This window comes from Chryseotalea sp. (assembly GCF_057350905.1).
Genome location: NZ_JBMRCF010000008.1, coordinates 634,388 through 865,073, shown reverse-complemented (window position 1 = coordinate 865,073; position 230,686 = coordinate 634,388). Strand labels below are relative to the sequence as shown.

Annotated in this window: 203 protein-coding genes, 1 tRNA gene and 1 pseudogene (2 of these 205 cut by a window edge); 101 read left to right on the top strand and 104 right to left on the bottom strand. The window is 40.8% G+C overall.

The window, feature by feature from the left end:
• The 8 genes from ACO1XM_RS12320 to ACO1XM_RS12285 form a co-directional block, all read left to right on the top strand.
• Positions 1-495 carry the 3' portion of an amidohydrolase gene (locus ACO1XM_RS12320; protein WP_486229335.1) on the top strand. It extends 810 nt beyond the left edge of the window, so 495 of the gene's 1,305 nt are visible here — the last part of the coding sequence; its start codon lies beyond the left edge, outside the window; its stop codon occupies positions 493-495.
• A gap of 59 nt (positions 496-554) precedes the next feature.
• Entirely contained in the window at positions 555-1,055 is a 501-nt protein-coding gene (gene tpx, locus ACO1XM_RS12315; protein ID WP_486229332.1) for a thiol peroxidase, read from the top strand.
• 181 nt (positions 1,056-1,236) lie between these two features.
• Positions 1,237-1,758, top strand: coding sequence for an RNA polymerase sigma-70 factor (locus ACO1XM_RS12310; RefSeq protein WP_486229330.1), 522 nt, complete (start codon positions 1,237-1,239; stop codon positions 1,756-1,758).
• Positions 1,759-1,900: 142 nt separating this feature from the next.
• Positions 1,901-2,875 (top strand): FecR family protein, encoded by a 975-nt coding sequence (locus ACO1XM_RS12305; protein ID WP_486229328.1) that lies wholly within the window; start codon positions 1,901-1,903, stop codon positions 2,873-2,875.
• A gap of 122 nt (positions 2,876-2,997) precedes the next feature.
• On the top strand, positions 2,998-6,078 hold the full coding sequence (locus tag ACO1XM_RS12300) for a TonB-dependent receptor (protein WP_486229326.1): 3,081 nt from the start codon (positions 2,998-3,000) through the stop codon (positions 6,076-6,078).
• 11 nt (positions 6,079-6,089) lie between these two features.
• Entirely contained in the window at positions 6,090-7,109 is a 1,020-nt protein-coding gene (locus ACO1XM_RS12295) for a hypothetical protein (RefSeq protein WP_486229323.1), read from the top strand.
• A 63-nt stretch (positions 7,110-7,172) separates the two neighbouring features.
• Complete coding sequence (locus ACO1XM_RS12290) at positions 7,173-8,072, top strand: hypothetical protein (protein WP_486229321.1); 900 nt, start codon at positions 7,173-7,175, stop codon at positions 8,070-8,072.
• On the top strand, positions 8,056-9,135 hold the full coding sequence (locus ACO1XM_RS12285; protein WP_486229319.1) for a phytase: 1,080 nt from the start codon (positions 8,056-8,058) through the stop codon (positions 9,133-9,135). Before ACO1XM_RS12290 ends, ACO1XM_RS12285 begins: the two co-directional genes overlap by 17 nt.
• A 35-nt stretch (positions 9,136-9,170) precedes the next feature.
• On the opposite strand, the gene ACO1XM_RS12280 is transcribed toward ACO1XM_RS12285, so the two are convergent.
• Positions 9,171-9,314: a DUF2256 domain-containing protein gene (locus tag ACO1XM_RS12280; protein ID WP_486229317.1), complete on the bottom strand. Its 144-nt coding sequence runs from the start codon at positions 9,312-9,314 to the stop codon at positions 9,171-9,173.
• A 78-nt stretch (positions 9,315-9,392) separates the two neighbouring features.
• Here ACO1XM_RS12280 and ACO1XM_RS12275 point away from each other — a divergent pair, with 78 nt between their 5' ends.
• Positions 9,393-10,211, top strand: a complete 819-nt coding sequence (locus ACO1XM_RS12275; protein WP_486229315.1) for a toxin-antitoxin system YwqK family antitoxin — start codon at positions 9,393-9,395, stop codon at positions 10,209-10,211.
• A 218-nt stretch (positions 10,212-10,429) separates the two neighbouring features.
• On the opposite strand, the gene ACO1XM_RS12270 is transcribed toward ACO1XM_RS12275, so the two are convergent.
• Positions 10,430-11,329 (bottom strand): DUF2279 domain-containing protein, encoded by a 900-nt coding sequence (locus tag ACO1XM_RS12270; RefSeq protein WP_486229313.1) that lies wholly within the window; start codon positions 11,327-11,329, stop codon positions 10,430-10,432.
• Between the two features lie 199 nt (positions 11,330-11,528).
• Between ACO1XM_RS12270 and ACO1XM_RS12265 the strand changes: the two genes are divergently transcribed.
• Positions 11,529-11,975, top strand: a complete 447-nt coding sequence (locus tag ACO1XM_RS12265) for a hypothetical protein (RefSeq protein WP_486229311.1) — start codon at positions 11,529-11,531, stop codon at positions 11,973-11,975.
• 60 nt (positions 11,976-12,035) lie between these two features.
• Here ACO1XM_RS12265 and uvrA read toward each other — a convergent pair whose 3' ends face one another.
• Entirely contained in the window at positions 12,036-14,900 is a 2,865-nt protein-coding gene (gene uvrA, locus ACO1XM_RS12260) for an excinuclease ABC subunit UvrA (RefSeq protein WP_486229309.1), read from the bottom strand.
• A gap of 170 nt (positions 14,901-15,070) precedes the next feature.
• Positions 15,071-15,469, bottom strand: coding sequence for a hypothetical protein (locus ACO1XM_RS12255; RefSeq protein WP_486229307.1), 399 nt, complete (start codon positions 15,467-15,469; stop codon positions 15,071-15,073).
• A gap of 173 nt (positions 15,470-15,642) precedes the next feature.
• On the opposite strand from ACO1XM_RS12255, the gene ACO1XM_RS12250 reads away from it, so the two are divergent.
• Both ACO1XM_RS12250 and ACO1XM_RS12245 read left to right on the top strand, forming a co-directional pair.
• Complete coding sequence (locus ACO1XM_RS12250; protein WP_486229305.1) at positions 15,643-16,293, top strand: RNA polymerase sigma factor; 651 nt, start codon at positions 15,643-15,645, stop codon at positions 16,291-16,293.
• A complete protein-coding gene (locus tag ACO1XM_RS12245) occupies positions 16,214-16,447 on the top strand; it encodes a hypothetical protein (protein ID WP_486229556.1) in 234 nt (77 codons plus the stop codon). The genes ACO1XM_RS12250 and ACO1XM_RS12245 overlap by 80 nt, the downstream gene beginning before the upstream one ends.
• Before the next feature lie 89 nt (positions 16,448-16,536).
• Here the strand turns inward: ACO1XM_RS12245 and ACO1XM_RS12240 are convergent, their stop codons facing one another.
• A complete protein-coding gene (locus ACO1XM_RS12240; protein ID WP_486229303.1) occupies positions 16,537-17,052 on the bottom strand; it encodes a GNAT family N-acetyltransferase in 516 nt (171 codons plus the stop codon).
• Positions 17,053-17,266: 214 nt separating this feature from the next.
• On the opposite strand from ACO1XM_RS12240, the gene ACO1XM_RS12235 reads away from it, so the two are divergent.
• The gene (locus ACO1XM_RS12235; protein ID WP_486229301.1) at positions 17,267-18,439 is read left to right on the top strand and encodes a glycosyltransferase family 4 protein; all 1,173 of its coding nucleotides are present in this window, start codon (positions 17,267-17,269) and stop codon (positions 18,437-18,439) included.
• Between the two features lie 15 nt (positions 18,440-18,454).
• On the opposite strand, the gene ACO1XM_RS12230 is transcribed toward ACO1XM_RS12235, so the two are convergent.
• The 8 genes from ACO1XM_RS12230 to ACO1XM_RS12195 form a co-directional block, all read right to left on the bottom strand.
• A complete protein-coding gene (locus ACO1XM_RS12230; RefSeq protein WP_486229299.1) occupies positions 18,455-18,874 on the bottom strand; it encodes a hypothetical protein in 420 nt (139 codons plus the stop codon).
• Between the two features lie 2 nt (positions 18,875-18,876).
• Positions 18,877-19,839 carry a polyprenyl synthetase family protein gene (locus ACO1XM_RS12225; RefSeq protein ID WP_486229297.1) on the bottom strand — a complete coding sequence of 321 codons (963 nt, stop codon included), beginning with the start codon at positions 19,837-19,839 and terminating at the stop codon, positions 18,877-18,879.
• Between the two features lie 161 nt (positions 19,840-20,000).
• A complete protein-coding gene (gene rnr / locus ACO1XM_RS12220; protein WP_486229295.1) occupies positions 20,001-22,244 on the bottom strand; it encodes a ribonuclease R in 2,244 nt (747 codons plus the stop codon).
• Between the two features lie 2 nt (positions 22,245-22,246).
• Positions 22,247-22,960 carry a 3'-5' exonuclease gene (locus ACO1XM_RS12215; protein WP_486229293.1) on the bottom strand — a complete coding sequence of 238 codons (714 nt, stop codon included), beginning with the start codon at positions 22,958-22,960 and terminating at the stop codon, positions 22,247-22,249.
• Positions 22,961-23,019: 59 nt separating this feature from the next.
• Positions 23,020-23,424: a hypothetical protein gene (locus ACO1XM_RS12210; RefSeq protein WP_486229292.1), complete on the bottom strand. Its 405-nt coding sequence runs from the start codon at positions 23,422-23,424 to the stop codon at positions 23,020-23,022.
• Between the two features lies 1 nt (position 23,425).
• Complete coding sequence (locus ACO1XM_RS12205) at positions 23,426-24,448, bottom strand: glycoside hydrolase family 113 (RefSeq protein WP_486229289.1); 1,023 nt, start codon at positions 24,446-24,448, stop codon at positions 23,426-23,428.
• A 46-nt stretch (positions 24,449-24,494) separates the two neighbouring features.
• Complete coding sequence (gene lipB / locus ACO1XM_RS12200; protein ID WP_486229287.1) at positions 24,495-25,211, bottom strand: lipoyl(octanoyl) transferase LipB; 717 nt, start codon at positions 25,209-25,211, stop codon at positions 24,495-24,497.
• A complete protein-coding gene (locus ACO1XM_RS12195) occupies positions 25,208-26,215 on the bottom strand; it encodes a bifunctional phosphoglucose/phosphomannose isomerase (protein ID WP_486229285.1) in 1,008 nt (335 codons plus the stop codon). Before ACO1XM_RS12195 ends, lipB begins: the two co-directional genes overlap by 4 nt.
• 36 nt (positions 26,216-26,251) lie before the next feature.
• On the opposite strand from ACO1XM_RS12195, the gene ACO1XM_RS12190 reads away from it, so the two are divergent.
• The 4 genes from ACO1XM_RS12190 (at position 26,252) to ACO1XM_RS12175 (ending at position 29,268) form a co-directional block, all read left to right on the top strand.
• Entirely contained in the window at positions 26,252-26,602 is a 351-nt protein-coding gene (locus ACO1XM_RS12190; protein WP_486229283.1) for a YraN family protein, read from the top strand.
• 129 nt (positions 26,603-26,731) lie between these two features.
• Positions 26,732-27,217 carry a hypothetical protein gene (locus ACO1XM_RS12185; RefSeq protein ID WP_486229281.1) on the top strand — a complete coding sequence of 162 codons (486 nt, stop codon included), beginning with the start codon at positions 26,732-26,734 and terminating at the stop codon, positions 27,215-27,217.
• A 189-nt stretch (positions 27,218-27,406) separates the two neighbouring features.
• Positions 27,407-28,306: a DNA/RNA non-specific endonuclease gene (locus ACO1XM_RS12180; protein ID WP_486229279.1), complete on the top strand. Its 900-nt coding sequence runs from the start codon at positions 27,407-27,409 to the stop codon at positions 28,304-28,306.
• Positions 28,307-28,398: 92 nt separating this feature from the next.
• A complete protein-coding gene (locus ACO1XM_RS12175; protein ID WP_486229277.1) occupies positions 28,399-29,268 on the top strand; it encodes a TolB family protein in 870 nt (289 codons plus the stop codon).
• 2 nt (positions 29,269-29,270) lie between these two features.
• Here ACO1XM_RS12175 and ACO1XM_RS12170 read toward each other — a convergent pair whose 3' ends face one another.
• A complete protein-coding gene (locus ACO1XM_RS12170; RefSeq protein ID WP_486229274.1) occupies positions 29,271-30,179 on the bottom strand; it encodes a polyphosphate kinase 2 family protein in 909 nt (302 codons plus the stop codon).
• 203 nt (positions 30,180-30,382) lie between these two features.
• A complete protein-coding gene (locus tag ACO1XM_RS12165; protein WP_486229272.1) occupies positions 30,383-32,041 on the bottom strand; it encodes an AMP-binding protein in 1,659 nt (552 codons plus the stop codon).
• An 83-nt stretch (positions 32,042-32,124) separates the two neighbouring features.
• On the opposite strand from ACO1XM_RS12165, the gene gdhA reads away from it, so the two are divergent.
• Together gdhA and ACO1XM_RS12155 are read left to right on the top strand one after the other, a co-directional pair.
• Positions 32,125-33,480 (top strand): NADP-specific glutamate dehydrogenase, encoded by a 1,356-nt coding sequence (gdhA, locus tag ACO1XM_RS12160; protein ID WP_486229270.1) that lies wholly within the window; start codon positions 32,125-32,127, stop codon positions 33,478-33,480.
• A gap of 93 nt (positions 33,481-33,573) precedes the next feature.
• Positions 33,574-35,076, top strand: a complete 1,503-nt coding sequence (locus ACO1XM_RS12155) for a S41 family peptidase (protein WP_486229268.1) — start codon at positions 33,574-33,576, stop codon at positions 35,074-35,076.
• A gap of 20 nt (positions 35,077-35,096) precedes the next feature.
• On the opposite strand, the gene ACO1XM_RS12150 is transcribed toward ACO1XM_RS12155, so the two are convergent.
• On the bottom strand, positions 35,097-35,639 hold the full coding sequence (locus tag ACO1XM_RS12150) for a TlpA family protein disulfide reductase (RefSeq protein ID WP_486229266.1): 543 nt from the start codon (positions 35,637-35,639) through the stop codon (positions 35,097-35,099).
• A gap of 91 nt (positions 35,640-35,730) precedes the next feature.
• Here ACO1XM_RS12150 and ACO1XM_RS12145 point away from each other — a divergent pair, with 91 nt between their 5' ends.
• Both ACO1XM_RS12145 and ACO1XM_RS12140 read left to right on the top strand, forming a co-directional pair.
• The gene (locus ACO1XM_RS12145) at positions 35,731-36,297 is read left to right on the top strand and encodes a sigma-70 family RNA polymerase sigma factor (RefSeq protein ID WP_486229264.1); all 567 of its coding nucleotides are present in this window, start codon (positions 35,731-35,733) and stop codon (positions 36,295-36,297) included.
• A 236-nt stretch (positions 36,298-36,533) separates the two neighbouring features.
• Positions 36,534-37,436, top strand: coding sequence for a phosphatase PAP2 family protein (locus tag ACO1XM_RS12140; protein WP_486229262.1), 903 nt, complete (start codon positions 36,534-36,536; stop codon positions 37,434-37,436).
• Positions 37,437-37,516: 80 nt separating this feature from the next.
• Here ACO1XM_RS12140 and ACO1XM_RS12135 read toward each other — a convergent pair whose 3' ends face one another.
• The gene (locus ACO1XM_RS12135; RefSeq protein ID WP_486229260.1) at positions 37,517-39,046 is read right to left on the bottom strand and encodes an alkaline phosphatase D family protein; all 1,530 of its coding nucleotides are present in this window, start codon (positions 39,044-39,046) and stop codon (positions 37,517-37,519) included.
• Positions 39,047-39,288: 242 nt separating this feature from the next.
• Between ACO1XM_RS12135 and ACO1XM_RS12130 the strand changes: the two genes are divergently transcribed.
• Positions 39,289-39,519 carry a hypothetical protein gene (locus ACO1XM_RS12130; protein ID WP_127121630.1) on the top strand — a complete coding sequence of 77 codons (231 nt, stop codon included), beginning with the start codon at positions 39,289-39,291 and terminating at the stop codon, positions 39,517-39,519.
• 41 nt (positions 39,520-39,560) lie between these two features.
• Here the strand turns inward: ACO1XM_RS12130 and ACO1XM_RS12125 are convergent, their stop codons facing one another.
• The 3 genes from ACO1XM_RS12125 to ACO1XM_RS12115 form a co-directional block, all read right to left on the bottom strand.
• The gene (locus ACO1XM_RS12125) at positions 39,561-40,778 is read right to left on the bottom strand and encodes a 4-hydroxy-3-methylbut-2-enyl diphosphate reductase (protein ID WP_486229553.1); all 1,218 of its coding nucleotides are present in this window, start codon (positions 40,776-40,778) and stop codon (positions 39,561-39,563) included.
• 123 nt (positions 40,779-40,901) lie between these two features.
• Positions 40,902-41,075 carry a hypothetical protein gene (locus tag ACO1XM_RS12120; protein WP_160118596.1) on the bottom strand — a complete coding sequence of 58 codons (174 nt, stop codon included), beginning with the start codon at positions 41,073-41,075 and terminating at the stop codon, positions 40,902-40,904.
• 96 nt (positions 41,076-41,171) lie between these two features.
• Positions 41,172-42,662: a Do family serine endopeptidase gene (locus ACO1XM_RS12115; protein WP_486229257.1), complete on the bottom strand. Its 1,491-nt coding sequence runs from the start codon at positions 42,660-42,662 to the stop codon at positions 41,172-41,174.
• Between the two features lie 279 nt (positions 42,663-42,941).
• Between ACO1XM_RS12115 and ACO1XM_RS12110 the strand changes: the two genes are divergently transcribed.
• The 3 genes from ACO1XM_RS12110 to ACO1XM_RS12100 all read left to right on the top strand — a co-directional run bounded on the left by ACO1XM_RS12110 (position 42,942) and on the right by ACO1XM_RS12100 (position 45,127).
• Entirely contained in the window at positions 42,942-44,129 is a 1,188-nt protein-coding gene (locus ACO1XM_RS12110) for a class I SAM-dependent rRNA methyltransferase (protein ID WP_486229551.1), read from the top strand.
• Between the two features lie 88 nt (positions 44,130-44,217).
• Positions 44,218-44,583 carry a hypothetical protein gene (locus tag ACO1XM_RS12105; protein WP_486229255.1) on the top strand — a complete coding sequence of 122 codons (366 nt, stop codon included), beginning with the start codon at positions 44,218-44,220 and terminating at the stop codon, positions 44,581-44,583.
• 52 nt (positions 44,584-44,635) lie between these two features.
• On the top strand, positions 44,636-45,127 hold the full coding sequence (locus tag ACO1XM_RS12100; protein WP_486229253.1) for a hypothetical protein: 492 nt from the start codon (positions 44,636-44,638) through the stop codon (positions 45,125-45,127).
• On the opposite strand, the gene ACO1XM_RS12095 is transcribed toward ACO1XM_RS12100, so the two are convergent.
• Positions 45,116-46,054 carry an NAD(P)H-dependent flavin oxidoreductase gene (locus ACO1XM_RS12095; protein WP_486229251.1) on the bottom strand — a complete coding sequence of 313 codons (939 nt, stop codon included), beginning with the start codon at positions 46,052-46,054 and terminating at the stop codon, positions 45,116-45,118. The genes ACO1XM_RS12100 and ACO1XM_RS12095 overlap by 12 nt on opposite strands.
• A gap of 321 nt (positions 46,055-46,375) precedes the next feature.
• Between ACO1XM_RS12095 and ACO1XM_RS12090 the strand changes: the two genes are divergently transcribed.
• The 7 genes from ACO1XM_RS12090 (at position 46,376) to ACO1XM_RS12060 (ending at position 52,364) form a co-directional block, all read left to right on the top strand.
• The gene (locus ACO1XM_RS12090; protein ID WP_486229249.1) at positions 46,376-46,846 is read left to right on the top strand and encodes a TlpA family protein disulfide reductase; all 471 of its coding nucleotides are present in this window, start codon (positions 46,376-46,378) and stop codon (positions 46,844-46,846) included.
• Positions 46,847-46,863: 17 nt separating this feature from the next.
• Positions 46,864-47,472: a thioredoxin family protein gene (locus tag ACO1XM_RS12085; RefSeq protein WP_486229247.1), complete on the top strand. Its 609-nt coding sequence runs from the start codon at positions 46,864-46,866 to the stop codon at positions 47,470-47,472.
• A 729-nt stretch (positions 47,473-48,201) separates the two neighbouring features.
• Positions 48,202-48,552 (top strand): TraR/DksA family transcriptional regulator, encoded by a 351-nt coding sequence (locus ACO1XM_RS12080; RefSeq protein WP_486229548.1) that lies wholly within the window; start codon positions 48,202-48,204, stop codon positions 48,550-48,552.
• Positions 48,553-48,652: 100 nt separating this feature from the next.
• Complete coding sequence (scpB, locus tag ACO1XM_RS12075) at positions 48,653-49,264, top strand: SMC-Scp complex subunit ScpB (RefSeq protein ID WP_486229245.1); 612 nt, start codon at positions 48,653-48,655, stop codon at positions 49,262-49,264.
• Entirely contained in the window at positions 49,251-50,963 is a 1,713-nt protein-coding gene (locus ACO1XM_RS12070; RefSeq protein ID WP_486229243.1) for a pseudouridine synthase, read from the top strand. The genes scpB and ACO1XM_RS12070 overlap by 14 nt, the downstream gene beginning before the upstream one ends.
• Positions 50,964-51,101: 138 nt before the next feature.
• Complete coding sequence (locus ACO1XM_RS12065; protein WP_486229241.1) at positions 51,102-51,422, top strand: hypothetical protein; 321 nt, start codon at positions 51,102-51,104, stop codon at positions 51,420-51,422.
• Positions 51,423-51,446: 24 nt separating this feature from the next.
• Positions 51,447-52,364, top strand: a complete 918-nt coding sequence (locus ACO1XM_RS12060; protein ID WP_486229239.1) for a hypothetical protein — start codon at positions 51,447-51,449, stop codon at positions 52,362-52,364.
• A 174-nt stretch (positions 52,365-52,538) separates the two neighbouring features.
• On the opposite strand, the gene ACO1XM_RS12055 is transcribed toward ACO1XM_RS12060, so the two are convergent.
• Positions 52,539-52,611, bottom strand: a tRNA-Phe gene (locus tag ACO1XM_RS12055).
• 174 nt (positions 52,612-52,785) lie between these two features.
• Between ACO1XM_RS12055 and ACO1XM_RS12050 the strand changes: the two genes are divergently transcribed.
• From ACO1XM_RS12050 to recJ, 10 genes are all read left to right on the top strand, one after another.
• Entirely contained in the window at positions 52,786-54,090 is a 1,305-nt protein-coding gene (locus tag ACO1XM_RS12050; protein WP_486229236.1) for a 4Fe-4S dicluster domain-containing protein, read from the top strand.
• 145 nt (positions 54,091-54,235) lie between these two features.
• Complete coding sequence (locus tag ACO1XM_RS12045; RefSeq protein ID WP_486229234.1) at positions 54,236-54,559, top strand: YegP family protein; 324 nt, start codon at positions 54,236-54,238, stop codon at positions 54,557-54,559.
• A 30-nt stretch (positions 54,560-54,589) separates the two neighbouring features.
• Complete coding sequence (locus tag ACO1XM_RS12040; RefSeq protein WP_486229232.1) at positions 54,590-55,372, top strand: (Fe-S)-binding protein; 783 nt, start codon at positions 54,590-54,592, stop codon at positions 55,370-55,372.
• Positions 55,373-55,406: 34 nt separating this feature from the next.
• Positions 55,407-55,898 carry a hypothetical protein gene (locus tag ACO1XM_RS12035; protein WP_486229230.1) on the top strand — a complete coding sequence of 164 codons (492 nt, stop codon included), beginning with the start codon at positions 55,407-55,409 and terminating at the stop codon, positions 55,896-55,898.
• A 45-nt stretch (positions 55,899-55,943) separates the two neighbouring features.
• Positions 55,944-57,938, top strand: coding sequence for a CHU_0125 family OmpA-like outer membrane integrity protein (locus tag ACO1XM_RS12030; protein ID WP_486229228.1), 1,995 nt, complete (start codon positions 55,944-55,946; stop codon positions 57,936-57,938).
• Positions 57,939-58,013: 75 nt separating this feature from the next.
• A complete protein-coding gene (galA, locus tag ACO1XM_RS12025; RefSeq protein ID WP_486229226.1) occupies positions 58,014-61,421 on the top strand; it encodes a beta-galactosidase GalA in 3,408 nt (1,135 codons plus the stop codon).
• A gap of 45 nt (positions 61,422-61,466) precedes the next feature.
• Positions 61,467-63,158, top strand: a complete 1,692-nt coding sequence (locus ACO1XM_RS12020) for a sodium:solute symporter family transporter (protein ID WP_486229223.1) — start codon at positions 61,467-61,469, stop codon at positions 63,156-63,158.
• Positions 63,159-63,223: 65 nt separating this feature from the next.
• A complete protein-coding gene (gene fumC, locus ACO1XM_RS12015) occupies positions 63,224-64,618 on the top strand; it encodes a class II fumarate hydratase (protein WP_486229221.1) in 1,395 nt (464 codons plus the stop codon).
• Between the two features lie 99 nt (positions 64,619-64,717).
• The gene (locus ACO1XM_RS12010) at positions 64,718-65,365 is read left to right on the top strand and encodes an Ezrin/radixin/moesin family protein (protein ID WP_486229219.1); all 648 of its coding nucleotides are present in this window, start codon (positions 64,718-64,720) and stop codon (positions 65,363-65,365) included.
• A gap of 98 nt (positions 65,366-65,463) precedes the next feature.
• Positions 65,464-67,167, top strand: coding sequence for a single-stranded-DNA-specific exonuclease RecJ (recJ, locus tag ACO1XM_RS12005; RefSeq protein WP_486229217.1), 1,704 nt, complete (start codon positions 65,464-65,466; stop codon positions 67,165-67,167).
• Between the two features lie 2 nt (positions 67,168-67,169).
• Here the strand turns inward: recJ and ACO1XM_RS12000 are convergent, their stop codons facing one another.
• From ACO1XM_RS12000 to ACO1XM_RS11965, 8 genes are all read right to left on the bottom strand, one after another.
• Positions 67,170-69,581, bottom strand: a complete 2,412-nt coding sequence (locus tag ACO1XM_RS12000; protein WP_486229214.1) for an ABC transporter permease — start codon at positions 69,579-69,581, stop codon at positions 67,170-67,172.
• A gap of 131 nt (positions 69,582-69,712) precedes the next feature.
• On the bottom strand, positions 69,713-70,609 hold the full coding sequence (locus tag ACO1XM_RS11995; RefSeq protein ID WP_486229212.1) for a pirin family protein: 897 nt from the start codon (positions 70,607-70,609) through the stop codon (positions 69,713-69,715).
• 140 nt (positions 70,610-70,749) lie between these two features.
• Positions 70,750-71,355, bottom strand: coding sequence for an alpha-ketoglutarate-dependent dioxygenase AlkB family protein (locus ACO1XM_RS11990; protein WP_486229210.1), 606 nt, complete (start codon positions 71,353-71,355; stop codon positions 70,750-70,752).
• A 38-nt stretch (positions 71,356-71,393) separates the two neighbouring features.
• Positions 71,394-72,608, bottom strand: a complete 1,215-nt coding sequence (locus ACO1XM_RS11985) for an ABC transporter permease (RefSeq protein WP_486229208.1) — start codon at positions 72,606-72,608, stop codon at positions 71,394-71,396.
• A 93-nt stretch (positions 72,609-72,701) separates the two neighbouring features.
• A complete protein-coding gene (locus tag ACO1XM_RS11980; RefSeq protein ID WP_486229206.1) occupies positions 72,702-73,208 on the bottom strand; it encodes a DinB family protein in 507 nt (168 codons plus the stop codon).
• A 69-nt stretch (positions 73,209-73,277) separates the two neighbouring features.
• Positions 73,278-74,885 carry a GMC family oxidoreductase gene (locus tag ACO1XM_RS11975; RefSeq protein WP_486229204.1) on the bottom strand — a complete coding sequence of 536 codons (1,608 nt, stop codon included), beginning with the start codon at positions 74,883-74,885 and terminating at the stop codon, positions 73,278-73,280.
• 76 nt (positions 74,886-74,961) lie between these two features.
• A complete protein-coding gene (locus ACO1XM_RS11970) occupies positions 74,962-75,552 on the bottom strand; it encodes a hypothetical protein (RefSeq protein WP_486229202.1) in 591 nt (196 codons plus the stop codon).
• Between the two features lie 35 nt (positions 75,553-75,587).
• A complete protein-coding gene (locus ACO1XM_RS11965; protein ID WP_486229200.1) occupies positions 75,588-76,379 on the bottom strand; it encodes a hypothetical protein in 792 nt (263 codons plus the stop codon).
• Between the two features lie 62 nt (positions 76,380-76,441).
• On the opposite strand from ACO1XM_RS11965, the gene ACO1XM_RS11960 reads away from it, so the two are divergent.
• From ACO1XM_RS11960 to ACO1XM_RS11945, 4 genes are all read left to right on the top strand, one after another.
• The gene (locus ACO1XM_RS11960; protein WP_486229198.1) at positions 76,442-77,389 is read left to right on the top strand and encodes a pyridoxal-phosphate dependent enzyme; all 948 of its coding nucleotides are present in this window, start codon (positions 76,442-76,444) and stop codon (positions 77,387-77,389) included.
• A gap of 3 nt (positions 77,390-77,392) precedes the next feature.
• A complete protein-coding gene (gene lysA, locus ACO1XM_RS11955) occupies positions 77,393-78,616 on the top strand; it encodes a diaminopimelate decarboxylase (protein WP_486229196.1) in 1,224 nt (407 codons plus the stop codon).
• A 147-nt stretch (positions 78,617-78,763) separates the two neighbouring features.
• Entirely contained in the window at positions 78,764-81,598 is a 2,835-nt protein-coding gene (locus tag ACO1XM_RS11950; RefSeq protein ID WP_486229194.1) for an alpha/beta hydrolase family protein, read from the top strand.
• Entirely contained in the window at positions 81,595-81,987 is a 393-nt protein-coding gene (locus ACO1XM_RS11945) for a VOC family protein (protein ID WP_486229192.1), read from the top strand. Before ACO1XM_RS11950 ends, ACO1XM_RS11945 begins: the two co-directional genes overlap by 4 nt.
• A 1-nt stretch (position 81,988) precedes the next feature.
• On the opposite strand, the gene ACO1XM_RS11940 is transcribed toward ACO1XM_RS11945, so the two are convergent.
• The gene (locus ACO1XM_RS11940; RefSeq protein WP_486229190.1) at positions 81,989-82,246 is read right to left on the bottom strand and encodes a hypothetical protein; all 258 of its coding nucleotides are present in this window, start codon (positions 82,244-82,246) and stop codon (positions 81,989-81,991) included.
• A gap of 120 nt (positions 82,247-82,366) precedes the next feature.
• Between ACO1XM_RS11940 and recG the strand changes: the two genes are divergently transcribed.
• Together recG and ACO1XM_RS11930 are read left to right on the top strand one after the other, a co-directional pair.
• Entirely contained in the window at positions 82,367-84,460 is a 2,094-nt protein-coding gene (gene recG / locus ACO1XM_RS11935; protein ID WP_486229187.1) for an ATP-dependent DNA helicase RecG, read from the top strand.
• A gap of 125 nt (positions 84,461-84,585) precedes the next feature.
• Positions 84,586-87,519: a TonB-dependent receptor gene (locus tag ACO1XM_RS11930; RefSeq protein ID WP_486229185.1), complete on the top strand. Its 2,934-nt coding sequence runs from the start codon at positions 84,586-84,588 to the stop codon at positions 87,517-87,519.
• Between the two features lie 122 nt (positions 87,520-87,641).
• Here ACO1XM_RS11930 and ACO1XM_RS11925 read toward each other — a convergent pair whose 3' ends face one another.
• Entirely contained in the window at positions 87,642-87,962 is a 321-nt protein-coding gene (locus ACO1XM_RS11925; RefSeq protein WP_486229183.1) for a hypothetical protein, read from the bottom strand.
• A gap of 131 nt (positions 87,963-88,093) precedes the next feature.
• A complete protein-coding gene (gene mqo / locus ACO1XM_RS11920) occupies positions 88,094-89,593 on the bottom strand; it encodes a malate dehydrogenase (quinone) (protein WP_486229181.1) in 1,500 nt (499 codons plus the stop codon).
• A 191-nt stretch (positions 89,594-89,784) separates the two neighbouring features.
• On the opposite strand from mqo, the gene ACO1XM_RS11915 reads away from it, so the two are divergent.
• Together ACO1XM_RS11915 and ACO1XM_RS11910 are read left to right on the top strand one after the other, a co-directional pair.
• Positions 89,785-90,111: a PadR family transcriptional regulator gene (locus ACO1XM_RS11915; RefSeq protein WP_486229178.1), complete on the top strand. Its 327-nt coding sequence runs from the start codon at positions 89,785-89,787 to the stop codon at positions 90,109-90,111.
• Positions 90,108-92,708 (top strand): ABC transporter permease, encoded by a 2,601-nt coding sequence (locus ACO1XM_RS11910; protein ID WP_486229176.1) that lies wholly within the window; start codon positions 90,108-90,110, stop codon positions 92,706-92,708. The genes ACO1XM_RS11915 and ACO1XM_RS11910 overlap by 4 nt, the downstream gene beginning before the upstream one ends.
• Before the next feature lie 124 nt (positions 92,709-92,832).
• On the opposite strand, the gene ACO1XM_RS11905 is transcribed toward ACO1XM_RS11910, so the two are convergent.
• From ACO1XM_RS11905 to ACO1XM_RS11875, 7 genes and pseudogenes are all read right to left on the bottom strand, one after another.
• Complete coding sequence (locus ACO1XM_RS11905; protein WP_486229174.1) at positions 92,833-93,672, bottom strand: alpha/beta hydrolase; 840 nt, start codon at positions 93,670-93,672, stop codon at positions 92,833-92,835.
• An 83-nt stretch (positions 93,673-93,755) separates the two neighbouring features.
• Positions 93,756-94,319: a helix-turn-helix domain-containing protein gene (locus ACO1XM_RS11900; protein WP_486229172.1), complete on the bottom strand. Its 564-nt coding sequence runs from the start codon at positions 94,317-94,319 to the stop codon at positions 93,756-93,758.
• A gap of 134 nt (positions 94,320-94,453) precedes the next feature.
• Positions 94,454-96,256, bottom strand: coding sequence for an acyl-CoA dehydrogenase family protein (locus tag ACO1XM_RS11895; protein WP_486229170.1), 1,803 nt, complete (start codon positions 96,254-96,256; stop codon positions 94,454-94,456).
• Positions 96,257-96,309: 53 nt separating this feature from the next.
• Positions 96,310-96,663, bottom strand: a pseudogene (locus ACO1XM_RS11890) (four helix bundle protein).
• 45 nt (positions 96,664-96,708) lie between these two features.
• Positions 96,709-97,881 (bottom strand): acetyl-CoA C-acyltransferase, encoded by a 1,173-nt coding sequence (locus ACO1XM_RS11885; protein WP_486229168.1) that lies wholly within the window; start codon positions 97,879-97,881, stop codon positions 96,709-96,711.
• A gap of 92 nt (positions 97,882-97,973) precedes the next feature.
• A complete protein-coding gene (locus tag ACO1XM_RS11880; RefSeq protein ID WP_486229166.1) occupies positions 97,974-100,373 on the bottom strand; it encodes a 3-hydroxyacyl-CoA dehydrogenase/enoyl-CoA hydratase family protein in 2,400 nt (799 codons plus the stop codon).
• A gap of 93 nt (positions 100,374-100,466) precedes the next feature.
• Positions 100,467-100,916 carry a MarR family winged helix-turn-helix transcriptional regulator gene (locus ACO1XM_RS11875; RefSeq protein WP_486229164.1) on the bottom strand — a complete coding sequence of 150 codons (450 nt, stop codon included), beginning with the start codon at positions 100,914-100,916 and terminating at the stop codon, positions 100,467-100,469.
• 238 nt (positions 100,917-101,154) lie between these two features.
• On the opposite strand from ACO1XM_RS11875, the gene ACO1XM_RS11870 reads away from it, so the two are divergent.
• The 4 genes from ACO1XM_RS11870 to ACO1XM_RS11855 all read left to right on the top strand — a co-directional run bounded on the left by ACO1XM_RS11870 (position 101,155) and on the right by ACO1XM_RS11855 (position 104,119).
• Positions 101,155-101,991, top strand: a complete 837-nt coding sequence (locus tag ACO1XM_RS11870; protein ID WP_486229162.1) for a universal stress protein — start codon at positions 101,155-101,157, stop codon at positions 101,989-101,991.
• Between the two features lie 18 nt (positions 101,992-102,009).
• Positions 102,010-102,837, top strand: coding sequence for a universal stress protein (locus ACO1XM_RS11865; RefSeq protein WP_486229160.1), 828 nt, complete (start codon positions 102,010-102,012; stop codon positions 102,835-102,837).
• A 67-nt stretch (positions 102,838-102,904) separates the two neighbouring features.
• Positions 102,905-103,453, top strand: coding sequence for a DUF2911 domain-containing protein (locus ACO1XM_RS11860; RefSeq protein ID WP_486229158.1), 549 nt, complete (start codon positions 102,905-102,907; stop codon positions 103,451-103,453).
• Between the two features lie 57 nt (positions 103,454-103,510).
• Positions 103,511-104,119, top strand: coding sequence for a DUF1684 domain-containing protein (locus tag ACO1XM_RS11855; RefSeq protein ID WP_486229156.1), 609 nt, complete (start codon positions 103,511-103,513; stop codon positions 104,117-104,119).
• Positions 104,120-104,126: 7 nt separating this feature from the next.
• Here ACO1XM_RS11855 and ACO1XM_RS11850 read toward each other — a convergent pair whose 3' ends face one another.
• The gene (locus ACO1XM_RS11850) at positions 104,127-104,789 is read right to left on the bottom strand and encodes a TMEM175 family protein (protein ID WP_486229154.1); all 663 of its coding nucleotides are present in this window, start codon (positions 104,787-104,789) and stop codon (positions 104,127-104,129) included.
• A gap of 106 nt (positions 104,790-104,895) precedes the next feature.
• Here ACO1XM_RS11850 and ACO1XM_RS11845 point away from each other — a divergent pair, with 106 nt between their 5' ends.
• The 4 genes from ACO1XM_RS11845 to ACO1XM_RS11830 all read left to right on the top strand — a co-directional run bounded on the left by ACO1XM_RS11845 (position 104,896) and on the right by ACO1XM_RS11830 (position 109,170).
• A complete protein-coding gene (locus tag ACO1XM_RS11845) occupies positions 104,896-106,125 on the top strand; it encodes a tetratricopeptide repeat protein (protein ID WP_486229152.1) in 1,230 nt (409 codons plus the stop codon).
• Positions 106,126-106,349: 224 nt separating this feature from the next.
• A complete protein-coding gene (locus tag ACO1XM_RS11840) occupies positions 106,350-106,934 on the top strand; it encodes a YceI family protein (RefSeq protein WP_486229150.1) in 585 nt (194 codons plus the stop codon).
• A gap of 30 nt (positions 106,935-106,964) precedes the next feature.
• Complete coding sequence (locus tag ACO1XM_RS11835; protein WP_486229148.1) at positions 106,965-108,473, top strand: hypothetical protein; 1,509 nt, start codon at positions 106,965-106,967, stop codon at positions 108,471-108,473.
• Between the two features lie 88 nt (positions 108,474-108,561).
• Complete coding sequence (locus ACO1XM_RS11830; RefSeq protein ID WP_486229146.1) at positions 108,562-109,170, top strand: hypothetical protein; 609 nt, start codon at positions 108,562-108,564, stop codon at positions 109,168-109,170.
• On the opposite strand, the gene ACO1XM_RS11825 is transcribed toward ACO1XM_RS11830, so the two are convergent.
• Positions 109,167-109,946, bottom strand: a complete 780-nt coding sequence (locus ACO1XM_RS11825; RefSeq protein ID WP_486229144.1) for a sulfite exporter TauE/SafE family protein — start codon at positions 109,944-109,946, stop codon at positions 109,167-109,169. The genes ACO1XM_RS11830 and ACO1XM_RS11825 overlap by 4 nt on opposite strands.
• 26 nt (positions 109,947-109,972) lie before the next feature.
• The gene (locus ACO1XM_RS11820) at positions 109,973-111,733 is read right to left on the bottom strand and encodes a DUF4153 domain-containing protein (RefSeq protein ID WP_486229143.1); all 1,761 of its coding nucleotides are present in this window, start codon (positions 111,731-111,733) and stop codon (positions 109,973-109,975) included.
• A gap of 116 nt (positions 111,734-111,849) precedes the next feature.
• Between ACO1XM_RS11820 and ACO1XM_RS11815 the strand changes: the two genes are divergently transcribed.
• Positions 111,850-115,032, top strand: coding sequence for a VPS10 domain-containing protein (locus tag ACO1XM_RS11815; RefSeq protein ID WP_486229140.1), 3,183 nt, complete (start codon positions 111,850-111,852; stop codon positions 115,030-115,032).
• 224 nt (positions 115,033-115,256) lie between these two features.
• Here the strand turns inward: ACO1XM_RS11815 and ACO1XM_RS11810 are convergent, their stop codons facing one another.
• Both ACO1XM_RS11810 and ACO1XM_RS11805 read right to left on the bottom strand, forming a co-directional pair.
• Positions 115,257-116,504 (bottom strand): hypothetical protein, encoded by a 1,248-nt coding sequence (locus ACO1XM_RS11810; RefSeq protein WP_486229138.1) that lies wholly within the window; start codon positions 116,502-116,504, stop codon positions 115,257-115,259.
• A complete protein-coding gene (locus ACO1XM_RS11805) occupies positions 116,501-118,918 on the bottom strand; it encodes a DUF2339 domain-containing protein (RefSeq protein ID WP_486229136.1) in 2,418 nt (805 codons plus the stop codon). The genes ACO1XM_RS11810 and ACO1XM_RS11805 overlap by 4 nt, the downstream gene beginning before the upstream one ends.
• 144 nt (positions 118,919-119,062) lie before the next feature.
• Between ACO1XM_RS11805 and ACO1XM_RS11800 the strand changes: the two genes are divergently transcribed.
• The gene (locus ACO1XM_RS11800) at positions 119,063-119,395 is read left to right on the top strand and encodes a PadR family transcriptional regulator (protein WP_486229546.1); all 333 of its coding nucleotides are present in this window, start codon (positions 119,063-119,065) and stop codon (positions 119,393-119,395) included.
• Positions 119,395-122,091 carry an ABC transporter permease gene (locus ACO1XM_RS11795; protein WP_486229134.1) on the top strand — a complete coding sequence of 899 codons (2,697 nt, stop codon included), beginning with the start codon at positions 119,395-119,397 and terminating at the stop codon, positions 122,089-122,091. The genes ACO1XM_RS11800 and ACO1XM_RS11795 overlap by 1 nt, the downstream gene beginning before the upstream one ends.
• On the opposite strand, the gene ACO1XM_RS11790 is transcribed toward ACO1XM_RS11795, so the two are convergent.
• The 11 genes from ACO1XM_RS11790 to ACO1XM_RS11740 form a co-directional block, all read right to left on the bottom strand.
• Positions 122,092-123,945 (bottom strand): GAF domain-containing protein, encoded by a 1,854-nt coding sequence (locus ACO1XM_RS11790; RefSeq protein WP_486229132.1) that lies wholly within the window; start codon positions 123,943-123,945, stop codon positions 122,092-122,094.
• Positions 123,946-124,071: 126 nt separating this feature from the next.
• Positions 124,072-125,949, bottom strand: a complete 1,878-nt coding sequence (locus ACO1XM_RS11785) for a tetratricopeptide repeat protein (protein WP_486229130.1) — start codon at positions 125,947-125,949, stop codon at positions 124,072-124,074.
• Between the two features lie 269 nt (positions 125,950-126,218).
• Positions 126,219-127,946, bottom strand: a complete 1,728-nt coding sequence (locus ACO1XM_RS11780; RefSeq protein ID WP_486229128.1) for an Ig-like domain-containing protein — start codon at positions 127,944-127,946, stop codon at positions 126,219-126,221.
• Positions 127,943-128,815 carry a class I SAM-dependent methyltransferase gene (locus ACO1XM_RS11775; protein WP_486229126.1) on the bottom strand — a complete coding sequence of 291 codons (873 nt, stop codon included), beginning with the start codon at positions 128,813-128,815 and terminating at the stop codon, positions 127,943-127,945. Before ACO1XM_RS11775 ends, ACO1XM_RS11780 begins: the two co-directional genes overlap by 4 nt.
• Positions 128,812-130,677: a tRNA uridine-5-carboxymethylaminomethyl(34) synthesis enzyme MnmG gene (gene mnmG, locus ACO1XM_RS11770; protein WP_486229124.1), complete on the bottom strand. Its 1,866-nt coding sequence runs from the start codon at positions 130,675-130,677 to the stop codon at positions 128,812-128,814. The genes ACO1XM_RS11775 and mnmG overlap by 4 nt, the downstream gene beginning before the upstream one ends.
• A 988-nt stretch (positions 130,678-131,665) precedes the next feature.
• Positions 131,666-132,094, bottom strand: coding sequence for an rRNA maturation RNase YbeY (gene ybeY, locus ACO1XM_RS11765; protein ID WP_486229121.1), 429 nt, complete (start codon positions 132,092-132,094; stop codon positions 131,666-131,668).
• Positions 132,094-132,498, bottom strand: a complete 405-nt coding sequence (locus ACO1XM_RS11760) for an ATP-binding protein (protein WP_486229119.1) — start codon at positions 132,496-132,498, stop codon at positions 132,094-132,096. The genes ybeY and ACO1XM_RS11760 overlap by 1 nt, the downstream gene beginning before the upstream one ends.
• A 2-nt stretch (positions 132,499-132,500) precedes the next feature.
• Complete coding sequence (locus ACO1XM_RS11755) at positions 132,501-135,806, bottom strand: DUF4175 family protein (protein WP_486229117.1); 3,306 nt, start codon at positions 135,804-135,806, stop codon at positions 132,501-132,503.
• A 119-nt stretch (positions 135,807-135,925) separates the two neighbouring features.
• Positions 135,926-136,687, bottom strand: coding sequence for an exodeoxyribonuclease III (locus tag ACO1XM_RS11750; RefSeq protein WP_486229115.1), 762 nt, complete (start codon positions 136,685-136,687; stop codon positions 135,926-135,928).
• 8 nt (positions 136,688-136,695) lie between these two features.
• A complete protein-coding gene (locus tag ACO1XM_RS11745; RefSeq protein WP_486229113.1) occupies positions 136,696-137,100 on the bottom strand; it encodes a hypothetical protein in 405 nt (134 codons plus the stop codon).
• Entirely contained in the window at positions 137,093-137,437 is a 345-nt protein-coding gene (locus tag ACO1XM_RS11740; protein WP_486229111.1) for a carboxymuconolactone decarboxylase family protein, read from the bottom strand. Before ACO1XM_RS11740 ends, ACO1XM_RS11745 begins: the two co-directional genes overlap by 8 nt.
• A 165-nt stretch (positions 137,438-137,602) precedes the next feature.
• On the opposite strand from ACO1XM_RS11740, the gene ACO1XM_RS11735 reads away from it, so the two are divergent.
• Positions 137,603-138,175, top strand: coding sequence for a ComF family protein (locus ACO1XM_RS11735; RefSeq protein WP_486229109.1), 573 nt, complete (start codon positions 137,603-137,605; stop codon positions 138,173-138,175).
• A gap of 51 nt (positions 138,176-138,226) precedes the next feature.
• On the opposite strand, the gene gldJ is transcribed toward ACO1XM_RS11735, so the two are convergent.
• A complete protein-coding gene (gene gldJ / locus ACO1XM_RS11730) occupies positions 138,227-139,462 on the bottom strand; it encodes a gliding motility lipoprotein GldJ (RefSeq protein ID WP_486229107.1) in 1,236 nt (411 codons plus the stop codon).
• A 256-nt stretch (positions 139,463-139,718) separates the two neighbouring features.
• On the opposite strand from gldJ, the gene ACO1XM_RS11725 reads away from it, so the two are divergent.
• A complete protein-coding gene (locus ACO1XM_RS11725; RefSeq protein WP_486229105.1) occupies positions 139,719-139,982 on the top strand; it encodes a hypothetical protein in 264 nt (87 codons plus the stop codon).
• Here ACO1XM_RS11725 and mfd read toward each other — a convergent pair.
• The 4 genes from mfd to ACO1XM_RS11705 form a co-directional block, all read right to left on the bottom strand.
• Positions 139,931-143,305: a transcription-repair coupling factor gene (gene mfd / locus ACO1XM_RS11720; protein ID WP_486229103.1), complete on the bottom strand. Its 3,375-nt coding sequence runs from the start codon at positions 143,303-143,305 to the stop codon at positions 139,931-139,933. The two genes, ACO1XM_RS11725 and mfd, sit on opposite strands and share 52 nt — an antisense overlap.
• A gap of 266 nt (positions 143,306-143,571) precedes the next feature.
• On the bottom strand, positions 143,572-144,780 hold the full coding sequence (locus ACO1XM_RS11715; RefSeq protein ID WP_486229101.1) for a THUMP-like domain-containing protein: 1,209 nt from the start codon (positions 144,778-144,780) through the stop codon (positions 143,572-143,574).
• Positions 144,781-144,841: 61 nt separating this feature from the next.
• Entirely contained in the window at positions 144,842-145,102 is a 261-nt protein-coding gene (locus ACO1XM_RS11710; protein ID WP_486229099.1) for a hypothetical protein, read from the bottom strand.
• 139 nt (positions 145,103-145,241) lie between these two features.
• Complete coding sequence (locus tag ACO1XM_RS11705; RefSeq protein WP_486229097.1) at positions 145,242-145,889, bottom strand: lipid-A-disaccharide synthase N-terminal domain-containing protein; 648 nt, start codon at positions 145,887-145,889, stop codon at positions 145,242-145,244.
• Positions 145,890-145,951: 62 nt separating this feature from the next.
• Between ACO1XM_RS11705 and ACO1XM_RS11700 the strand changes: the two genes are divergently transcribed.
• Positions 145,952-147,172, top strand: coding sequence for a BaiN/RdsA family NAD(P)/FAD-dependent oxidoreductase (locus tag ACO1XM_RS11700; RefSeq protein ID WP_486229095.1), 1,221 nt, complete (start codon positions 145,952-145,954; stop codon positions 147,170-147,172).
• A gap of 62 nt (positions 147,173-147,234) precedes the next feature.
• Positions 147,235-148,068, top strand: a complete 834-nt coding sequence (locus ACO1XM_RS11695) for a substrate-binding periplasmic protein (RefSeq protein ID WP_486229093.1) — start codon at positions 147,235-147,237, stop codon at positions 148,066-148,068.
• A 68-nt stretch (positions 148,069-148,136) separates the two neighbouring features.
• Here ACO1XM_RS11695 and ACO1XM_RS11690 read toward each other — a convergent pair whose 3' ends face one another.
• Positions 148,137-149,132: an aspartate-semialdehyde dehydrogenase gene (locus ACO1XM_RS11690; RefSeq protein WP_486229091.1), complete on the bottom strand. Its 996-nt coding sequence runs from the start codon at positions 149,130-149,132 to the stop codon at positions 148,137-148,139.
• A 58-nt stretch (positions 149,133-149,190) separates the two neighbouring features.
• On the opposite strand from ACO1XM_RS11690, the gene ACO1XM_RS11685 reads away from it, so the two are divergent.
• From ACO1XM_RS11685 to ACO1XM_RS11675, 3 genes are read left to right on the top strand one after another with little or no spacing between them, the layout of a single operon-like run.
• On the top strand, positions 149,191-153,381 hold the full coding sequence (locus tag ACO1XM_RS11685; protein WP_486229089.1) for a lamin tail domain-containing protein: 4,191 nt from the start codon (positions 149,191-149,193) through the stop codon (positions 153,379-153,381).
• A gap of 9 nt (positions 153,382-153,390) precedes the next feature.
• The gene (locus ACO1XM_RS11680; RefSeq protein WP_486229087.1) at positions 153,391-154,194 is read left to right on the top strand and encodes a TMEM175 family protein; all 804 of its coding nucleotides are present in this window, start codon (positions 153,391-153,393) and stop codon (positions 154,192-154,194) included.
• Positions 154,184-154,546 carry a cupin domain-containing protein gene (locus ACO1XM_RS11675; protein ID WP_486229085.1) on the top strand — a complete coding sequence of 121 codons (363 nt, stop codon included), beginning with the start codon at positions 154,184-154,186 and terminating at the stop codon, positions 154,544-154,546. Before ACO1XM_RS11680 ends, ACO1XM_RS11675 begins: the two co-directional genes overlap by 11 nt.
• 66 nt (positions 154,547-154,612) lie before the next feature.
• Here ACO1XM_RS11675 and ACO1XM_RS11670 read toward each other — a convergent pair whose 3' ends face one another.
• The 9 genes from ACO1XM_RS11670 to ACO1XM_RS11630 all read right to left on the bottom strand — a co-directional run bounded on the left by ACO1XM_RS11670 (position 154,613) and on the right by ACO1XM_RS11630 (position 165,182).
• The gene (locus tag ACO1XM_RS11670) at positions 154,613-155,773 is read right to left on the bottom strand and encodes a 2-isopropylmalate synthase (protein WP_486229083.1); all 1,161 of its coding nucleotides are present in this window, start codon (positions 155,771-155,773) and stop codon (positions 154,613-154,615) included.
• A gap of 12 nt (positions 155,774-155,785) precedes the next feature.
• A complete protein-coding gene (leuB, locus tag ACO1XM_RS11665) occupies positions 155,786-156,880 on the bottom strand; it encodes a 3-isopropylmalate dehydrogenase (RefSeq protein ID WP_486229081.1) in 1,095 nt (364 codons plus the stop codon).
• Positions 156,881-156,936: 56 nt separating this feature from the next.
• A complete protein-coding gene (gene leuD, locus ACO1XM_RS11660; RefSeq protein ID WP_486229079.1) occupies positions 156,937-157,518 on the bottom strand; it encodes a 3-isopropylmalate dehydratase small subunit in 582 nt (193 codons plus the stop codon).
• An 84-nt stretch (positions 157,519-157,602) separates the two neighbouring features.
• Complete coding sequence (leuC, locus tag ACO1XM_RS11655) at positions 157,603-159,015, bottom strand: 3-isopropylmalate dehydratase large subunit (RefSeq protein WP_486229077.1); 1,413 nt, start codon at positions 159,013-159,015, stop codon at positions 157,603-157,605.
• Positions 159,016-159,407: 392 nt separating this feature from the next.
• Positions 159,408-160,475 (bottom strand): ketol-acid reductoisomerase, encoded by a 1,068-nt coding sequence (gene ilvC / locus ACO1XM_RS11650; protein ID WP_486229075.1) that lies wholly within the window; start codon positions 160,473-160,475, stop codon positions 159,408-159,410.
• A 33-nt stretch (positions 160,476-160,508) separates the two neighbouring features.
• Entirely contained in the window at positions 160,509-160,823 is a 315-nt protein-coding gene (locus ACO1XM_RS11645) for an ACT domain-containing protein (RefSeq protein ID WP_486229073.1), read from the bottom strand.
• A gap of 2 nt (positions 160,824-160,825) precedes the next feature.
• Positions 160,826-162,580, bottom strand: coding sequence for a biosynthetic-type acetolactate synthase large subunit (gene ilvB, locus ACO1XM_RS11640; protein WP_486229071.1), 1,755 nt, complete (start codon positions 162,578-162,580; stop codon positions 160,826-160,828).
• Complete coding sequence (gene ilvD / locus ACO1XM_RS11635; protein ID WP_486229069.1) at positions 162,555-164,228, bottom strand: dihydroxy-acid dehydratase; 1,674 nt, start codon at positions 164,226-164,228, stop codon at positions 162,555-162,557. Before ilvD ends, ilvB begins: the two co-directional genes overlap by 26 nt.
• A gap of 63 nt (positions 164,229-164,291) precedes the next feature.
• On the bottom strand, positions 164,292-165,182 hold the full coding sequence (locus tag ACO1XM_RS11630) for a branched-chain amino acid transaminase (RefSeq protein ID WP_486229067.1): 891 nt from the start codon (positions 165,180-165,182) through the stop codon (positions 164,292-164,294).
• A gap of 795 nt (positions 165,183-165,977) precedes the next feature.
• Between ACO1XM_RS11630 and ACO1XM_RS11625 the strand changes: the two genes are divergently transcribed.
• Positions 165,978-166,274 (top strand): hypothetical protein, encoded by a 297-nt coding sequence (locus ACO1XM_RS11625; RefSeq protein WP_486229065.1) that lies wholly within the window; start codon positions 165,978-165,980, stop codon positions 166,272-166,274.
• A 59-nt stretch (positions 166,275-166,333) separates the two neighbouring features.
• On the opposite strand, the gene ACO1XM_RS11620 is transcribed toward ACO1XM_RS11625, so the two are convergent.
• The 3 genes from ACO1XM_RS11620 to ACO1XM_RS11610 form a co-directional block, all read right to left on the bottom strand.
• On the bottom strand, positions 166,334-167,887 hold the full coding sequence (locus ACO1XM_RS11620; RefSeq protein ID WP_486229063.1) for an Rne/Rng family ribonuclease: 1,554 nt from the start codon (positions 167,885-167,887) through the stop codon (positions 166,334-166,336).
• Between the two features lie 350 nt (positions 167,888-168,237).
• Complete coding sequence (locus ACO1XM_RS11615; RefSeq protein ID WP_486229061.1) at positions 168,238-169,053, bottom strand: tetratricopeptide repeat protein; 816 nt, start codon at positions 169,051-169,053, stop codon at positions 168,238-168,240.
• 44 nt (positions 169,054-169,097) lie between these two features.
• A complete protein-coding gene (locus ACO1XM_RS11610; protein WP_486229058.1) occupies positions 169,098-169,412 on the bottom strand; it encodes an HU family DNA-binding protein in 315 nt (104 codons plus the stop codon).
• Positions 169,413-169,548: 136 nt separating this feature from the next.
• Here ACO1XM_RS11610 and mutY point away from each other — a divergent pair, with 136 nt between their 5' ends.
• The 4 genes from mutY (at position 169,549) to ACO1XM_RS11590 (ending at position 172,190) form a co-directional block, all read left to right on the top strand.
• Positions 169,549-170,580 (top strand): A/G-specific adenine glycosylase, encoded by a 1,032-nt coding sequence (mutY, locus tag ACO1XM_RS11605; protein ID WP_486229057.1) that lies wholly within the window; start codon positions 169,549-169,551, stop codon positions 170,578-170,580.
• An 87-nt stretch (positions 170,581-170,667) separates the two neighbouring features.
• Positions 170,668-171,102: a single-stranded DNA-binding protein gene (locus ACO1XM_RS11600; protein ID WP_486229054.1), complete on the top strand. Its 435-nt coding sequence runs from the start codon at positions 170,668-170,670 to the stop codon at positions 171,100-171,102.
• Positions 171,103-171,148: 46 nt separating this feature from the next.
• Positions 171,149-171,727, top strand: coding sequence for a gliding motility lipoprotein GldD (gene gldD / locus ACO1XM_RS11595; protein ID WP_486229052.1), 579 nt, complete (start codon positions 171,149-171,151; stop codon positions 171,725-171,727).
• On the top strand, positions 171,717-172,190 hold the full coding sequence (locus ACO1XM_RS11590; RefSeq protein ID WP_486229050.1) for a nuclear transport factor 2 family protein: 474 nt from the start codon (positions 171,717-171,719) through the stop codon (positions 172,188-172,190). Before gldD ends, ACO1XM_RS11590 begins: the two co-directional genes overlap by 11 nt.
• A gap of 5 nt (positions 172,191-172,195) precedes the next feature.
• Here the strand turns inward: ACO1XM_RS11590 and ACO1XM_RS11585 are convergent, their stop codons facing one another.
• The 3 genes from ACO1XM_RS11585 to ACO1XM_RS11575 are packed head-to-tail and all read right to left on the bottom strand — an operon-like array spanning position 172,196 to position 175,084.
• Positions 172,196-173,302 carry a sensor histidine kinase gene (locus ACO1XM_RS11585; RefSeq protein ID WP_486229048.1) on the bottom strand — a complete coding sequence of 369 codons (1,107 nt, stop codon included), beginning with the start codon at positions 173,300-173,302 and terminating at the stop codon, positions 172,196-172,198.
• Between the two features lie 26 nt (positions 173,303-173,328).
• Positions 173,329-173,754 carry a response regulator gene (locus tag ACO1XM_RS11580; RefSeq protein WP_486229046.1) on the bottom strand — a complete coding sequence of 142 codons (426 nt, stop codon included), beginning with the start codon at positions 173,752-173,754 and terminating at the stop codon, positions 173,329-173,331.
• Between the two features lie 10 nt (positions 173,755-173,764).
• A complete protein-coding gene (locus ACO1XM_RS11575) occupies positions 173,765-175,084 on the bottom strand; it encodes an ATP-binding protein (protein WP_486229044.1) in 1,320 nt (439 codons plus the stop codon).
• A gap of 210 nt (positions 175,085-175,294) precedes the next feature.
• Here ACO1XM_RS11575 and ACO1XM_RS11570 point away from each other — a divergent pair, with 210 nt between their 5' ends.
• A complete protein-coding gene (locus ACO1XM_RS11570) occupies positions 175,295-175,948 on the top strand; it encodes a YciI family protein (RefSeq protein WP_486229042.1) in 654 nt (217 codons plus the stop codon).
• A 69-nt stretch (positions 175,949-176,017) separates the two neighbouring features.
• Here the strand turns inward: ACO1XM_RS11570 and ACO1XM_RS11565 are convergent, their stop codons facing one another.
• The 6 genes from ACO1XM_RS11565 to ACO1XM_RS11540 form a co-directional block, all read right to left on the bottom strand.
• On the bottom strand, positions 176,018-177,457 hold the full coding sequence (locus tag ACO1XM_RS11565) for a GAF domain-containing protein (protein WP_486229040.1): 1,440 nt from the start codon (positions 177,455-177,457) through the stop codon (positions 176,018-176,020).
• 16 nt (positions 177,458-177,473) lie between these two features.
• Complete coding sequence (locus ACO1XM_RS11560) at positions 177,474-178,022, bottom strand: DUF6436 domain-containing protein (protein WP_486229038.1); 549 nt, start codon at positions 178,020-178,022, stop codon at positions 177,474-177,476.
• Between the two features lie 113 nt (positions 178,023-178,135).
• Positions 178,136-178,705, bottom strand: a complete 570-nt coding sequence (locus ACO1XM_RS11555) for a 2'-5' RNA ligase family protein (RefSeq protein ID WP_486229036.1) — start codon at positions 178,703-178,705, stop codon at positions 178,136-178,138.
• A 71-nt stretch (positions 178,706-178,776) separates the two neighbouring features.
• On the bottom strand, positions 178,777-180,936 hold the full coding sequence (locus ACO1XM_RS11550; RefSeq protein WP_486229034.1) for a S9 family peptidase: 2,160 nt from the start codon (positions 180,934-180,936) through the stop codon (positions 178,777-178,779).
• A gap of 60 nt (positions 180,937-180,996) precedes the next feature.
• Positions 180,997-181,434, bottom strand: a complete 438-nt coding sequence (locus ACO1XM_RS11545) for a BLUF domain-containing protein (protein WP_486229032.1) — start codon at positions 181,432-181,434, stop codon at positions 180,997-180,999.
• Between the two features lie 30 nt (positions 181,435-181,464).
• Positions 181,465-182,166: a PrsW family glutamic-type intramembrane protease gene (locus tag ACO1XM_RS11540; protein ID WP_486229030.1), complete on the bottom strand. Its 702-nt coding sequence runs from the start codon at positions 182,164-182,166 to the stop codon at positions 181,465-181,467.
• 86 nt (positions 182,167-182,252) lie between these two features.
• Here ACO1XM_RS11540 and ACO1XM_RS11535 point away from each other — a divergent pair, with 86 nt between their 5' ends.
• Positions 182,253-183,281 carry an RluA family pseudouridine synthase gene (locus tag ACO1XM_RS11535; RefSeq protein ID WP_486229028.1) on the top strand — a complete coding sequence of 343 codons (1,029 nt, stop codon included), beginning with the start codon at positions 182,253-182,255 and terminating at the stop codon, positions 183,279-183,281.
• A gap of 69 nt (positions 183,282-183,350) precedes the next feature.
• Positions 183,351-185,450, top strand: coding sequence for a TonB-dependent receptor plug domain-containing protein (locus ACO1XM_RS11530; RefSeq protein ID WP_486229026.1), 2,100 nt, complete (start codon positions 183,351-183,353; stop codon positions 185,448-185,450).
• A gap of 65 nt (positions 185,451-185,515) precedes the next feature.
• On the opposite strand, the gene ACO1XM_RS11525 is transcribed toward ACO1XM_RS11530, so the two are convergent.
• Complete coding sequence (locus ACO1XM_RS11525) at positions 185,516-186,640, bottom strand: PA0069 family radical SAM protein (protein ID WP_486229024.1); 1,125 nt, start codon at positions 186,638-186,640, stop codon at positions 185,516-185,518.
• A 162-nt stretch (positions 186,641-186,802) separates the two neighbouring features.
• Between ACO1XM_RS11525 and ACO1XM_RS11520 the strand changes: the two genes are divergently transcribed.
• The 5 genes from ACO1XM_RS11520 to ACO1XM_RS11500 are packed head-to-tail and all read left to right on the top strand — an operon-like array spanning position 186,803 to position 190,059.
• Positions 186,803-187,537, top strand: a complete 735-nt coding sequence (locus ACO1XM_RS11520; protein WP_486229022.1) for a LiaF transmembrane domain-containing protein — start codon at positions 186,803-186,805, stop codon at positions 187,535-187,537.
• Positions 187,538-187,548: 11 nt separating this feature from the next.
• Positions 187,549-187,881 (top strand): DUF4288 domain-containing protein, encoded by a 333-nt coding sequence (locus tag ACO1XM_RS11515; protein WP_486229019.1) that lies wholly within the window; start codon positions 187,549-187,551, stop codon positions 187,879-187,881.
• 5 nt (positions 187,882-187,886) lie between these two features.
• A complete protein-coding gene (locus ACO1XM_RS11510) occupies positions 187,887-188,915 on the top strand; it encodes a sensor histidine kinase (RefSeq protein ID WP_486229017.1) in 1,029 nt (342 codons plus the stop codon).
• Positions 188,912-189,652, top strand: a complete 741-nt coding sequence (locus tag ACO1XM_RS11505) for a LytR/AlgR family response regulator transcription factor (protein ID WP_486229015.1) — start codon at positions 188,912-188,914, stop codon at positions 189,650-189,652. Before ACO1XM_RS11510 ends, ACO1XM_RS11505 begins: the two co-directional genes overlap by 4 nt.
• Before the next feature lie 8 nt (positions 189,653-189,660).
• Positions 189,661-190,059, top strand: a complete 399-nt coding sequence (locus ACO1XM_RS11500) for a hypothetical protein (RefSeq protein ID WP_486229012.1) — start codon at positions 189,661-189,663, stop codon at positions 190,057-190,059.
• Between the two features lie 25 nt (positions 190,060-190,084).
• Here ACO1XM_RS11500 and rpiB read toward each other — a convergent pair whose 3' ends face one another.
• The 6 genes from rpiB to ACO1XM_RS11470 form a co-directional block, all read right to left on the bottom strand.
• Positions 190,085-190,519, bottom strand: coding sequence for a ribose 5-phosphate isomerase B (gene rpiB / locus ACO1XM_RS11495; RefSeq protein ID WP_486229010.1), 435 nt, complete (start codon positions 190,517-190,519; stop codon positions 190,085-190,087).
• Complete coding sequence (gene tatC, locus ACO1XM_RS11490) at positions 190,516-191,352, bottom strand: twin-arginine translocase subunit TatC (RefSeq protein WP_486229008.1); 837 nt, start codon at positions 191,350-191,352, stop codon at positions 190,516-190,518. The genes rpiB and tatC overlap by 4 nt, the downstream gene beginning before the upstream one ends.
• Positions 191,353-191,427: 75 nt before the next feature.
• Positions 191,428-192,696 carry a serine hydroxymethyltransferase gene (gene glyA / locus ACO1XM_RS11485; RefSeq protein ID WP_486229544.1) on the bottom strand — a complete coding sequence of 423 codons (1,269 nt, stop codon included), beginning with the start codon at positions 192,694-192,696 and terminating at the stop codon, positions 191,428-191,430.
• A 132-nt stretch (positions 192,697-192,828) separates the two neighbouring features.
• Positions 192,829-193,368 carry a hypothetical protein gene (locus ACO1XM_RS11480; RefSeq protein WP_486229006.1) on the bottom strand — a complete coding sequence of 180 codons (540 nt, stop codon included), beginning with the start codon at positions 193,366-193,368 and terminating at the stop codon, positions 192,829-192,831.
• A gap of 146 nt (positions 193,369-193,514) precedes the next feature.
• Positions 193,515-194,216, bottom strand: coding sequence for a methyltransferase domain-containing protein (locus tag ACO1XM_RS11475; protein ID WP_486229004.1), 702 nt, complete (start codon positions 194,214-194,216; stop codon positions 193,515-193,517).
• Positions 194,209-195,306 (bottom strand): type III polyketide synthase, encoded by a 1,098-nt coding sequence (locus ACO1XM_RS11470; RefSeq protein WP_486229002.1) that lies wholly within the window; start codon positions 195,304-195,306, stop codon positions 194,209-194,211. The genes ACO1XM_RS11475 and ACO1XM_RS11470 overlap by 8 nt, the downstream gene beginning before the upstream one ends.
• 41 nt (positions 195,307-195,347) lie before the next feature.
• Here ACO1XM_RS11470 and ACO1XM_RS11465 point away from each other — a divergent pair, with 41 nt between their 5' ends.
• Entirely contained in the window at positions 195,348-196,238 is an 891-nt protein-coding gene (locus ACO1XM_RS11465) for a UbiA family prenyltransferase (protein WP_486228999.1), read from the top strand.
• Between the two features lie 16 nt (positions 196,239-196,254).
• Here ACO1XM_RS11465 and ACO1XM_RS11460 read toward each other — a convergent pair whose 3' ends face one another.
• On the bottom strand, positions 196,255-197,385 hold the full coding sequence (locus ACO1XM_RS11460; protein WP_486228997.1) for an NAD(P)/FAD-dependent oxidoreductase: 1,131 nt from the start codon (positions 197,383-197,385) through the stop codon (positions 196,255-196,257).
• Between the two features lie 111 nt (positions 197,386-197,496).
• Here ACO1XM_RS11460 and ACO1XM_RS11455 point away from each other — a divergent pair, with 111 nt between their 5' ends.
• On the top strand, positions 197,497-197,970 hold the full coding sequence (locus ACO1XM_RS11455; RefSeq protein WP_486228995.1) for a hypothetical protein: 474 nt from the start codon (positions 197,497-197,499) through the stop codon (positions 197,968-197,970).
• 3 nt (positions 197,971-197,973) lie between these two features.
• On the opposite strand, the gene ACO1XM_RS11450 is transcribed toward ACO1XM_RS11455, so the two are convergent.
• Both ACO1XM_RS11450 and ACO1XM_RS11445 read right to left on the bottom strand, forming a co-directional pair.
• Complete coding sequence (locus ACO1XM_RS11450; RefSeq protein ID WP_486228993.1) at positions 197,974-199,206, bottom strand: aspartyl protease family protein; 1,233 nt, start codon at positions 199,204-199,206, stop codon at positions 197,974-197,976.
• 57 nt (positions 199,207-199,263) lie between these two features.
• The gene (locus ACO1XM_RS11445; protein WP_486228991.1) at positions 199,264-199,794 is read right to left on the bottom strand and encodes an LOG family protein; all 531 of its coding nucleotides are present in this window, start codon (positions 199,792-199,794) and stop codon (positions 199,264-199,266) included.
• 279 nt (positions 199,795-200,073) lie between these two features.
• On the opposite strand from ACO1XM_RS11445, the gene ACO1XM_RS11440 reads away from it, so the two are divergent.
• Complete coding sequence (locus ACO1XM_RS11440) at positions 200,074-200,634, top strand: DUF2911 domain-containing protein (RefSeq protein ID WP_486228989.1); 561 nt, start codon at positions 200,074-200,076, stop codon at positions 200,632-200,634.
• Position 200,635: 1 nt separating this feature from the next.
• Complete coding sequence (locus tag ACO1XM_RS11435) at positions 200,636-201,019, top strand: RidA family protein (RefSeq protein WP_486228987.1); 384 nt, start codon at positions 200,636-200,638, stop codon at positions 201,017-201,019.
• Between the two features lie 98 nt (positions 201,020-201,117).
• On the opposite strand, the gene ACO1XM_RS11430 is transcribed toward ACO1XM_RS11435, so the two are convergent.
• Both ACO1XM_RS11430 and ACO1XM_RS11425 read right to left on the bottom strand, forming a co-directional pair.
• Complete coding sequence (locus ACO1XM_RS11430) at positions 201,118-202,374, bottom strand: metal-dependent hydrolase family protein (protein WP_486228985.1); 1,257 nt, start codon at positions 202,372-202,374, stop codon at positions 201,118-201,120.
• A 21-nt stretch (positions 202,375-202,395) separates the two neighbouring features.
• Entirely contained in the window at positions 202,396-202,974 is a 579-nt protein-coding gene (locus ACO1XM_RS11425; RefSeq protein WP_486228983.1) for a nitroreductase family protein, read from the bottom strand.
• 201 nt (positions 202,975-203,175) lie between these two features.
• Here ACO1XM_RS11425 and ACO1XM_RS11420 point away from each other — a divergent pair, with 201 nt between their 5' ends.
• Positions 203,176-203,574: a nuclear transport factor 2 family protein gene (locus ACO1XM_RS11420; RefSeq protein WP_486228981.1), complete on the top strand. Its 399-nt coding sequence runs from the start codon at positions 203,176-203,178 to the stop codon at positions 203,572-203,574.
• 110 nt (positions 203,575-203,684) lie between these two features.
• Positions 203,685-205,163, top strand: a complete 1,479-nt coding sequence (locus ACO1XM_RS11415; protein WP_486228979.1) for a S10 family peptidase — start codon at positions 203,685-203,687, stop codon at positions 205,161-205,163.
• A gap of 409 nt (positions 205,164-205,572) precedes the next feature.
• Here ACO1XM_RS11415 and ACO1XM_RS11410 read toward each other — a convergent pair whose 3' ends face one another.
• Complete coding sequence (locus tag ACO1XM_RS11410) at positions 205,573-207,861, bottom strand: acyl-CoA dehydrogenase family protein (protein ID WP_486228977.1); 2,289 nt, start codon at positions 207,859-207,861, stop codon at positions 205,573-205,575.
• A gap of 127 nt (positions 207,862-207,988) precedes the next feature.
• Here ACO1XM_RS11410 and ACO1XM_RS11405 point away from each other — a divergent pair, with 127 nt between their 5' ends.
• The 4 genes from ACO1XM_RS11405 to ACO1XM_RS11390 all read left to right on the top strand — a co-directional run bounded on the left by ACO1XM_RS11405 (position 207,989) and on the right by ACO1XM_RS11390 (position 212,442).
• On the top strand, positions 207,989-209,281 hold the full coding sequence (locus ACO1XM_RS11405) for a hypothetical protein (protein ID WP_486228975.1): 1,293 nt from the start codon (positions 207,989-207,991) through the stop codon (positions 209,279-209,281).
• Positions 209,282-209,294: 13 nt separating this feature from the next.
• Positions 209,295-210,353: a sensor histidine kinase gene (locus ACO1XM_RS11400; RefSeq protein ID WP_486228973.1), complete on the top strand. Its 1,059-nt coding sequence runs from the start codon at positions 209,295-209,297 to the stop codon at positions 210,351-210,353.
• Complete coding sequence (locus ACO1XM_RS11395) at positions 210,305-211,069, top strand: LytR/AlgR family response regulator transcription factor (RefSeq protein ID WP_486228971.1); 765 nt, start codon at positions 210,305-210,307, stop codon at positions 211,067-211,069. Before ACO1XM_RS11400 ends, ACO1XM_RS11395 begins: the two co-directional genes overlap by 49 nt.
• 122 nt (positions 211,070-211,191) lie before the next feature.
• Positions 211,192-212,442 carry a hypothetical protein gene (locus tag ACO1XM_RS11390; protein WP_486228969.1) on the top strand — a complete coding sequence of 417 codons (1,251 nt, stop codon included), beginning with the start codon at positions 211,192-211,194 and terminating at the stop codon, positions 212,440-212,442.
• 251 nt (positions 212,443-212,693) lie between these two features.
• Here the strand turns inward: ACO1XM_RS11390 and ACO1XM_RS11385 are convergent, their stop codons facing one another.
• Both ACO1XM_RS11385 and ACO1XM_RS11380 read right to left on the bottom strand, forming a co-directional pair.
• The gene (locus tag ACO1XM_RS11385; protein WP_486228967.1) at positions 212,694-213,779 is read right to left on the bottom strand and encodes an amidohydrolase family protein; all 1,086 of its coding nucleotides are present in this window, start codon (positions 213,777-213,779) and stop codon (positions 212,694-212,696) included.
• An 80-nt stretch (positions 213,780-213,859) separates the two neighbouring features.
• On the bottom strand, positions 213,860-215,620 hold the full coding sequence (locus ACO1XM_RS11380) for a hypothetical protein (RefSeq protein WP_486228965.1): 1,761 nt from the start codon (positions 215,618-215,620) through the stop codon (positions 213,860-213,862).
• Positions 215,621-215,796: 176 nt separating this feature from the next.
• Here ACO1XM_RS11380 and ACO1XM_RS11375 point away from each other — a divergent pair, with 176 nt between their 5' ends.
• On the top strand, positions 215,797-216,828 hold the full coding sequence (locus ACO1XM_RS11375; protein WP_486228963.1) for a tetratricopeptide repeat protein: 1,032 nt from the start codon (positions 215,797-215,799) through the stop codon (positions 216,826-216,828).
• Positions 216,829-216,852: 24 nt separating this feature from the next.
• Positions 216,853-217,725 carry a 1-aminocyclopropane-1-carboxylate deaminase/D-cysteine desulfhydrase gene (locus ACO1XM_RS11370; RefSeq protein ID WP_486228961.1) on the top strand — a complete coding sequence of 291 codons (873 nt, stop codon included), beginning with the start codon at positions 216,853-216,855 and terminating at the stop codon, positions 217,723-217,725.
• Positions 217,726-217,727: 2 nt separating this feature from the next.
• On the opposite strand, the gene ACO1XM_RS11365 is transcribed toward ACO1XM_RS11370, so the two are convergent.
• Both ACO1XM_RS11365 and prfA read right to left on the bottom strand, forming a co-directional pair.
• The gene (locus ACO1XM_RS11365) at positions 217,728-219,068 is read right to left on the bottom strand and encodes a DASH family cryptochrome (RefSeq protein WP_486228959.1); all 1,341 of its coding nucleotides are present in this window, start codon (positions 219,066-219,068) and stop codon (positions 217,728-217,730) included.
• Between the two features lie 64 nt (positions 219,069-219,132).
• Positions 219,133-220,206 (bottom strand): peptide chain release factor 1, encoded by a 1,074-nt coding sequence (gene prfA / locus ACO1XM_RS11360; protein WP_486228957.1) that lies wholly within the window; start codon positions 220,204-220,206, stop codon positions 219,133-219,135.
• A gap of 102 nt (positions 220,207-220,308) precedes the next feature.
• Here prfA and ACO1XM_RS11355 point away from each other — a divergent pair, with 102 nt between their 5' ends.
• Entirely contained in the window at positions 220,309-220,776 is a 468-nt protein-coding gene (locus ACO1XM_RS11355; RefSeq protein ID WP_486228955.1) for a hypothetical protein, read from the top strand.
• 135 nt (positions 220,777-220,911) lie between these two features.
• Here ACO1XM_RS11355 and ACO1XM_RS11350 read toward each other — a convergent pair whose 3' ends face one another.
• The 3 genes from ACO1XM_RS11350 to ACO1XM_RS11340 all read right to left on the bottom strand — a co-directional run bounded on the left by ACO1XM_RS11350 (position 220,912) and on the right by ACO1XM_RS11340 (position 224,612).
• Positions 220,912-222,891, bottom strand: coding sequence for a DUF4932 domain-containing protein (locus ACO1XM_RS11350; protein ID WP_486228953.1), 1,980 nt, complete (start codon positions 222,889-222,891; stop codon positions 220,912-220,914).
• 88 nt (positions 222,892-222,979) lie between these two features.
• A complete protein-coding gene (locus ACO1XM_RS11345; protein WP_486228951.1) occupies positions 222,980-224,032 on the bottom strand; it encodes a helix-turn-helix domain-containing protein in 1,053 nt (350 codons plus the stop codon).
• A complete protein-coding gene (locus ACO1XM_RS11340) occupies positions 224,019-224,612 on the bottom strand; it encodes a DNA-3-methyladenine glycosylase I (RefSeq protein WP_486228949.1) in 594 nt (197 codons plus the stop codon). Before ACO1XM_RS11340 ends, ACO1XM_RS11345 begins: the two co-directional genes overlap by 14 nt.
• Positions 224,613-224,667: 55 nt before the next feature.
• Between ACO1XM_RS11340 and ACO1XM_RS11335 the strand changes: the two genes are divergently transcribed.
• Together ACO1XM_RS11335 and ACO1XM_RS11330 are read left to right on the top strand one after the other, a co-directional pair.
• Positions 224,668-225,210: a DinB family protein gene (locus tag ACO1XM_RS11335; RefSeq protein ID WP_486228947.1), complete on the top strand. Its 543-nt coding sequence runs from the start codon at positions 224,668-224,670 to the stop codon at positions 225,208-225,210.
• A 7-nt stretch (positions 225,211-225,217) separates the two neighbouring features.
• Positions 225,218-225,739, top strand: a complete 522-nt coding sequence (locus tag ACO1XM_RS11330; RefSeq protein ID WP_486228945.1) for a RidA family protein — start codon at positions 225,218-225,220, stop codon at positions 225,737-225,739.
• Positions 225,740-225,898: 159 nt separating this feature from the next.
• On the opposite strand, the gene ACO1XM_RS11325 is transcribed toward ACO1XM_RS11330, so the two are convergent.
• Positions 225,899-227,026, bottom strand: coding sequence for a trans-sulfuration enzyme family protein (locus ACO1XM_RS11325; protein WP_486228943.1), 1,128 nt, complete (start codon positions 227,024-227,026; stop codon positions 225,899-225,901).
• 95 nt (positions 227,027-227,121) lie between these two features.
• On the opposite strand from ACO1XM_RS11325, the gene ACO1XM_RS11320 reads away from it, so the two are divergent.
• The 5 genes from ACO1XM_RS11320 to ACO1XM_RS11300 all read left to right on the top strand — a co-directional run.
• Positions 227,122-227,472 carry a hypothetical protein gene (locus ACO1XM_RS11320; RefSeq protein WP_486228941.1) on the top strand — a complete coding sequence of 117 codons (351 nt, stop codon included), beginning with the start codon at positions 227,122-227,124 and terminating at the stop codon, positions 227,470-227,472.
• 797 nt (positions 227,473-228,269) lie between these two features.
• Complete coding sequence (locus ACO1XM_RS11315) at positions 228,270-229,055, top strand: sensor histidine kinase (protein ID WP_486228939.1); 786 nt, start codon at positions 228,270-228,272, stop codon at positions 229,053-229,055.
• Between the two features lie 3 nt (positions 229,056-229,058).
• Positions 229,059-229,709 (top strand): response regulator transcription factor, encoded by a 651-nt coding sequence (locus tag ACO1XM_RS11310; protein ID WP_486228937.1) that lies wholly within the window; start codon positions 229,059-229,061, stop codon positions 229,707-229,709.
• A gap of 243 nt (positions 229,710-229,952) precedes the next feature.
• The gene (locus ACO1XM_RS11305) at positions 229,953-230,366 is read left to right on the top strand and encodes a response regulator (protein ID WP_160118601.1); all 414 of its coding nucleotides are present in this window, start codon (positions 229,953-229,955) and stop codon (positions 230,364-230,366) included.
• Positions 230,367-230,581: 215 nt separating this feature from the next.
• A protein-coding gene (locus ACO1XM_RS11300; RefSeq protein WP_486228935.1) for a hypothetical protein crosses the window boundary here: on the top strand, positions 230,582-230,686 show its 5' portion. It continues 99 nt past the right edge of the window; the window shows 105 of its 204 coding nt (coding positions 1-105); its start codon is at positions 230,582-230,584; its stop codon lies off the right edge, out of view.

Below are 230,686 nucleotides of genomic sequence, written 5' to 3'. Positions count from 1 at the left end.
CCTGCAGTAGTTACGGTGGGTCGTATCAATGCTGGTATTCGCGAAAATATTATTCCTGAATATGCCGAGATGGCCGGAACCATCAGAACATTGGATACAAAAATGCAAGACGAAATTCATGAGAAGATGAGGGTAATGGTGACTAAGGTTGCCGAAAGTATGGGCGCCAGAGCCGAAATTGAAATTCAAAAGATGACGCCTGTCACGTATAACGATCCGGCACTTACTGAAAAAGTTGTGGCTAGCTTACAAAAAGCAGCTGGTGAAAATAATGTGGTGAGAATTCCTTCAGTAACTGGTGCTGAAGATTTTGCCTTCTACCAGCAAAAGGTGCCGGGCTTCTTTTTCTTTGTAGGTGCTTGCCCACCAGATAAAGATCCTTTAAAAGATGCTATCGGTCATCATACACCTGATTTTATGATTGATGAACGTGGCATGTTAGTTGGTCTTAAAGCCATGTTAAATCTTACCCTTGATTATATGTACGCCAAATAATCAAGTGCTGAACTTTATTCAAGTACTTCTGTTATTACTTTAAAATTAAACTAACCAACATGTCAAAAATTACCTTGGGCGGAAAGCCCACCAATACCAATGGAGAATTGCCTGCTGTAGGCAATACCGCACCTGATTTCATTCTTACCAATGCAGCTGATATGAGCGAAGTATCCTTGAAGAACTACGCAGGCAAAAATGTAGTTATGAATATCTTCCCCAGTGTTGATACTGGTGTATGTGCAGCATCGGTTCGTAAATTTAATGCAGAAGCCAGCAAACTTAATAACACGGTGGTATTATGCATCTCTAAAGATCTGCCCTTTGCGATGAAGCGTTTCTGTGGTGCAGAAGGGTTAAACAACGTAGTAACGCTAAGTGATTACCGCAATAAAGGTTTCTCAAAAAACTATGGTATAGAAATTACTGATGGCGCTTTTGAAGCATTGGATGCACGTGCTGTCGTAGTTGTAGGTGCTGATGGTAAAATAAAACATACCGAGTTAGTTCCTGAAATTGGTCAGGAACCTAATTACGAGGCAGCTATTAAAGCGCTCTAAATCATTCGACTTTATTCTAAAAAACTCCTTGAACACAAGTGTTCAAGGAGTTTTTTTATGCCCAAGGAAAAATTAACCATTTGTTAACATCTCCGACCTAACGGGGTAATGGCAAAAGAGAATTTTTACATGAATTCTGACTGTGCCTACACCAACACAAGATATTGCGCAATTTCAATCGATGAAACAAGGTAATCGTCTTGCTTTCAACTCACTTTTTATAACTTATTACAAAAGCCTTTGCCAGTTCGCCTACCAATACACCAGAAATAAAGAAGAAACAGAAGAGATCGTCAGTGATGTTTTCTTTTCGCTTTGGCAAAACAAAGACCGGATAAACATTGAGCAGAGCGTAAAGGCTTACCTATACACATGCGTAAAACATGCTTCTATTGCCTTGGTGAGAAAAAGACAGCCACTCTTCAACGATCTGGAGGATGTGCTCAATAGTTATGCTGAGCGGCATCATGAGCCTGATAGCCTTCATGAATATATTGAGCTTAAAGAGTATTTCAATCGTGTGGTAGAGGGTTTACCAATCCGTTGTCGTCAAATTTTTATTCTCAACAGGTTTGATAATTTGAAGTATAAGGAAATAGGAACACTCTTAAATATTTCAGAAAAAACAGTCGAGAATCAAATCGTGAAGGCCCTTGTTGTGCTCAGAGGTGCCCTCAGCAGGTATACAACCAAACATTATTAAGCCCTTCTTTACTCCGCTTTTAAAAAATTATCGGGTCCTTTCTCAAATCACGCCTCCCTTAACAAACACATAACACATACTTAATACCGAAGCATAGTGGTGCCAGGCTGCTATTTCACTCTACGCAGTAGTAACAAATGCTATGGAGGAAAATATTCCAATAAACCTTATTGTTCGATATTTATCGAATGAGGCCAGTTCAGATGAACAAATTCAACTCTTTGACTGGATTTCACTTAATGCAGAGAATCAAAAAAGATTCAATGAATTTTGTGAAGTCTGGAATAAAACCTACACTCACCATGAAGATTTTAACGAGCAGCAAGCACTTCATTCACTAAATACCAGAATTGATAAACTTGCACCTTCAACAGAGAAAAAAATAAACTGGCTGAAGGTGGCTGCCATTGTTAGTGTATTCGCCATGGTAACTGCAACGCTTTTTATTTACACAATAAAATCTGTTGCTCCTGAGGTAGCCTACGTTATCAAAACTAATCCTCCCGGCCAAAAATCGCACTTTCAATTAAGTGATGGCACAGTGGTGTATTTAAATGCAGGTAGCAGTATTCATTTGCCTGAACAATTCAATGACCACATGCGTGAAGTACACCTGCTGAAAGGAGAGGCTTTTTTTGAGGTTCATAAAGATTCGCTTCGTCCATTCATTATTCACACGGGTGATGTGCAAACCAAAGTGCTGGGTACCTCTTTCAATATAAAGTTTGATGAGACAACAACCGAAGTGGCTGTGAGAACTGGGCTCGTAAGTGTAGGCAATGGTCAGTACACTGAGTTGCTCAAAGTTAATGAGAAGCTTACACTGAAAGGCAACAACATCATTCGTGAACAAGCAGACCTGGAATCTATTCTCGCATGGAGAAACAACACCTTGATTCTTAATAACCTGAGCCTTGCTGATGCCGCTACAAAAATTGAAATGTGGTACGGGGTTGAGATATCCTTTGCTAACACTGCCATACAAGAATGCAAAATAGCGGGTAAGTATAAAAATCAAACACTTGAAAACGTACTAAAAGCCATTGCTTATGCTGCCGAAATTGAATTTGAAATTAAAAATAAGGAGGTGAAAATATCTGGAAAAGGATGCCAATAAAAGAGCCGGAGCCATAGTGGCCCCGGCAGAAATTGAATGACACTGTCCGCTTCTTGCAGGAAATAGAGCAGTGAATTCAACAGCTAAGTCAATCTGTAATCAACTTAAACTATTTCAAAAATATGCAAAAAAGATTACCCACACTTATCCGGGTACTACACATGACAACTAAATATGCCCTGACAATACTGCTTGTGCAATGCCTGACCTTGAATTTGCTTTTTGCAAACAATGGAAACGCACAAAATTTATATGCAGTACCTATTTCGATCACTGCTCATGACAAAAGTATCAGTGATATATTCTCACTTATAGAAAAAGATACAGAATTTACTTTCACCTACAATCCTAAAAAAGTTGATCTGAGCAAGCGAATTACTTTGACTGCTACTGATAATTCTTTAGGTAAAGTGCTGGATAAAATATCAAAAGCCAATCAAATAAGTTTCCATCAGATCAATACCATTATTGTGGTAAATGCTGCTTCTGCTAAAGCATCAACTGCTTTGGGAAGTGTGAGTGGTAGAATAGTTGATGCACAACTCAATGAATCTTTACCTGGTGCGAGTATTCGAATACTAGATAGCAATATCGGCACAGTTACAGACCTCAACGGAGAGTTTACTTTGCGTGTACCTGAAGGTGAGATAATACTGGAGTTTACTTATATCGGATTTAAGAAAGAGGTTCAACAAGTAAATGTGGTGGGCAATGCTAATCTCTTTGTTGAGGTAAAAATGAGCAACGATATCCAGGAATTAGAAAATATTGTTGTTACAGGTACTTTACAAGGTCAACAACGTGCTTTAAATCAGCAAAAGTCTTCGGATAATATTAAGAACATTGTAAGTGCAGATCAGATAGGGCGTTTCCCTGATGTAAACGTGGCTGAAGCTTTACAACGTGTACCTGCAGTAAACATTGAACGCGATCAGGGTGAAGGCCGCTATGTTTTAGTGCGAGGTCTTGCTCCACAGTTTACCAACATCAGTATCAATGGAGAACAAGTGCCCTCTCCTGAAGCAGGTGTGCGCTATGTTGCTTTAGATGCAGTGCCGGCAGATCAATTAGCTTCCATTGAAGTTTCCAAAGCCATTACCCCCGACATGGATGGCGATGCGATTGGTGGTAGTGTTAATTTAATTACACGAACAGCACAAAGTGAAGAAACATCCGTGAGGGCATCTGCACTGATGGGTTATAATGATATTGTAGGAAGAGCCAATCTACAAGGATCACTCGAAGTGAGTAAACGCTTCTTAAACAATAAACTTGGTGTAATGCTCAACTCCAGCTATTATGAAACAGACAGAGGCTCTGACAACTGGGAGCGCGATGGTGATGAAATGGAAATTCGTGATTATGAATTGGTAAGAACGAGGCTTGGTCTTAGTAGCACCGTTGATTACAAGTTTAATAATCAGAACGAGTTTTATTTCCGTACGCTTTATAACAAATTTACCGATCGTGAGCAACGCAGAACTTACTTGTTAGTACCCAATGTGGATAATTCACCTTTTGAAAGCATTGAAATAGAGCGTGCAACCAAAGACAGGTTAGAAAAACAAATTGTAAGCAGCTTTAACCTGGGTGGTAAACATACCTTCGCAAAATTTAATCTCGATTATGAAGTCGCGTACGCTGAAGCCATACAAGACACACCCTTCGATATTGAAGTAAACACTGTAGGCGAGTTCGATGACATTCAAATCGACTTCGCTACCAATCCTGAGTATCCCACATTTACGGTAAATGGTTTAGGCAATCTTAATCCTAACAACGATTACCTTAACAATGCTAATTACGAGTTTGATGAATTTGTAAGTGGTCGTACCTATGCATTGGATGTAAACAAAACGGCTAAGTTTAATATTGGCATTCCTTACCAGTTAGGTACAGGTGATGGTCTTTTCAAATTCGGTGGTAAAGCACGCTTGAAGGAAAAAAGTTTTGATATCACCGAAAACGTTTTTGGCTGGGCCGGTGGTGATGTTGTTTTCGGTGATTTAGAAGGCGACTACACATTAGAGAAATTTCAAGGTGGCCCTGCGGGCGAATTTCTTAACGGCAAATACCTGATCAGACCAAACATTGATGTTAGCCGTGTAATGGATCACTTCAATAATAATCGCAACGGTTATGAGTTGGATGTAGAGGGCAAGCTGGCAACAGAAGCAGTAGAATCATACAGGGCTACTGAAGATGTGTACGCGGCTTATGCCATGACAAAAATTCAGTTGAAGAAAATAATGGTTTTAGCCGGTCTGCGTTTTGAAAGCACCAAAGTTGGCTATCAATCAGAGGAAGTATACTACGATTTTGAAGGTGACTTAGATGAGATTGTACCAGTCTCCGGCACCACAGATTATGCATTTTTACTTCCTCAAGTTCATGCACGGTATCGCATCAATGAAAGCACTAACATCCGCTTTGCCGCCACACGCAGTTACTCCCGCCCTAACTTTGAGAGCATCGTTCCTGCGCAGGAGATTGATTTAAATGCACGCGAAGGCAATGTTGGTAATCCATTGTTAAAACCTGTATCAGCAACCAATTTTGATCTTTTAGGAGAAAAGTATTTCGGTACTGTTGGTATTCTTTCTGGGGGCGTATTCTATAAACGTTTAAGCGATTTCATTTTTAATAAACGTTTTGAAGTAAGCTCTTACAATGGTCGCAACTTTGGTACTGATATTCAACTTACACAAGCTCAAAATGGTGAAGTCGCTAACCTCCTTGGATTTGAGTTGGCCTACCAGCAAAATCTGCTTTTCCTTCCTGGTAAACTAAGTGGGTTAAGTGTTTATGCAAACTATACCTTTACAAGGTCAGCTGCTGATATTCAATCACGCGAAAATATCAATGAAACTGAGGAAGTTCGTCTGCCCGGTCAGGCTAAGCATGTTGGAAACTTTTCATTGGGTTATGACTTGGGGCGCTTCAACATTCGTTTGTCAAGCAACTTTAATGGCGAGTACATTACAGAGCTTGGTGATGATGCCAGTGAAGATCTTTTTGTAAAAGACCGCATGCAAGTAGACGCAACGGCCACCTTCACTATTAATCCAAAATTCCGTGTATTCACTGAGTTTCTCAATATCACTAACCAACCTTTTGAAGTATACCAAGGCAGGGAGACCAGATACGTGCAACGTGAATTCTATTCGTGGTGGACACGCATTGGTGTAAAGTTTGATTTTTAATACAACAAGATATGAGTAAGAAAATTTATAATATATTAACGCTCGTCAGTTTGCTTACACTGGCAAGCTGTGCGGATAATGAGTTAGACGTAACACCCAACGACAGCAATTTTCCTTTTCAACTTATTGTTGATACAGACGAGGGGGGTGACTTGGCCGATGCCGAAGACTATGGACTTGAAATAAAATTTGCAGATTATCTAGGCGAATTGCCTTCTGAAACCATCACATTGTACTATGCGATTGAAGGTGAAGACAGCTTTGAGGATGTTGTAACAATCGACAAAGTGATTTATGAAGTAGAAATTGATGATTGTGTGTATGAACGTGAATTAGATTTCGATCCAATTGCTAAAACCATTACCCTGGTTAGCGATGAAGATCTTGGTTCTGTACCCGAAGCCTTTGAAGTGGTTTTTCTTTTGCCCGGCACTGATGACACTGAGGGCGCTTTCGAGTTTACAATAACCGATCTGCAATCAACTATTAAAAATGTTATAGTTGGTGAACCTTCTGCCTTCGAATATGAAGTACTGGATAATGAGGTGGCTGGTGAATGGGTATGGGAACTCGCCTCTGAAGATGATTTTGAATCGTTCAAGGAAGTTTTTGGTGTAATCTCTCCTGACCTTGCTGATCTGGCTTTCGAAGATATCCTTGAAGACGATGGCGTTAGAATTATTCGTCTACAGTTTGAATACGGTGAAATGAAGTTTGAAATAGAGCTGGCCGAAGAAGAGACTGTCTGTGAAGATGGAGAATCTGACACAGAGTACAAGCAATTGGAGATTGAGGCTGAGTATGAAGCAGAAGATGGAGAACTCTTGTTAGAAGGCAGCCATCTCATCCTCAGCGAAGATGATGGTGAAGTAGAGGACGAATTAGATTTCAAAGTTATTGCTGTCTACAGTATTAATGAAGTAGATGAAAGCATTAGTATTACTTTCCAAAAGATTATCGATGAGGATAACTATGAGGAGGGTGAGGAGCTTTTTGCTGCATCCCGCGTTTTTACCTTTACAAAGGACTAATAAAGTGAAGAAAAGAGCTTTCTGAAATCAAAAGGAAGTTCTTTCTTTGCAAAATTTTATTCCATGCGCCATAACGTCTTATCATTTTGTACAGTGCTTATTCTTTTTTCTGCTTGTGCTAAAAAACAGGGAGAAATTTCAGGTCTATTTACATTAGCAAGTAGCGCTTCCAAGCTTGACTATAAGAAAATTGATGAGGCCTCTGGCCTGGACGCAGGCATTGTGAACAAGGGTAAATTCTGGACACACAATGATAGCGCGGGTGATCCTGAGGTTTACCTGATCGATAGCCTGGGTAAACATATCGGAACCGTGGTGTTGGAAGGACTTATTAACAGAGACTGGGAAGACATTACCGTTGGCACTGGTCCTGAAAAAGGTAAGAGTTATGTTTATGTAGCCGAGATTGGTGACAACAATGCTGTACACGATATTAAATATATTTACCGTTTTGAAGAACCTCTGTTACAGCAAGACCAAGTATTAACAATCACGGCTATTGATACCATTGCCTTTCAGTTCGATGATGGCAAGCGTGACTCAGAAGCTTTAATGATAGATGATGCGACAAGCGATTTGTACATTTTCAGTAAGCGTGAAAAACAAATCAGTTTGTATACCCTTCCATTTCCCCAACGCACCGATACATTTTTAATAGCCAATAAACAGCTAACCCTACCACTTACTCAAGTTGTAGGGGCTGACTTTAATGTGTTGACAGGAGAAGTGCTTTTAAAAAATTACGACTCGGTGTATTACTGGAAAAGAAAAGAAGCGGAAAGTATTGTAGAACTTCTTCGCAACAAAGCACAAACTTTACCCTACGAACCCGAGCCACAAGGCGAATCCATTTGTTTCGATTCGTATGGCCAAGGCTATTATACTGTTAGCGAAGCAGCCAAAGGCATAAAACCTGCCTTACTCTTTTATAAAAGAAACTTAATTAATGAAAACCTTCAATAGCATTCTCACAATCAGTGTACTAAGTTTTTTACTCATCCATTGCTCCTCCAAGACAGAAAATAATGCTCTTGCACAAAGTGATAGCACTGCTTTAAGGCCGGTAGTGGTCTCACAAAAAGTAAAGCATGACAGCGATGATCCTGCCATCTGGATTAATCCGCAAGACTCAACAGAAGTACTTATTATTGGTACTGATAAAGGGGGCGATACAGGAGATGGGGGCTTATTTGCTTTCAATCTCTCTGGTAACATCGTTGATAGTGTTCGTCCTCTTAAAAGACCTAACAATGTTGACATTGCTTATGGTTTAATCCTGAATGGAAAGCGTGTTGACATAGCCGTTTGTACTGAGCGAAATGCCAAAAGCATTCGTGTTTTTAGTCTACCTGACTTAGAAGCACTGGACAAGGGAGGTATACCGGTTTTTGAGGGTGAAGCAGACTCCTTACGCGATCCGATGGGCGTAGCCTTATACACCAATCCGGTTGATCAAAAAATATATGCCATTGTTGGAAGAAAAACCGGACCCCAAGACGGCAACTATCTCTGGCAATATTTATTGGAGGACGATGGAAGTGGTGCTGTCAAAGCCAGCGTAAAACGAAAATTCGGTTTCTATAGCGGTAAAAAAGAAATCGAATCGATAGCTGTAGACAATGAGCTTGGCTTTGTCTATCATTCAGATGAGCAGCATGGCATCCACAAATCATATGCACATCCTGATAGCAGTAGTGTGGAACTTACCCTTTTCGGAACATCAGGTTTCACCGAAGACATCGAAGGAATTTCCATTTATAAAACTGACGATAGCACCGGTTATATCCTTGTATCCGATCAGCAGGCCAATATGTTTCGCATATTCCCCCGCGAAGGAAGTCCGGATAAACCACATGAGCATCCAGAGATATCTTTCTTTTTTGCTTCAACATCAGAAAGTGATGGAAGTGATGTGATCAATGCTGTACTGCCAGGATTTCCAAAAGGTGTATTTATAGCCATGAGTGACGATGCCACCTTTCAATTTTATGATTGGCGTGAGATCAGCAGAAAAATAGTTCGATAACATTACCGGGCAGGTCTTTGATCTGCCCGGTTCATTTAACGCTTGCCTTCTCTCCGGCAGCGGTCACTACAGTACTTTATCTCTTCCCAGTTCTTCTCCCATTTCTTACGCCATGTAAAGGGCTTTTGGCAAACCACGCATACTTTCTGGGGTAAATAGGATTTATTCCCTTTGCTCATGCTTTTTAAACAAGTTTTTATACCAAGGGTTAATACCTTCTGCAAAAAATAAAATTCCTGTATCTTCGTTCAATGTTCATGCGCACAATACTGCTTGGTTTCTTTTTATTTCTTTCTTTTTCACTGCTGGCGCAGGAGGAAACAGGTGATGCTGAAGACAAACCCTTTACCATTGATGGTGCCTATCAGTTAGACCTGAGTCAAAAAGACGATTCTATTGCCAGTCCTAAAAAGAAGAAAGTAAAGAAGAAGGTCTTTTATGGTATCAAGACTAAAAAAGCCTTTACCCGCAAAGGCATGGGTGAGCGCATTGTTTTTGAGAAATTCTTTATTCTTAAAACGCCAGAAAACCCCCAGACTTTTGTCAGGGATGTCTATTGGTTTGACTATAAACGCACAGAAGTTCGCAAAACTGCACCTTCAAAGTTTGATCCCAAAAGCGGCATACTATTACACGGTCCCTATGAAAAGTTTATGCTGGGTGGTGTAACACTGGAGAAAGGCATCTTCTACAAAGGCACTAAGCATGGCCGCTGGATGCGTTACAATCGCGACAGTGTGCTACTCGATAAAGAAAAATATTTCAAAGGGTGGCCTAAAGAATCACAACTGACTTACTATGATCCGTTTGAAAGAAAAAAATTAAAAGAAATTATCCCTATCGAATATGGTGAAAGAGAGGGTTACTATTACCTCTTTCACGAAAATGGAAAACCTGCAGTTGTAGGCGAATATAAGTTCGGCAAAAAAATAAACGACTGGATTGAATATTATCCTGATGGCAGGCGCAAGAAAATAATTTCATTCCCCAAAGAACCCTTTGATCCTGAAACAAAAGCTTTTGTCCGGGTAGAGTGGAACGAGAAGGGAAGGGAAATTTACAGAAAAGTGAGATAGGTTAAAATTTGATTGATCAGTCATTACGCTGCTCCCCGAAATTGTAATTCTGCTCTTCCGAATTTGTAATTCTGAAGCTCTACCCTTAGGTCTGCAACCTTAACTTTAGTAGGTTGCTTCTCTTCCAATAAGTTAGAAGGGAGAATTAAAAATTCTTTGATACGGCTTCCGGATTGTAAATCCGGAAGAGCTATGATCTAAAAATTAAATATAAATTCTTAATAGTATAAGCCATAAGCTTTAACACCCTTCTTGTTAAACTCAATTGCAGGAAAGGGTATCTTTAAAATGTTCAAACTACCCAACACACGTTTTAAAAAAATACTTCGGGTTGGTATCTTACTCAAATCAACATCCAAACTTAGTAGCACTTGTCTGTAACGATCATAATTCGGAGCTGGTTGACCATTAATAAAATCAGGATTTTCAAATTCCCCCAGCATACCATTGGCGCTATAACCAAGGGCTACATTTAACCAGGCAGGTAGGTTGGAATTTTTGGCAAACGATTTTAGATTAACTGAAAGCCAATACGTATGTGAGTTGTAGTCCAGAAAAAGTTGTTCAAAAGCATTTTCTCCGAGTACGCGCGGCCTTACTTTGGCATAGGGTGAAGGTGAAAAAGAATATTTCATTTTTATACGTTGTTCATCCCATCGCCACTCCTGCAAAGTAAATAGTAAACTCCCCGAAGTATTAGCCACCACATCACCCATAGAAAAACCATAACCTTCATAAATACCATCAAATATTTCTACCGGCAGTTGCAGTATAAAACCAAGTGAACCTCCCCAAAGCAAGGCTTTGCTTTTTGGAACACCCGCCCATCGCAAAGCGTAGTAGCCAGCGCGACTCTCTTGATACGCAATAAAACTGTGCGCAAGCTTATCCATCTGTAGATAACCTGAATTATCGTTGTACCAATGAAAGGGTACACGCTCATAATCTCTGTACCAGATTTCACTTAAATAGAGCATGCCTCCTGCGTAAAAGCTTGCCTCTGTTCCGGCAACCAGCCATAGTCTTTTTTTATTAACCGTACTTACCGAGTCAGTAAGTGTTGCTCCGTACACATTTGCTGCAATCAACAATGGTATAGAAAATAAAATATTTCTCATTTAGTTAACCATCAAAACGCTATTCACTATACTCACCCTAAGTGGGTTATTTTTAATTTATATCACACCAATTTATATCTTCACACTCAATCCTCAAGTAAGTCTGAGACTATATCAATAAAATAAATACAGGCCATTGCTTACAACCTTTTCGCTATTGTCAGTGTCACTATATAACATCACCAACCACTTAGAGAAAATGGATCGGTACCTGCTCACCTTATTTGCTGTTGTTTTTATGACTTTTTCAGGTTGTCAGCCTGAATTGTCGCATGAAACTTTATGTGTTGCAAGATTAAAGGGGCGTATTGTCAGTGATAGCCCGGCTTGTGCGGGCGTAGCTATTCAAATTCTTTCTGGCTCTTTTCAGCCAGCGCATGTGGATGCAAGCTGGCAAAATGCTTTTCAGCCTAATGCAACCGTCTATCAGAATGTTTTTAAAACTTATCCCTACTGTACCTCAAATGAGGAACAACTAAAAAGATTTGAGGATATACTCGAAGCAGGCGGTGAGTTTTACTTTGTTTTCACGAACAGGGAAGATAATGATTGTGCTATTTGCAAACCGCTCGTATCGCTTCCTGAAAAAGTTAATGAAATTGAAATTGTTGATTTGGCGTGTGAAGACGTCATTATTTTTGAATGAACATTTTCAAAAAGCATTTAGCTGCGATTGCAAAGTCGCAGGCAGTGTCAGGTAAGGAGCTTACAATTTCCCTCTCAAAAACTCTGCTGTAAAACCCTTGCCTTTCTTCGCCATCTCTTCCGGTGTTCCTTCAAATACCAACTGACCTCCTCTTTTCTCTCCCCCTTCTGGCCCTAAGTCAATAATCCAATCGGCACATTTAATGATTTCCAGGTTGTGTTCAATCACGATTACACTATGCCCTTCATCCACCAGGGCATTGATGGCTTTTAATAATTTACTAATGTCGTGAAAATGTAAGCCGGTAGTCGGTTCATCAAAAATGAAAAGAATATTACCATCCGGTGAGTTTTTACCTAAGAAAGAGGCAAGCTTTACGCGCTGCGCTTCACCACCGCTTAATGAATTAGACGACTGACCTAGTTTTACATAACCCAATCCCACCTCATACATAGGCAAAACCCGGTCGTAAATGGCCTTGCGCTCTTTAAAGAAATCCAACGATGCCTCTACTGTCATGTCTAGTACATCGGCTATATTTTTTCCGTTTACTTCTACCTCCAGCACTTCCTGCTTAAATCTTTTGCCATGGCAGCTCTCGCATTTCAAAAAGATATCGGCCATGAACTGCATCTCAACTTTAATCTCTCCTTCGCCCTGGCAGGTCTCGCAGCGTCCACCCTCTACGTTAAATGAAAAATGAGATGGTTTATAGCCACGCTGTTGTGATAAAGGTTGATCGGCATATAAATTTCTTACGGCATCATAGGCTTTCACATAACTAACCGGATTAGAGCGTGAAGATTTGCCAATTGGATTCTGGTCCACAAATTCAACTTGGGTAATCCTGCTAAAATCGCCTTCAAGCTTATCATACTTGCCCGGAGTTTCTGCTACGTTGCCAGTTAACCTGCCCATAGCAGGATATAAAATTTTGGTTACTAGTGTTGATTTACCTGAACCGCTTACTCCGGTAACCACTGTAAGTGTATTGAGCGGAAACTTAACTTTCAGATTCTTCAAATTGTTTTCGCGTGCACCCACTACGGTAATGGAGTCTTTCCACTTTCTGCGTGCCTTGGGTATTTCAATCTTATCTACACCAATTAAAAAGTTAATGGTATGTGATGCGATGCGCTTGTTTACATCGCTAATCGATCCTTGAAACACCAATTCACCGCCATGCGACCCGGCATCTGGACCAATATCAATAATCTGATCCGCAGCCCGCATGATTTCTTCTTCGTGCTCCACAATAATTACTGTATTACCTAAGTCGCGTAACGATTGTAGTACTTCTACCATCCTGGCTGTGTCTTTCGGATGAAGGCCAATGCTCGGTTCATCTAATACATACATAGATCCAACCAAAGCACTGCCCAATGAGGTGGCCAGCTTTATTCGTTGGTATTCTCCCCCAGACAAGGTAGAGGTAACGCGATTGAGTGTCAGATAGCCCAGCCCCACCTTCTCCATGTACTCCAGGCGCGATCGTATTTCTGTGAGTATGCGATCTGATATTTTCTGTTCGTAAACAGGTAGCTTTAGCTTCTGAAACCAAGTCAACGCCTCCTCTATTGGCATCAGCACAATGTCGGTAATGGAAGTATCTGCAATTTTTACATACTGTGCATCTTTGCGCAAACGTGTACCCCTGCAATCAGGGCAGGTAGTTCTTCCCCGATAGCGCGACAGCATAACACGGTACTGAATTTTATGTGTTTTGGATTCGAGGTATTTGAAAAATCCATTGATCCCATCAAAGTACTCGTTACCCGTCCAGAGCAATTCGCGCTGCTTTTGATTGAGTTCGTTATATGGTCTGTGTATCGGAAAATCGAATTTGATACCATTTTTCAACAAGGGTTTTTGCCATTCACTCATCGCTTCGCTTCTCCAGGGTGCAATGGCCCCTTCGTACACCGACATGGATTTATCCGGAATAACCAGGTCTTCGTCTATCCCCAACACCTTGCCAAAACCTTCGCAGGTCTGGCAGGCTCCATAAGGATTATTAAAACTGAAAAAGTTGACTGATGGCTCAGTAAAAGTCATGCCATCTAACTCAAAACGGTCTGAGAATTTTAAGACAGCCCCCCCTTCTACATACACATGGCAATCGCCCTCTCCTTCAAAAAAGGCTGTTTGTACAGAATCTGATATTCTAAAAACGGTGTCCTCATCTTCTGCATTGACGGAGGCACGATCGATCAGAATTTCAAAAACACCGGTGGGTTCACTCACCTTTTTTACTGCGGTTTTCTTTTTTGTCTTAGGCCCCTCCTCAACAGGCACTACGGGGTTTAGCATTTCCTCTATAAACTTCACCTCCCCGTTCATCAGTATGCGTGCGAAGCCCTTGCTTAATAAAAGGTTCAGCTCTTCACTGAGTTTACGCCCCTTCTTAATATGCAGGGGGCAAGCCACCATGATGCGGGTGCCTTGCTTTAACTTATTTATCTGATTAATTACTTCTGTAACGGTATCGCGCTTTACCTCCTTGCCACTAATGGGTGAGTAAGTAGTGCCTACGCGGGCAAAAAGTAATTTCAGATAATCATAAATCTCAGTAGTGGTGCCTACAGTAGACCGTGGGTTGCGTGTATTAACCTTCTGCTCAATGGCTATGGCGGGTGAAACGCCCTTTATATAATCCACATCAGGCTTTTCCATACGCCCCAAAAACTGTCGGGCATACGAGCTTAAGCTTTCTACATACATACGCTGACCTTCCGCAAAAAGGGTATCGAAGGCCAAAGAGGATTTGCCTGAACCTGACAGACCGGTAATCACCACCATCTTATTTCTGGGAATGGCTACACTCAGGTTTTTAAGGTTATTAACCCGTGCCCTTTTAATGATGATAAACTGCTTGGGATCGAGTTGGTCGATGTCCTGTTCGATAGTTATACTGTCTTTTTTCATTGAGTTTTTGCAGGCCTTTCCCCGATTCAATCGAATTGGGTGTTATCTGAGTAGCGAAGATGGTTTAAACACAAACACCATCCTTTCAGATGGTGTTCAATTTATAGCAAACTTTTAAGGAATTTAGCAAAGTGGCAATATTAACAAGCCTGAAGTTGCTTTAAGGTAATCTAGTCAAAGTCAGGATCGTAGCTGGCTTCTTTACCACCACGTTTTCCTCCTTCATAATCATCATCATCACCGCCACCACCGGCTCCATAACTATCGTCAGTATCGTTGCCATAGTCGTCATCGCTATCGCCTCCTCCTGGTGCATTATCCCCAAATTCATCCTCCTCCTTCTTCTCAACATCATACTCACCATCGCTGTTTTTAACAGCAGGAACCTTAATCAGGTAGGTGGCATCTTCTGTTTCCAGCGGGAAAACAAAAATCGGTTCTTTTTTAGCATTGGTAATACGGGTAATACTTCCCTCGTATCCTGCAGGGTACTGATCCTTCAATAATTCCTTTAGATCGTCCGTTAGGTTATCTAAACTCTTAATAACGCGCTTCTTACTCGTGGCCATAATTGGTTAAAACTGCAAATCGGGTTCAAATAGGGCGATAAAAATCATTGTAGGCAAGATTTTTCAAAAAATTTTTTGCGCAATTTCAGAAAGTTTATACCTTTTCACTCTAATCACTCACTAAAACCCCATACTATCGAGCTACATTTCTACGTTACCTAAAAGCAAAGCAGATGATTAATAAAGGATGTAGTGACAGTGAATTAGTGTCACTTTATCAAAACGGTAACGATGGGGCTTTTGAAATTCTCCTACACCGACACAAGTCGCGCCTGTATACGGCCATTTATTTAATAGTAAAAGACCGCTATAAGGCTGAAGACCTTTTGCAGGAAACCTTTATCAAAGCGGTAAACACTATAAAAGGTGGCCGCTATAACGATGAAGGTAAATTTTCTGCCTGGATTGGCAGAATAGCTCATAACCTGGCAATTGACAGCTTCCGTAAGCAAAAGCGCTATCCGGAAATTGTGTTGGAAGATGGTAGCAAGGTTTTTAACTCAATGGAATTTGCAGAAGCATCCATGGAGGACAAACAGGTGCTACAGGAATCTAAGGCAAAACTTCGTATGCTGATTAAAGATTTACCTGTCGAGCAAAAGCAAGTATTGATTATGCGCCATTACCTAAACATGAGTTTCCAGGAAATTGCAGAACGCACAGACGTGAGCATAAATACGGCCTTGGGACGCATGCGTTACGCGCTTATCAACTTGCGCAAGAAGATGATTAATAACAGAGCCTATGATAAAAACTTTTACCCAGAACGACCTGATCCGGTTTTTGTACCAAGAGACTACGGAGAAGGAGACGGAGGAAATTAAGCATGCATTACTTTCCGATCCGGAATTGAATGAGCAATTCAATCAATTATGTTCACTTACCAAAGAGTTAGACGGAGGTTTATTAAAGCCTTCTTCCACTACGGTACTGAATATATTGAGTCATGTAAGAAGTGTTTCTTCGGTGAAACGCTAGATACAAGCAAGCTCAATCTCCTTACAGGCAAGGCAACCCTCGCTACTGAGACATTCAGTAACGAAGGATTTAATTGCCTCAGGTAAATTTTAATTCGTGTAGAGAAGCTCCCAGTGAATCAGTTCACTGTCACGAGCTACTTCCTTAAATCCATTTTTCTCCAAAACCCGGTGTGAGCCCCAGTGTTCCAACGGTGTGTCTGCTGTAATTGCATCCAGATCTGGATTTTTGAATGCCCATTCTACCATGGCCTCAAGCGCTTCGGTAGCATAATTCTTCCCGAAATACTGACTATTCAATCCATAACCAACCATTGCCTTACCTTCTTTTGGCAAGCCTGAAAAGCCGATACCTCCTATCGCTACTGATTCCTGTTTAAGAATGATGAGCCAATTGGTATACCAGGCAAAATGCTGAGGGTGCTTCAGCGTACTCTCAATCCAGAATTCTATGGCCTCCTCCAAATGAGGTAGTGTTTCCGGATCATCATGGGGTTCAATGCTGTTAATACCCAGATTCGTTGCTAAAGCTTGTCGTTGATGCTTATAGAGATGTAGTTGCTCGTGCGACAAAGGCACAAGTACTAGTCGTGTTGTTTCTAACATGGTAAAATTTAGTTAATGAAGAATAAAAGAACAGTGCGCTTAGATGAAAGCGCAATAAACGTCTGCTTGATGTGACGTTTAAGCTGGAACAATTCCAGGCTCGATCGGATGTATTTTATTCTTTTTCAGAGGCGTTTGCTCACAGCAAAGGTAAACAAAAAATGAGTGGGAGCCGGTATGGTGAACTTTCAAAAGTTCGCTGCTATTTTGCACTGTGAAAATTCTCCTTGTCCACCAGCACTTTAATACTCCTGAAAAGGGTGGAGCCTTACGCTCCTATTTCCTGGCTTCGGCCCTGGTGGAACATGGCCATGAGGTTATAGTCATTACTGGTCACAATCAAAGCACATCACTACATGAAACTCATAAAGGTATCTCTATTCACTATTTACCTGTGCCATATGATAATGCCTTTGGCTTTTATAAAAGGATCCGCTCTTTCCTAACATTTATATTTTTAGCATGCAAGACTGCAGTTGCGCAACAACAGTTGGAACGATGTTATGTAATGTCTACACCCCTAACTGTTGGCTTAGTGGGTATTTGGCTAAAGTGGAGAAGAAAGGTGCCTTTCATTTTTGAAGTAGGTGATTTGTGGCCGGAGGCGCCAATACAACTTGGCTTTATCAAAAATTCAATGCTTAAATTTTTATTAAGAAGACTGGAGCATTTTATCTACAGGCAGAGCCATGCTGTGGTGGCCTTGTCTGTACCCATGAAAAAAATTATTGAGCAACAAGTGCCCGGTAAAACAGTGCACTTATTGCCCAATATGGCAGATCTCGATTTTTTCAGACCGGAGCTTAAAAAGGAAGTACTTGAGCAAAAGTTTGGCGTGCAGAATCGTTTTGTTATATCATACATTGGTTCGATTGGTTTTGCCAATGGACTTGAGTTCATGCTCGATTGCGCCAGAATTACTGAGCAGGCAAACTTACCTGTCGCATTTTTGTTTTGTGGAGAGGGGGCTGTGTTGGAATCACTCAAATCCACCACAAAAAAATTAGCGATTAATAATGTGGTTTTTGTGCCCTTCTCCAATCGTGAAGGTGTAAGGGAAGTGATGAACGTTAGCGATGCTGTTTTCATTTCCTATCGTAATAAACCGGTTTTAGAAACTGGCTCGCCTAATAAATATTTTGATGGTCTGGCAGCGGGAAAATTAGTTATTACCAACTTCAATGGTTGGATTAGAGAAGACATTGAAGTACATGATTGCGGTTTTGTAATTGATTATCACAAGCCTGAAAATTTGGCAAAGCAATTACAGCTCTATCTCGAGGACAAAAATATGTTGCGCAGGGCACAGGAAAATGCACATGAACTGTCCAAGAAATACAGCAGGAAAAAACTGGGAGAGGAGTATGTTGAGCTGATGACTCAGTAAATTGAGTATGCTTATTTAATTAATACTTCTTAAATATTCATTAAGCTTTTCCGTATCTGAAAACTGCACCACTTCAAATCCTTCTGCCACCTGACTTGATCTCCCCTTAATATTATTACCTGATACTTTTGACAGGATTTCTGATGGATCGACTACTTGTGCGTGGTAAAGCATTTTACCATTCAGGTGTTTTACCATGCCGGGAAGCAAGTTGGCAACCACCCAATTCTGGGAGGCCACACTGATGATGCCCATCTTGCGGATATCTGCTACAAATTTTTGCGTATTTAGTTTTGTAAAGGCCGCCAGCACAGCAGTGTTGATAGTAATAAAATGCTGGTCGTTTTGAACCTTGCCCGTGTAAACTAAAAAGAGTGTGTCTAACACTGCATCGTAATACACTTGAGCACTCTTGTCTTTAAAAAATTCCTGCATACTTAAACTTGTCTGTCAATCAGGTCTTCGGCAAAAGTGCGCAGTGCTGCTTTAGCTTTTACATTACCTTTTACAGCATCCAGACTCTTAAAGCCTTTGTTAAAGTAGCTATTAATTTTTTTATTTGCCAGCGCAGGAATGCTTAATTCATCATAGACCTTCTTAACAGCTTCAACTTTTTCATTTTTATTAAATTTTGTCAGCGATAACCAATGTGTTAATGTTTGTTTCTGCTGGTCACTTGCCTTTTCAAAAGCCTTGATCAATAAATACGTTTTTTTATTTGCAATAATGTCTCCCCCCACCTGTTTACCAAATTTTTCCGGATCTGCGTAAGCATCCAATAAATCATCTTTCAACTGAAAGCCTATCCCGATGTTCACACCGAAATCGCGCAAAGCTTTTTGTTGTTTTTCATTGGCATTCGCTAAAATAGCCCCCAACTCTAAAGCAAAGCCTAAAAGTACAGCCGTCTTCAGTTTTATCATGTTGATGTATTCTGCTTCAGTTACACCGTCTCGCTTTTCGAAGTCCATGTCGAGTTGCTGACCTTCGCATACCTCTGCTGCACACTTATTAAAAGCCTTTAACACCTTCTTCAGCTTAGCATCCGGCAAGGTCATGAACATGTCATATACTTTTACAAGCATTACATCGCCTGAAAGAATGGCTGTGTTAATATCCCATTTTTTATGCACCGTAGCCTTACCCCTTCGTAGGGGCGCCTGATCCATAATATCATCATGCATGAGGGTGAAATTATGGAAGGCCTCTACTGCCAATGCATAGGTTGTGATGGACTTCACATCCTTTTTGTACAGTGAATAGGCCAATAAGGTGAGTAAAGGACGCATGCGTTTGCCTCCAATGCTCATGATGTAGCGAATGGGTTCGTAAAGTGAATCCGGATTTTTGCCAAACTTCTGCTTAGCTGCTTCTTTTTCAATAAGTTCAAAAAAATTCACAAGTCGTATTTAAGGAATATTATTAACAAGCGCTTTTAAAAAATGTTTAAATGAGTATCTGTGCCTTGTTTGCCACAGATCACACAAATTTTCACCAATAAAAGTACAGCTTCTGTTTAAAATCTACAGCTATCAAAGCTTAAAACAGCTTTGAGGGAATTTTACCTTTTCTTCTTTCTGTTGGCCAAGGAGTCCGGAAAATCAAGATCGTCTACATCTTCTGTGTACTTTTTTGGTGCTGGTGCCTTGTTAGAAAAAAGTTGGGTCTCTGCAAAAACAAGGTCGATCAGTCGCTTATCAATGTCAGTCTTTTTTACGCGCACCATTAATTTATCGCCCAGTGTAAAGCGTTTATGGTTTCTGCGGCCTACAATACAATAATTTCTTTCATCAAACTCATAGTAGTCATCATCCATATCTGACATGCGGATCATGCCCTCGCATTTTGTCTCGATGATTTCTATGTACAAGCCCCACTCTGTTACACCTGAGATAATACCTTCGTAGTCGCGCTTCTCAGCAGATGCCATAAACTCAACCTGCTTGTATTTAATTGAAGCACGTTCAGCGTCAGCAGCCCGCTTCTCTCTTTCAGATGCATGCAAGCATTTTTTCTCAAACTCTGTCTGATCAACAGAAGCCTTGCCATCCAGATAATGCTGCAACAAACGATGCACCATCATGTCGGGATACCTGCGTATAGGTGAGGTAAAGTGCGAATAGTGCTCGAAAGCCAAACCGAAGTGCCCTTTAGCGGCTGTGGTGTACTTAGCCTTGGCCATAGCACGTACGGCCAAACTTTGCAAAACATTTTGTTCTGGCTTGCCTTCAATTTCATCCATTAAACTATTCAAGGATTTAGAAATTGATCTTTCTTCAACTTCCATCGCATGACCAAATTGTTTGGCGAAGGTGGCGAAGGTTTGAATTTTTTCAGGATCGGGATAGTCGTGTGTGCGGTAAACAAAGGTATTCTTTTGCTCCCCCTTTTTCATTTCGTACACAAAAGTGGCCACACGCTTATTGGCCAGCAGCATAAACTCTTCAATCAGCTTATGAGCATCCTTTCTAATTTTAGGAATAACGGCCAGTGGCTTACCTTTTTCATCCAGCTTAAATTTTACTTCAGTGGTTTCAAAATTTACCGCTCCTTTTTTGAAGCGCTCTTTTCTTAGTTTATGAGCATAATCGTTGAGTAGCGTTAACTCTTCAGCAAAATCGCCTTGCTTCGTCTCTAGTACAGTTTGGGCTTCTTCATATGTAAAGCGTCTGTCGGAGTGAATGATGGTTCTTCCAAACCATTCTTTAATTATTTGTGCTTGCGAACTCATTTCAAACACTGCTGCAAAAGTGAGTTTGTCTTCGTTCGGCCTTAGCGAACAAAGTTCATTGCTCAGTCTCTCCGGCAACATCGGAATCGTTCTGTCGACCAGGTAAACAGAAGTTGCTCTTTCGAAAGCTTCCTCCTCCAGAAGACTTTTTTCTTCAACGTAATGTGTTACATCGGCTATGTGTACGCCTATTTCGTAATTGCCATTTTCGAGTTTGCGGATGGAGAGTGCATCATCAAAATCCTTGGCATCTTCCGGGTCGATGGTAAAGGTTGTTATGTTCCTGAAGTCTTTTCGCTTCTTGATTTCCTCCTGTGTAATGCCTTCATCAATCTTTTTAGCTTCTTTAATCAGTTGTGGTTGAAACTCAAAGGGCAAACCAAACTCTGCCATGATGGAGTGTATCTCCGCTTCGTTTTCACCTGCCTTGCCAAGAATATCCGTTACTTTAGCTTCCGGACTTTTATCCGGAGAACCCCAGGCTACAATTTCTACGACTACCTTATCATTTGTTTTGGCACCGTTGAGGTGATCCGGATAAACAAAAAAGTCCTGGTGCATCTTGCGATAATCAGGTACTACAAAGGCATAGTTTTTAGAAACTTCAATACGTCCCACATAACGTGTTCTGCCTCTTTTAATTATTTCTACCACCTTTCCCTCCGGATGCTCACCATGTCTTGTTTTAAAAACACTGACGGCTACTGTATCGCTGTCAAGTGCTGAACCAAGGTCTTTAGACTTGACATAAATATCGGGTTGATCTTCACCTATACGGATATACGCAAAACGAGAGCTGACGTGGTCAACAATACCGGTAATGGCATTTAAGCTTGCTACCGCTGCATAGTTTCCATCGCTGATTTCTTTTATCTGACCCTGTAATTCAAGTTCATAAATGAAGTTGGCTACAAGCTTTAACTCATCTTTCTTCTTTATTTGCGCCTTACGGGCAATTTGTTTGATACTATAACCCTTACCTGGATTTTCTGAAAAAACAGAAAGGATGATTGATTTAATACGTGAAAAGGAATCCTTTCCTTTTGTAGTTTTTGTTTTTTTATTTTTTGACATTCTTAAGTCGTAATAACATTTTCGCCTTTCAATGTTGGAAGGCTTTTCATTTTTAAAAATAGCTGTGTTAACACCAAAACATCAGCTGTACAATAATTTTTTATCTTCTCCAGATCGCCCTGCTGGTAGTAGACACTATTCACCTTACTTCCGTCAATATCACTTTTACTCGAAGCAATATTAAAGATGGAGGCGAGCAGATCCAAAGAAGTGTAGTGTTTATAGTCACCGAATTTCCACATCTCCATCGTGTCCATGTGTTCTACCTGCCATGATTTTTTACCCGACAGATTTAATGCTGGTGGTAAAGCGATGTTATTCACCAGCATTCTACGGCACATATAGGGAAAGTCGAACTCTTTACCGTTGTGTGCACAAAGCTTTACACCATCACCAAGTTTCATGAGCATCTCCCTAAACTCCTGCAGTAAGATGGTTTCATCATGTCCATAGAAGGCCTTTGTCTTTAAACCTAAGTCCCCACTTTCATGGTCGAAAAGCTTACCAACAGAAATACATATGATTTTACCAAACTCCGCATAAATACCGGCACGTTCATGAAAAAGGTCTTCATCACTTTGCTCGTCACCACGCTTAAGGAAGGAAGCTTTTCTCGACCACTGAACTTTTAAACGTTCATCAAGGGATTGAAAGTTGTTGGTAATGGCAACTGTTTCAATATCCAGAAATAGTATGTCGCGTAATTCAGGAATCATGTTTCTCTACAATTCTCCTTCAAAATACGCAAAATCCTGTTGTTAATGACAATCTCATTTCAGGAGTGTAATACAGCCTCCATGCCAAGCTCTTTTACAAAAGTCAGATTATCCTCGCTGATGCTTTCCGGAACGAAGACAAAACGTTTATCGTAAATTTTGCTGCCAATATAATAGCTCACCCAGTATTTATTGTTCAGGTGAAAAACGCCTTTATCAATTGGTTCAATCAAGGCCGTGCCTTTTGCTGGTACTGTTTGTAAGTAATGACGTAAAATAGAGGTCTTTTGTTGTTCTCCATCCTTCTCTCCATATCCATTACTGGCCACCAATGTATTCTCTATTGGGAAATCATTATTATTCAATAAATATACCAACCACTCATCGCTTTCGCCTATCGCTTTCTTGCAGGCTACAGCAATGGTAACATTAACCACGGTAGGTATTTCTAAGTCTTTCTTCATCTTATTGTTGACTAAACCATTCTTTCATTATTGTTTCTGCAGGCTTGCCCTGTGGTGTAAAATCAATAGCCGCATTCCTTCTGGCACCCTGGGGATACCACTTCCAAAAATATACTCCTGCTATCCAGCTTTTTCCCCAACATTGTTGGAAAAAAGCTTCATAAGCGTTGGCTTGTGTTACATCTGAAATCTTTTCGTGATGTTCGTTACCAGGCCAAGTCCAGGGCTCTATCGTTGCATCGTGAGTGCTTTTGTATCCTAGCTCTGTAAAAATAACAGGCTTTTTAATTTTTTTATGCAAGGTTTCTATTTGCTTTAAGGGCTGCTCCCATCCTGCGGCAATTTCTGCTACGGTGGGATGTGATTTCTTTGTTAAGGGAAAGTAAGCTTGCACACCGATATAGTCAAGCGCTGGCCAAAAAGGCACACGTTCAAATTCGTTAAAGTTTGCAGCATAGGTAAGTTTACCTTTATAGACCTCTTTTACATTTTTAATTATCTCCAACCATTCTGGTCGATGAATCGTTTTTTGCAATTCTGTTCCAATACAAAGTATTTCAATCTGTTCTTGTTCTGCCAGTATAGCATAACTCATAATAAAATCGTTGTACTGCCTAAACCATTTTTTCCATGCTTCTTCACTTGTCATCTCAATTTCACCTGGCCACGATTGTCTTAACCAAATGTGTGGCTTTAGTATTGTTTTAATATTAGCAGCTTTTGCAAAACGACTTGTTGTCGCGATGCCCTCATACGATTCTCCCCACCAGGGTTTACGCTGCGTATTCTTTTCAAACAATAAACTTGTATCTCCAGGTTGTTGTTGCCAACCAAACGGTGTTTGTGAAATCCATGTGACACCAAGCGATCTAAGTTTATCTAAATCTTTTTGTACTACAGGCTGTGGTGTGCCCACCCAACAAACGCCTTTCTGTCTTTCGCGTTTGCTGACAGTCGCATCTTTATTGACCAGGAATAAAGACAGCAGTAGTATAGGAAGCGCTATGAGTGTAAACAGTTTCATGTGCTAATATTCATTTTTTATTCGCATGCATGCAGGATTATAATGTCTACACTAATTGCATACTAAATAAAGATGTCAGGTGTTTTTTCATATGCTGCTTTACTTCTTCCATGTCTATGGGCCTGCCAAGTTCTTGTTGCAATGAGGTCACTGCTTTATCATCTATGCCGCAGGGCACAATATGATTGAAATAATTTAAATCAGTATTTACATTGAAAGCCAAACCGTGCATGGTAACCCAACGACTTGTCTTGACACCAAGTGCACAGATTTTTCTTTCGTTCTGATGTTGGGCATCTCCTAACCACACACCGGTGAGGCCTGCAATTCTTGTCCCTTCAACACCATAGGATTTGCAAGTAAGAATTACAGCTTCTTCAAGCAAGCGCATGTATTTATGTATGTCAGTAAAAAAATTCTCCATGTCAATTACCGGATAAACCACCAATTGCCCCGGGCCATGGTAGGTAATATCTCCTCCACGATTAATGTGGTAGTAGCTGGCATTTATTTCTTTCAATGCTGCCTCATCCAACAACAAGTTTTTTGCGTCACCACTTTTACCTAAGGTGTACACATGAGGATGCTCACAGAAGAGCAGAAAGTTTTTTGTTGTGGCTTGTTCTTCCTCGGGTAGATTTCTGTTGCTGCTCTTAATTGCTAAAATATCGTTGAACAAAGAAGCCTGGTAATCCCAGGCCTCTTTGTAATCAATTAATCCAAGATCAGTAAATGTGGTGGCGCTATTTGGTTTTACGTTCACTTGATTTTTTCCAGTTCTGACTTCAAATAAACAATTGGCTCAATCGTATCCGGATCCACTCCGTTTTCTTTGGCCAGGTAAAACGAAATCCAGTCGGTAAGATGGATGAGGTAGTAATATTGCTCCAGTAAAGATGCACCCTCTCCAATGATATCAATTATCGGATTTGACTTTTTCTCCAGTAAATCACGGCAAATTTCCATACGCTTCTCCACTCTTTCATGGTCATGATCTGAATACATGTAGATGGGTTGGAACATAGGTATCAGTGGCTCCGGAAATTTCCAGCCCACTAATTCATTATGATTCATCTCCGGAAAGGTATTAACGTGCGCGAACTGTTTTGAGTTCTCGTTAATCTGCTGTTGAAAACGCAGCGCCATGGCATGTAAACGCTGATCGCAATAGATAATTGGCATTCTTCCTTTTAATTTTTTAGCAATCAGTTCTGCCTCTGACTGGATTCCCTTTTCCCCACGATTTAAAAACTCAATCGCATTCTCCGTTTCTTTAATAAAAGCAGAGCCAATCAGGTTCGTGTGGTACAATAATGACAGCAGTGCAATCATATTATAACCCAACATGGCCCTTGGGCTATCCGAACCGGCTGGAAGTTGAATGTAAAAGAGATTATACTCACGGGCGATATCCAGAATTTTTCCTCCCGAAGCAATTACAATGCAATGCGCTCGCTTTAACAAAGCCTTGTTGAGGGCTGCAATGGTCTCTTCCGTATTTCCACTGTACGAACTGGCCACAAAAAGTGTGTGCGGACTGACAAACTGGGGAATGTTATAGCTTTTTACCACTGTCATTGGAATGGGTATACGACCAAAGGTAAGCGACTCCACCAGGTTGGCACCAATACCTGAACCACCCATACCCGCTATGACAATATTACGTATATCACTCCCAGGTCTCACTAAATCAAGCCCCTCTCCTATCTTCAAAGCATCGGCTAGCTGGCGGGTAAATCCTTCAATGTATTTTTTTGTTGTTGACACAGTCGTAAATTTTGGCTTCAAAGGTAGAACATTTGTATGAGCGATAAAATTAAAACGGGTAACAAAGGTGAAGAACTGGCTGCTAATTTTCTGGTGGCCAAGGGTTATACCATAGTGGCCAAAAACTATCGCTACAAGCATGCAGAAATTGACCTGATCGCCCAAAGGGATAAGTGGCTGATCTTTGTTGAAGTGAAAACCCGTCACTCTGTAGCCTTTGGCGAACCCGAAAGTTTTGTAAGCAATAAAAAAGCTGCCAAAGTAATTGAAGGAGCCGAGCAGTTTGTGTTTGAGCAGCAATGGGATGGGCCTATTCGTTTTGATATTGTTAGTGTTAAAATGGGTATGGAGGTTATCATTGAACATTTTGAAGACGCCTTCTATTGAGATTGGGGCGGTTTTCATAAATTAAATTGTTTTTTAACAAGTTGCTGTCTTGTCTTTATTCCTTGCAGCGCAATGAAGTGGTGTATGATGATCTGCTCACTCGCGGGACTCTCATTGATTAAAATTTATATGAAAGTATTTGATTTAGAACAAGCCACGCTGGATGCGAGTGATTTGCAAAGACTTAAGCTGCAAATGATCAAACTGGTAATACTACTTTCCATTTTTTTAGCCATTCCAATCAGCATCTATTTTATTAGTCCTGAGGCGCTGGCTTTCTCAGTACTTGCTGGCATGATGGCCCTTGGGCTCACAACTTATTTCTTAATGCGTGCCTCCGGTGAATGGAGTCGGATTAAAAGTGAAAACAAAAAAATAATTTTGACTGGTACTCTTACAGAAAAATCTATTCGCGCTAAAAAGTTTGGGCGTACTGAAAAGGGTTTGCCCGACACGCTCGATCACTACTATTTTTATTTTGGCGATCACGAGCAGGAAGTATTGCGTACAATTTTTAACCGATATGAAATTGGGCAAAAGATAGAGTTACAATTTGTTCTTTTAAAACATGGCCATATCAAGTTTGAATACTTGCGACATCGCTTGATTGGCTAGTGTAGTCATAAATCAATTCTCAAAAAAGTTGTTGATACACAGTCGGCAACTGTGATACAGCAGGACAAAATTATCATAAATCTACTCGCGTAAACAGTAAATTCATTTCTTGATAATTCTATAACCTTAGGATAACTGCAGTACAGATTTACCAGGCTAACTTGTTTTCATAACCTAACCCCCCAAACTATGAAAAACATAAGCAAATTACTGCTCGCCTTTGTGCTGCTCTTCGCAGTCATTTCCTGTTCCGATGATGAATCAATTAAACCCAATAGTCCAAGAGCCGATGACGTTTACGTGCCACAAGAAGATGTTACCAATGGAAGAAGCTCTGGAGAAAATTTAACTATGGGTAATCCGAGTGGTGCTGTTGCCAGTAGCTCCAACTATTGGAATTATCTAATTACAAAATATCAATTTGCTATGTCTTATCACCGCGACAGAGGCACACCCAATTGGGTAAGCTGGCATTTAGACAATACCTGGTTGGGTAGCGCAGCCCGCCAGGACGATTTTCGTGCTGACACTTCCCTGCCCAGTGGCTGGTATCGGGTAAGCAATACCGATTATTCAGGAAGCGGATTTGACAGAGGGCATAATTGTCCTTCGGCTGATCGCACTTATTCAGTAAGTGATAACTCTGCCACCTTTTTTATGACTAACATGATTCCACAGGCGCCCACCAATAACCAACAGACCTGGGCGAGGTTAGAAAGTTATTGCCGAACTTTAGTGAATCAGGGAAATGAGTTGTACGTAATCATGGGAAGCTATGGAACAGGAGGAACAGGAAGCAACGGGTATAAAACAACCATAGCGAATGGTAAAGTTACTGTTCCAAACAGGGTGTGGAAGGTAATTCTTGTTTTACCAAAGGGCACAAATGATATCAGTCGCGTTACTTCTTCAACGCGGGTGATTGCTGTTGACATGCCTAATTCCAACAGCATCAGTACCACATGGGCAACTTACCGGACTACCACTGATGCCATCGAATCACAAATGGGTTATAACTTATTTTCTGCGCTTCCATCGGGTATTCAAACAGCTATTGAATCGCGAGTGGACAATGGGCCAACACAATAAGCACTAAAAAATCCCTGAGCATTAAGGTTCAGGGATTTTTTATTTTAAACATGGGTAAATGCTAATTACTTAAAGAATGCTTAAATTGTTTCATGAAGATTCTTTTACCTACGTTGATCATCGTATGCTCCTGCCTCACCTCTTTTGCTCAAACCGGTTCTGAGATTTATATCCTGGATCTTAAAGAGAAAAAAGGTAAAATCACCTTATCCAATCCACGAAACATTACCAATCGTATCGGTTACGACAACCAGCCATCTTTCCATAAAACCGATAAAGTGCTCTACTTTTCATCTTTTGATGAAAATGGCCGCGCTGATCTTAAAAGCTATCATCTAAAAACAAAAGAGACTAAAAATATTACTAAAACGCAGGAGCGGGAATACTCACCTACCTTGACACCTGATGAGAACTATTTGTCCTGTATTATTCAGCGCGATAATGGTGCGCAAGATTTAGGAAAATATCCTGTAGAAGGTGGAGAAGTCACTGTAATTATTGATGACCTCATTGTTGGTTATCATGTGTGGGCTGATAACAGTCACCTGGCGCTTTTTGTCTTGGGCAAAGATGGCGCACCTAACACCCTTCACTACCTGCAACTACCCACCAGAGAAGATACAGTATTAGCTGAAAACATTGGTCGTTCTTTGCATCGCATTCCCTCAGCTGAAGCAATCAGCTATGTTGCCAAACTCAGTGCTGACAACTGGGAGATCCGAAAATTAAATTTAGATAAACTCAACAGCGAAAAAATTACGAATACTTTGCCGGGCAAAGAGGATATCTGCTGGACGGCAGAAGGCACCTTGCTTTCCAGTGATGGCGAAAAGGTTTATATGTTACAAAATGGTAAATGGATTCCGTTACCCATTAATGGATTAAAACTTCCATTGAAAGGTATTACCAGAATGGCAGTGAATGCGCAGAATAATACGCTGGCTATTGTTGTTAGTGAATAGGATTAGGATTTATCTTTTTCACCTAATAAATGCGCCTTTGCTTTTTGTAACTCCTCCTTCTGTTTTTCGCTAACGGTTGGATAACTCAATTCCAGTTTTTCAAACTGGCGGTGAATGATGGCTGCTATGCTTAAACGAGCAAACCATTTATCATCGGCAGGAATGACAAACCAGGGAGCATATTCGGTGGATGTTGCACTCAGCGCATCTTCGTATGCCTTTTGATAATCATCCCAGAAACCTCTTTCTTTTAAATCACTCAATGAAAATTTCCAATTCTTGGTCGTATCATCTATGCGTTCGAGGAAGCGCTTCTTTTGTTCTTTTTTAGAAACATTCAAAAAGAACTTAAGAATGATCATCCCATTATCCGTGAGATTTTTTTCGAAACGCCTGATCTGCTTATACCGTTGCTCCCAAAACTTTTTATCAATGTCTTCAACAGAATCAATACCTGGAATATTTTCAGCCAGCACATACTCAGGGTGTACCTTGGTCACCAATACGTTTTCGTAATGCGATCTATTGTGTATGGCAATCTCTCCCCGTGCGGGTAAAGCCAATTGATGTCGCCAGAAATAATCATGATCCAGTTCATGCGAATTAGGGGCTTTAAAACTATGAACCTTAACCCCCAGCGGATTAAAACCAGACATGATATGTTTCACTGCACCATCTTTTCCGGCTGCATCCATCGCCTGAAAAATAATTAAAATGCTGAATCGATTATGGGCATAAAGCTTATCCTGTGTTACAGCTAATTGCCTTCGCCCTTGTTCTAATAGTGCCTCTGCATCTTTTTTGTTTAGCTCTTCACCTTTATACTTAGTACTGAAATCTTTGAGTTTGATTTTCGTTTCAGGTTTTACCAACAAGTCTTTCACCCGAATTAATTTTTCATCGCTTAGCATAGCTTTGGTTTTTATAGATATGAATTTTGTAGATCATAAAACTGCTTCGGCCACAGATTAAACAAATTTGCACAAATGACTCACGCTAGTACTGTATAAATCTCTATTCTCTGTTGTGAGAATGATTTAAGGTTGACAGAAAGTTGAATGAAACTAGTAAAGTACTGCTGAGCCCGAAATGATTTAAATCAGTTGACAAAACTTTAAGAAGGTGTGCCATCGCGTAAGGCTCTTCTTAAAATTTTACCGACATTACTCTTCGGCAATTCCGTTCTGAATTCAATGTACTTAGGTCGTTTATAGTTAACCATCTGTTCTTTGCAGAAAGCCTTCAGTTCATCTTCTGTAAGTGATTCATCCTTTTTAATCACAAAAAGTTTTACAGCTTCCGTAGAATGTTCGTCCGGCACACCAATGGCTGCTGCTTCCAACACTTTAGGATGTGTGGCAACAATTGCCTCTATCTCATTGGGGTAGACATTAAAGCCAGAAACCAGAATCATATCTTTTTTACGGTCAACTATTTTAAAGAAACCATCAGGTTCCATAATGGCTACATCACCTGTTTTAAACCATTCTCCCTTATAAAATACCTCACTGTTATCTTTTTGCCAATAACCTTTAAATACTTGCGGCCCTTTGGCACACAATTCACCTGGTTCACCAGCAGGGAGTGGATTGCCATTGTCATCAGCTATCATAATATCGGTGCTCGGAAATGGAACACCAATACAACTGGGTCTTTCACTTCCCAATAGATTAATAGAAAGAAGTGGAGAAGTCTCACTCAACCCATAGCCCTGCGTTATAAACTGTCCTGTTAGTTGTTTCCAGCGCTCACTTACTACATCCTGAATAGCCATGCCTCCACCAATAGTTGCTTTTAGCGGAGTAAAATCTACTTCTTTAATTTTAGGGTGATTGAGCAGTGCATTGAAAAGTGTATTAACACCAATCATAATATTAAAGGGCTGCTTTTTTAGTTCTTTAATAAATCCCGGAATATCCTTAGGATTTGTAATCAGCACAGATTTAAAACCAAACTTCATGAATATGAGCGCACCATATAGGGCTGTAATATGATATAAGGGCAGGGGAACAAGTGTAGTAGCATTCTTAGGAAAATACACCTTCAAAAAAGCTTCACCTTGCATCAGGTTAGCTACCAGATTTTTATGTGATAATTCAGCACCCTTAGACAAACCTGTTGTTCCGCCTGTATACTGAAGTAAGATGGTGTCCTCAGGTTTACCTTTAATTTCTTTGTAAGAAAGAGCACTACCTTCCGCCAGTATATTATTGAATGATAATGCGCCTGGTAAGGAATAAGGTGGAACCATTTTTTTAATGCGCTTCACTACAAAATTAACCAGATGCTTTTTGATCCCACCCAGCATATCACCCAGCTCTGTAATAATCACCGTTTTGATTTGTGTCTTTGCAAAAATCTTCTCCAGATTATGTGCAAAGTTTGCGGCTATTACAATTGCTTTCGCTCCGCTATCGCGAAACTGATGTTCCATTTCCCGTGGCGTATACAGCGGGTTAGTATTCACCACAATTAAACCCGCCCGCAAGGCACCCATAAAAACAACTGGGTATTGCAAACAGTTGGGCATTTGCACAGCAATTCTATCTCCTGGTTTTAGGTCTGTTTTATATTGAAAGTAGGCCGCAATAGCTTTTGACTGGCTGTCAAGTTCATCAAAGGTCATAATCTTTCCCATGTTTTCGAAAAGTGGTCTTCCTTTGTACTTCTCAAAAGACTCATCAAACATGTCTAATAAAGTAGGGTAATCAGCAGGATTGATTTCAGCAAGCATCCCCTCGGGATAACTTGAAAGCCAAGGACGGTTATTCATAGTCTCAAATTAATTAAAATAGCGCAACAACAACCGTTTGCAATGCTAATTCTTATAGTATATTGTCTTAAAAATAGAACCTCATGGCAACAAACGACCTATTAAATTTTGTTAAACAGCGCAATGCACACGAACCTGAATTTTTACAAGCCGTTGAAGAAGTGGCTCTTTCAGTTTTACCTGCGCTTGAAAAACATCCCGACCTCAGAAAACTTAAAATCATTGAACGCATAACCGAACCCGAAAGGCTTATCTCTTTTCGCGTTACCTGGCTGGATGATCAGGGCGAAACACAATTAAACCGTGGGTATCGTGTGCAAATGAATAGTGCGATAGGACCATACAAGGGCGGACTTCGTTTTCACCCATCGGTTAATCAGAGCGTACTCAAATTTTTAGCCTTCGAGCAGATTTTTAAAAATGCACTTACCGGTGTGCCTATGGGTGGTGGTAAGGGTGGCAGTGATTTCGATCCGAAAGGAAAAAGTGAAAATGAAATCATGAAATTCTGCCAGGCTTTTATGGGCGAACTGGCACGCCATATTGGGCATCGTTTAGATGTACCTGCCGGTGATATTGGTGTGGGGGGAAGAGAAATTGGTTATTTATTTGGCGCCTATAAAAAAATAAGAAATGAATTCACAGGTGTATTAACTGGTAAAGGAATTGGGTGGGGCGGTAGTTTGGTAAGGCCTGAGGCTACTGGCTATGGACTTGTCTATTTTGCAGAAAACATGTTGCAAACGAAAAAAGATTCACTCAAAAATAAAGTTTGTCTTGTTTCCGGCTCTGGTAATGTGGCACAATATGCTATTGAAAAACTGATTCAACTCGGTGCAAAAGCAGTTACCGCCTCCGACTCGAATGGTTACATCTATGATGAGGCGGGCTTTACTACAGAGAAGCTTGAGTTCCTGATGGATTTAAAAAACAACAGACGTGGACGCATTAAAGAATATGCTGAAAAATTTAGGGGCGTTGTTTACAAAGACATTGATGAGAAGGCTGATCACAATCCACTCTGGAATATAAAAGCTGATTGTGCTTTCCCTTGCGCTACGCAAAATGAAGTCAATGAAAAGGATGCTAACAACCTTGTTAAAAACGGTGTGAAGTTATTAGGGGAGGGCTCTAATATGCCGACTACACCCGAAGGTATTAATGTTTTAATTGATAATGGCATTATGTACGCTCCAGGCAAGGCCAGCAATGCAGGTGGAGTTGCTACTTCAGGCTTGGAGATGACACAAAACTTTATGGGCACCAATTGGACACGTCAGGAAGTGGACGCAAAACTGGTAGACATTATGAAAAATATTCATGAAACCTGTTTGTCTGCTGCAGCGGCTTATGGCAAGCCGGGCAACTACATGCATGGTGCTAATATTGCCGGCTTCCTGAAAGTTGCTCGTGCGATGCAGGCGCAGGGTGTAATATAATTTTGGAATTGGAAAATTTCAGGTTCAACATTCAGAGATGCTTTTGAGCATTTCTGAATGTTGAATTGTAGTATGTCCATTAATTTAAAATCCATGCGTTGTATCCTCATCGCTATTTTATTGTTTCCACTTTTGGGATTTACTCAATCCGATCCCTTTAGCAATAAGATTCTCACACCTCATGACATGCAGGAAGATTTCTCCTACCTGAGAAAAGTCTTTGAAGAAACACATCCCGGACTCTATCGCTATACTTCAAAAAGTGTAATGCAGGCGAAACTTGATAGCTTGGAAAAATTACTTGAGACTGAACGAAGTTTCTATGACTTTTACCGCATTGTTTCCCGATTGATCAGCGACATACGTTGTGCTCATACCCATCTAGTCCCCACAAAAAATTTCAATACTTTCTTCAACGATCAAATAAAAACCTTTCCGCTCATGCTTTTCTTCACTGAAGGTTCTTATTACGTAACAGTTAATGGTACCGCAGATACTTCAATAAAGCCTGGGTTTGAGTTACTCAGTATCAATGGAAAACCCATCCATTCAATTCGTGCTGAAATGCAGCGAGGTCTATGGTCTGATGGTTACAACCAAACGGGTAAAAATAAGGTCTTAAATGAAGGATTCTTTCCCTTCTTTTATTACCTGCTTATTGAGCAAAGTGAAAGCTTTGTTCTCAAAATGAAAGATTTAGATAATACCGAAATAGATAGGACCGTTCCTGCTCAGTATCTGGATGAAACACAGCGTTTCTTTAAGTCAAATCCGGTGAACAAAGAAATTTTGAGTATCTATCAACCAAAGAATAAACTGGAGAATAAAAAGGGCTGGCGATTAGCAATTACTGAGAAAGAGAATATTGGCATTATCAGGATTAATGCTTTTGGTGGTGGTAGAAGTGAGGAAGAGGCAAGGCAAAAAATGAAAACCTTCATGGATGGTTGTATAAAAAAGCTGCAGAAGCAAAAAGTAGAGGAGGTAATCCTCGATCTGCGAAACAACGGAGGTGGTTGGGATATTCAGGGCGTTGAGCTTTTCACTTACTTTATGGATAAGCCAACCCGTTGCTACAAACGACTTCATTGCCTGACGGATTCCACAGAATTTTTTTCTCTTTCCGACTTATCTGCAGAGGATCTCAGCAATGTTAAAAAGGAACTTCGCAAGGAAGCGGATGGTACTTTTTCTGTAAAGGAGGAGTTCAGTGAACAGTTACAAATTCAGCAGCCAAAAAAGAATCGTTTCACAGGTAAAGTATATGTTTTAGCAAATGGTGGAAGTGCCTCTGCTTGCGCAGAATTTATTGCTTATGCCAAAAGTAACAAGGCCATCACACTTATTGGTGAAGAAACCGGAGGTGTGTACGAAGGCGGCAATGGTGGGAGCTTTTTAAACTTTGAGCTCCCCAACTCAAAAATAAAAATCGGCTCTCCTCTTCTGTACTACGATAACGATGTTACAACGCGCACGCTAGTGGGAAGAGGCACTATTCCTGATTATCCCGTAGATCAAAAAATGAGTGATCTTTTAAAGGGAATTGATACGCAATTTAATTATGCCATTGAATTGGTTAGGAAAATGCGAGAGTGACACAGATCAACAGTAAAATATTACTCAATCACATTCTCAACCTCATCCAACTTCTTCGTTGAAAACTTTCCTGAAGTGGCATATACAATTTTACCTTCAGCATCTAACACAAAAAAGTAGGGCGTATCCTTCTTTTCGAAATCAAGCGCCTCTTTGTATTGCTTTAACTCGCCCTTATAAAACAGAATATTAGGCAATACTTGTGGGTCAACGTTTTTTAGCGCCTTCTTTTTGGCAGTGCCTGTTGCCGCTGCATTAACACCTGTAAACATGGGAATAAAGTAAACGTTTACATCGTAACCCATGCCATCAAATAATGAACCCGTATTTTTTCTTACGAATTTTTCAAACACAGGAGAAAACCAGGAATTCAATTCATCCTCTGCTTTTTTAGAGTAAGCAAGGCCCAAAAGCGTATATTTCCCTTTTACATCACCAGGCAACTTCACTTTTTTATCTTCAACAGTCTCTGCCTCCATGGCTGGAAAAGGTTTTCCTACCACCTGGGCCATCGAAAAGCCCGATAAAAGCAACAAAAAACAGGATACTAACGTTTTTTTCATAATGGGGGGATTTATCGGTAAAACTGCATGAATGTTTGCGTCTTTTCAAACCTTCTCCGTCTATTAAACGGATAGATTCGACCAATCGTATATGAATAGCCTGCACCACGACCTTTATCAAAAAATTAAACGCTACGTGCTCAACCATGTGCGTGACAAACAAGATGCGGAAGATATTGTGCAGGACATTTTCATAAAAATCCAATTGCAACAACATCAGGTTCGCAATCCTGAAAAATTAATTGGCTGGATGTACCGCATTGCAAAAAATGCCATCATTGATCATTTCAGGCTAAAGAAAAAAGAGCAAAGTGGCATGCTGGTGGAAATTGAAGATGACAGACAAATATTTAATGAATGCGTTGAACAATGTCTGACAGTATTGGCAGGCACCTTACCCGCTCCTTATCAGGAAGCACTCGAATTATCTGAAAAGCAAAATATTTCTCAAACTGAACTAGCCAGGCGGTGGAATATTTCTTACTCAGGTGCCAAATCGAGAGTACAGCGCGCGCGTCAGCTGTTAAAAGAAAAATTGCAAACACTTTACCGTATTGAAACCGATGCCTACGGCAACATACTTGTTTGCGAAAATCGTGAACTTTGTAATTGCAACACTCCGCAAACTTTACAGGAGGAATTAAATCGCATTGTTTAGAAATTGTCAGGACATCCGTGATGCCCTGACAATTCGGTTTAGCAGCAGCCTCCGCCACCACAACCACCACCATCAATTGCGTGTGTCATGTTTGTAAAATTTAATGTGAAACATCCTTTATAGCAATTCCTTATTGCCTGTAGTAATGACGTGTGCCTTACCAAAAGACGCAGCTTGGAACAATTTTAATTTCTTGCGTCTTTTTCAGCTTTATCCGTCAACAGGATAAAAAGAAAATGAAAAAATTACTACTCATGACTTTGCTTGTTGGTGTATTGCCCACCATCGTTGTTGCACAATCCCTTCTAAATAATGATGTAGCGAGGGGGCATTATAAGCAACTCAACAATTATTCGGGGCAGGCAGATGGAAAGCAGACTATCGATACACTACTTTTTGTTTATGATGCAGTTCTTGCTGAAAAAAGACTAAGCCTGAAACCTCATTACCTAACAACCACCACTGAAAAAGATTTTGTGTTGCCTGAGGTGCCTGCCAACAGCGCTGCAAAAACACGCGCAGAACTCAATTACTTACTGACCTTACAACAACAACGCACAGAACTCGATGTGAGCACGAGTTTGTTTATGGCAAAGGTTTATTATAATCCACGAGTAAAGCCAGAAGACGCCAACTATAAAACCTATCGTGATAATTTGTTTTTTATTGGTCGTTCCGTGGGCACATGGTTTAACGCACAAAATCTGCCGCAAACTGCCAACTTAATGGCAGCAGTGTGGCAAGATGCCAGCTACTTCATCTGGTTGTTCAAATATAAATACGCGCGCGTGCGTCCTTACATTTTAGAACCAGCACTTAATAACTTAGAAGAGACCAACTGGCCAGCATATCCAAGTGGTCATGCGGCAAACTCATATATCAATGCTTATATCTTCAGTGCTTTGGCGCCAGATTTCAGCGATGTGTTTTTAAAAGACGCATATGATATGGCGCATTCGCGTGAAATACTGGGTGTGCATTATCCGAGTGACTCAGAATGTTCACGTTTGCTGGCGCAGCAATTTGTTAGCATGCTGTTTAAGAATAAAGAATTCCGACAGGATTTTGAAAAGGTTAAAGAAGAATGGGTCAAGGAAGCTAAGGAAGATTTTACAAGGCCCGCCTCTATAAAAAAGTAGTACGCCAATCAGAAGCTTGCAGTAAAATGTGTGATGTGTAAAATAAAACAGGGGCTTATCGAAAATAAGCCCCTGCTATTTTATTGTAATCTGTTTGTATCTTTTACTATTTCCAATCTCTTCCCAAGTTGCTCATCCGCATCAGGTGTACGCAGTGTACTTACATACCACCACTCAGCCTTTGCCCTTTCTGCATTGGTGCGCAGTAGTAAATAACCATGATCGCGAGCGTTACCATATTTCAGATGAGGATTAGCCTTCAATAAAGTTTGCTCACCCATTTTTACAGTGTCATCGCTGCTGTATTCATTCCAATTGGATGAAGAAACACTGGGTGTGCCCAGTTCAATCGCGTAGGCTCCAGCACTCGTTTTTGGATTATACTTTTTAAGATCAGCTACTTCAAAAGCCCAGGAGGCATGCGTGTCTCCTGTAATAAAAATAACGTTCTTCAATGCCTGCTCCTGTAAATACGTGGCAATATGTTTCTGTTCGTATGGGTAACCATCCCAACTGTCGAGGTTGCGCGGTGCCGATGGGAATGGACCTGATTGATCTACTTCAGAAAATATTACCTGATTGCCTATAATTTTCCAAATTGCTTTGGACTGTGCCAGTGTGGTTTTAAACCAATCCAATTGCGCTGCACCCAGCATACTTTGTGCTTCGCTTTCATAATTAGGATCACTTAAACTGTCAACAGGTTTGGTTCTTCCTTCCAGTCTTTCATCCAACATAATCAGGTCAGCCATATTCCCAAATGAGAATGAGCGGTAATGACTTTTACCTTCTCTGATGGGCAACCACTCATAATACGCTTGAGTAGCTGCTGCTTTTCGCACAGCAAACGCACCTTCCTCGTCCTGATGATTTTGTGCACCTTCTTTAAAAACATTGTTTGCTACTTCATGATCGTCCCAAATAGTAATGAAGGGATGTTGTTGTCTTGCTTTTTGCAATCCTTTATCTAGGTGATACTGCGAGTAGCGTGTACGGTAATCCTGTAGTGTTACTATTTCATGCACAGGTAAATGTTTACGACCTATCGTTGTATCGCCATAACCGCCCACAGCATATTCATAAATGTAGTCTCCTAAATGCACGACAGCATCCAGTTCACGTTCAGCAATTTTTTGGTAGGCATTAAAATAACCAAACTCCCAGTTGCTGCAGCTTACAATAGCAAAGGATGCACTGTCCGTTTGCACTGCAGCCGTTTTTGTGCGCCCAGTCATAGAAGTATATCCCAGTGCTTTAAAACGATAGTAATAAAACCTACCGGGCTTAAGTCCATCAACATCTGCTTTAACAGTATAATCAAGGGCTGGTGTTGTTGTAATTGAATCTGATTTATACACGGAAACAAAAGCCGGATCTTCTGCCACTTCCCACGATACAAGGATACTGCTGAGCGAATCTTCAGGTGTAACTCTTGTCCAGATGATAACACGATCATGCAATGGATCACCAGAAGCTACACCATGATAAAAGGGTTTTTGGGCAGCCTCCACCAATGGCGTGACAGTTTCAATTAATTTTTTACTCTTTTCAGTCTCGCTGCATCCGGTAAGTACCAGCATAAGCACGAGTATGGCGTAAATGTTTTTCATGGTTTTAAATGATCAGATTATGGTTACGAATCTAGGTTTTTCCTGCTTCGAAATTCTATTACAAATCGGCCGGCACTGTTATAAAATTGTTGTCATTTTATTGATTTCACAGTATAAAAGTTTGGCTGAAGGGCTTAATCGAAGCACAGTAGGTTAAACACCACATTTTCAGTATCTTGCGCCACTTTTGCACCAAATGCAGGGTAAATGTGTTCTAACATTGCATAAAAACAACAAGAATCATGGGAAGACCCCCTATTTTACCAAAGAAGAAAAAAGACGGTTTTTATATAGAAATTCGCAATAAAGGCGCTAAAACAGGCACAATCATCATCCGCGACACTGAAGAGGCCATGATGCAAGCCGTTCGCCAATACCAGGCTACCAAAGACATTATCATTATGGGCGAGCACCGCAATGGTAAGAAAGTTGAAGGCGCTGCCAAGAAAGGTCGCGCTAAATCAGCCGAATAATTCATTGAAAATCGGTGTTGCTGGCAGCACCGCTTCTTTCCTTAATACTCCGCCAAAACTTCTTCAATAGTTTTGCCTGAGCCTACGCACTCAAGCAAACGTAGCATTACTCTGTCCACTAAGGTATCCGGACAAGAGGCACCACTGGTCAATACAATTTTAAGTGGGCGGTTTACTGGCAGAAAGTCGTGTGTTACTTCTTTCTTTTTTTGCGGATAGTTATAATGGTGTATTGCTGTAGCAGACTGAATTTCCTTTTCTGAATTAATGAAATAGGTTGGAAATTTTCGTTCGCATAATTCTACAATATGCGAAGTGTTAGAGCTGTTGTAACCCCCCACCACAACAGCTAAGTCTGCATTCGTTTCTAATAGTTGATACGTTGAATCCTGATTGTCGTTGGTAGCATAACATAAGGTGTCGCGTGTATCAGCAAAGTGTTGTCTGACATCTGCCTCTCCATACTTCTCAATCATCACCTTTCTAAAATAGTCGGCTATGGCTTGCGTTTCTGTGGCGAGCATGGTGGTTTGATTTACTACACCAACGCGTTCCAAATCTTTGGTTACATCAAATCCCTCAGAAAAACGACCCGCGAATTCTTCAGTAAACTGTGCTGCATTTTTCTTTCCTGATAGATAAGCTGCTAACTGTATGGCCTCCTCCATGTCGCGCACCACTACTGATTTTGCATTGGCGGCTGAGTGAGAAAATGTTGCTCTGGTCTCTTCGTGTTTAGGTTTTCCGTGTATAATGACTGTATAGTTTTCCTTGCCTAACTTCTCTGCTCTGTTCCACACCTTTTCTACGAAGGGACAAGTGGTATTATATTTTTGTACTTCAACACCTTTATCCAATAAGAAATTTTCAATTTCAATGGTGGTGCCAAAGGCAGGAATAATCACCACATCATTCGCTTTAATATTTTCCCAGGGAATAAACTGCGAACCGTCCGTATCCATGATAAAAGATATACCACGGCTCTGCAAGTCATTATTCACTTCCTGATTGTGGATCATCTGACTTAAGAGATAAACTTTTTTGTCAGGATTTTCTTCGATGGCACGGTATGATATCTCAATAGCGTTTTCTACGCCATAGCAAAAACCAAAGTGGCGGGCCAGAATAAATTGTACAGTACCAAAATCAAGTATGGTGGGCGTAAAGTCTTGCTTACGCAAATCTTTTACACGTCTTGCTTCTTTTACCTTGCCGGTAATGGACGATCGGTAATAGGCGGGTATGTCGAACTTTTTGATAGCTGTAAAATTTTATCTGCAAGTTAAACACAAATGAGGGCTTGTGGTTCAGTAAAAAAATAAAAAGGCAACACTCCTGAGTAAATCAGGAACACTGCCTTTCCATCTTAAAAGAAAACCGGCTTATGCAGCCTTAGATAACTTATCTTCTTTTACAGTATTGGTTCTTACCTCTTTCGATTCGAGATCAAACCACTTTACTTCTACGATGTTGTTCTTAATATACCTTAACACTTCCATCACTTTGCCGTCTACCTTGTTGCGAACACGTTCGCCCTTCTTGAACAATTTCCTCATATAGTACGATAACGAGTTGTTAATTTTAAACCAAAATACGAATCAAAACTTAAAAGTCAAGTGTTTGACTGGAATGCTTTTAATGACACCAATCGCTTACATCCTGAAAGCGTAGTTAAATTCTCTGGGGAAGTCATCATAAGTCCCACTTAAAATAACCAGATCGCCTGACTTTTTGTTTTTTAATTCCTCGTTAAATTCTTTAACGGATTTTATTGCTGTATCGTTCACCTTAGTAATAATAAAACCCTCTCTGATTTCTGTATAACGCGCCAGCTTGCCATTTCCCAAGGTCTTTATCCGCACTCCATTATTTAAATCAAGTTGCTTCAACACCTTAGCATCTATCTCCTCTAGTTCAACTCCTAAAGCTGCAAGCCCATCTCGCTCCTCAGGCTTTATAATGTCAGTTTTACCATCACGGCTTTTTAAAGTGACAGTGTACTTCAACTCCTTGCCACCTCTGTTCACTACAACCTCCACCTTATCTCCAGGGCGTTTTCTGCTGATATACTCCGTTAGAGCGGTACTTGTTTTAATCGCTGTGTTATCCAATTTAACGACAACATCACCTTCTTTAAGACCTGCATCTTTAGCAGCACTCTTTTCAGCAAAACCAGATACATAGGCTCCTTCTATAACATCGAGATCATATTGCTTTGCCAGCTCGCTGTTTACACTCGTGATCGACACCCCAAGCCAGGCGCGCTGTACAATACCGAACTTAATAATATCTTCTACTATTTTGCTCACAATATCTGACGGCACTGCAAAACCATAACCTGAATAAGCACCTGTAGGGCTTGCAATAGCAGTATTGATACCCAGCAAGCCTCCATTTAAATCTACTAAGGCTCCACCACTGTTACCCGGATTGATAGCAGCATCTGTTTGTATAAACGATTCAATGGCTGTGTTGCCTTGCTCTGTTATGCCCTCACGATTTACAATACCAATGTTTCTTCCTTTAGCACTGATAATTCCTGCTGTTACAGTTGAGTTCAAGTTGAAAGGATTGCCTACGGCCAACACCCATTGCCCAACCTTGGCCTGGTCTGAATCTACAAAGGCCAGAAAGGGCAGATTTGGTTCTTTCACTTTTAAAACGGCTAGGTCTGTATCGGGATCTGTACCGATCACTTCTGCTTTAAATGATCTATTATCATTCATCGTTACCTCAACAATGTCAGCATCTTTTACAACGTGATTGTTGGTTACTATATAACCATCAGCATTGATAATTACACCCGAACCTGTTGACTGACTTGGCTGACTTCCACGGCCTTGTGGATATGGTGTTCCAAAAAACTCACGAAATGGATCAAAATATTGCTGGCTTTCTCCAGCAACTTTTTTCTGTGTTGAACGAATGTGCACCACCGCTTTCGTTACCCTCTCAGCTGTAGTGGTAAAATCCAACGGAACTGCATCTCCCTTTTCATTAACTGAGTAAGCTACCCGTGTAATGGGTGTACCATTTACATATTGTGTTGTACCTACCTTATCTTCACCTAACCAACGGTAAGCTGCAATGGTACAAACGCTGCCCAGCACAGCGGCTAAAAAAATAGATGTAAATTGTTTCATGTGTTTATCATTTTTGTTTAACATCACATGCAATGGCCACATATCATGCTTGCTTCACAAGCATTAGTTAAATGACCATTTCATAGTCCTATCTGCTTTTTTATTGTTCTTTCATCCTCAAAAATCAGGCAAGTCATAAAAAAATGAAATTTTGTCAGTTTTAAAGAGTCAAAAATTCCTTCCAACGCCTGCCTGCCTTCTGGCTTTTACTAAAACGATAATTAATCAAATGGGTTTTCATATACCTAATGTGTGCCATTAGTATGCGTAATTTGCGGGATGATCGTAAGTGGTACAATAGTTTTAAAAAAGGGTAAAGAAATCTCGTTACAGCGTTTCCATCCCTGGCTCTTTTCGGGGGCCATTCAAAAAATGGAAGGCCTTGTTAATGATGGTGTTTGGGTAGAAGTTAAAGATCATAACAACAAGACCCTTGGCTTTGGTCACTATCAAAATGGCAGCATTGCGGTACGTATGCTCACCTTCGACTCCGTGGTGCCGGATAAATCATTTTATGCTAAAAAACTGGCACATGCTTTAGCGCTGAGAGAAGCTGCCTGTCTGCCTTCTATGCACACCAATTGCTTCCGCCTAGTGCATGGCGAGGGCGATGGATTAACCGGACTTGTTATTGATTATTATGATGGTGTTGCTATTGTACAGGCGCACTCTACCGGAATGCATGCTGATCGGGAGGAGATTGCAACAGCCCTGCAAACAGTACTCAAAGACAAACTAAAAGCCGTTTACTATAAAAGTCAGGGCACCCTTCCAGGAAAAATGCGTGATGAAAAAAGTGATGGCTATCTCTATGGCATGACCAGCGTGCCCCATGTGGTGAAGGAACACGATCAAAAATTTTTAATCGATTGGGAAAGTGGACAAAAGACAGGTTTCTTTTTAGATCAACGTGAAAACAGAAAGCTGTTGGGCGATTTCTCCAGAAATAAAAAAGTGCTGAATACTTTTTGCTACACAGGAGGGTTTTCTGTTTATGCTTTGCATGCAGGTGCTGCCTTGGTGCATTCTGTAGATGCTTCTGAAAAGGCTGTTGAGTTAACCCGAAAAAATATTGAGCTCAATGGCTTCGATGCAGAACAACATGGATGCTTTGCCATGGACACTTTTGATTTTTTAAAAGATAAGAAAGATCAATACGATGTAATCATTCTTGACCCGCCTGCTTTTGCCAAACACCGCGATGCCAAACATCAGGCAATGAAAGGTTATCAACGATTGAATGCAGAAGCAATGAAAATGATAAAGTCTGGCGGTATTCTCTTTACCTTCTCTTGCTCACAGGTTATCGATCGCAAACTTTTTTATGATACGGTTACTTCTGCAGCGATACAAGCAGGCCGGGATATAAAAGTGTTAAGTCATCTGTGTCAACCAGCAGATCATCCTGTTTCCATTTTCCATCCTGAAGGTGAGTACCTAAAGGGCTTAGTGTTGGGTATTGTCTAAAGCTCATTTCTTATTGAATTGGTGCCAAAACACTTAAGATTCCAACCTCAAAGGCTTTACGTGTGTCTAATCAAAAAAAATTCAGCACATGAAAGCCATTATATTTCTATTCGCTATTAACCTTTTTTTAATTGGTTGCTCCGAAGAAGGTGAAAGTATTCCAAGCTGCTCTACACCAGCAACCGTGCGCGACCTAAGTGGTTTAGATGGATGCGGGTGGGTTTTTGAATTGAATGATGGAACAAGGCTTATCCCTCAAATGCTGATGTTTTGTGGCACACCACCCCTACCAAAAGAAGTGACTGAGGACCCTCTGTACCAGTTTGAATATGTAGACGGAAAGCAGGTGCTCATCAGTTTTGTAATTATGGCTGATGTAGCAACAGGCTGTATGGGTGGTGAAGTCGCCAAAATTACCTGCATCAGTGAGCGAACTCTGCATGGTAATGAATAAATACCACGACTTAAGTGAGCCGGGATCTTGAGCTAAGTGATTATTTTTAAACATGATCTCTACCTACCTCCGCAACACTTCTTTTGTTAAAGCAATGCTGTTTTCAGGTTTGTGCATTGGCATAGCCGATGGTATTGCTGCTGCTCTTTCTAATTTTTTAATGAAGGGTGTCAGCCCGGATCGGGTATTCAAATTTGTAGCCAGTGGTGTATTTGGTATGAAGGCTTTTGCGGGGAGTACTGAAATGGTTGTCGCTGGCTTATGCTTTCATTTTCTGATCGCCATGGGCTTCACTGCTTTTTTCTTCATTGTCGCTTCTTCCTTAAAAAATTTACTCAATAATGTTATTTTAACCGGCATTGGTTACGGCTGTGGCGTTTGGCTTGTCATGAATTTTATATTAATTCCTCTCTCCAACACACCTCCAATCTCATTTCAAAGCGATAGCGTTATTGTGGGAATTCTTGTGCACATGTTTATCATCGGCATTCCTATTGTATGGCTAGCGAAGCAACACATGGGCTCGACAAACTTATCTGCATAAGCCTTTTTTTACCAGGAGGTACTCGTCCCACATCTCCCTTACGATTTCTGCAGCAGGCTGAATTTTGGTAATGCTTGCGGCTACCTGCCCTATTTCCAGTTCCCCCTCCTCCATATCCCCTTCAAACATACCCTTCTTAGCTCTGCGCTTACCCAACAAAGTCTCCATCTCCTGATTGGTTCCTCCTCTTTTCTCAAGTTCAATTACTTCCTGAAAGAATTTATTTCTTAATAAACGAACCGGGGTTAACTGTTTCATGGTAAGCAATGTCTCGCCCTCCCCGGCCGCAACAATTTTATTTTTGAAGTTTTCATGGGCTGACGATTCTGCCGATGCAGCAAATCTGCTGCCCACCTGTACGCCATCGGCACCCAGGGCCTCTGCGGCCAACATACTTCTGCCATTGGCTATGCCCCCCGCTGCAATCAATGGTATGGATATGGCCGCCCGTACCATTGGGATTAGAACTAAGGTTGTTGTTTCCTCCCTTCCATTGTGGCCACCCGCCTCAAAGCCTTCGGCAACCACGGCATCAACACCTGCCTGTTCTGCTTTTTTGGCAAACTTTACGCTGCTTACTACATGAACTACCGTAATCCCATGGGCTTTTAAGTGGCTTGTCCAGGTGGCGGGATTACCTGCCGAGGTAAATACAATTTTCACATTTTCCTGAATGATGAGGTCTATGATTTCCTTCATTTCCGGATAAAGCATGGGTACGTTTACCCCAAAAGGTTTTGAGGTGGCAACCTTACATTTCTGCAAGTGTTCCTTTAGGGTCTCTGGGTGCATTGAGCCCGCCCCGATAATACCCAAACCACCCGCATTACTCACGGCTGCGGCCAGGCGCCAGCCACTACACCAGATCATGCCCGCCTGAATGATAGGAAACTGGATGTTGAAAAGTTGTTGAATGCGCTGGTTCATGATTAAAATGGGCTTGTATTGCGTTGAAAATCTGAAATTTAACTCAGGAGCTCCGGAAGGCCAAAAAATAGTACTTTAGAGTTGTCCACAAACTCAAGATTTAATTTTAGGCACTTAACTTACTGTTTTTCAGTATGTTAAACATTATCAAAAGGGGCGTGTGGATAACTCCAAAAAATTGTGGAAAAGTATTTCGCCTCTTTTTTGGATCATTTTTCCGTTAATCGTATACAATTAACGCTCCATCACTAAAAGCAGCTCATTGGCATAATGATTGCCACTTTGATAAACTTACAAACCGTATTTTCGTTTTTGATTTCTATGATGCGCATTCTCCCTTTCATCCTCTTCCTTTCTCTATTTGTCAACATGGTGGTTGCACAAACCAAGGTGGTTAAGTTTAATGAGGTGGAAACTATGCTGAAGTTAAAGGAAGGCCCTATTCAGGTAATTAATTTTTGGGCCACCTGGTGTGGTCCCTGTGTTAAAGAATTACCCATGTTCGAGCAGGTCAACTCGAACAATTCAAAGGTAAAAGTTACCCTGATTAGTCTGGATTTTGCCGATAAACTCGACAAGGTTGATGCCTTTATTGCGCGTAAAAATATGAAGAGTGCAGTGTTGCTGCTTGATGATATTGATTACAACAGCTGGATTGATAAGGTTGAAAAAAGCTGGGAAGGTGCTATTCCGGCAACACTTATCTATAATCCGACCAACGGCAAGCGTGTATTTACCCAACACGAACTGAAAGAAGGTGAACTCGAGAAACTAATTGAATCCGTACAATAAACTAAATAAATAAAACCATGAAGTACTTCAAATCACTTATTGCTGTGGCTTTTGTTGCCGTTATTTTTGTTGCCGCTAAGCCGGCAGGCTATGGTGTTGGCGATGCTGTTGCCGACTTTAAACTTAAAAATGTTGATGGCAAAATGGTGTCGTTAGCAGATTTCAAAAGTGCTAAAGGTGTTATTGTAATTTTTGATTGCAACACTTGCCCTTACTCACAAAAATACAATGACAGAATTATTGCACTTGCTAAAAAGTATTCAAGCACTTTCCCAGTTGTAGCCATCAACTCCAACTCTCCCGAAGTATCCCCTGGCGATTCTTTTGAAGAAATGGTAAAGTATGCAAAAACGAAAGGCTATACTTTCCCTTATTTGTTTGATGAAACTCAGGAGGTGGCCCGCAATTATGGCGCTACCAATACTCCGCATGTATACGTTTTGAAAAAAGACGGTGCCGCTTTCAAGGTGGCCTACATTGGTGCTATTGATAACAATACAAAAGATGCCGCTGCTGCTGATAAGAAATATGTTGAAGAAGCTGTTGATGCCCTGATTGCAGGAAAAGCAGTGCCTGCCGACAAAACAAAGGCCATCGGTTGTACAATTAAGTGGAAACCTGCTTAATTATTTAACAACTCTTCATCAAAGAGGTTGTAAAAAATCTCGGCAACTCCAACAGGTTCCGGTTTTTCTACAGCCTCTTATCTTCTATCACCTGGCCGTCTTTTTTTGATCTGTTAAGCCATTTTTAACGTGACAAGGTTCTTTTAGCCATTCGCTGGCATTTGCCTAATAGAATTCTGCCATTATTCTTTAAATCGAGATTAATTCTTCACAATTATACTTTTGTAAAAGGATATTTGGGATTGTGGGATATTTTTTAAGTTATTTTTTGTTTTGTGGTGCCTGCGCGTAATTTTGCGCAACTTTTTACCAAACACTCGGAACTATATGGCGAAGTCAACAAAAAAGGCGAGCCCTAAAAAAGCAGCTAAAAAACCCACTACTAAGCCTGGCGCAAAGAAGCCTGTAAAGGCAGCCAAAAAAGCTGCACCTAAAAAGGCAGCCAAACCTGTAGCGAAAACGGCTAAACCCGCAAAAAAAGTTGCGGCTAAAAAAGCGGTTGAACCTAAAAAAGTGACAAAGCCAGCACCCAAAGCTGCAGCAAAGCCGGCAAAAGCGCCCGCTCAGCCAGTAAAGGTGGCTCCGGTTAATCCAGCCCCAACACCTAAACCATCCATTGCACATACCGTTTTCCCTAACGTGACACAGCAAAGACCCGTAGCACATCGTCCTGCCAACGCACCAGGCTCCTCTACATCAGACAACAGAACACGCTATTCTGACGAAGAATTGAAGGAGTTTGAAGTCCTTATCAACGCAAAACTTGATAAGGCCCGCAGTGAGTACAAAATTTTGAAGGACACCCTTAACAGAAACAATGATGAGGGTACAGATGCAACCTCGGGGGGTAATACCAAAGTTTTGGAAGACGGTGCTGAAACCGCTGAAAAAGAGAACATGAGCCAATTGGCTGCTCGTCAGCAGAAATACATTACTAACCTTGAAAATGCCTTGGTACGCATTAAAAACGGCACCTACGGTATTTGCTCTGTTACAGGCAAGCTTATTTCAAAAGAACGTTTAATGGCTGTTCCGCATACTACTCAGTCTATCGAGGCTAAAATGCAGCAACAGGACTAATTGTATTTTCTAAACCTATCCCTTAAAGACCCCGTTTACGGGGTTTTTTCTTTTATACGAGACTCAATAAAAACGTACCTTTGTGCAAAACAGCAATACCGTGGATTTCTTACAAAACCATATTGAGGCACTTATCTTCTGTGCCCCTTCTCCAGTAAAAGTAACTGATATACACGCCTGCCTTTCAGAGATGTTTGGCGCAGATGTACCCGAGGATGATATCAAGGGAGCCATTGATCGTATTGAGCAAAAGTTTTCAGCGGAAGAATCTTCGTTCCAGCTTAATAAAGCTGCTGGTGGCTACCAGTTTTTAACCAAGCCAGCTTACCAGGCCAGCATTGGCATTCTCTTAAAACAGCAATCTAAAAAGCGCCTCTCAACGGCAGCTATGGAAACATTATCCATTATTGCTTACAAACAGCCCATTTCTAAAACGGAAGTAGAAAATATTCGCGGGGTAAACTGCGACTATGCCGTGCAGAAATTGATGGATAAAGGACTGATTGAAATTAAAGGTAAAAGTGAAAGTGTAGGCCGCCCGATGCTTTATGGTACAACCATAAAGTTTATGGAATATTTCGGCATTAACGATTTAACTGAAATGCCTGTTCCTAAGGACTTCTCACAAGAAGTAATCAGTACCATAGGCGAAAGCATAGATTCAAAAGAAACAGCAATAAACAACAATACAGAAACAGATGGCCAAGCGTAAATTATCGCGTACTGATCCGCGCACAAGCGGAGGCGATGCAGGCCGCAGATCTTCTAAAAGCTCAAGTAAAAAAAGCGCTTCGAGAAGTTCTTCCAACTCACGGAGTGAAAGAACATCTGCCCCGCGCAAATTTTCAGATAAACCTTTCGACAAAAAGCGCTCCACCCGTTCCGGAGATGAAAGTCGCGAAGAAAGACCCAGAAGAAGTTCATCTACCAGAAGTGCACCCCGTGCCGAAGGAAGAAGTGAAAGACCTTTTGATAAAAGAAAAACAGGTGGAAGAACCGAACGTGGGGGCAGCAGGCCTTTTAATGCTGATGCCAAACCACGAAGAGGTTTCCCGGAAGGCTTTAAGCGTGAAGATGATGAAAGACCGAGACGTACTTCCAGACCTGATGGTGAACGTCCCTCTTTCCGTCAACGCAACGATGCCCCAGAGAAACCATTCAGAGGCAAATCAGATAATCCCTTTGCACGCAAACGCGACTTCGATAAAGACGAAAAATCCGAAAGAAGAAACAGTGATACCAGAGGGAGACGAGATGATGGTGACAGGTCTGAACGCAGAAGTTTTTCTAAAGACGAATCTACAGGCAGATCCGATAATCCTTTTACCCGTAGACGTAATGCCGAAAGTGATGAACGCCCCGTAAGAAGGGATGAGGACGCCAAAGGCAGAGGAGCTGAGGATGAAAGACCTGCCCGCAGAAATTTTTCAAGAGAACAATCTTCCGGAAGATCCGATAATCCCTTTACACGCAAGCGCAACACAGAAGATGATGAGAGGCCGGTAAGAAGAGATGATGACACAAGAGGCAGTGATGACGATGAAAGAAAGCCTTTTGGTAGAAGAAAGTCTTACGACAATCGCGAAGTAAAAGATAGCCGTGGTGAAAGAAGACCACGTAAATCATTTACCGAAGGAAAAACTATTTCATCTAAAGGCTATAAAGACAGAGGAGATGCTGTAGAGGAAAAACCTGAAAAAATGCGTCTGAATCGTTACATCGCCAACAGTGGTGTAAGTTCACGCAGAGAGGCTGATGAGATTATTAAAATGGGTTTAGTAACCGTTAACGGTAAAACCATAACCGAAATGGGTTATCAGGTTCAACCGGGCGATGTTGTTAAGCATGAAGGTAAAATGCTCCGTGCCGAAAAGCATGTATATGTTTTAATGAACAAACCTAAAGGATACTTAACCACTACCCGCGATCCTGAAGACCGCATGACAGTATTGGAGTTAGTCGGATCTCACATCAAGGAAAGAATTTATCCGGTAGGACGACTAGATAGAAACACAACAGGTTTGCTTTTGCTAACCAATGATGGTGCATTAGCCGAACAACTTTCACATCCTTCATATAATGTAAAGAAGATTTACAAAGTTGAACTTGACAGACCTTTGGCAAGACAGGATTTTGAAAAAATCGGACAAGGTGTACAGCTTGAAGAAGGCCGTGCCATGGTGGATGACATTGCCATTGTATCAGAGGATGCTAAAACTGTTGGTCTTGAAATTCATATCGGTTGGAACAGAGTCGTGCGTAGAATTTTCGAATCACTTGAGTATCAGGTGGTGAAACTTGACAGAACGATTTATGCAGGTCTGGATAAAAAAGATTTACCAAGAGGTAAATGGAGACATTTACGCGAAGAAGAAGTTATCCGACTTAAGCACCTGAAAAAAGGTACCTGAGTTGAGGTATAAAGGTTAAACAAAAAGATGATGCTTAAGTGTATCATCTTTTTTTGTTTATAGGCTATTCTTAAAATACCAAAGTCTAGGTATTGCGCAACGTAATGCCTACTGGATACCTTGCTGAAAATAGTTGGTATGAAATATTTAGCAAAATTTCCAAGATTTATTTCAGTCTTTATTCTTCTGTTATCGCTAACAGCAAGTACTTGCGAACCTGATATTCCTGAACCGCCTGTCACTGATGGAAACAGTGGTGGTGGCAGCGGAAATGCTGTTTGCTCAGGAAGCTACAGAAGCCCGGTCAATGATACTCAGCTTGATTCATTTTGTGCAGCTGCATATGCCTATCGTTGCCTTGATGGTTTAGCCTTAAGTTCTCAACAGGTGCAGAGTGTGTGTTCGATTTACAACAGCATTCGCGAACCGGGTACACCAGATTGCCCTTACTGTAAATAGTCTCTTACTTTAATCAATATTACTATGAATCATTTAACAAGGTCATATCTTGTTTTACTACTATTGCTGATATCCACTGCAGTACTTGCACAGGATGTAATCATTAAAAAAGATGGTACAGAAATCAGTGCCAAAGTTGTTGAAGTTGAAGATTTGAAAGTCAGGTATAGACGATTCGATCAGGGTACCACCGGACCGATTTACTCGATTGCAAAAGCTGAGATTTTTATGATCCGCTATGAAGACGGGACAAAAGATGTTTTTGGTGCAACGCAAGCGGCCACAACAACGCCTGCACAAACACAGACTCCTGTCAGCACTGTAGAAAAACCTGTACAAGTTGCGCCTGCACAAACCAATACTACAACCGTATTAAGTGCTTCACCACAAAGCACCTACACACCTTCCACGAACAGCGCTACCACCTCACGTTTTTTTATCAGTTATGCCCCCGGTACTTATGCTGGTCTAGGTGTAAGCATGGGTGGATTAAAGGACAAAGGAGGGCTCTATTTTACCGGACGTTTCTCGGGCAATTCTTTTGGTGAAGTTTCCATTTATGAAATGAGTGATGCTGATGGCATAGATGACGACTTTTGGAATTGGCAGTATACAGGCAATTACCAATACAGACGTGGTTCATTTTTATTAGGCTACATGGCTAACATGGGTGGTGATCTGGATGGCACAAGCATTCATGGATATTTTGGTATCGGCTACGGTTATGCCAATTATATGTATGAATACGAGCAAGTAGGCGACTCTGGCACTTCTTATGGCTACGAGTGGATTAAATACACGGATGTAAGTAAGTCATCCGTTGAAGCAGAGTTTGGTATGCTGGTCGATTTAAATGGCTTTAACTTAAGTATAGGTTATTCTACGCTCGCCTTTTCCGAAGGCATGTTAACCTTTGGTGTTGGTTTATCTTTTAAGCGATAATTTACCTAAGCCTCCTCGCATAAGCCCTGGCCTTGCGTTCATAGAACCTTGCCAGGGTTTCTTTTTTACCAACTTCTCTTTATTGGTTTATGTACAGCGAGGAACTGCGTTTTAAGAAATCAGTTGGTAATGAGGTAAAACAAAAAAAGGTGTCTTTTCAGACACCTTTTTTTGTGGTGATGGAGGGAATTGAACCCCCGACACAAGGATTTTCAGTCCTTTGCTCTACCAACTGAGCTACATCACCTTAAAACTGACCAAATAAAGGGCAGCGGGGCACAAAAGTAGATAAATTTACTTTCCGAGCAAAAATGCCATCAGAAATATTATGCTTTTGTCATTCTCAGGCCCATCTTTTCAAAACTCATTCTAAATTGTTTACAAAATTGGATTTATAACGATTGAAGCTTAACCTCGTGGTATGATTCAGCAAATTGCATTTGTTATTACACTCGGCATTGCCGCCTACTTCATCCGAAAGCGTGCTTTACGCATTCGCGATAACATTAAGCTTGGAAAAGCGAACAGCATAAAGGATCGGCCCGCTGAGCGCCTCCAGAATATGTTGCTTGTGGCTTTTGGCCAAAAGAAAATGTTTAAAAAGATAATACCCGCCATACTCCACTTCTTTATCTATGTGGGTTTTCTGGTGATCAACCTAGAGGTACTCGAGTTTGTGGTGGACGGTGTATTGGGTACTCATCGTGTCTTTGCTCCTTTTCTGGGGTCCTTCTACGGTGTACTCATGAACATTTTCGAATTTTTGGCAGTGGCTGTCTTACTAGCCTGCGTGTTTTTCCTGATCCGAAGAAATGTAATGGACATTCCCCGGTTTCAGTCTGCTGAATTAAGCAAGTGGCCAAGGCTGGATGCTAACCTGATTCTGATTACAGAAATTGTTTTAATGACGGCCATCCTCAGTATGAATGCTGCGGATCAACTCTTACAGGGTCGCGATGAACACTATGTCGCTACTGGTAATTTATTCTTCAGCTCTTTTTTTATTCCCCTGTTTGAAAACCTGAGTACGGGTACGCTGATTTTTATTGAGCGCTTTGCCTGGTGGTTTCACATAATTGGTATTCTTGGCTTTGCTGTTTACGTTACCTACTCCAAGCACCTGCATATTTTTCTTGCCTTCCCTAATACATACTATGGCAAGCTTGAGGCAAAGGGTCATATTAACAACATGCCCGTAGTTACCAATGAGGTAAAATCAATGCTAGGTTTAACTACGGAAGCCCCGGTTGCTCCTGCCGAGCCAGGTCGTTTTGGCGCAAAGGATATTAATGATTTAAGCTGGAATAATTTAATGGCTGCCTATTCATGTACAGAATGTGGCCGTTGCACAGCAGAATGCCCCGCGAATCTTACTGGCAAAAAATTATCACCGCGTAAAATTATGATGGATACACGCGACCGCATGGAAGATGTTGGTAAGAGCATAGAAGAGGGTGGCCCTGGTTTAAATGATGGTAAAACATTGCTTGGCGATTATATCACAAAAGAAGAAATCAATGCATGTACCAGTTGCAATGCCTGCGTTGAAGCTTGTCCAGTGCTTATCAATCCTTTAGAAATTATCGTAGAGTTGAGACGTTATGTTTCCATGGAAGAATCGGGCGCTCCTGCTTCCTGGAACAGCATGTATCAAAACATTGAAACCAATTTTGCTCCCTGGAAATTCTCTCCCAGCGACCGATTCAACTGGTCGAAGAGTGAGTAGTGTTTAAAAGAATTATTAATGTTAACAATATCCAATGGGTATAAACATGAGCGATATATTTCAGGGTTGTAAAGGCTTATTGTTGATTAATTTGGGATGTAGTATAGCTGAATTTTCATAACAACGGATCACGAGGCTATTTGAGATGGGTTATTTTGAGATCAAAAAAAGTAAGGATGGACAAATACTGCTTAACTTAAAAGCAAACAACGGTATCACAATTTTAACCAGTACGGGTTTTAATGATGAAGAGCGGTGCAGGGAGAATGTTGAAGCGGTGAAAAAAAATGCAGTAAAAAATGAGCGGTATGAAATTAAAGAAACTGCTGATAAGAAGTTTTATTTTGACCTTAAAGCGGACAACGATGTTGTTGTCGGCAAAAGTGAAATTTATGTAACCAAGGCTGCTGCCGGACGAGGCGTTGACGCAGTAAAGCGAAACGCGCCAGATGCGCACTTGAAAGAATGAGCTTGATTATAAATTATATTTTCTAAAACTATGAACATACCTGTTGTTGCCGATTTAGCCGCCAAAGGAGAAAGTCCGGAAGTATTGTTTTGGGTTGGTTGTGCCGGATCGTATGACGATCGCTACAAACGTGTAACCAAAGCATTTGTAAAAATTATGAATGCGGTGGGTACAAAATTTGCAGTGCTTGGAACAGAAGAAAGTTGCACAGGTGACCCCGCACGAAGAGCCGGAAACGAATTTCTTTTTCAGATGCAGGCCATGTCCAACATACAAGTGTTGAATGGTTACGGCATTAAAAAAATTGTAACCGCTTGCCCCCATTGTTTTAATACTATCAAAAACGAATATCCCGAGCTTGGAGGAAATTACGAAGTCATTCACCACTCCACTTTTTTACAACAACTGATCAACGAGGGGAAAATTAAACTTGAGGGTGGTGGTTCATTTAAAGGCAAAAAAATTACTTATCACGACTCCTGCTATTTGGGCCGTGCAAACAACATTTATGAGGCTCCCCGCCAAGTACTTGAGGCGCTTGATGCCGATTTAATTGAAATGAAACGCTGTCGCACTACCGGTTTGTGCTGTGGTGCTGGTGGCGCCCAAATGTTTAAAGATGCCGAAAAAGGCAAAAAAGAAATAAATGTCGAGCGTGCTGAAGAAGCTTTGTCCACCGGTGCTAAAACCATAGCGGTAGCTTGCCCCTTCTGCATGACCATGATGACAGATGGTGTTAAAAACAAGGAGAAAGAAGCTGAGGTTGCCGTAAAAGATTTGGCGGAACTGATTGTAGAAGCAAAGGGTTTATAGTCTGTACGTTGTTAGCCAACACACAGCCAATTTTATGATTGTACCTTTTAACAATTTACCTGCCACAGCCAGGGTCTGGATATATCAAAGTGACCGCCACCTTACGCCTGGCGAGATGGATATTATTAAGCATCGCGTTTCTTCCTTTCTTGAAAAATGGACTGCTCATGGCAATACTTTACATGCCGGGGTAGATATCTTGTACAGTCATTTTATCATTATCGGTCTGGATGAATCCTTATCGGGAGCCAGCGGCTGTTCTATCGATAGCTTGTTCCGTGATCTGAGTGCTTTGGGTAAGGAGCTTAATGTTGATTTTTTCAATCGTGAAAACATTGCCTTTTTTATTAATAATGAAGTACGTCTGATACCAAGACAGGGGCTTAAAACGTTCTTTCTTGAGGTGGGAAGCAGTGTAACGACCTTTAATAATCTTGTTACTACCAAAGGATCCTTACAAAGTGAGTGGCTGCTGACTGCCGGCAACAGTTGGCTAAAACGATATATGCCTACTTTTTCGGTATAAAACACTGCCTGCTTTTTTGTAGTTTTCGGAATTAGTTTGAAAAATATGCGTTATCTATCCTTCATTCTTGTATTGCTATTGGCTGTATCATGCAGTGTAGAGAAAAAAGCGTTGAAGGCTTTTAATCGCGGTGAGTACCAAAATGCTATTGGACTTTATCAAAAGACTCTCTCCCGTAACCCGGGTAAAGCAAATTACTTTATTGCCGAAAGCTACAGACTTTCCAATCGCATAAAAGAGGCAGAACCCTTTTACGCTAATGCAAAAGGCCTCGGAATTGACAAGGATACCGTTCAGTTTTATTATGCACAATCATTAAAAGCCAATGGGAAATACAATGAAGCCCTGGCGCAATTAAATAGCCTGGCTGAAAATGCCAGCAGTGATAAACTTAAAAGATTGGCAAATGCACAGGTAAGTGGACTTCAGGGGCTGGAAACCCTGAAGCAAAACAAAAGCTACTACCGTGTAAGAAACCTGGAAGCACTCAACACAGCTTGGGCAGAGTACTCGCCTGTGTTCCTGAACAATGAATTATACTTTACCTCCAATCGTGGCTCAGGTAAAATTTACGAAGCAGAAGGCAAGCCCTTTTCAAATATTTACAAGGTTGCCTCTCGGGGTGCTAATGTGGACTTAAATACACTGGCTCCACTACCCTCCTCTATCAATTCAGAAGGCATTAATGATGGCTGCGTTACCTTTTCGCCTGATGGTAAAATCATGGTGTTTGCAAAGGGAAATACCGGTAAGAAAAAAGGTGCAGAAGATGTTGATCTCTACATTGCCCGTTTCAGAAATGGGGAGTGGACTGCTGCACAGCCCATCACTGGTAGTGTGAACACACCTGGTCATTGGGAATCCACGCCTTCTTTTAGTTCTGATGGTCGTACCCTCTACTTTTCTTCATCACGTCCGGGTGGACAAGGTGGCTTAGATATTTATTCCGCCCGCATGGATTCGCGTGGTCGATTTTCTCAGGTAAAAAATCTTGGTTCTGAAATTAATACCCCAGGCGATGAATATTTCCCACACATGGCAGAAGATGGCAAGCTCTACTTTGCTTCTGATGGACATGCCGGCTTTGGTATGCTCGATATTTTTGTGGTGAACCGTGCCAATGGTCGAAACGTAATCCAAAACCTGGGTGAACCTGTCAATTCAAATGCTGATGATTTCGGTATGTTTCTTTTTAAGCCTGACCGTGGATTCTTCACTTCCAACAGAGCAGACGGAAAAGGAGACGATGATGTCTTCACTTTTGTAAATGAAGATCCTAATCTTAAAATCATCAACTACTACTTAGAAGGCATTGTGTACACACCAGATAAAGAGGGGAAACTTCAAATACTGCCTAACACAAAAGTCAGCTTACTTGATAACAAAAGAGAAAGCATGACTGATTATGTAACAGGCAATGATGGTAAATTTTTATTCCGTGTTTACGGGGATGAAGATTACGAACTGTTTGGAGAACTGGACGGTTACTTAACCAAACGTCAACCTTACACTACCAAGGGCAAATCTGTTGATCCCGCCACCTTAAAAGAGTTGGTTACCAACATTACACTCGACACCATTCTTGTGATGGATCGTATTGAGATCAATAAAATTTTTGTGCTGGATAACATTTACTTCGATTTTGCCAAAGCTGATATTACACCTGCAGCTGCCACTGAGTTAAACAAACTCGTTGAGATACTTAAAGATAATCCTGAGATCAAAATTGAAATGGGCTCACACACCGATAGTGTGGATACTTATGAATATAACCTGCTACTTTCTCAGCGCAGGGCAGAATCTACTGTGCGCTATTTAGTAAACAATGGGATCTCTCAGCAAAGACTAACAGCAAAAGGTTATGGTGAAACAAAACCTGTTGCCCGCAATACCAATCCAGATGGCAGCGATAATCCAGTGGGGCGTGCACGCAACCGTAGAACTGAGTTCAAGATTGTTGAAATTGGAGAAGTGGTGAGGCCTGTAAGTGAAGAGGCTGAATTTGATGAGGACAAATATTTTAAGGGTGACGGGAATTAGCAACAAAGCGCCTTTCAAAAAAATAATCTGTTAATTTTCTCTCAAATATTTACCTTCATCGCTTAATCTTTAGCGATGAGAGCCGATAGAACCATTCAGCAGTTTCTGTTTTGTTTAACTTTTTTTCTGGCTTCTGCCTTTAATGCAGGTGCTCAACAAAAGATTAATTTTGATAACGATTGGCGTTTTCATTTCGGTCATGCCAACGATCCTGCAAAAGATTTTAACTATAGTTTATTCACCATTTTTTCAAAATCAGGAAGTGCCGTTGGCACAGCTATCGATCCAAAATTCAACGATAGTCTTTGGCGCAAACTAAATGCTCCACACGATTGGGCTGTGGAACTTCCCTTTGTAAATAAAGACAACTTTGATGTTCAGTCACACGGTTATAAACCTGTTGGTGGCTTCTTCCCTGAAACCAGCATAGGTTGGTACCGCAAACATTTTAATATCAACAAGGCAGACTCAGGAAATCGCTTTCAACTACAGTTTGATGGCATCTTCCGCAATGCCTCAGTATGGGTAAATGGTTTCTACCTGGGCACAAATGAGAGTGGTTATGTTGGCATCACTTATGACATCACCGATTATATCAACTACAAAAATGAGAATGTTGTAGTTGTGCGCGTTGATGCCACCCAATACGAAGGATGGTTTTACGAAGGTGCAGGCATCTATCGCCATGTTTGGTTGAATAAGATCAACAACCTGCATTTTGCAACGGGAGGCGTATTTGCCCACACTAATGTTCAAGAGAAGAGCGCTATCATCACCATTGAAGCCACTGTCGAAAATCAAAATCTATTTCCTGCCAATTGTACTGTATTCTCTTATCTGACGGATCGCCATGGTAAAAAAATTGGCGAGACAAAAGAGCAAGCCCTCAGTCTTGGTGTAAATGCACAGGGTAAGGTCATCCAAAAAGTTTCAGTGAGCAACCCAAGGCTTTGGTCTTTGGAAGATCCTTATCTCTATAAATTAATTTCGGTTATTAAAAGCAATGGCCGCATTGTACACACACATAAAGAAAGAATCGGTCTACGAACAATAAAAATTGATGCCAAGGAGGGCTTTTTTCTTAATGGAAAGCATGTCAAATTATTAGGCACTAATAATCACCAGGATCATGCCGGACTGGGCAGTGCCCTTCCGGATTATTTACAACACTACCGTATTCGTCTCTTAAAAAATATGGGCTCGAATGCATATCGTGCCAGTCACCATGCACCTACTATGGAGTTGCTAAATGCCTGCGACAGTTTAGGTATGCTTGTGATGAACGAGCAGCGCTTATTGAACAGCAGCCCGGAGTATTTGGATCAGTTTACCAGGTTAATCCTGCGAGACAGAAATCATCCTTCAATATTCATGTGGTCCATTGGTAATGAAGAAGGCTGGATACAAACAACTTCTGTTGGTAAACGCATAGCCCAAACCTTGCTCGCGAAACAAAAAGAACTTGACCCTACGCGAACCAGTATTTATGCAGCTGATCTTGCTAATGTATTCAATGGTGTTAATGAAGTCAGTCCTGTTAGAGGATTCAATTATCGTCAGTTTGCAGTAGCCGATTACCACCGCGATCATCCATCACAACCAATTATCGGCACAGAGATGGGCAGCACTGTAACTACACGTGGCATCTATGAAAAAGACAGCATTCGTGCCTATGTGCCAGACCAGGATATAACTGCACCCTGGTGGGCCAGTAAAGCGGAAGATTGGTGGACACTTGCCGCTGATTCCAAATTTTGGTTAGGTGGTTTTATCTGGACAGGACTGGATTATCGCGGTGAACCAACGCCTTACAAGTGGCCAAATATCAATTCGCATTTTGGTATCATGGATGTATGCGGATTCCCTAAGAATATTTATTACTACTACCAAAGTTGGTGGACCAACCATGACATTCTTCACATTTCACCCCATTGGAATTGGCCGGATAAAAGAGGTGAGACCATCGATGTTTGGATTAATTCAAATGCCGATGAAGTAGAGCTTTTCCTGAATGGAAAAACGTTAGGTAAAAAAATAATGCCACGTAACAGTCACCTCAAATGGCCAGTTACTTATGAACCCGGCAAGCTTGAGGCGGTCGGTTATAAAAAAGGAAAAGTTTTTAAAACAAAAGTTGAAACAACCTGGCAACCTTTTGAAGTTGTATTAACACCCTATAAAACTACGATGCTGGCCGATGGAAAAGACGCTACCGTTATAAACATTTCTGTCATCGACAATCAGGGGCGTGAAGTGCCTACTGCGGATAACATGGTTCGCTTTGAAATAAGTGGTGATGCAAAAATTATTGGTGTTGGTAATGGAGATCCCAGCAGCCATGAGCCAGATAAATGTGAAGATGGTCGCTGGCAACGCAGCGCTTTTAATGGAAAATGTCAGGTAATCATTCAGGCAGGTACAAAGCCGGGCATTATTAAGTTTGAAGCAAAAGCGGCAGGGCTTTGGTCTGGTTCAACTGACATCATCACCGTGTCACCAGGAAGCGTTGCTACCATAACACGAGATAAAACCTACGACCTGAGTAGTGAGGCGGCCAAGAGTCGCGAGGTAACACAAATGATGGGAGCCGATATTTCCTTCTTACCTGAGTTGGAGGCACGCGGTCTCAAATTTTCAGATAAAGGAGTTGAGAAGGATGCCATACAGATTCTAAAAGATCATGGGTTTAATTATGTACGGCTGCGCATCTTTAATAATCCTGCGCATGAAAAAGGTTATTCGCCTGATAAGGGCTTCTGCGATTTACAACACACAAAAGAAATGGCTAAGCGCGTAAAGGCAGCCGGCATGAAGTTGTTATTGGATTTTCACTACAGCGATTATTGGGCTGATCCTGGTAAACAATACAAGCCAGAAGCCTGGAAAGATTTAGGTTTTACTGAGTTGAAAAAATCAGTTTATGATTTTACAAAAACGGTAATGACTGAGCTAAAGGCACAAGGAACAACACCCGACATGGTGCAGGTGGGTAATGAAATCAACCATGGCATTATCTGGCCCGAAGGAAGTGTAAGTCATCTGGACAGTTTAGCACAACTTATTCGTGCGGGCACAGCAGCTGTAAAAGCGGTAGACCCCACTGTTGTCATGATGCTACACGTTGCACTGGGAGGTCAGCATGATGAGTCTGCGTTTTTTATTGACAACATGCTTGCCCGTGGTGTGCAGTTTGATGTAATTGGTGAATCATACTATCCTAAATGGCATGGTACTTTAGACGACTTGCGCGATAACTTAAACGACTTAGTGAAGCGGTATAATAAAAATGTAATTGTCGTTGAGTATTCTCATCGCAAAGAAGAAGTAAACAAAATTGCTTTTGAAGTAGTCGGTGGAAAAGGAAAGGGTACATGCATCTGGGAGCCACTGAATACCTGGGAATCTATCTTTGATAAGGATGGAAAATCCAATGAACTGATTGAGCTGTATGATGTGATGAGCAAAACTTATTTAAAAAAATAGTAATACGTATCCTCAAGTTCCTATAATTACCTTATACCCATATCCATGAATCACCTTTTACAAACCAGCGATTACATTGTATTCCTCATCTATTTCGTACTTGTTGCCTCTTACGGTTGGTGGGTTTACAGCAGAAAAAAGTCGAGTGAATCTTCCACAAAAGATTACTTTCTGGCTGAGGGTTCTTTAACCTGGTGGGCTATAGGGGCTTCTTTAATTGCCTCTAATATTTCTGCAGAGCAGTTCATTGGCATGAGTGGTGAAGGTTTCTTTGCGGGTGTAGCTGTGGCGGCTTACGAATGGATAGCAGCCATCGCACTCATCATTATCGCTGTGTGGTTCATTCCTGTTTATCTCAAAAACAAGATTTACACCATGCCTCAGTTTTTGAAACAGCGTTATAACGAAACAGTGGCCATTGTGATGGCTGTGTTTTGGTTATTCTTGTATGTTTTTGTAAATCTTACCTCCATACTTTATTTAGGTGCTATGGCCATAAGCGGCCTGGCAGGTACCGAATATTTTTATGCAATTGTGTTGGGGCTTGCTGCCTTTGCATTTGTCATCACCATTGGTGGTATGAAAGTGATCGGTTATACCGATGTGATTCAGGTGGCTGTACTTATTCTGGGTGGTTTTGTTGCTGTTTATCTTGCTTTATACACAGTTGATGAAGCACTCAATCAGGGTAGCTCTGCTTTTAACGGCTTTTTAACATTAATGAAAAAAGCACCAGATCATTTCCAGATGATTTTTGATAAACCAACTGCCAGCAGCAGTAGCGACTACGTGAGTAAATACATCGCGCTTCCGGGTATCACCATGTATTTTGCCGGGCAGTGGATTGCTAATCTAAATTATTGGGGCTGCAATCAATACATCACACAACGCGCACTTGGCGCAGATTTAAAAACAGCGCGCAACGGTATTCTATTCGCAGGCTTTCTAAAATTATTTATGCCTGTCATTGTTATGCTGCCTGGTATTGCCGCTTATGTTTTATACCAGCATGGTTATTTTGATGCAGCTGTTTTTGATGGCAAAAAGGATGGTGCCTATTCTGCCATTTTAAGTTTGCTACCGGCTGGCATGAAAGGTTTGTCTGCTGCTGCTTTAACAGCTGCCATTGTAGCGTCTTTAGCCGGCAAGGCCAATAGCATCTCCACCATTTTCACACTGGACATTTATCACAATTACTTCAATAAAACGGCCAGTGAAAAGCAATTAGTCTGGGTTGGTCGTGTCACCGTTTTAGTTGCCATGCTCATTGCTATTTTCTGCACCTGGGATGATTTGCTCGGTATTGGTGGTGAAGGTGGATTCACCTTTATCCAGAAGTATACAGGCTTTATCAGCCCCGGAGTTTTTGCCATGTTTATACTGGGTATGTTCTGGAAAAGAACCACAGGCACCGCTGCCATTGCAGGCGTCTTGTCTGGGTTTCTGTTATCGCTGTTTTTCAACAACTATGCTCCGGCCATTTTAGGTAACGAAACATGGCTATATACAGCCTACCTTAACAACAAAGGGGAATATGAGATACCCTTCTTAATCAACATGGGCTGGTCATTTTTCTTCACCATGCTGCTCATGGTACTTATCAGTTTGGCCGGTCCAAAAGTTAATCCAAAAGCTTTTGCACTCGATAAAGCCATGTTTAAGATAAGCCCGTCCAATACCGTTTGGATTACGGTAATTTTAATGGTTGTTATTGCCCTTTATGCCAAGTTTTGGTAGTTCATTTAACACCTAAGTATTAACCAAATTCTATACTTTTGCCATCATATAAAATTTAAGACACTATGAGTTTCCGCATTGAGAAAGATACCATGGGCGAAGTACAAGTACCTTCCGATAAATATTGGGGTGCGCAAACTGAACGCTCTCGCAATAATTTTAAAATTGGCCCCGAGGCCAGCATGCCTAAGGAAATTATTTATGCTTTTGCTTACCTGAAAAAGGCTGCCGCGCAGGCAAACCATGAGCTTGGTGTTTTGGCTGCTGATAAAAAGGATCTGATCGCTAAGGTTTGTGATGAGATTTTAACAGGTAAACATGATGGCGAATTCCCTTTGGTTATCTGGCAAACGGGGTCTGGTACACAAAGCAACATGAATGTGAACGAGGTTATTGCCTATCGTGCACATGTATTAAGTGGTGGTAAACTGACTGATGATAAAAAAGTACTGCATCCCAATGATGATGTAAACAAATCACAATCATCCAACGACACCTTTCCAACAGCCATGCACATTGCCGCTTACAAGCAGGTGATGGAAATTACCCTGCCGGGTATGGAGAAACTTCGCGATACTTTAGCAAAGAAAGCAGCCGAATACAACAACATCGTAAAGACAGGTCGTACCCACTTCATGGATGCCACACCGCTAACTTTGGGTCAGGAATTTTCTGGTTATGTACAGCAGATCACAAACAGTATTCGCACCATTAAAAATGCATTGGAAATTGTGCGTGAACTTGCGCTTGGTGGCACAGCTGTAGGTACCGGTTTAAATACACCTAAGGGTTACGATGTATTGGTAGCGAAAAAGATTGCTGACCTTACCGGCTATCCCTTTATTACAGCGCCTAATAAATTTGAAGCCCTTGCCGCACATGATGGCATGGTGGAACTATCGGGTGCATTAAAGCGCGCGGCTGTTGCTTTAATGAAGGTGGCTAATGACATACGTATGTTAAGTTCTGGTCCTCGCAGTGGTATCGGTGAAATTATTATTCCTGATAATGAGCCCGGCTCATCCATTATGCCAGGCAAAGTAAATCCTACTCAGCCAGAAGCACTTACCATGGTTTGTGCGCAAGTAATGGGTAACGATGTGGCTGTTTCTATAGGCGGATCAATGGGACATTTTGAACTCAATGTATTTAAACCTGTCATTGCTGCCAATGTATTACAATCTGCACGCTTGTTGGGTGATGCCTGCATTTCTTTTAATGATAAGTGCGCAATAGGCATTGAGCCTAACCTTGCTATTATTAAGCAGCACATGGAAAACTCCCTCATGCTGGTGACGGCCCTGAATACACACATCGGTTATGAGAACGCTGCGAAAATTGCCAAGACAGCTCACAAAGAAAATAAGACCTTGCGCCAGGCTGCGCTTGACCTGGGTCTTGTAACAAATGAACAATTTGACCAATGGGTAAGGCCAGAAAAAATGGTGGGTAGCCTGTAAAAGTCGTCCAGGGTAAGGTTCTATAAGCTTCCTACCCTGGACTGCTGAATATATTTCAAAATATTTTGTACTTTTATTACTGATTAAACCAAACGCACAATGAAAAACAGACTAGTATTATTTTTTTGTCTGGCGTTAATGGCGGCCTCCACAGCCAGCTTCGCGCAACTATCCAAGAAGGAAAAGAAGGAGTGGAAAAAGAAAGCCAAAGAATACGCTAAGAATCCCGAGGTTCTTAAAACCCTTACTGAAGACAAGCAGGTTGCTGACAATTCGGTAGGTGATTTAACTAACCAGGTAAAAGCTCTTCAGGGTCAGTTGGCTCCGAAAGATGCCAGAATAACAGAATTGGAAGATGAGCTATCACGCGCAAACAGCCAGCTTTCTGCAACACGTGCAGAATTGGCTCAAATGAAATCTTCTCCGGCCGCTCCAGCACCTATGGACTTCTCTAAAGGAGTTGTGTTCAAGGTTCAGATCGGGGCTTTCAAAAACAAAGATTTATCAAAATACTTTGAGAACAATCCGAATTTTGGTGGTGAAGCCGCTAAAGGTGAGGCAGATCCTCAGAAATTAACCATTGGTGTTTTCCGCGATTATTGGGAAGCTGATACTTTTAAGAAATACATGCGCGAAATGGGTGTGAAAGATGCCTGGATCGTTCCTTACAGAGACGGTCAGCGTGTTGAAATTAAAGATGTACTTGAAGGCGTGACAGTAGATAAGCCTGCCGAAACCACTAATTAACAAGCTACTTAACAAAAGAAATGGCGGTGTCACAAAATGACACCGCTATTTTTTTATACTTGCAGCTACATTGCTTGTTCTGCACCTAAATACCTGTCATGCAAAAACGCTGGATTAAAAAAGCTACACCTTCTGAAGATCAGGTAAAAGCCTTAAGCCAGACGCTTAACATCAATCCGCTTTTAGCAAGTATTCTTATCCAAAGAGGCGTTGATACATTTGAGAAGGCCAAAGCATTTTTCAGACCGACACTAGACGACCTTCATCATCCATTCCTTATGCAGGACATGGATAAAGCTGTTGAGCGTTTGCATAAAGCCATCAGAGCGAACGAAAAAATTCTAATCTATGGTGACTATGATGTTGATGGCACCACTGCTGTTGCTTTGGTTTTTAGTTATCTCTTTAGCTTTTATAAACATTGCGAATATTATGTGCCTGATCGCTACAGTGAAGGCTATGGTGTTTCACAGGCTGGTGTTGAATACGCTGCCGCCAATGGCATTACACTTATCATCACCCTCGATTGTGGTATTAAAGCCTCTGATAAAGTAACATTGGCCGACTCTCATGGTATCGATTTTATTATCTGCGATCACCACTTGCCTGATGCTAATATTCCTAATGCGGTTGCTGTATTAGATCCTAAACGCGAAGATTGTACTTACCCTTACACAGAGCTAAGCGGTTGTGGTCTTGGTTTTAAGTTTATACAAGCCTACGCACAAAAGCACAGAGATGAAGAAGAGGTCTTTCAATACCTCGACATGGTTGCTGTAAGTATTGCTTCAGATATTGTACCAATTACCGGAGAGAATCGTGTACTTACTGTTTTTGGCTTAAAGAAACTGAACGAAAACCCTTCTCCAGGATTAAAAGCTTTAAAAGAAATTGCAGCCATTCGTAATGATCTTGATGTTTCAGGCATTGTGTTCACCATTGGGCCTCGCATCAATGCTGCAGGCCGTATTGCACATGCCAACGGTGCTGTTAAACTACTCATTGCTTCCACAGAACAAGAAGCGCTTGATCTCGCCTTTGCAATCAATGAAAAAAATGATCAGCGCAGGGTTGTAGACCTTGATATCACTGGCGAGGCATTAGCCATGATTGAAGCGGATGAAAAAATCAAAAATGCAAACTCAACTGTTTTATATAAAAGCACGTGGAGCAAAGGTGTCATAGGTATTGTGGCTTCGCGTTGTATTGAGAAATATTACAGACCCACCATTATTCTTACAGAATCGAATGATAAAATAACCGGCTCCGCCAGAAGTGTACATGGTTTTGATTTATATGAAGCCATAGAGGCCTGCAGTGATTTGCTGGATAAGTTTGGAGGGCACCGTCATGCGGCAGGATTGACGTTAGATCATCAAAATTTAGATGCTTTTATTGATCGTTTCGAAGAAGTGGTTACTGCGCGAATGACGGACGAAATGAAAAGCCCGGTGATTGATATTGATGCCGAGATTCAGCTCGATACCATCACACCCAAATTTTTAAACATCTTGAAACAAATGGCTCCCTTCGGACCCGAGAATCTGAATCCGGTTTTTGCAGCGCATGATTTACAGATCGCACATTCGCTTTCTGCTTTTAAGGATCGGCATATTCGTTTTTTTGTAAAACAGGAGCATGCCAATAATGCACTGGCTGTTGTTGGTTTTGATATGATTAAACATTACGAGAGTCTTGTCAGTGGTAAACCCTTTAGCATGGCTTTTACCATTGAAGAGAATGTCTTCAATGGTAACACCAGTATTCAATTAAAAATTAAAGATGTGCTACTGAACGATTAGTGCTACTCCTGCCTTAGTGAACTTACAGGATTGGCAATGGCAGCGCGAATTGTTTGTGTACTCACAATGACTAAGGTTAACAAGAGTGCAGTGGCTGATGTGTAGATAAACACAAGTGGACTCAACTCCATTCTATAAGCAAAACCTTGTAACCATCCTTGCGCAAGGTACCATACGATAGGGGCAGCTAAAACATTAGCAAGTAACACCAGTATTAAAAACTCCTTCGAAAGCATATTCGCAATGTTGATCACATCGGCACCCAACACCTTCCTGATGCCTATTTCTTTGGTACGTGTTACTACCATAAACGAAACAAGTCCTAACAGACCAATAGTAGCGATAATGAGTGTAATCGTTGAAAACATACCCAGGACTTTAGCCAGACGCTGCTCAGCCTGATACTGCTTCTCAAAGCTTTCATCCAAAAAGAAGTAGTTAAAATCGTAGCCATCAAATTTGGTCTTCCACAGATTTGCAGTGGCTTCAATTACCTGTTGTGTTTCGTTGGTCTGATAACGCACTGCAAAAAGATAGCTGTATTCCGGTGCATAGTCCATGGTGACTGGTCTAACTTTATATTGAAGGCCAGATTGATGATAATCTTTTACCACGCCAATTACTTCTCCTTCGGGAGTGCCTGAAGGTGATGTTATTTTTTTGCCGATGGCTTGCTCAGGTGTTTCCCAGCCAAATTGTTTTACAGCTGTCTCATTCAGTATTAGACCATTTGCCAACTCCTGGGTGCGACTCTTATCGAAGTTTCGTCCTGAAATTAATTCAAGACCAAGCGCGCTGATGTATTTCTCATCAATGGCCATGTACTCGACACTTACAGTTTCATCGCCATCCTTTCCTTCGGGGTAAGCAATTTGCCCAACCCAGCCTGGGGTGCCCGGTAATGCATTGGTGTAGCTGACTGCGCTGACAAAGGCCAATTTTTCTAATTCGGTTTTAAGTGCTTCAAAAGCATTGGGTTCGCTTGCATTAACTCTTGCACTGTTAATCACCAGCACCTGATCTTTCGAAAAGCCGAGTGATTGCGCTTGCATAAAATTAAGTTGCTTAATTACTACAAAAGTACCTGTTAATAGTGCCACCGAAATCACAAATTGAAATACAACTAAACTTCTTCTCAGTTGCGCGCCCTGCTTGTTGTTCTGTAGTTTGCCTTTAAGAATAGTCGCAGGTTTCATACCCGACATAACAATGGCCGGGTAATAACCTGCCAACACAGTAATCAGTAATAAAAGGAGTGCTATACCTGAGGCAATATCTATGTTTAACAACGAGTTAAGACTATACGATTTGGCCAGTAGTGAATTAAACAAAGGCATAAATATGCCCAGCAAACCAAGCGCAATAAATAAGGCAAGAGCAGTCAGCACAAAAGATTCGCTTAAAAACTGGGCGATAAGACCACCCCGTGTAGACCCAACTACTTTTCTCAAACCAACTTCTTTTGCACGGTACACAGAACGTGCCGTAGCCAGATTAACAAAATTGATACATGCCAATAGCATAACAAAAGCAGCAATGCCCATCAGCATGTACACTCTTTTGATGCTTCCTAAGGTACCCATACCATTACCCGCTTCACTTCTAAGATAGATGTCCTGCATGGGTTCAAATTCTACATACGCTGTTGTGCCCCAGCTCTTCATCATATCACCCACACGGTCCATGTAAATATTTTTAGCCTTTGCAAAAAAGGCTTGTTCATCAACACCATCTTTTAACAATACATAGTTTCTCATGTTGATGTTACCCCAGCCCTCATCAAAAGAAAATGATTCCAGTTTTTGATAGGTCGCAAATGAAATGAGCATGTCAGCCTTAATATGTGAGTTGCCTGGAATATTCTCCATAACACCTGTTACCACAAATTGCAGGGTATCCGCCATCATCAGGGTCTTATTCAAGGCTTGTCCATCAGGAAAATATTTCTCCTGCATAGCCCTTGAAATAACAACGCTGTACGGATCAGCCAGTGCAGATTCGCTATTGCCTGCTATCAGCGGAAAAGAAAAAAGTTGAAAGAACTCTGGCGTAGCATAATGGAGTGACTGGCGAATACGCTTGTCGTTAAAATTAATGGTTAAGTAAGAAGCACTTCTTGTATACAGTACAGCTTCCACTTCAGGGAATTCCTTTTCTAAAATTTTACCCACCGGCCATCCGTTGGTTTCATTGGCTGAACCCTCGGTAGCTCCCGGATCATAAAAGCTTGTGTTAACGCGATAGATTCTATCTCCCTTTACATGAAAATTGTCGTACGAAAGTTCGTCCACGACAAAAAGCATGATGAAAATACCTGCCATTAAACCAAGCGATAAGCCAACAAGGTTTATGGTGGCATAGGCTTTGTGCTTAAATAAATTACGAAGGGCGATTTTAAAATAGTTGCTAAGCATTGGAGGTGTTTTGCTAATACTATTGAAAAATTATGCCAATCAAAAATCAGTGATTTTGAGACTCTGGTGCCATTTTTATCAATGCATACTGGCTGATTATGAACAAGATTGTTCGTGAGCGGACACCCAACTTACTGCTTTTGTTTTAAGTTTGAAATCTGCTCAGGCAAGGGTACAAACTCTGTTTCACCGGGTACAGGCACAAAGCGTTGATTAAGCCAGCGCTCCTTTGCTTCTTCAATTTTCTCTTTGCTGGTGGCTACGAAGTTCCAATAGATAAAACGTTCCTCCGGAAAAGCTTCACCTCCAAAAATATACAGCGTAGTATTAGCACTGATGTCAAACTCACAAAGTGTACTGTCTTTACTCACCAAAATATGTTTGGGCTCGTAGACATGTCCTTCGCTTTCTATACTGCCCTCTAAAATGTAAAGGGCTGATTCCCCATACAATTGTTTACCAATAGAGATACGTTGCGCTGTGGTGCTTTTTATTTCAATAAAATAGAGCGGACTATAAACTGGCACGGGTGATTTTCTGCCAAAGGCTTCACCTGCAATCAGCTTATAGGCTACACCTTGCTCCTGCCAGGAAGGAATGTCTTGTTCGTCTACATGATGGAACGCAGGATGCATATTCTCTAAATGGTTCGGAAGTGCTACCCAAATTTGCAAGCCATGAACCTTCTTCTCTTTTCCACGCAAATGCTGGGGTGTTCTTTCAGAATGCACAATACCATTCCCCGCTGTCATCCAGTTTACCTGACCCGGATTTATTTCTACTTCTGTACCCAAACTGTCTTTGTGCATGATGCTGCCCTCAAATAAAAAGGTTAGTGTAGATAAGCCTATGTGTGGATGTGGGGGTACATCCATGTTTTCATCTACGCTTAAGGTTGCCGGTCCCATGTGATCGATAAAGGCGAAAGGTCCTACCATTCTTTTCTCACGAAAGGGCAGCAGCCTACCCACCATAAAGTTGCCAATGTTACGGGGGCGTTCCTCAATAATTAAACTGATGTTCGACATACATTTTCTTTTACGAATACAATATCGTTTTGTTAAGCTTCCATATTCATCCTCTCCTTTGGAGAGGACTGGAGGTGAGGCCAATAAAAAAGGCTTAACTAAATGACATTGTTTTACGAATGTACAAAACGCCTGGCTTATTATTGACCTACAATTGTTCTGAAGGTGAGGTTAATACGCGGACGCTTTACTTTGGTAGTAGGTGGCAGACGATGTAACCAGTAGTCCTGCGTTGTGCCTTTCATAATCAGTAAACTGCCATGCTCTAATATGAGTGAAACTGTTTGCGCAGTTTCTTTGTGTTTAAAGGCAAATTTTCGTTCTGCTCCAAAACTAAAGGAGGCGATGGCGCCATGTTTTTTTAAAGTTTTCTCGCCATCACTATGCCAGGCCATACCCTCCTCACCGGTATGATAAAGATTAAGTAAACAGGAGTTATACGTTTCTCCCGAAAGCTTTTCTGCTAATGTCTTTAATGTTTGTAGTTCGGCTGTCCAGGGTAAGGCTTCTTTTGTTGTATTAGAGTAAGAATAGGAAAAGGGTTTGTCACCATACCAGGCTACCTTTCTTTTAGTAATATAGTGTTTGCCGTAGATAACAGCTTCGTCATTTCGCCATTCGATGTTGTTGAGTAGACTATTAAAAAAAACCAGTGCTTCTGCCTCACTCATGATTTTTCCATAATAGTTTACCTCACCATCTTGTGGAAGCAAATTGATAGTTGTATCTGAACTGAAGAGATTCATTTATATTTTAATGCAACAACAAACTTTTTTATTTTTGTTTACTCTCTTCTTATAGCCTCCACCGGATCGAGTCGTGAAGCACGGATAGCCGGGTACGTGCCAAAGATAATACCTACCAACAAGGCTATTACACCAATAACCACCATTGTATTAAGTGTATAGGCTGCCTGAAAAGGCATTTCGGTAATTGCTCTCACTATTGGAACAAAAGCCATCGTACCCAATACGCCTAAGGTCAGGCCAATTAAACTACCAAAAGCAGAAACCGTAACTGACTCTGACAAAAACTGCAACATGATGTCAGTACGGTTAGCACCTACTGCTTTTCTTATACCAATTTCTACTGTTCTTTCTGTCACAGAAATCAACAATACATTCATCACACCGATACCACCCACCAGCACGGAGATACCGACAATCATACCCATGATAATTCTGAATAGTAAAAAGCCCTGAGCAGCCTGTTTTACACGCATTTCGTTTGTAAAAATTGAGAAGTCCTCTTGGTAAGAAGGATATTTACTCTTGAGAAAGAGTACAATCTCATCTTTAAGTTCAGGAACATTCTCAACACTTTCGGCTTCAATGATCAGCTCTGGTGTAATGCTTCGCAGCTCTTCCTGCGTAAGCAACGTAATAGGTATAATAATGTAAGGAGTATCTGCTTTGTCATTGGCTAATATGCCCTGAATAATAAATGTTCTATCTCCTATGATAATGGCTTGTCCTATGAGTGTTTGTGTATCCTTTGTTGGCCAGGCTTGCTTGGCAAATATTTCGTTGATCAAAACTACGTTTCTTTTGTTTTCCAAGTCTTCTGGTGCAAACAAAGTTCCCGCTACAGTTTTGGCATTGGGAGCAACATTAACACCAGTGGCCAAAATGTTGGTTCCAATAGTGCTGTCTCCAATAACAATTTCGTCAACAGAAGATCGTCTCAAATATAAATTGGCAGGATGGCTTAATTGCAGCTTGAATATATCTGTTGGCTGCAGCGTGGCAAAGCTGTCTTTTCTTATGCGTATACCATTAACTCGTTTATGCGCGTCACTGCGAACTATAATTGCTTTTAAGGAGGTGGTTTGTGTAATTTCTTTATTGGCGTAATCTTCCATACCATCAATAAGTGAAAGAATTGCTACCAGGGAAGCTACACCAATAACAATACCCAACACAGATAGCAGTGTATGGAAAAAGTGCGAACGAATGTTTTGAATAGCGAGTAAGAAAGAGCTGCTAACCTTTTTAAGCATAGGTTTTTTTTTAACGAAAGACTATTGTGCTAATGTTTTGTTACAGTCAAGCCCTAAAATAAGCAATACCTATTCCGCCTTATGAATCCATTACTAATCCGATTGCTTGTGCTGCAACAAAATCAATTGACCCAGGTGATAGCTCTGATGATTAGTACGGTTAATCAATACATTCAATTTATTACGATGAGGTTCTTTAGCAAAAACATCTTCACTTACTGATGTGTGTTTCAGAAACCATGCGTCTGGTTCCATCTTACTAAAATGTAAGGCAAGTGTTTCATTCACCTGTCTCCAATATTTTTTCAGCGTATCTAAGGATGGAAAGTCATGACCAGATTTATCAGGTGTTCGGATAAACATAGGTTCCCATTCAGGATGTAGGCGATCACTGAATTCAAATAGGGATAGCATGTAATCATTGACTGCTGCCAGATGACCTAAAATATAGATACCGCGGTTTTTACCCGGTGCTATTTCGTTCATCCATTGCTCATCCGTAAGGCTATCTACCAATTTATCCATTTGTTTCACCTGAGCATCCCAGGCGCTGATGGCCATTTTTACAAAAAGTGCAGGGCTTACATGTGCTGTTGTCATTATGCTGTTTTTTAGTTCTATCTACAAAGGATTTTAGTTAGCTAATGGTTCCCGTTGTCAAAATTAAAATCAATGTGCGCTTATAATCATCTCTGCTGCTTTCTCGGCAATCATGATTACAGGTGCGTTTGTATTACCACTGCTGATGATTGGCATGACTGAGGCATCGACCACCCGCAAATTTTCCATACCAATTACTTTAAGTTGAGGGTCGACTACGGCTAATTCGTCAACACCCATTTTGCATGTGCCTACCGGATGGTACACACATTCAGCACTGCGTTGTATGTGTTCTAATAATTCATCATCCGAATTACCCTTTGCTGGAACGTGGTTACGAATTCTGTAGGTATCAAAAGCACTTTGCTCCAAGGTTTCAAGCGCATGTCTTGCGGCCTTCACCATAATCTCCCTGTCTTTTTCACTGCTTAAGTATTTTGGATCAATAAGCGGTGCAGCATGAGGATCCGCAGAAGCGAGTGACACCTGTCCACGGCTTTCTGGTCTTACCTGCGTGGGTAAAATTGTATAGCCATTCTCATGTGGAAATGTATCGAGATTAAAAATATCGTAATTATAATTATCTCCAGGTTGTGTTGGAGTAAACTGAAACTGAATATCAGGTCTTGTTTGTGCTGCATCTGATTTCAGAAAAGCTACAGCCTCCAAGGGGCCTATAGACAAAGGACCGCTTCCGGAAATAAAGTATTTACCCAAGGCTACAGCCCGCATGTGTAAGGGTACATAATGATTATTGGTTTTAACATTACTCAAACTACTGATGGCATAGAATAAATGGTCATGCAAATTTTTACCAACACCTTCCAATTCATATTGCAACGCTATTCCATGCTTTTGTAATTCATCTTTAGCACCTATGCCTGACAGCATTAATATCTTGGGCGACTCAAAAGCACCCGCTGTTACAATTACTTCATGCTTTGCTCGGGCTGTTAGTGTACTGCTACTCTTCGTCATGAAATCAACACCAATAACACGCTTGTGCTGCAATACCAGTTTTTTACAGACAGCCCCTGTTACAATTGTAAGGTTGCTGCGTTTCATTACCGGGTGCAGGAAAGCCTTCGCTGTGCTTTGTCGCTTCGATTGCTTCATCGTGTACTGTAACCATCCTGCGCCTTCTTGTGTGCCACCGTTAATATCCTGATTAAGTGATAATCCTTTCTCAACGCAGGCTTGTATAAAAGCCTCTCCCACTTTTGTATGGTACCAGGTGGCTTGTGTTACATTCAGTAAGCCGCCTTTATTATGATATTCGTTTTCGTATTGTTCATTATGCTCTGATTTTTTAAAGTATGGTAACACCTCCTGATAAGACCAACCCTCGCAACCTAGTGCGGCCCAAGTATCGTAATCTTCGCGTTGCCCTCTTACATAAGCCATGGCATTGGTTGAACTTGATCCACCCAATACCTTACCACGCGGATGATAAATTTTTCTGTTTTGTAAAAAGGGTTGTGGTGTGGTGTAGTAGCAATTCCAATCTACCTTACTGTGATGCAACATGGAGTAACCTCCCGGAATATGAATAAAAGGATGGGAATCCTTTCCCCCTGCTTCCAACAGCAAAACACTTGTATTCGGATTTTCCGAAAGACGGTTTGCCAGCACGCATCCGGCAGAACCCGCCCCAATAATAATGTAATCGTAGATCATAAAAGAATGTATGACCTAAGGTAGAAGTTTTACTAATAAAAAGGGAGCCGAAGCTCCCTTTAGATAATTAGTTTTTTCATTGCACCATCTTCGCAATTTTATCTACCGGAATGGTGTTCGCCCACTTTAAAATTTCAGTCTCGTTGCTCTTATCTGCATACAAAGTCAGCAGTGTAGAATTCATCGGAATTTGTAAGGTGTAGTTTTCTCGATTCGTTTCGCTGTCCACATTCTTCTGCAGTATGCTTTTGTAGCCTCCTATCTTCACTACTTTTTGTGTGCCATCCCCTGAATTACCCATAAAAGGAATAGCCAGAATTGCATTTAATGAAGCAACTAATGGAGAGTTACTCATAATTTCGATTCTCGCCTCTTTTTCCTGTGTACCATAATCGCGGTGGATTAAACAACCCGCTAGACCTGTATTGGCTGTTACATTATCATTCTTAGTGTTCGCATTCAGCGCATCCATTTTAGTCGGCAATATGGTCAGTACTTCTTTGCCAATTTGTATGTCAAGTTCCGTCATCAATTGTTGCATGGCAAAGCGTGAGGCTTCCAGGTTACCTTTAGCATATTCTGCTTTTGCTGTAGCCAGGTGTGTATCAAATTGTGCAAATGCAGTAGTAGCACTCACTAAAAATATAAGGGTGAATAATTTTTTCATGATTGTCTCTTTCAGCTGTGTTTATTTCTATACGCTTATTGTTCGCCAAGTTTATTTTTAATGGCATCAATATCAAAGGCCTCAGCTGCCTTCGTTATTTCTTGTTCGTTGGCAAAGTTTACCCCTTCCCAAACAATGATGGAGGACTGGCCAATACCAACACTTATTTTATAGCCACTTGACTCGCTGTATTCAATTACGCCTCTGTAACCCTTTACTTTAATTTGCTTGAATTGTTGTTCACCACCTGTTGTCTGACCATAACCGGCATTCGACATATACATATTGTAGGAGGCCATCCAGGCTGAATTATTAGCCACGGTTACCGTAAGTTGTTTATCATCCTTTAAATATTCTCTGTGTATCGTCAGACCCACCCAACCATATCCAGTGCTGGTCACCTGATCTGCACTTTCTTCTTTGGGCAAATTCGCAACTGACTCTGGAAAGGATTTTAAGATATCGTTACCAATTTCCATTTCCACACCCAGCATGGCCTGCTGCACTGCGTAGCGTGCCTCTCCATAGCTTTTGGTTTTATAGGCTGATTCTGCATCGCTTAAGTTCTGGTTAACATCAGGGGGTGTACTGGTGAGTCCGCCACCACCTTTATTGCTTGGGTTATTACCGGTATTTGTAGGACTAGTGCTTCCATTATTCCCCGTTCCACCGGTATTGTTGGAGCCTTGCTTTCCACTTAGTTTCTTATCTATGGCCCTGTCGGCTGCCTGTTCTGCTTTTTGTTTAAGCTTGTTGAGCACCGCCTGACCGTTCGATTGGAAGGCAAACACGCTCACAAAAATAATAATAATGAGGGGCTGTTTCATTTTATTGGATTTGGATTGTTATTTGAGTTCGAATTTACTAATTCCCATTAAAATAGAGAGACATGATTCATGTTGAAGATATTGTTCAGGCGCACTTGCGCATAAAACCATTTATCCATCGTACGCCAATTCTCACGTCAGAACGCATTAACCAGCAAACGGGTTGCCAGCTTTTTTTTAAATGCGAGAATTTTCAAAAAGTGGGAGCTTTTAAGGCGAGAGGTGCGATGAATGCAGCCCTGCAGGTGCCTCCTAATTTGCTGGGCAACGGTCTGGCTACCCACTCCTCTGGCAATCATGCTGCTGCTTTGGCGCGTGCAGCCTCTATTGTTGGCACGGAAGCCTTTATTGTAATGCCTAAAACAGCACCTGTCATCAAGAAAAAAGCTGTACTTGGTTATGGCGGAAAAATTTTTGAGTGTGAACCCACTTTAGCTGCACGCGAAGAAACATTGCGTGAAGTTGTGTTGAAAACAAAAGCAACAGAGATTCATCCCTTCAACAATGAGCATGTGATAACCGGTCAGGCGACAGTGGCCAAAGAATTATTAGAGGATATTCCTAAGCTGGATGCGCTGATTGCACCTGTTGGCGGTGGTGGATTACTTAGCGGCACTTTATTGGCAACTCACTATCTTTCACCCACTACCTTTGTTTATGCGGGTGAACCCGAGGGTGCTGATGATACTTTTCGCTCACTCAAATCAGGAAAAATAGAGAGCTCTCAGGCCAATACGATTGCTGATGGTTTATTGACCTCGTTGGGCGATAAGACTTTCCCCATTATTAAGCAACACATAAAAGAAGTGCTGGTCGTAAACGATACAGAAATTATCGAGGCCATGCGTATGATTTGGGAAACCATGAAAATTATTATAGAACCCTCTTGCGCTGTACCTTTTGCGGCACTCATAAAAAATAAAGATAAGTTTGCAGGAAAACGGGTGGGTATCATCTTGTCTGGAGGAAATGTAGATTTGGAAAAAGTTTTAAAATTATTTGCTGCTTAAGTCATGTTAATAGAAAACGGTAGTTATACCATTCAGGGTATTTCAGTAGAAGAGATTGCTAAACAATTTGGCACACCATTGTATGTGTATGATGCCTCCACCATTGTTAAACAAATTAAAACATTACGGTCAGCCTTCTCTGGTGCTGACCTGCGCATTAAATATGCAGCCAAGGCCCTTACCAATGTTAATATTTTGCGGGTAATGAAACAGCAAGGCATTGGGGTTGATGTTGTTTCTGTAAATGAAGCCCGGCTTGCCATGCACGCTGGCTTTACACCTGCTGAAATTATGTTCACTCCAAGTGGTGTTGACTTTGAGGAAATAAAGGAGGCCGTTGAGCTTGGTTTTTCTATTAACCTGGACAGCCTGCCAGCATTAAAAAAATTCGGCCAAACCTATGGAAATTCGAAGGCATGTGCCATTCGGATTAATCCTGGTGTAATGGCAGGAGGAAATTATAAAATTTCAACGGGTCACATTCATTCAAAATTTGGTATTTCGATTCAGCAGTTGCCACAAATTCTTGCGCTTGTTAAGGAATATAATATTCACATCAACGGATTGCATGTACATACAGGTAGCGAAGTAGTTGATGTTGATGTGTTCTTAAAAGTAGCCGATATTCTTTTCAATACGGCCATGCATTTTAAAGCCCTCGACTTTATTGATTTCGGTGGTGGTTTTAAGGTGGCTTATAAAGAAGGCGATAAAATCACAGACATTGCTGCTTTAGGCAAAGCCATTACAGAGGCGCTTAACAATTTTTCCAAAACATATGGAAAGCCTTTACAAGCCTGGATAGAACCAGGAAAGTTTTTGGTTAGTGAGGCAGGTGTACTCTTGGTGAAAAGTACTGTGGTGAAAGAAACACCTAATCTTACTTTTGTTGGTGTAAACAGTGGCTTGAATCACCTGATCCGACCCATGATGTATGATGCCTACCATCATGTCAGCAATGTTTCCAATCCACAAGCTGTTACTAAACAATACAACGTGGTAGGCTACATCTGTGAGACGGATACGCTGGCCGCTGAACGCATGTTGAACGAAGTTCGTGAAGATGATATTCTGGCAATACACAATGCGGGCGCCTATGGCTACTCCATGGCTTCTAACTACAATGCTCGATTCAAACCGGCAGAGGTGTTGGTTGAAGATGGAAAAGCCAGGTTGATTCGTAAACAGGAAAGCCTTGAGGATTTATTGAGAGGCCAGGTTCTCTAATCTATTTCTACAACTTTATACAAACGGTCTTTTCCTATTCAGGATAAAGACTGACTTTTATTATTCCGATAATGGCACGTTCTGTTTTGGTGAAAAAAGATGACGTGTTACATTCATTTGATTCTTTTAAGTAAAAACTATCATTACATGAAAAAAATCATTCCCCTTGTACTCCTGCTTACATTTACGGCAAGCTTCAGCTTCGCGCAAAAAAAGAACAGCTCTCCTCTTGTTAAAAAACCATTAACACCTGATGTTTATGATGGTTGGAAAGATATCAATTACAGAGGACTAAGCCCCGATGGAAATTACGCAGCACTCTTAATTAATCCTCAGGATGGGGATGGTCGAGCTGTTTTCTATAACCTTAATAATTTCAAAGAAGATTCTGTACAACGTGCGGCTGATTTAACGCTTACTTTCGATAGTAAGCAGGCTGTTTTCAAAATCAAGCCCCAGAAAGAAAAGGTGAAAGAATTACGCAGACAAAAAAAGAAGAAGGATGATCTTCCTAAAGACTCACTGGGCATTTTTACTTTCAGCAACAGATCAGTTGAAAAAATAGCAGATGTAAAATCTTTTAAAGTGCCTGAGAAGGCCGGCAACTGGCTTGCCTATATGCTGGAAGCTAAGAAAGAGGAAAAGAAAGCTGCCGATAAAACTGATACCACCAAGAAGAAGGAAAGCGTAAAGCCAGTTAAAAAAGCTAAAAAAAATAGCGATGATAATGGCTACACCCTGGTGCTTAGGAAGTTGAGCGACAAACAAGAGGTGACATTTTCTTATGTGAAGGATTATGCCTTTGCCAAGTTTGGTCAGGGAATAATGTTTACAACAACAGGTAATGACAGCACACAAAAACCAGGTGTGTATTGGTACGATTTACAGAAATCGTCATTACAGCAAATTCATGAAGGCCATAAGAAATTTAAATACAAAGGCCTCAGTATTAGTGAAGATGGAAATCAGTTAGCTTTTTTACTTGATAGCGACACCACTAAGGCCTTATTGCGTCAATTCACCTTATACCATTGGCAAACTACACAAGACAAGGCACAAGCACTGCTAAGCTCCCAAACGCCCGGTGTTCCTGCTGACTGGTTGTTGAGTGAGCATTACACGCCACTGTTTTCACAAAACAGCAAGACACTTTTTGTTGGTCTTGCACCTAAACCTCTATTGCCCGACACAACCAGATTAGACGAAGAAATTATAAAAGTAGATGTTTGGAATTGGCGCGACAGTGTTTTACAAACACAACAGGCCAGGCAATTAGAAAATGACAAGAAACGCAGCTACCTCGCTGCCTATGATTTGCAAAGCAAGTTACTAAAGCCTTTAAGTAACGAGCGAATTTCCAATATTACATTAACTGATGAGGGTAACGCTAAGTATGCTTTAGCCGTTAGTGACAAGCCCTATCGCTGGAGTAACTTTTATGACATCAACACGCAACAAGATGCCTATGTTGTAAATGTTCAATCCGGAGAAAAGAAACTGATAAGCAAAGCTTTGAAAGGAGATACTTTCATTTCTCCAAAGGGAAATTATATCTACTGGTACAGCCAAACTGATACAGCCTGGTTCTCTTATGCCATCAACAATTCCCAAATCCACAGCCTTACAAAATCACTGCCTGTAGACTTTGCTGATGAGGAAGATGATCATCCGGATTATCCTTCTGCGTATGGAAGGCTCGGTTGGACAGAACAAGACCAGCAATTATTAGTTTACGATCGTTACGACATCTGGTCACTTGATCCTGAAAACAAACGTGCTGCCATAAATCTTACCAAGGTAGGTCGCAACCAAAAAATTGTGTTTAGGTACATCCGATTAGACCCCGAGGAAAAGTTTATTAAAGCGGATGCGCTAATCCTGCTCTCTGCTTTTAATGAGGTGACAAAAGCTACAGCCTTTTATAGTTTAAATCTGAAGACAAACGAACTCAAAAAATTATTATCCGGTGATTATCGGTATGCTGGTGCCGTTAAGGCGCTGCAAAGCGATAGGATTTTATTTACACGCGAATCGTTTACTGAGTTTCCTGATGTTTGGGTAAGCAATCTTTCTTTTCAATCTCCAAAGAAATTAACTAATGCTAATCCACAGATGAAAAATTATAAGTGGGGAAGCGTTGACTTGGTGAAGTTTACTTCATTGGATAATATTCCGCTGGAAGGCTTGCTTTACAAACCTGAAAATTTTGATCCTAGCAAGAAGTATCCGATGCTGGTGTATTTCTATGAAAAGAGTAGTGAACAATTGTACAGTCATTTCAAGCCACAACCTGCCTGGTCCATCATACAACGCACCATGTGTGTAAGTAACGATTACCTGGTGTTTATTCCGGATATTGTTTACAAAATCGGTTTGCCTGGCGAGAGTGCCTACAACAGCATTATGCCTGGTGTTACCAGCATGATTGCAAAAGGTTTTGTCGATGAAAAAAACATTGGCATACAAGGTCAAAGCTGGGGTGGTTACCAAACTGCGTATTTAATTACACGCACAAATTTATTTAAAGCAGCCGGAGCAGGTGCGGCTGTAGTTAACATGACAAGTGCTTATGGAGGTATTCGCTGGGGCAGTGGGTTAAGTCGCATGTTTCAATATGAACAATCACAAAGTCGTATAGGTGGTACTCTGTGGGAAAAGCCTCTTTATTACCTCGAGAATTCACCATTGTTTACTGCTGATAAAATTCAGACACCTGTGTTGATTATGCAAAACGATAAGGATGACGCAGTGCCCTGGTACCAAGGGATAGAGTTTTACATGGCCCTGCGCAGGTTACAAAAGCCTGTTTGGATGCTGGTGTACAATGACGAACTGCACAACCTTCAACAAAGACAAAACAGAAAAGACTACGACATTCGCTTGATGCAATTCTTCGATTACTATTTAAAAGGGGCTCCAGAACCCATTTGGATGAAGGAAGGAATTAAGGCTACTGAAAAAGGTATTACCACAGGCTTTTGATTTCGTTTAAACAGATAAAAGAAACCTGTATTTATACACAGGATTTAGAGGCGGCCAGGCTTTTTTATTGTGAAAAGCTTGGCTTGCCTCTGATTAGTTATTTACCTGACAAACATTTGTTTTTAAGAGTAGGTAATTCAGTCTTACTTTGTTTCAATCCGCAGGACTCGCAGTTAAAAAAATCTCCCCCCGGTCATTATGCGCAAGGCAAAATTCATTTTGCATTTGAAGTCGATCCGGTGGATTACGAACAAACAAAACTGGAAATAATTAAAAAGGGAATATCCATTACTGATGAAGTAACATGGAAGAATGGTCAGCAATCTTTCTATTTTGAAGATCCGGCAGGAAATGTGCTCGAAGTTGTGCCTGTAGGCATTTGGGATTAGCCTAAAACTTATTCACCAGTAATTGTTCAATGGGCTGGCTTTGTGACCTGACTTCTTCGTTTATTTTAGGCATCCTCAAAGAGGTGTACCATTTTTCGTAATGGCTATACTGCAAACAAGGACCAACTATTTTGTCATCAATAAGTATTTTGATGTAATCTGCTTCTTTATAATGAGATAACAGTTGTTGTTGCTCTTGTGGCAAGTCCTTTACCTCTACGTACTCTATTTCTCTAAAATATTTTGCTTTAACCATCATACTTCACTTGCCCTCCTTTATTACAAATCCTTTACCTAAGTAACCCACAATTCTGGTTTAAAACCCCGAACAATGTTAATTTTCCAGGCAAATTACAATTAACATACGCAGCGTGGGGCTATGGCGGATTTTTTTAGCACTTCAATTGAATATTTAAAGGGCGTGGGGCCGCAGCGCGCTGCATTACTCAACAAAGAATTAAGTGTTTTTACTTATGCCGACCTTTTACAGCACTATCCATTTCGCTACGAAGATCGCACCAAATTTTATAAGATCAACGAAATAGTTGATGAAATGCCCTATGTACAGCTCAGGGGCATTGTAAAGAGTAAAGAACTTGTTGGCAATGGCTTTAAAAAACGACTCTCGGCTCATTTTGAGGATGACAGCGGTAGCCTTGAATTAGTCTGGTTTCAAGGTATCAACTGGGCCATGGAGAGGTTAAAAATCAATACCGAATACATTGTCTTTGGCAAGCCTGCCCGTTTTGGCAGCAAATTCTCTATTGCACATCCTGAGTTCGATATTTTTACAGAAACAACTACCCGCACACAAACCTTACGGCCCGTTTACCCGCTAACAGAAAAACTTAAAAGTAAACATCTCGACAATAAGGTAATCTCAAGATTACAACAGGAAATATTGACCGGTGGAAAAGATCACATTCGTGAAACCCTTCCTGTTGATTTACTACAGAAACATGCACTTGTTGGAAAACGAGAGGCACTCATTAATATCCATTTTCCCAAAAATCATGAAAGCTTAAGCAAAGCGCAACAGCGCATCAAGTTTGAAGAGCTTTTTTATGTACAACTTAAGCTGCTACGTCTAAAACATGTCAGAAAGGTTTCGTACAAAGGCCAGGTGTTTAGCGACTCTTCTTTATTGACTGAGTTTTACAAAAATCATTTGCCTTTTGATTTAACCGATGCGCAAAAGCGAGTGATTAAGGAAATTTATGCCGACATGAAAACTGGCAGACAGATGAATCGCCTGTTACAGGGAGACGTAGGCAGCGGCAAAACCATCGTAGGATTCATTTGCATGTTATTGGCCATTGGTTCAGATGCGCAGTGTGCTTTAATGGCTCCAACAGAAATTTTAGCACAACAACATTTTACCGGACTGCAGCGCTATGCCGTTAAAATGAATCTGAGTATTGAAATACTTACCGGATCAACAAAAAAATCCGACAGAAAAGTAATTCATGAGAAGTTGCTTTCGGGTGAGTTAAAAATTTTAGTAGGAACGCATGCTTTGCTGGAAGATGTGGTGCAGTTCAAAAATTTGGGTTTGGCTGTTATTGATGAACAACATCGTTTTGGTGTGGCACAACGCTCAAAACTTTGGAAAAAAAATGAGGCGGTAATGCCACACGTACTGGTGATGACTGCTACGCCCATTCCCCGCACGCTGGCCATGACGCTATATGGCGACCTTGATATTTCGGTTATTGATCAATTGCCAGCAGGGCGTAAACCGATTAAAACTGTTCATCGTTTTGACTCACATCGTTTACAGGTAAATCAGTTTCTACGAGACCAGATCGCTTTAGGAAGACAGGTGTATGTAGTTTACCCGCTTATTGAAGAGTCGGAAAAACTAGATCTCAAACATGTAATGGATGGCTATGAAAGTATGGCACGCGCTTTTCCTGATGTGGCCCTGAGCATTGTACACGGACAAATGAAGGCAGCCGATAAGGAATACGAGATGCAACGCTTTAAAAAAGGTGAAACTAAAATTATGGTGGCCACTACTGTAATAGAAGTTGGCGTTGATGTTCCTAATGCCTCGGTAATGGTTATAGAAAATGCCGAACGCTTTGGCCTGTCACAGCTTCATCAGTTAAGAGGACGTGTGGGGCGCGGAGCCGAACAATCGTTTTGTATTTTAATGAGCAATTATAAACTAAGCCAGGATTCAAAAGTGCGCATCAATACCATGGTACAAACCAACAATGGCTTCGAAATTGCAGAGACCGATTTGAAACTTCGGGGTCCCGGTGATCTTACTGGCACTCAGCAGAGTGGTGTACTTGATCTTTTATTGGCAGATTTATCTAAAGACCAAATACTATTGCAGCAAGCGAGAGAATCGGCCATTAGTATTCTGGAAAGTGATCCAAACCTGGAAAAAATGGAAAACGCCTGCATAAAAAACCAGGTTGTTTCAGCTAAAAAGTCTGGTTTAAGCTGGAGCAAGATCAGCTAAGACTTTAACATTTATTAACCTGATTAACTACCAGTTGTCCTGCTTTTTCACCCCGCATGGATTTGCCTCAACTATCTAAAACCCAAACACTTATTTCGCGGTTCAATATGCAGAAACCTACTTACATGAAAACGCTTTTAACTCTTACACTTGCTGTGCTCTCATTTTTTAGCATGGCTCAAACTCCCCAAAGTCCTGGTGGCGGCTCAAGAAATTCCGCAGCGATCGCCATGGAGGGCAATGGAAAAATCTCAGGCACTGTATTAGATGCCGATAGCAATGCTCCTGTGGAGTTTGCAACAATTGCCCTGCACGATGCGACCACGAATAAGGTGGTTAACGGTACCGTTGCCGATGCTAAAGGGAAGTTTACCATTACTAAAGTGGAAGATGGCACCTATAATGTTGTAATCTCTTTTATTGGTTACGAAACACAAACCATTAATGATTTAAAGGTTGCTGGTAAAGACAACGACCTCAATGTGGGCATTATTAAACTAGGTACCGGCTCGAAGGTGCTCAATGAAGTGGTGGTTGAAGGTAAGAAAGACCTTATAGAGGAACGCGTTGACAGAACCATTTACAATGCTGAAAATGATGCTACCACTAAAGGAGGAGATGCTACAGATGTTTTAAAGCGCGTGCCTATGTTATCCGTTGATTTAGATGGCAATGTTAGCTTACGTGGAAGCAGCAACATTATGGTGCTGATTAACAATAAACCATCAACGATTATGGCCAGCTCTATTGCTGATGCCTTAAAGCAAATTCCGGCAGACCAGATTAAAACAGTTGAAGTGATTACATCTCCCTCTGCCAAGTATGATGCAGAGGGTTCTGGTGGTATAATCAACATCGTTACTAAAAAGAACACATTGGAAGGGCTAACGCTGAATGTTGATGCTGGTGTGGGTTATAGAGGATCTAACCTGGGCCTTAATGGAAATTACCGTAAAAAGAATATGGGTTTTTCTCTAGGTGGTTGGGGTCGTGCCAATTATAACGTTAATGGTAACTTTGAAAACACTCAACTTATATCTGGTACAGAGGAAAGACAAACTATTCAACGGGGTGACAATAAAAGCGATGGAATTTTCGGAAACTACTCACTGGGTTGGGATTATGACATCAACAAACAGAATACCTTAGCTGCTTCTGTACGATATGGTATTCGTAATAACAATAGTTATCAGGATAACCTTGAGCGAATCACCACCATTGATGGTGTAGCACAGCCCTTAAGTTTAAGTAACAATAAAACATTAGGCGGATCTGGTACAGTAGATGCTAATCTTACCTACACACATTATTTCGAAAAACCGCAGCAAGAGCTTAGCTTCTTAACTTCCTATAGTCGCAACGATAGAAACAATGATTTCTTCACAACTAACTTCGACAATGCTAACACCCTCCTCAATCAATTGAAAAATGAAAACGATGGTGTGAACGAAGAGTTTACTATCCAGGCTGATTTTCAAACACCCATTGGTACAACGCAGATTTTTGAAACTGGTATCAAGCAAATCAAAAGAACTGTTACTAGTAATTTCATCACCTCCTCAGATTTAAATGCGGATGGTGTGTATGAATCTGTTTCTTCAAACTCTAATCAGCTCAATTACAATCAAGATGTGAGCTCTGCTTATGCATCTTATACATATGCTGCAAAAAACGGATATAGCCTTAAAGGAGGTGTGCGTTACGAATACACTACTATCAATGCTTTCACAAGAACTGAAAGCAATATTGATATTCCGGAATACAGTGTTGTTGTTCCCAGTATTAACGCATCCAAAAAGTTAAAAAATGGCAATACCGTAAAACTCTCTTATAACAGAAGGATACAACGGCCATCAATTCAGTTTTTAAATCCAAACAAACAACAAAATAACAACTCACTCAACCAAACTATTGGTAACCCGGTCCTTGACCCGGAGTTTACAGATAACTATGAGGTAGGCTATACTACACAATTAAAAGGCGTTTCTCTAAACTTCACAGGTTTTTACAGGAACTCTAATAATTCAATTCAAAGTCTAAGAACATTTTCTGGAGATACCATTATTACCCGCTATGCCAATATCGGTAAAGAAGAGGCGTATGGATCAAGTCTTTTTGCCAATGTCACCGTAGGTAAGTTAACCCTTAGTGGCGGTGGTGATGTGTACTATGCTGTACTAGACAATAATGTGCCTAATCCTGACGACAGGGCTAGCAATGAAGGTTGGGTTTATAGCGGCCGTGTCTTTGGCGGTTATTCTTTTGAAAAAGGCTGGGGCTTACAATTCTTTGGTTTTTACAGAGGGAAGCGTGTTCAATTGCAAGGTGAACAAGGCGGTTTTGGTTTCTATAGTCTGGCTGTTCGCAAAGACTTTAAAAACAAAAAAGGAAGCTTTGGTTTTGGTTTAGAAAATTTCCTGGCTGAGTCCATTACTATTCGTAATGAAACAGTGACGAATACAATTCGTCAAAGTGGTTTTACCACACAAAACAATCTTGGTTTCAGATTTAACATCAGTTACCGAATCGGTAAAATGGGCTTCGATAACCAGCCTCGCAGAAGACGCTCAATCAATAATGACGACATGAAAGATGGTGGTGATGGCGGTGGTGATATGGGCAATATGGGTGGAGGACAACAAGGAGGTAACACCGGTGGAGCACAACGTGGTGGCGGTATGCCAGCAGGTGCCAGACCAGCGGCTGCTACGCCAAGTGCCACAACACCAGCGGCTGATCCAACTGCTGTTGTAAAAGCTGATGGCAAATGGACTTACACACTAGAAACACCACAAGGTGCCAGCAATGGAACATTAACCATTGTTAAAGATGGTGAGACCTACAAAGGAACGATTGTAAGTACACGCAATCCTAAAGAAACTGCACTTACATCTGTAGTTGTAAAAGGCAATGAGTTAACAGTTACTTATGATGTTTCCTTCGGAGGCAATACGGCTAACATTCAGATGAAAGGAATTATCACTGGTGATGAAATGGCTGGTAACATTGTTATGGGTCAGTTTGGCTCTTTCCCAATGAAAGCGAAAAGAGGCGAGTAATTTCAGTAATCACCTCTCAATAAAAAACCCTGGTGAAATTCTCACCAGGGTTTTTTTATGGATATCAAATGCTCAAACTTCTAGCTAAAATTAATGTTGTCTGCTTAGGGTAAGAGGTTGTTTTATTTTTTTGCCGGTTGTTGCTTACTTCTGAAAATCATAACAATAGCAACAATAAAAAGCAGCAGTAAAAATGGGCTCACCACAAAATTGAAAGGGTGCATATCCCAATCGAAAAGGCCATCAAATATCCAACCAACAAAACCAAAGACGCCACCAATGAGACCGGCAAATAAACCAAAGACGCCAGCAATAAGGGCTATAACTAAACCGAAAGCACCTGCTACCAAGCCAATAAGCCCCCCTGCTATTCCTATCCACAGTGGAAAGGTTAATAATAACACAATTAAGAGCAAAACGGAGTTATTAGAGGAGCGCGCCATAGGGAGTATTTTTTCGATGGGGATCAAAAAAGAGGCCAGTTCAATAAACAGCTTATAAAAAGCAAAAAGGGAGTTTATTGTAAACTCCCTTCAAAATATTGTTCATTCATGAACACCGCTCTTGTACGCTTTTAATACAATTTCAGCAACTGTGTTGTTTTGTTTCTTGTTTCATCAATAGCACTCTCCTGCTTTGAAAGATCAAGTCCAAACGATGGTGCCATCTCTTTTAACTTGCTTTGCCATGCTGCTGATTTACTTTCTTTTGGAAAGCACCTGGGCAAAATGCCAAACATAATGGCAGCAGCAGTAGAGGCACCTGGTGATGCGCCAAGCAATGCGGCTACACTTCCATCTGCAGATACAATCGCCTCTGTACCAAACTCCAGTTTACCTTTTAAACCTTCTTCTTTTTTAATAACCTGTACTCTTTGTCCTGCACGCTTCAGCTCCCAATCTTTAAGTTCTGCCACCGGCACATATTCTTGCAATGTTTTCACACGGTCCTCATGCGAAAGTCGTACTTGTTTGATGAGGTATTTCGTTAGCGGCACATTACTCAATCCTGCGGAAATCATAGGAGCAAGATTATCGATACGAAGTGACTTGGCAAGATCTGTATGCGATCCGCTTTTTAAAAAGCGCATGGAAAATCCTGCAAACGGACCAAAGAGCAATTCCTTTTTTCCGTCAATCACACGTGTGTCTACATGCGGTACAGACATGGGGGGAGAACCAACGGCCGCCTTGCCGTATACCTTGGCATTGTGCATTTGTATTAACTCTTCATTATTACATTTTAACCACAAACCACTTACAGGAAAGCCGCCATAGCCTTTACGCTCTTTTATCTCAGCATCCTTTAACAAATGAAGCGTTGCACCTCCTGCGCCAATAAATACAAATTGCGTCCGGCAATCTTCCTTTTTCTTAGCAAGCATGTGCTTGGTTTCTACCAACCAACCGCCTTTTTTATGCGGATCAATATCTAAGACCTCAACGTTGTAATGGACTGTTACTCCGGGCATGCTTTCCAGTTTTTTTATCATTTGCCGGGTAAGTTCTCCAAAGTTTACATCAGTACCTGCTGCCATGTTCGTAGCTGCCAGTGCTTGTTTCTGATTTCTTCCTTTCATAATCAAAGGTGCCCACTCTTTAATCAAGTCAGCATCTTCTGTATACTGCATACCATTAAATAGTGGGTTAGTATGCATCGCTTCATATCGTTTCTTCAGGAAAGAAACATTATCATTTCCCCACACAAAACTCATGTGTGCAACCTGCTTAATAAAGGTTGATGGATCATTTACATATTTCTTTTGAACAAGGTATGACCAGAATTCTTTAGAGACTTCAAAGTCCTGACAGATTTTTGCGGCCTTGCCCGTATCAATAGAACCATTCGGTTTTACCGGTGTGTAATTCAGTTCGCAAAATGCAGCGTGACCTGTGCCTGCATTATTCCAGGCATCAGAGCTTTCAGTACCCGCCTGATCCAGTTGTTCAAAAATCTGGATGGTGAGATCTGGGTTAAGTTCTTTAAGAATAATACCAAGTGTGGCACTCATGATACCAGCACCAATAAGGGTAACATCGGTTTCTTGAACGAGGGGCTTTGTGATGTGAGGCATGCTTTTTTGGAAAAGCAACTAAGTTATGCTAAGTACTCACACGGCACAAGTGCTGGCCCCGTCCTTTAAAAAATATAGATCGTTGGGTGAAATCTCTCTTCGTTTTCGTGTAAATCTAAGTTTTTTCTATTTGTTCTGAAAAACAGAAACAAATAAGGAGGCTTTACGTATCAGGAGTTAAACTGTTCTACATGAAAACGTATTTAGGTGAATTGGAGGAATTGGTGCTTCTCACCATAACTGCCCTGAACGACAACGCATATGGAGTGTCTATTCAGCAGGAGCTTGAGTCTCGGTGCGACAGGAGCATTAGTATTGGTGCCTTGCACTCAACCATTACCCGTTTAGAAGAAAAGGGCTTCCTCAAATCATGGGTTGGTGGTGCTACTGCCGAACGTGGCGGACGCAGCAAGCGCTATTACGACATTACACAAGCAGGTAAAAAAGCACTAACCGAAACTAAAAGTCTGCGCGACCAATTGTGGGATCTCTCTAAAATAAAACTTGCCTCCCGATGAAAGCTCACCCACCCAAACTTGCGCAAAAGCTTTTTGACTGGTATTGTGGTTTTGCCAAAGTAGACGATTTGCGTGGCGATCTTGACGAGTGGTTTTATCATCATGTTAAAACCAAATCAATTGCTATGGCCAAACGCACCTATTGGAAACAGGTGCTTTCCCTTATGTTTTCTTATGCCCTTCGTAAAAGAAAAAGAAATGCTCAATCAGGTATTTATTCATCCAACACTATCTCTTTATCTATGATCAGAAACTTTCTAAAGGTTGCTTTACGCAACTTGTATCAGTATCGGTACTTTACGTTATTAAATGCTTTTGGCTTGGCCATCGGTATGTCTATAAGCCTGTTGCTTATTTCTATGTATGGTTATATCAGTACCAGCGATAACTTTCATGCTAATGGCGATAACATTTATACGGTTATCAGTAAAAGAACGGAGGGCTTTGAAGAAAGAAATTTTGCCTCCTCACCTATTGCACTGGCTGATAAGCTAAAAGAAGAATTTATTGGAGCTAAAGAAGTTGTGCGTATCAATTCTTCCTTTGAGGGTGACGTTGTTCAGGAAAAAGAAAACATTCGCATACAAGGTTATTTTGCCGATCAAAGTTTTCTTCGTGTGTTTACTTTTACCATGCTCAGCGGCAATACACAAAGTGCTTTGAGTAAACCGAATACGCTTGTGCTTACTGAAAGTGCTGCCTTAAAATTCTTTGGATCTGTTGATGTTGTTGGCAAGTTCATAGAATTAAAAGAGCAGGGCAGCTATGAAATAACCGGTGTACTAAAAGACTATCCGAAAAATACCCATTTTAAATTTGAGGCCCTGGCATCGTTTGCCTCACTTCCTCCCAATGAAGGTTTGAATACAGAACAATGGACCGAATACCATGATCAGTTTATTTATGTACTGTTGAAAGAAGGAACAAAGACTAAAGATTTGCAAGCATACCTGACACAAGTAGAAAAAAGTACGTATGCGAATACTTCGGTTAAGGTAAACTTTGGTTTGCTTGGTTTGGAAGAAATCATTACAAGCGATCTTTCTAATGCGATTGGTCCTAAGTGGGAAACTTCGGGCTTTATTGTTTTCGGTGCTATTGCCCTACTCATTCTTTTGCCGGCCTGTTTCAATTACACAAATATTTCAATAGCCCGTGCACTTAAGCGTTCCAAGGAAATTGGTTTGCGCAAAACTATGGGGGGTGTTAAGAGTCAGATATTCTTTCAATTTATTACAGAAACAGTAGTGATCTGTTTAATCTCTCTAATGGGTGCATGTGGAATTTTTCTTTTATTGAGAGACGAATTCAAAAGTATATTGGTAGAGGCTTCGGTGCTTGACCTAAGCATTACATTGAAAATAGCAACTTTGTTCATTGCTTTTGCCCTTGTAACCGGACTAATGGCGGGTTTGTTTCCGGCCTTGTATTTTGCAGGACTAAACCCCATTGAGGCACTTAAAAGTAAAGTTTCTACCCGTGCCTTTAGTGGCATGCGTATTCGCAAGGGCCTGACAATTTTTCAATTCGCACTTTCCTTTTGTTTTATTTTATCTCTTATCGTTTTTGGCAGGCAGTATCATACTTTATTAAATTTTGATTTCGGTTTTCAAAAAGAAAATATTGTTAACGTAAACCTGCAGGAGGTTAAGCCGGAAATACTGAAGACTGAATTTGAAAAATTATCTGTTGTTCAATCTGTGTCACTCTCATCAGGTTCTCCAGGACTTTCTAATTCAACCACCTGGGTAAATACTGCAGATCGTGATTCTGTCAAAGTTTCTCAACTCTTTATCGACAGTGATTTTCTTGAAAGCCTTAAACTTAAATTAATACTTGGCAAAAACTTTCCTGAGGCTGTCTCTACTGAAGAGCGCTACTGTCTTGTTAACGAACAGTTTCTAATTAACAATAAAATTGCATTAGAAGATGGTCTTGGTAAGACTCTTTTTATAGACAGCATGGAACTACAAATTATTGGTGTAGTCAAAAATTTCCACTATGCTCCTCCACAAATACCCATCGGTAATTTTATTTTTAGAAATAATGTGTCACAGTTTTCTCAAGCCAATGTGCTTGTGGATGTTTCTGATGTGTTCGGAACATTTACCGCCATGGAGAACAGTTGGGAAAAATTAAGTGAAAACACCAAACTGGAGGCCGCCTTCTTTAAAGATGAGTTGAATGATTCATATCAGGTTTACGGTTTGTTATTAAAAATGGCAGGCTTTCTTGGTCTGTTGGCCATTAGTATCTCTATCCTTGGTTTGTTAGGCATGGTTGTTTACACAGCGGAAAACAGGGTTAAAGAAGTGAGTATTAGAAAAGTGCTTGGCGCCAGTGCTTTTGGTATCACGATGTTATTGTCGCGGGACTATTTAAAACTTATTATCTGGTCTATTGCCATCGGCATTCCCTTGGCCATTGGTATTTATGAAACCGTGTTTACCCGAATACCTGATTACCATACCAACTTAACTGTGCTTGATATTGTATTGGGTGCTTTCGGATTAATTAGTCTTGGTTTATTTACCATCGCATCACAGACTTATAAAACAGCCTTGTCTAATCCTGCTGATACATTGAAGACGGAGTAATCAAATTCATTATATCACGGAATAGGTTTTCCATTCGGTGATATAATGAATGAACTTTAAGCCTTACAACTAAGCATGTTAATGATGAGGTTTGCTTCGTTTATTCTGGTCATACCATATTTAACTAATCTACGTCATTAACCTGCGACCAGTATTTTAAAGCCATAGGCAACGATTGCTTGGCGTTTGTTTCATGCGCTGCGTCTTTGGTTACTTCCCATTTCCAATTGCGGTTTGCAGAATCGCTTTTTTCGATTTGCCATTTTAGTTTTTCAAAGCCTTGTCTCATTCTGTCAGTCTCTTGCTCCCCCACACTTATAAAGACTAATCCCTTCGGTGAACCATTTTTTTTAATATAGCTTACTGTTTTCTCAATCAATATACTGTCTTGTCGCCAAACAGGCGCGCTAAAAATTAATCTTGCTTGAAATACTGTTGGATTATTGATAATTGAATAAAGTGTAAGTAGCCCTCCACGCGAGTTACCTACCAGTGTGTTATGCCCACTACAACTATACTTGTTTTCAATAGTTGGCTTAACTTCTTTTTCAATAAAAGTTAAGAAGTTGTTACCGCTACCAAACTGACTCGAGGCATCCTCTGTATCCGTTTTCATAAACGGAGGTATAAGATTCTTTGATCGGTTTTCTGCGGACATGTTCGGAATACCGACCACTATACCCTCGCGCGCGCAATGTGCCTTCGCTAAAACATCAAGTGTTTGATCAAGGTTCCGATCAAGGGAGCCGCCATCTAAAACATAAAAGACAGGGTACTTTTTTGTAGGGTCGTAATCAACGGGAAGGTGTATCAGCAAATCTCTTTCTTCCTGTAATACCTTGGAATATAGTTTTACTTTAATTTCCTCCGCGTACGCTTCTTCCTCTGATAGAGAGGCTGTGATCAATAGTGTAAGAATAGCGCCTGTAGCTACCAGCGCTAAATAAAAGATTATTTTCTTCATAGACTTTTTGGCAAAGGTGCTTTGCAAAGCCCAATGCATATGCCGCTTTTAGTGCGACATTTCTACGACATTCGATGAATTAATTAAAATAACACCGGAATTGTTCTATAAACACGGTTAAGGTCGCCAGATTTTATCTGTATGCTGGTGCGAATAGTCAAAATAAAATTAGGCAGTGTACACACAAGATAAGCAGGTATCAGAATTGAGAAACGACCGATCATGACAGATCCAGTAATACTTATTTGAAGGGTTTGTATTAAAACAAGTAATAGAATCGTGCTTATTGTCCACAAAATTTGAAAGCTAAGCATGCGCTGCGCATGTTTCTTTACATCCGCTGCTTTTATCTTTTTATAGTAAAGCAATGGTAGAAAAATATTTAAGGTTGGTATAAGTAAAAACAGTGCTGATGTATTCATCTTTATCAGCCATTTTATTTCATCATTTGAATTTTCTTCCTGAAGTTGTTCAAAGGGAACGTCTAATACTTGTGCTAATCTTTTTAAGGTATCTGCCCTCGGGGCTACATGCTCCTTTTCCAATCGTTGTATGGTGCGGAGCGATACTCCGGCATGTTCAGCAAGCAATTCTTGTGAAAATCCTTTTTTCTTTCTTAGCAAAACCAGTCTTTCTCCAAATTTCATAGATTGTTCGAAGTAAGGGAAAAAATCCTTTCGACAACAAGCCTATCTGGTGTTTATCCCCTAACTTAAATAAAAAACCCCGTCATTGCTGACAGGGTTTTATTGTCTTGTTTCTTACTACTTATGTCTGAAGTCTAAAAAGCATATTCGCCTTTCTCAATAGCATAGTTAGCCACCTTCCGTCTTGCTTCTTTCAAGTTGTAGCTTTCCACTTTTGTGAATCGTTTTAAACCCATCAACATCAGGCGTTGTTCGTCACCCTCAGCAAATGAAGTGATAGCACTTTTACCTGCTGATGCTGCTCTTTCAATAGCTGTATGCAAATAGATTAGCGCCATTTCCTTTTGTATTTCACAGGCTTTTTCTCCACGCAGTCCTATTAGTTTTTCTACACGTAGTAAAGTTGACTCCGCTACATAACCTTCAATAAGCATGTCAGCTAAGTTCATGAGTATCTCCTGCTCATCGCTCAGCTTCATCATAAATTTCTGAATGGCTGCTCCTGCTACCATTAGACCTGCCTTCTTTAAATTGGCCAGGGCTTTCTTCTCTTTTACAAACAGCCCTTCTTCTTCAGTCGCACCAAAATCAGGGATTGACATCAGTTCTTTCTGCACAGCCATAGCCGGATTCATTAAATCAAGCGAACCTTTCATCGCACGTTTTAACAACATGTCTATTGTAAGCAGGCGGTTGATTTCATTTGTTCCCTCAAATATTCTATTGATACGTGCATCGCGGTAAGCGCGATCCATCGGTCCTTCAGCCGAGAAACCCATACCACCATAAATCTGAACACCTTCGTCTACTGTAAAGTCAAGCACTTCAGAGCCATGTACTTTTAGAATTGCACATTCTATCGCAAATTCTTCCAGAGCTTTTAAACGAGCCTTTGCAGAATCCATACCTCCCGCAACAAATGCATTATAAGCATCATCAATGTTTTGTGACGCGCGGTAGTGTGCAGATTCAGACGCAAAAATTCTTGTTGCTGCTTCTGCGATTTTATGTTTGATGGCGCCAAAAGAGGAGATGGAGACACCAAACTGTTTGCGTTCGTTGGAATACTTGATCGCTTTTGATAGGGCCATCTTGCTTCCACCAACAGCCGCAACACCCAACTTAATCCTGCCGATGTTAAGGATGTTTACTGCTATTTTAAAGCCGTTCTCACGTTCGCTTAACATGTTTTCAACGGGCACCTTGCAATCGTTAAAGAAAATCTGACGGGTAGAAGATCCTTTGATACCCATCTTCTTTTCTTCCTCGTTCATGGTTACCCCACCGAAAGATTTCTCAACAATAAAAGCGCTCAGGTTTTTATCATTGTCAATTTTAGCAAACACCACAAAGATATCAGCAAAACCACCGTTGGTAATCCACATCTTTTGTCCGTTGATGACATAATGTTTACCGTCAGCTGATAACACTGCCTTTGTTTTGCCTGAGTTGGCATCTGAGCCTGAATCTGGTTCGGTTAAACAGTAGGCTGCCTTCCACTCGCCCGTAGCTAGCTTAGGAATGTATTTTTTCTTTTGTTCTTCGTTCCCGTAGTATAAAATCGGCAGTGTACCAATACCTGTGTGAGCTGATAAGGCAACAGCAAAAGAATGGCCACCGCCAATTACTTCAGCTACCAGCATAGAGGTGTTGAAATCCATCCCAAAACCACCTAGTTCTTGTGGAACTGATGTGCCTAATAAACCCAACTCACCTGCTTTATCCATCAAAGATGGCATCAGCTTAGGATCTTTCATCGAATCGATATCATCCAGACGTGGGTAAATTTCTTTCACCAAAAAATCCTTGCATTGCTGCATGATCATTTTTTGTTCTTCATTAAATTCTTCCGGAATGAAGACCTCGTGTGCTAATGTTTCGCGAATCAGGAATTCCCCTCCTTTGATTGCTGATGTTGTTTGTGTTGCTGTTGACATAATTTTTAGACTTTAGATATTAGACAATAGACGTTAGACCTTGTCGCTCGCCACTATACTTTAATTGTTTTTATTAATCCGTAAATCATCTTTTGTAGCTCCTCAAGCGAGGTGTTTAACTCATTGGTTCTTTCTTGATTTAATAATTCAATATCTTGAGACAAAATGAGAAGTGTTTGCAATTCATAGGCTGAACCCAAAGCCACATTCAAGAAATATTAAAAATCTTTGTCTGTGTTTCGCCCACTTCCTTCTGCAATATTTGAAGGAATTGATACAGCACTTCTTCTCATTTGTGAAATCAATCCATATTTTTCATCTGCTGGAAAATTCTTTGTATCGAGATAAATCTCTTTAACAATCTTTCTTGCGTTTTGCCAGACTTTCAACTCTTTGAAATTATGCATCGTATGCTTCTAACGTCTTACTACTTACGTCTAACGTCTCTTCTATTACAGCATCTCATAAATCCCTGCCACACCTTGTCCTCCTCCTACACAAGCCGTTACCATACCGTATTTTTTATTTTGTCTGCGCAGTTCATTAAAGAGTTGTACTGACAAACGCGCACCTGAGGATCCTAAGGGATGTCCTACGGCAATGGCACCACCATTCACATTTAATTTGCTGCGATCAATGCCAAGTTCTTTTACCACAGCCAATGACTGTGCTGCAAATGCCTCGTTCAATTCAAACAAATCGATGTCTTGTAGTTTTAATCCGGCAATTTTTAATGCTTTTGGGATAGCCGCTACCGGTCCTATACCCATAATGCGTGGATCAACACCTGCTGTAGCATAGCTCACCATTCTCGCTATTGGTTTTAGATTCAGCTGCTTCACCATGCGCTCGCTCATTACGGCAACAAAGGCTGCTCCGTCTGAAGTTTGTGAAGAGTTACCTGCTGTTACTGTTCCGCCTGCCGCGAACACTGGTTTTAGTTTTGAAAGGCCTTCAAGCGTTGTGTCAGCACGAATACCTTCGTCTTGCTTTACTATAAACTCTCTTGTCTTCTTCTTCATGTTTTCATCCACGTATACTTCTTTCACGGTGATGGGAACAACTTCATCTGTAAACTTACCTGCCTTCCACGCAGCTGCAGCCTTTTGGTGCGACTCCACCGAAAACTGATCTTGCTCTTCGCGGGAAACACCATATTGCTTCGATACTTCTTCAGCCGTTAAACCCATGCTTGTATAGTAAGTCGGGTTCTTGGTAGCGATCTCGTAGTTCAATACGGTTTTAATTCCCATTACCGGTACTAATGACATTGACTCTGTACCTCCGGCAATAATCACATCGGCCTGACCAGCTTGTATACGCTGACTCGCTATCGCGATGGTTTCCACACCTGATCCGCAGTAGCGATTTACAATCATACCCGGTGTGTCTATGCCTAAAGACAGCAGGGAGATAATTCTCCCCATCTGCATGCCCTGTTCTGCTTCCGGTACAGCATTACCTACAATTAAATCATCTACCATCTTGGGTTCAAGACCGGGGATTGACTTTACTAAATGCTTGATTACATCTGCCGCCAAATCATCGGGGCGAACGAAACGAAAGCCTCCTTTTTTTGCTTTGCCTACGGCTGTTCTATATCCTGCAACAATGTATGCGTCCATATTTTCTTTGTTTAGTAGTAAGTAGTAAGACGTTAGTAGCAAGATAACAACCGAGTTGTCTTATGTCTTACTACTAAAGTCTTACGTCTATTTTAGTTTCTTAGTGGTTTCCCTCCTGTTAAAATGCTTTGAATTCTTTCCAGTGTTTTCTTTTCACCGCAAAGCGATACAAAGGCTTCGCGTTCTAAGTCTAGCAAGTATTGTTCGCTTACTTCTTGCGGAGAAGTTAAATCACCACCACACATCACGTTTGCAATCTTCATAGCAATTTTCATGTCGTGGTCAGAAATGTAGCGACCCATTTTCATACCGTTAACACCGGCAGCAAATAGGCCAAGGCCTGCTCTGCCTTGTACTTTAATATTGTTGGCTTGCACCGGCATAGTATAGCCAGCATCTGCCAATTCTATTACAGCTGCTTTCGCGTCCAGAATTTGTCTGTCTTTGTTAATGGTTATTCTGTCTTGTGGACGAAGGATACCCATATCTCTCGCATCTTCTGCTGACAAAGCCACTTTTGCAGTAGCAATGTTCATGAAAGCATTCTGCAAAGCATTTAATTCAGCATCGCCTTCTTGCATGCGATCACTTACACGCTTGGTAAATTCTTTTGTTCCACCTCCACCTGGGATCAGACCAACACCTACTTCAACTAAACCAATATAGGTTTCTGCTGCTGCCAATGCCACGTCTGCATGCATAGTCATTTCGCAACCTCCACCTAGGGTGCGGCCTTGTGGTGCTACTACGACAGGCACTGATGAATAACGCAGGCGCATCACAGAATTCTGGAAGGCACGCACCATGAAATCAATCTCATCATAATCCTGATCGATGGCATACATAAAGACCAGACCCAGGTTAGCACCCAAAGAGAAGTCTGGACCTTGATGACCCACCACTAAACCCCTGGCTTGTTTCTCTGCTAGTTCAATGGCTTTGTTCATGCCTTCAATCACGGAGCTGCCAAGCGTATAGCTCTTACTGCTCCATGAGAAGTTGTACACGCCATCACCAATGTCAGTCACTTTTGATTCTGCATTTTTCCAAACCGTTTTATCACTTAAGTTTTCTAATATGATAAAGCCTTCGCGACCAGGAATTGATTTGTATGATTTAGTCGGGATGTCATAATATTTACGCTGACCTCCTTCTACTTTATAGAATGTTTTGTTGCCCCCAGCCAGCATATCGTAAACCCATTGATTAGGTTTTACACCGGCTGCTTCCATGGCTTGTACTGTTTTCTCAACACCTACAGCATCCCAAGTTTCGAAAGGCCCAAGTTCCCAACCAAAACCTGCACATACTGCATCATCAATTCTGAAAAGTTCATCACTTATTTCTGGAATGCGATTAGAAGAGTATTGGAATAAACCGAAGAAAGAGTCGCGGTAGAAATCACCAGCCTTATCTTTTCCAGCCATTAATACTTTAAAACGATCCTTTAAATTATCAATCGTTTTAGTGGTTTCGAGTGTGGCAAATTTCGCTTTTGCTTTGGTCTTGTATTCGAGCGTGTTCAGATCAAGCGTAAGAATTTCAGTTTTACCTGAAGCATCTTTGCTCTTCTTATAAAAACCTTGTCCTGTTTTATCACCTAACCAATTGTTCTTTTCCAGTTTAGCAACAGCTTCCGGGAGTTTAAACATTTCGCGGCCTTCATCATTGGGTAAGCCTGCGTATAAATTGTTAGCTACTTTTACTAAGGTATCCAAACCCACAAGATCAGATGTTCTGAAGGTTGCTGATTTAGGACGGCCGATTACAGGGCCTGTCAGTTTATCAATTTCATCAACATTCAGTTCATACTTGCGCATGGAGTCAATTACTTTTAGTAAGCTCCACACACCAACCCGGTTACCAATAAAAGCCGGAGTGTCTTTACACAACACTGAGGTCTTTCCTAAATACAGATCACCATAATGCAGTAAGAATTTCGTGATCTCCGGATCAGTGTGTGGTGTAGGGATTACCTCAAATAATTTTAAGTAACGGGGCGGGTTAAAAAAGTGTGTGCCTGCAAAATGTTTTTTGAAGTCATCACTTCTGCCTTCTGCCATTAAATGGATAGGAATACCCGAAGTGTTTGATGTTACCAGTGTTCCTGGTGTTCTGTGTTTTTCAACCTGTTCGTATACTTTCTTTTTAATGTCCAGATTTTCAACTACTACTTCAATAATCCAGTCGTAGTTTTTAATCTTGGCTAAATCATCATCGAAATTCCCGAGTGAAACACGAGAAATAAAACGCTTAGAATAAATAGGTCCCGGGCTTGATTTAATACTGCGATCGAAAGAACTGGCTACAATACGGTTCTTCACCAATTTATTGTCCAAGGTAAGTCCTTTGGCTTTTTCTTCTTCTGTCAATTCTTTTGGCGCTATGTCCATAAGTAACACCTGGCAACCAATGTTGGCAAAGTGGCAGGCAATGGCTGAACCCATCACACCGGAACCGAGTACAGCTACTTTTTTTATTGATCTATTCATAGTTCGTTGTTGGTTGTTCGTTACTCGTTGGTCGTTGTTGGTTTGCCAATCCATGAGAATCGAACAACCAACAACGATCAACGAATAACCAATTTAAGTATATGCTTTTACGTTAATGTTATCCTTTTCTACTACTTGTTGTATGCTTTGAATTACTTCAAAAAACACATTGAGTTTTTCCTCAGAAATCTCTTTGCGTACCGCATTATTAAAATTCAATACTGTCTCTTTTGCTTTATCGCGCTTTTGTCTGCCTTCTTCCGTAAGGTAAACGCGCACAGAACGTTTGTCGATGGCATCTGTTTTTCTAACAATTACGCCTCTTTCTTCCATCGTGTTCAACAAACGGGTGAGACTTCTTGCTTCCAAACCCATTAAAGGTGCTATCTTAGTTGCTGGCGTTCCCTCCTCTGCATTGATGGTGAGGAGTACAAAACCCATGGCCATGGTTGCATCATAAGCAGCTGCCTGCTGGTTATACATGCGGGCTATGGCATGCCAGGCTGCTTTAATGTGGTGGTCAACAGTTTCTTCTCTCCGCATACGATTTCGCTAAGCGAATTCGAAGGTATAAAATTTTTATTATGCATGCAGAGCAAATTGATTTTTTTTGGTTTTGTTAAGCCAAATCTTACTTTTTCTTGGTTTTTAAAGGGTTTTTCCCATTAAAATTTTGTGTGCCTTAGGGTCTAGGACTGATTAAAATTGCGAAATGCACTGCTTTTCATCAGTCGCTTTATGTGTGTTAATCGCTTGTTTAGTATCCAAAACCAGTAACCATATGAACTTGCTTGTGCCTACCGATTTTTCTCCGTGTGCCGATCACGCCATCAACTTTGCTGCATTATTGGGGCGAAGAACAGGCCACGACTTACGTCTGATCCATGTTTATGCGCCAGTTGATTTGGCCAACACTGCCATGATCACTTTTGTAGAACGTGAAACGGAGGAGGCACAGAAAGAAATTAAAGACAAACTCCATCGTACTTGCATGACCACGGCTGAAAAAAATAATATCGGTTGCAGTCATGTGCTGCGTGTAGGTGCACTTACTGAAAATATTTTAGCTGAGGCCGAAGAAACCGATTGTAAAATTATTATAATGGGTACTGAGGGTGCTCGTGGTTTAACTAAACTGTTGTTCGGTAGCAGAACAAGCAGTGTTATTGAAAATTCAGATTTCCCCGTGCTGGCAGTTCCTCCACAAGCATCATTAAACCTGCCGAAGAAAATTGTTTTCGCCACAAACTTTTTTGATAGCGATCTGGATACCTTAAAACAATTGCTTGAATTGGTAAAGGGATGGAAACCAGAAGTTTATTTACTACACGTTTCTCATGACAACCTACGGTCGGAGCGCGACTACATTGAAAATTTTTCGAAAGCTGTTTTGAAGGAAACGGATTACAAACACCTCTACTATTACGTACTCCCTCATGAGAATAACGAAAGGGGGATAGAGTTATTTATCAAATCTGTGGGTGGCGAAATGTTGGTGTTATCCACACGCAAAAGATCTTTTCTCGAAAAGGTTTTTAATGCCAGCCTCACCAAGCAAATTGCTTATCACTTAACAGTACCGCTACTTGCATATCATACGCAGCTTGTTGATAAATAAAAACTAAAAACCCAGGTTATGAAACTGCTCGTACCCACCGATTTTTCTAAGCCCTCTAAAACAGCACTGCTCTATGCAGCACATATGGCTAAAAAATTACAAGGAGAAATTATTGTCTTGTGGTTTAACAGTATACAATCAAGTAAAAAAACATTGAGCAAATGGAAAAAACTTGAGGCTGACATGATCGCCATTGCACAGGAAGATGCCAAGCACCTGGTAGAAGCTGTGCGCTCGTCTGTAAAAGGCAGCATCTCATTCACCTATCATTTCACGTCAGGATCATCTTTTGCTGAAAGTGTAGATGACTTTGCTGTAAAGAATGATGTGGACATGATCATCATGGGTACTAAAGGTGCGTCTGGTGTAAAGAAGTTAATCATGGGTAGTCATGCCGCTTCCATGATTGACCATAGCCGTGTACCTGTTTTAGTAATTCCTGAAAAGGCCAGCTTCCGTCCTTTAAAAAAGATTGTGTATGCTTCTACGCTTTATGAATGGGAGTTGGAGATCAGAACCATAGCCACTCTTGCTGCTATTTACAATGCCGTTGTGCATGTTTTACACATAAGTCCTCTTTCATCTAAAGCTAAAACCGATAAAAAACTTTTACCTGAAATGATTAAAACTGCAGGGTATCAAAAAATTATTTATCAGGATGTTAAGGATGACAATATAAGTCAGGCTATTGATGATTACATTCTTGCGACCAATGCTGATATGCTGGCTATGTTCACCCATAAACTTGATACCTACGAAAAACTATTTGGGAGGAGTGTAACGCGTCAACTCGCTTTTCATGCCCATGTGCCCTTACTTACCTTTAACAAGACTTTGTTAATCTGACCTCGGAGGCCTCGGAATTTTTTCAGCAATTAATTCGTTAATTTTACTTACCCTAAACAAACTAAATATGGTAAAGAAAATATTGATTGGTGTTCTTGTGGTCGTAGCCATTCTGGGTGCTGCCTTTGCATACATGATGAGTCGTAATCGTACAGTGAGTCCCGCAGGTGAGGCTTCTTTAACCAACGGTGATTTAACTGTATCGGTAAAGTATAGCCGTCCTTCGGTTCGTGGACGTTTGATTTTTGGAACAAAGGAACAAGGTGCCTTACAACCCTATGGTGTTTATTGGAGGTTGGGGGCTAATGAACCCACTGTAATAACTTTTAACAAACAGATTAACTTCAATGGTCAGCCGGTTGATGCTGGTACATACACTATGTATGCCGTTCCTGAAGAAGGTGGTTTTGAAATTATCCTTAATCCGGAAATTGAACCCTGGGGTATTTTTGAACCTGATCACAGCAAAGATGTTCTCAAAACCAAGGTTCAATCTCAGGCTGGAGCCAGCACTATTGAACAATTTACAATTAGCACTTTGCCAATGGAACAAGGTGTTAATGTTTTATTTGAATGGTCTGATATCCGCTGGAGCATTCCTGTTACTAATCAATAATTATTTTCTGCTGATGGGGTCGTGCTTTTTCCGCGGCCCCTTTTTTAATCCCTGACTATGCGTCTTTACCTTACACTTCTTATTGCTTGCTTATGCTCTTTGGCCTATGGTCAAACAAACCATCAATTGGATATAAAAAAATTTCATGACGAGCTGAATGCGGAATACAAAGATCCTAAGAAGTCACCGCTGGATGCTAAAAGCAGAAAGAAATTTAAGCGGCACGATTTCTTCCCTGTCGATTCTGCTTATCGTGTAACAGCCACTCTTCATATTACTGAGAATACGCCTTTCTTTAAAATGCCAACAACGGGTGATCGTTTGCCCCAATACAGAAAGTATGGAGATCTTGTTTTTACATTAAAGGGAAACAACTATACATTGCCTGTCTATCAATCGTATGATTTAATGCGTTTGCCTGCCTATAAAGATTATCTCTTTCTACCCTTCACCGATTTAACCAATGGTACCAGTTCTTATGAAGCCGGTCGTTACATTGAGTTACGTTTACCAAAAGCGGGGAATAGTATTATCGTAGATTTTAACAAAGCCTATAACCCCTACTGTGCTTATAACCTCACTTATGCTTGCCCCATTGTGCCTGCAGAAAATCATCTTGATTTACCGATTGAAGCTGGCGTGCGTTATCTTAAAAAGAAAAAGTAAGCATTTACTATTCGCTCTCAAGCTCCTCCGATGCAAGCTTTTGCACAGCAATCAGATCGTTTTGTTTCTTTTTATAAATGCTGTCACCTATGGCTTGTAGAATAAATATCAAAATAAAGGCATAGCGACTGGTAAAGGGTGCAAACATAGCTAAGACAATGGCCAATATAAAAACAGCCGGTACAATAAGTGCCCTGCGTTTGCTCCATTTAACAACAGCCTCGCCCAGCGCATTTTTAAGGTCTTCTGTTTTAACAACGTGTGCCATTAACAAATAATTAAAAACACCAATCACAGCAATGTTTAAACAGTATAGGCTAAAGGCGATATTATCCATAAAGCCATAGTTAGCATAGAGTGCCGTTGTAAATGGCATTACCACCACGAAGAATAGCAACCAGATATTAATCCATATAAACCGATTACTCACTGTTTTAACATAGGTACAGGTTACCATGTGTGCTTTCCAAAATAAAGCCGTTACAATAAAACTGATGGCAAAGCATATAAAGTTTGGAATCCGGTTAAGTAATATATCGTCAATGCCGAGGCTTTGTGCTTCGGCCATCGAGGGCAGTTTTATTTCCAAAACCAACAATGTCATGGCGATAGCAAATACTGCGTCACTAAAGAAAACTGTTCTTTCGGGGGGAAATTTATTGATAAGCATCTGTCCTTAACTATTACTTCACGTCAATTTATGCAAGTAGTGGATAAGTCTCAACCTCGGGGCTCAATTATTCTCTTTCGTTCAACTATATTAGTAAATCATTACTATGCTTCATGCCTGTAATCATATTATCCTGCTGTTTTGTTCGGTGCTGATCTTTGCCGGAGTAAATGCTCAGTCGCAGGTGTTAAATCAAAAAGAAGACGCAGCTGTGAGTTTTGCTGCTGGGGAGCGTTTCATGGATAATAATGAATGGGAAGCTGCCCTCGCATCCTTAAACACTTGTCTGCAGATTGACCCGGCTTTTGCTGATGCTTATTATGCACGTGGACTTGTAAGGGAGCACTTTGAATTATGGGCAGAGGCACTTACTGATTTTTCTATTCACTTAACTTTAAAACCAGACCATGGTGAAGCGCTTTTTAAAAGAGCACAGCTGCACTATCAGCTTAAGCATTATAGCCTGGCCAAAGAAGATTTTCTGAAACTTTTGAAGCTTCCCGCTGGAGAAACTTCAACCATTTTTTTCGAGCGGAATAACTTTAAGGGTGGTGTTAATCAGATTTTTACTGCACAGGGCAGTGGTAAAAAACGTATTTACAACTGGCTTGGGTTAACAGAGACTGCACTTCACGAATATTCTCAGGCATTAATACACTTCGATTCTGCCCTTCGCCTATCGCCCCGCGATCCGGATCTTTATGTTAATAAGGGTATAGTTTTCGAAAAAGGTGGTGAAGTCACAAAGGCTAAAACGGCTTATGCTAAGGCACTGGAAATAGACCCTAACCACGCCCTGGCCTACTTTAATTTGCAGGCGCTTAGCCCTGGACTTAATCAAACAAAATCAACCCTGCTACTCGACTCTGCCATTGCAAATAATACAACGCTACCCTATGCGTATGCGGAGCGTGGTTATATACACCTGAACAATGGAAAATATCTTGAAGCCTTAACAGACTACAACAATGCTATTAAGATCAACCCAAAAGAAGCAGACTATTTTTTAAACCGAGGTGTTATTCATGAAAAGCTGAAACGGCCTGAACAAGCTTATGCTGACTATTCAATGGCGCTTCAGTTAGATGAAAGTTTGGTTTCGGCCTGGTTAAACCGAGGCAATGTCTTACTTAAGTTAAAAAAAGAAAAACTAGCTGTTGAAGATTACAGTGCTGCCATTGCCTTTGAGCCCGATTATGCTGCTGCTTATTATAACAGAGGCATTGCCTATTATCAGTTAAAACAGCTGACAGAAGCGTGTCGTGATCTACGCACAGCAAAGCGCTTAGGGCTGGCCTTGTCTTCTTCTCTTGAAAGTACCGTTTGTGGTAATTAAGCCTTGTTGTTTGCCCACTATTAGAATAATAATCCGGGCATAGCATTTTCATCTGCATTTGTAAACAGACCCTTCACGCACTTGAATCGGTGCTTTTCTTATTTTGATTTGACTTGGTCAGTTTTTTTCATGACAAAGATCATATACTATCCTAAGTAGCATCAATCTCTGCTACTTCTTGCTGCCGTAATCTTGTCATGCAATTACACACAAACACACGCAACATGAGAACACAAGTTAATTTTTTAGCAAAAGCACGCACGACTGCGACTTTCGCTTTGCTGCTCTCCCTGGTCGTTTCCGGATTCGCGCAAGATGTTTACAAAACACAGAAAGCAAGTCTCGTTATTAAGGGCACCTCTACTATGCACGATTGGGAAATGAAGAGCGAAGCATTCAGCTGTCAATCATCTTTTACTCTCGATAACAATAAAGTAAGTGGTGTTAAGTCTTTATCACTTACAATTCCTGTGCAAACTTTAAAAAGTGGTAAAGGTGCCATGGATAAAAATGCATACTCCGCCCTAAAAGCAGATACACACAAACAAATATCTTATACCATCAATTCTACAAAACTGGTTGGTGATAAATTGATTTGTACTGGCAACCTTACTATAGCAGGTGTAACCAAAGCTATGGAGGTAGAGAGCATCTGCGCTGTAAACGCTGACAATACAATAGTTTGCAAAACCATAAAGAGTTTTAAAATGAGTGAGTTCAAAGTTGAGCCACCATCTTTTATGTTCGGCTCCGTTACAACGGGTGACGACATTACACTAGAGTTCAATCTTACCTTCAAAAAAAGCTAATCTTCAATTAAACTTTAACCTTAATTATTTATGAAAACGATGATTTCCCGACTAAGCTCAATCATGATGATGGGCTTACTTTTTCTGGCGGGTACTGCCTTTGCGCAACAATCTGCCATACAATACTGGCGCCCATACGACCAACGCGGTGTCAATATGTTCGAAACTTCAAAAAATGATACTGTCGTTTTTGAAGGCTTAAAAGTTCGCTTTGGTGCCGGCTTTACACAAGGTTATCAGAGTATGAAACACAGCAACAGTGCACGTGCCATCTTAAGTGCTACGGGTGCTCCTACGTATACTGAAACAGCACCCGGTTCTGGTGTGTTCAACAATCCTGCAAACATTACGATCGCAAAAAATCCTAATGTCTCTGGTGGATACACAGCAACGAATACAGTGACCAATGCAACTACAGCGTATATCAACGCTAACCAATTGTATGCTATGGCTGGTGGCTTTCCGTTGGCACAAGCCAACCTGAACATCGATGTGCAGTTAGCTGATGGTATTAGTTTGAATTTGGTTTCCTACATGTCATCTCACCACCACAATGAATTCTGGGTTAAGGGTGGCTACTTGAAAATTGATAAAGTAAGTTTCCTAAACAGTGCATTTTTCGATAACATGTGGAAAAACCTTACTTTAAAAGTTGGTCACATGGAAGTAAACTATGGTGATGCTCACTTCCGCAGAAGCGATGGTGGTCATACGCTACAAAACGCTTTCATCGAAAACAACATTATGGATGAGTTCACCACAGAAATTGGTGCCGAGCTTTACTGGCAAAAAAATGGTATACTATTAATGGCCGCCTTTACCGATGGTGAAATACAAGGTAACATTGCTGATCCTCCAATGCCTGGCGCTAAACGCAAACCATCACTTTACGGAAAAGTTGGTTATGATAAACAAGTGAATGACGATCTCCGCGTACGCTTAACAGGTTCTTTGTACACTACGAAATCTTCTGCAAGCAACACCATCTTTGGTGGTGACCGCACAGGTTCTAACTACTTGTTTGTAACAGACAACACTGCTGCTACCATTACAACTGCGTATACATCTGGTCGCTTTAACCCTGGCTACCGCGATAATGTTACAGCTTACATGATCAACCCCTTTGTAAAATTTGGTGGTCTTGAGTTCTTCGGTACTTATGAGTACGCTTTCGGTAAGAATGCACTTGAGAACGGTGAGGGTTCTGCATGGGGATCTGAAGACTATGATAACCGCCAGACCCACCAGGCTGCCGGTGAATTACTCTACCGCTTTGGAAAAAATGAAAACCTCTACATTGGTGGTCGTTATATCAAAGTAAGTTCTGTGATTCCTTTCGGACAGTCTGCTGCTAATGCAGGAACACGTACGCCCATCACCATCGATCGTACCTCTATCGGTGCCGGTTGGTTCATTACGCGCAATGTGTTGTTGAAAGGTGAGTATGTAAATCAAAACTATGATGGTTACCCTAACACTGATAGATTGTCTGGTGCAAACTTCAAAGGTGTTGTAGTACAGGGTGCTATCTCCTTCTAAGTGTAAATACCAGATTCTCTTTAAAGTTCCGGTTGATGTTATCAACCGGAACTTTTCATTTTTAAGAAGATGTTCTACCTTAGTGATTATGCAGCGCCTCATCTTCATTGCTTCTCTTCTTTTGTTTGCTTCCTTTCGCAATGATGAGTCTCCCTATTTAATTCATAGGCTTATCGTTCAGCCCAGCAGCACACTTACTATTGATGGCAAGACGAATGTGAACTCCTTTCGCTGCGGGATAACACAATACACCGGACATGATACCCTGGTCATCCACGAAGGAAGTCCTTTGCGTAAACCTCTTTTCATAAAGGGAAAAGTTTCTTTACAGGCTTCTCGTTTCGATTGTGGCATGCAAATGATGACGCACGATTTCAACACAACACTTAAATCAAAACAATATCCTTATATCGTCATTGACTTCAAATCATTTGAGCGTCTGCCTGACTATAGCAAAGCGGAAGATAAATTCAATGGCACCATGACCATCTCTTTAGGTGGCGTTACAAAAGTAGTTGATGTTGTTTGTTTCATTAAAACCAAACCAAGTGGGCAGATTCATTTAAGTGGTGGGCGACCTTTTTTGTTTTCGGATTTTAATCTGGAACCCCCTGATAAGATGATGGGCCTTATTAAAATCCAGCAAGAGTTAATGGTGCAGTTTAACCTGATATTATTACTGGATAACAACGGCTAGCTGAAAACATCAAAAGCAAAACGCACAATGGTGGCGCAAATAATAAACAGGAAAAAGATTCTTATGAACTGATTTCCTTTTAGTAGCGCGAAGCGTGTACCTGTAAATCCGCCCATCATATTGCAAGCAGCCATAGGAATGGCCAGTTCAATTATAAAATGTCCGGAAAGTGTAAAGTATAAAATAGAGGCTGCGTTGGTAGCCAGGTTAACTGATTTGGCGTGTGCACTGGCATGCATAAAATCAAAACCCAGCACACTAATAAACATCAACACTAAAAAACTTCCAGTGCCCGGGCCTATAAAGCCGTCATAAAAACCAATGACCAAGCCAGCTGTGATACCCCGCAAAAGTGCATTGGTAAATGAAAGATCTTTTGCCTCGTGCTGACCGAAATTCTTTTTTGTGTAGGTGTAAAATGCGACACCGATAAGGGCAACCAGAATAATGGGTTTAAAAACCTCATTACTTATTTCGGTTACAAGCATGGATCCAAGCATGGCTGCGCAAAAAGCTGACAGGGCAATCCATACCAGCAGGCGCCACTTAATATCAACATGCTTTGCATATTGATACAGAGAAACTGCAGTACCTGAAAAGGAGGGTAGCTTAGTGGTGCCCAACAGAGTAGCTACTGGATAATTGGGGAACACCATGAACAACACTGGCGTCTGTACTAATCCTCCTCCCCCAACGATAGCATCAATAAAACCAGCGGCAAAAGCGGCTACGCAGACAACTAAAACACCCGCGAGATTACTACTGAGCAAATCCATATACTATATCAACGATGTTTTACAAGCTACTTACGCAGCAAAAAGCCTTCTAAACTATTCAGTCTTCTTTGTGTAGAATCTCTTTCATAATTCATCGAACGAATGATAAGGAGTGCATTCCCACGCTCAAAATAAGCTGGAACTGTCAGCACTGTCTGCGCTAGTTTATTTGGGTTCCCTTCGCCCACCACAAATTGATTATCTTCTACTTTCCTATAAAGCTCTTGCAGGTTTGCGTTGTATTGCTGCGCTCCTGTTTTGACAAGAATTGTATCGCCTTGTTGTTCAATCAATAATTTATCGTAATTGTCATACCAGTTAATGGCAATCATGGTGGAGTAGCCTGCAATTGCAAAAGTGTCTGTGGCAGCCTGCACGCTGTAATAGTAGTACCTTTTTGTTTTGCTGGTTGTGTAGTATGATTTTAAGCCTAATTCCTTTCTTAATAATTCGGTACCTGCATATCGTTTTGTGTATTTGTTTTTAATAGTGTCTCTCTTTGCAATGGAGTCGTTCAATGCTGATGGTAATATAGTTCGCAAGGAAGCGGCTCCATAGCGCTCCGTCATAAAACGTAACTGCGTAATTGTTTCATTCCCTATGCTATCTGGAATATTGCCTGGCATGGGTTGAAGTTTATCGTCTTTCCAGCTTCCCTGGCTTTTAAAAAGACCGATTAATCTGTTGCGTTGTGAGTTTTCAGAAATAGCAGGGGCGCTTTGTGGTCCCCAGGCACTTAACAGGGCCAATAAAGCCAATGAAAAGGGAATGACTTTTATGTTTTGTTGTTTTGAGAACAAGAAGTAAAGTGTAATACCCGTTAACCAGGCTGCCAGCACAAGTACCACATAGCGAAGTTCTGTTATGCCATAACTCTGAATACGTACTACAATAGCCAAACATAATAATGGCAAGAGGGGCACCATCAAAATGTAAAACAAACGACTGTAGTTCTTGATCCAGTTGTTACCTTCATTGTGCCTTACCGGGTGAACCAGGAGAATGGATAGTATTCCATATACAGCATAACCCAATATTAACCAGGAGATAATGCCTTTTGGTAACGACCATTCGAGTATTACTTTTCCCTCATACAATAAAATAATGCTGAGATAAATAGTGGCTAGTGGTATTAAAACATATTGTGTAAAAATTTTTAATCCTTTCGGGTAATCCTGTTGCAGGTTTTCAAAGTGGTTAGGAACACCCGCCAGAAAGAATATAGTGTTGAAGAGTCCGGCAATAACGACAAATAAGCGCAGGTAGATTTTTGAATCGAGGTCTAAATCAAAAAGGAAATCGGTACTGCCTATGGCTATGCATAAACCAATGTATAATACGCCCGAATACAGACCAGCTGTGAGTATTCGTAAGAATAATTGCTTATTGTATTCCCAAAAAGATTCAATTGTTGTTTTGGGTGCAAACGATACGAGCAAGTGAAAAGCTACAATCAAAAAACTATAACGTATGATGCTGGTTTCAGCTTCTATAGGCGATAGTATAAACCAGCATAGTACCAGCAATATTGCACCGAGGGTTTGCGTAAGAGCCCGCTTCGTTTTGCTCAAGGAATAACTCTCTGACATTACGGATATCGATAGAAAAAGAGCCAGCCCCAATACAGCACATAAAATGAGGCGAATCACCTCATCATTGGCATTGTCTTGCTCAATCTGCCAAAGCATAAGACTTGTTCCACTTAATGCACAAAAAAATTCTAATGGGAAACGAAATATTGTTTGAGTGGTTGCTTCTTTAATCCGGGTTAATGATGGCCATTTCATTGTCAATCTATTTTAGATAAAATCTAAGCCAGTTTAGCTCAGATTCATTTTAAAGGTATGCTTTTACTGTCTCTGTTAGAAATACTTTTTATCTTTCAAGACTAATCGATAAACCTATGCGTAAATTTTTTCCTTTATTGCTCCTGTGCCTTGGCCTGATTTCTACATTAGAAGCGCAGCGCAACAAAAATGTGGCAGATCCTAAAGCAGCCGTTGTTAGTAATACAACAAGCATTAATGACTATTTAAAACCTGTTAAGTGGAGAAATATTGGTCCCTTCAGGGGTGGACGATCCGTTGCAGCAACAGGAGTTGTGGGTGATATCAACACTTACTACATGGGCACAACCGGAGGTGGCTTGTGGAAAACGGAAGATATGGGTGTGCAGTGGAAAAATATTTCTGATGGTTTTTTTAAAACAGGCTCTGTGGGTGCTGTTGCTGTTGCCGAAAGTGATGCGAACGTGGTCTACGTAGGTATGGGTGAACATGCAGTGCGCGGGGTTATGACACATCATGGTGATGGTGTTTATAAATCTACCGATGCCGGCAAAACCTGGAGAAAAATGGGGCTCGATTTAACGCAACACATTGCCCGTATCGTTATTGATCCTAAAAACCCAAACATCGTTTTGGTTGCTGCGCAAGGTCCTCTCTATGGTTATTCGTCAGACAGAGGGGTTTACAAATCCATTGATGGTGGTGAGACCTGGAAGAAAGTTTTATATGTAGATGATAAAAGTGGCTGTGTAGAACTCTCCATGGATGCCAACAACGCTCGCATTTTATATGCTGCCATGAATGAATATGGTCGTTTACCTTGGAAGGTAATCAGCGGTGGCAAAGGAAGTGGTTTGTACAAATCAACTGATGGTGGTGAAACATGGAATAAAATTCAAAAAGGATTACCCGAAGAGTTAGGTAAAATGGCCGTAGCCGTTTCTCCCTCTAATTCAGAATTGGTTTATGTATTGGTGGAGAGTAATACAGAAAAGCGTTCCGGTGGGCTTTTTGTTTCTCGAAACGGAGGTGAAAACTGGAGCCGTGTTTCTTCAGATGCCCGGTTAACACAGCGTGCCTGGTACTACATCGAATTATTTGTAGACCCCAATGATGAAAATATGCTGTATGTGATGAGCGCTCCCGCTTTGCGTTCTATTGATGGCGGTAAAACTTGGGAAGATATTTCTAACACCCATGGTGACTATCACAACCTGTGGATCAATCCGAAAAATTCAAAGAATATGATTGTGGCGGATGACGGTGGTGCTGCCATTACTTTTAACCGCGGACAGACCTGGTCGTCACAAAATATTTTTCCTACCGCTCAGTTTTATCGCATTAATGTAGACAATCTGTTCCCTTATAATATTTATGCCGGCCAGCAGGACAACTCCAGTGTACGCATTGCCAGTCGCGAGTTGGGTAGTGGTGGTATTACTACAGCAAGCTGGACATATTCAGCTGGTGGTGAGAGTGCCTTTCTTGCCTTCGACCCAAATGATCCGCGCTATGTACTCGGTGGCAGTTATCAAGGCACGATAGAAGTGCTGGACACCAAAGCCAGTGCAGCCACTAACATCATGGCCGCTCCGCATCAATACCTGGGCATGGATGCCAAAGACATTAAATATCGTTTCAATTGGAATGCGCCTATTATCTGGTCAAAGCACGAAGCGAATACTTATTATCACGGTGCTCAGTATTTGTTAAAAACCAGCGACATGGGTTTAACCTGGAAAGAAGTTTCACCAGACTTAACAAGAAATGAAAAAGCCAAGCAAGGAAAAGGCGGTGGCCCGTATACCAATGAGGCGGTGGGTGCAGAAAACTACGGAACCCTGAGTTACGTAATGGAATCTCCACTTGAAAAAGGTGTGATCTGGACAGGCAGTGACGATGGTTACGTACATATAACACGCGATGGTGGTGCCAGCTGGCAAAATGTAACACCTGTTGGTTTGCAGGAATGCTTAATTAACGCGATAGAAGTTTCTCCGCACAATGCGGCCACAGCATACATTGCTACCACCCGTTATAAATTTAATGATCACACACCTGCTTTGTATAAAACTACAGACTATGGAAAAACGTGGACAAAGATTTCGTCAGGTATTCCGGCCAATGCTTTTACGCGTGTGGTGCGTGAAGACGATGTGCGTAAAGATCTTCTCTTTGCAGGTACAGAACTGGGTGTGTTCATTTCTTACAATGGGGGTACCAACTGGTCTCCTTTCCAATTGAATTTACCTATTACACCGATTACGGATTTGCGCGTTCATCAAAATGATTTGATAGCCGCTACTTCAGGTCGCTCATTCTGGATTTTGGATGACCTCAGTCTGGTGCGTCAGTACAATGCGAATAGTTCAGGTTTAATTGTTTACAAACCTGAGTCTGCTGTATTGGCCAATGGAAGCAGTGAGTTAGATAAAAGTAATCCTGATTTCAAAGGCATGCATCCTTATCGGGGCGTAAATCCTGCTAATGGAATTGTTGTATACTATCAATTGCCTGAGCTTAATGAGAAAGCTTCTGTAAGCATGGAGATAAAAGATGCTAACGGCAATCTGGTGCGCAGCTTTACTTCAGTACCTGATTCAACATATCAGGAATACGACAGTGCACCCCCGGCTGATCCTGTGCTTCCAAAAAATAAAGGATTAAATCGTTTTGTGTGGAACATGCGCTATCCAACAATGGTAGGTGTTCCTAATGTTTACATAGAAAGCAGTTTCAGGGGACACAAAGCTGCACCAGGAAAATACACAATAACGGTGAAGGCTGGTGATCAAAGTGCTGCCGCTGAATTCGAAGTGCTGCCTAATCCATTGTATAATCTTGATACGAAAACGTATCAGCAATACCATACCGTAATGAGTGAGATGGAAAGTGAGTTAAATAAAATGCATAAGATGATTAACACGCTTTTCAATAAAAAAACTCAAATCAATCAGTTATTGGCTTCGGCTAACCTGAGTGCTGAGCTTAAAAAAGAAGGCTTGGCTTTAGTGGAAAAAATAAAAGCCTGGGATGAAGAAATGATTCAACGCAAGTCGCTTGCTTACGATGATGTGGAAAACTTCCCGAATAAATTCACTGCCAATTATCTGTTCATGATCAACCTGACCGAAAGTGATCTGCCGCGAGTTAATCAACCTTCACTTGACAGACAAAAAGAATTGAATGCACAGTGGAAAGTTCTTCAAAGCACTGGTACCGATTTGTTAGAAAAAGAAATTCCTGCTTTCAATGAAAAGCTTTGGAAAGCAGGTATAGGTAGTATCTGGGAGAAGTAGACTTCCTTAATTTTTTAAGAAAGGCCTTTGCAGCATGAGATTTATGCTGCAAAGGCCTTCATTATAAATTCAGGAACAGGTAAATGCAGTAAGCCATCAAATAAGCTTGCACGATACTATTTCTTCATTTAAGACATTTGTTTCAAAACCCGAATGAATACCATTTCCATGTGTCTAGCGGCTCGCAGCTGGTAGCTCTTAACTAACCAACTTATTCAGTAGCACTATTTAATCTCCGTCTTACTGGCATTCGTCTCGCGTATCAGCTTCACGGACATAAAGCCAAGCAGCGCCACTACTAAAATAATGGCCACCCAGATAATCATGCGGTTGGTAAAAATTGTTGTGCTGGTCTCAGGTCCTTGCTTACCATAAACCATGAAACCGCCCAAGTTTACCTGATCAAGTTGCTGCGGAATACTTTCCTGAAAATTAGCGAGGTCATAACTTGGTGATGCCATACTGGCTGCTCCTGTTTTTAAAACATATTCCTCTCCTTTTTTTAACCACGCCACTAAATAACGGCTACGTTGTAAAAGCTGTGCAGATTCCAGTTCTAAAGGCGGATTGTCTTCGTTATCTATAACCACCACCAATTCTTTTGAGCGTAATGCGTTTATATTGAGTATAGTCTTTTGTTTAGAACTTAACTCCAGGTCGTATTCCCACTGCAAAATACTTTCTTGTTCACCCTTCCTGTTGGTGTTGTATTGCAGACTGTATAGCGATGCTCTTCTCAAAAAGTAGGGTTGTCCGGTCATTGCTATTTTAATCCGGTCAATTGTTCTGATGGTATCAAGACTGATTCTTATAAATGTTTGCTTGCGCTGAACAGAGTCAGTCGCTTTAATGTTCAGATCATCTATTGGCATATATTTGCCTTCTTCTGACTGTTGTTCGTAATAACCGGCACTCAAAATATTGAGGGGTGCACTGCTGGAGTCATCTATTTCAAGTTTATAAAAAGTGTAATTACTCAACGGGAAGTCAACTATTTTAACTACAGTAGTATTATCCGGATTGTTGATGGTTTGCAGTAGAAATTGCTGTTTCAACGCAAACCAGTTCTCCTGATCATCACTGCCCAATAAGGTAGCCTGTTTGCTTACTTCTGCATTTTTAATGGAGAGACTGATGTTGTTAAAGGGAAGGCTGTCCGGATTTTTTAAAATGAGTTGCGTACAGCATTTTTTTATTTGTTTTTTAGATATGATCTCATAAGGCTTAAACTGCGTTGAATAGTATTGAAGTGCCTCCTCCTTAAACAAATAGGGTACTTCAGTCTTCTGCTGATTGTATATCCTGATGTTTGAGAAGGCTGCATTGGTGTAAGCACTTAAGGCAGGATTAATATCAATTTTGTAAAAACCATCTGTTTCAACAGCCTTTAATTTTGCTTCGCCACTAAACGCCTGACCATAAATTGTACCTATGGTAGTTAGCACTAACATTACTAATATTTTCAACTTCATACTTGGGGCTCGTTTTCGGTTTGTTCTTTGGCGGGCTCATCGGCCATTAAAATTTTCTTTAAGCGCTGGTACATAAAGGAAACTGTCAGCAGTAAAACACCCAATGAAATAAAGGCTGCGATTTTTCCACCTTCTGATATACCCTGGATATCCAAAGTAAATAGTTTAATGATGGTGATCAGAAATAAGGTCAGGGAGATTATCCTTAAATGTCTCTTCTTTCGCTTCAATCCAAAGGCTATCAGTATAAATGAACTGAGTCCCCAAAGAATAGGATAACCAATTTTATGATTCTGTGTCAATACATGGTCAAGGTTATAGAAGTCTGTTCCCGATAGCAATACCACAAGGTGGTCTAATTCTGCACTGGCCAGGAAAATAAAAAAGAAAACGTAAAACCAGGCATATGCATCTTTAGTCGTATGGTTAAAGGCAATCAGTTTCCTCATTTTCTTCAATGTTATCGCTGCTATACCAATTAAAAGGGCAATCAATACATAATGGAAAAAGAAACCTGTGCCAGACATTGCCGCAAACAAATAATCATAGCGCGCTGCCAGTATTGAATCATGGTAATAGAACAGGTAAGCCAGCATGGCAAATATACCCCAGAATGAAAATGCTTCTTTTACTCTTTCGTTATCTATCCATTTTCTATCGTAAAGCAACAGACATAAAATAAAGAACATGTTATATGTGCCTATCATCACATTTTGCGCTGCATAAGCCACCTCGTAATAATAGAATTGGTAGCGCATTTCCAGCAGTTGTGATACATAGACAACTATACATAAGAGTATTTGCAATATCGATCTGTATGCGCCTACATTGGTTTGATTCTCTTCCTTCTCAAGTCGCAATAAAAAAAGCGTTGCTATTACAGAGCCAATCGAAAATAAACCCGTCACATACCCCTTATTTAAAATAATCGGTAATGCTTCTTCTCCATAGTCATTATAAATCAGGTCCCAATCCATCACTAAGCTGATCAGCATAAGTGCCATCAAAATAACAGAACCCAGTTTCATTAAACGAATACCCGATTTTTGTGATAACCAAAGCAAGAGCACAGCTTCTGCAGCCCAGAAAAGTGTAATATAATTTCCTTCCAACTGTACCGGTGCCGCTAAACTGATAAAGGTGAGTACAAGTGCAATCAGCAGGTAAACAAGGTTCTTGTCAGCCTTAATTTTTTTGTACAGGGTATAGGCAAATACAAAATTGAATAGACCCAGTAATACTGTAAACAGGCCTCTGTAATCTGTGCCTGTTTTATTGTCTAACAATGCCATGCCTGCGGCATAATATAAAAAGGTATTACTTAGCAGTATTGTTATTTCAATTCCCTTAAATGGTAAACGCTCCTTAAGGTTATTGATAATGTTCATTGCGAAGAATACCAGATAAAACGCAGTTGCAAATAATAATGCGCCAACAATCATCGAACTCTGTTCACTATCAAACCTGGTGCTAAGCCAGGAACCGTAGAGCAAAACAGTAAGTGCATAGCAAATAATATTTACCAGTTTCCATTTCTTAAAATATGCCAGCACCAACATACCTAGATCCAAAATCAGGATGTAAGTAAAGAGTACTACATAATTTCCTTCACCTGTGCTGACCATAAAAGGAGAAGAGAAGCCACCAAGTATGGCAAGCACAGCCAACTCAATGCGGTTATAACCCAAAGAAAGCGCCACAGCAAAACCCGTTATGCCGACCATGAGAACAAAGGCCGTGCTTTGATCAAAAATATTATACTCATGAAAAGCAATAGCGATTGTCAGATAAAGCACAGCAATACCACCGCCCACTAAAACAGAACTAAAGGCAACAAAAGTCTGGCGGAGTCGGTGTGCAACACCTATCAATGCACCTCCGCAGAGGATGCCTATAAATACACGACCAATTTCATTGATCCAGTCCTGATCGATGGCATACTTGACAAAGAAACCTATACCCAACACCAGAATCGCAATACCAATTTTATTGGCCAGGTTCTCACCAATGAATTTCTCTAGATCAGGATTCCGCTCAAAGAAGTTAGGCTTCGGTGTTTTGGTTGCTTGCACTACACTTTCTTCAACTAACTCTTCATCCTCTGCTTCAAATACAGGCGCTAATTTTGGAAAAGCTTCATGTACTTCGTCCTCGTTGTAATCTTTCTGAAATATTTCTTCCTTAGGCTTAGGTTCAGGAATAACGATTGGCGGCACACTGTGTTCTTCTGTCTTCTTCTCTACGACAACCTTCTTTTCTAGTGTGGTCTCTTTGTTAGAGGTCAGCGTTTCTATTTCAGTTTTCAGCCCGTCAATCTTATAATGGAGTGACCTCATTTCTGACGAAAACTTACCATTTATCTTGATAACGATAATCAGAATGATAATCAGGGAAATGACAATCAGGAATTCCATGGGTTAAGGGGTATTATTTATTAATAACCGGTATAGCTCACAATATACAGCAGAAATGGCTTTGGTCAAGATTTTCAGCTTCCTGTGCAACCTTTTGGACTTTTAGGGCGTCTAATGCATAAGACTATTATGTATCAGGCTTCTATGCATTCACCAGAATTATTAAAAGGCACGCTCCAGACTATTGTATTAAAGGTACTCAAAGATCATGGCCGTATGTACGGTTATGAGATAACGCAGCGGGTAAAAGAATTATCGGAAGAAAGAATTCTGTTAACTGAAGGTGCGCTTTATCCTGCCCTTCATAAACTGGAAGCCGAAGGTATTCTAAAAACAGAAACAGAAAACATTGGAAAGCGAATACGCAAGTATTACAGTCTTACACCTCAAGGAAAAAGTCTGGTGAAAGAACGCGTAGCCGAACTCACTGATTTTATCAAAACGATGTCTAACGTTTTACAAGTCAAACTAGCTTAATGCAGCTGACCAATGACCATATTGATTACATTATAAAGGACCTGAATTATCGAGGCATCGTACACGATGATTTACAACAAGAGTTTGTAGATCATATCTGCTCTTCGGTAGAAGAAAAAATGCAAGGAAATATTCGCTTCCTCGATGCCTATCATGCAGTGCTCCAACAATTCGGTCATACCACAGGCCTGCGCAAAACCCAACTTCAAACCATTCGCCAACAAAACACACAGGTAAAAATTATGCTACGTAACTACTTCACCATTGCCTTGCGCAATTTGCGCAAGCACAGTTTCTATTCATTTATTAATGTGGCTGGATTGTCGGTCGGTATTAGTATCTGTCTCGTTATTTTACTTTTCGTCCTCAACGAATTGCAATATGACCAACATCATGAAAAGGTTGATAGAATTTACAGAATTCATGCACTAATTGATTTTGCTGGAAATCATTATGACATGACTTTTGCGCCAGCTCCCATGGCCGCAACCTTGACAAGTGAATACCCGGAAGTAGAAGCAGCTGTTCGTTTTCGTGAGCGAGGTTCATATCTGATTAAACGCGAAGCAGACAACATAAAAGAAAATAAAGTCATTTGGACTGATAAGGACTTCTTTAAAATATTCACCGTGCCACTTCTTGCCGGTAATGCCGAAACTGCCTTGGCCGAACCCAATTCGATTGCCATCAGCAAAGAGATTGCCGATAAGTTTTTTCCAAATGAAGAGGCCATTGGACAAACACTTATTCTTGATGATGACATGAATATGAAAATTACGGCTGTATATGAAAACATGCCCGAGACAAGTCATTTTCATTTTAATGTCCTTATTGCCATGGCTGGTCTGGAAGAGGCCAAAAATCCTGTCTGGTTCAGCAATAATTTCCAAACCTATTTTTTACTTCGAGAAGGAGCAAGCATTAAAAATCTGGAAAGCAAATTTCCAGATTTGATCACCAAGCACGTAATGCCCCAAATGAAAGAAGTATTGGGTGCTGATTTTACAACAGAAAAATTTGCCGAGGCCGGAAACAAACTAATCTACACAACACAAGCATTGTCTGATATTCATTTGTACAGTTCATTGATGGGCGAGTTCGAACCCAATTTTGATATTACTTACGTTTACCTCTTTGTTGCCATTGCACTGTTTATCTTAATTATTGCCAGCATTAATTTCATGAACTTATCAACAGCCCGCTCTGCCAATCGTGCAAAAGAAGTTGGTGTACGAAAAGTAATGGGCTCACTTCGTTCTCATTTAATGAGACAGTTTTTAATGGAGTCACTATTACTCAGTCTCTTCTCCTTTGTACTGGCTATTGGTCTTGCCTATTTCCTGCTTCCAATATTTAACAATCTTGCTGCACGTCAATTAAGTTTGCCTCTTACTCAGCCAGTATTTTATTTATTTATACTTAGCGGTGCCCTTGTTGTTGGATTACTGGCCGGCATCTACCCTTCATTCTTTCTGTCCGCGTTTAAACCTGTTAATGTTTTAAAGGGAAATGTTGCGCTTGGGATGAAAAGCGGTTTCATTCGTAGTTCGTTAGTTGTGTTCCAATTTATGATTTCTATTGTCCTGGTCATTGCCACCGCGGTGGTTTATATGCAGCTGGACTACATCCAAAACAAAAAACTGGGTTTTAATAAGGACCAGGTAATTATGGTCGATGATATTTATGCTTTGGGAGATCAGTGTCTAACCTACAAGGAAGAAATCATGCACCATAGTTTTATAGAGAACGCTTCTATTACTGGCTATTTACCTGTGGCCGAAAGCTGGCGAAGTGATACCCCTTGGTGGATGGAGGGCAAAGAGGCCAGTCAGGAAAATATGGTAAGCCTGCAGAACTGGCGGGTCGATCATGACTACATAAAAACATTTGGTATGAGCATTAGTGAAGGGCGCGATTTCTCGCGCGATTTTCCCTCCGATTCCTCAGCCGTTATACTAAATCAGTCTGCCGCTAAAGCGCTTTCATTAAATGAAAACATTATAGGAAAACGTATCAACACTTTTGGTGGTGATGACAATGGTGGGTTGGACAAAACTAATTTACGTGTCCTTACTGTTATTGGTGTTGTTGAAGATTTTCATTTTGAGTCATTAAAAAAGAACGTAACACCTCTTATCCTTTTTTTATCTAAAAAACCCAGCGGGTACTTATCTGTGCGTTTTCAATCTGCGAATACTGATGATGTAATTGCTATGCTTCAAAATAAATGGAAAGAAATGGCGCCTGGTCAACCCTTTACTTATCAGTTTCTGGATGACAGCTTCGGTAAAATGTATGCTGCTGAAACCAGGCTCGGCTCCATTTTTGGAATATTCTCCAGTGTTGCCATTATCATCGCTTGTTTGGGATTATTCGCTCTCACTGCTTTTACAGCTGAGCAACGCACTAAAGAAATTGGCATTAGAAAAGTGTTAGGTGCCAGTGTTGGTAGTATTGTTGTTATGCTTTCCAAAGATTTTGGTAAACTGGTTCTGATTGCTTTTGTATTGGCTACACCTTTTGCCTGGTGGGGCGTTAACGAATGGTTGCAGTCGTATGAGTATAAGGTAAATGTTGCGTGGTGGGTATATGTACTGGCCGGTGTAGTTGCTTTTGGTGTTGCCTGGATAACCATGAGTTATCAGTCAATCAGGGCTGCTTTATCTAATCCGGTTAAATCACTCAGAAGTGAGTAGTTAATTAAGCGAAATTTCATGCAGCGACAATTTAGACTTGAGCATTCTGATCTCACGTTCAAGTTCTCTTCTTTGTCGCTGCATTTCTTCTTGCGTGGCCAATAGTTCTTCTGCATTTTGCTTTAATTCTTCTTCGCGTTGTACCAATTCATCCTCGCGCTGTCTTGCCTCCTCTAACAGGCGAGCGGTGCGGTCAGCTATTTGTCTGCTGAGCAATATGCTGGCTATGCTTTCCGACATTTTTTCAACAAAGTCTAATTCGTGTTTTTCCAAAATGTTAAAAGATGCAAGCTCAATCAAGCCAACTACTTTCTCTCGCGTCTTAAGGGGTGTAATTAAAATATTAGTTGGTGTGGCTTCTCCCAATCCTGAGGTAATTTTAATGTAGTCTGCTGGTATTTCTTTCAGGTAAATGCTTTCCTTTTGCAGATAGCACTGACCTAGCAAACCATTATCAATGGTCAGTTTTTCGTTGATAAACTTTTTCTTATTGTAGGCATAGGTGGCAATGCGCTCCAGGCTTTTGTCTTCGTCATCAACTAAGTACATGGCGCCCTGGTTTGCTTTTAAATAGTTTATAAGTTGTTTCAAAATAACATCGCCTAACATAGTCACTTCAACATTTTCATTTTTGATAATTTCATTAAACTGGGCCGCACCTTCATTCGTCCAATTTATCTTTGCTTGCATTTTTTCCGACTCACTTATTTTCTGCTGCATCGCAATAATTGATTTTGCCAACACATCGTTTTTGTAAGCCTCATTATATTGCTGATGAATCTGGCCGTTTCCTAAATTCTCTGCAAATGTGCTGGCCGTTTTTATTCGATCTAACATTTGATTAAAAGCGCTTTTCGTTTCGCCTATTTCTTCTTTTGTTCTGACAACTAATGGCTCAGGAAAACTGCCCTCTGCCAGGCGAGCCATAGCAGACCTTAGCTCTTTGATAACTGAAGTTATCACATTCGAATAACTGACAGAAAGAACGGAAGCCACCAGCAGTTGGATTACGAAAATAATAACCAGCAGCATCCTTGACCACGCAATTTGATCGGCTGCCTTTGCCGCTACCATTTCTTGAATTTGTGATACTTCCTGTTTTACCTTTTCAAGTTCGATAAAATAATTACCCTTCTTTCCCTCCTTTGCTGTCAGACCAATTTGTTTTTCAATTTCCACCAGTTGGTTAAATCTGTTTTTATAATTGCGCAGCAGGCCGGCCAAAACAGTATCGTTTTGATGCAGTAATGTTTTCTCAAACGTTTCTGTTGTGGCATTAAAATCTATTTGGTATTTAAGTTCCTTCCTTAAAAAGAAATCCTTCTCATGCCTGCGCAAGGTCAGCATCAAGGCTTTGTCAAAATCGTGGTCGGATTTTTCTACGCTGTGTATGGATTCTCGTAATTGGCCTTCCAGTCCGAAATCCTTAAAGCCACGGATTTTTAGAAGTCCGATTATCTCACGAAAGCCTTCGGTAAGTTGTCTGGAGTTTGCAATTTTCTCAATTTTACTCTTTAAGAAAGAATCATCCAGTAATTTACTCGTAGATAAAACTCGCAGGTTTTCGTTCGCTTCTACTATCGATTTATTAAAGGCTTCAATCTGATCGCTTCTTCCAAATTCCTGAAACTGTTTTTCTTTATAACCCTCAGCTATAAATTCTTTCGAGGCGAGTTCAATACGTATAAGGTTTGTTGAAAGAATCTCTGCTTCACTTGCCAGAGATTTTACATTGAGAATATTATTGATCGATAGGATTGCATATACGGTGAGCAGAACGGATAATAAAATTATTGATCCGAAAGCAGCAAGAAGCTTTGCTCTGATTTTAAGTCTTTTGAAAAACGTTAACATCCTGGGCTATGAGAGCTCAAATGTAATAGCCAGCTTAAAGCAGCTGGTTAAGGTAAGGTTAAGTTTGTGTAGTCAATAAAACTTAGAAATGACTAGCGTGCAGTTTAAAATTCGTTGCAGACAGAATTACAGTTTGGGTTCCTCCTGTTTAAAGTCACCCCGTAGCTCTCTGAATCTTTTTCTGGCCTCGGCTACGTATACACTGCCCGGATATTGTGCCAGCATTTTTTGGTATTGATCCATGGCTTTGTCTTTATCATTTAAATAGCGTTCATAGATTTCTGCTATTGTAAAAAAGGCATCGTCTGCCAGAATATCCTCTGGGTATTCTTCTAAAAGTTTTTGCAAAAGTTTTTGCGCCTCCTCAGGTTTATTTTGTCGAAGTTTAATTTGTGCCTCCAGCCAATAACAATCGTCTTTAATGGCGTAATTATTAAAAGTAATGGCGGTATCACTTTTATCCAGGAAGAGTGCGTTTTTTTCCTCCCCAGTAAGATCAACGGCATAACCTTGCTGAATATTTTTGAGCTTCACAAAGGCCTCATCTATTCGATTTTGTTTCAACAATAATTCAACTTTTGCAAATTCACGCAAAGCAAGCCCAGCCGAATCAATGGCTATGTTTTCTTTAATACGCATGCTCAGATCCAAGGCATCGTTGGCAATTTCTCGCGTTGTTGCTTCTTTTAAAATATCCAGGTGTTCTTGGGCCAACATAAAATCGCCCCGGTAGTAGGATAGTTTTGCATTTTTGAGTTTGGCCTCAAAGGCAAGCGTTGTTTCCTTATGTGTTTTTTCAACCTGGGCATAAAGTAAAGCTGCTTCCCATGGCTCTTCTTTAAAAATGAAAATGTCAGCCAGATCTAATTTCGCTTTTGATTTTAATTGAAGCGGTGCGTAGGGATCTGCAATTAACGTACTGAGTATTGAGATGGCCGTATCTGTTTGCTGTAAATATTCAGCTTTCATCACTCCGATATTTCGCAAGGCCTCCAGTGCTACCGGTTGCTTTGGATTTTGTTTTATAAAATCACGATAGGCTAGTATTAATGTTTCAACAGAATCTTTTTGGATTGGATAGCTGTCGCGCAACCTGGCTTCTCTTGATCGTATGTAGCCGAGCTGTGCTTCTTGTCCATTTTCATTATTCCTAAAAGCATCTTTTACGAAACGATAAATTCTGGTGGCATTTTCGTAATCTTTATTGTTGAGCGCAACTTCAGCAATTTCAAGACTTCTCGTTCCACCTGTTTTGTAACGTCTATCGTAGGCCCTTGCCTGTACAAAAGCGCCATAGAAATTTTTTTGTTGTAGCATTACCCAAATCAGCAAATCTGTGTAGACCTGTTGCTCTGGATCTTCCTGTACTTTTTTGTACAAGAGTGCTTCCAATACTTCAAGTTCTTCAGGCTTGGTTAATAATACTTGTAATACATTTTTTATGTACTGACTATTGCCCACATTTTGCGTGGCGTAGTTTAAGTACTCCTCGGTCATTTTTTCTTTTTCGCCTTTTATGCGATAGAGGGTTGCCAACTCCAGGCAATACATGGCTGGATTTCCCAATTCATCCCTGCTTTCCAAAAGTGCAATGATGGCATAGTCAAATAGTGAACGTGCCATAAAATAGTCGTTCATTATTTTTATTCTACCCAAACTTTGTTTGCTCTCTTGTATCAAATCTTTAAAATATTTATCTGCCTTTTGTACTTCGCCTGATCGCATCATTACGCGACCCACATCCAGTTTAAATAATAATTGTTCAGGTTCCCTTTTTAATAATTTTTTAAGATAGTCCTGCGCCTCGTTGTATTCTGCAAGGTCTATCAGCGTATTGATAAAGTTATTGTGAATAAGTGCAGTGTTTGCGGAATTTTTTGCCAGCTCTCTGTACAGTTCGGCTGCCTTTTGTTTTTCGCCTTTGAGTAAATATTCATTAGCAAGTTGTACATCTTTTTGTTCTTGTCCTAAAACAAAAAATGGGAGAGATACGAGAACACACAATGTGTATTTCCTTATTAATCTTATTATATATATATATATGTAATTATAATAGGTCATGTGTTTTTGTGGATAGAATATCGTTTCTCTGATCTTGTATGTTTTGTTTTTAGTATGTGGATTACAAACTTCTAATTTTGAATAAGTTAAGTGTTTTATCAACAAAATGTTTTTCTGTGTAATAGATTATAGTTGATAGGTAGATACGTATGATATGTGGAAGAAAGCTGAGCTATCAACATAGAAACGTGATTTATTGAGCTTATGTTTGGTTAATTGGTTTTACTCTCTTTTTTACCCAAGTTATTCACACTTTTATCGGTATTTATCAACAGCGGTCCGTACTCCCAATTTGCTTTTATACTGAATTTAGGAATGCCTTTGTCGTCATAATAATAGAATATGGGCTCTGGTTCCTCGCTTTTAAAGTAATTTCCTGCATCCCATTTTCCGTTGTTATTAACATCCTCGATCAGGCGAACACTATATTCACCTGGTTCAATGTTAGAGAAGCTGACTTTTGCCACATTGAAAACGGTTTGAACAACCTGTCCCTTAGCGTCAATCAGTTCGATAAAAAAGTTCACAGCCTTTGAGTTGCTTTCTACATTGGTTATGGCTAAGTCTTCTTCTTTAAATATTTTGGGTTTAACATTTAATCTTGCTGATGAATCCTGGTCAATAGTGATCAATGCCGATTTGCCTACAATCAGTTCGTTTACTTGTGAAGATCTTCCTGGCTTAGGCGAAGTAGACTTTGATTTAATATCAGATGCTTCTCTTTCTGGTGTAGCTGTATTTTGAACAATGGGTAGCGTTTTCAATATGCGAATGACCTGCTTTTGTGTATCGAGTTTTATATCGGCTGGGGTAATTGTATACTTTGTTAGCGAATCTACACTGAAGTAAATACTGTCAAGATGAAGTTGTTTGATGGGTTTATTGAATCTGATTAAACCAGACAACTGATTACTTTTCTCAAGAATAGTTACTTGTTCTAAAGTGCTCGTGAATTTATCGAGTCGCAGGTCTGGATTGGGAGGGTTAAACTTTACATACAAAGTTGTGTCTACCTGGTTACTCAAACTGTCTTGTATAATAAATCTGGCTTGGAGACTATCTAAATCAGAAAAGTTTTGATAAACCTTGATAGAAGCTTTATCTTCTCCGATCTGACTTACACTCGGCAATGAACCAGGAAATTGAATTTTGTAATTGGCTATAGCTTTGTTGGTTTTTACATAATAGTAATTCTGAAAGGGTTTGCCGCTTATTAACTTTATGGTGCGTGAGTCAAGCGATACCACGGGTACGTCTGCATTTTCCTCATTTTTAATTAATGAGAACTTTCTTGTCAGAAAACCATATTTTTCAGTGCGTCCATCAACAATCAGGTTTTTGTTTTTATCCATGAAGGCGTAGAGGTAATAATCTGTAGACTTCAGATTTTCAATGACAAACTCCCCGTTTTCATTGGCTTTGGTAACAATCTCGGCACGATGTTTAAATATATTGAAAGTGTCATTCTGATAGTGAAGTGCAACCGTAACATCTTTTATGGGTTTGCCAGATGGAAGTTCATATACCTTGCCTGATACTGTTAACGAGTCGAGGTACGAGCCAGTACTGATGGCAAGCTTAACATCCTTGGCAATATTTTTTTCTGTTAGGTCCTGAACAGCTTCTCTGAAATTGATAGTATACGTTGTGCTATCCCTTAGAGGTGATTTAAGTTTAAGCACTACTTTATTTCTGATAAAGCTGGTTTCTGTTTCTTTAATATTTGGAGAAATAATCAGCTGTTCTTTCACACTGATTAGCTGTATAGGTTCTGAGAAAGTTAATTCTATTTGGTTTCCTTTAAAGCTTACACTTCCATTCTTGGGGTTTGATTCTATCAGCACAGGTGCTTCCTCATCTTTAGGCCCACCCGTTGGATTGGTTTGCTGAGCACATGATATTAAAAGAAGAACATAAAAAATGGCTAAGACTCTTTTCATTTTTTGAAGATGTAGATTAAGCTGGAATATTGCTTGTTGTTTTTTGCAGATAAGTTGGAGACAAATCCATTAATAAAGGCTTTGATATAACGCAAAATGCCGGTGCCTTTATATGCCTCGCTGAGGAGACTCACATAATAGGCATCTAATTTCATTGGCAGTATATGCTGTAGTTTGAAATCATTGTTTTGCAAAATTCGCTCCATACTTTGCTGATTAAAATGCCAGAGATGTCTGGGTACATCATAACCCGCCCAATGCGCTTTGTATGTTGTGGCATCGTAACTCAGGTGATTAGGTACTGCAATGAGTAATACACCTTTTTCGTCAAGTAAGTTATAAAGAGTGCTGAGTGTCTGGTTTAGGTCAGGCACATGTTCCAGCACATGCCACAGGGTAATCAGTTGATATTTTTCTTTTACCTGACTAAGTTCTTCGAAAGTCTTAATGCCTTTGGAGGCTGCAATTTCTCTTGGTTGCTTACCGGGTTCTACGCCTGTACAATTCCAGTTATCCTGAAGACAGCTTTGTAGAAAGTCACCAGTCCCACAACCGACATCCAATAACTTACCCTTTTGCGGAACAAGTCGCTGGGCCAGTTTTCTTTTTTGCCTTAGGGTAAAGGATCGTGCTATCAGGTATAATGTGTTAACTAAATTATTGGCTTTAGCCGTATGAGAAATGTACTCAGTACTTTCATAATACCGGCCAAGGTCTTCGTCTTTAGGTCGTGGGCTGGTGGCCAACATCGTACACGTGGAACATTGTACCAACGTGAAATCATTGTGAGAAACAGTATAGTCCTTACAGGTCAAATAGTTTTTGAAAGCAGATTGACCACAAGCAGGACAAGAAGTAAGCGTTATCATTTGCCCATGTAAACGGTTAGTACAGAAATATCAGCTGGCGATACTCCACTGATGCGGGAAGCTTGTCCGATGGTTTCGGGTCTCACTTTCTTCAATTTTTCTTTTGCCTCAGAGGAAAGGGCTTTCACCCGATCATAATCAAAGTCATCTTTAATCTTGTAGTTTTCCAGACCTCCGATTTTGTCGGCTAGCTTTTGTTCCCGGTCCACATAGCTTTCGTACTTAAGGTTGATTTCTACCTGTTCAAGAATTTCTTCATCAAACTTATTAAAGGTGTTGGCTAGGTCAGCATTCAGTGATTTAATTTCATTAAATCCGATGTGAGGTCTTCTCAATAAATTAGAAAGTAAAGTGCGCTCTTTTATTGCGGTGTTTCCGACTCTTTCCAAACCCTCATTTACCTCTTCAGGATTAACCTTAATAGCGTTTAGTTCCTGAGTCAGTTTTTGTACAGTTTCTTTCTTTTCAAGAAACTGCTGGTAACGCCCTTCTTTAGCCAGTCCGAGGGCACGCCCTTTTTCTGTCAAGCGCATGTCGGCATTATCCTGTCTTAATAAGATTCGGTACTCTGCTCTGGAAGTAAACATGCGGTAAGGTTCCTGCGTGCCTTTGTTAACCAGGTCATCGATAAGCACACCGATGTAAGCTTCTGACCTTTGTAGTACAAGGGGCTCTTGCTCTTTAATTTTAAGATGTGCGTTTATACCAGCCATAAGGCCCTGACAGGCGGCTTCTTCATAGCCTGTGGTTCCATTGATTTGACCCGCAAAGTACAGATTATCAATGAGTTGAGTCTCTAAACTCATCTTTAATTGAGTTGGTGGAAACCAGTCATACTCTATGGCATAACCAGGCCTGAACATACGGGCATTTTCAAAGCCTGGAATCTTAGTAAGCGCTTCGTATTGCACATTTTCTGGTAACGAGGTAGAGAAACCGTTGACATAGATCTCTACAGTATTCCAGCCTTCAGGCTCTACAAATATTTGGTGCCTTTCCCTTTCGGCAAAGCGATTAATCTTGTCTTCAATTGAAGGGCAATATCGCGGGCCTAAGCCTTGAATCCTTCCCTGAAACATCGGGCTTTTGTCAAAGCCTTCTTTTAGTTTGTCGTGGACACTTTCATTAGTATAAGTGATCCAACAGCTCATCTGTTTTGCAGGAGCTTTGCTTTCTTTTAGATAAGAGAACTTTCCAGGGATATCATCACCAGGCTGTTCTTCCATTTTGGAATAATCCAGGCTTCGACCATCTACACGGGGAGGGGTGCCTGTTTTCATTCTGCCAGATTCAAACCCCAGGGTTCTTAATTGTTCGGTGATACCAGTAGAGGCTTTTTCCGCACTTCTTCCTCCACCGAAGTTCTTCTCGCCTATATGGATTAATCCATTCAAGAAAGTTCCATTGGTGAGCACAACCGCTTTGCATGGTATTTCGATACCAAGGGCTGTTCTTACCCCTACCACCCTTTTATCCTTTACTACAATGCCGCTTACCATTTCTTGCCAGAAATCAATATTAGGAATGGCTTCCAGTGCTAAACGCCATTCTTCCGCAAAGCGCATTCTGTCATTTTGAGTTCTGGGGCTCCACATGGCTGGTCCTTTAGAGCGATTCAGCATTCGGAACTGAATCATGGACTTATCACTTACAATACCAGATAAGCCACCCAGGGCATCAATTTCCCTTACTATTTGTCCTTTGGCTACACCGCCCATGGCCGGGTTGCACGACATCTGGCCAATGGTGTTCATGTTCATGGTGACTAACATTACTTTAGACCCCATGTTGGCTGCTGCCGCTGCAGCCTCACATCCGGCATGGCCGGCACCTACTACTATTACATCGTATTCTTTAAACATGTCTTTGCATATGTTTCACGTGGAACTAAGCCGAATTGGTCTTTATTCCTCACTCCTTCATTTCTCTATTACTAATTAGCATGCAAAGATACCTAAGTATCGATTGTATGTGCTCCTACCGTTTTGATGCATTCTTACTTTACTTAAGGATGATACAGTAAGCCAGTACTCTCTGAGTTCTCAATTCATACATCAGGCCCTGTCTTTATGGTGTAATGCCCAGATCATGTTGATTTATCGTTGTAATGATTTGTGTTAAGGATAAGTTTCAGAGTAATCCACAAATCCACAAGTTTATCCACATTGTGTTTAGTTCCACGTGGAACGGTCATATGCTTATATAAAAAGGGGCAGGAACAGGGTTTGATTAGATTTCTGGCTTTTGACAGGATAGAATAGGGCAGCGTCAATGATTAAAGTCTTGAGAATTCATTTGAATAGCCTTGATTAATATAAACCTGCCTTAATAGAGATTAAACAGGATATTCTCACAAAGACAAGCATTTGAAGGCTTTTTGGTGTTGTGTGGTGGGTGGTACCTTTTCAGGACTAGGGTTTAGGCTAAAAGGACTTTAAGGCTAGGCTGAATCAACCAGGATCAAATGATTGATAAGAAAGGTATTGGCTTTTAGATCCGTAAACAGATGGACCCTACCTTATAAGCACCCTTCATAATCGGTACTTGAAAAGATACATTTATCAATTTGCCGGGTATTTTCTACCTCCTGGTTTAGACTAAATGAAGAACTGTATGGAAAGAAATCCTTCCTTGAGGAATTATAGGGTAAAGTCTGTATTTCACTGCCTAATGCCTGAAATAAATAATTTAATACTTTAACGATTCCACCTTTCTATAAATAGCGCCAAGTATAATATCAAGCTGACCTTGACTCACATTTACTGGAGGTAACACATTTCTTTATTTGGAGGTTGGTATGAAGGAGTCTCCCAAGTACCGAGTGTGATGTTAAGACTTAGAAATGAGTGATTAAGAGAGCCTACGCTTCTTCAGGTAGTAATCCTCTTTCTCCCGCATTATGGCCTTTAGCCTGGGTTTTTTGTCGCCATAACCCACCAGGTGAAGTACACCATGAATAATTACGCGGTGAAGTTCATCTTCAAAGCTTTTAGAGAATTTACCAGCATTGTCTTTTACCCGGTCTACACTGATGTAGATTTCACCTTCGATAAGCCCCTCCTCTTCTGAGAGATCAAAGGTGATAATGTCGGTAAGGGTCTTATGCTTTAGAAATTGGATGTTGCGTTCCAGTAGCGCCTCATCTGAGCAGAATATGTAATTAAGCTGACCTAGCTCAAAACCTTCTTTCTGTACTGTAGCTTTAATCCAAGCTTTAAGTTTTAAAGCTTGCTTTAGCTTAAAGGGAATGTTTTCGTAGAAAAAGTGAATAGCGCCCATCAGGCATTCATATAAAAGCTGAGCTCAACTTCCCTGCCCTTATCTCTAAAGGCCACTTCGTCAGAAAGGTGTTTCATTAAAAATATGCCTCTTCCTCCTGGCTTCTCCAGGTTTTCGGGTGATGTAGGGTCGGGCAGACTATGGAAATCGAAACCACGCCCCTCATCTTTAATAATGAATTTTAAAAGATTATCATCGAGGGTCAGGCTCAGCAATACGTTTTTAGATGAATCGCTCATGTTGCCATGCTTAATAGCATTGTTAACAGCCTCTGTAACGGCAATCATAATGTTGCCATAAATGTCATCATCTAAATGAAAGCGCTCTTTGGCATTATCGATGAAGCTTTCGATCATTCGAATGTTCTCAGTAATGGAAGGGATTTGAACACTAATGCTATTCATACTTATTGGTCGCGCAGTCGTTTAAAATACTCATTCACCTCCTGCTTATAATATGGGTAAAGCTTAGGGGGCACGGTTTTCAGCAATTCTACTTCTTTTTCCTTGAGTCGCAAATATTCCTCATAAGCCTTCGGCATTTCTTTGTTGTAGTCCTTGGCTGTCTCTCCTTTTCGCTCCTCATCCTCCTCCTGCTCACGCATAGATTGTTCAGCTTCCAGTAAACGACTCTCAATTTCTTTCTGTCTTCTGATCAATTGCTCCGTAAGCTGTTTATTAACCAGATCCATTTCACTTTGTTCCATTTTGTTTAGCAGATCGCCACCTGGCATCTCTTTGCCTTGTTGTTTCATTTTTTCCTGAAACTCCTGCAGGGCTCTACGAATGCGCTCCTGCTCTGCTGCTGTTTTGGCCAGCTCTTCAGATAATTCTTTGCCTGACTTACCACCATTCTTCATTTCCTGAATGCGCTGGTTAAGCTGTTGCTGCATTTGCGATAAGCTTTGCGGCTTACCTTTTTTCTTACTCTTACCCGCTCCCGGTTTGGCGTTGGCCATCATCTGCATCATCATATCGAAATGATCGTCAAGCATTAAAGCCAGGTTATTAATAGAGGTCATGGCGAATTGCATTTCACTTTGTGCCGGTCCTCTTCTTCTTTCTTTGTTGGCCTCAATTGTTTTATCCAGGTGATCGTTAAGTTCTGTTACTTCCTTAGTAACAAAGGATCCCATCATGGCATCACGCTTCCCAAGAGCTAACAAGCTGTCTGCCAATATCTTAGCATCATCTTTGATCTTTATTTGCTGCTGCGCCAGTGGATTGAAACGAGGATCGCTCTGGTTCAACTCCCGGAAATTGTTAATAAGATTTTCCTGATCGAAGGAGAGCTTTATTAAACCATGAATAATCTGACGGAGGCTTTCGAGGTTGGCCATGTCCATCTCCATGCTCATGGCATTTTGCATGCTCTCCATTTTCTCCTTCATTTGTTGCATTTGTTGAACAGCCTTTTGTTGTGCCTCCTTTGATTTACCAGGCTTGCCTTGTTCGAGCGACTCCTTGCTTTGCTGTTGTTGTTGTTCCACGTTTTCCTGTTGCTCCTGGCTGGGCAGATCCAGGTCGGTTCCGGAAACCTCTTTATCTAACTCTTTAATTTCTTCTAACTGCTCCCCTAACTGTTTGGACTCTTCTGCAAGTTTTTCCTGCTCTTGTGCCAGCGCCTCGTTGCTTTTGCTCTCCGCTTCTTTACCCTTGTTGCTCTTTTCACTTTGTTCCGTTTTCTCAAGCAGTTGCTTTTGCGCTTCAATATTTTTACTGAGTTGCTCTGTAGCCTGCTCAATTTTACTGTCTAATTGAAGCTGTTTAAAGAGTTCAAGTGTGCGTTCTAATTCTTTCTCAAGGTTACCAGAATTCTTCTGCATTTTATCCAGCAGCTTTTCCATCTGCTTAGGGTCAGCATTTTCCTTCATCAACTTCTCCAGCTCTTCAAATAATTTCTTGGTTTCGTCATCGAGCAATTCTTCCATCAATTTTTGAATCTGCTCAGCTTTCTCTTTAATTCTTTCACTTTCTTCTGTGAAGGCATCCTTCTTGTCGAGTAAATCTTTGTTCTCTTGCTTGAGTTCGTCCAGTAATTTTTCAAGTTCCTTTTTCTGTTGCAGGATATCTTCAAGTTTCTTTTTGTCTTGCCAGTTCATGCTCTGGGTTGACTTTAACTGCTTGCTGGCCTCCTCAAGCTTTTTCTGCAACTCTGCAGCGCGTGCCTGACTTTGCGAGATCTTTTGTTGGGTAGCTTTTTCTGACTGGCGAATATTTTCACTGAGTGCTTCTTTAGTAGGTAGGGCAAAAGTGTAGGTGGCCGATCGGGTAGACTTGCTTCCATTTACACCGTCATTATCCCAAACCTCTACATAATAATTTATACGATCGCCCGCCTCCAGCTTAAGGGTATCGAGCTGCCATAAAAAGAAAAAGTTTTGTTGAGAAAGATTGTTAACAATGGGAATAGCTATTTCACGTGAAGCTTTTTTGGCATTCTCATCCAGAACCACAAGGTTCAATCGTTTTATTCCGTAGTCGTCACTCAGAGCACCGCTTAAACTGATGTATTGGTAGAGGACAGAATCCTTTGAAGCAAGTACTGATAGTTCGGGGTGTTTGTCTTTTATAACATCTAATTGGTAGCGGATTAAATCTTTGTTTGATCCATTCTCGTTTTTGAGGTTCAGTTCATAGGTGGTGCTGTTGCGAAAGTTCTTACTGAAAACAAAAAGGTTTTCTTCGGGCTTGGTTAAGGGGTATGGCGAGTTTGGATCATTCGCAAAACTTAGAGAAACAGCTTGGCTATTGTTGGTACCGATGCGCCAGGTAATGCGTGTGCCTTCCGGTATTTCAAGGTTGCCGGCATTTTTAATTTCTTCTGGCTTGCGTTGTATATAATTCGGGTATTCAATCAACAAATTATAATCACGCAGCTCGGGTCTGCTTACTACACTTATCGTGTAGGCATCGGAGTAAAAGCCAGCTGCTTCTAATTGAAAGGTAAGATCTTCCTGTAGTCTGTCGAACTGGTACGTGAAACTATTATCTTTCTCGTTCACCAGCTTCATTCGCTGATCGCCCCTTACCAGGTACACATCTTCCGGAATAGCGCTTCCTTCTAAATTTACCTTGAGCTGAAAATCTTCATTGGCAAAAGCCTGGGTGTTGTTGTTGATAATAAATTTAAAAGGTGCCTCGGGTGAAAACTTTTGATTGAAGTGAAGGATGCGGGCAGAACTCTTAGTCAGAACACTGCTGTTAAACAACAAAATGATAAGCACCGCTCCCAACGGAATAGACAAATACCTGAAGTAACGTAAGCTGTCTTTTAGGTTAACTACATTCTCAAACGAAAAGGGTTCAAACTCAATTGCTTTTTGACGAACACTGGCCGCACCCAAAGCTGAGTGCTGCGCCTGTGCAGAAAGCTGGAAGAAGTTGATCAGCCTGTCTTTTACGCTTGGGATTTGCTCACCAATAAGCCGGGCACTCTGTTCGTCATTCAAACCTTTGTTGGCTACCCAAAAACGGAGTGGATCTTTTAAGAAGCGATAAAGACAAAAACCAATCAGTCCAAGAAACAGACCAAACAAGATTAAGCGAATAGATGAGTCGAGCCACAAGGCGTGCTCCAGTAAAGCAGCCAGTACAAAATAAGCCAGTACAATGGCTGCACTTAACAATGAGCCTTTCAGAAAAATACTGAGATAATATTTTCTTCTAAAGGCAGATACCTTCTCCTGTACTCGCTTTATTTCATCCCCCATTTTGCGTGTCCTTCAATAGATAAACGAAAAACTACTTGCTCAAGTTTACGACTACTAAAAATAGGGACTAATTCTGCGAAGTCAAGCTTTTTATGCGGAAGGGTACAATCGCGCTTTTATCAGCGTAATTCCAGAAGTACCGGGCAGTGATCAGAGTGTTTTGCCTCAGGTAAATGTACACAGCGTTTTAGCCTGGTGGCCATTTCTTCGCTCACAAGCTGATAATCGATTCGCCAGCCAAGATTTTTCTTGCGCGCCCCCGCCCTGTAAGACCACCAGGAATAATGGTGCGGATCTTTGGTGAAATGACGGAAGGTATCGATGTACCCCAGGTTTAAAAAAGATGTGAACCAGGCACGCTCTTCAGGAGTAAAACCCGGAGTGTTTTTGTTTGCAATGGGGTTGTGAATATCAATGGCCTGATGGCACACATTAAAATCCCCATTGATAACCAAGTTGCTAAAATCTTTTTGCAGTTTTTCTGCATAGTCAGAAAAGAATTCTAACCAACCCAGTTTAAAAAATTGTCTTTCTTCACTGCTCGACCCGGAAGGCATATAGGTTGTGAGCACAGAATAGTCAGGAAAATCAATGCGTAATACACGCCCCTCCTCATCGTATTTATTTTCGCCACAGCCATGTTCCACGTGTACAGGTTTATGCTTGGTAAGAATGGCCACACCACTATAACCTTTTCTTTGTGCGGCATGCCAGTAAATATGGTAGCCCAAATCTTCCAGGGCACTTAGGTCTACCTGATCGGTGGTGGCCTTTACCTCCTGAAGACAGAGTATATCGGCTTTTGTCGATTTAACCCAACCCAAAAAATCTTTCTGAAGGACTGAGCGAATGCCGTTGATATTGTAAGTGATGATCTTCACAAGGCAGCTTATGATTCCGGAGATTCTTCTTTGGGTTTAAGGGAGTCGGGTAATTCGTATACCCAACCATACTCTTTCTCGAAGAATTCAACTATGTGCATTTTCAACAATGTTTCCTGCGACAGCAAGTCTACGTGCGGTAATTTTTTTACCAGTTTCCAGTGAGGCCAGCCTTGCTCATCTTGCCCCTCCAGTTCATAGTAGCCAGACAAACTCAGCACCTTACAAATGGCAATGTGCAGCAGATCCTGCTTCTCCTCTTTGGAAAAATATTGAGCACCTCTGCCCAGTTCTTGAATGCCGATAAGGAAGAGCACACTATTCAAATCCTTCGGTCTTTTGCCAACCGTTTGTTGCAGGTGTTTCATTAAGCCTGCCCACTTTCTGTCAAAATCAAGGTCGCGCTTAAACATTTTTGCTCAGCTCATCCCAATACTCAAAAGCCCTGCGGAGGTGCGGCACTACTATGGTTCCGCCAATTAAGGTAGATATACCCATCGCCTCTTGTACCTCATCAGTAGTAAGCCCCACTTCTTTGCATTTACCCAGGTGGTAACGAACACAATCATCGCAACGCAAAACCAAAGAACAAGTCAGTCCAATTAACTCCTTCGACTTTACGTCCAGTGCTCCGGGCGCGTAGGCGTTGGTATCCAGGTTAAAAATGCGCTTAATAATCAGGCTGTCAGAAGCCATGATGCGCTCATTCATTTTGCTGCGGTAGCTATTAAAATCTTCAACTAATCCCATTTTATTGTAACTTAATTTCAGCAAATATATCGTTTCGTTGTGAAGTTAGCTGTGCAAGATATTTTTCTAGATTTTCTCACGCTCTTTTACCCACGTTATTGTCTGGCGTGTTCGGGTTCTTTATTGAAGGGTGAGGATATTATTTGTACCCAATGCCTGCTGGAAATGCCTAGGACCAATTTTCACAAACAGGCATTTAATCCATTACATGAGCGACTCTCTTTACGCATGCCGCTAACCCATGCCTTTGCCTATTTTCATTTTAAAAAGGGAAGTCGTGTGCAACAATTGTTGCATCAGTTGAAATATAAAAATCATCCGGAGATTGGCGTAAAACTGGGAAGAGTGCTGGCACAGGAATTATTGGTTTCGGGCTATGATCAAACCTACCATTTGGTTGTACCGGTGCCCTTGCACCCCAGCCGTAAGCGCAGCCGTGGTTATAACCAGAGTGAAGAATTTGCTAAGGGAGTATCAGAAGGTTTGCATATTCCTTACACCGACAGCTTTGTAAAACGGACCGTGCAGACGCAGACACAAACTAGAAAATCTAAACTGAATCGCTGGAGAAATGTGAGCGAAGTATTTGAAATGAAAGATGCCGAAGCAGTAAAAGGCAAACACATTTTACTGGTCGATGATGTGGTTACAACAGGCGCCACACTAGAGGCTTGCGCCAATGCGCTATTGCAATCGGGCTGCTCGCAAGTATCGATAGCCTGCATCGCAGTGGCATAAAACAAAAAACCCGGGACAAGCCCGGGTTTTTTTAATGTCAAATTTCTTTGCTTAATAGTTAGAACCAGCGCGGATCATGGCGCAACGGAAGCCTACTGTAGCAGTAGCAGAATCCTGATCTAAATACCTGCGTGTACCTGGAGACATCCAATAAGCGACATCTTTCCATGAACCACCTTTATAGACACGAGCCTTGTCGGTAACTAAAGAGAAGAAAGACTCTGGGTTTTTCTCAATGTTGTTATAACCGTTGTCAGCAGTATTACCACTGGCATTATCTAAGAAACCATCTCTGCGGATCGGGTTAAGATCATCAAAGTCCTGGTAAGACATAGGACGATACACATCCTGTACCCACTCACTTACGTTACCGGCCATGTTGTATAAACCGTAATCGTTAGGTGGGAATTCATAAATGTAAGAGGTGATAAGTGCACCGTCATTTAAGCGACCAGCTATACCGGCATAGTCACCACGACCACGTTTAAAGTTAGCCAGCATGAAACCCATTTGTGCACCGTAAGGATTACGAACAGCGTGACCATCCCAAGGATAGATCTTCTGGTGGGTTTGCATTTCTTCTACCCACTGTGTTCCGATTTGTGCCATGGCAGCATATTCCCACTCAGCTTCTGTAGGAAGACGGTAAGCAGGGATAACAATACCAGACTCCAAAGGAATACGACCATCTGTTTCAGCATATTCTTCGCCCGCATTAGCAGCTAAAGCCTTATTTACAGCCAATGTTCTCCAGGTGGCGTAAGCACTGGCTTGCGACCAGCTAACACCCACAACAGGGAAGTAGCGGAAACCAGGGTAACGAAGGTAATGATCTACGTATGGATCGTTAAAGGCAAGACGGCTTTTCCAAACGAGCGTATCAGGCAAGGCGCGCTGATAAGCCTCTTGTGTAGAGTCTTTACCAAGTACGTGTAAATATTCAAGCCAGTGAATGTTGGCAATTTCTGTCTCATCCATGTAGAAGGATGCCACAGAAACAGTTCTTTCAATGTTATCACGAGACGACATCACATCTTCTTCGAAAGAGCCCATAACTGCGCGGCCACCCTCAATGAAAACCATGTTGGGTGCATCCGGCTGACCTTCAAAAGGACTAACCATGAAGCCACCTTCGTCTTCGTTATTGTAAGCAAGGCCTGTAGCCGTGCTCAATTGTCCGGGGTTCTGCGCAGTAGGCTTGCCGCCACCTCCGCCAAAAAGTGAACACCCTGTAAGTGCTGCTGAAGCACCTACTGTAGCAAAAAGGACTCTGAAAGAGTATTTCATTTGAGTTTTATTTTAAAAAGAAATGCTAATATAAAGATATATGCAAAAGTTTTCCAAACCTGTTGCGCCTTAATTAAAACTTCATCTACCACATGTGAAACGGCCTAAGGCTCAGTCTATTGTTTTGAGAATGTTCTTTCTCTTTTTGGGAAGGAAAGCCGCTCGACAAACGGTATAAATAGCCGATAATCAGTATAAAGGGCTTTTTTCAATGTTGGCATACAATTGCATAGGTATTGGGTTGTAAAACACTGTTATGCACACAATAACCGACTTTCGCCTGATGCCCTTCCACAAAAAGTGCGATGTAATTACCTTCAATGGTACCTACATTCTACAACGCACCCTGGCAGACTGTAAAGTTTTTCTGTACGATACAGGTTTATTTTTCGCTGAAGTATTTTACTCACCAAAATACCAGCGCGTATTGATGATCAATGCTTTTGATAAGGTCGTGGGTCTTGATCCTTATTTGGATGAAATCTCTTTGGAGGACTTGAATTCAAAAACGTGCATGTGATTAAGTAGCTCAATTGCCTGATCAACATGCTTGATATGCTCAATAACCATCATGGCTTTTCCGGCCTGGTCCTTAATCTTGCATTGGCGCGGGTGCTGCTGAATGTAAGCCAGTATTTTTCCAAAGACTTCTGATTTGAAGTAAGCGTCATTGTTGCTGGTGAAGTAAGCCCTTAGTCTTTCATTTTTCAACGATAACTTTTCAAAGCCCAGTTTTTCTCCCAACCACCTTAACCGGACTGTATTAATCAATTCTTCAACGGGTGTGGGCAAGGGCCCGAATCGGTCTTTCAATTCGTGTCCGATTTTTTCCAATTGTTCCTCGTCCTTAATGCTATCCAGCCTCGAATACAAACCAAGACGCTCGCTGATGTTGGCAACATAGCTATCAGGAATAAGTATTTCAAGATCGGTTTCAATAATACAATCCTGAACAATCAATTTGGCTTTTTCGGCAAGTTCAGAAGCAAAGAGGTCTTTAAATTCTGTTTCTTTTAATTCCTGAACTGCATCATCCAGAATTTTGTGATAGGTTTCATAACCAAGGTCGTTAATGAAACCACTTTGCTCTGCACCCAATAAGTTTCCGGCTCCGCGAATATCCAAATCGCGCATGGCTACTTTAAAACCATCACCTAATTCGGTAAACTCTTCTAGCGCAGCCAAGCGCTTACGCGAATCGGCTGTTAAAACAGAAGTTGGTTGCGTAAGTAAATAGCAATAAGCTTTTTTGTTGGATCGCCCTACACGGCCACGCATCTGATGTAAATCTGACAAACCAAACATGTGTGCCTGGTTGATGATGATGGTGTTGGCATTCGGAATGTCAAGACCAGATTCAATAATGTTGGTGGAAACCAATACATCATACTCACCTTCAACAAATTTAAGCATGGCTTTTTCCAGCTGATGACCTTCCATCTGCCCGTGGGCAATAGTAATACGACAGTCGGGCACAAGCTTGTAAATAATATTGGCGATAGACTCAATATCACTCACCCTGTTGTGTACAAAGAAAACCTGACCACCACGTTTCAATTCATAACTCACGGCATCACGAATAATGGTTTCATTAAAAGTATGCAACTCAGTGGTTACGGGCTGACGGTTCGGTGGAGGTGTGGCAATAATGCTTAGGTCGCGTGCACCCATTAAAGAGAAATGAAGTGTTCTTGGTATGGGTGTGGCAGAAAGGGTAAGTACATCCACATTCACCTTCATTTCCTTCAACTTGTCCTTGGTCTTAACACCAAATTTCTGCTCTTCATCAATAATAAGCAGACCTAGATTTTTAAATTGAATGTCCTTGCTGACAACCCTGTGCGTACCAATCAAAATATCAACTTGACCTTCTTTTACACGCTTAAGTGTTTCCTTGATTTCTTTCTCACTTCTGAAACGCGATATGTATTCAACGCGGGCCGGCAAATTTGAAAGGCGTTCGCTGAAAGTTCTGTAGTGTTGAAAAGCCAAGATCGTAGTGGGCACCAGTACTGCTACTTGTTTGCTATCGGTAACCGCTTTGAAAGCCGCACGAATAGCCACCTCTGTTTTTCCAAAACCAACATCGCCACATACCAACCTGTCCATCGGGTGGGCTTCTTGCATGTCGCGCTTTACATCCTCTGTTGCTTTAGCCTGATCGGGTGTGTCTTCGTAAATAAAAGATGATTCAAGCTCGGCCTGTAAATAACTATCAGGAGAAAAAGGAAAACCAGGAGCGCCTTTGCGTTTTGCATATAAGGCGATAAGCTCTTTGGCAATGTCTTTAACCTGTTTCTTAACTTTTGCCTTTTTGTTTTCCCACTCCTGCGAACCGAGTTTGTTCATGACTGGTGGCGTACCTTCCTTACCTGTATACTTGGAAATTTTGTGCAAGGCGTGAATGCTCAGGTAAAGCAAATCATCATCGCGATAAATAAGACGAATGGCTTCCTGTTCGTGACCATTCACCTCCTTCTTTTCGAGGCCGGCAAATTTTGCAATGCCATAATCGATATGTGTAACAAAATCTCCCGGCTGCAGCGTATATAACTCACGAAGCGTAAGGGCTTTTGACTTGGAGTATTTCTCTCTTGCCCTGTAGCGATGAAAGCGTTCGAAAATCTGATGATCTGTATAACATACCACTTTAAGACTTTGGTCGACAAAACCTGCACGTAACGAGAATTCCAGTGGTTGAAATTTTACCTGTTGGTTTATTTCAGAAAAAATACCTGCTAGTCTTTCCAGCTGTTTAGGTGTGTCGGATGCTATAAAGTTGCCATAACCCTTGTCTTGCTCCTCAACAAGGTTGGTGGCGAGTAGTTCAAAATTTTTATTAAAGGAAGGCTGGCCTGCGGCCGCATAATCAAAATTCTTAACCTCGTTTAGATAAGAGCGACTGCCAAATTCTATACGCGTAAAGCCTTGTGATTTTGAAAGGAAATGTTGGGCGGTGTCAAAAATTTCTTCTGGAGACAATACTAAAGTGGTCTTTCCCCCCTTTGTTGTATGATCATAAGCTTGCACAGCTTTATCAAACGTTTTTTCAATCACGTCTAAAACGAGCTGCACATCTTTAAACCAAAGCTTTGTTGAGGGCGCAATAAAATCGAAGATGGATTGACGCTCCTCTTTTACCAATGCACTTTGTAAATTGGGTACCAGGTTTACAATGTCAACGGTTTCAACGGATAGTTGCGATCCTGGTTCAAAAGAACGGATGCTGTCCACTTCATCACCAAACAATTCTACGCGATAAGGAAGCTCGTGTGAAAAGGAGTATACATCTACAATGCCACCACGCACCGCAAACTGTCCGGCCTCATACACAAAATCAGTTTTTTCGAAATCGGCATCGTGAAGAAACTCTTCCAGAAATGCGACATCTAATCTTTCACCCTTTTTTATTGTAAAAGTTTTAGCGGTAAGTGAGCGTCTTGTAATCACTTTTTCACCCAAAGCTTCCGGGTAAGTAACCACAATCTCAGGCTTGGTTTTATTGGCGAGCTTGTTCAGCGTCTCGGTGCGCTGCAGGATGTTGGCATTCTCTACCTCATCATATTCATACGGCCGCCTGTACGAAAGCGGAAAGAAAAGTACCTCACGACCTAAAAGGTTTTGCAAGTCATTTTGAAAATAAAAGGCCTCATCGCGATCCTGTAGCACCACCCAGTAATCCTGAGGATGCAGTTTGAATGAGGCAGCCAATAGAATGGCATCCAGACTACCTTGTAAACCTTTTATTTTAATATTGGCTGGATCGGGCGCTTTGATTCCTGCGGCTACGGTCTTGATAAAACCATCCGCGGTATATATGCTTAAAAAATCATTCGCCTTCACTTATAAATCAACAAGGGGCACAAAGATAGAAGGCTGGAGCTAAAGCCCTGCAAAAGCTTTCTTAATTTTCTGTTACTTTACACCTGTGGACTTCCTTAAGTTATTAATCCGTTTTACCGCCTATACTGCCTGCATCTTATTATTAATAGGACTGTACAAGCCATGGATAGTGCTTTGGTGGGAACACAGACAGAACAGGAAAAAGGTAATATTGTTATACGGCCTGGTGGCCATCGCATTATACCTATTGCAGCTTTTGCTTTAGTTTACTGAATCCTGCTACAAAGGGTAATATATTTTTGTTTACTCGAAGCGAATGCAAGAATGTAGTAATCTCCTCCATCCATGAGTTTCAATTTCTTCTTTAATGCTTCTGCACTTAGGGGATAGTTGCGGGTAATTACGTTAGCCTTCTTATCCGGAAGTAAATGATGAATTAGTTTAGGGTCAGCTTTAGTGAAATGATCTATTGTAAAAATTCGGCCAGGAAAATCAGTTAATAACTCATAACCCGTATACAAATGTGTACTGGCTGCCAGTTTAGCTATAGCAAAGCGTTGTGCAACAGATTTAAAAGCACCGGATTTTAGAATGGAAGCATTCGGTTCATACAAATAAGTGGCTGGTTCGCTATAATCAAGCGTGGTGTTATGCTCTTGTGACTGTGTAAATGAGAATGTGGAGATCAATCCTCCTTTCGTCTGCATGTTTACTGCACTAACAAGAGTTTCGCCCGAAAAACCATGCTCACAGATAAAAAGTAATTCTTTGCATTCATTATCAACGGAAAGCACAATTACTCTTTTTACAAAACGTAAACTTTTTATGCCAGCACTTATATCCAACAACGGTGCGGCCTTTATTATAAGCACTTTGGTGTGTTCAAAGATTTTATGCTGAAGTTCAGGTATATTTGGCTCACAATCAGTCAGGGCCAATACTTTGCGGTTCTCTATTCTTCTCGAAGGATCTACATAGGCAACATCAAAACTTTCTTCAGACAAAAACAAGAACGCCTCAGCTGGTTTATTAACATATAAAATGTTATCCGCACCCAGCGACAGATGGTTGTGCTGTGCAATTTCCTGCAAAGCACTATTGGGCTCTACATGAATAACTTTTTTTAATGCACGACTGAAGAAAAAGGTATCTATTCCAAAGCCACCACTCAAGTCTGCCAGCACCTTGTCTTTTGCTATACCCAGCTCTTCGAGTAGGGCTGCTTTAAATTTTGCAGTTGCCTCGGAAGAGCTTTGCTCCAGGTTCAGAGAAGGCGGATAAATAATGGCATCTTTCTCGTAATAAGTTTGAATTTTGCTTTTAGCTTTTTGCCGTCCTGCTATCTGCGAAGCTAATTCAGATGCGTGAACACCTGCTATCTTATTCGAGAGCAGGGCAATATTTCGCGGATCATCCTGTTCGTGCTCCCGAATGAATGAGCGTACTTCTTCTTTGAGCAAATCAGGATTAACCATTGGACAAAAATAAGGCTCAACATCACTGCTGAGCCTTATTTTGATGAAAATACTTGGAAGTCTAGCTATTCAATAGCAGAACAATCACAACAATAAAATTGCCAATCATTAAGAAAACACGTTTGGCCATTTTTATACCATCTTTTACATGTTTAAAGTAAGCCCTGAAGGCAAGTCCTTGAACAAACAAACAGAGTGATAAACAACCAGCGGTGATGAGTGTACTGGGAAGCGAGAGCAAAGCCAAAATAACAGAAACAGCGCAAAGAATATCCAATGCTGTTATCCGTCTTTGAATGGACAGAGAAATTGCGGGACTCATAGTGTTAAAAATTGAGAGGTTTTGGTCTTGAATGCCAAAATTAGACCAAAGTAACCCAGCAAAGGTTGGAATGGATTGCTAATATTTACTAATAATCTGATAAACAAGCAATTATGAAAGTTCTATTGAGTAGAAACACCTAATCATTTTGAGGTTTAGCAGTAGGCTCTTTTAAACCAAGTATGCAATTTCGAACATATACAACTAGTCCCAGGCCCTGCGATACGATCAATACAGGGTCACTTTTCTGGTATCCATAGAGAACAACGATTAGAGAGGCCACCGCACTGATCACCCAAAAACCAAAAGGTAAAACAGATTCTTTTTCTTGTTCAGACCAGTACCATTGATACAGGTATCTTAAGTTCAACATTAGCATACCAGTTGTGCCGAGCAAGGACCAAAATGATAAAAGAGAAGCACCATTAAAAAGTTGTCGAAATCCATCAGGTTCTTTGGCAATCCACAACCATGCACCGATGGGCAAAGCAAAAATGATTAGTCTAACGAGCAAACGCAGGTTTTTCCACGCTCCCTTTAACTGCAGATTTCTTATGTAAATAAGGTATGAAAGACTTTGACCGATAATGATAACGGCATCTTCGCGTATAATACCGTATGTCAAAAATAGAAATGAAGCGAGCAAACTGATTTGCCAGAATATGGTTGGAGAAACAGATTTACCAGCCTTCTCCGATAAGTAAAGCTGTATTAATAAGCGTACACCAAACAAGCCCTGAGCGAAAAAACCCAAACCAAACAACCAATATTTGCCGATAAACTCCATAAAGTTTGCAAAGCAACAAAATAGATTTCTTATTCTGCTCTTTTTAGTTTTAGCTTTCTGCCATGTTTGACCTGGTTATTATAGGAGGAGGAGCTGCCGGTTTTTACGGAGCCATTCAGGCTGCGGAAAAAAACAAAAAACTGAATATAGCCATTCTTGAAAAAACGAATAAGCTATTGTCAAAAGTCAGGGTATCGGGTGGTGGACGTTGCAATGTTACACACCATTGCTTCGAAGCAAAAAAACTTTCAAAGCACTACCCCAGAGGAGAAAAAGCATTGAAAGAATTATTTAAAAGTTATCAGGCTCAGGATGTTGTGGCGTGGTTTGAAAGTAAGGGTGTAAAACTGAAGGCTGAAGATGATGGCCGCATGTTCCCTATTACAGACGATTCGCAGACAATCATAAACCTGTTCCTTAAAGAAAGCGATCGGCATAACATAACAATCCATACAAGTACGGCCGTAAAAAGCTTAAATAAGATAAAGGATCATTTTACTATCGAAACAGAAAATAACCAGTCATTTACAGCGAAAAAAATCCTGATCGCCATTGGCGGACATCCCAATGAACAAGCCTATAACTGGATAAAAAATTTAGATCATAGTATCACTAAACCGATTCCCTCCCTTTTTACATTCAACGCAGCAGATAAACGCTTTGTTGAATTAATGGGCGTAGCTGTAAAAAAAGCATATGTGAAAATTGAAGGGACAAAGCTTTCTCAAGAGGGGCCATTGCTGATAACACACTGGGGCTTAAGCGGACCAGCTGTTATCAAGCTATCTGCCTGGGCGGCAGAATATTTGCATGCTGAGCAATATAAGTTTAATGTTTTAGTGAGCTGGGTTGGAGAAAAAAAAGAGGATGATTTGCGATCAGAACTAATGGCCTATAAAAGCAAATATCCAAAACAACGGGTGGCTGGAAATACACTATTTGAGTTACCACAACGTTTATGGATAAAGCTTTGTCAGTTAGCCGAAATAGAAGAGACTAAAATATGGAGTGAGCTGCCACTTAAAGCGCTAAACAAACTATTAGAAAACATTCTTCGCTGCCGGTTTGAAATTAGAGGTAAGACAACTTTTAAGGAAGAGTTTGTTACCTGTGGTGGCATACCGCTTGAAGAAATAGACATCACCACCATGCAGAGTAAAAAAGTACCTAACCTCTTTTTTGCGGGAGAAGTATTGAACATTGATGGCGAGACAGGGGGATTTAACTTTCAGGCGGCCTGGACAACAGCCTTTATAGCCGCACAAGCAATTGCCCAAAAATAAAATAAGGCTTTGATGTGAAAGTAAGCCTTCTATCTTCGCATTGACTAATAACCCCAAGTAGTATGAGAATAATGTTTGTTTTTCTGAGCCTGTTACTCGCCACCTCAGGCGTTGCACAAAAATATAAAGGCGATTCATGGGCTAAGGTGAAGGCTAGTGGAGGTACACTAACCGTTATTTATTATGAACAACCCGGCCTTATTTATAAGGATGCTGCAACGGGTAAAATGAAAGGCGTTTGTGCAGACATCTTGGATGACTTTACCAAGTTTGTGCAGGAAAAATATGGGAAGAAGCTAACCATTAATTATGCCGGACAGGAACAAATATTCCCAGACTTTTTATCGATCACACAAAACACAGCCAATGTTTTGGGTGTAACGAACGTAACCATAACAGACGAGCGCAAAAAAATTCTAAAGTTTACTCCGTCTTTTATGTCTAATCCTGTTGTAATGCTTTCGCATAAAGATGCACCGAGTATTACAAGCGTAACGGAAATAGGCACAACACTGAAAGATTACAGCGCAAAAGTGATTACCGGAAGCACACATGTTAAGGTCATAGAAAAGATTAAGAAAGAAAATGCACCTTCATTAAAAGTAAGTTATGCTAACTCTGGTGGCGATATTTTGAAAGAACTTTCAGGTGGGCCAAAATTTTTTACCATTCTCGACTTTACTGAATACATTGATGCCACCCGCAGACAATTGCCCGTAAAAAGACAGAGCATAAACTTTGGTGCAGCTGAAGAGCTTGCTTTTATTATGGCAAAGCAGACCGATTGGGATCAACCCTGGAACGAATTTTTAACGCCTGATTATAAAAAGGGAGTACGCTACAGAAAGATTATTGTAGATAACCTGGGTGCAAACTTTTTGGGTATTCTTAAATAGACCAAAAAATCACGAGCATAAAAAAAGGAAGTCGAACGACTTCCTTTTTATTTTATCATGATTACGAATTATGCATTAACCAAACGCTGCTCAAGAATATACTCAGCAATTTGTACAGCATTAGTAGCAGCACCTTTGCGCAAGTTGTCAGCCACCACCCACATGTTTAACGTGTTTGGCTGAGACTCATCTCTGCGCAAGCGACCAACAAATACCTCATCTTTACCTTTGCTATATAATGGCATTGGGTAGACATTGTTTTTCGGATCATCTTGTACAATAACACCAGCAGTTTTGCTCAGGATGTTTTTTACTTCAGCTAAATCGAAATCGGCATAAAACTCTGCATTCACTGCTTCACTGTGGCCGCCTATGGTTGGCACGCGCACTGTAGTTGAAGTAACACCAATATTTTCATCTCCCAGAATTTTTCTGGTTTCATTCACCATCTTCATTTCCTCCTTCGTGTAACCATTGTCCTGAAAAACATCGATGTGAGGAAGTGCATTCATATCGATAGGATGCGGATACACTTTTGTGCCATTAATACCCGCACGCTCATCCATCATTTGCTGAACGGCATCTTTACCTGTACCGGTTACAGATTGATAAGTAGAAACCACCACACGCTTCAATTTATATTTAGCATGTAAAGGAGCCAGCGCCAACACCATTTGAATGGTTGAACAGTTCGGATTGGCGATAATCTTATCTTCTTCTTTTATTTCTTTGCCATTGATTTCTGGTACAACCAACTTTTTGGTTGGGTCCATGCGCCAGGCAGAAGAGTTATCAATTACGATAGTTCCTTTCTCAGCAAATTTGGGTGCCCAGTCTAAAGAGGTACCACCACCAGCAGAAAAAATAGCCACGTCAGGAGCAAGGTTACAAACCTCTTCCATACTCTTTATGGTATACTCCTTACCCTTATAAGATATTTTTTGACCCACTGACTTAGGGGAAGCAACTAAATAAAGATCTGTGAAAGGGAAATTCCTTTCCTCTAACACTTTCAACACCTCTTGACCAACAAGGCCGGTGGCACCTACAACTGCGAGTTTCATATTGTTTTGTAAAATTGAGTTGCAAAATTATTAGATTTGATCAAGACACCCGTTGTGTATGAAGAAAATCTTTTGGCTTATTGTAGCAATTATCCCCCGGCTGGGGATAGCACAAACCACAGACACATTTACTGATGGAGACTTTTCTGCTAATCCTGCCTGGCAAGGAACCGTCAGTAAATTCATCATTAATGGCACCGGCCAATTACAATTGAATGATAATGTGGCCTCCACCGCTTATTTGTCTACATTATTTACAGCGGCAAGTATGCCTAACTATGAATGGAGGTTTTATATTAAAATGACCTTTGCTCCCTCTGCAAGTAACTTCGGTCGCGTTTACCTGAGTAGTGATAATGCTGATTTAACAGGGCCACTTAACGGGTACTTTATTCAACTAGGCGAGAAAGATTCTGATGATGCGGTAGAATTGTTTAGGCAAAGCGGTTTCGTAAACACCTCGGTTTGCCGAGGACCAAACAAACAAATTGCCAATTCATTTGAACTATGGATAAAAGTAGTAAGAGATCCGCAAGGGACCTGGCAAATTCACACTGCGAATAGTGATGCTGGAAATTTTGCACTTGCCGCCTCAGGAGTTGACGCTACGTACAACAATTCCTTATTCATGGGTGTAAGGTGCACATACACACCAAGCAATAGCACTAAGTTTTTCTTTGACGATTTCTTTGCGGGAGACCCGCTCCAAGACAATACACCGCCCGAATGGTTACAGGTAGAGGCAACAGCACAAAACACCCTGGCAGTAAGCTTCTCGGAAAAGGTAACAGCATTGAGCGCAAGCAACAAGATGAACTATGTATTGAATAGTTTACAGCAACCAACTACAGCAAACTTGCTGGCGGATGAACAAACGGTGGAATTGACTTTTGCAGAATATCTTGGCAATGCCAGCACAAATGTATTGGCAGTACAAGGCATTGTTGATTTGGCAGGTAATGAAATGAGTGCTGATGAAAAAAGTTTTTTCTTTTTTGAACAAGAGGCTTTAGAAAATAAAGACATAATCTTCTCTGAAATAATGGCTGATCCCAGCCCCCCGCAATCCTTACCAGAAGCAGAGTTTATCGAAATCTTTAACCGTAGCAATAAGGTCATTAACCTTAACAACGTAAAATTAATAGATGCCAGTGCCGAGATAACCCTGCCTGAATATTTTCTTTTCCCCGATGCCTATGTTTTATTAACAAGTAACGCATCAGCACCATTGTTTAACAATATTGAGAATGTGATTGGTGTGAGTAGTTTCCCGACCTTGACTAACGCAGGCGAGCTACTTTTATTAAAAGACATAAACAACCAAACCATAGACTCCTTACACTATGATGATGATTGGTATAAAGACGATGATAAAAGAAGTGGAGGTTTTTCATTAGAACGGATTAATCAGCATAACTTTTGTATTGATGATGCGGAGAACTGGCAGGCAACACTTGCTGAGACCGGAGGAAGCCCGGGCGCACAAAATACTGTTTTAAGTAATGCGATGGATACAGAACCACCAGTGTTAACTTCTATTGTTGTTGAATCAGGCAATAGAATAGGTGTGCATTTTTCTGAGAAGCTTCATGAACAACTTCCCAATACATTACAGTTTCTAACTGAGCCCGCCCTTATCATTGAAAGTCTACATTTTTCAGACGATAGGAGAAGAAGTATTGAAATCTATTTTCACACACAGTTGCAACCGAGCATAGTTTATATTCTAAAGACGAGCGGAATAAAAGACTGCACTGGCAATGCAAGCGCATCATTGTTTGATGCAGGTTCATTCGTTTGGGCAGAGCAAGCTTCTTTTCAGGACATCATTATTACAGAGATTTTACCGGACCCCAGTCCAGTAGTCGGCTTACCAGAAATTGAATTTGTTGAGCTGTACAACAGAAGCAACAAAACAATTAACCTGAAGAATTTTAAGATAACAGATGGCAGTTCACCAGGAGTAATACCAGAATATACACTGGCCCCCAACCAATATGTATTATTGCTACCAGCAGCATCACTCAATCAATACAATACGAGTGTGCTGAATAAAATTGGTGTTAGTAATTTTCCAACACTAAATAATGCAGGCGAGACCATTTCATTACTGGATTCGGTTGGCCAAAAAATAGATTCGATAAAGTATAATCTGGATTGGTACCATGATGAAGACAAACAATCCGGTGGCTGGAGTCTGGAAAGATCAGATATAAACAATTTTTGCTTCGAGCAAGAGAATTGGAGGGCTTCTAGTGCTGTCCTGGGCGGAACACCAGGGTTTCAAAATTCTGTTTACACAACGATTTTAGATAATACCGTACCAATACTATTAGCTGTTTTTGCAGAAGACGACAACGTATTGTTACTTTCCTTTAATGAAAAACTAGACGAGAACAGTATATCTCAACTTGTGCTTACGATTGAACCAGGTCGGCAAATACAAACTGTAACTTTTAGCTCAAGCCACTATAATGAAATCAGAATAGTATTAGCTCAACCCCTACTAGCTGGGGAAGTTTACAAACTGCGCTTAAGCGGAGCACGCGATTGTAGCGGAAATGTGATGATATCTGAAACTATTTCACAGCCGTTTGGTATTTCATCTCAAGCAAGCTGGAAAGACATTATCATTAATGAAGTAATGGCAGATCCCTCTCCTGCACGCACATTACCCGAGGCGGAGTATATTGAAATATTGAACAGAAGTAATAAACTAATAAATCTCCATAACTGGACACTCAAAGACAACGGCTCCACGATTAGCCTACCAGTAAAAACTATTTTACCTGATAGTTTTTTGATACTATGCTCAACACAACATAGACAATTCTTCAGTCAGTATGGTGAGACACTAGGATTGAACAATTTTCCCTCATTAGCCAATGGTGGAGAATTTATCTGTCTCAAAAATGTAGAGGGTATCTTAGTAGATTCGATTAATTATAAAGACACCTGGTATCTGGATGTTGACAAGAAAGATGGAGGCTGGTCGCTAGAGTTGATTGATGAACAAAATATTTGTAGTGAAGAAACAAACTGGGCTGCCAGTGAAAGCGAGGCTGGGGGCACGCCCGGACGAGAGAACTCAATTGCAGGATCAAATCCGGATTTAATGGGGCCGATATTGGTTGATGCGACTTTAATAGATCCAGAAACCTTGCAACTACAATTTAATGAAAAGCTTGACAAGACATTGCCATCCCTAAACTCCTTTGTCGTTAATCCTATGTTGGACATGGCAACAATTCAGTTCACAGATAATTCTCTTCAATCTTTAATTTTAAACTTTTCAACCTTAGCCGCGGAGAATACTTTATACGATCTCAGTATTACACAACTTTTTGATTGTGCAGGTAATGCCATACAGAACGAGCATAACCAGGCATCATTTGTGTTACCGCAAGAAGCTGATGCAGGCGATGTAATCATCAATGAAATATTATTTAATCCTTTATCGGAAGGTGTAGATTTTGTGGAGGTATTCAATATTTCGAATAAGTACATCAATTTGAAAAACTGGAAGCTGGCCAATATTGAGAATGATGAAATAGTTAATCAACGAAATATCACATCTGCGAACACGATACTTCACCCGCACAGTTACCGAGTGTTTACTTCAAATAGAGAACAACTACTTAATCACTACCCACAAGGTAAAGCTTCTGCCTTTTTCGAAACAAGTTTACCAGGCCTTCCTGATGATGAGGGAAGTATTGCCATTGCAGATTCTTCATATAATATTTTAGATAATTTTTTCTATTCAGAGAATATGCATAACAAACTGTTGAAAAACATCGAGGGTGTAGCGCTTGAAAGAATTTCACCAACAGGAAATACCAATGATCCAGCTATGTGGAAATCGGGTGTAATGAGCACAGGATTTGCAAGTCCGGGTTATGACAACGCCAACCTAAGAGAGAATTTTGCTGCTGCCGATGAAATAAAGGTTGACCCGGAAATTTTTGAGCCAATTTATGGGCAGCCCAATTATACAAGCATAATTTATAAATTCAGTCAGGGTGGGTATGCAGCCAATGCGAAAATTTATGATGCCCAGGGTCGACTGGTAAAAAACCTGGTCAATAATCAGGTTTTGGCTAGCGAAGGTTTCATGACCTGGGATGGAGAGCAGGATGACGGAACCAAAGCAAACATTGGTTACTATACTCTTTGGCTTGAGGTGTTTGATAACACAGGATTTGTTAAGACCTTTAGAAAACGAGTGGTAGTTGCCGCTCGTTTCTAAACCGGTTTTATGGTTCGAGACATTTTCAAAAAAAACATAGGCATGAATACAGAGTTCCGCTATAGAGGAGCAGAACCAGGCCGTTTGGAAAACTTTAGTGACGCAGTGTTTGCGCTGGCAATTACCCTGCTGCTGATATCCACCTCACCACCCAGCACATTCGAGCAAATTATAAAATTTACGTTTGATTTGCTTCCGTTCATGATGTGTATCACCCTGATTATACTGATATGGCATGGGCATTTTGTTTTCTATTATCGATATGGTTTACGCGACAATAAGGTGATCGTATTAAATACCCTCTTTTTAATCATCATGCTATTTTATGTTTACCCACTCAAGTTTTTGACCAAACTCTCGTTGTTTGCAATAGCACTCCCCTTTAAAATAGAATGGTTAAAAAATGATTTAAGGGCAATGCTGCAAGGCGGGCAGATGGGCGATCTGATGATTATATATGGAGTCGGTGCTGCGAGTGTCTTTTTTGTGCTAATGCTGCTTTACAGATACGCACTCAGTAAATCAGAAGCTTTGGAATTAAATGAAATTGAAATCTTTGACACCAAGGTTAGCATGCGAACAAATTTTTTGTTGGGCATTATCCCACTGATTTCAGTGGTTATCGCTTTAGTATTTTACGGAGCAAAATATGTAGGAGCATACTCCGGTTACGCTTACTTTTTCTATGGACCTGTTATGGCCTGGCATGGTCATCGTGTAGAAAAACAGCGAAAGGTGATCTTATTGAAAACGCAAGAAGCAGAAAACGATATATTAGAAGAAAATAATAGCAACCAAAAGAATGAAAACTAACATCGCTGAAAAATTTGAAAAGATAGCTGAACATTGGCACCCTTACATTATTGGAGAGCTTAATGACAACTACGTTAAGCTGGCTAAACTAAAAGGTGACTTTGTATGGCACAACCATCAGGATGAAGACGAACTTTTTGTGGTTGTTAAAGGAACATTATTTATGGAATACAGAGATGGACGAATTCTTCAGACAAAACCTGGGGAGATTTTAATTGTGCCTAAAGGAGTAGACCATAAGCCTTATACAAATGGAGAAGAGGTTCATGTCATGTTGATAGAGCCGAAAGCCACTAAACACACGGGTGATGTGAAAGTTGAGCAAACGGTTGAAAATCTTGAGTGGATATAAGTTAGTTGAGATTTAAGATGCAAACCACTTAGGTGTGTTGCATCTTAATCCATTGTAATGAAAAACCTATCTCGCTAAAACAGGTATACTCGAAGCCAGTACGACCAACTCATTGTCGCCCACCTGTTTTTTCTCATCAGCAAGAATCAGGAAGTTTTCGTAGACGTTGTTTAACTCTTCACCCTCAATTTTAAAACCTAATATTTCCAACCTGTGTTTAAGCGCGGCTCTACCGCTGCGTGCTGTGAGTAGAATAGAAGAACAACCCACACCTACATCTGCAGGATTGATGATCTCGTAATTTTCGGCATGTTTTAAAAAACCATCCTGGTGAATACCGGACGAATGAGAAAAAGCATTTTTACCAACGATGGCTTTATTGGGTTGTACGGGCATGCGCATCATTTTGCTTACAAGTTGACTGATGCCGTAAATGCGTTCGGTTTTAATGTTGGTATATAAGCCTAAATCCTGATGGGTTTTAATCGTCATGACTACTTCTTCTAAAGAAGTATTCCCGGCCCGCTCACCTATACCATTGATAGTAACCTCTGCTTGTCGCGCTCCATGTATAATCCCCTCTATGGTATTGGCGGTGGCCATGCCTAAATCATTATGACAGTGAACAGAGATTCTTGCTTTGTCGATATTGCTTACATGATCGTATAAGTATTGAATACGTTTTCCGTATAGATGCGGCAGACAATAACCAGTCGTATCCGGAATATTGACTACATCTGCACCCGCACTGATTACGGCTTGGGTCATCTGCACAAGAAAATCAAGATCGGCCCTGCCGGCATCTTCTGCATAAAACTCTACTTCGAAACCTTTGGCCTTGGCATACTTAACCGCTGCCACGCCTTGCTCTAGTACCTGTTCGCGGGTACTGCGAAACTTATGTTTGATATGAACATCTGAAGAACCGATGCCAGTGTGTATACGACCACGCTTTGCATAACGCAACGCTTCCGCAGCAACATCTATATCTTCTTCTTTGGCACGTGTTAATCCGCAAACAATTACATCACGAACGGCACGTGAAATACCAATTACAGAAAGAAAATCTCCAGGACTTGAAATAGGGAAGCCGGCTTCAATGACATCCACACCCAGGAGTTCCAGCTCGCGGGCAATGGTAATTTTTTCTTCTGTTGATAATTGACAGCCTGGTACTTGTTCTCCATCACGAAGTGTAGTATCGAATATTTCTACTTTATTGTTCATAGTCATTTCTTATTAAGCAACAGAAACATGAATGGCTGAGAGTTCTTTTACAATCAAATCACCCATCATCTGGGTATTCAATATTTTATCTTTGGATGTAGAGGCATCTGCAATGTCTACTGTTCTGAACCCTGCTTTCAACACACCTTCAACAGCCTGTATAATGGCATCAGACTCTTCTTTTAAACCGAAGGAGATATCCAATAAAAGTGAAGCAGAAAGAATAGAGGCCAACGGGTTGGCAATTCCTTTTCCGGTAATGTCATGGGCACTGCCGTGAATGGGTTCGTAAAGACCAACCGTGTCTCCAATGGAAGCGGATGCCAGCATGCCCATTGAACCAGCTATCTGAGAAGCTTCGTCAGTAAGAATATCGCCAAATAAATTTCCGGTAAGCACTACATCAAAGCTTCGTGGATTTTGAATCAGCTTCATGGCAGCACTATCTATAAACTGATGTTCTACCGTTACATCAGGATACTCCTTTGCCACTTGCTGCACAACCTCACGCCATAAGCGTGAACTTTCTAATACATTTGCTTTATCAACAGAGGTAACTTTTTTCTTTCGGTTTTGCGCAGCTTTAAAAGCTTTGTGTGCAATACGTTCGATCTCATAACGCTGGTAGATCATTAGATCATAAGCAGTATTGTCATTGTCTTTTCTACCCTTTTCTCCAAAGTACACATCGCCAGTAAGTTCCCGGAAGAACAATATATCTGCACCCTTTAATATTTCCGGTTTGATGCTTGATGCGTGTAACAATTCATCGAATAGTTTGATGGGACGGAGGTTGGCGTAAAGACCCAACTCTTTCCTCATCTTTAACAAGCCCTGTTCTGGTCTTACTTTTAGCGTTGGATCGTTGTCGTATTTTGGATGACCTACTGCACCAAATAAAATAGCATCCGTGTTTTTTAGTTTACTTAGCGTCTCATCAGGAAGTGGATTATTCGTTGCTTCAATAGCATCGTGCCCAATGGAGGCATAATCAAAAGTAAACTCATGACCGAACAACTCGGCAATTTTTTGTAATACACGTTTACCCTCGGTGGTTACTTCTTTACCGATGCCGTCACCGGGGAGAATGGTTATTTTTCTTTTCATATTTTTAGAAGCTACGAGCTGCTAGCCTTGAGCTACGAGCCATTAGTCGAATAGTTTTAATGTGCTAAATCAAACTTTTTTATTTCTGTTCTTAAGTCCAACAAGTAATCAATGTCATCATACCCGTTAATCAGACAGGTTTTTTTATATGCATTTATATCAAAGTGTTCTGATGAATTACCGATGTTTACTTTTTGATTTTCTAAATCAATCGTAACACTGGTGTTTGGATCACTTTCAATTTTATTGAAGATTTCAAGTAAAAAGGCTTCGCTCACCTGAACAGGAAGCAAAGCATTATTCAAGGCATTATTTTTAAAAATGTCAGCAAAGAAACTGGAGATGATTACACGAAAACCATAATCGTATAAAGCCCAGGCGGCATGTTCGCGACTGCTACCACAGCCAAAATTTTTTCCGGCCACTAAAATTTTACCAGAATAGCGATTGTCATTTAAAACAAAACCGGCTTTAGGATTTTCAGCAGCATCGTAGCGCCAGTCACGAAAGAGGTTGTTACCAAAGCCCTCGCGTGTTGTTGCTTTCAAAAAGCGCGCAGGTATAATCTGATCTGTATCGATGTTCTCAATAGAAAGCGGAACAGCTGTAGATATAAGTGTTGTGAATTTTTCTTTCATGCCTCGCCCTAACCCTCTCCAAAGGAGAGGGAGTTAATTTGATTAGTTAAAATTTGCTTCTGCTCAATTATCAACTGTGTATTGTTAAGTGTCCATTAGGTCGCGCACATCGGTAACTTTTCCTGTAATGGCAGCAGCAGCAGCACTCAACGGACTAGCCAGAAATGTTCTTGACTTAGGTCCTTGTCTGCCTTCAAAATTTCGGTTAGATGTACTGATGCAGTATTTTCCTGCAGGTACTTTATCCTCATTCATGCCTAGGCAGGCAGAGCAACCAGGACTTCTCAATTCAAACCCAGCGGCTTCAAAAATTTTATCAAGCCCTTCTTTTCTTGCCTGCTCCTCTACCTGTTTGGATCCGGGAACAATCCACACCTCCACATGCTCGGCTTTCTTCTTACCCTTTACCATATTGGCCACCAGGCGTAAATCTTCCATGCGTGCATTGGTACAACTGCCAATAAAAACGTAGTCGATAGCTTTGCCCAAAATGGAAGAGCCTCCTTCCAGACCCATGTATTCCAGTGATTTATTGAAGGATGCGTGCTCACTGATTTCTTTTAACTCGCGTGTGTTAGGTATGCGATCTGTAATTTTTATACCCATGCCCGGGTTTGTTCCGTAGGTAATCATGGGAGCAATGTCAGCGGCATCAAATTTTACCACCAGATCGTAAGCAGCACCATCATCAGTTTTTAGTTTTCGCCAGTCTTCAACTTTTCTTTCAAAGTCTTCACCCTGAGGCGCAAACTTTCTTCCACTCATGTAGCTGAAAGTAGTTTCATCCGGAGCAATCAAACCACCGCGTGCGCCCATCTCAATACTCATATTGCAAATGGTCATGCGGGCTTCCATCGAAAGACTTTCGATAGTACTACCTGCGTACTCAACAAAATAACCTGTTGCACCGCTGGCCGAAAGTTTTGCTATTATGTAGAGTATGATGTCTTTTGCTAACACGCCTTTACCAAGCGAACCATTTATTTCAATTTTCATGGTTTTGGGTTTGTATTGCAAAACACATTGTGTTGCCAACACTTGCTCAACTTCACTCGTACCAATACCAAAAGCAATATTACCGAAGGCTCCATGTGTGGAGGTGTGACTATCACCACAAACGATAGTCATGCCTGGTTGAGTAAGGCCTAACTCCGGACCAATAATGTGCACGATACCCTGAAAAGGATGGCCGAGATCATACAGCTCTATGCCAAAAGCCTCACAGTTTTTTCTAAGTGTTTCTACCTGATGGCGTGACAGTGCTTCTTTAATAGGCAGGTGTTGATCCTTAGTGGGTACGTTATGATCTGCAGTGGCCGAAGTTCGCGCTGTGTTAAACACACCGATACCTCGCTTACGCAAGCCATCAAAAGCCTGAGGGCTGGTTACTTCGTGTATGAAATGACGATCGATAAATAGTGCATCAGGATGACCTTCTTGTCTTTTTACAACGTGAGCATCCCAGATTTTTTCAAAAAGTGTTTTTGCTTTGGTCATGAACAACTGTTAGTTCGTCTGCCCCCTTTATAAAACAACACCGCCCCGGTGCGCTTAGCATCGGGGCGGATTGTTCTTTCAGAGAATTTTACTTCGCTAATATGGCGTAACATTTTAGTAACATCAACAAAAATCATTTAAAATTTTAGCTGACGAGTGTTTGGTAGTTTTTGTGCATGATGATTTACTTGAGCGTTTTAAATAAATTTTAAACCTTCTGATACTATAGCTTTCCTAAAAATTTTGAATTTTAAAAACTAACATCTTTCATCAAGCACTCAATTTTTTCACAATCGATAGCTACAGACATTTCTGTCGATTGATAGTTAACAATTAGCAGTTGACTAAGTGAACTAAACACTGTCAACTGCCTATTGCCTACTGTTAACTGATTAATTAATCATACTTGCTTCTACCTGTTGTTTTTCCGGACGCAGCGCACGCACGGCAGCACCTGCTTGCCACAACTCACTTTCGCGAAGTTCCTTTAATTCTTCTGCCAGTTTTTCACGATAGTCTGGTTTACTACAGGTTTCAATGGTGCGCTGTGCTTCTTTGCCTGAAGCAACACTTTCATAAAGTTCCTGAAACACTGGAAGTGTAGCTGCTTTAAACTTTCGCTTCCAATCAAGCGCACCGCGCTGTGCTGTTGTTGAGCAGTTGGCGTACATCCAGTCCATACCATTTTCTGCCACCAATGGCATCAGACTTTGTGTTAGTTCTTCAACTGTTTCATTGAAGGCCTCTGAAGGCGAGTGACCTTTAGATCGCAACACCTCGTATTGTGCTTCAAAGATACCAGCAATGGCACCCATCAATGTTCCACGCTCTCCCGATAAATCGGAGTACACTTCTTTTTTGAAATCCGTCTCAAACAAATAACCAGAGCCTACACCGATACCAAGCGCAATTGCTTTTTCGCGTGCCTGACCACTTGCGTTTTGAAATACAGCAAAGCTCGTATTAATACCCTTGCCTTGAAGAAATAATCGCCTAACTGATGTACCGGAACCTTTTGGTGCAGCAAGCACAACGTCTACATCGGCAGGAGGTACAATACCGGTTTGCTCTTTAAACGTTATACCAAAGCCATGTGAAAAGTAAAGTGTTTTGCCCTTAGTTAATAAAGGTTTTATACCAGGCCATGCGGCAATTTGTCCGGCATCAGAAAGCAAAAATTGAATAATGGTTCCACGCTTGGCTGCTTCTTCAATATCGAATAAGGTTTCACCCGGAATCCAGCCATGCTCAACAGCTTTATTATAGGTCTTACCCTTCCGTTGGCCAATGATAACATTGAATCCATTATCGCGAAGATTAAGCGCTTGTGCCGGACCTTGCACACCATAACCAATAATAGCGATAGTTTCGTTTTGTAAAAAGGAGAGGGCCTTTTCCATTGGAAACTCTTCGCGTGTTACTACTTCTTCTATTGTTCCGCCAAAATTAATTTGTGCCATTATTTAAAATTTTAAGTTAGGTGCTACTATTTATTAATATGATTTGCTAATACCCTGATGGATATAACTGTTAGAATTAAAAAGAGACTCAGGTTGAAGTGCATCCGCCTCATAGTAAATGGCGCTTTCCACCTCGATTAATTTCTCTAGCTGCTGCTTTACTTTTTCAATCATTTCAGGTGTTGTGTGTAAAAGCATCGTAGCGCCACCTTTCCTGAAATTTTCTTCGTGCTCATGAGCAATCAGCTTTTTAATGCGCACACGTCTGCGGTTCAATACATTGATCATGCGGTTAAGCACTGAAAAATTATTATCAGCCAATACTTCTATGATAAAATCGTTACGCATGGTCATTTCTTGGATTGTTCTAATATAATTTCGGCTACTCCGGCACCCGTGGGCACCATAGGAAAAACATTTTCTTCTTTTTCAACCACTACTTCTAAAAAATATGCATTGGGGGAGTCAAGCATCTCCCTCACAGCTTGACGCAGCTCCTTTCTTTCAGTAATTTTTTTTGCTTCTATGTTATACGCCTCCGAGAGCGCAATAAAATTGGGGTTCTTCATTTCTGTAAATGAATAGCGCTTATCAAAAAACAGTTGCTGCCACTGACGCACCATGCCCAGAAAACTATTGTTGAGCACAACAATTTTTACTGGCACGTGATACTGCATGATAGTGCCCAACTCTTGCAGAGTCATTTGAAAACCACCATCACCAATAACCGCTACCACTTGTTTATCGGGTTGGCCAAGTTTTGCACCAATGGCGGCTGGTAAAGCAAAGCCCATGGTGCCCGCGCCACCCGATGTGATGTTGGTACGTGGTTTTTTAAATTGAAAATAGCGTGCTGCCACCATTTGATGCTGCCCAACATCGGTTACCAGAATGGCTTCGCCTTTTGTCTGATCCGTTATCTCTTTAACCACTTCAGCCATGTGCAATGATTTACTAAGTGGATGAAAGGCGAACTGGATTACTTTTTCATGCTCCAGACGATTTGCTTCGTGAAAACACTTCAACCAATCAACATGTGTGTTTTTATTAACGAGTGTAAGTAATGTGTTAAGTGCCGGCTTTACATCTGAATGCACTGCCACATCTGCTTTTATAATTTTATTAAGTTCTGCCTGGTCTACATCAATGTGTATAACCTTTGCTTGTTTAGCATACTTACTCACATTACCAGTTACACGGTCGTCAAAGCGCATACCTAAGGCAATTAGCAAATCACATTCATTGGTTAATATGTTAGCGCCATAATTGCCATGCATACCCAGATAGCCGACATATAAAGGGTGTGAGGTTGAGATACAAGACTGCCCGAGTAACGTAGTAGCTACCGGAATACCTGTTTTCTCCACAAAGGCACGTAGCTCTTCCGTTGCTTCACCTAACAGAATGCCTTGCCCAGCTAAAATGTAAGGTCGTTGGGCCTGATTAATCAATAAAGCGGCCTGTTCTAATTTGTTTTGATCGGGTTCAGGTTTTGGATTATAGGTGCGAACCTTTGTACAGGCTTTGTATTCAAAGGCATTGATCATTTCGAATTGTGCGTTCTTGGTAATGTCAATCAGAACAGGTCCCGGACGACCACTTCGTGCAATGAAAAATGCTTTCGCTACTTGCTCAGCTATTGTGGAGGCCTCTGTAATTTGAACATTCCATTTCGTAACCGGTAGTGTGGTGTTGATCACATCCATTTCCTGGAAAGCATCTGTACCCAGTAAATGCGCTGCCACCTGCCCTGTGATGCAAACGAGTGGTGTTGAGTCGATAGCAGCATCACCTAAACCAGCAACCAGGTTGGCAGCACCCGGTCCCGATGTGGCAATAACAACACCAACTTTGCCGGTAGCCCTTGCAAAACCTTGTGCTGCATGAATGGCGCCTTGCTCATGACGAACTAAAATATGATTGAGTCTATCACTGAATGAATACAAAGCATCATATACAGGCATGATGGCTCCACCAGGATAACCGAAAAGAACATTCACACCTTCCGCAACCAGACATTGTAACAAAGCTTCCGATCCGGAAATTTGTTTTGCCGGATTAGCTACATTCAGTGGGTCTTCAATCTTCGTCAGTAACGCATCCATCAGCAGCGGTTTTTACTTGTTGAGCATATTTTTTTAAAATCCCTTTTGTAGCACGAGATGTTGGTTGCTTCCATGCCTTTCTTCTTTCCGCAATAACAGATGCATCAACCAGCAAATTGATTTCGTGTTTTTGCACATCAATCTCAATCATGTCTTCATCTTCAACCAATGCGATCAGACCCCCATCGAAGGCCTCTGGTGTAATGTGACCAATTACGAATCCATGAGAACCACCAGAGAATCTTCCATCAGTAATCAAGGCAACAGATTTTCCAAGACCTGAGCCCATGATTAAGCTTGTAGGCTTGAGCATTTCGGGCATGCCGGGTGCACCACGAGGGCCTACATAACGGATGACGACAACATCACCAGCTTTAATTTTACCAGAACGGATACCATCTGTTAATTCAAATTCACCATTAAACACGCGCGCAATTCCTTTAAAGCGCTCACCTTCTTTGCCTGTTATTTTTGCCACTGAACCTTTCTCGGCCAGGTTGCCGTAGAGTATCTGTAAGTGGCCTGTTGTTTTGATTGGTTTTTCGATTGGATGAATAATGTCTTGCTTTTCAAAATCAAGTGCAGCAACATTGTTGAGATTCTCTGCAATTGTTTTTCCTGTCACTGTGAGGCAATCAGCATGTAGAAAACCTTTATCTAACAGGTATTTCATTACTAAAGGCGTTCCACCAATCTTGTGCAGATCGCCCATGAGATATTTTCCACTTGGTTTTAAATCACCAAGCAAGGGGGTCTTATCAGAAATGCGTTGAAAATCTTCTTGTGTAATTTCAACCCCCACGGTTTTAGCCATGGCAATCAGGTGTAGTACTGCATTGGTAGAACCACCCAACACCATAACCAGCGTAATGGCATTTTCAAAAGCCTTAAAAGTCATGATATCCGATGGCTTAATATCATGTTCAAGCAAGTGGAGTATGTATTTACCGGCTGCTGCACACTCGGCAGATTTTTCTTTGCTTAATGCCGGATTGGATGATGAATATGGCAAGGCCATCCCGAGTGCTTCAATAGCAGAAGCCATCGTGTTGGCAGTATACATACCACCGCAGGCTCCAGCACCCGGGCAAGAGTTTTGAATTATGCCTTTGAAATCTTCATCAGAAAGTTTGTTGGCAATTTTTTCTCCCAGCGCTTCGAAGGATGATACGATGTTCAGTTCTTTTCCCTTCCAATGACCACCGGCAATAGTGCCTCCGTATACCATAATGGCAGGACGATTTAAACGACCCATGGCCATAATGGAGCCGGGCATATTCTTATCACAACCCACAACAGCAATGAGTGCATCATAATATTGCGCACCACACACAGTTTCTATTGAGTCGGCAATAACTTCCCGGCTAACCAATGAATAACGCATGCCTTCTGTACCGTTGGCAATGCCATCGCTTACACCAATTGTATGAAAAATCAGTCCAACTAAATCATTATCCCAAACCGCTGTTTTTACTTCTTGTGCAAGCGCATTTAAATGCATGTTGCAGGTGTTACCATCAAAGCCAGTGCTTACAATACCAACCTGCGCTTTTGTTAAATCATTTTCAGTAAGGCCTATACCATACAGCATGGCTTGCGAAGCAGGTAAGGAGGGATCTTGAGTGATGGTACGACTGTATTTATTCATAAACTTCACGCCCCAAGCAGTACGCCCCAAGCCCGAAGCTTGTAGCGCGTGTCTTGAAGCCTTTTATACGATTATATATGATGAATAACTTTTCTCTAACACCAGACTTTTATAAGCCTCCTGAATAATTGCACCGAGTGTATTTTTCCAGGGCTTGTTAAACGTATGGCCTTCGATTGATTCTATTCCGGCAACTTCTGCTGCTGTGCCACAGTAAAAAGCACCATCTGCTTCGAACAATTCTTCTGGGTGTATCTTTTTTTCCATTACTGGAATATCCAGCTCTTTACAGATTTGCAATACGGTGTGTCGGGTTATCCCCGGAAGTATGTGTCCTAATGAGGGCGTAAATAGCATACCATCCTTTTCGTAAAAGAAATTAGCACCTGGTCCTTCGGCAACATTTCCCTCCATGTCCAGCATTAAGGCTTCATCAAAACCACGTTGCTTGGCTTCTGAAGTAGCCAGAATAGAGTTTACATAATGCCCGGACACTTTAGCCTCAATGCGAATTGATTTTGGATTAGGACGCTGATAAGAAGAAATACTTAAGCGCAATAGCTGATCACCTAAATATTTGCCCCACTCCCAGGCACAAATCATTAAGTATACTTCTTTGGGTGATGTGAGCGACATATTGGGGCCGCAGTATACAAGCGGGCGTATGTAAGCATCAGCAAAGTTATTTCTTCGTAATACCTGATAGGTAATTTGTTCTAACTCCTCGACAGTATAACTGAAAGGAATGTTAACCAATTCGCAACTCTTTTTTAATCGTTTGTAGTGTTCTTCCGATTTAAAAATCTTTACACCATTAACCGTTTGGTAAGCGCGTATGCCTTCGAAAACACCGTAACCATAGTGTAGTGTCTGTGAATATAAATCGGTTGATGCTTCACTGGCCTTTACATATTTGCCATTAAGAAAGAGAATGGTTTCGCTATTGTAATACATAAAATTGAACAATCGTTAGTTTGTATAGATCCATATAAAATGAAACCGTCCCGCTTGTGGCGGGACGGCTTCAATATAATTTAGTTTATAGAGTCGCTTTACCCGCCTGATGGTTGGAGAATAATAATGACCAACACAATCACAAGACGCGTAACAAACGTTAGGTTGCTTGTTTGCATAAGTTTTGTAATTGTTAAAAATGTGTTCATACTATTTTGTCTGCTTCACAATTGTGATCATTTAATTTTTAAAATTCAAGCTATAGCAAAATTATTTTCTGTTAAATCTCTTTAACAAGCGTTAGTTAATTGATTAAAAACCGGCCTCAGCAAGCACTTGATTGCATAGTTTAAATGAGTTTGCTAAGTGAGTTTGATCGAAGAATGGAAAAAGTAAAAAAGCGTTAGCAATAGGGATCTTCATTTTATAAAACGATGATGTAAATAAAGTTTAGTGGACTTGTAACTGAGCAGGCAGGGTAAATTTTTTAATGAGTTCGTTACATACAACATGAAAGTTCTTTTGGCCTACTGAAATTCATGGTTGATTGATCAAGGTTTTATTTCCGTCAGATAAATCAAAAGCTGAGTTATTAAAACAATGGTTCAGTAAGAATATTTACTTCCTCCTTGACTAATGAGATGATGAAGATCACGAAGAAATTATGGCACAATATTAGTTATTGATAATTTATTAAGCACGGACTCTCGGCAATTCGAAGCACCTGCACTAGTTGTTATGGCAATATGGAAAAACAATAGATTAGATTTATCTTCATAACTAAAACACAACCATATGAGAATTTTTAATGCCCTGATCTTCATTGTACTCTTAGCAGCTTGTTCTAACGATGATGCACAGACAACTGCACAGGTAAATGCAGCTAAAGTTTCGCAACAGCTATCCTTGTACAAGGTTGACAGGGTAGTGGTTTATGAAAAGCATAATACTTCATATGCCTTGCAATACAATGGCAATGAATTTAAGGTAGATGGACAGTTTTTTGTAACAGAAAAATTTAAATACTGGAACTTTGAGAACCTTGTGTCCTTCGAGTCGGGGTCAAGAACTATGGTGCTTTATTTCAGATAAATGAAATGGCATAAAAAAAACCCTGACGAGCAGGGTTTTTTTATGATTTATTAATGTGCTTATGCAGTTAATTGAATTTCTTCTCCCTCTTTATTCAGGAATTTAAACTCAGTCATACCCATAGACGAATCTTTTTCTAGCCTTACCCAGCTCTTATACTTAAAGAACCATTTCACGCGCTGTGAAAAGATACCTTTAGTAAAATAAGCATGTAAATAAGGATGAAGTGCTAACACCAGATTTTTTTCATTCTGTTTGCTAAGCAAATCTTCTAGCGTTTTTTCGATAAGATCAGAAACTAAAATAGAAGCAGTAATTTTACCAGTACCGTTACAAGTAGGACAAACCTCTTTAGTAACAATGTTCATCTGCGGTCTTACACGCTCGCGTGTAATCTGCATAATGCCGAATTTAGATAAAGGCAACACTGTGTGTTTGGCTTTATCATCTTTCATGGCATCTTTCATGGCCTGATAGATCATACGCTTATGCTCAGGGTTGCGCATATCGATAAAGTCGATTACGATAATACCACCCATATCACGCAAACGAAGCTGACGTGCAATTTCTTTGGCTGCCTCTACATTTACAGAGATCGCAGTATTTTCCTGGCTCTCCTCGCGATTGCTTTTGTTACCGCTGTTAACGTCAATAACGTGCAAAGCTTCGGTATGCTCTACAATTAAGTAGCCACCACCTTTTAGGCTTACAGTTGTGCCAAAAGCAGATTTGATTTGCTTTTCAATACCATAATGCTCAAATATTTTTGCACGACCGGTATAGAGTTTTACAATGTTTTCAAGATCTGGAGAAATGTTGCGCACATAGGCGCGGATTTCGTCATAGAGCTTCTTATCGTCAACATGAATATTGTCGAAAGACTCGTTTAACAGGTCGCGAAGTATTGAGGAGGTTTTGTTGAGTTCGCCAATAAGCTTGTCGGCAGTTTGTGCTTCGGCTAGTTTGGCAATACCGTCTTCCCAGGTTTTAACCAGGTTGCGTAGGTCTTTATCTAATTCTGCAACTTCCACACCTTCAGCAACGGTACGAATAATAACACCGAAGTTGGCAGGTTTAATAGACGTGATAAGGCGCTGAAGGCGTTTACGCTCTTCGCTGCTGGTAATTTTTTTAGATACACTTACCGAATTACTAAACGGTACCATTACCAGGTATCGCCCGGCAAGGGATAACTCGCACGAAAGACGTGGCCCTTTTGTTGAGATGGGTTCTTTTACAATTTGAACTGGAATGACCTGGCCTTTGGTGAGTTGCGTAGCAATTTTACCATGCTTATCAATGTCCTGTTCAAGTGTGAATTTCTCCAACTTACCAAAAATCTTTTTGGTGCGCACAAGCTTCGTAAACTTAGTTAACGAACCAAACTGTGGCCCCAGATCGAGGTAATGAAGGAAGGCATCTTTATCATAACCAAGCTCAATGAAGGCTGCATTTAAACCCTGCACCACTTTTTTTACGGTGCCCAGGTAAATATCGCCCACAACAAACTTGCTACCCTCTTCTTCGTTGTGAAATTCTACAAGAGTTTTGTCTCTTAGAAGGGCTATACGACTTCCGTCCTGAGTCGCGCTGATGATTAGCTCGTTGCTCAAAACAATGAAGTTTAAATGTTAAAAAATAAGTTGTATAGCAGTAAATGACAGATATTTCCGGCTTTATGCCAACCTCAGGTATAACCGCGGAAGGTGAGCCAGTATCCCCTAAACTAATAAGGGGTACCGGAGCGAGTCCGGTACTACCTTCAAATTACTTCTTCTTATGACGGTTCTTTCTCAAACGCTTCTTGCGCTTGTGAGTAGCCATCTTATGCTTTTTTCTTTTCTTTCCGCTTGGCATAGAAATGATTTGGTTTTGGGTAGTCCTTTGCGAAGGGGGCAATCCGGATTTTAGATTACTTCATTACGCTTTCGCGTTACTCGCCAAGGCTTTCCCTGTTAAACAATTATTTTAAATCCTTCAGGTAAGAATCTACTGTGGCCTGCACAGCCGGATCCTTATCCATATCTTTTACTTTTTCAAACTGGCTCTTCGCTTTCGCGTTGTTACCAATTTGCATGTAAGCCACTCCTAATAGTAACTGCGCCTGAATATGCTGTGGGTTTATGGCCACCAGCGTATTGAGCCTCTCAATCGCATTTTCATATTGGCCGGATTGTACCGACAACATGCCCAGATTGAAGAGTGCAGTTTCATTTTTTGCATCAACTGTCAGCACCTCGCGTAACATTAAAATACCCTGCATAGGGTTGTTAGACGAGAGATAAGTCATGGCCAGGTTATTTTTTACCTCAAGGTCATTAGCTTTTATACTTAAAACCTTATTGTAAAACTCCTGGGCTTTAGAGGCCAATGCCTGTTGCTTGTTAGCATCCAGGGCAAAAGTGTAAGCCTGGTAATAGTTATCACCAGCTTTCCTCCAACTTTCCACATTGTTAAAGAACGAAGCCGCATCTTCGAAAAACCAGGCAGAACTGTCAAAAATGCCAGCATTTGCGTACCAGGTTCCCAAAGAGTCGGCAAAGATAGCCTTTTTTTCTTTTTCAGCAGTTTCCTGCCATAAAGAGCGGAATTGACCAATTTTACCCTTTATCTCAGCCGGAGCCTCCATGTGGGGTTGATTTCCCTTCTCAGTCTGGGCAGAACCTTCTCCATTTTGATTCAGCTCGTTTTCATTACTTACAACCGACTTTGGCAGCTGAAATAAGAGCAATACCAAAAGGGCGCAAACCGCCACGAGTATGATTCTGGTCTTTAGCATTTAGCAGAGAGTAAGAAAAATGATTGGTAAGATCAGTGGCTTGATTAAGATTCGGCTTTTTCGGCCATCAGTTTAACCTTTTCGCTGTTTTTAATTTTGTTAACGAAAATTTTGGCTGGCTTAAAGGCAGGAATGTAGTGCTCGTCAATAACAATTGCAGTGTTGCGGGAGATGTTACGGGCAATCTTCTTCTTTCTTTTCTTATTAATAAAGCTTCCAAAGCCTCTTATATAAATGTTTTGACCGGATGCCATGTTGTTTTTCACAACACTTAAAAAGGCTTCCACTGTAGCATTTACATCGGCCTTATCTACGCCTGTTTTTTCTGCAATTTCGTTGATGATATCTGCTTTTGTCACGACTGTAATGGTTTAATACTCAGGAACAAGGGTTCAAAGTTAAGCGAGCGAACTATAATCGCAAACTCTGATTAGCTGATTATCAATTTTTTATGATAAAGCTTGCACGTTTGGAGTTTTAAAGCATATTGGCGCGATGAGCAAAACCCTACCCAAAAACTTTGCGACCGAGCTCATAAGCTGGTATAATGAATATAAAAGAGAGCTTCCCTGGCGAAGAAATCCGAAACCATACAACGTTTGGCTATCTGAAATCATCCTGCAACAAACCCGGGTAAATCAGGGTTTGCCCTATTATCATCGTTTTATAGAGCGCTACCCCACGGTAAAAGATTTAGCGATGGCTTCCGAACAGGAAGTATTGCGTCTCTGGCAGGGCCTCGGTTATTATAGCCGCGCCCGAAATCTGCATAAATGTGCAAAACAGGTTTGCGAAAACCATGACGGTATTTTTCCCAGGAATTTTGAAGCACTTAAAAAATTACCAGGCATTGGCGACTATACAGCGGCAGCCATTGCCTCTATTTGTTATAAAGAGCCGGTGGCCGTTGTCGATGGGAATGTATACAGGGTAATGGCGCGTGTATTTGGAATTGATACAGCAATTAATAGTGCAAAAGCAAAACCGGAATTTTTTGAATTGGGTAATAAATTAATTGACCAACAACGTCCGGATGAATATAACCAGGCTATAATGGAATTCGGGGCCTTGCATTGCACACCGCAAAACCCCAGGTGCGATGTTTGTCCTTTAAGTAAAGTGTGTGTGGCAAAACAAAAAGGCCTGCAGCGTGAACTTCCGGTGAAGGATAAAAAACTAAAGGTCCGTAAGCGATACTTTTATTATGTGGTAAAAAGAAATGCCCAATCGCTCGCCATGAAAAAACGCGAAGGCAAAGATATCTGGCAAGGACTTTATGATTTTGATTTGGTGGAAAGCGCTGAACCAATGGAGGAGACCGCGCTGGCAAAGCAGCTAGGTATAAAAAAAATACAATGGTCGGAAGAGTATAAGCATGTACTAACCCATCAGATAATTTTTGCACGTTTTGCAGTGCTGGAGTCCAAGACCAGAAATCAGGATTATTTCTCGCTCAAGAAAATTGCTGCTTTACCGAAACCGGTTTTAATAAGCAAATTTCTTCAGGACAAAGGATTTTTGAAATAAAAGCTGAACAAGATACGACATAGATTGTCGTTAAGAACAACGATATTTGTATAAGTAATTGATCGTGTAATTTAAAACAGTACATATATGGCAGGCGTAAACAAAGTAATTCTGATTGGTCGTTTAGGAAAAGACCCAGAAATAAGAAACTTCGACAATGGTGGCATGATTGCGAATTTTACCATGGCAACATCTGAAGTGTACAAGGATAAAACAACGGGCGAGAAAAAAGAGATAACCGATTGGCACAATGTAGTAGCACGCATACCCCAACAGGCTGATGTAATTCAAAAGTATGTGAAGAAGGGTGACATGCTATATGTAGAAGGAAAACTGCGTACCCGCTCCTGGGAAAAAGAGGGCCAAACCCGCTACACAACAGAAGTGATTGTTGATAATTTTACCATGCTTACTCCAAAAGGCAATAGCACAGGTGGAAATAGCGGTGCTTATGGATCGGCCCCTGCATCGCAAGCAGCACCAATTAATATGGATGCAAGCAGCGATGATCTTCCATTCTAAATAAAATAACTTGAAGCATAATGCTATAAGAATTAAGAAAGTTCTGATGCTAATCACATGCATCGGCCTTTTTTTGTGTTCATGCGAACGCGATTACCTGCCAAAATCACTTGGATACAATAGAATTGCCTTGCCTGCACAGGAGTATATTCCTTTGCCGGACTCCCTGCCCTATTTTTTCGAATACTCCAAGCATGCAACATTATTGAAAGATACTTCGTGGATAAGCGAGCGCTTTTGGGTTGAAATTTACTATCCAACATTAAAAGCCAATATTCATGTTACCTATAAAGAAATTAATAATAACGAAAAGCTTTTGCGTGAGTTTCTAAACGATGCCTACACACTTACGGCCAAGCATCAGTTAAAGGCAAATGCGATTGATGAGGTAATTATTAAAACACCCAATGGCTATACTGCCGTAATAGCAGAGCTGCAGGGAGAGGTGCCCAGTCAGTTTCAGTTTACAATAACTGACTCAACTGATAATTTTATGAGAGGAGCTCTTTATTTTAATACTCAAATAAATAATGATTCCTTGCAACCCTCCATTGAATTTATGAAAAAGGAGATGATGCACCTTATCAATACTGTTCATTGGAAAAAAAGTAGCTATGCTAAATAACGAGGAGCAACTTATTGAAAAATTCTATACTGCTTTCGCCAAAAAAGATGCCGCTGCAATGACGGCCTGTTATGCCGATAATGTTGAATTTGAAGATCCGGCCTTCGGCAAATTGAAAGGTCGAGAAGCGGTGGCGATGTGGACTATGCTCTTGTCAAGAAGCAAGGATTTACAAGTTACTTTTTCTGATATCAACGCAAGCTCAGGCAAGGGTAAGGCTAAATGGGTTGCTACCTATACATTCACCAGAACAGGAAGAAAGGTTGTTAATAATATTACGGCATCGTTTGAGTTTGCCAATGGTAAAATAAGCAGGCATATAGATTTTTTCGACCTGAGCGCCTGGATGAAAATGGCTTTTGGATGGAAAGGACTTCTGTTTGCCTACATTCCCTTTTTTAAAAACAAATTCAAGCAGACCGCGAAAAAAACACTCAATGATTATTTAGCGAAACATCCCTAATTGTATTATAAACTTTTGTGGTTGATAATGCGCATAGTAAACCTTGTGCCTTGACCAAAAGTAGACTCCATCTCTATCGTCCCCCCCAGTTTGTCAATAGCCTCCTTAACAATATATAGACCCAGACCAGCTCCTTCACTTTTTTCCGTAGCCCTGAAAAACATGTTGAAGACTTTGTCTTTCAGTTCAGCACTAATACCAATACCGTTATCTTCAAAAACAATTGTTGCATGCGTAATGACAACGCTGATTTTTACACGTAAAAAGCATTCTTTATTTTCATCTCTGTATTTGATGGTATTTGAAATAAGATTGTTGATAATAATGGCTAAGCGACCAGCATCGCTCACCAGATCACAATCGCTTTCTACATGAACTTCTTTTTTTAATTGGTCGGAACCCTCCAGGTATTTAAGTCTTTCGAAACCATCTTCAATCAGTGCATTTAAATCAACCACACCCAATTGTAATTCATTTCGTGCATTACGCGAGTAGTCTAAAATTTCTTTTAATGTTTCATCCAGCTTCATAATGCTTTGTCTCATCATGTCAAAATAGCGAACATACTGGTTGTTATTCTGCTCGTCCTCTTTTTTAACAATATTAAGCAAGCCTAACACAGACATAAGTGGTGCCCGTAAATTGTGAGATACGCTATATACGAAACTGTCCAGTTCGCGATTAATCTTCACCAGCTCTTCATTTTGTGTGCGCAAGGCAGCATCTGCCTTCATTCTTTGCGACCTTAACTCGCGTTGCACCAATGCATTTTCAATGGCGGAGGGCAGTCTGGTAAGATTGGACTTAAGTACATAATCATCAGCCCCCTGCTTTAAACAGGATACAGCAAACTCTTCAGATACTGTGCCGGTAACCAGAATGAACGGGGCTGGCAGATTAACCCGCCTGCAAATTTTTAAGGCCTCAATTGAATTAAATTGAGGGAGTGAATGATCTGATAAGATCACATCAGGATGAAAATTTCTGATGGCATCAATAAATTCATCACGTGTGTCTACACGCTTCATTTCAAAATTGATACCACCCTTTTTTATAGAGCGAACAATGAGCCCGGCATCATCTTCTACATCCTCCAACATTAAAATTTTCATGTGCTTTTCCATTGTGATTGATATTATTATTTAGGTGGTTGATTGAGCAACAACCAAAAAAGACCCACTTGAGAAACCGCTTCTGCAAACTTGTCAAAATCAACAGGCTTGACGATGTAAGCATTAACGCCAAGCTTATACGATTCAACAATGTCTCTTTCCTCTTTGGAGGAGGTGAGCACAACTATTGGAATTACCTTGCGCTCTGTGTCTGACTTCAGTTTACGCAGCACCTCTATGCCATCAACCTTTGGCATTTTTAAATCAAGCAAAATGAGTCTTGGCATTTTTGTGAGTGTAGGTGAAAAGAGAAAATTAATGGCCTCTTCGCCATCCTCCAGGTGCAATAAATTGTTAGCCAGGTTATGTTTTTTAAGCGCCCGAATTGCCAAACCGGCATCCTCAGCGCTATCTTCAATTAAGAGTATTTCAACTATTTTATCGTTAACCATAATTTTTTATTTATGCTGGCAGTGAAAAGTAAAATGTTGCGCCCTTGTCTACAGCGGCTTCAGCCCAAACGCGACCACCATGTTTTTGTATGATGCGTTGAACAAGTGCTAATCCTACACCGGTTCCTTCAAAATCCTTACTCTTGTGCAGGCGCTGAAAAACACCGAACAACTTATGTACATACTGCATGTCAAAGCCCACACCATTATCGCTGACCTGGTAGATAATACGATGACCTTCCTTTATAGACTTAATCTCAATTACAGGGACCTGCTTTTTTGAAGAGTACTTGATGGCATTATTAATCAAGTTAATCCAGACCTGTTGTATTAGATTATAGTCCCCCTTTACTGCATGCAGTTCGCCTATTTTAATTGTGTTTTGAATATTGGCTGGAAATTCCAGAACAAGATTCTGCACAAGACTTTTCATATCGACACCTCCTTTACTGATTTCTTTGCGACCAATGCGCGAAAATTCGAGTAAGTCATCAATGAGCCGGCCCATTTTTTTGGCATTGTTCATGATAACAGATAGAACCTGATGGCCGTCCCCATCTAGCCGGTTTCCATAATCTTCAAGTAATACTTTAGCATAGCCATCTATCGAACGAAGTGGTGCTCTTAGATCGTGAGAAACAGAGTAGGTGAAAGCCTCCAATTCTTTATTAACCTGTTGTGTGCGTGTCTCTGCTAACGTACGAGCATATAGATTTTGGTTAAGCGTAAACACAACCATACACAAGAGTAGCATTACAAAAATAAGCAGCACACTAAGGGTAGCATTAAATCTTTGCTGACTTTTCTCAGCCAATTCAATCCTTGAATTTATCATGTCGCTTTCAATTTTTTTCATGCGTTCAAGGGTGACAATGATGGCGTTCTGAATCCGTGCATTTTTTGGAGAGGGGATCATTTTTTGCGCAGCCTCAGCAGAAATCTTTCTTTGCTGGATTACCAGTTTATTGTAATTCACCTTTCTTCTTCCCAAGGCTCGAAGAGTATCTAGATTGACTTGCTGTTCTTGGTTATCTGATGTAAGAGTGTCTATCTTTTTAATGTGATTACTTCCTTCCATTGCTTGTTTTACATAGAGTCTTACAAAGCTCGTATCACCCGAAATAATATATTTTAGAATAAGCATTTCCATCTCAAAGGCAACCGATTGTGACTGTTCGAGGTGAAATAAAACTTCATTTGTATGCGAGACCAGGGCACTTGTTTCAGCAAAATCTTTACTGTTGACAAATGAAAAATAGCCCAAGCCTGTCAAAATGAGCATGACAATAACAAAGGCAATCAATATTCTTTTTTCTATGTAGAATTTCATTCTATAGAGTGTAAGCACAACGAGAAACAGAGATTTTTCATACGTATTAGCCCATAGGGCTGACGTTAGAAAAATTATAAAATTTAAGATAGTAAATAGTTACTTGAAAAGCACTAGAAAGTAGGATGGTTGTAATATTATTTTTGAAAACCAACCCAAATAATTTTGTTTAACTTTATTAACCAAGAAAGCTTAACCCAAATTAACGGTATGCGGATAATACAAGCGATATTCATCATAGTAGTGACGTACACAAACATCTTTGCGCAAGAAGGAACAGATTTGATTTTTGTATTTTTGAATAAGCGCACTGATTTACCCGAAATGCCAAAACCGCAACTCGATAAAATTATGGAGGGGCACATGGCTAATATTACAGCGATGGCAAAAGACGGACGGTTGCTGGCAGCAGGCCCCTTTGAAGGCGGTGGAGGAATATTTATTCTGAAGACTAAATCAATTGATGAAGCCAAACAGTGGCTGGCAGACGATCCAGGGGTAAAAGCGGAGCGCTGGCATCTGGAATATTTTCCGGTAGTTTTCAGAACAGGAACAACCTGCGCTGCCAAAGAGCCTTACGAAATGGTTAGTTATCATTTTATTCGCTACGGACTAACACTGGCTAAACATAATGTACAACAGGCTCCCGCAACATTGCGTAATCATGCGCAGTACATGAAAGATCTGAATAAAACAGGTAACGTGATAGCTGAGGCTAGTTTTGGAGATGGAGAAGGAAGTATGTTGATAATGCGAGGAGATCTTGATAAAAGTGTTGTAGAATCCAGTCCGGCCGTAAAAGAATTGCTTTTTGAAGTAGACGTAAAAAAATTGTGGATTGCAAAGGGCTCTTTCTGTGAATGAATAAACCTTTATACAAAATAAGATAATTGAAACAAGCCCTTTTCAATGACTTGTTTCATTTTATCTAATCTATGCTTCCTGTTTTAATTGCCCTTTCAGACGTTTATTTTCTTCAAGTAATTCTCGCTGCGTTTTCTCTGCTTCTTTAAGCTGTCGCTCCATTTGTTCTTGAACAGCACTTAACTCCTCCATATTTTGACGCATTTCCTCCTCTTGCGTGCGCAACTCTTCACTGCGTTGTTGAGAATCTTCCAATAAAAGTTTTACCCGCTCAGTTGTTTTTGCATTTATAATTGCAGAAGCCACGGCCTCACTCGCCTTCTTTAGAAACTCAAGGTGACCATTGTTATACTTCTCAAAAGCAGCCAGCTCAAGAACACCTGTTACCTGTTCATTAGAAATGAGCGGAACGAGGATAATACAGGCAGGATTTGCCTGGCCTAAGCCTGAAGTAATCTGAACATAATTTTGTGGAACGTTGGTCATCATGATTACATCCTTCTCAACAAAACATTGTCCCACCAGCGACTCACCAATTTCAATACGTTTGTCAATGTATTTTTTTCTATCGTAGGCATAGCAGGCGGTAAGTTTTAAATACTCCTCACCACTTTGATCTTTCTCTAATAAAAACAAACTACCCTGATTTGATTCAGTGTATTTTACCACCTCGCGAATTAATTCATTAGAAAGCTGCTCAGTATTGTCTGCATACTTGCGAAGAATATCACCTACTGTGGCAGACCCCTGTGTTATGTATTTTTCTTGCTGTTCACGGTCGGTGGAGATCAAGAGGTTTTCGCGCATCTTTAAAAGAGCCTTACCCAATTCATCATTATTGTTATTCAATGAGTAATCAATTTTTAAATTACCCTTGCTGATTTCTTCTGCAAAAGCAATATTGTTAGTCACATTCGTAAGCTGACCTTGTAATGCTGCTTTTGTAACGGCCTCATCTTTGGTTTTCTTCTCCAGGCTGTAAGCCCACATGCCATTGATAAACATAATAGTAGTAACAACAGTGGCATGGATAAGAAATGTTTGAAGGTCCATGTACTCCAATTGCGTAAAGTAGATTTCCTTCATGCCAGTATATTGCAGGTAGGCAAAGGATCCGTGATGCACCACAATATAAACGAGCAGGGGTAGCTGTAACTTCCAGTTCTGGTAAGTAATTAAAAGGGCAGAACCAACCAGAAACATAAAGTGCATCTCAAACATACCATGCATCTGATAAATGTACTGCGCTGAGAATATGCCAAAAACTACTGAAAGCACATATTGGTACAATTTACTTTTTGGTAAAAGTATTTTAGTAGTGTAATAAGCGACCAGGCACAGCCCACCAATACCGAGGGCGATTAGTTGTGTGTCATAAAAAAAAGACCAGAGGAATCCAACAGCGAAGTAGATCCAGATCGCGATGTTCATGATCCGATCCGATCGTTTTGTAATCTCCTCGAATATGAGTAGTTGATCTGATTTGATTGAGTTTTGAGCGGGCGTCATTGTAAAAAATTAGAGGTTAAAGGTCATTAGGCAATTCACAACCGTATGATTGTGTTGCAAACACATTGAAAACAGGCGGTGCATCTCCTTTTATGAGTGCGGTCAGCGCTATCTCAGCGTAGTTACTTTCTTTTAGTGTGCAATATCTGGTGCGGTTATAATTACCCCGATAGAATAGTTTTCCTTGATTATCGATAACAACTGCTTGAGGTGTAGCATATACACCACAGGCGCTGGCAAGCAGATCATCTTTGTCTTGAATGATGGTGATGCCCTCATCATCCATCATCTCTTTGGCGTATTCAAAATCTGCGTAAGCCGGTATTACGGCATAAATTTTTACATGACTTTCAAACTGCTTTTTCAATGATTGGAAGTGCTTTAGGTTAAAGCGTGAACAAGGACAATCCGGATTGAAAAAATGGAAATATAGCGCTTGATGAGCTGGGAATTTGTGTGTTGGGGGTAATGAAATAGCTTCAGCAGGCAATCGAACAGCATAACCCTCGGGCACAGGTGTAGGCAGCACAAACTTCATTTCCTGATGCCAAAAAAGGAAACCCATGCAGCTAAAACAAACTAATAAAACCCCAATGACAAAAACCTGCCTCATAGACACTCCTTTAGAGAGCTTTTATATACGATCCAACCGGGGTCGTTGGATTTAAAACATTGAACTTAATAAATAGTTTTTTTAAGCGCAACCTCCTTATACCTCTCCCAGATACTTCCGTTGTGTTTTAACAGATAAATAGAGTCAACCAGCCAATCGGCTTTGTAATCCCTATTTCTGAACTCACTCCAAGACAAATCGAATGCGTCTTTTTTCAGGTCGCGAAATGCCAAAGTAAGGTGTGGATGAAAGGGTTGATCGAGGCGGTTTGCATTAAAAAGCTGAAAACTTCTTTTACAGAATCGTTCCAGCTCCTTTTGAAGGCTAACGAGGTGGCTATTGGCTTCAACATCCAGGTAAACAACCCTTGGAGGAAAGGCATTGAAACCATGAAGTGTAAGTTGAAAAGCGGGCTGCTGGCTACCGAATTCTTTTAATTTTTCAATGAGAATTGACTCCTTTTTTTCTTTCCAACGAAAGGGCATGTGCAGTGTAATATGCGGTGGAGAATTGAGAGAAGCCTTGCTGTCGAAATTATTTTTGAAATATTCTTTAAATCCCTGCGCCTCGCTATAAACAGGTTCTGGTGGAATAATGGCTAGAAAATAACGTTGATAGTCAGGGCTGCTTTGCATGGTAAAACTGTCGGAATTTTCATCTTGTTGGCAGCTATACCAACAAGATGAAATCCAGCAGTAAATTTATGTTAGAGATTTTCCAGAACGTAGTTTAACATTTGAGTATACAAATGGTGGCGGGTTTTGCCGCCCTGGATACCATGGTGTTTATCTACATAATAAAATGAATCAAATTGAATACCAGCATTAACCAAAGCCTCTTGTAACACAACTGAATTCTGAAAATGTACATTATCGTCACCCGTTCCATGAATCAACAAAAAGTTGCCCTTTAGCTTGGCGGCATGGGTAGAAGGTGAATTGTCATCATAACCGCTTGCATTCTCCTGAGGCGTTTGTAAGTAACGTTCAGTATACACAGTATCATAATAGCGCCAGTTGGTAACGGGTGCAACGGCTATACCCATTTTAAATACACCCCCACCGTTTGTCATGGCCAGAGATGACATATAACCGCCATAGCTCCAGCCCCAAATACCAATACGACCTCCATCAACATAATTAAGCGTTGATAGATATTTGGCTGCAGCCACATGATCTTCCAATTCATATTTACCCAGTTGTTTGTAGGTCATTTTTTTGAAAACTTCACCCCTGAAGCCTGTGCCGCGTGTATCCACAATGGCAACAATGTATCCCTTCTGCACCAACATCTGATGGAAATAGAAATGACCTCCCCCCCACGAGTTGCTTACGTTTTGGGAACCCGGACCGCTGTACTGATAAATAAGCACAGGATATTTTTTACTCGCATCAAAATCTTTAGGCTTCATGAAAAGGCCATTTAAGGCCTGACCATCTACTGTATTAAAAGTGAAAAACTCTTTTGCTACAATGCCATATTCTGCCACTGTCTTTTGCAGGTTTTCATTTTTCTCTAAAACCTTGATTTGCTTATTACCCTTGGTAGCAAAAAGGCTTACGGTATTGGGTTGAGCAGCGCTGTTGAAATATTTAATGTAAAACTGAAAATCGTTACTCATGTTGGCCGTATGCATACCAGCCTCCGTGCTTAATTTAGCTTTCTTTTTACCATCCAGTGAAATTGAATAAAGATGTCTTTCAAGCGGTGATACCTCGGTTGATTGATAGTAGACAGTTTTTGTTTTTTCATCCAGACCAATAAAAGAAGTTACCTCCCAATTGCCACTGGTAATCTGGCGAATTAATTTGCCCTCTGTTGTGTAGAGGTAAATATGATTGTATCCACTCATTTCACTTACATGGATAAAATGTTTTTTGTCGTCCAGGTAAGTCAAGTCATCATTAATATCTACATAAGCTGTATTCTTCTCTGTTAACACTATTGAAGTAGCGCCAGAAAGTGTATTGAGGTGCAAAATTTCTAATTGATTTTGCAAACGGTTCATTCTCCGAATGGATAGTGTATTGGCATCCTGTGTCCATTTAACACGCGGGATGTAGATGTCAGTATTACTACCAAGGTCTGCTTTCATCTTTTGCTGAGTGGCAAGATCATGAACATATACTTCTATAACAGCGTTGGCCTCTCCTGCTTTGGGATATTTAAATTTATAATCTTGAGGATAGGTAGCACCCTGATTCCACTTTTGCATATTGTACTCCTTCACTTTAGACTCATCAAAGCGGTAGTAGGCAAGTTTGTTGTTATCTGGTGACCAAAAGAAAGCGGTTGTAAAGCCAAATTCTTCTTCATATACCCAATCCGTACTTCCATTTATAATCTCGTTGAACTTTCCATCAGTTGTAACCTGTGTCTCTTTCATGTCGCTAAGGGAAACATAGAACAGGTTATTGGCGCGTACAAAAGCAACCTTGGTTCCGTCTGGTGAAAAAGTGGCATAAGATTGTTTGCCCTTTTCTGAGAGTTTCTTTACAGTTTTAGTACCAATATCATAAATGAAATATTCTGCTCTGAAAGACCAGCGGTAAATTTGCTCAAACCCAGTGCTGATTAATAGTTGCTTTTCATCGGCACTGAAGGTGTAATCATCAATGTTAATTGTTGGCGACAGCGTACTGCCGTCTACTAAAGTCTCCACAGCTTCGCCAGTGGTTACATTAAATTTAACCACTTTATTGTTTTGCAGGGATGAATAGAATTTCCCATCCTTCATCCAATTGATACCACCAACACTGCGGGCACCAAAGGTAGGGCGGGTAGTAAAATCGTCAATTGTAATTGATTTTTGTGCGAGTGAGGCTGTTGCAATAAACAGCATCAGTAATAGTAAAGGCTTCTTCATGCATGTAGATTTGAATCGCCTAAACTACTAAGCTATTTCATTAGAAAAAAGGCTTTTATGCTATAAGTAGAGGAGGTGATCGGAGTAATTTTTTCGATAGAAAAGACTTAGAAAAATAAGGGCAGGGTGACTTTTATCTGATACGTTGCTTTGTTTAAAAAACTGATCGATATCTTCAAAGCCACTGATTTCTTTTGCAGTTGCAATATCCAGGGATTTAAAGCCCATGGACCAGTTCTTAAAATTTCGCACTGCGATTGTACCCTCTAGCAACACACTTAAATCCTTGTGGCGAGTGTCCCGGTTAATTTTATAGAAGAGCTTGTGGACATCTTCTTTTTTGCCCTCCAGCACCTGCAGAAACTTGCCATTACAATACAAGAGCATGCCGGTAAGGTCAAGATCAACATTTTGCAAATGACTCGTCTGAAGGATATCGCGTAAATCTTCTTCAGATAAACCACTTGTAGCAACACTACTGTATACCAGGTAGTACATTGCTCAACTTACTAAAAAGCCAGACCATTATCAAACAGACTCATCTATTTTGTCCTGATTGAATGGAGAAATGTGTTGATGAAGTCGAATTGCTTTTTTAGAAAGAATAACGCCAACAACCAATGAAACGATTGCGCCAATCCAAACACCAGGCACGTAATTGATAAACCAGAAGTAATCATAGGCCCCATGAAAAAGCGTTGCCACTAACAGCGCAACAGTGGCATAATATAATTCACGTCTGTGTGTAAACTTGGCAATGCCTAAGAAATAACCCATTAATACGCCAAAAGTAGCGTGTGCTGGCACTGCAGTAAACATGCGCAATACTCCGGTTGTGAAACCATATTGAAGCGTATAAAGAACATTTTCCAAGGTGGCAAATCCTAGACTTACCATCAGGGCGTAGACGATCCCATCAAAAGGTTCGTTAAAATTTTTGTTATTATAAAGGATAAAACGAACAAACAGAAACTTGCTGAATTCTTCCACCAAAGCCACCAGGAAAAAAGCGTTGAGAAACTGATCAGCGATACTGTTCTCATTGATACTTACACTAGCGGTAAGTGGCCAACTGATTAGTAAAGTAATTACGGTGCTAAGTGCACCATAAAAGAAGCTCATCAATAACAGACCAATCGGTTCGCGTTCGTGATGATCCTTAAGGTAAATGTAAATACCTATGGCAATGCCTGGAGCCAGGGCTAAAGAGAGCAGGGCTAAAAAGTTCATTGTGAAATTTACGAATTTACCTTCATGATTTACGAATAAGGAATCGCAAAATCACAAATCGTACATTGTAAATCGTACCTTGCAGCATGATTGATGAAGAAATACAAGACGAGTCTGATGATATACTTTTTGAGCACGAGCGCTTTGTGGTTGACCCTGGACAAAGCCTTTTGCGGATAGATAAATTTTTGCATGGTAAAATGCAGGGTGTAACGCGTTCTAAAATTCAAACCGGGATTGAGGCAGGGTTTGTAAAAGTGAACGACTTGCCTATAAAATCCAACTATAAAGTTCACCCATCAGATGTTATTACCATCAGCTTACCCAAGCCCCCCCGTGATACGGATGTAAAGCCTGAGAATATTGCATTAAATATTGTTTTTGAAGACGAATATTTGCTGGTAATTAATAAGCCCGCAGGTATGGTTGTGCATCCTGCCTATCAGAACTGGTCCGGCACGCTGGTCAACGCATTAACCTATCATTTTCAACAATTACCAACAATGCCCGGTAATGATGGCAGACCAGGTTTGGTGCACCGAATTGATAAGGATACCTCAGGTCTTCTGGTAATTGCAAAGGATGAGCACACCCTTGCACACCTGGCCAGACAGTTTTACGACCACAGCATTGAGCGTAAGTATTGGGCTTTGGTATGGGGAGAACCCACACCCGCAGAAGGCACCATCAATGTAAATGTGGGCAGAAGCCTTAAGGACAGACGAGTAACAGCGGCATTTCCAGATGGAGATTTTGGCAGAACAGCCATCACACATTATAAAACCCTGCAGACCCTCCGGTATGTAACACTTATAGAATGCCAACTTGAAACGGGCAGAACTCACCAGATCAGGGCGCACATGAAACATGTAGGGCACCCTCTTTTTAATGATGCCACCTACGGTGGTGATCAGGTGATGAAAGGGACAGTTTTTACCAAGTACAAGCAGTTTGTAGATAACTGCTTTGAGATTATGCCGCGACAAGCCTTACATGCTAAAACATTGGGCTTTATACATCCGCACAGTAATAAATTTGTTAAATTCGAAAGTGAGCTTCCAGAAGATTTTAAAAACCTTCTTGCCAAGTGGGAGCATTATGTGAAGTACACCTAAACAGTACACAGGTTAATTATGGTTCAGGTAAGCAGATACAAGTAAACAAGTATATGCTTACTTTGTATTATGAAAAAAGCCCTGTCTATTATAGTGCTGCTATGCAGTGCGGTGTTTGCCTATGCTCAGGAGGAGCAAGTCAAGCAAGAAGATTACTACGAATTATCATTGGAGGATTTGATGAACATACCCATCAATTCCGCATCTAAAAAAGATGAAACCCTGTTTGATGCCCCCTTATCGAGCTATACTATTACAAAATCAGATATCGAAAAATCGGGAGCAACTTCTATCATGGAAGCTTTGCGTTTGGCACCCGGTGTTATAGTGCGTGAGCAGACCAACGGAAATTATGACATCCATATAAGAGGTTTCGATAATCTGCTTGGCTACAGTTCGCAATATTCTAAATCAAACCTTACAACTTTAGTAATGATCAACGATCGTCCTGTATTTAATAACAACCTGGGTGGCACTTTCTGGGAGGCACTTTCAATTGATGTGAACGATGTTGAGAGAATTGAAATCGTTCGTGGTCCCTCAGCACCGCTATTCGGTCCTAATGCAGTAACGGGGGTTATAAATATTATCACAAAAAAATTTACTGAAAAAACAATGGCCAATGCCAGTGTACAGTACGGTAGCCCAAATTCTCTACTGGCAAATGCTTCTGTTGGTACACAAGTGAATGAGAAATTTCAAATAGGTGCTTCAGCAAATTATCAGAAGAGAGAAAGATTTGATGACCTTTATTACAGCCAGTCAGCAGGTCTGTATGCTCCGACCACGGCACTTGCGCAATATCCAAATCAGGATATTGCCATGGATAAGTATGGTGTAAACACCTTTATTTCATATCAAGCCTCTGAAAAACTATCATTTGATTTGACACTTGGTGCACAGGAGTCGCAAGTACAGAAAGCATTTATAGGCACAACAAGCGGATCACCACTAACAACAAGTATCACAAGATCACAAAGCGCTAACCTTCAAGCCCGAATTTATGGATTAAATATTAGAACATCTTATCTAAATGGCACAGATGATCTAAACTTTAGCTCAGCGCCAAATAAGTACGACCAACAAGTTGTTGATTTTACAGCCGAATACGAAGTAAAACTTAGCGACAAGATAAGCGTGGTTCCGGGTATCAGTTATCAATATGTAAATTTTGGAGATAAGGATTACGTAGCAAATGGAGCCGCTTTTTTATCAGGCAATGATGTTAACATTAAAACCTCAAGTGCGTTCATCAGAACCGATATTAAGGCCACTGAAAAATGGAGAATAATCGCTGCCGGAAGAGCCGATAAATTCTCTTCCCCAGACGATGTCTATTTTGCATACGAATTTGCATCAACGTATAAGATCAATTCCAAAAACCTGATCAGAGCAGCCGTCACACAATCAAACAGTGGTTCATTTATTGGTAATAACTTTTTAGATCTGAATATTTTGGTGCCGAATGGAGCAGGACCAGGCATCACCATAAATTATATGCGTCAGGGCAATACTGATATGAAGCTTTTTACAGTGAATATGGCAGAGCTGGGTTACAGAAGCCAGCTATCAAAAAGTGTTCAACTGGACCTCGATATTTTTTTACAACAAGCAAAGAATATGAATGCTTTGATCTTCAGGGGTCCTGACGGAACTTTTACCGGGACGTATCCAAACGTTATCGAACGCTTTGAAGATATTGATACAAAAGCCACGCAAACAGGAGCAACACTATCTCTAAATTTGGTGCCTAGTGAGAAAATTCAGTTTAAGCCATTTTTAACTGCACAAAAAACAACATTGGATAAAGCTTATACAGCATTTAATCTTTCGGCCAGCATTGAGGACCGCGATCATAAAAATACACCATCAATTTATGGAGGCTACTACTTTAACTTGAAGGCAAGTGATAAACTGAATATTAACTCATCAGCGTATTTCTTAGGCTCACAACGTCAGTATGATGTAACAGATCCCAATAATGACAGTGAGGCTGGCAACATTAAGGGTAAATTTTTAATGAACCTTAAAGTAAGTTATGCACTAACACCTGAGTTTTCTGTTTTTCTTAACGCAAGAAACCTGCTGAATGCAGACGCTTACGAATTCTACGGAGCAGATAAAACAGGCGGATTGTACCTGGCAGGTCTATCCTTTAGTTTAAACTAAGAGAACTAATACTCTATATAAAAGGCAATCCCAAAATTTGGGATTGCCTTTTTGCTGTCAGATAATCAGAACAAACTTAAGTTTCCACCTCTTCTAAAAGCTGTAAGATTATAAGCAGGCATAGATCGCTCTGCAAAATATTTTCGCTTCGAATTTCTAAAAAGCTGATGAATCATATCAGCATACACACCCTCTCCACCCATCCGTCTGCCAAATTGTGAATCATTTACCTGGCCACCATGCATATCGCATATTTGATTCCAGACTTTATCGAACCGATCTGGAAAGTTCTTGCGCAACCAATCTTCGAAAATTTTTCCAATGGAACCATTCAGCCGCACTACGGTCATGCCTGCTGCCATGGCACCATGATCTGCCGCTGCTTTTAAGATCGTAGGGATCTCATCCTGATTGAGTCCAGGTATGATGGGAGCGTTCATAATGCCAACAGGGACATTGACTTTTGCCAGTTGCTCGATCACTTGTAATCGCTTTTTACCACTAACCGTGCGTGGCTCCATGAGTCTTCTTAAATCCTCATTAAGTGTTGTAACAGAAATGTAGATGTGTACGAGATTATCCTTGGCTAAATCTTGCAACAAATCTATATCGCGTAGCACCAATGCATTCTTTGTAATCATACCTACCGGATGTCGGTATTGTGCAAATATTGTTAAGAGCCTGCGTGTTATTTCTAACCTGCGCTCTATGGGTTGATAACAATCTGTATTGCCTGAAAGACTAATGGGTGTGGCTTGCCAATCGGGGTGTAATAAAAACTTCTCCAATAGCGAAGGTGCATTTTTCTTAACAATGATTTTGCTTTCAAAATCCAGACCGGCACTAAAGCCCCAATACTCATGACTGTTTCTGGCGTAACAGTATATGCAACCATGTTCGCAACCCTGATAAGGATTGAGTGAGTACATCAGACTTAGGTCCGGGCTGTTAATTTTATTTACAATTTTTTTAGACTGCTCATAAAAAATTTGCGTGCGCTGACTCAACTCCATTGCTTCGTCAATGCCTTCTATATGCTCGGCTACATATTGTTGTTTCAAAAATCTGTTACCCGTTTTTATTTGCGCGCCACGTCCTTTAATGTAATCGTCATCTTTCAAAACCTCTTCCATGCCACTAAAGTAGGCCGTAGTGTAACCGAATAATAGTCGAATTTTTGTTCGGGACACAAGCTGTCAGATTATTTGATTCCCTTTGGTTGAAGAATGATTTGAGCCATGCCGCATTCACCTACACAATCCCCTCTTTCACCTACTTTCTTCCAGTGTGTACCTATTCGTGATCGCCTTTTAAGGCATTTTGGCGTTGATTTGAATATAAATTCAACAATTATGGAAACATATGACAAGGGCGTTAAGCCAGCACCAGGTACCCCGACAGAAAATAACAATGGCCGTATTTGGGGAGGCTTAATCGTAGTAGTTATTGGTGTAGTACTCTTGGCCAGAGAAATGAATTTGGATGTGCCGCATTGGCTGTTCACCTGGAAGATGCTACTGATCGGTATAGGTTTATACGTTGGCGCAAAACACTCCTTTAAACCGGGAGGCTGGATGATTGCCGTATTAATTGGTATTGTTTTTATAGTAGATGATTACGTTCATGAAATTTATTTGAAGCCCTACTTAATACCAATAATAGTTATAGGTGTAGGTCTCTACCTGATTTTTAAACCGAAGAGTCGTGCAGGACAATTTTGGAAAGAGAACACACAAACACATACTGGCACGGATAGTAGTTGGGAGTCTGTTTCAATCTTTGGCGGGAATAAAAATATTATTTCTAAAGATTTCAAAGGCGGAGAGATGGTGACCATTTTTGGAGGCAGTGAACTGAATATGAGTCAGGCAGATATAAATGGTGTGGTAACATTAGAAGTAGTTCAGATATTCGGAGGCACGAAATTAATCGTGCCCGCAAACTGGAAAGTACAAACGTCTGAATTGGTTTCTATACTTGGAGGAATTGACGATAAAAGACCGGCACCCATCAATGTGGATGATACAAAAGTGTTAAACATAAGGGGCACTTCAGTTTTCGGAGGAATTGATATACGCAGCTATTAAGAATAACAAACATGAATTGGTACATCGCAAAAATAGTTTTCAGAATTGATACAGAAGCGAAAACAAGCAAAGACCAATTTGATGAGCACCTGCGCCTGATTGCAGCCGATACCCACGAGGAGGCTGTACTCAAGGCACGGGTGCTTGGCCTTAGAGAAGAGGATTATTTTTTAAACAAGAGCGATCAGCTTGTTAAATGGGAGTTTGTAAACGTACTGGACGTTCAATTGATTGAAGCCCTGAATGATGGCATAGAACTTTACTCTAAGATTTTCGAGAAGGAAAAGGGGGATGATTATATTCGCTATGTACATTTACGAGCGGCTTCTCTTCAAACAACCTGAATGCAATGAGTTTTACCGGCAAAGCAAAAATTTTTATCCTTTACCTTGGCTGGTGGTTGCTGTGGATACTTGTACAAGCCATTGTGATTGTTCAAGCAGGATTTACCTGGGAGACGGCCATTAAAGACGCCCTTGTTACACAGCTTGTAATTGCCATTGCAGGTTATGCCATCAACACCTCCATGCACTCCTATCAGCCAAGTGCCCGGAATTCAATTTATGTTTTGATATGGAGTCTGGCACTTACTTTTTTGAGTTTGGCATTTCAACGCTGGCTTATTATACAACTATTAGGAAATGATGCACCATACGTGAGCTTTCTGGAAATGAGTCTGACTGTAAGAGGCGGCTTTACATTGCTCATGATTATGCTGGTGGCCGTGTTAACCTGGTTTTGGGTTTATTTTACCGACAAACAGGAAAGTGAAAAAAGAAAGCAGGATAGCGAAAGATTAGCACGAGAAGCAGAGCTCTCCAGCCTAAGGCTGCAACTACAACCACATTTTTTATTTAACAGCCTCAACTCCATTAATGCACTGGTCATAGTTGAACCAGAGCGTGCACGCACCATGATCCACCAACTCTCCGATTTTTTAAGAGGAACTATACGAAAAGAAACTAAACTGATAAAACTTGAGGAGGAGCTGGACCACCTTCAACTGTATCTGGAAATTGAGAAAGTTCGCTTTGGTCATCGGCTGCAGACCAACATTAAAAAGAGTGAAGAAAGTCTTGCTGCAGAAATTCCGGCTTTGTTATTGCAACCCGTAGTTGAGAATGCTATTAAATTTGGATTGTATGATACCGTTGGCGAAACAATAATTTCTATTGAGGCAAGTGTACTTGGAAAAGACCTGCTTATTGAAGTAAAAAATCCATACGACCCCGAAACAACGCAAGTGAAAAAGGGAACAGGCTTTGGATTAACAGCAGTACAACGTAGACTCTATTTGCTGTATGCACAAAATAATTTAGTATTAACAAAACAGGAAGCTGGCATTTTTACCACAACCCTTCGAATACCACAAATATGATTAAAGTTTTAATTATAGATGATGAACCACTGGCCAGAAGCCTGGTTAAAGAATATCTCAAGGCTTTTCAGGATATTGAAATACTGCAGGAATGTAATGATGGTTTTGAGGGCGTAAAGGCAATTGCTGAGCATCAACCCGATTTGATTTTTCTGGATATACAAATGCCTAAAATTAACGGATTTGAAATGCTGGAATTAATTGAAACTCCGCCAGCCGTAATCTTCACAACAGCTTTTGATGAGTATGCTATGAAGGCTTTTGAAACCCATGCTGTTGATTATCTCCTTAAGCCTTTTAGTAAAGACAGATTTGAGAAGTCCTTGCAGAAATGGTTAAATCAAAGAAATGCAAAACCCCTACAGTCGACCCAGGATTTTATTGAGAAAAGAAACCCGCAACCCGAAGAGCATAATCGGGTGGTTGTGAAAAAGGGAAGTAACATCATTATCATACCGGTTAACCATATCCATTACTTTGAAGCGTATGATGATTATGTAAAAATACATACCAAAGATGGTATGCATTTGAAGAAGAAAACAATGACTTACTTTGAGGGTATGTTGGATACCTCACAGTTTGTGCGTGTGCACCGTTCTTACATGATTAACCTTCAGGAACTCACACGCATTGAGCCTCTGGAAAAAGATAATCATATAGCCTTATTGAAGAATGGGATGCAGATTCCATTAAGTCAAACAGGTTATGCTAAACTTAAGGTTGTGCTCGGTATTTGAAAGAATTTATGTTAAGAAGAATAATTTCTGAGACCTTCGCAGGTCGCGCATTATCTGTGATATTTTCACTGACTATACTTTTTCATCTTGCAGCAATCGTTGGTTTTGTCCCGATTGATATGATTTGGGGTGGCCGCCTCAAAACACAAGAGGATCTTAATGTTTTTGAATTGATTTCAATTGTGCTCAATGCACTTATGCTTTGTATAGTAACAATTAGAATGGGTTATGTTAAAGCATTAATTAACTTGAAAATTATTAGAGTACTACTTTGGCTAATGGTGATGCTTTTTTCATTGAACACAATTGGCAATTTGATGGCCTTCAATAATCTGGAGACTTACATTTTTACCCCGCTCACTTTTTTATTGACTGTCCTTACGGTGCGCTTAGCTGTTAAGCCCTAGCATATTCACTTGTTTTATTAGTGCCCTAGCAAGAAATTTTCCCAACACGCTTTTCATGCCGGCCACCTTCAAAAGCGGTCGCTAAAAAAGTCTGGGTAATTTTTTTTGCCATTTCTTCCGAAACAAATCGTGCCGGTATACAAACAATGTTGGCATTGTTGTGCTGTCTTGCCAACGAGGCAATTTCATCCGTCCAGCATAATGCAGCCCTTATACCCTGGTGCTTGTTGGCTGTAATGGCCACACCATTGGCACTTCCACAAAGCAGAATACCAAGATCAAACTCCTGTTTTTCAACAGCACCCGCTACCGGATGTGCAAAGTCAGGGTAATCGACAGAATCAATACTATGCGTACCAAAGTCTTTTACTGTGTAGCCATTGCTGCTCAGCCACTTTTTTAAAATTTCTTTGAATTCGTAACCTGCATGGTCGCTGCCGATGGCTAAAGTGGGCTTCATATGCGTGATGATTTAAGTTCTTCTTCTTGCTCTTCGCGGAGTTTGCGTTTATACACACGTTCTGAAATGAAAATACTGATTTCAAAAAGCAGGTATAAAGGAATGGCAATGATCGTTTGGCTAAAAGGATCGGGAGGGGTCACCACAGCAGCAATAATGAGAATGATAACGATAGAGTGCTTACGGTACTTGCGCAAAAAGTGTGGCGTAACTAAACCAACTTTTGTGAGAAAGTAAATGATGACAGGCAATTGAAAGAGTGCCCCGCTTCCAAAGACCAGAGAAACTACGGTTGACACGTAAGAGGTGATGTCAAATTCGTTTACAACAATATCGCTGATGGAATATGTGCTGAGGAAGTACACCGTCATTGGCGTAACGATAAAGTACCCAAAGGCAATACCCAATAAAAAGAGAAGAGAAACAATCGTAACAACCCCTGTAGATTTTTTTTGTTCTTTACTGTGCAACCCTGGTCTGATAAATTTCCAAAGTTCCCAGCATAGGTAAGGAAAACCAAAAATGAGACCTATTACAAAAGAGGCGGTAAGCTGCATCATGAATTGTCCAGTCATTAAGCGGCTTTGTACTTTAAAGGGAATGTCTACCACACAAAGTTTATCCCCCAGCCCAACCCAGGTACTGAAATCACATAGATAGCGAAAGGTGATGAAGTCCGCTTTTGCCGGAGCAAAGACCACATTTGAGAAAATCCATTCAGCCCCGGCAAAGGCCGCGATCATAAAAACAAAAATCACTGCAAAAGAACGCATCAAATGCCAGCGCAACTCTTCCAGGTGATCTAAAAACGTCATTTCTTTCTCCTCGCTCATATTACTAAAACAAGATGCCCCTGTTACGGGGCATCCCCTTATGTTTAAAACAATTTCTTACGCCTGCAGATCTCCTTAGTATAAAGGAAACTTATCCATTAAACGATTTACTTTTTTCTTCACAGCTTTCAGGTGTTTTTCATCTGCCGGTTTCTGTAGTGCTTCGTCAATCAGTTCAACAACCTTCACCACATCTTTTTCCATCAGGCCTCGCGTTGTAATGGCTGGTGTGCCAATACGCATACCAGAAGTTACCATGGGCGATTGGGTATCAAACGGCACCATGTTTTTATTGATGGTGATATCGGCTTTAATGAGCGACTCCTCAGCAATTTTTCCGGTAAGATTTTTAGAACGAAGGTCAATCAACATTAAGTGATTGTCTGTACCACCTGAAATAATCTTATAACCGTGCTCAACAAAAGCATTGGCCATGGCTGCAGCATTTTTCTTTACCTGCATGATGTACTCAAAATACGCATCAGACAAAGCTTCCTGGAAAGCAATGGCCTTACCAGCAATAACATGTTCTAATGGGCCACCCTGCGTGCCTGGAAAAACGCCAGAGTCAAGCACAGAGCCTAACTTTCTGATTTCACCCTTAGGTGTTTTTAAACCAAAGGGGTTGTCAATATTTTTGCCCACCATAATCAGGCCGCCACGTGGACCACGCAGGGTTTTATGCGTAGTAGTTGTTACAATATGGCAATGCTCCATTGGGTCGTTTAATAAGCCACGGGCAATTAAACCGGCAGGGTGCGAAATATCCGCCAGCAGCACCGCCCCTACGGCATCAGCAGCTTCCCGAAGTTTTTTATAATCCCAATCGCGGCTGTAGGCTGAAGCACCGCAGATAATCATCTTGGGTTTTTCGCGCTTGGCAATTTCAATTACTTTATCAAAATTAATGAGACCCGTTTCTTGCTCTACTCCATAAAAGCTGGGTTGGTATAATTTACCAGAGAAGTTTACAGGAGAACCATGCGTAAGGTGACCACCATGTGAAAGGTCAAAGCCCAGTATTTTATCACCAGGTTTCAAACAAGCCAACATAACAGCCGCGTTTGCCTGTGCGCCTGAATGAGGCTGCACATTAGCCCATTCAGCGCCAAAAAGTTCCTTAGCACGGTCAATGGCTAGTTGCTCAATTTCGTCAACTACTTCGCAACCGCCATAATAACGCTTACCGGGAAGGCCTTCAGCATATTTATTAGTAAGTACGGAGCCTTGTGCCTTCATTACCTGCTGAGAGGTAAAGTTTTCGGAGGCAATAAGTTCGATGCCGTGTTGTTGGCGATCCTGCTCTTTTTGGATAAGGTCGAAGATAATTTTGTCGCGTTTCATGTGTTTATCAGGCTGTGTAGGTGCGCCCAAAAATACAGCAGAACGGGGAGATGGCATAATTTAGCTACATGCTTTTAACCATGAGCCGCGAGTTTTCATCAATATCAACGCTTAGCTCATGGTGCATAACAGCTAATTATCTTCCTCGGTTTTCGCGAGCTCTTCGTCAATAATCTTTTCAATCACCGCTCTTTGCCTTTCATCAATTTTTTGATCGGTTTTGGCCTGCTTTTTCATGAAGCGAAGCATGGCATTTTTCTTGATTTCGTAGGCTATAAAAACAGTGTATTCATTCTTTTTGGCATCAAAATATTTCTTCTCGCCTATCTTACGCAGGTCGGCCATGTCGGTGTTCATTACCTGTCTTACCAGGCTTTGAAATTTGTCGGCAACATCAGCGGCTTCGGCATTTTCGGTTTGCCCTAAATACTGGTCGGCCACCTGCTTCATGGTGGTATTCACTTGTCCGGCAAGTATGGCTTTAGCATCAATATCCGCTTTACCACGAGCAATATTGTCTTGCGAACTCTGGCCTTTTCCGGAAGCACGCCAGAAACGATTGTTGGATTCGTATGTAGCACCGGTAAAAGGTTCTTTTACTTTTTTACCAAAAGAAGATGCACAGCCAATGGCTACAAATGCACCGAACAGGATGATGATGGTTGCTTTCATATAAGAAATTTAGGGAATACTCTGTAAAAACTATGCCAAAGATGGTTGTTAGTTGTGAGTGATTCGTTGTTCGACATAACAAAAATGAGGTTAAAGGTTTAAGCTTAACCAAATGATTACAGATAGATACTAAGAACCACTAACCCTCAACCAATAATAACCTGCCAGCGAAAAGCCCACATCCATCGCATTTTGTAATCCTGAATACCGGCCTTTTCCAAAATGGTAATCCAGTCTTTTTTGCGGAACGATCGTGCCACTGATAAAGAAGCATCGTGTTTTACCATGGGCGACTTTGAAAACAAAGCAGTCAGCCATTTGATGGAATAATAAGCAAACCAATGTCTGTGTAAATCATTAATAACGATACCTATATTGGTTTGGCTGCGTAGCTGGCGTAAAAAGTCAACCAGTTGCTCGGATGTAAAATGATGGAAGAATAGTGTGCTAACGACAATGTCGAATCTTTGGGTTTTAAAATCTTCAGAGAAGATGTTAACCGACTGATAGCTGATGTTTTTCTGATGGGTATGCTTGCGTGCAAAATCTACGATGTTTGGATTGGCATCAAAACCAATAAGTTCTGCATTGATTTCTTTCTTTTCAAGCCAGTTACTGATAAGCCTGAGTATATCACCTCCGCCACAACCTAAATCGGCAATGCGCAAATTCCCAGTAAGTGTTTTTCCGTTAATTAATCGATCTAAACCATTAAGCGTAACATAGTTGCCGCCTAACAAGGTATTGATGGTCTCTAACTCTATTAATGTTTGGTCAATTACAGGACCTGATGACGCGAGGTCATCCATTATTTCTTCCTCTGAAGATCGCTTTGATAAATCAACCATGATGGTATTGGAATAACATACTCTCTAACGTAAGTCCAGGACCAAAGGCGAAGCTGATCAGGTTTTCTTTGTCATTTTTCAGGCCCAATCGATCAAAAATTTCTTTCAACACAAATAAAACGGTGGGGCTGGACATATTGCCATAGTTTTTAAGCACATGATAGGCCCATTTATTTTGTTCTTTTGAAAGTCCGAGCTCCTGTTCGATGGTTTCTAATATTTTCTTCCCACCAGGATGAATCGCATAATGACGGATATCATCCTGCGAAAGATTAAGTGATTTGATCAACTTATGGGTAAGTGCCTTAATACCATTTCGGATAACGTCAGGCACATAGCTCGACAGCTTCATTTCGAAACCCCAGTCACCCACTGACCATGCCATTTCCTTAATCCCCTGAGGCGCTAACTCACTGTACATACCCATAAGCATGAGCGATTTTTTTGATGTACTTGCCTCCACAATGATTGCTGCAGAGCCATCGGCAAACAGCGCATTGGCCAGTAAATTATCTTCTGAGTTTTGTTTTTGAAAATGAAGGGTACAAAGCTCTGTGCAAACCACCAGAACCTTTACAGCTTCATTTGTCCGGCAAAAAGCGTCAGCCACTTTTAATGCATTAAAGGCCGCATAGCAACCCATAAAGTGAATGTTAGTACGCTGAACCGATAAGGGTAACTGAAGCGCCTCAACCAAATCAATGTCAAGACCAGGTGCATAAGATCCGGTGCAGGAAACGGTAATCAAATGAGTGATTTGTTTTGCATCTACTTCACTTTGCTGTAAGGCCTTTTTTGCTGCAACGGTGCTTAAGAGTGGCGCATATTGTTGGTAGGCTTCATTTCGCTTCTTTGTGGTTGGAAAGGGTTCGAATGACTCATGGTTACTAAAGAAGGTATAATCTTCCTTTTTCCCATAATCCTCCAGCATACTGTAACGTGTTTCAATGCCGCTGGCTTTGAATAAAACGTTAAGCTTGCGTGTATCCTGATCATTTAATTGCATTGCACGATGCATAAAGCCGGCAATGTCCTGCTGTTTGAACAAATGTGCGGGGTTGGCTGTTGCGATGGCGGTTATATAGCTCATGTATGTACTTATCAACTGAAAAAAACCTAATTTAGATCATTATGTTTTCAAAATCTTCGTGGCTGCATTTGCGTATACCCTTTTCATACTTTCTGCTGCCTATATTTTTATTTTCACTCAGTGTTTCGCCAAACATCAGCGAACAACCTTTATTGTGGACATTCCTGATTATTCACTTCTTTCTATATCCTGCCAGTAACGGCTTTAACAGTTACTTTGATAAAGATGAGAAAAGCATCGGGGGTTTAAAGAACCCACCCCCCGTTAATAAAGGTTTATATTTTCTGGCGCTGGCCTTTGATGTAGCCGCTATTGTTTTGGCAATTTGGAAAGTATCTATGGGCTTTGCATATATGCTTTTTATATATAGTGCAGTTTCGCGCGCATACAGTCATCCATGGATTCGCCTAAAGAAATATGCTATTACGAGCTGGTTTATTGCAGGTTTATTTCAGGGTGCCTTTACTTTTATTATGTGTTATATGGGGGTAAACAAGTACGAATTCATGCAAACCATGAAGCCCACCATTCTTATCCCTGCCTTTTTAAGCAGCGCTTTGTTATGGGGCAGCTACCCGATGACGCAGGTTTATCAACACGAAGAGGATGCCAAACGAGGAGACCAGACGCTTAGCCTTCGTCTGGGTATTAAAGGAACCTTTTGGTTTGTGTTGTTTATGTTCAGCCTATCAACGCTTGGTTATGTGTTGTACTTTAAACAATATTTCTCCTGGCATTATAGTCTTACCTTTTTAATTGCACTGAGTCCGGTCATATTCTTTTTTCTATTTTGGTTTTATCAGGTCAGCAAAGACGAGCGCAAGGCGGACTTTACACGAACCATGTGGCTTAATTTTATTTCAGCAACATGCCTGAATGCATTTTTCGTTTATCTATTTCTCAGTTCATCGCACATTCTGGATGCGCTGTAAACAAAGAAGAATAACGCTAAAAGACTTTGCCATGGGTGCCTCTTACAATTTGTTTGGCAATTGGCTTTGAGTATAGCAATAAGTTAATTGTTAAGTTAGAGGCAAGCGTACTACCAAAAAGTTGTTGCACCTGCCTGCCAAACCAAAGCCTGTTAGCAAAGGTGTTTTTCCATTGTTTGGCATAATCAACTTCAAGCTGCGCGCGAGAATAATGCACGTTTTTAATAAACCGTTCGGCCAACTCGCTTGCTATTTTAGAAGCGTGAATAGCAATAGCCATTCCGTTGCCACAAAGTGGTGTAATCATTCCGGCAGCATCGCCCACCATGAGTACGTGATTTAAAACAGGCTCTTTGGTTTCAAAAGAGATTTCATTTATGGTTTCTGGTTTATCGAATAGAAATTCACTGTTGCAAAATATTTCTTTTAAGTGCGGATTTTGATAAAGCACATTTTTTTCCAGTGCCTGAATGCTACCATACTTTTTTAGTATGCTTCTGTTAACTAGATAACATACGTTGGTCTTGGTATCTTCAATTTTATTAATGCCACAATAACCACCTTCAAAATTGTGAAGGGCTACTAAATTATCAGGAAACGCTGTGCGCACATGATATTTAACACCGACATAAGGAGAGCGCTTATTAATAAAACTTCTTTTTAATGAAACATCTAGTTTGGAACGCTTACCAAAACTTCCGATTACCAGACGCGCCTTTAAGCTTGTAGAGGCGAAGAATACTTCAAACAAATCATCTTTGAAAACAACATCATTTACTTCAGTATCCAGGATAACGTTCGCCCCGGCATTTAAGGCCTTTTCATATAAAAAGTTATCAAACACATAGCGACTGATACCAAAACCACCCAAGTCAAGCGGTAAAAATGAACTTTTACCATTAATAGCCGAGAGCTGGAAGCGATTGATTGACGAAGGTGAGAAATGCGCAGGATAAGCACCCATAGATTTTAAATAAGGGACTACTTCATTGGAGATATATTCTCCACAAACCCGATGAAAGGGGTAGGTCTTTTTTTCAATAAGGCATACCGAAATTCCGGTACCCACCAGTTTTATTGCAGAAAGTAAGCCAGCTAAACCTCCGCCTATTATAACAACATCTACTGTTTTAGCGTTATTTCCCATTGTGGACAAGTTGTGCAAAGATTACGATAAATAAAGAACCAATTTTGACATCCAAGAGGGTTCTATTATTCGTAAAATAGATAAGCTTTAATAATTAACATTTTTATGAGGATGCGTGCAGAAACGGAACAGGATGTAAAACAACTAAACCTTCTTGTTGTTGGGAATAATCCGCTGGAATTGAGTTCGATGCTGGAAAAAATAAAGCGGTTACCAGGTAGTGTCATTAACATGGAAACGGCTTTTGATGCGAAAAGCATTTTGAACCGTCTGATAAAATTCAGGCCTAACTTTATTTTGATTGATGATAATATCGGAGCAGCTGAACTTAATGTTACCGTACAGACACTGGCGCATAACCGCAAAACCAAAAATGTGCCTATAACTGTGCTTAAAAACTCCAACTACCATGAGTCGAACAGCTCTCAAAGTATTCTGGACTATATTTTAAAAACCACGCTAACGGCAGAGGGGCTTTATGCCAGCATCAGAAATAGTATTAAGGTAAGAAGAACACAACTCTATTTGCATAAGGCCTACAATAAACGTAAGCGCATGCTGCTTTCTTTTGTAAAGGGAGACTAACAATCAGAAGTTATTTTCCAGAACCATTTTTGTAGAGAACAATTCGTTGTTACGCTTTACAGAAACTAGTACTTTTTTACCTGGCTTTAAATTCAGGTAACCGTTTAACTGATTAAGATCAAGATCCTTCACGTTTAAACCGTTCACTGTTAAAATCTGATCACCAATTTTTAAACCGGCCTTATCTGATGAGGAGAATTTTCTGATATCGGTTATCTCAAAAGTATTAAGTCTGTTTCCTTTTGCACGCACGGTAAGTCCACTTAGGTTGTAATAGAATCCTTTTTTAAAATCTGCGTTCTTTTTCAAATAAATTGTCTCTTTTGAAAAATCGTAAATCACTGTAAAGCGACTCAGTATCTCACCTCCGAGGGTACCATTTCTAAAGGTGTTACCTAACTTGAGAGTATCCATATAACTATTAGGATCAGGGAAATTGGCAATTACATTATTCATTTTATAGTGACCAATCTCCAGCTCACTTACCCTTCCTGTTTTACCTCTAATGGCTCCGCCCAATCCTCTACCGACCACGCAGCTCACTGAATTAACCGGAACATCAAGTGTAGAGTCAGACTTAGGCTCAATCAGTAAACTGTGACTAGCGCCAGAATCTACCAGAAATTTCATGTTCTTTTTTTCACCATTACTCTGGGTGATTGCAACATTGATATAGGGCTTTGTATCTTCAATGGAGATAGGAATACTTTCATACTTTCTGCCAGGTCTTAACTTTTCAGGCACCATGAGTGTCAGTATTTTTTGACGGTAATCGACTTTCACTACAAAACGACTGAATAATTCATAACCTAATACACCGTGTACATCCGTACCCAGGTTGTTACGAAGCTCAAGGTAATCTTCCTGTAAGACCAACAAGGCGTGACCACGTCCATTTACACCAGGTAGTTGCAACTCAACACCATTGGTCACATAAGCTTCAATAATATTTTCTCCACCGGGACCAGCTATCGTATACTTTCTTGAATAGGAGAGGTTAAGAATATCCGTATAAGTTTTCTCTGTAAGGATAGCAGTTCGAACACCTGTATCTACAATGAATTTGAGTGGTAACATGCCATTTAAAAGTACAGGCACCACCACCAGGTTATTGTGAATTTCAATAGGGATTTCTACACGCCTACGACCCTCGGCTAATGTAAAACCAAGTGTCTGCGTGTTGCCACTTATGTGACAAAATAAAAACAGCGATATAAGTAATAAGCGCGCGAGCATGTTCACAATACGTTATGTAAGATACGTGAAAAAGCACGTTATGGTGCGTCACCCGCCTTACGGTATCATTGAAAATAATTGCTTCGGGCTATCAACCATGGTGACTAAATCGAGGTTTTCTTGTTTCAAGAAGCCCTCATTAGCCATAAAACGCATTTGGCTGATTAAAGAGTCAAAAAAATTATTAGAATTTAAGATGAATAAATCTTGATTGATCAGACCCAGCTGCTTCCAGGTGAGAATTTCAGCCATTTCATCAAGCGTACCCCAGCCTCCGGGTAATACCACAAAAGCATTGGCCAGGTCGGCCATACGCATTTTTCTTTCATGCATGGTACCCACAATTTCAAGCTGGGTAAGGCCTTGGTGGGCAACTTCCCGCTCTGCTAAGAACGAGGGAATTACGCCAATTACTTTGCCATGATTTTCTAATACACTATCAGCAATGATGCCCATAAGGCCAATATTACCCCCTCCATAGACGAGGGAATGCCCCTTTTCAGCCAAAAGCTTACCAAACTCTGCAGCTAAGCTTGCGTATAGGGGATTATTACCTGCGGCAGATCCACAGAAAACGCAAATGTTCATGTACCAGACAAAAAATAAGTTGCTTAGAACTTATTATCGTGCTTGTTATCACTAACACCTTTGTTTGGGAAAACCCATGGCGATACGATTGCCAAAACAAAAAGTGCGATTACCACGTAGAAAGGTGCCCAAGATGCGTCCATGTTTTTACCGTTTAATGTGTAAAAATAGTAGCATTGCCAGAATAATTTGGAATAACCAATTAAAAAATATTTAATGCATGGGGCTTTGCCAAGTATTAGCTTGCCGAAGTCCAGTATTTGTTGAACAATAGCTGTTATGAGAAGATTCTTGGTTTTTGTCGGTATCGGTGTAGTTGTAATTATCCTGCTTTTTGTGGGGATAGATACGATGAACACACGCTATCAAAAATCCTTTAGCCCTGAAGAAGCGGTAAATTTTGAACAGGGCAAACTGGAAATAGAAGTGCGATACAACAGACCCTACAAAAAAGGGAGGGATATTTTTGGCGGACTCGTACCTTTTGGGAAAGTATGGCGGACAGGCGCCAATGAGGCCACAACCTTTTCTACTAATAGGGATATAGTTATTGAAGGCAAGGAGCTAAAGGCAGGCACTTACTCGCTCTGGACCGTACCCGATCAGGAAATGTGGACCGTTATTTTTAATCGCGAACATGGGCAATGGGGTGTTAATGCTGAGGGTGAGCCAAATCGAGATTTGAAAAAAGATGTTTTAACGGTTCAGGTTCATGCTGTGCAACAGCAAACAGAGTTTGAACAATTCACCATAGAGTTTTCCAAGATGAAGGAAGAAGCCGAGATGGTTTTACTTTGGGATAAAACACTTGTGGCCATCCCTTTTCAACAAAAGCAATAATATGAAGCGTGTATTTTCAGCAGACGCACCTAAAGCGATAGGCCCCTATGCCCACGCTATTCAAAGTGGTAACCTTGTTTTTTGCTCCGGCCAAACTCCATTGAATCCGGATACGATGTTAATTGAGGGTTCAAATGCAGGAGAACAAACACTACGTGTCTTAAGCAACTTAGAAACTGTATTGAAGGATGCCGGCTGTGATAGAAGTCATGTGTTGAAAACAACAGTGTTTCTTAAAAACTTTGCAGATTTTGAATTGATGAATAAAAATTACGAAGCATTTTTTGGTTCACATAAACCTGCACGCACCACGGTGGAGGTAAGCCGTTTACCCAAAGAGGCATTAGTGGAGATAGAATGTATTGCAGAAATAGTGAAGAGCTGATTTAACATCTTCCCTTGCAAAGGCTTGTGCGAACGTGCACAGTTAAATTTCTTCACATTTAGCAGAAAGATATAGCCGGATGCTCAAACGGGGAAAATTTATTTTTCATTTCGGTACACAACACCATCTTTCATTACAAACTTTACTTTTCGCAAAGCTTTAATGTCATTTGATGGATCCCCCTCCACAATTAATAAGTCTGCTTTTAGTCCGACCTTCAAAAAGCCAAGTAAATCATCCAGCTGAAAAGCTTTTGCATTAACACTGGTGGCTGCCTGTAAAACCTGAATTGGCTTCATACCATATTCTACCATTAATTCCATTTCCAGTGCATTATCACCATGGGCAAATACACCTACATCACCACCCATACCAATACGTACTCCGACTTGTAAAGCATCGGCAAAACTTTTCTTTTTGTTGATAACACTTTTGGGTTCAGGGCTAATACCTTTTTGCCAGCCTCTGTATTGTGAGATCATGTCTACCGCTGCCAGCGTAGGATAGTATACCACATCGTTTTCTTTCATCAGCTTGGCAATTTCCAAATCAAGAAAATCGCCATGTTCAATGGTTGCAGCACCCGCCAACACAGCCCGCCTGATGGCTTCTTTTGATTTAGCGTGACAAACCATAACACGACCACTGCTGTGCGTTACTTCATGAATAGTTTTTAATTCATCTAGCGTGAATGATGGCTGATCGTCACCGCGTAAACCCCAACGGTAATCAGCATAAATTTTTATGAAATCTGCCCCCTTGCCAATCTGATCGCGCACAACACGAATTAGCTCATTTCCATCTGCTGGTTCTGCGCCCAGCATAATTTCCTGATCATGATCGTAGCCTTTTGGTCCGTACGATCCTGTCGCAACGATAGCCCTACCGGCAACAAGCAAGCGAGGGCCAGGAATGATACCTTCATCAATGGCGCGCTTTAGTGCTACATCGGCATAGCCTGCTCCCTCAGTGCCCAGATCGCGTGCAGTTGTAAAGCCAGCCATTAAGGTTTGCCTGGCATGAACGGTGGCACGCGCAGTTCTATACGCATCAGTTTCTTTTAATACCTGTGTATCCCAATCGGTGATGTTGTAAGGATATAAAAATAAATGTGAGTGCCCTTCAATAAGGCCTGGCATTAAAGTGCTATTGGGAAAGCTGATAACGGTAGCACCTTTCGGTACACTGATGTCTGACTGGGCACCCACCGCAATGATTTTATCATCTTTTATCACTACAGCCCACGCACTTTGAATCTTCTCACCATCAAACACACGATCAGCTTTTATATAATACGATTGTGCGAAGGCCGGAAGGGCAAATACAATGAGTGTTATTTGAAATATTGTTTTCATGTTGACATTATTCATTGATAATTAGTATTCCCACTTCACTTTTGACTCGATGGGATTTCGTTTACTTTTTTGATCGAAGTGCTTAGGCATACCAACATGCATAAAGCCTAACAACTTATCCTCATCCCCTAAACCAAAGAATGATTTTGCCTCAGGATAAAAAGTAATACCACCTGTGCTTAAATAACACCCTACTTTATAAGCGTTGGCCGTCAGATACATGTTTTGCACCGCCATATAAACTGCTCCTACCTCTTCAATTTCGGGCACTGATTTTTTTTCATCACGTTTCATACCCACTGCAATGATGTGAGAAGATTGCAGAGGCTTGCTTCTTAATCCATCATACTTTTCAGGATCGAAGGTGCCCTTGGTTCCACTTACTTTTTTGTAAAGCTCACTTTGAAAATCTGCGAGGCGTTGAATGCCTGTTCCTGTGTACACCACAAAACGCCAGGGTTCTGTTAGTTTATGCGTGGGTGCCCAATTGGCATTGTCCAGCATCTGCTTAATGATGGCGTCATCAACTCTTTCCCCTGTATATTCTTTAGGAAAAACAGAGCGCCTGTTGCTGAGGAGATTATTGATAAGATCTTGCATATATTATTTAGATAAGAGAACAAAATATTATATTTAATAATGATGTTGTTTAGTTAAGCCTTTTCTCGGGCCCTGCCTTTGCCGTAACGGCTATGTGCAGGCAGGCTCACCTATAATCCTCTCCAAAGGAGAGGATAAATATGGAAGCTTAACTAAACAACATTTATGTTTTATTAAGTAATCTCGACTAAATAATTGATTATGAAAAATCTTACGCTATTCTTTTTACTGGTGACCTTTAACGCTCAGGCACAGATCATGACACCCGAGCAATTGGCAGAACATCAGCTTCAGGGTTACAACGAAAGAAATGTGGCGAAATTTTTGGAGGCATACAGCGACTCTGTTAAAGTATATATGTTTCCTGACAAACTGATGTATAAAGGTAAAGATAAAATGAAGAGCGGCTATGAAGGTATGTTCTCTTCTACGCCTGATTTACATTGTACATTAAAGAGCAGAATGGTCTTAGGAAACACCGTTATAGATGAAGAGCGTGTAGTATTCAATAAAAGTAAACCTGTTGTGGAGGCCATTGCTATTTACAAAGTAGCCGCGGGGAAAATCCAGGAGGTATACTTTATTACCAAGGACCAATAATCCTCTGATCATCTTTAGTGCCCGCACAAACGATTAGTTTTGCTTCTGTGCAGGCTTTGTTGCTGCTTCCATTGAAATAGAATAGGTTTTAGCTTTTATTCAAACAATTTATGATGAAAAATATTTTAATTGTACTGATCATGAGTATCGGTGCTACGTGCCTTTTGGCACAGGAACGATTGCTGCCAGCGGAGTCTGCTGTTGTTTCTACCGGGCAGGTTACCATTAAAGGGAAGCCTGTTCCTTACAAAGTTACCGCAGGCACGCAACCTGTTTGGGATAAAGACGGTAAAGTGATAGCCTCACTCTTCTATACCTACTATGAACGCACAGATGCAACAGACAAAGGCAAACGACCGTTAATCATGTCGTTTAATGGAGGACCCGGTTCTGCTTCTGTTTGGATGCATGTAGCGTATACAGGGCCAAAAATGTTAAACATCGATGATGAAGGTTATCCTGTTCAGCCTTACGGTGTGCGCGACAATCCACACTCTGTTTTAGATGTTGCGGACATTGTTTTTATAGACCCTGTGAATACGGGTTTCTCCCGAATACTAGACCCAAAAGCCGAACGCTCAACTTTCTTTGGCGTGAATGCAGATATTAAATACCTGGCGGAGTGGTTAAATACTTTTGTGTCGCGCAACAGTCGTTGGACCTCACCAAAATATTTAATTGGTGAAAGCTATGGTACTACGCGTGTGGCTGGTCTCGCCCTTGAATTGCAAAATTCTCATTGGATGTATTTGAATGGCGTTATTCTGGTATCGCCAACAGAGATTGGCATTAAACGCGAAGGTCCTGTGAGTGATGCCTTGTCCTTACCTTATTTCACCGCAGCGGCCTGGTATCAAAAAGCCTTGCCTGCAGATTTACAACAAAAAGATTTAGATGCTGTGCTTCCGGAAGCAGAGGCATTTACAATCAATGAATTGATACCAGCTTTAAGTAAAGGTGGTTTTATCGATGAAGCAGAAAAGAAAAAAATTGCGGCTAAAATGGGGCGTTATTCAGGCCTTTCAGAAAAAGTGTTGCTGCAAAGTAATCTGGTGGTGTCTCCTCAATATTTCTGGAAAGAGCTTTTGCGTGAGAAAGGATTGACCATCGGTCGCTTAGACTCTCGTTATCTGGGTATAGACCGCATGGAGGCTGGTGATGCGCCAGATTACAACGCTGAGTTAACATCATGGCTGCATTCTTTTACACCAGCCATCAACTATTATCTGCGCGATGTATTGAAATATAAAACTGATATTAAATATAATATGTTTGGCGATGTGCGTCCCTGGGATAACAGCAATGACAGAACTGGTGAAAACTTAAGATTGGCCATGGCCGAGAATCCATATTTGCATGTAATGTTTCAATCGGGCTACTACGATGGTGCCACGACTTACTTCGATGCCAAGTATTCCATGTGGCAACTCGACCCTAGCGGTAAAATGAAAAACCGATTGTCGTTTAAAGGCTATCGGAGCGGGCACATGATGTACTTGCGTGCAGAAGACTTGGCCAGCTCTAACGAACACATTCGTGAGTTTATATTGAAATCTACACCAGCTAAAGGAATGCCAGCTAAATATTAACAACTAACCGCATAGACCGCAGAGGTTCGCAAAGAAAAGAGCTGTGCCAACTCCGCGAACCTTAGCGCCCTTTGCGGTTAAAATAATTAAACGCAGAGGTTCACAAAGAAAAGAGCTGTGCCAACTCCGTGAATCTTAACGCCCTTTGTGGTTAAAATAATAAACCGCAGAGACCGCAGAGGTTCGCAAAGAAAAGAGCTGTACCAACTCCGTGAATCTTTACGCCCTTTGCGGTTAAAATAGTTAAGCAAAGGAATCGCAGAGGTCCGCAAACAAAAGGGCAGTACCAACTCTTCGAATCTTAGAGTCCTTTGTGGTTAAAATAATAAACCGCAGAGACCGCAGAGGTTCGCAAAGAAAAGAGCAGTACCACCTCCGCGAACCTTTGCGCCCTTTGCGGTCAAAAATTTTATCCTCGTCTGGCAATGGGTGCACTTAAACACACCTCTGGAATTTTAAAGGCATCTGTTAAAGGCACAGCATCCTGCCTCACTTCCCAACACAGTTGATTGAGCTGTTTACGGATGGCTTTTGTTTTCACACCTTCCATATAACCGTTTTCTAAATACCATCCTTTGTGCTTATCAAATTGAGAGAGGGCAAACAAGGCACATAATTTTGACAAAACTTTTTTACAGCCTTCATCTTTGGTTTGTTCAACAGCCAATTGAAATTGCTCAAGAATAATTCGCTCCACATAAGCAAAACCAACCTCCACCAAGTGATGCTGACAAACATTAAAGGCATCAAAAGAATCCATCCCACTGTCGAGGTGGCGCTTTAAACGTTTGGCAGCTGAAGTGAGAATATCACGTTCGCGAAAACGAAAGGCGCTGATATGAAACTCCGGATCCAGCAAGTGCTCATCATCAGTATTGCGAATAACAAAAGGATTCATTTCAGATAAGGATGTTTTCGCCTGATCAGCTACATAATTTAGTATTCTGAAAACATTCATATTGCTGAACTCTTGTTTGAACTCCGTCAGGCGACTTTTGGCCACCAATTGCATCAGCACGGTATTGTCACCTTCAAAAGTGGTGTAGATATCAGAGTCGTTTTTCAGCGCATCAATTCTGTTTTCAGATAAATAACCTTTTCCGCCACAACACTCCCTGCATTCCTGTAAAGTTTGTGTGTTTGTCCAGGTTGCAAATGCTTTTAATCCGGCAGCCAATGCCTCAATCTCTTGCATCTCCTCTTCAGTTCGTTTAATAAAACGATCTGTCAGGTATTGTAAAGAGAAATGCATGGCATAGGCATTCGCCAGCAATGGCATTAAACGTCTCTGGTGTGTTCGGTAATTTAAAACAGGTACTTCTTCTGCACCTTCAGGGCCGAATTGCCTGCGTTGATCGCCATACCGTATGGCAATGGTAAGCCCGGATTTAGTAGCTGCCAGGGCAGAACGTGGAATACCAATGCGTCCGCCCACCAGTGTACCCAACATGGTAAAAAACCTGCGGTTATCACTGTTAATAGGACTGGTGAAATGGCCTTCGTCATTTACCGAAGCAAAACGATCCAGCATATTCTCTTTAGGAATTATCACCTTGTTGAAAGAAATTTTTCCATTATCAACGCCATTCAACCCCATCTTTCTGCCGCAATCCTCAATGGTAATACCCGGCAGTATGTTGCCCTGTTTATCACGCAAAGCAACGACAAAGGCACTCACACCATAATCCTTTCCATCAATGATAAGTTTGGCAAAGACCGTTGCCATTTCTCCATGAAGGGCTGCATTGCCAATGTATTCTTTTTGCGCATTTACATTTGGTGTATGAATGGTAAATGTTTTTTGCTGATGATTGTAAGTCGCTGTGGTTTCAATGCCACGTACATTAGAGCCATGGTTAGTTTCTGTCATGGCAAAACAACCAGGTAGTGCCAGTGTACCAATGTCTTTTAAATATTTTTGATGGTGCTTTTCTGTTCCCAGAAAATAAACACTCATGCCCCATAAGCCAAATTGTACACCAAACTTCACTACCAAACTTAAATCATGGTAGCTTAATGTTTCCATAATGGTAAAGTAGGCGGCCATGTCATCAGCGCCACCATATATTTTTGGATAAGCAATTGAGCCGAAACCCTGCTTAGCCAAATGTTTTGCCCACAATAAAACTTTTTCGCGTTGTTCAGTTAAGTTATCTGTATCTAGGTAGGCAAACTCGGGATCAGAAAGTATTTTTTTTACTTTGGCAATTAAGGGAGCATGCACTCCATCTAATTGTTTTGCCAGTATTTCAACATCAAAAGTATGTTGTGTAACCTGACCTTGTGTAAGACTTTTTCGGCTTTCAGGATAGAAGGTATACACAACTTCTTGCGGGATAAGACCCAACATCTCTTCCACACCATTCAACGCTTTGCTTACTTCAGGCTTTACGTTTTGTCCATTCAGTGAAGCCAACGCAGTGCCTACCGAAGCGAGATTTACCGCAAGCGAAGCATCTACCTTTCGGATTTCAACCAACCAACTTTTTAAAGTCTCTGCGGAAGGCGGATTAGAGGGATTGAATTGTTCAATTAAAAACTTGCGTTCTTCTTCGCTAAGCCATTGCTGTTTATTGATTAAAGTATGCAGCGCATTGATTTCAGTAGGTGTCAGCACAGCATCAGACCATACGGTATACAAAAGCGGTACAAAGACGATAAGGTTATTGTTGTTTTGAAGCGGATGACTGTGTATCATAAAAAAGGTGTTAGCGTCTTATAAAAATAGGAAATGTGCCTGAGACTTTTGCCAAGCCAGTAGAATACACTACTTTCTATCCCGTTTCAGGTATCTGATATCCCGATTGGGCAATTAAACAGCTGGTATGAAAATACTTCATAGTATTTTTGAATGGCAATTGCGTATTAAAGTGAAAAGGAAAGGAAGCATGAACTCTAAGAAAGTACTGATTATATTGTTGGGGATACTAATTGCCCTGGCGGCTATTGCCGTTGAAGTCAAGGCGCAGTCGCACGAGGGCTTTATTTACGGGAAAGTATATACCGACCGCACCACTTACATCGGGCCACTTCGCTGGGGCAACGAAGAGGTTTTTTGGAGCGATTTGTTTAACGCAGCCAAAAGCAATAATGATTACGTAAAGTTGATACCCAAAGAGGATAGTGACTCAGAGTGGTGGTCTAACTATAACTGGAGTTTTAGCAGCATTTGGGAGGACAAAGAAACAGCTCATCAGTTCTCTTGCCAGTTTGGAAATCTGAAAGAGATTATACCATTAAACAAGGGCAAAATAAAAGTAAAACTAAAGAACGGTGGAGAATTGCAGCTAAATGGTGAGGGCTATAATGATGTTGAGGCGAATGTTCAACTACTGGATGAAGAGTTGGGATCAGTAAGTATTAATTGGGATAGGGTAAAAAAAATAGAATTTCTGCCAACACCGGCCAAACTTAATCAGACTTTTGGCACACCACTCTATGGAACCGTTGAAGGCCTGCGTAGGGAAAGATACACTGGTTTTATTATTTGGGATAATGATGAACGCCTGGGAAATGATAAGCTTGATGGTGATACAAATGATGGAGATGTAGCAGTTAAGTTTTCAGACATCACAACGATTGCGAAAAGCGGTAATGGTTGCGATGTGCGATTGAAATCAGGCAGAGAACTCTATCTAACCGGATCGAACGATGTGAACAGCGGCAACAGAGGTGTAATCGTAGTAACACCTGATATGGGCGTTATAAAATTTTCATGGAAGGCATTTAAACAGGTAACATTTTCACAGGCACCTCATACTGGTCAATCTTACACTGCCTTTACGAGCCCTAAGCCACTGGTGGGTAAGGTGGCTTTATTAGAAGGAGCTGATGTATCGGGAAGAATTATTTATGATATTGATGAAGTGTTAGATTTTGAACTATTGGAGGGTAAAGAAAATGATATTGAGTACTCCATCCCTCTTAAGAATATAAGAAAGATTACTCCAAAAAACTCTGACTATTCACAGCTTGAGCTTACCTCAGGGCAGACACTTTTTTTAGGCAATATGCGCGATGTTTCCGAGGACAATAGCGGGTTATTGGTTTTCGAAAAAGGTAAAAAAGATCCCGTGTATATAGCCTGGAGAAAAATCAATGAGATTATCTTTCAATAGTACAGCCTGAGCTTTGAAAAAGGTATATAAAATTCTTCTTTGGACAATTGCCATCCTACTCATAAGTGCAGGTTACTGGTACTTATTTCAACCGGATATCATTCTGGTTTTCTCGGCTGTTTGGATTATAATTATCGCCTTACTGCTTTGGTTCGGTAATCGACAGCTTACTATACGACTCGATCGCCTTATGCCCTGGAGCAGGTATGGCAACTGGCGTTTCTTTATACAATTGGCGTTGGGTATCGCTTACTTGCTATTCCTGATCAATCTGATCTATTACATCATTAAAACCTCGCTTACCTCAACACCACCAGTATGGGAACAAATGATTGTGGTGAATTTTTGGGGAGCCGTTATTTTTATTCCTGTTTTCTCCTTGTATTTCAGTCTGCACTTCTTAAAGCATTGGCGTACGTCTGAACTTGAAGTAGAAAAAAATCAAAAGGAACGCATGCGATCGCAGTTAGATTCGCTAAAGAACCACCTCGATCCGCATTTTCTTTTTAATAACTTGAATATTTTGGCCTCTTTAATTGAAAAAGACAAAACGGCTTCAAGAAATTTTATTCAAAAATTTGCGGAAGTGTACCGATCATTATTGAGAACAAAATCTGACGATTTGATACTGCTTTCTGAAGAGCTGGATTTTGTTGATGCCTATATGTATTTGATTCGTGTGCGTTTTGAAGATCATATTCAGATTACAATTACGCTGCAAAATAATACTAAGAGCAAAATGCTACCCCCGCTAACTTTGCAAATGCTGTTGGAGAATGTAATAAAACATAACTTGATAAGTGAAACGCAGCCACTGGAAATCGAAATATTGGAAAGAGCTGGAAATTATCTGGTAGTACGCAATACACTTCTTACAAAGGCTGAACCAGCCAGCGCAGGAGAAGGCAGCGGCCTGGAAAATATTAGAAAGCGCTATGCTCATTTTACCGAACAAGCAGTGACTGTTGTGAAAACAGAAACACATTTTGAAGTGAGCATACCTTTACTGGAAATAGAAAACGCATGTCAATACTCCTCATCGAAGACGAAACCCTGGCAGCGGATCGGCTGAAAAACATGCTATTGGAAATTGATGCTGATATAGAACTTCTTGCGCATTTAAAATCGGTGGAGGCTTCTGTTCAATGGTTGCAGGATAATTCTCATCCGGATCTTATACTGTCGGATATTCGCTTATTAGACGGCTTGTGTTTTGAGATTTTTGAAAGCGTAAAAGTTGATGTACCTGTAATCTTCACTACGGCCTATGATCAATATGCCATGAAGGCTTTTGAGGTAAACAGCATTGATTACTTATTAAAACCCGTTGAGCTCGAAAAACTGAGAATTGCTTTAGAAAAGGCAAGCAAACGCATTGTTAAAAAGGATTCGCAACCAGCTGTAAACTATACGGAACTATTAAAGCTACTTCAAAACCAGCAACAGCAATATAAATCCAGGTTTATGGTCAGGCTTGGTCAAAAGATTGTGGCGATTCCTGTTGAAAAGATTGCATACTTCTTTAGTGAAAGTAAACTGACTTACGTGGTAACAAACGATCAAAAAAAATATCCCCTTGACCAGACCTTAGATGAGCTTACCACCGTACTTGATCCACGTATATTTTTCCGGATCAACCGTCAATTCATCATTACCTTTCCATCGATCGCAGAGATTCATCCTTACTTCAAGGGAAGAATGAAATTGAACCTGACTCCTGCTGCTGCCGAAGAGGTAATCATCAGCTCTGAGCGCACACCTGAGTTTAAAAAGTGGATTGATCAGTAAAAAGCTGAGTAGTATTTTATCCCGATTCATCCCCTACATGTTCCGTTTTGTCCCTACTCTATTCTAAAGGGCACAACTTCCAGCGAGTTTAGCAGTATAATCAGCAACCATAAAAGATTATTATGAAAATAACTGCTTGCATACTCGGCATAACCATGTTATGCACCTCGCTCACCACATCTGCACAAGATGAGGGATTTATCTACGGTAAAGTTTATATGCACGATGATCGTGTGTACGAAGGCCCGATTCGTTGGGGTAAGGAAGAAGTTTACTGGATTGATATTTTTAATGCCGGTAAAGAAAAGAATCCAAACCTTAAATTTCTTTCTTCACGCGAGCGTGAAGAACTGGAAAGAAGACAAAACGACTGGGGTTACTGGAGTGGTAGCTTCTGGACAAAATGGATTGGTTCCGATTGGGACAATACCAATGGTGAATTCACACACCAGTTCTCTTGTCAGTTTGGAGAATTAAAAAATATTGAGCCAGATGGCAGAAAATATGTGAATGTGGAACTGCAGAATGGAGCAAAGTTTAGCTTACTGGGTGAAGGATACAATGATGTAGGACTGGAGATTCGGATTATGGATGCTGAGATGGGCCAGGTGGAGATAGAGTGGAATCGTATACGCAAAGTGGAGTTTATGAAAACACCGAAGCGGATTGAGAATAAATTTGGCAACCCCCTATATGGAACAGTGGAAGCTTACGGCAAAAAATTTACAGGGTATATTCAGTGGGATCACGATGAAAGACTCTCTACCGATCGCCTGGATGGAGATGCTGAAGATGGAGATTTATCGATAGAGATGGGTAAAATTAAATCCATTGAAAGAGTTGGTAATCGTAGCCAGGTGGTGTTAAAATCAGGCCGAGAATTGCGCATGGATGGCAGCAACGATGTGAGCAACGGGCATAGAGGTGTGATCGTAATGAGTAAAGATTCCCCCACCATTGATATACCATGGAGTGAATTCGATAAAGTAACGTTTAATGAATTCATTGGCTCGCCTGATTTAACATATTCTGATTTCACTAAGCAAAAGGCACTGACAGGAACTGTTACAACACAAGAGGGTAAGACCCTTAGCGGAAAAATTGTGTACGACCTGGATGAAGAGTTTGAGTTTGAATTATTGCAAGGTAAAAGCAATGACTTTGAATACATCATTCCTTTTCATCAGGTGAAAAGAGTTGAAGTGACAAGTGCTAATCGTTGTTTGGTAGAATTAAAAACCGGAGAGAAAATATCGCTGGAAGAAGCACAGGATGTCAATGAAAAAAATCAGGGACTGCTGGTATTTTCAGATGCGAAATCAGATCCGAAGTATATTCGATGGGAAGAGGTAAAATCAATTGACTTTAAGTAGCACGATTTCTAATAGGTTTAGGTTTCTGTTACTTGATCCTGCCTCGCAAGAGGCAGGATTTTTTTGTTCGGCTGGTTTTGTGTTATTGAGACTCTGCTGACAAAGTAAAAAACGAGGATTCAAAAAGTAAACACCTTATAATTTCTACTCATAAGAAGTCTACTTCGAGAACACTAATAAATACAGTTTCCCCACATATCTAGCGGCCAGCAGCGTGTAGCCAGCAACCAGAACAGCTTAATCAGCATATCTTATTTAGGGAAAACACTTTTATCGATGCCTGGTAAAATACGAAGTGCATTTTTATAATATATTTTCTTTAGCACATCGTCTGGCAGATCCAATCCGTACATGCGCCAGAAAGCATGGTAGCGCTTGTGATAAGGAAAATATTCATCAGCAGTTTCTAGTACCCTGAAATACGTTTCATATTCAGCAGGTACCCAGCTGTCTTTCCCAAACAATACGCGATCCTGATATTTAATCATAAACTCACGTGCTGCCCGTGGTTGGCGGCCTAACTCTGCAATCACAGCACCAATCTCTACAACCACGTTGGGCATTTCATCCAGCAATGAACCTAGTTTCTTTAAATCATTTGGAAACCAGGCCATGTGCGCTGCAATGAAGGTAGTCTTCTTATGTTTTTTAAAAATATTATGTTGCTCAGCAATAATGGTTTCCCAAGGTGCAGGATCATTATCTCCACGCTGGCGACCTTCATGTGTTTTCAACTCAAGCCAGCGTTCGTTATTGGCGTCCATCGGCTGCCAGAATTGTTTAGGGTCGGCAGAGTGAATTAAAACCGGTATGCCTAACTCACCGCACTTAGCCCAGATCGGATCAATGCGTGGGTCATCAATGCGAATGCGATTTCCTTTACTGTCCTTAGCCGTCATCCCAAGGTTTTTATAAATCTTCAAACCTTGTGCACCCTTTTTTACATCTTCTTCAAGTTGTTTTAACATGCGCGACTGCCACTCAGCATCATCAATAGCGCTGAAATCCATGTTAGTGAATACAACAAACCGCTTAGGAAAATTTTCTTTTACGTTTTTGAGAGAACCCTCTAAATGTTCTGTACTTCCACGACCTCTTCCGCTTAGATTCACCATTACCGCCATATTCAGTTTGTCCATTTCGGCAGTAAGGTTAGCCAGGTTTTGCGTAGGCATGTTGAATTGATGATTGTGGATATCAATAAAAGGGTAACGTGCTTTTGTAAGCCTTGTTTCCTTCACGACCAGTGTTGAAGGTGGATCGTAGGCTTCGAAATCCATTTGTTGGCTCTTTGCTAAAAATGGTATAAGTAACAGACCGAATGTTAGAAATTTCATAAAAAATATTTTCTTCAATAACGCGAAAATCAGGCTAGAGGTATTACTTTTTTTATAAACGGATGCTTTTAGAGAAGAACTTACTCAAAGGGGTAAGAATCATACTTTTCGAGTATTGTCTTAATGGTTTCCCAAACCTCAGCATCAGAGCCGTCTAGTTTTCGTCTTAACCAAAAACCGATGGCAACCTCTTCTGTAAAATAGAAGTATTCATTGTCGGTAGGAGGAAATTGATTATACATTTTTGAAAAGATTGGCTCCTGATCGGCACCCTCTAAATATGTTTTATATAGATAACTAGGGCCATAAAAACCTGCCTCGCGACTGGCGTCCAGATACGCAGTAGCATGCTCGTCATACTTCTTTTCACTATCGAAGTACTCACGAGCTGTTGCCAGCTGCCATATCGCTCTTCTGAACATGCCATTATAGATTGCTTGTGCGGATTGTCCCATATACGCATCGCCTGGCTGGGGTAACAAGTATTCTTTAAACCAAATAACAGCAGCAGGATTTAAACCATAAAAAGGAAGCTCCTGATCTTCCAGGTTCAGGTACAAACCTTTACCGCTGATTCTCCAAACCAAATCATTGAGCGAGTAATCGTTTTCATCTTCAGGATATGAACGCCTCACCTGATTATATAAAAGCTTTTCTGTTTTATACCTGAAAATATGTTGGTGTGTGTTATAAAAGCCAAAAGATTTTGTTTTTAGAATAACCCGGGGCACATCTGTATTAAAGTAATAGCGACTATCATCATAGGTGTCGATCAATTCCTGAAAAAAATCAGTAATCATAGAATTACGATCTCTGACCGAAAGCGGTATAGCGTCTGGTAAATCTTTGTTTTCAATCACTTCTTGCGCAGCAGCTTCACTTTCATAATAAGCAGCGTCTCCATCATCATAATCTTCCTGATAGTGCTCCTCTACAGCCTCATCTTGCACAAAAGCATATCTGTCTTTGTATTCATCAAAAAACTTTTTGCTGTGTAAAGCAGTAAACACAAAAGATTTGTCAGCAGGCAAAGCTTCACCTTCTGGCATAAATATAATTCGCTTGGCTTTTACAGATGGGAAGGTGCAGCCGAAAAATAATGTAAGTTCACCATCTCCATTATAGAAGACTTCACCATTGCTTAGCATTTCATGGTTAACAGATTTGAAGCGGACATTTTCGATTCTGAAAAAATCCTTTTCTTCCTTTGCTTCATAATTATCAGCAAAATAAAGACGTCCACTTAACTCAGGCACATCATGGTTAGTAGATATGACAAGTCCATCAGTTTCGGTAGTGCCGTTCAAGTTGAATACCAGGCCTGCGTTTCGGTATGGATCAGCATTGTGGTACACATCTAATACCAGGTATTTGGTTAGTTTATTATTTAACACGATAGTGCCACCAAAGGCAACACCCACAAGTACACCAAAAAGAACAAAGGGTAGTACTACCCCCTTACCCTCACTTTTCTGCCATTCTTTAATAGGTTTGTAAAAGCAAGACACCAAAAGGAAGACACAGTAGATAAGAATTACGGCACCATAAAAAACGTTGAAGAAAACCGTAGTGTTTTGATATTGAAGACCTGCCATGATTACCGCAGCGGCCATTACCGCTAATATTAAAGCGGTGAGATAGAGAAATGGGTAAGAATAGCGAGAGCCAAAGAACCAAACAAAAGAAGTGACCAATACCCAAGTGGTTGCAATGATGCTTAACGCTACAGCGGGTAATCCGATGCCTGCGGTAGAAAAGAATAAGGCGGTTTGGACGAGCAGGGCAAGAAAGCCAAGGATATTCAGCGCTGCAAAAACTCTAAAAAGGACAGGGAATTTCATAAGTTTTAAATTATAAATTGAAGTAACGAAAAATCCAAGTAATTTTCGAAACCAATTCAGTCAATATATTCAGATAGCGTATAATTCTCACAGTTAATAATCGATCCATGAAAAAAACACTTTTCTGCCTTTTGCTTTTTATCTGTTGGAACCTCCAGGCGCAAGATGCTGAGTCAATGAAAAAGAAACTTGCAGCGGGCGACTACAATGCTGTGAAAGCAGAAGCCTCCAAGCTGGTTGAAGCCAATCCTAAAAACAAAATGGCGCTAAGCTTACGCGCTCAGGCACGTATGGGGCTTCAAGATTTTTACGGAGCTATCGGTGATCTGACCTTTGCAATAGAGCTGGATTCTACATTTGCAGAAGCTTATAACTTTAGAGGCGAGGCCAAGATGCTGCTGGGTGATGATGACGGGGCGATTAATGATTTAGATAAAGCGATCAGGTTTAACGCAAAGATGGCCGATGCCTATACAAACCGTGGTTTAGCCAAATACAACATAGAAGATTTACAAGGTGCTTACTTTGATTTTTCTAAAGCACTTGAAATTGGCCCAACAGATGCTGATAAATATTTTAACAGGGGTGTTGTAAAAGCGGAGTTAGGTGAATTTATCAGCGCCATTGATGACTATAACAAAGCCATTGAATTGGATAAAACTGATCCGAACTTACTAAACTACCGTGGTGTTGCTTATTACAACATTGGTGAATTTGATAAGGCAATAGTTGACTACGATGCCGCCATTAAATTGGATGCTAAAGATGCATTGAAATATGAAAACCGCGCACTGTCTAAGAGTGCTAAAGAAGATTATAAGGGAGCATTAGAGGATTATAATAAAGCAATTGAATTATTTAACGAAGATCCTGAAACGTTTAATTTGAGGGGTGTGATTAAGTATACCCTTGAAGATAACGATGGAGCTATTGCTGATTACAATCAGGCTATTACCCTGGATCCACTCAACCCTATGTATTACGATAACCGCGCACTTAGCAAAACAGAGAAGGAAGATTATACAGGTGCTATTGAAGATTACTCAATCTCCATTGATTTGTACCCATCAGATCCGGAGACCTATTATCAGCGCGCGTTAGTAAAAATATTGGCCGGTAATAAGTACGATGCATGTCTTGATTTAAAAAAGGCAGAAGAGTTGGGCTCACCAGAAGCGAAGGCTGAGATAAAGAAGAATTGTAAGTAAGGGAATTCTTACTAAAATTACTGAATGCTTAGCTATACATGCACGCCTGTTCAACCATTGAATCATTCTCTTTTCGATGAACAAAATCTGCAGGTATTTATCAAACGCGAGGACTTGAATCATCCATTTGTCAGCGGAAATAAATGGTGGAAGCTGAAGTATAACCTGGAGGAAGCAAAAAGACTTGGTTACAATACACTACTCACATTTGGTGGAGCACATTCCAATCACATATATGCTACAGCAGCAGCTGCCAAAGAAAGTGGATTCAAAGCCCTGGGAATAATTCGGGGTGAAGAGTTGTCTGTGCATGACAATGCAACATTGCGGTTTGCACATGAGCAAGGCATGGACTTGCATTTTGTTTCCAGAGAGGTGTACCGTAAAAAGAGTGATGCGAATTTTCTAGAGAGCCTGCCAAATGAGTTTCGTGAAGCTTACATCATTCCTGAAGGAGGCACAAATGATTTGGCAGTTCGTGGAGTGGCAGAGTTTGGCTTACAACTTAGAAAAGAAGTTGATTTTGATTATGTGTCTTGTGCAGCAGGTACCGGTGGAACATTGGCCGGCTTAATCAAGGCGCTGCCTGATAAAAAACTACTTGGCTTTTCTTCTTTAAAAGGGGGCTTTATGGAAGCTGAAGTAAAAAAATTAGTAAAAACGGAGGCAACTAACTGGTCGATAAATAACGACTACCATTTTGGAGGTTATGGTAAATACAATCAGTCATTGCTGGATTTTATTGTCAAGGCTGAGAAAGATTTTAGTATTTCGCTTGAACAAGTATATACCGGAAAGATGGTTTTCGGAACCCTGGATTTAGTTACCAAGCAATATTTTTCAAGAGGAAGCAAAGTTTTGCTTTTACATACCGGAGGGTTGCAGGGTAAAATCTAATGCTATGAAATCATGTTTGATTCAGATGTATTCTTTACTTCATCCGTCTTACCCAACAACCAATGCCTTGTATATTCCCCTTTCGGATCATATTTTCTTACCTGACTTTCAGTATTAAAATAACGATCTTCACGTGGATCATTACCAACACCGGCAATATAGGCCCAGTTAAGCCAATTGCTGGAGACATCATAATCAATTAGCTGACTTTCGAACCAGGCAGCCCCCCAGGTCCAGTTTACCTTATAATCTTTAGCGAGGAAGCTGGCAACATTTTGTCTTCCGCGATTACTCATATAACCCGTGTACAAGAGTTCCTTCATGTTCGCGTCAATGAAATCTACACCTGTTTCACCAAGACGCCACTTTTCAAATAACTCAAAACTATTCTCAGTAAGCATTGCTTTATTTCTTATACCCTTACGTTGAAAAATTTTATTTCCATATTTCTTTGCAACAAAGCGGAAGTAATCACGCCACATCAATTCGAAAATGAGCCAGTAGGTTGAGTCATTTTTAATCCGCTCCATTTCATAGCGCTTCACCTCTTCATAAATGGTACGTGGTGAAATACAGCCCAATGAAAGCCAGGCTGAAAATTTAGAGGAGTAATCGGCACCCAACAATTCATTTCTGGTTTCTTTATAGGTGCGCAGCAAATCTTTTTCCCATAGATACGCGTGTAAACGCGCCAGTGCATTTTGTTCACCACCTTTAAATTGAAAGGCACTTCTAGAATCTGCGGGTTGTGAGTGAAGGCCTAAATCTTGAATAGTTGGAATACTCAGTGATGCTATCTCTTGTTGATAAGGGATCTCAGGCGTTGGGAAAGAGTTGCGAACCTTTGATTCTTGTTCAATCTCTTTTCTGAAATTAGTAAACGTGTCTGGTAATCGTTGTATGGGCCAGGGAATATCATCTGCATGATATAAAGTGTTTTGCCAGTATGTTTCTAAAGATACCCCAAACTTTTTTAACTGTACTTCAAGAACTTGTTGTGTTGCTAACTCCTCACTCCCCACTTCTTGTGAAGCATAAACAACCGTAAGCTTCAGTTCCTGAACAAGCTGCGGAATTATATTTTCAGGCCTGCCAACAAAAACGTGCAGGTCTGCATTTATTTTTTGTAAGGAAATTTTAAGTACAATCAGACTTTCAATCAGAAACTGTGTTCTAAAAGCTCCGGTTTTTGGAAAACCCAATTTGCCAATTTGAAACTGAGCAGGATCAATAATATAGATTGGTAAAACAAAAGAGGCTTTGGCTGCGGCCCGAAACAAAATTTCATTGTCGAGCAAACGCAATTCGTTTTTAAACCAAAGCAGACTTCTCTTCTCCTTCATTGCCTAAATAACCATGAAGAAGAAAAGAAGTTTTATAAAAATGACTTTTTATAATCAGCAGAAATTAATTGCTACCCTCCGCCATTTTCTCAGCACTATCGGCAATGCGCAGTTGCTCAATAAAATCATCGATGTCGCCATTCATTACAGCAGGTAGGTTATGCGTTGTAAATCCAATGCGATGGTCAGTAACCCTGCTCTGTGGATAATTGTAGGTTCTTATCTTTTCGGAACGGTCACCACTCCGTACTAAAGATCTTCGTGCCGCACCAATTTCACTGTGTTGTTTCTCAACCTCCATTTCATAGAGTTTGGTTTTCAACATTTGCATAGCCCTTTCACGGTTACCATGTTGTGAGCGCTCCACCTGACAAGTAATAACGATCCCTGTAGGCTTGTGTGTCATCTGCACTTTGGTTTCCACCTTGTTAACGTTCTGTCCACCGGCTCCACCTGAACGGGAAGTCTGAACCTCAATATCAGCAGGATTAATTTCTACTGCGCCTACTTCGTCTACTTCCGGTAGAGCAACCACTGAAGCTGCCGATGTGTGCACACGCCCTTGCGTTTCTGTAGCAGGTACACGTTGCACACGATGTACCCCGGATTCGAACTTGAGTAAGCCGTAAGCACCCTCTCCGCTTACACTGCAAATAATTTCTTTATAACCTCCGGCAGTACCATCAGTAAAGTCAAGGGCGGTCATTTTTAAACCACGTCTATCACAGAAGCGTTGATACATGCGCCACAAGTCTCCTGCAAAAATGGAAGCCTCATCGCCCCCAGTTCCGGCACGGATCTCCAGCAACACATTTTTGTCGTCATTTGGATCTTTGGGGATTAACATGTCGCGCAACTCAAGGTCGAGTGCCTCAATTTTTGGCTCCAGTTCGTCTATCTCCATCTTGGCCATCTCACGCAGCTCCTGATCCTTCTCCTTTTCCAGCACCTCTTTAGCCTGTTTTAAATGGGCCAGTGTTTTGGAATACTCATTATATTTCACCACAATTTTTCCCAAATCACGGTATTCCTTGCCTAGCTGAGAGGACTTTTTTGGGTTGTTTATAATATCTGGTTGAACCATTAATTGACCAACCTCCTCAAAACGCAGCTTTATTTCTTCTAATTTCTCGATCATAGTCTAAAACAGGCGCAAAAATAATGAAAAAGTAGCCAGTCAGCAGTATAGAGTAGGCAGGCGTTTGCCTTGTTTGTATTTTGCGGGCAAAAGCTGAGAATTATGAAAAAATTTAAGTTTGGCTATTTGGTTGTGCTAAGTGTTGTTATGATTTCTTGCGGAGGCGGATTAACAGATGAACAGCGCAGGAAAATTAAAGAAGAGATGGAAACCAGCCAGATCAAGAAAATCACCGAAGCTGAAATTACGGAGGCCACCATGACCCATGGACGGAGGCTATCTGATCTATTAAAGAGGGTAAATAATGCCGACTCATTGAGCAAAGCAGAGAATGTAAAAATAAAATGGTTGCAAGCAGGCCAGGCGGACGTTACAGAAATGGAACGACAATTAATTGAGGCCTATCTGACACAGCTTAGCGGAGGAAGTATGGATAATGTTCAAAAAATAGGAACAGATTCACTCCTCTACACTGTTCCTGTTATTGTAAAAAGAGACGATGGCGTTGATGAAGTAAAAGGAATTTGGAGCATTTACTTCACGCGCAAGCAGATTGTGCTGGGGCTTTAAATAACTCTCTTAGATACACCAAGTCCTAAAATGACAGGTTTAATTGAAAGAGACAATCCGTCTGACTGCTGCTTACTTCAGCATTCAACGGTCTGACGGATTCCAGGCAAAAACATGGCTTAGCGATTTATTTAACTACTTGGAATTAGCGTATCCGCTATCGGCTAAAAACTTTTTAAAATCATGGATGGTGAGTATATCAGTTATTGCTTTGCGCTTATCGGCTGCTTTATCATAATATGCTTTAGTGATTTTATAACCCATCCAATAACCTAAGTCCTTAGGTCGGGATTTGTCAGGTTTATAGTAGAGCCAACCACTCCAGACGTTGCTGTCCATGCTTACTTTAAATTCATTCCACAATTCAGCCTCACGCGCATCACCATATTCAAAGATTTGTTTATTTGAATGTGTGCCTGTTACCAATTCGCAGAGAAAATCTGCAGCGCCTTCTTTTATACTTTGTGCCAGTAGAGAGTTATCGGAGGTATAGTCTTGCTGAAAGTGCATTAACTCGTGAACGACTACATCATCTAACAAATCAATATCCAGACGAGGTGCTATTTTGTTGTTTGGATTTCCAAACATTTCTGCACCAATAATAAGACCGCCTTTAAAAGCAGTACCACCAGAATTTTTAGCACCGATAACAAAATAAACATCAGGGAACACCGCAGCAGGATAGAGTTGCTGAAACTTCTTGAAATGGGCAGACATCAATTCCTTTTTAGTGTCAATAGATAAAGAGCTTTTGCGAATGGATTCATAATACTCCCGGTTTTGTTTAACAACCTTACTTAGATTTTTACCACTTTCAATACGATTGGGAATAAAAGCCTTTAACCCCTTGCTTCCTTTTTGAAGGTACTCCGTTTCAAGTACGGATGCTTTTATGTTTGGATAGGTTTGATCGAATACCTTCCAAAATAAATTAATGTCTTCCGTATGAATTTTTGCGCTTAAAGAATCGGCCAGTGCGGTGTTATGAGCGATCGTGTCTGATACCATGGCCAGCTTGGTAAGTATTTTGTTAACCGTCCCATCATAGCTTTCATTCTTATTCTCACCATAACTGGTAAGCTCCGCTAAAACCTGGTTGATGTATTTATAATTCTTTTTGAGTTTATAATTATCATAAAGCTTTTCTGCCTGTTCTTTCAGTCCGAGCTTGCGTAGAATAATAATTTCACCTGCCCTTACCAGGTGCTCATCAAAAGTGGCATACCAGGTAGTATAGCCCTGGTCTTCCATAGCCAAACGAATGGGATCAAATAACTTCTCGGTTTTTTTAATGAGCTCATGTGGCACTTGTTTAAGACTATAATGAACGAAGGAATGACCAAATTCATGAATCGTTAATTCGAATATACGGGTGCAATCTTCAAAACCCATTTGCAGGGCGTCAGTGTCAGTAATTTTTTGCAAAGAGGTGCACCCGAAGGCGCTGAAAATGGCGGTATTATTTTTTTCGCTCATGCTGGTTGCAAAGCCCATACCGCAAGGAATAGTAAGACTTGGGATGAGTTGGTATTGCTGAAAAGTGGTTCGATAGAAAATCTCCATCTCATTAATAAAATGAGGATGAGGCAGACATTGTGTTATTTCTTTCAAAGCCTGATCATAATGCCCTTGGTAACGGGAAAAATACTGGTCAAAACTGGTTGTTTCATAAAAGTCATTCAGTGCTTTCAAAAATGTTTCTGCTTTTGTTTTAGCGGCATCAGCATTATTACGATCGAAAAAACGATACAAATCCGGATTTAAAGTTGGCTCTAGTTTGGCATTCGGAAAATCGTTCAATGACAAAACTAGTTTAAGTAAATTACTCCCGTGGTACTGCCCCAACGCAGAAGCAATGGTTTGGAGGGATGCCTCATCTTTAAAACTTGAATAAGCTTTATAAATGGCGAGGTTGTGCGCGTGCCAGTCTTGTTTTGGAATACCGTTATCATAACGATCGGCACTGTTGGCATACTCCTCACCTAAAAGTCCCATAAAAAAGGTAAAGCCCAGAAACTCAACATTTTTGTTAAAGCTTACCTGTAGATTGCTTTTTCCCTGGGCATAAAGTTTAACTGAACTAAGGATAATGAGAAAAATAAGTAACTGTTTCATATATTTTTTCTGCAAAGAAATCCTTGATAACAGCGCAAGTCGACCAATAAATTGAATCGGGAAGTCCAGAAACATGAATCTGGACGATTTATTTTTTTAAGTAACTCGATGGCGTCTTCCCTGTGTGCTCTTTAAAAATCTGATTAAAAGAAGACTTGGAGCTAAAGCCACATTCGAGGGCTATGGCAAGCAGTGTTTTATTTTTTTCAGCGGGCTCATTAATTTTCCGTAGCACCTCTTTTACTCGATAGGAATTCATGAGCTGGGTAAAACTCTGTTTATAATGATGCTGGATAACGGCTGAAGCATGCCTTGGTTGAAGTTTCAGGTCGTAACTGAGTTGCTCCAGCGTTAATTTTGGTTGCAAAAAGATCTTATCCTCCGTCAGCTTTTTAGTAAGGCGATTTATAATGTCCTGGAGTTGTTCTTCTGTGAGTGTTGCCAATAAGTTTTTTGAAACGTTATCCTTTGACCGTTCAAACAAGTCTGGTTTGAAATAGCCCAGGTAGGCGACCAAAAATATACTGGCGATAAGGAATGATTCAATATAACTATAGAGATCTATCTGGATTGCAATTTGTAAAAACCAGAGAACTGTTAAAGCGGAGATAATAGACAGCTGAACGATTAACTTAACCGGATACTTATTTTGATGCTTATGCGCGATCGCCAGATACAGGCTTCTGCCAAATAGAAGCAAACTAATAATCATCCACAGAATGGGAATAAGTTCTGTAAAAATAAACCAGGCGGTAAACTGTTGCAGCCCAAAAGACTTGCCACTTAGCCTATAAGTAATATTAGATGCCGCCTCTACTATAATTTCAATGATGCCTGGTAAGTAAAGTATAAGCACTAATTTTTTTGAAGGTAATGAAGAAGAATAAGTCTGTTGTATTAACCAGACAGATGCAGGAAGCAACAAGTAAGAACCAAGTATCCAAAACGGGATTGGGTTAGCGGAGCTGTGATAGCTGATGTCTACTGCCCAGGCATTAAGCATTTCAATCGATATCACAAAAAGAATAACACCCAGGTATGGATTAGATCGGTCGCGTTTTGAAGAGAAGAATAAGGAAAAACTTAAGAGAAAACCCTGGCAGGAGGCTATTAATAAAAGAACATGCTTAAGATTTTCCATTTTTAATATTAACCATTTTATATCGCCAGCAATCTACCAGATGATCGTTTACCAAACCACAGGCCTGCATGTGGGCGTAAATAACTGTGCTGCCTACAAATTTAAAACCACGTTTGATTAAATCTTTACTAAGTGCATCAGATTCTGTAGTTGTGGCAGGTACTTCGGAAAGGGATTTCCATTTATTAATAATCGGTTTGTGATTCACAAAACCCCAGATGTAGTTATCGAATGTTCCAAACTCTTTCTGTACTTCTAAAAAGCGTTTGGCATTATTGGCGGCTGCAAATACTTTTAATCGGTTACGAATAATGGCAGGATTTAATAAGATTTTTTCCAACCGGACTTCTGTAAAGCGTGCAACTTTTTGTGGATCAAAATTGGCAAAAGCCTCGCGGTAGCCTTCACGTTTTTTAAGAATGGTGCTCCAGCTTAAACCAGCTTGTGCCCCCTCCAGTATCAGAAATTCGAAATGTGTTTGATCGTCATGCACCGGCACACCCCATTCTTCATCATGGTATTGTATGTATTGATCAAATTTTAAGCACCAGGCACAACGCACTTGTTCTTTTTTAGTCATAAGTTTTCCTAACTTGTATCAAGGTAAAAAAACGAACAGTTCAATACAAATAATCATGCTTACCGATAAGTGGACAGAACAAATTGAAAAAACAACACAATTGTTTATAGATACGTTTGGAACACTTTCAAAAGAATCACTTAATTATAAACCATCACCACAGGTTTGGAGTGTTGCGCAGAACGTGCATCACCTGATCGTAATTAACGAAACCTATTTCCCGGTGTTAGATAGCCTGAAAAGAAATGACTACAAGGTGCCATGGATTGGCAAAGTCAATTTTATGGTGAACTTTTTTGGTAAAGCAATTTTGAGATCAGTAAATCCAGACAGAAGAAAGAAAATGAAAACTTTCGCTATCTGGGAGCCTTCAAGCAGTGACTTTGATGAAACAATCCTGAAGGATTTTGCGATTCATCAGCATAAACTTAAAGAATACATTATTGCCTCCAACGATTTGATTAATAAGGATGTTGTCATCTCTTCTCCAGCGAACAAAAACATCGTGTATAAACTTGACAAAGCTTTTGATATTATTGCAACACACGAACTAAGACATTTTGAACAAGCCAAAGAACTACTTCCACTACTTATATAAACGAACTATGAAGAAACTCATTCTACTGCCTCTCCTCTTTTTTGTACTTACCTGTACAGGACAAGCTGTTGATGCTGAAAAGAAGTTGAAAGAACTGGGTATTGAATTAATCACGCCCACGAAACCCATGGCTAATTACGTAAAGGCTGTGCGTACAGGCAATCTCATTTTTTTGGCAGGCCATGGACCCACCAAAGCTGACGGTACTTTAATAACAGGTAAAGTCGGTAAAGAACTCAGTACAGAACAAGGCGCAGAGGCTGCACGACAAACAGCTATTTCGCTACTGTCAACATTAAAGGCAGAAATTGGAGATTTGAATAAGGTAAAACGTATTGTTAAGGTGTTGGGCATGGTAAACTGTACTGAGAACTTTACCGATCAACCTAAAGTTATCAACGGTTTTAGTGATTTAATGGTGCAGGTATTTGGCGAGAAGGGTAAACACGCCCGATCAGCCGTAGGTATGTACGCCTTACCCTCTAATATGGCTGTAGAGATTGAAATGATTGTGGAGGTTGAGAATTGATTAGTTGATGATTGATTCGTTGATGTACTAATGGGATGTGGAGTAGTTAACAAACCATATTCTTACTTGATAAATATGGAATGCGTCCAGATAGTGTTCTTTTCAACACTACTAGGTAAATCATCACATCAACGAATCAATTATTAGCACATCGTCTCATCAACCCAGCGCTTGTTTAATATCGTGTATTAAATCTTCAGCTTCTTCTATTCCTACCGAGAAACGCAGCAAATTATCCGACACGCCAATGGCAGCACGTTCAGCCGCTGTCATTTTTGAGTGTGAAGTTTTTAATGGAGAACAAATAGTAGACTCTACGCCCCCTAAACTCAAGGCACGTTTAATCAGTTTTAGTTTGTTTGTAAAACCCAGCGCATCATTTTTTACTTCAAAGCTTAACATGCCACCAAAGCCACCGGGCATCTGAGTCTTCGCTATTGCGTAATTCGGATGATCTTCCAGTCCCGGATAAAAAACATGGCCAATCCTTGAATCTGTCTTTAGAAATTTAGCGATGGCTAAGGCATTTTCATTTTGTTGACGAACACGCAGTACTATCGTTTTTAAGCTACGCTCTACCAACCAGGCCGTGTTAGCATCGGGTGAACCACCCCAGTTGATTGCTTTACTATGTATTTTTTCCATCAGGGACTGCGTTGTAACCAGAAAGCCACAGCAAAGGTCGCTATGCCCGCCAATGTACTTGGTGCCACTGTGCGCTACAATATCTATACCCAGGTTAATCGGATTTTGGTTTACCGGTGAAGCAAAAGTGTTATCAATCATGGTAAGGATGCCTTTTGCTTTCGCAATATCGGCTACAGCCTGAACATCAGTGATTTTCAAAGTGGGATTAGAGGGAGTCTCTATATAGATGACTTTGGTCTCTGCTTTTATCGCTTTCGAAAAATTTTGTGGATCACTGGCATCCACCATGCTGTAGCTGATGCCCAACCTTGGTAACTCCGTAATTACTGAGTAGTAAGTGCCACCATATAAATCGTTTTGAAAAATAACATGATCCCCTGCTTTGAGAAAAGTAATCAATCCGGTAAGAATAGCAGACATTCCCGAACTGAACATGAGTCCTGCCTCGCCATGTTCCAAGGCTGCTACTTTATGCGCTGCAGCTTTTAAGTTAGGGGTATTGTAATATCGGGGGTACAGTATGGCCTGTCCCTCATAATCATAAGCCGAAGATGGATAAAGAGGAGTGACGGCTCCCTTAAATTGGGGGTCACCATGCGATCCGGCATGGACGCTGAGGGTAAGCTTTGAGTCTTTCATAGATTGTGTAACAAATATAGTGTCCACCTGATCTGATAAAAATCCCGTTCAAAAAAATCCACTATTTTAGGGCATATTATATAACCCCTATAGTTATGGCAAAAGGAGAAAAAATTAGTAAGTCAAAGGCCCGCAAGTGGATAAACAACTACAAGAACAAGCACAGTAAAGACAAGAACTACCTTTCTTCTATGCTCTTTGATAAGAAAATTGTCATGAGCATGCTAAATGAAGATAGGTGTGAAGGTTTGCGTGTGTACAATGCACTAGATGATGAAGGGAAGATTCATTTCGTGTTGGTTGGGACAGATTCAAAAGGCAATAATATTCTGCCTGCTGGTGATGAGTACGCAACACGCACTGCTGAACAAAGTGCTGATGGAGACCCGATCTTGATCAATGATGGAGTTCCTTGTCCGCCTGACTGCCCTGATGACAATCTATGACAGCATCAGAATTTCTTTACCTGTCGAACTACTTTCAGTGGTTCGGCAGTTTTTTGATTATACTATTTACTGTTAAGCACTACAAAGACAAACAAGTGGCGCTAGCAATCATCGGGATATATGGTTTAGTAAGTTTTCTTTTTCAACTTTTTCAGGAACTAAACAGACATAAATACATACACCTCCCTAATGGGTCTGTTAGTAATCTGTATGTATTATTTGAGGCAGGTATCCTTCTTTTTTTATACTATAAATCCATCTCATATTCCGCAATTAAAAAGATAATAGTAATAATATCTTTATCTTTTTTTGTCTACTATCAATTAATAATTATTGATGAATTTAATGAAATGTCTTCTCTAATAAGAGCTGGAAGGGATGTCGTTTTAATACTATGTTCACTTATCTATTTCTTTTATCTTTTGAGGGAGTTACCAAGTAAAAATCTTATTAATGATCTAATGTTTTGGATTAATTCAGCCGTTTTGTTTTTTTTCTCATGCACATTTATGCTGTCGCTGAGTGCGAGCTATATACTGGAGGCACTGAGTGATGATTGGCATTGGTATTGGTCCTTTCGAAACTTTCTGAGGGTACTATTTTGCATCATTATCTGCCTAGGTATTTGGCAAGCACGTAAAAGCCGTAAGATCATTGAGTCTTGAGATGTTACCAGATATATACTTTTTATGAACAGGTTTCTGTCTACTCATTTTTCTTTGGCATCTGTCTGGACAGTTAGGCCCTATTCACATACGCCAAAAATTACTATCTCCCGAATTTTATAATTTTAAGTCATGGAGCCCGCCAACATAGATTTTATCATCATGTTTTCAATCGCAACGGCTGTCATGCTTTTACTGGCATTCAGCATTATCTTTTTTGTGGTTTTTTATCAAAAAAGAATACTATCTGAACAGTTAAAGCTTAAATTGTTAGAGGCTGAATATCAGCAAAAAATGTTACAAGCTGCACTTGAATCGCAAGAGAAAGAACGCAGCAGGTTGGCCAGCGATCTGCATGACAGTGTTGGAGCAATGTTGTCAACCATACGTTTATCTCTTCATCCAGTAGTAAAAGCAGGTAATGGTCAACCCTTAGATCAGACTAAGCAATTATTGGATGAAACTATAGAAACAGTTCGAAGAATTAGTCGCGATTTGTTGCCAACAGGTTTAGAAAAATTTGGGTTAACACATGCCGTTCGCGAAATGTGCGAACGCATAAGCTCATCAGGTATCATTGAAGTGCTGGTAACCGAATCGGGTGATAGAATTGAAATGGATAAAAAGCGAGAGGTGCTTGTCTACAGAATTGTACAGGAGATCGTGAACAATGCGATACGCCACTCAAAGGCATCCTTACTAAAAGTTACGTTGGTCTGGGGACAAACATTAGATTTAGTTATACAAGACAACGGAGAAGGCTTCGATTATGAAGGATTTAAAAACCATCAGGGCAAGTCTGGTCTTGGTTTGTACAATATAGAAACAAGGGCTTCTCTCTTGGGCGCCAAGCTAAATTTTGACACTGTATTTCCTAAAGGAAGCCAGTTTACACTTAAGATACCAACTGCTGCATAAGATATGAAACCAGATTTAAAAGTATACATCGCTGACGACCATACCATCTTCAGAAAAGCCATGGTTAGTCTGTTGCAGTCTTTCGAGCGCGTTGCCAGCGTTAAAGATGCTGAGAATGGAAAAGAATTGTTGGCGCTGGTAAAAGAAAGTCAGCCGGATATAGTATTGCTTGATTTGCAAATGCCTGTTATGGATGGATCCGAAACTTGCGAGCAACTCTATAACAAGTATCCGGATGTTAGAGTAATCGTGTTGTCGATGCACGACAGTGAACGTTATATATTACACATGATGGATTTGGGGGCACGTGCGTTTTTATTCAAGAACGTAGAACCAGATGAATTGGAAGCGGCTATTTATTCTGTGGCCGATAAAGATTTTTATCACAACGAATTTATTGCATCCATACTTAGAAAGAGCCTACGTGAAAAACATAATTTAAAACGACCAGACTTTAATCCAGGTTTAAGTGAGCGCGAACTGGAAGTGCTTCGTCTTATTTGTGAAGAGTATTCAACAAAAGAGATCAGCAGCAGATTGTCACTGAGTGACCGCACTGTAGAGAATCACCGCGCCAGAATTATGGAAAAGATTGGCGTTAAAAACATAGTAGGTGTGGTGCGCTATGCCTACGAAAGCGGTTTACTCACATAAAATACAACCTTAACCGCTTAGGTATTTATACCTAATTTGCCTGAGTTCATATACCTATTATCAGTGAGTATTTTGAAAACAAATGAAAAGTCATAAATCATAATTATCTGTACTTCAATAAGTTATAAATAAACTAAACTCCCGACCTTCCGCCAATTAACCCCTGCCGTTCAGGCATCAAAAACACCAAGTATTGAATCACCATCTTTCGAAAAAACAACGGTTTAGTTCGTTTAGATGCTTATGAAAATTCTGGTGATCAACAGGCAGAAAGAGGTTATTGGTCAAATCGCAGCAGTACTTGCATCGGTAGAACCAGTCATACGATATTATGATTCCGGTCTGGATGGGCTCCTGGCCGCACGAATCGAATCTTTTGACCTTATTGTTTGCAGTACTGATCTGCCTGTGATCACCGGTTTTGAACTTGTCCGTTCGCTGAGAAACTCGTCCATTAATAAAAGCACTCCGGTGATTTTTTTGGCGGATGAACTTAATCACAAGACAACCTACTTAAGTCATATTTTAGGAGCAGCAGCAACCGTAAAGCTGAATGACGAACAACTTGAGGGTGCACTGCAAAAACAGAAAGTATATTTTGAATCCAAAGGACCCTCTCAATTTCAAGATATTTTCCCCGGCTATAGCCTAAACTGAAATCTCGTTGACGGTTGGCTATAGTCAAAATAGCTGTGAACCCTACCTGCTGCCGATTGGGCCGGTGCAGTAGGGAACAGCAAATAATATTCTCTTAATAATTATCCCCTCCTTGTTAATGCAACATTAGCTAAATGTGCGTTTTCTGTTAAGAATGGCACTTTAGGAACATTTGTAGCGGTATTTCGTTTAACTTAATGTCAACCACTACAATTATGACAAACACAAATCAACGAAACCAGATTTTGGAGACGCTTGAGGAGTTGGATCAGCAGCAGACTGAAAAAGTACTCGCATTTATGCAGAGCTTCCTTCGTCAA

Excerpts from the sequence above, each read along its gene's own strand:
- tpx (WP_486229332.1), top strand. The coding sequence starts at position 555 with ATGTCAAAAATTACCTTGGGCGGAAAGCCCACCAATACCAATGGAGAA.
- ACO1XM_RS12310 (WP_486229330.1), top strand. The coding sequence starts at position 1,237 with ATGAAACAAGGTAATCGTCTTGCTTTCAACTCACTTTTTATAACTTAT.
- ACO1XM_RS12305 (WP_486229328.1), top strand. The coding sequence starts at position 1,901 with ATGGAGGAAAATATTCCAATAAACCTTATTGTTCGATATTTATCGAAT.
- ACO1XM_RS12300 (WP_486229326.1), top strand. The coding sequence starts at position 2,998 with ATGCAAAAAAGATTACCCACACTTATCCGGGTACTACACATGACAACT.
- ACO1XM_RS12295 (WP_486229323.1), top strand. The coding sequence starts at position 6,090 with ATGAGTAAGAAAATTTATAATATATTAACGCTCGTCAGTTTGCTTACA.
- ACO1XM_RS12290 (WP_486229321.1), top strand. The coding sequence starts at position 7,173 with ATGCGCCATAACGTCTTATCATTTTGTACAGTGCTTATTCTTTTTTCT.
- ACO1XM_RS12285 (WP_486229319.1), top strand. The coding sequence starts at position 8,056 with ATGAAAACCTTCAATAGCATTCTCACAATCAGTGTACTAAGTTTTTTA.
- ACO1XM_RS12280 (WP_486229317.1), bottom strand. The coding sequence starts at position 9,314 with ATGAGCAAAGGGAATAAATCCTATTTACCCCAGAAAGTATGCGTGGTT.
- ACO1XM_RS12275 (WP_486229315.1), top strand. The coding sequence starts at position 9,393 with ATGCGCACAATACTGCTTGGTTTCTTTTTATTTCTTTCTTTTTCACTG.
- ACO1XM_RS12270 (WP_486229313.1), bottom strand. The coding sequence starts at position 11,329 with ATGAGAAATATTTTATTTTCTATACCATTGTTGATTGCAGCAAATGTG.
- ACO1XM_RS12265 (WP_486229311.1), top strand. The coding sequence starts at position 11,529 with ATGGATCGGTACCTGCTCACCTTATTTGCTGTTGTTTTTATGACTTTT.
- uvrA (WP_486229309.1), bottom strand. The coding sequence starts at position 14,900 with ATGAAAAAAGACAGTATAACTATCGAACAGGACATCGACCAACTCGAT.
- ACO1XM_RS12255 (WP_486229307.1), bottom strand. The coding sequence starts at position 15,469 with ATGGCCACGAGTAAGAAGCGCGTTATTAAGAGTTTAGATAACCTAACG.
- ACO1XM_RS12250 (WP_486229305.1), top strand. The coding sequence starts at position 15,643 with ATGATTAATAAAGGATGTAGTGACAGTGAATTAGTGTCACTTTATCAA.
- ACO1XM_RS12245 (WP_486229556.1), top strand. The coding sequence starts at position 16,214 with ATGATAAAAACTTTTACCCAGAACGACCTGATCCGGTTTTTGTACCAA.
- ACO1XM_RS12240 (WP_486229303.1), bottom strand. The coding sequence starts at position 17,052 with ATGTTAGAAACAACACGACTAGTACTTGTGCCTTTGTCGCACGAGCAA.
- ACO1XM_RS12230 (WP_486229299.1), bottom strand. The coding sequence starts at position 18,874 with ATGCAGGAATTTTTTAAAGACAAGAGTGCTCAAGTGTATTACGATGCA.
- rnr (WP_486229295.1), bottom strand. The coding sequence starts at position 22,244 with ATGTCAAAAAATAAAAAAACAAAAACTACAAAAGGAAAGGATTCCTTT.
- ACO1XM_RS12215 (WP_486229293.1), bottom strand. The coding sequence starts at position 22,960 with ATGATTCCTGAATTACGCGACATACTATTTCTGGATATTGAAACAGTT.
- ACO1XM_RS12210 (WP_486229292.1), bottom strand. The coding sequence starts at position 23,424 with ATGAAGAAAGACTTAGAAATACCTACCGTGGTTAATGTTACCATTGCT.
- ACO1XM_RS12205 (WP_486229289.1), bottom strand. The coding sequence starts at position 24,448 with ATGAAACTGTTTACACTCATAGCGCTTCCTATACTACTGCTGTCTTTA.
- ACO1XM_RS12190 (WP_486229283.1), top strand. The coding sequence starts at position 26,252 with ATGAGCGATAAAATTAAAACGGGTAACAAAGGTGAAGAACTGGCTGCT.
- ACO1XM_RS12185 (WP_486229281.1), top strand. The coding sequence starts at position 26,732 with ATGAAAGTATTTGATTTAGAACAAGCCACGCTGGATGCGAGTGATTTG.
- ACO1XM_RS12180 (WP_486229279.1), top strand. The coding sequence starts at position 27,407 with ATGAAAAACATAAGCAAATTACTGCTCGCCTTTGTGCTGCTCTTCGCA.
- ACO1XM_RS12175 (WP_486229277.1), top strand. The coding sequence starts at position 28,399 with ATGAAGATTCTTTTACCTACGTTGATCATCGTATGCTCCTGCCTCACC.
- ACO1XM_RS12170 (WP_486229274.1), bottom strand. The coding sequence starts at position 30,179 with ATGCTAAGCGATGAAAAATTAATTCGGGTGAAAGACTTGTTGGTAAAA.
- ACO1XM_RS12165 (WP_486229272.1), bottom strand. The coding sequence starts at position 32,041 with ATGAATAACCGTCCTTGGCTTTCAAGTTATCCCGAGGGGATGCTTGCT.
- gdhA (WP_486229270.1), top strand. The coding sequence starts at position 32,125 with ATGGCAACAAACGACCTATTAAATTTTGTTAAACAGCGCAATGCACAC.
- ACO1XM_RS12155 (WP_486229268.1), top strand. The coding sequence starts at position 33,574 with ATGCGTTGTATCCTCATCGCTATTTTATTGTTTCCACTTTTGGGATTT.
- ACO1XM_RS12150 (WP_486229266.1), bottom strand. The coding sequence starts at position 35,639 with ATGAAAAAAACGTTAGTATCCTGTTTTTTGTTGCTTTTATCGGGCTTT.
- ACO1XM_RS12145 (WP_486229264.1), top strand. The coding sequence starts at position 35,731 with ATGAATAGCCTGCACCACGACCTTTATCAAAAAATTAAACGCTACGTG.
- ACO1XM_RS12140 (WP_486229262.1), top strand. The coding sequence starts at position 36,534 with ATGAAAAAATTACTACTCATGACTTTGCTTGTTGGTGTATTGCCCACC.
- ACO1XM_RS12135 (WP_486229260.1), bottom strand. The coding sequence starts at position 39,046 with ATGAAAAACATTTACGCCATACTCGTGCTTATGCTGGTACTTACCGGA.
- ACO1XM_RS12130 (WP_127121630.1), top strand. The coding sequence starts at position 39,289 with ATGGGAAGACCCCCTATTTTACCAAAGAAGAAAAAAGACGGTTTTTAT.
- ACO1XM_RS12120 (WP_160118596.1), bottom strand. The coding sequence starts at position 41,075 with ATGAGGAAATTGTTCAAGAAGGGCGAACGTGTTCGCAACAAGGTAGAC.
- ACO1XM_RS12115 (WP_486229257.1), bottom strand. The coding sequence starts at position 42,662 with ATGAAACAATTTACATCTATTTTTTTAGCCGCTGTGCTGGGCAGCGTT.
- ACO1XM_RS12110 (WP_486229551.1), top strand. The coding sequence starts at position 42,942 with ATGATCGTAAGTGGTACAATAGTTTTAAAAAAGGGTAAAGAAATCTCG.
- ACO1XM_RS12105 (WP_486229255.1), top strand. The coding sequence starts at position 44,218 with ATGAAAGCCATTATATTTCTATTCGCTATTAACCTTTTTTTAATTGGT.
- ACO1XM_RS12100 (WP_486229253.1), top strand. The coding sequence starts at position 44,636 with ATGATCTCTACCTACCTCCGCAACACTTCTTTTGTTAAAGCAATGCTG.
- ACO1XM_RS12095 (WP_486229251.1), bottom strand. The coding sequence starts at position 46,054 with ATGAACCAGCGCATTCAACAACTTTTCAACATCCAGTTTCCTATCATT.
- ACO1XM_RS12090 (WP_486229249.1), top strand. The coding sequence starts at position 46,376 with ATGATGCGCATTCTCCCTTTCATCCTCTTCCTTTCTCTATTTGTCAAC.
- ACO1XM_RS12085 (WP_486229247.1), top strand. The coding sequence starts at position 46,864 with ATGAAGTACTTCAAATCACTTATTGCTGTGGCTTTTGTTGCCGTTATT.
- ACO1XM_RS12070 (WP_486229243.1), top strand. The coding sequence starts at position 49,251 with ATGGCCAAGCGTAAATTATCGCGTACTGATCCGCGCACAAGCGGAGGC.
- ACO1XM_RS12065 (WP_486229241.1), top strand. The coding sequence starts at position 51,102 with ATGAAATATTTAGCAAAATTTCCAAGATTTATTTCAGTCTTTATTCTT.
- ACO1XM_RS12060 (WP_486229239.1), top strand. The coding sequence starts at position 51,447 with ATGAATCATTTAACAAGGTCATATCTTGTTTTACTACTATTGCTGATA.
- ACO1XM_RS12050 (WP_486229236.1), top strand. The coding sequence starts at position 52,786 with ATGATTCAGCAAATTGCATTTGTTATTACACTCGGCATTGCCGCCTAC.
- ACO1XM_RS12045 (WP_486229234.1), top strand. The coding sequence starts at position 54,236 with ATGGGTTATTTTGAGATCAAAAAAAGTAAGGATGGACAAATACTGCTT.
- ACO1XM_RS12040 (WP_486229232.1), top strand. The coding sequence starts at position 54,590 with ATGAACATACCTGTTGTTGCCGATTTAGCCGCCAAAGGAGAAAGTCCG.
- ACO1XM_RS12035 (WP_486229230.1), top strand. The coding sequence starts at position 55,407 with ATGATTGTACCTTTTAACAATTTACCTGCCACAGCCAGGGTCTGGATA.
- ACO1XM_RS12030 (WP_486229228.1), top strand. The coding sequence starts at position 55,944 with ATGCGTTATCTATCCTTCATTCTTGTATTGCTATTGGCTGTATCATGC.
- galA (WP_486229226.1), top strand. The coding sequence starts at position 58,014 with ATGAGAGCCGATAGAACCATTCAGCAGTTTCTGTTTTGTTTAACTTTT.
- ACO1XM_RS12020 (WP_486229223.1), top strand. The coding sequence starts at position 61,467 with ATGAATCACCTTTTACAAACCAGCGATTACATTGTATTCCTCATCTAT.
- fumC (WP_486229221.1), top strand. The coding sequence starts at position 63,224 with ATGAGTTTCCGCATTGAGAAAGATACCATGGGCGAAGTACAAGTACCT.
- ACO1XM_RS12010 (WP_486229219.1), top strand. The coding sequence starts at position 64,718 with ATGAAAAACAGACTAGTATTATTTTTTTGTCTGGCGTTAATGGCGGCC.
- recJ (WP_486229217.1), top strand. The coding sequence starts at position 65,464 with ATGCAAAAACGCTGGATTAAAAAAGCTACACCTTCTGAAGATCAGGTA.
- ACO1XM_RS12000 (WP_486229214.1), bottom strand. The coding sequence starts at position 69,581 with ATGCTTAGCAACTATTTTAAAATCGCCCTTCGTAATTTATTTAAGCAC.
- ACO1XM_RS11995 (WP_486229212.1), bottom strand. The coding sequence starts at position 70,609 with ATGTCGAACATCAGTTTAATTATTGAGGAACGCCCCCGTAACATTGGC.
- ACO1XM_RS11990 (WP_486229210.1), bottom strand. The coding sequence starts at position 71,355 with ATGAATCTCTTCAGTTCAGATACAACTATCAATTTGCTTCCACAAGAT.
- ACO1XM_RS11985 (WP_486229208.1), bottom strand. The coding sequence starts at position 72,608 with ATGCTTAAAAAGGTTAGCAGCTCTTTCTTACTCGCTATTCAAAACATT.
- ACO1XM_RS11980 (WP_486229206.1), bottom strand. The coding sequence starts at position 73,208 with ATGACAACAGCACATGTAAGCCCTGCACTTTTTGTAAAAATGGCCATC.
- ACO1XM_RS11975 (WP_486229204.1), bottom strand. The coding sequence starts at position 74,885 with ATGATCTACGATTACATTATTATTGGGGCGGGTTCTGCCGGATGCGTG.
- ACO1XM_RS11970 (WP_486229202.1), bottom strand. The coding sequence starts at position 75,552 with ATGAAAAAATTATTCACCCTTATATTTTTAGTGAGTGCTACTACTGCA.
- ACO1XM_RS11965 (WP_486229200.1), bottom strand. The coding sequence starts at position 76,379 with ATGAAACAGCCCCTCATTATTATTATTTTTGTGAGCGTGTTTGCCTTC.
- ACO1XM_RS11960 (WP_486229198.1), top strand. The coding sequence starts at position 76,442 with ATGATTCATGTTGAAGATATTGTTCAGGCGCACTTGCGCATAAAACCA.
- lysA (WP_486229196.1), top strand. The coding sequence starts at position 77,393 with ATGTTAATAGAAAACGGTAGTTATACCATTCAGGGTATTTCAGTAGAA.
- ACO1XM_RS11950 (WP_486229194.1), top strand. The coding sequence starts at position 78,764 with ATGAAAAAAATCATTCCCCTTGTACTCCTGCTTACATTTACGGCAAGC.
- ACO1XM_RS11940 (WP_486229190.1), bottom strand. The coding sequence starts at position 82,246 with ATGATGGTTAAAGCAAAATATTTTAGAGAAATAGAGTACGTAGAGGTA.
- recG (WP_486229187.1), top strand. The coding sequence starts at position 82,367 with ATGGCGGATTTTTTTAGCACTTCAATTGAATATTTAAAGGGCGTGGGG.
- ACO1XM_RS11930 (WP_486229185.1), top strand. The coding sequence starts at position 84,586 with ATGAAAACGCTTTTAACTCTTACACTTGCTGTGCTCTCATTTTTTAGC.
- ACO1XM_RS11925 (WP_486229183.1), bottom strand. The coding sequence starts at position 87,962 with ATGGCGCGCTCCTCTAATAACTCCGTTTTGCTCTTAATTGTGTTATTA.
- mqo (WP_486229181.1), bottom strand. The coding sequence starts at position 89,593 with ATGCCTCACATCACAAAGCCCCTCGTTCAAGAAACCGATGTTACCCTT.
- ACO1XM_RS11915 (WP_486229178.1), top strand. The coding sequence starts at position 89,785 with ATGAAAACGTATTTAGGTGAATTGGAGGAATTGGTGCTTCTCACCATA.
- ACO1XM_RS11910 (WP_486229176.1), top strand. The coding sequence starts at position 90,108 with ATGAAAGCTCACCCACCCAAACTTGCGCAAAAGCTTTTTGACTGGTAT.
- ACO1XM_RS11905 (WP_486229174.1), bottom strand. The coding sequence starts at position 93,672 with ATGAAGAAAATAATCTTTTATTTAGCGCTGGTAGCTACAGGCGCTATT.
- ACO1XM_RS11900 (WP_486229172.1), bottom strand. The coding sequence starts at position 94,319 with ATGAAATTTGGAGAAAGACTGGTTTTGCTAAGAAAGAAAAAAGGATTT.
- ACO1XM_RS11895 (WP_486229170.1), bottom strand. The coding sequence starts at position 96,256 with ATGTCAACAGCAACACAAACAACATCAGCAATCAAAGGAGGGGAATTC.
- ACO1XM_RS11885 (WP_486229168.1), bottom strand. The coding sequence starts at position 97,881 with ATGGACGCATACATTGTTGCAGGATATAGAACAGCCGTAGGCAAAGCA.
- ACO1XM_RS11880 (WP_486229166.1), bottom strand. The coding sequence starts at position 100,373 with ATGAATAGATCAATAAAAAAAGTAGCTGTACTCGGTTCCGGTGTGATG.
- ACO1XM_RS11875 (WP_486229164.1), bottom strand. The coding sequence starts at position 100,916 with ATGCGGAGAGAAGAAACTGTTGACCACCACATTAAAGCAGCCTGGCAT.
- ACO1XM_RS11870 (WP_486229162.1), top strand. The coding sequence starts at position 101,155 with ATGAACTTGCTTGTGCCTACCGATTTTTCTCCGTGTGCCGATCACGCC.
- ACO1XM_RS11865 (WP_486229160.1), top strand. The coding sequence starts at position 102,010 with ATGAAACTGCTCGTACCCACCGATTTTTCTAAGCCCTCTAAAACAGCA.
- ACO1XM_RS11860 (WP_486229158.1), top strand. The coding sequence starts at position 102,905 with ATGGTAAAGAAAATATTGATTGGTGTTCTTGTGGTCGTAGCCATTCTG.
- ACO1XM_RS11855 (WP_486229156.1), top strand. The coding sequence starts at position 103,511 with ATGCGTCTTTACCTTACACTTCTTATTGCTTGCTTATGCTCTTTGGCC.
- ACO1XM_RS11850 (WP_486229154.1), bottom strand. The coding sequence starts at position 104,789 with ATGCTTATCAATAAATTTCCCCCCGAAAGAACAGTTTTCTTTAGTGAC.
- ACO1XM_RS11845 (WP_486229152.1), top strand. The coding sequence starts at position 104,896 with ATGCTTCATGCCTGTAATCATATTATCCTGCTGTTTTGTTCGGTGCTG.
- ACO1XM_RS11840 (WP_486229150.1), top strand. The coding sequence starts at position 106,350 with ATGAGAACACAAGTTAATTTTTTAGCAAAAGCACGCACGACTGCGACT.
- ACO1XM_RS11835 (WP_486229148.1), top strand. The coding sequence starts at position 106,965 with ATGAAAACGATGATTTCCCGACTAAGCTCAATCATGATGATGGGCTTA.
- ACO1XM_RS11830 (WP_486229146.1), top strand. The coding sequence starts at position 108,562 with ATGCAGCGCCTCATCTTCATTGCTTCTCTTCTTTTGTTTGCTTCCTTT.
- ACO1XM_RS11825 (WP_486229144.1), bottom strand. The coding sequence starts at position 109,946 with ATGGATTTGCTCAGTAGTAATCTCGCGGGTGTTTTAGTTGTCTGCGTA.
- ACO1XM_RS11820 (WP_486229143.1), bottom strand. The coding sequence starts at position 111,733 with ATGAAATGGCCATCATTAACCCGGATTAAAGAAGCAACCACTCAAACA.
- ACO1XM_RS11815 (WP_486229140.1), top strand. The coding sequence starts at position 111,850 with ATGCGTAAATTTTTTCCTTTATTGCTCCTGTGCCTTGGCCTGATTTCT.
- ACO1XM_RS11810 (WP_486229138.1), bottom strand. The coding sequence starts at position 116,504 with ATGAAGTTGAAAATATTAGTAATGTTAGTGCTAACTACCATAGGTACA.
- ACO1XM_RS11805 (WP_486229136.1), bottom strand. The coding sequence starts at position 118,918 with ATGGAATTCCTGATTGTCATTTCCCTGATTATCATTCTGATTATCGTT.
- ACO1XM_RS11800 (WP_486229546.1), top strand. The coding sequence starts at position 119,063 with ATGCATTCACCAGAATTATTAAAAGGCACGCTCCAGACTATTGTATTA.
- ACO1XM_RS11795 (WP_486229134.1), top strand. The coding sequence starts at position 119,395 with ATGCAGCTGACCAATGACCATATTGATTACATTATAAAGGACCTGAAT.
- ACO1XM_RS11790 (WP_486229132.1), bottom strand. The coding sequence starts at position 123,945 with ATGTTAACGTTTTTCAAAAGACTTAAAATCAGAGCAAAGCTTCTTGCT.
- ACO1XM_RS11780 (WP_486229128.1), bottom strand. The coding sequence starts at position 127,946 with ATGAAAAGAGTCTTAGCCATTTTTTATGTTCTTCTTTTAATATCATGT.
- ACO1XM_RS11775 (WP_486229126.1), bottom strand. The coding sequence starts at position 128,815 with ATGATAACGCTTACTTCTTGTCCTGCTTGTGGTCAATCTGCTTTCAAA.
- mnmG (WP_486229124.1), bottom strand. The coding sequence starts at position 130,677 with ATGTTTAAAGAATACGATGTAATAGTAGTAGGTGCCGGCCATGCCGGA.
- ybeY (WP_486229121.1), bottom strand. The coding sequence starts at position 132,094 with ATGGGCGCTATTCACTTTTTCTACGAAAACATTCCCTTTAAGCTAAAG.
- ACO1XM_RS11760 (WP_486229119.1), bottom strand. The coding sequence starts at position 132,498 with ATGAATAGCATTAGTGTTCAAATCCCTTCCATTACTGAGAACATTCGA.
- ACO1XM_RS11755 (WP_486229117.1), bottom strand. The coding sequence starts at position 135,806 with ATGGGGGATGAAATAAAGCGAGTACAGGAGAAGGTATCTGCCTTTAGA.
- ACO1XM_RS11745 (WP_486229113.1), bottom strand. The coding sequence starts at position 137,100 with ATGTTTAAGCGCGACCTTGATTTTGACAGAAAGTGGGCAGGCTTAATG.
- ACO1XM_RS11740 (WP_486229111.1), bottom strand. The coding sequence starts at position 137,437 with ATGGGATTAGTTGAAGATTTTAATAGCTACCGCAGCAAAATGAATGAG.
- ACO1XM_RS11735 (WP_486229109.1), top strand. The coding sequence starts at position 137,603 with ATGCCTAGGACCAATTTTCACAAACAGGCATTTAATCCATTACATGAG.
- gldJ (WP_486229107.1), bottom strand. The coding sequence starts at position 139,462 with ATGAAATACTCTTTCAGAGTCCTTTTTGCTACAGTAGGTGCTTCAGCA.
- ACO1XM_RS11725 (WP_486229105.1), top strand. The coding sequence starts at position 139,719 with ATGCACACAATAACCGACTTTCGCCTGATGCCCTTCCACAAAAAGTGC.
- ACO1XM_RS11715 (WP_486229101.1), bottom strand. The coding sequence starts at position 144,780 with ATGGTTAATCCTGATTTGCTCAAAGAAGAAGTACGCTCATTCATTCGG.
- ACO1XM_RS11710 (WP_486229099.1), bottom strand. The coding sequence starts at position 145,102 with ATGAGTCCCGCAATTTCTCTGTCCATTCAAAGACGGATAACAGCATTG.
- ACO1XM_RS11705 (WP_486229097.1), bottom strand. The coding sequence starts at position 145,889 with ATGGAGTTTATCGGCAAATATTGGTTGTTTGGTTTGGGTTTTTTCGCT.
- ACO1XM_RS11700 (WP_486229095.1), top strand. The coding sequence starts at position 145,952 with ATGTTTGACCTGGTTATTATAGGAGGAGGAGCTGCCGGTTTTTACGGA.
- ACO1XM_RS11695 (WP_486229093.1), top strand. The coding sequence starts at position 147,235 with ATGAGAATAATGTTTGTTTTTCTGAGCCTGTTACTCGCCACCTCAGGC.
- ACO1XM_RS11690 (WP_486229091.1), bottom strand. The coding sequence starts at position 149,132 with ATGAAACTCGCAGTTGTAGGTGCCACCGGCCTTGTTGGTCAAGAGGTG.
- ACO1XM_RS11685 (WP_486229089.1), top strand. The coding sequence starts at position 149,191 with ATGAAGAAAATCTTTTGGCTTATTGTAGCAATTATCCCCCGGCTGGGG.
- ACO1XM_RS11680 (WP_486229087.1), top strand. The coding sequence starts at position 153,391 with ATGGTTCGAGACATTTTCAAAAAAAACATAGGCATGAATACAGAGTTC.
- ACO1XM_RS11675 (WP_486229085.1), top strand. The coding sequence starts at position 154,184 with ATGAAAACTAACATCGCTGAAAAATTTGAAAAGATAGCTGAACATTGG.
- ACO1XM_RS11670 (WP_486229083.1), bottom strand. The coding sequence starts at position 155,773 with ATGAACAATAAAGTAGAAATATTCGATACTACACTTCGTGATGGAGAA.
- leuB (WP_486229081.1), bottom strand. The coding sequence starts at position 156,880 with ATGAAAAGAAAAATAACCATTCTCCCCGGTGACGGCATCGGTAAAGAA.
- leuD (WP_486229079.1), bottom strand. The coding sequence starts at position 157,518 with ATGAAAGAAAAATTCACAACACTTATATCTACAGCTGTTCCGCTTTCT.
- leuC (WP_486229077.1), bottom strand. The coding sequence starts at position 159,015 with ATGACCAAAGCAAAAACACTTTTTGAAAAAATCTGGGATGCTCACGTT.
- ilvC (WP_486229075.1), bottom strand. The coding sequence starts at position 160,475 with ATGGCACAAATTAATTTTGGCGGAACAATAGAAGAAGTAGTAACACGC.
- ACO1XM_RS11645 (WP_486229073.1), bottom strand. The coding sequence starts at position 160,823 with ATGCGTAACGATTTTATCATAGAAGTATTGGCTGATAATAATTTTTCA.
- ilvB (WP_486229071.1), bottom strand. The coding sequence starts at position 162,580 with ATGGATGCGTTACTGACGAAGATTGAAGACCCACTGAATGTAGCTAAT.
- ilvD (WP_486229069.1), bottom strand. The coding sequence starts at position 164,228 with ATGAATAAATACAGTCGTACCATCACTCAAGATCCCTCCTTACCTGCT.
- ACO1XM_RS11630 (WP_486229067.1), bottom strand. The coding sequence starts at position 165,182 with ATGTATTACAATAGCGAAACCATTCTCTTTCTTAATGGCAAATATGTA.
- ACO1XM_RS11625 (WP_486229065.1), top strand. The coding sequence starts at position 165,978 with ATGAGAATTTTTAATGCCCTGATCTTCATTGTACTCTTAGCAGCTTGT.
- ACO1XM_RS11615 (WP_486229061.1), bottom strand. The coding sequence starts at position 169,053 with ATGCTAAAGACCAGAATCATACTCGTGGCGGTTTGCGCCCTTTTGGTA.
- mutY (WP_486229057.1), top strand. The coding sequence starts at position 169,549 with ATGAGCAAAACCCTACCCAAAAACTTTGCGACCGAGCTCATAAGCTGG.
- ACO1XM_RS11600 (WP_486229054.1), top strand. The coding sequence starts at position 170,668 with ATGGCAGGCGTAAACAAAGTAATTCTGATTGGTCGTTTAGGAAAAGAC.
- gldD (WP_486229052.1), top strand. The coding sequence starts at position 171,149 with ATGCTAATCACATGCATCGGCCTTTTTTTGTGTTCATGCGAACGCGAT.
- ACO1XM_RS11590 (WP_486229050.1), top strand. The coding sequence starts at position 171,717 with ATGCTAAATAACGAGGAGCAACTTATTGAAAAATTCTATACTGCTTTC.
- ACO1XM_RS11585 (WP_486229048.1), bottom strand. The coding sequence starts at position 173,302 with ATGAAAATTTTAATGTTGGAGGATGTAGAAGATGATGCCGGGCTCATT.
- ACO1XM_RS11580 (WP_486229046.1), bottom strand. The coding sequence starts at position 173,754 with ATGGTTAACGATAAAATAGTTGAAATACTCTTAATTGAAGATAGCGCT.
- ACO1XM_RS11575 (WP_486229044.1), bottom strand. The coding sequence starts at position 175,084 with ATGAAATTCTACATAGAAAAAAGAATATTGATTGCCTTTGTTATTGTC.
- ACO1XM_RS11570 (WP_486229042.1), top strand. The coding sequence starts at position 175,295 with ATGCGGATAATACAAGCGATATTCATCATAGTAGTGACGTACACAAAC.
- ACO1XM_RS11565 (WP_486229040.1), bottom strand. The coding sequence starts at position 177,457 with ATGACGCCCGCTCAAAACTCAATCAAATCAGATCAACTACTCATATTC.
- ACO1XM_RS11560 (WP_486229038.1), bottom strand. The coding sequence starts at position 178,022 with ATGGGTTTCCTTTTTTGGCATCAGGAAATGAAGTTTGTGCTGCCTACA.
- ACO1XM_RS11555 (WP_486229036.1), bottom strand. The coding sequence starts at position 178,705 with ATGCAAAGCAGCCCTGACTATCAACGTTATTTTCTAGCCATTATTCCA.
- ACO1XM_RS11550 (WP_486229034.1), bottom strand. The coding sequence starts at position 180,936 with ATGAAGAAGCCTTTACTATTACTGATGCTGTTTATTGCAACAGCCTCA.
- ACO1XM_RS11545 (WP_486229032.1), bottom strand. The coding sequence starts at position 181,434 with ATGTACTACCTGGTATACAGTAGTGTTGCTACAAGTGGTTTATCTGAA.
- ACO1XM_RS11540 (WP_486229030.1), bottom strand. The coding sequence starts at position 182,166 with ATGAACTTTTTAGCCCTGCTCTCTTTAGCCCTGGCTCCAGGCATTGCC.
- ACO1XM_RS11535 (WP_486229028.1), top strand. The coding sequence starts at position 182,253 with ATGATTGATGAAGAAATACAAGACGAGTCTGATGATATACTTTTTGAG.
- ACO1XM_RS11530 (WP_486229026.1), top strand. The coding sequence starts at position 183,351 with ATGAAAAAAGCCCTGTCTATTATAGTGCTGCTATGCAGTGCGGTGTTT.
- ACO1XM_RS11520 (WP_486229022.1), top strand. The coding sequence starts at position 186,803 with ATGGAAACATATGACAAGGGCGTTAAGCCAGCACCAGGTACCCCGACA.
- ACO1XM_RS11515 (WP_486229019.1), top strand. The coding sequence starts at position 187,549 with ATGAATTGGTACATCGCAAAAATAGTTTTCAGAATTGATACAGAAGCG.
- ACO1XM_RS11510 (WP_486229017.1), top strand. The coding sequence starts at position 187,887 with ATGAGTTTTACCGGCAAAGCAAAAATTTTTATCCTTTACCTTGGCTGG.
- ACO1XM_RS11505 (WP_486229015.1), top strand. The coding sequence starts at position 188,912 with ATGATTAAAGTTTTAATTATAGATGATGAACCACTGGCCAGAAGCCTG.
- ACO1XM_RS11500 (WP_486229012.1), top strand. The coding sequence starts at position 189,661 with ATGTTAAGAAGAATAATTTCTGAGACCTTCGCAGGTCGCGCATTATCT.
- rpiB (WP_486229010.1), bottom strand. The coding sequence starts at position 190,519 with ATGAAGCCCACTTTAGCCATCGGCAGCGACCATGCAGGTTACGAATTC.
- tatC (WP_486229008.1), bottom strand. The coding sequence starts at position 191,352 with ATGAGCGAGGAGAAAGAAATGACGTTTTTAGATCACCTGGAAGAGTTG.
- glyA (WP_486229544.1), bottom strand. The coding sequence starts at position 192,696 with ATGAAACGCGACAAAATTATCTTCGACCTTATCCAAAAAGAGCAGGAT.
- ACO1XM_RS11480 (WP_486229006.1), bottom strand. The coding sequence starts at position 193,368 with ATGAAAGCAACCATCATCATCCTGTTCGGTGCATTTGTAGCCATTGGC.
- ACO1XM_RS11475 (WP_486229004.1), bottom strand. The coding sequence starts at position 194,216 with ATGGTTGATTTATCAAAGCGATCTTCAGAGGAAGAAATAATGGATGAC.
- ACO1XM_RS11470 (WP_486229002.1), bottom strand. The coding sequence starts at position 195,306 with ATGAGCTATATAACCGCCATCGCAACAGCCAACCCCGCACATTTGTTC.
- ACO1XM_RS11465 (WP_486228999.1), top strand. The coding sequence starts at position 195,348 with ATGTTTTCAAAATCTTCGTGGCTGCATTTGCGTATACCCTTTTCATAC.
- ACO1XM_RS11460 (WP_486228997.1), bottom strand. The coding sequence starts at position 197,385 with ATGGGAAATAACGCTAAAACAGTAGATGTTGTTATAATAGGCGGAGGT.
- ACO1XM_RS11455 (WP_486228995.1), top strand. The coding sequence starts at position 197,497 with ATGCGTGCAGAAACGGAACAGGATGTAAAACAACTAAACCTTCTTGTT.
- ACO1XM_RS11450 (WP_486228993.1), bottom strand. The coding sequence starts at position 199,206 with ATGCTCGCGCGCTTATTACTTATATCGCTGTTTTTATTTTGTCACATA.
- ACO1XM_RS11445 (WP_486228991.1), bottom strand. The coding sequence starts at position 199,794 with ATGAACATTTGCGTTTTCTGTGGATCTGCCGCAGGTAATAATCCCCTA.
- ACO1XM_RS11440 (WP_486228989.1), top strand. The coding sequence starts at position 200,074 with ATGAGAAGATTCTTGGTTTTTGTCGGTATCGGTGTAGTTGTAATTATC.
- ACO1XM_RS11435 (WP_486228987.1), top strand. The coding sequence starts at position 200,636 with ATGAAGCGTGTATTTTCAGCAGACGCACCTAAAGCGATAGGCCCCTAT.
- ACO1XM_RS11430 (WP_486228985.1), bottom strand. The coding sequence starts at position 202,374 with ATGAAAACAATATTTCAAATAACACTCATTGTATTTGCCCTTCCGGCC.
- ACO1XM_RS11425 (WP_486228983.1), bottom strand. The coding sequence starts at position 202,974 with ATGCAAGATCTTATCAATAATCTCCTCAGCAACAGGCGCTCTGTTTTT.
- ACO1XM_RS11420 (WP_486228981.1), top strand. The coding sequence starts at position 203,176 with ATGAAAAATCTTACGCTATTCTTTTTACTGGTGACCTTTAACGCTCAG.
- ACO1XM_RS11415 (WP_486228979.1), top strand. The coding sequence starts at position 203,685 with ATGATGAAAAATATTTTAATTGTACTGATCATGAGTATCGGTGCTACG.
- ACO1XM_RS11410 (WP_486228977.1), bottom strand. The coding sequence starts at position 207,861 with ATGATACACAGTCATCCGCTTCAAAACAACAATAACCTTATCGTCTTT.
- ACO1XM_RS11405 (WP_486228975.1), top strand. The coding sequence starts at position 207,989 with ATGAAAATACTTCATAGTATTTTTGAATGGCAATTGCGTATTAAAGTG.
- ACO1XM_RS11395 (WP_486228971.1), top strand. The coding sequence starts at position 210,305 with ATGTCAATACTCCTCATCGAAGACGAAACCCTGGCAGCGGATCGGCTG.
- ACO1XM_RS11390 (WP_486228969.1), top strand. The coding sequence starts at position 211,192 with ATGAAAATAACTGCTTGCATACTCGGCATAACCATGTTATGCACCTCG.
- ACO1XM_RS11385 (WP_486228967.1), bottom strand. The coding sequence starts at position 213,779 with ATGAAATTTCTAACATTCGGTCTGTTACTTATACCATTTTTAGCAAAG.
- ACO1XM_RS11380 (WP_486228965.1), bottom strand. The coding sequence starts at position 215,620 with ATGAAATTCCCTGTCCTTTTTAGAGTTTTTGCAGCGCTGAATATCCTT.
- ACO1XM_RS11375 (WP_486228963.1), top strand. The coding sequence starts at position 215,797 with ATGAAAAAGAAACTTGCAGCGGGCGACTACAATGCTGTGAAAGCAGAA.
- ACO1XM_RS11370 (WP_486228961.1), top strand. The coding sequence starts at position 216,853 with ATGCTTAGCTATACATGCACGCCTGTTCAACCATTGAATCATTCTCTT.
- ACO1XM_RS11365 (WP_486228959.1), bottom strand. The coding sequence starts at position 219,068 with ATGAAGGAGAAGAGAAGTCTGCTTTGGTTTAAAAACGAATTGCGTTTG.
- prfA (WP_486228957.1), bottom strand. The coding sequence starts at position 220,206 with ATGATCGAGAAATTAGAAGAAATAAAGCTGCGTTTTGAGGAGGTTGGT.
- ACO1XM_RS11355 (WP_486228955.1), top strand. The coding sequence starts at position 220,309 with ATGAAAAAATTTAAGTTTGGCTATTTGGTTGTGCTAAGTGTTGTTATG.
- ACO1XM_RS11350 (WP_486228953.1), bottom strand. The coding sequence starts at position 222,891 with ATGAAACAGTTACTTATTTTTCTCATTATCCTTAGTTCAGTTAAACTT.
- ACO1XM_RS11345 (WP_486228951.1), bottom strand. The coding sequence starts at position 224,032 with ATGGAAAATCTTAAGCATGTTCTTTTATTAATAGCCTCCTGCCAGGGT.
- ACO1XM_RS11340 (WP_486228949.1), bottom strand. The coding sequence starts at position 224,612 with ATGACTAAAAAAGAACAAGTGCGTTGTGCCTGGTGCTTAAAATTTGAT.
- ACO1XM_RS11335 (WP_486228947.1), top strand. The coding sequence starts at position 224,668 with ATGCTTACCGATAAGTGGACAGAACAAATTGAAAAAACAACACAATTG.
- ACO1XM_RS11330 (WP_486228945.1), top strand. The coding sequence starts at position 225,218 with ATGAAGAAACTCATTCTACTGCCTCTCCTCTTTTTTGTACTTACCTGT.
- ACO1XM_RS11325 (WP_486228943.1), bottom strand. The coding sequence starts at position 227,026 with ATGAAAGACTCAAAGCTTACCCTCAGCGTCCATGCCGGATCGCATGGT.
- ACO1XM_RS11320 (WP_486228941.1), top strand. The coding sequence starts at position 227,122 with ATGGCAAAAGGAGAAAAAATTAGTAAGTCAAAGGCCCGCAAGTGGATA.
- ACO1XM_RS11315 (WP_486228939.1), top strand. The coding sequence starts at position 228,270 with ATGGAGCCCGCCAACATAGATTTTATCATCATGTTTTCAATCGCAACG.
- ACO1XM_RS11310 (WP_486228937.1), top strand. The coding sequence starts at position 229,059 with ATGAAACCAGATTTAAAAGTATACATCGCTGACGACCATACCATCTTC.
- ACO1XM_RS11305 (WP_160118601.1), top strand. The coding sequence starts at position 229,953 with ATGAAAATTCTGGTGATCAACAGGCAGAAAGAGGTTATTGGTCAAATC.